This is a genomic window from Vibrio zhugei (genome assembly GCF_003716875.1).
Classification (GTDB): Bacteria; Pseudomonadota; Gammaproteobacteria; order Enterobacterales; family Vibrionaceae; genus Vibrio; species Vibrio zhugei.
This window is the reverse complement of record NZ_CP033077.1, coordinates 461,372-692,057: the sequence shown is the minus strand read 5'-3', so window position 1 is coordinate 692,057 and position 230,686 is coordinate 461,372. Positions and strand designations below refer to the sequence as shown.

The 230,686-nt window shown below is 46.5% G+C and carries 206 protein-coding genes, 4 pseudogenes and 1 CRISPR repeat array (2 of these 211 cut by a window edge); of the genes and pseudogenes, 115 read left to right on the top strand and 95 right to left on the bottom strand.

The features are described 5' to 3' along the window. On the top strand, positions 1-528 hold the 3' portion of the coding sequence (locus EAE30_RS03245; protein WP_164711777.1) for a phosphatase PAP2 family protein. Its footprint begins 246 nt before the window's first position; 528 of the gene's 774 nt are visible here — the last part of the coding sequence; the start codon falls outside the window, past its left edge; the stop codon is at positions 526-528. A gap of 84 nt (positions 529-612) precedes the next feature. Here the strand turns inward: EAE30_RS03245 and EAE30_RS03240 are convergent, their stop codons facing one another. From EAE30_RS03240 to EAE30_RS03215, 6 genes are read right to left on the bottom strand one after another with little or no spacing between them, the layout of a single operon-like run. Further along, entirely contained in the window at positions 613-2,277 is a 1,665-nt protein-coding gene (locus tag EAE30_RS03240) for a BatD family protein (RefSeq protein WP_241967530.1), read from the bottom strand. Positions 2,278-2,279: 2 nt separating this feature from the next. Further along, on the bottom strand, positions 2,280-4,238 hold the full coding sequence (locus EAE30_RS03235) for a vWA domain-containing protein (protein WP_123014639.1): 1,959 nt from the start codon (positions 4,236-4,238) through the stop codon (positions 2,280-2,282). Continuing rightward, entirely contained in the window at positions 4,231-5,199 is a 969-nt protein-coding gene (locus EAE30_RS03230) for a VWA domain-containing protein (protein WP_123014638.1), read from the bottom strand. The genes EAE30_RS03235 and EAE30_RS03230 overlap by 8 nt, the downstream gene beginning before the upstream one ends. Further along, positions 5,186-5,674 (bottom strand): DUF4381 domain-containing protein, encoded by a 489-nt coding sequence (locus tag EAE30_RS03225; protein ID WP_123014637.1) that lies wholly within the window; start codon positions 5,672-5,674, stop codon positions 5,186-5,188. Before EAE30_RS03225 ends, EAE30_RS03230 begins: the two co-directional genes overlap by 14 nt. Before the next feature lie 6 nt (positions 5,675-5,680). Then, a complete protein-coding gene (locus EAE30_RS03220) occupies positions 5,681-6,601 on the bottom strand; it encodes a DUF58 domain-containing protein (protein ID WP_123014636.1) in 921 nt (306 codons plus the stop codon). Positions 6,602-6,611: 10 nt separating this feature from the next. Then, on the bottom strand, positions 6,612-7,568 hold the full coding sequence (locus tag EAE30_RS03215; RefSeq protein WP_123014635.1) for an AAA family ATPase: 957 nt from the start codon (positions 7,566-7,568) through the stop codon (positions 6,612-6,614). A gap of 285 nt (positions 7,569-7,853) precedes the next feature. Here EAE30_RS03215 and EAE30_RS03210 point away from each other — a divergent pair, with 285 nt between their 5' ends. Together EAE30_RS03210 and EAE30_RS03205 are read left to right on the top strand one after the other, a co-directional pair. Then, positions 7,854-9,770 carry a methyl-accepting chemotaxis protein gene (locus EAE30_RS03210; protein WP_123014634.1) on the top strand — a complete coding sequence of 639 codons (1,917 nt, stop codon included), beginning with the start codon at positions 7,854-7,856 and terminating at the stop codon, positions 9,768-9,770. A gap of 61 nt (positions 9,771-9,831) precedes the next feature. Next, the gene (locus EAE30_RS03205; protein WP_123014633.1) at positions 9,832-10,032 is read left to right on the top strand and encodes a restriction endonuclease subunit S; all 201 of its coding nucleotides are present in this window, start codon (positions 9,832-9,834) and stop codon (positions 10,030-10,032) included. 69 nt (positions 10,033-10,101) lie between these two features. Here the strand turns inward: EAE30_RS03205 and EAE30_RS03200 are convergent, their stop codons facing one another. Both EAE30_RS03200 and EAE30_RS03195 read right to left on the bottom strand, forming a co-directional pair. Beyond that, entirely contained in the window at positions 10,102-11,109 is a 1,008-nt protein-coding gene (locus tag EAE30_RS03200) for an arabinan endo-1,5-alpha-L-arabinosidase (protein WP_123014632.1), read from the bottom strand. Between the two features lie 160 nt (positions 11,110-11,269). Beyond that, positions 11,270-11,935 carry a DsbA family oxidoreductase gene (locus EAE30_RS03195; RefSeq protein WP_164711776.1) on the bottom strand — a complete coding sequence of 222 codons (666 nt, stop codon included), beginning with the start codon at positions 11,933-11,935 and terminating at the stop codon, positions 11,270-11,272. 494 nt (positions 11,936-12,429) lie between these two features. Between EAE30_RS03195 and EAE30_RS03190 the strand changes: the two genes are divergently transcribed. After that, positions 12,430-13,326, top strand: coding sequence for a mechanosensitive ion channel family protein (locus EAE30_RS03190; RefSeq protein ID WP_123014630.1), 897 nt, complete (start codon positions 12,430-12,432; stop codon positions 13,324-13,326). Between the two features lie 130 nt (positions 13,327-13,456). Here the strand turns inward: EAE30_RS03190 and EAE30_RS03185 are convergent, their stop codons facing one another. Next, a complete protein-coding gene (locus EAE30_RS03185) occupies positions 13,457-13,666 on the bottom strand; it encodes a cold-shock protein (protein ID WP_123014629.1) in 210 nt (69 codons plus the stop codon). A 374-nt stretch (positions 13,667-14,040) separates the two neighbouring features. Between EAE30_RS03185 and EAE30_RS03180 the strand changes: the two genes are divergently transcribed. Both EAE30_RS03180 and EAE30_RS03175 read left to right on the top strand, forming a co-directional pair. Further along, positions 14,041-14,238, top strand: coding sequence for an alternative ribosome-rescue factor A (locus EAE30_RS03180; protein ID WP_123014628.1), 198 nt, complete (start codon positions 14,041-14,043; stop codon positions 14,236-14,238). Positions 14,239-14,449: 211 nt separating this feature from the next. Beyond that, positions 14,450-14,845, top strand: coding sequence for an NADH:ubiquinone oxidoreductase (locus EAE30_RS03175; protein WP_123014627.1), 396 nt, complete (start codon positions 14,450-14,452; stop codon positions 14,843-14,845). A gap of 119 nt (positions 14,846-14,964) precedes the next feature. Here the strand turns inward: EAE30_RS03175 and EAE30_RS03170 are convergent, their stop codons facing one another. Continuing rightward, on the bottom strand, positions 14,965-15,912 hold the full coding sequence (locus EAE30_RS03170; RefSeq protein WP_123014626.1) for a hypothetical protein: 948 nt from the start codon (positions 15,910-15,912) through the stop codon (positions 14,965-14,967). A 421-nt stretch (positions 15,913-16,333) separates the two neighbouring features. On the opposite strand from EAE30_RS03170, the gene EAE30_RS03165 reads away from it, so the two are divergent. The 3 genes from EAE30_RS03165 to EAE30_RS03155 all read left to right on the top strand — a co-directional run bounded on the left by EAE30_RS03165 (position 16,334) and on the right by EAE30_RS03155 (position 19,329). After that, the gene (locus EAE30_RS03165; protein ID WP_123015000.1) at positions 16,334-17,338 is read left to right on the top strand and encodes a response regulator; all 1,005 of its coding nucleotides are present in this window, start codon (positions 16,334-16,336) and stop codon (positions 17,336-17,338) included. Further along, entirely contained in the window at positions 17,338-17,787 is a 450-nt protein-coding gene (locus EAE30_RS03160; RefSeq protein ID WP_123014625.1) for a PAS domain-containing protein, read from the top strand. The genes EAE30_RS03165 and EAE30_RS03160 overlap by 1 nt, the downstream gene beginning before the upstream one ends. Positions 17,788-17,859: 72 nt before the next feature. Then, positions 17,860-19,329: an NAD(P)H-hydrate dehydratase gene (locus EAE30_RS03155; RefSeq protein WP_123014624.1), complete on the top strand. Its 1,470-nt coding sequence runs from the start codon at positions 17,860-17,862 to the stop codon at positions 19,327-19,329. On the opposite strand, the gene EAE30_RS03150 is transcribed toward EAE30_RS03155, so the two are convergent. After that, entirely contained in the window at positions 19,322-20,326 is a 1,005-nt protein-coding gene (locus EAE30_RS03150; protein WP_123014623.1) for a 2-hydroxyacid dehydrogenase, read from the bottom strand. The genes EAE30_RS03155 and EAE30_RS03150 overlap by 8 nt on opposite strands. A gap of 573 nt (positions 20,327-20,899) precedes the next feature. Here EAE30_RS03150 and EAE30_RS03145 point away from each other — a divergent pair. After that, entirely contained in the window at positions 20,900-21,943 is a 1,044-nt protein-coding gene (locus tag EAE30_RS03145; protein WP_123014622.1) for a GMP reductase, read from the top strand. A gap of 405 nt (positions 21,944-22,348) precedes the next feature. Beyond that, positions 22,349-23,276: direct repeats of the CRISPR family, unit length 28 nt; unit sequence GTTCACTGCCGCATAGGCAGCTTAGAAA. 114 nt (positions 23,277-23,390) lie between these two features. Here EAE30_RS03145 and EAE30_RS03135 read toward each other — a convergent pair. Beyond that, complete coding sequence (locus EAE30_RS03135; protein ID WP_123014621.1) at positions 23,391-24,842, bottom strand: RimK family protein; 1,452 nt, start codon at positions 24,840-24,842, stop codon at positions 23,391-23,393. Positions 24,843-24,923: 81 nt separating this feature from the next. Here EAE30_RS03135 and EAE30_RS03130 point away from each other — a divergent pair, with 81 nt between their 5' ends. Together EAE30_RS03130 and EAE30_RS03125 are read left to right on the top strand one after the other, a co-directional pair. Continuing rightward, entirely contained in the window at positions 24,924-26,024 is a 1,101-nt protein-coding gene (locus EAE30_RS03130; RefSeq protein ID WP_123014620.1) for a GNAT family N-acetyltransferase/peptidase C39 family protein, read from the top strand. Positions 26,025-26,248: 224 nt separating this feature from the next. Continuing rightward, a complete protein-coding gene (locus tag EAE30_RS03125) occupies positions 26,249-27,934 on the top strand; it encodes a rhamnogalacturonan lyase B N-terminal domain-containing protein (RefSeq protein WP_199287006.1) in 1,686 nt (561 codons plus the stop codon). A 158-nt stretch (positions 27,935-28,092) separates the two neighbouring features. Here the strand turns inward: EAE30_RS03125 and EAE30_RS03120 are convergent, their stop codons facing one another. From EAE30_RS03120 to EAE30_RS03085, 8 genes are all read right to left on the bottom strand, one after another. Beyond that, positions 28,093-30,252: a TonB-dependent receptor gene (locus tag EAE30_RS03120; RefSeq protein WP_123014619.1), complete on the bottom strand. Its 2,160-nt coding sequence runs from the start codon at positions 30,250-30,252 to the stop codon at positions 28,093-28,095. A gap of 117 nt (positions 30,253-30,369) precedes the next feature. Continuing rightward, positions 30,370-31,695: a lysine N(6)-hydroxylase/L-ornithine N(5)-oxygenase family protein gene (locus EAE30_RS03115; protein ID WP_123014618.1), complete on the bottom strand. Its 1,326-nt coding sequence runs from the start codon at positions 31,693-31,695 to the stop codon at positions 30,370-30,372. A gap of 40 nt (positions 31,696-31,735) precedes the next feature. Further along, positions 31,736-33,523 carry an IucA/IucC family protein gene (locus EAE30_RS03110; protein WP_123014617.1) on the bottom strand — a complete coding sequence of 596 codons (1,788 nt, stop codon included), beginning with the start codon at positions 33,521-33,523 and terminating at the stop codon, positions 31,736-31,738. Next, positions 33,520-34,434 carry a GNAT family N-acetyltransferase gene (locus EAE30_RS03105; protein WP_123014616.1) on the bottom strand — a complete coding sequence of 305 codons (915 nt, stop codon included), beginning with the start codon at positions 34,432-34,434 and terminating at the stop codon, positions 33,520-33,522. The genes EAE30_RS03110 and EAE30_RS03105 overlap by 4 nt, the downstream gene beginning before the upstream one ends. Further along, entirely contained in the window at positions 34,427-36,229 is a 1,803-nt protein-coding gene (locus EAE30_RS03100; RefSeq protein WP_123014615.1) for an IucA/IucC family protein, read from the bottom strand. Before EAE30_RS03100 ends, EAE30_RS03105 begins: the two co-directional genes overlap by 8 nt. Before the next feature lie 203 nt (positions 36,230-36,432). Continuing rightward, a complete protein-coding gene (gene fhuB, locus EAE30_RS03095) occupies positions 36,433-38,394 on the bottom strand; it encodes a Fe(3+)-hydroxamate ABC transporter permease FhuB (protein ID WP_241967641.1) in 1,962 nt (653 codons plus the stop codon). A 22-nt stretch (positions 38,395-38,416) separates the two neighbouring features. Continuing rightward, a complete protein-coding gene (locus EAE30_RS03090) occupies positions 38,417-39,325 on the bottom strand; it encodes an iron-siderophore ABC transporter substrate-binding protein (protein WP_123014614.1) in 909 nt (302 codons plus the stop codon). A 15-nt stretch (positions 39,326-39,340) separates the two neighbouring features. Next, positions 39,341-40,108 carry an ABC transporter ATP-binding protein gene (locus tag EAE30_RS03085; protein WP_123014613.1) on the bottom strand — a complete coding sequence of 256 codons (768 nt, stop codon included), beginning with the start codon at positions 40,106-40,108 and terminating at the stop codon, positions 39,341-39,343. A gap of 148 nt (positions 40,109-40,256) precedes the next feature. Between EAE30_RS03085 and EAE30_RS03080 the strand changes: the two genes are divergently transcribed. Continuing rightward, positions 40,257-41,489 (top strand): MFS transporter, encoded by a 1,233-nt coding sequence (locus EAE30_RS03080; RefSeq protein WP_123014612.1) that lies wholly within the window; start codon positions 40,257-40,259, stop codon positions 41,487-41,489. Between the two features lie 70 nt (positions 41,490-41,559). Here EAE30_RS03080 and EAE30_RS03075 read toward each other — a convergent pair whose 3' ends face one another. The 4 genes from EAE30_RS03075 to EAE30_RS03060 all read right to left on the bottom strand — a co-directional run bounded on the left by EAE30_RS03075 (position 41,560) and on the right by EAE30_RS03060 (position 45,815). Beyond that, complete coding sequence (locus EAE30_RS03075; protein ID WP_123014611.1) at positions 41,560-42,870, bottom strand: ABC transporter substrate-binding protein; 1,311 nt, start codon at positions 42,868-42,870, stop codon at positions 41,560-41,562. A gap of 67 nt (positions 42,871-42,937) precedes the next feature. After that, on the bottom strand, positions 42,938-43,840 hold the full coding sequence (locus tag EAE30_RS03070) for a carbohydrate ABC transporter permease (RefSeq protein ID WP_123014610.1): 903 nt from the start codon (positions 43,838-43,840) through the stop codon (positions 42,938-42,940). A 6-nt stretch (positions 43,841-43,846) separates the two neighbouring features. Then, the gene (locus EAE30_RS03065; RefSeq protein ID WP_123014609.1) at positions 43,847-44,719 is read right to left on the bottom strand and encodes a carbohydrate ABC transporter permease; all 873 of its coding nucleotides are present in this window, start codon (positions 44,717-44,719) and stop codon (positions 43,847-43,849) included. Beyond that, positions 44,712-45,815: an ABC transporter ATP-binding protein gene (locus EAE30_RS03060; protein ID WP_123014608.1), complete on the bottom strand. Its 1,104-nt coding sequence runs from the start codon at positions 45,813-45,815 to the stop codon at positions 44,712-44,714. Before EAE30_RS03060 ends, EAE30_RS03065 begins: the two co-directional genes overlap by 8 nt. 459 nt (positions 45,816-46,274) lie before the next feature. Between EAE30_RS03060 and EAE30_RS03055 the strand changes: the two genes are divergently transcribed. The 6 genes from EAE30_RS03055 to EAE30_RS03030 all read left to right on the top strand — a co-directional run bounded on the left by EAE30_RS03055 (position 46,275) and on the right by EAE30_RS03030 (position 52,152). Further along, a complete protein-coding gene (locus EAE30_RS03055; RefSeq protein ID WP_123014997.1) occupies positions 46,275-46,802 on the top strand; it encodes a GNAT family N-acetyltransferase in 528 nt (175 codons plus the stop codon). A gap of 535 nt (positions 46,803-47,337) precedes the next feature. Continuing rightward, a complete protein-coding gene (locus EAE30_RS03050; RefSeq protein ID WP_123014607.1) occupies positions 47,338-48,486 on the top strand; it encodes an ABC transporter substrate-binding protein in 1,149 nt (382 codons plus the stop codon). Between the two features lie 9 nt (positions 48,487-48,495). Beyond that, the gene (locus EAE30_RS03045; protein WP_123014606.1) at positions 48,496-49,566 is read left to right on the top strand and encodes a FecCD family ABC transporter permease; all 1,071 of its coding nucleotides are present in this window, start codon (positions 48,496-48,498) and stop codon (positions 49,564-49,566) included. Next, the gene (locus tag EAE30_RS03040) at positions 49,566-50,336 is read left to right on the top strand and encodes an ABC transporter ATP-binding protein (RefSeq protein ID WP_123014605.1); all 771 of its coding nucleotides are present in this window, start codon (positions 49,566-49,568) and stop codon (positions 50,334-50,336) included. Before EAE30_RS03045 ends, EAE30_RS03040 begins: the two co-directional genes overlap by 1 nt. A gap of 191 nt (positions 50,337-50,527) precedes the next feature. Further along, the gene (locus EAE30_RS03035) at positions 50,528-51,496 is read left to right on the top strand and encodes an amidoligase family protein (RefSeq protein ID WP_123014604.1); all 969 of its coding nucleotides are present in this window, start codon (positions 50,528-50,530) and stop codon (positions 51,494-51,496) included. Then, complete coding sequence (locus tag EAE30_RS03030; protein WP_123014603.1) at positions 51,475-52,152, top strand: gamma-glutamyl-gamma-aminobutyrate hydrolase family protein; 678 nt, start codon at positions 51,475-51,477, stop codon at positions 52,150-52,152. The genes EAE30_RS03035 and EAE30_RS03030 overlap by 22 nt, the downstream gene beginning before the upstream one ends. Before the next feature lie 130 nt (positions 52,153-52,282). On the opposite strand, the gene EAE30_RS03025 is transcribed toward EAE30_RS03030, so the two are convergent. Genes EAE30_RS03025 through EAE30_RS03010 form a run of 4 tightly spaced genes read right to left on the bottom strand, consistent with a single transcriptional unit; the run spans position 52,283 to position 57,248 of the window. Continuing rightward, positions 52,283-54,034 (bottom strand): ABC transporter permease subunit, encoded by a 1,752-nt coding sequence (locus EAE30_RS03025; protein WP_123014602.1) that lies wholly within the window; start codon positions 54,032-54,034, stop codon positions 52,283-52,285. 24 nt (positions 54,035-54,058) lie between these two features. After that, positions 54,059-55,600: an ABC transporter substrate-binding protein gene (locus EAE30_RS03020; RefSeq protein WP_123014601.1), complete on the bottom strand. Its 1,542-nt coding sequence runs from the start codon at positions 55,598-55,600 to the stop codon at positions 54,059-54,061. After that, a complete protein-coding gene (locus tag EAE30_RS03015) occupies positions 55,600-56,424 on the bottom strand; it encodes an ABC transporter ATP-binding protein (protein WP_123014600.1) in 825 nt (274 codons plus the stop codon). The genes EAE30_RS03020 and EAE30_RS03015 overlap by 1 nt, the downstream gene beginning before the upstream one ends. Beyond that, on the bottom strand, positions 56,421-57,248 hold the full coding sequence (locus tag EAE30_RS03010) for an ATP-binding cassette domain-containing protein (RefSeq protein WP_123014599.1): 828 nt from the start codon (positions 57,246-57,248) through the stop codon (positions 56,421-56,423). The genes EAE30_RS03015 and EAE30_RS03010 overlap by 4 nt, the downstream gene beginning before the upstream one ends. A 220-nt stretch (positions 57,249-57,468) precedes the next feature. On the opposite strand from EAE30_RS03010, the gene EAE30_RS03005 reads away from it, so the two are divergent. Together EAE30_RS03005 and EAE30_RS03000 are read left to right on the top strand one after the other, a co-directional pair. Next, complete coding sequence (locus EAE30_RS03005; RefSeq protein ID WP_123014598.1) at positions 57,469-57,762, top strand: YkgJ family cysteine cluster protein; 294 nt, start codon at positions 57,469-57,471, stop codon at positions 57,760-57,762. A gap of 115 nt (positions 57,763-57,877) precedes the next feature. Then, the gene (locus EAE30_RS03000) at positions 57,878-58,225 is read left to right on the top strand and encodes a putative quinol monooxygenase (protein WP_123014597.1); all 348 of its coding nucleotides are present in this window, start codon (positions 57,878-57,880) and stop codon (positions 58,223-58,225) included. Positions 58,226-58,324: 99 nt separating this feature from the next. On the opposite strand, the gene EAE30_RS02995 is transcribed toward EAE30_RS03000, so the two are convergent. Further along, positions 58,325-58,813 carry a hypothetical protein gene (locus EAE30_RS02995; RefSeq protein ID WP_123014596.1) on the bottom strand — a complete coding sequence of 163 codons (489 nt, stop codon included), beginning with the start codon at positions 58,811-58,813 and terminating at the stop codon, positions 58,325-58,327. A 356-nt stretch (positions 58,814-59,169) separates the two neighbouring features. Between EAE30_RS02995 and EAE30_RS02990 the strand changes: the two genes are divergently transcribed. The 3 genes from EAE30_RS02990 to EAE30_RS02980 all read left to right on the top strand — a co-directional run bounded on the left by EAE30_RS02990 (position 59,170) and on the right by EAE30_RS02980 (position 63,353). Continuing rightward, positions 59,170-60,765 carry an ABC-F family ATPase gene (locus EAE30_RS02990; protein ID WP_123014996.1) on the top strand — a complete coding sequence of 532 codons (1,596 nt, stop codon included), beginning with the start codon at positions 59,170-59,172 and terminating at the stop codon, positions 60,763-60,765. Positions 60,766-61,059: 294 nt separating this feature from the next. Continuing rightward, positions 61,060-62,361, top strand: coding sequence for an L-cysteine desulfidase family protein (locus EAE30_RS02985; protein ID WP_123014595.1), 1,302 nt, complete (start codon positions 61,060-61,062; stop codon positions 62,359-62,361). 167 nt (positions 62,362-62,528) lie between these two features. Next, positions 62,529-63,353 (top strand): aldo/keto reductase, encoded by an 825-nt coding sequence (locus tag EAE30_RS02980; protein ID WP_123014594.1) that lies wholly within the window; start codon positions 62,529-62,531, stop codon positions 63,351-63,353. A 174-nt stretch (positions 63,354-63,527) separates the two neighbouring features. Here EAE30_RS02980 and cysM read toward each other — a convergent pair whose 3' ends face one another. Next, positions 63,528-64,409 (bottom strand): cysteine synthase CysM, encoded by an 882-nt coding sequence (gene cysM, locus EAE30_RS02975; protein ID WP_123014593.1) that lies wholly within the window; start codon positions 64,407-64,409, stop codon positions 63,528-63,530. A gap of 249 nt (positions 64,410-64,658) precedes the next feature. Between cysM and cysP the strand changes: the two genes are divergently transcribed. From cysP to EAE30_RS02955, 4 genes are all read left to right on the top strand, one after another. Further along, positions 64,659-65,654 (top strand): thiosulfate ABC transporter substrate-binding protein CysP, encoded by a 996-nt coding sequence (cysP, locus tag EAE30_RS02970; RefSeq protein WP_164711798.1) that lies wholly within the window; start codon positions 64,659-64,661, stop codon positions 65,652-65,654. A gap of 101 nt (positions 65,655-65,755) precedes the next feature. Beyond that, positions 65,756-66,586 carry a sulfate/thiosulfate ABC transporter permease CysT gene (gene cysT / locus EAE30_RS02965; RefSeq protein ID WP_123014995.1) on the top strand — a complete coding sequence of 277 codons (831 nt, stop codon included), beginning with the start codon at positions 65,756-65,758 and terminating at the stop codon, positions 66,584-66,586. 8 nt (positions 66,587-66,594) lie between these two features. Next, entirely contained in the window at positions 66,595-67,455 is an 861-nt protein-coding gene (gene cysW / locus EAE30_RS02960) for a sulfate ABC transporter permease subunit CysW (protein WP_123014591.1), read from the top strand. Between the two features lie 5 nt (positions 67,456-67,460). After that, positions 67,461-68,591: a sulfate/molybdate ABC transporter ATP-binding protein gene (locus tag EAE30_RS02955; RefSeq protein ID WP_123014590.1), complete on the top strand. Its 1,131-nt coding sequence runs from the start codon at positions 67,461-67,463 to the stop codon at positions 68,589-68,591. Between the two features lie 70 nt (positions 68,592-68,661). Here the strand turns inward: EAE30_RS02955 and EAE30_RS02950 are convergent, their stop codons facing one another. Together EAE30_RS02950 and EAE30_RS02945 are read right to left on the bottom strand one after the other, a co-directional pair. Beyond that, a complete protein-coding gene (locus tag EAE30_RS02950) occupies positions 68,662-68,934 on the bottom strand; it encodes a hypothetical protein (protein ID WP_123014589.1) in 273 nt (90 codons plus the stop codon). A 238-nt stretch (positions 68,935-69,172) separates the two neighbouring features. Continuing rightward, positions 69,173-70,810, bottom strand: a complete 1,638-nt coding sequence (locus tag EAE30_RS02945) for a peptide ABC transporter substrate-binding protein (protein ID WP_123014588.1) — start codon at positions 70,808-70,810, stop codon at positions 69,173-69,175. A gap of 143 nt (positions 70,811-70,953) precedes the next feature. On the opposite strand from EAE30_RS02945, the gene mpaA reads away from it, so the two are divergent. Further along, entirely contained in the window at positions 70,954-71,661 is a 708-nt protein-coding gene (mpaA, locus tag EAE30_RS02940; RefSeq protein WP_123014587.1) for a murein tripeptide amidase MpaA, read from the top strand. Positions 71,662-72,090: 429 nt separating this feature from the next. Here the strand turns inward: mpaA and EAE30_RS02935 are convergent, their stop codons facing one another. Beyond that, the gene (locus EAE30_RS02935; RefSeq protein WP_123014586.1) at positions 72,091-73,173 is read right to left on the bottom strand and encodes an AbrB family transcriptional regulator; all 1,083 of its coding nucleotides are present in this window, start codon (positions 73,171-73,173) and stop codon (positions 72,091-72,093) included. 117 nt (positions 73,174-73,290) lie between these two features. Beyond that, complete coding sequence (locus EAE30_RS02930) at positions 73,291-74,295, bottom strand: alpha/beta hydrolase (protein ID WP_123014585.1); 1,005 nt, start codon at positions 74,293-74,295, stop codon at positions 73,291-73,293. A gap of 442 nt (positions 74,296-74,737) precedes the next feature. Here EAE30_RS02930 and EAE30_RS02925 point away from each other — a divergent pair, with 442 nt between their 5' ends. After that, positions 74,738-74,920: a hypothetical protein gene (locus tag EAE30_RS02925; RefSeq protein ID WP_123014584.1), complete on the top strand. Its 183-nt coding sequence runs from the start codon at positions 74,738-74,740 to the stop codon at positions 74,918-74,920. A 262-nt stretch (positions 74,921-75,182) separates the two neighbouring features. Here the strand turns inward: EAE30_RS02925 and EAE30_RS02920 are convergent, their stop codons facing one another. Both EAE30_RS02920 and EAE30_RS02915 read right to left on the bottom strand, forming a co-directional pair. Continuing rightward, on the bottom strand, positions 75,183-76,049 hold the full coding sequence (locus tag EAE30_RS02920; RefSeq protein ID WP_164711775.1) for a GNAT family N-acetyltransferase: 867 nt from the start codon (positions 76,047-76,049) through the stop codon (positions 75,183-75,185). Between the two features lie 168 nt (positions 76,050-76,217). Next, on the bottom strand, positions 76,218-77,249 hold the full coding sequence (locus EAE30_RS02915; RefSeq protein WP_123014582.1) for a 2-hydroxyacid dehydrogenase: 1,032 nt from the start codon (positions 77,247-77,249) through the stop codon (positions 76,218-76,220). A 142-nt stretch (positions 77,250-77,391) separates the two neighbouring features. Here EAE30_RS02915 and yghU point away from each other — a divergent pair, with 142 nt between their 5' ends. The 4 genes from yghU (at position 77,392) to EAE30_RS02895 (ending at position 81,860) form a co-directional block, all read left to right on the top strand. Continuing rightward, positions 77,392-78,225, top strand: coding sequence for a glutathione-dependent disulfide-bond oxidoreductase (gene yghU / locus EAE30_RS02910; RefSeq protein WP_199287045.1), 834 nt, complete (start codon positions 77,392-77,394; stop codon positions 78,223-78,225). A 120-nt stretch (positions 78,226-78,345) separates the two neighbouring features. After that, complete coding sequence (locus EAE30_RS02905; protein WP_123014580.1) at positions 78,346-78,702, top strand: hypothetical protein; 357 nt, start codon at positions 78,346-78,348, stop codon at positions 78,700-78,702. A 220-nt stretch (positions 78,703-78,922) separates the two neighbouring features. After that, positions 78,923-80,923: a methyl-accepting chemotaxis protein gene (locus tag EAE30_RS02900; protein WP_123014579.1), complete on the top strand. Its 2,001-nt coding sequence runs from the start codon at positions 78,923-78,925 to the stop codon at positions 80,921-80,923. A 412-nt stretch (positions 80,924-81,335) separates the two neighbouring features. Beyond that, positions 81,336-81,860 (top strand): hypothetical protein, encoded by a 525-nt coding sequence (locus EAE30_RS02895; protein ID WP_123014578.1) that lies wholly within the window; start codon positions 81,336-81,338, stop codon positions 81,858-81,860. Positions 81,861-82,096: 236 nt separating this feature from the next. On the opposite strand, the gene EAE30_RS02890 is transcribed toward EAE30_RS02895, so the two are convergent. Then, positions 82,097-83,296, bottom strand: a complete 1,200-nt coding sequence (locus EAE30_RS02890) for an IS4 family transposase (protein WP_123014377.1) — start codon at positions 83,294-83,296, stop codon at positions 82,097-82,099. Between the two features lie 151 nt (positions 83,297-83,447). Between EAE30_RS02890 and EAE30_RS02885 the strand changes: the two genes are divergently transcribed. The 6 genes and pseudogenes from EAE30_RS02885 (at position 83,448) to EAE30_RS02860 (ending at position 87,545) form a co-directional block, all read left to right on the top strand. Then, positions 83,448-83,930 carry a tetratricopeptide repeat protein gene (locus EAE30_RS02885; RefSeq protein ID WP_123014577.1) on the top strand — a complete coding sequence of 161 codons (483 nt, stop codon included), beginning with the start codon at positions 83,448-83,450 and terminating at the stop codon, positions 83,928-83,930. A 128-nt stretch (positions 83,931-84,058) separates the two neighbouring features. Next, positions 84,059-84,442, top strand: coding sequence for a hypothetical protein (locus EAE30_RS02880; RefSeq protein WP_123014576.1), 384 nt, complete (start codon positions 84,059-84,061; stop codon positions 84,440-84,442). A gap of 128 nt (positions 84,443-84,570) precedes the next feature. Continuing rightward, positions 84,571-84,795 (top strand): annotated as a pseudogene (locus EAE30_RS19225) (transposase); the annotation flags it as partial. A gap of 215 nt (positions 84,796-85,010) precedes the next feature. Continuing rightward, on the top strand, positions 85,011-85,361 hold the full coding sequence (locus tag EAE30_RS02870; RefSeq protein ID WP_123014574.1) for a DUF805 domain-containing protein: 351 nt from the start codon (positions 85,011-85,013) through the stop codon (positions 85,359-85,361). A gap of 434 nt (positions 85,362-85,795) precedes the next feature. Continuing rightward, on the top strand, positions 85,796-86,575 hold the full coding sequence (locus tag EAE30_RS02865; protein WP_123014573.1) for a TapB family protein: 780 nt from the start codon (positions 85,796-85,798) through the stop codon (positions 86,573-86,575). A gap of 196 nt (positions 86,576-86,771) precedes the next feature. Next, positions 86,772-87,545 (top strand): ABC transporter substrate-binding protein, encoded by a 774-nt coding sequence (locus tag EAE30_RS02860; RefSeq protein WP_123014572.1) that lies wholly within the window; start codon positions 86,772-86,774, stop codon positions 87,543-87,545. 189 nt (positions 87,546-87,734) lie between these two features. Here EAE30_RS02860 and EAE30_RS02855 read toward each other — a convergent pair whose 3' ends face one another. From EAE30_RS02855 to EAE30_RS02845, 3 genes are all read right to left on the bottom strand, one after another. Further along, on the bottom strand, positions 87,735-88,592 hold the full coding sequence (locus EAE30_RS02855) for a hypothetical protein (protein ID WP_123014571.1): 858 nt from the start codon (positions 88,590-88,592) through the stop codon (positions 87,735-87,737). 9 nt (positions 88,593-88,601) lie between these two features. Continuing rightward, a complete protein-coding gene (locus EAE30_RS02850) occupies positions 88,602-88,820 on the bottom strand; it encodes a hypothetical protein (RefSeq protein WP_123014570.1) in 219 nt (72 codons plus the stop codon). A 117-nt stretch (positions 88,821-88,937) separates the two neighbouring features. After that, entirely contained in the window at positions 88,938-89,780 is an 843-nt protein-coding gene (locus EAE30_RS02845) for a universal stress protein (RefSeq protein ID WP_123014569.1), read from the bottom strand. A 160-nt stretch (positions 89,781-89,940) separates the two neighbouring features. Between EAE30_RS02845 and EAE30_RS02840 the strand changes: the two genes are divergently transcribed. The 5 genes from EAE30_RS02840 to EAE30_RS02820 all read left to right on the top strand — a co-directional run bounded on the left by EAE30_RS02840 (position 89,941) and on the right by EAE30_RS02820 (position 93,797). Next, a complete protein-coding gene (locus EAE30_RS02840; protein WP_123014568.1) occupies positions 89,941-90,180 on the top strand; it encodes a ribosome recycling factor family protein in 240 nt (79 codons plus the stop codon). Between the two features lie 167 nt (positions 90,181-90,347). Then, complete coding sequence (istA, locus tag EAE30_RS02835; protein WP_123014567.1) at positions 90,348-91,880, top strand: IS21 family transposase; 1,533 nt, start codon at positions 90,348-90,350, stop codon at positions 91,878-91,880. A 10-nt stretch (positions 91,881-91,890) separates the two neighbouring features. Beyond that, on the top strand, positions 91,891-92,631 hold the full coding sequence (istB, locus tag EAE30_RS02830) for an IS21-like element ISVch3 family helper ATPase IstB (RefSeq protein WP_123014102.1): 741 nt from the start codon (positions 91,891-91,893) through the stop codon (positions 92,629-92,631). A gap of 18 nt (positions 92,632-92,649) precedes the next feature. Beyond that, entirely contained in the window at positions 92,650-92,937 is a 288-nt protein-coding gene (locus tag EAE30_RS02825) for a ribosome recycling factor family protein (RefSeq protein WP_123014566.1), read from the top strand. Positions 92,938-93,017: 80 nt separating this feature from the next. Further along, positions 93,018-93,797, top strand: a complete 780-nt coding sequence (locus EAE30_RS02820; protein ID WP_123014565.1) for a UDP-2,3-diacylglucosamine diphosphatase — start codon at positions 93,018-93,020, stop codon at positions 93,795-93,797. 86 nt (positions 93,798-93,883) lie between these two features. On the opposite strand, the gene yjeH is transcribed toward EAE30_RS02820, so the two are convergent. Together yjeH and EAE30_RS02810 are read right to left on the bottom strand one after the other, a co-directional pair. Beyond that, a complete protein-coding gene (gene yjeH / locus EAE30_RS02815; protein ID WP_123014564.1) occupies positions 93,884-95,140 on the bottom strand; it encodes an L-methionine/branched-chain amino acid transporter in 1,257 nt (418 codons plus the stop codon). Positions 95,141-95,359: 219 nt separating this feature from the next. Continuing rightward, positions 95,360-97,543, bottom strand: a complete 2,184-nt coding sequence (locus tag EAE30_RS02810) for an alpha-glucuronidase family glycosyl hydrolase (RefSeq protein ID WP_123014563.1) — start codon at positions 97,541-97,543, stop codon at positions 95,360-95,362. A 362-nt stretch (positions 97,544-97,905) separates the two neighbouring features. Between EAE30_RS02810 and EAE30_RS02805 the strand changes: the two genes are divergently transcribed. Then, positions 97,906-98,583 carry an HAD-IA family hydrolase gene (locus EAE30_RS02805; RefSeq protein WP_123014562.1) on the top strand — a complete coding sequence of 226 codons (678 nt, stop codon included), beginning with the start codon at positions 97,906-97,908 and terminating at the stop codon, positions 98,581-98,583. A 62-nt stretch (positions 98,584-98,645) separates the two neighbouring features. Continuing rightward, complete coding sequence (locus tag EAE30_RS02800) at positions 98,646-99,257, top strand: LysE family translocator (protein ID WP_123014561.1); 612 nt, start codon at positions 98,646-98,648, stop codon at positions 99,255-99,257. A gap of 25 nt (positions 99,258-99,282) precedes the next feature. Here EAE30_RS02800 and EAE30_RS02795 read toward each other — a convergent pair whose 3' ends face one another. Then, positions 99,283-99,501: a hypothetical protein gene (locus tag EAE30_RS02795; RefSeq protein ID WP_123014560.1), complete on the bottom strand. Its 219-nt coding sequence runs from the start codon at positions 99,499-99,501 to the stop codon at positions 99,283-99,285. Between the two features lie 246 nt (positions 99,502-99,747). Here EAE30_RS02795 and EAE30_RS02790 point away from each other — a divergent pair, with 246 nt between their 5' ends. From EAE30_RS02790 to EAE30_RS02780, 3 genes are all read left to right on the top strand, one after another. Then, positions 99,748-101,391 (top strand): sensor histidine kinase, encoded by a 1,644-nt coding sequence (locus EAE30_RS02790; RefSeq protein WP_123014994.1) that lies wholly within the window; start codon positions 99,748-99,750, stop codon positions 101,389-101,391. 3 nt (positions 101,392-101,394) lie between these two features. Continuing rightward, positions 101,395-102,129: a LytR/AlgR family response regulator transcription factor gene (locus tag EAE30_RS02785; RefSeq protein WP_123014559.1), complete on the top strand. Its 735-nt coding sequence runs from the start codon at positions 101,395-101,397 to the stop codon at positions 102,127-102,129. A gap of 150 nt (positions 102,130-102,279) precedes the next feature. Next, on the top strand, positions 102,280-103,548 hold the full coding sequence (locus EAE30_RS02780; RefSeq protein WP_123014558.1) for an L-lactate MFS transporter: 1,269 nt from the start codon (positions 102,280-102,282) through the stop codon (positions 103,546-103,548). A gap of 36 nt (positions 103,549-103,584) precedes the next feature. Here EAE30_RS02780 and EAE30_RS02775 read toward each other — a convergent pair whose 3' ends face one another. Together EAE30_RS02775 and EAE30_RS02770 are read right to left on the bottom strand one after the other, a co-directional pair. Beyond that, a complete protein-coding gene (locus EAE30_RS02775) occupies positions 103,585-105,426 on the bottom strand; it encodes a putative bifunctional diguanylate cyclase/phosphodiesterase (protein ID WP_123014557.1) in 1,842 nt (613 codons plus the stop codon). Between the two features lie 107 nt (positions 105,427-105,533). After that, positions 105,534-106,001 (bottom strand): dCMP deaminase family protein, encoded by a 468-nt coding sequence (locus EAE30_RS02770; protein WP_123014993.1) that lies wholly within the window; start codon positions 105,999-106,001, stop codon positions 105,534-105,536. Between the two features lie 858 nt (positions 106,002-106,859). On the opposite strand from EAE30_RS02770, the gene EAE30_RS02765 reads away from it, so the two are divergent. From EAE30_RS02765 to EAE30_RS02755, 3 genes are all read left to right on the top strand, one after another. Continuing rightward, complete coding sequence (locus tag EAE30_RS02765) at positions 106,860-107,438, top strand: exopolysaccharide biosynthesis protein (RefSeq protein ID WP_241967529.1); 579 nt, start codon at positions 106,860-106,862, stop codon at positions 107,436-107,438. A gap of 30 nt (positions 107,439-107,468) precedes the next feature. Next, positions 107,469-107,873: an OsmC family protein gene (locus EAE30_RS02760; protein ID WP_123014556.1), complete on the top strand. Its 405-nt coding sequence runs from the start codon at positions 107,469-107,471 to the stop codon at positions 107,871-107,873. 148 nt (positions 107,874-108,021) lie between these two features. Next, the gene (locus EAE30_RS02755; RefSeq protein ID WP_123014555.1) at positions 108,022-108,588 is read left to right on the top strand and encodes a sugar O-acetyltransferase; all 567 of its coding nucleotides are present in this window, start codon (positions 108,022-108,024) and stop codon (positions 108,586-108,588) included. Between the two features lie 4 nt (positions 108,589-108,592). Here the strand turns inward: EAE30_RS02755 and EAE30_RS02750 are convergent, their stop codons facing one another. Together EAE30_RS02750 and EAE30_RS02745 are read right to left on the bottom strand one after the other, a co-directional pair. Continuing rightward, on the bottom strand, positions 108,593-109,489 hold the full coding sequence (locus EAE30_RS02750) for a cation efflux transmembrane domain-containing protein (RefSeq protein WP_123014554.1): 897 nt from the start codon (positions 109,487-109,489) through the stop codon (positions 108,593-108,595). Positions 109,490-109,661: 172 nt separating this feature from the next. Further along, a complete protein-coding gene (locus EAE30_RS02745; RefSeq protein ID WP_123014553.1) occupies positions 109,662-110,540 on the bottom strand; it encodes a LysR family transcriptional regulator in 879 nt (292 codons plus the stop codon). Positions 110,541-110,732: 192 nt separating this feature from the next. On the opposite strand from EAE30_RS02745, the gene EAE30_RS02740 reads away from it, so the two are divergent. From EAE30_RS02740 to EAE30_RS02685, 12 genes are all read left to right on the top strand, one after another. Further along, positions 110,733-111,314, top strand: coding sequence for a class I SAM-dependent DNA methyltransferase (locus EAE30_RS02740; protein WP_123014552.1), 582 nt, complete (start codon positions 110,733-110,735; stop codon positions 111,312-111,314). A gap of 183 nt (positions 111,315-111,497) precedes the next feature. Then, positions 111,498-112,106 carry a thermostable hemolysin gene (locus EAE30_RS02735; RefSeq protein ID WP_123014551.1) on the top strand — a complete coding sequence of 203 codons (609 nt, stop codon included), beginning with the start codon at positions 111,498-111,500 and terminating at the stop codon, positions 112,104-112,106. Then, positions 112,103-113,572 carry an AMP-binding protein gene (locus EAE30_RS02730; RefSeq protein WP_123014550.1) on the top strand — a complete coding sequence of 490 codons (1,470 nt, stop codon included), beginning with the start codon at positions 112,103-112,105 and terminating at the stop codon, positions 113,570-113,572. Before EAE30_RS02735 ends, EAE30_RS02730 begins: the two co-directional genes overlap by 4 nt. Positions 113,573-113,582: 10 nt before the next feature. Continuing rightward, positions 113,583-114,260: an iron-containing redox enzyme family protein gene (locus tag EAE30_RS02725; RefSeq protein ID WP_123014549.1), complete on the top strand. Its 678-nt coding sequence runs from the start codon at positions 113,583-113,585 to the stop codon at positions 114,258-114,260. 9 nt (positions 114,261-114,269) lie between these two features. Next, positions 114,270-115,079, top strand: a complete 810-nt coding sequence (locus EAE30_RS02720) for an SDR family oxidoreductase (RefSeq protein WP_123014548.1) — start codon at positions 114,270-114,272, stop codon at positions 115,077-115,079. Positions 115,080-115,094: 15 nt separating this feature from the next. Further along, positions 115,095-115,739 (top strand): tetratricopeptide repeat protein, encoded by a 645-nt coding sequence (locus EAE30_RS02715; protein WP_123014991.1) that lies wholly within the window; start codon positions 115,095-115,097, stop codon positions 115,737-115,739. Further along, the gene (locus EAE30_RS02710) at positions 115,739-116,395 is read left to right on the top strand and encodes a response regulator (protein ID WP_123014547.1); all 657 of its coding nucleotides are present in this window, start codon (positions 115,739-115,741) and stop codon (positions 116,393-116,395) included. Before EAE30_RS02715 ends, EAE30_RS02710 begins: the two co-directional genes overlap by 1 nt. Next, positions 116,385-117,800, top strand: coding sequence for an ATP-binding protein (locus tag EAE30_RS02705; RefSeq protein WP_123014546.1), 1,416 nt, complete (start codon positions 116,385-116,387; stop codon positions 117,798-117,800). Before EAE30_RS02710 ends, EAE30_RS02705 begins: the two co-directional genes overlap by 11 nt. A gap of 589 nt (positions 117,801-118,389) precedes the next feature. Then, a complete protein-coding gene (ectA, locus tag EAE30_RS02700; protein ID WP_123014545.1) occupies positions 118,390-118,944 on the top strand; it encodes a diaminobutyrate acetyltransferase in 555 nt (184 codons plus the stop codon). Positions 118,945-118,953: 9 nt separating this feature from the next. Continuing rightward, complete coding sequence (ectB, locus tag EAE30_RS02695; RefSeq protein WP_123014544.1) at positions 118,954-120,219, top strand: diaminobutyrate--2-oxoglutarate transaminase; 1,266 nt, start codon at positions 118,954-118,956, stop codon at positions 120,217-120,219. Positions 120,220-120,237: 18 nt separating this feature from the next. Continuing rightward, the gene (locus tag EAE30_RS02690; protein WP_123014543.1) at positions 120,238-120,624 is read left to right on the top strand and encodes an ectoine synthase; all 387 of its coding nucleotides are present in this window, start codon (positions 120,238-120,240) and stop codon (positions 120,622-120,624) included. A 53-nt stretch (positions 120,625-120,677) separates the two neighbouring features. Next, positions 120,678-122,123, top strand: a complete 1,446-nt coding sequence (locus EAE30_RS02685; protein WP_123014542.1) for an aspartate kinase — start codon at positions 120,678-120,680, stop codon at positions 122,121-122,123. 123 nt (positions 122,124-122,246) lie between these two features. On the opposite strand, the gene EAE30_RS02680 is transcribed toward EAE30_RS02685, so the two are convergent. The 6 genes from EAE30_RS02680 to proX (EAE30_RS02655) form a co-directional block, all read right to left on the bottom strand. After that, a complete protein-coding gene (locus EAE30_RS02680; protein ID WP_123014541.1) occupies positions 122,247-123,593 on the bottom strand; it encodes a magnesium transporter in 1,347 nt (448 codons plus the stop codon). A gap of 293 nt (positions 123,594-123,886) precedes the next feature. Further along, a complete protein-coding gene (locus EAE30_RS02675; protein ID WP_241967528.1) occupies positions 123,887-124,366 on the bottom strand; it encodes a MarR family winged helix-turn-helix transcriptional regulator in 480 nt (159 codons plus the stop codon). A 50-nt stretch (positions 124,367-124,416) separates the two neighbouring features. Continuing rightward, entirely contained in the window at positions 124,417-125,424 is a 1,008-nt protein-coding gene (gene proX / locus EAE30_RS02670; RefSeq protein ID WP_123014539.1) for a glycine betaine/L-proline ABC transporter substrate-binding protein ProX, read from the bottom strand. Then, positions 125,421-126,545 carry a glycine betaine/L-proline ABC transporter permease ProW gene (gene proW / locus EAE30_RS02665; RefSeq protein ID WP_123014538.1) on the bottom strand — a complete coding sequence of 375 codons (1,125 nt, stop codon included), beginning with the start codon at positions 126,543-126,545 and terminating at the stop codon, positions 125,421-125,423. Before proW ends, proX (EAE30_RS02670) begins: the two co-directional genes overlap by 4 nt. 2 nt (positions 126,546-126,547) lie before the next feature. Then, positions 126,548-127,735, bottom strand: coding sequence for a glycine betaine/L-proline ABC transporter ATP-binding protein ProV (gene proV, locus EAE30_RS02660; protein WP_123014537.1), 1,188 nt, complete (start codon positions 127,733-127,735; stop codon positions 126,548-126,550). Positions 127,736-128,127: 392 nt separating this feature from the next. Next, positions 128,128-129,129 (bottom strand): glycine betaine/L-proline ABC transporter substrate-binding protein ProX, encoded by a 1,002-nt coding sequence (proX, locus tag EAE30_RS02655; protein ID WP_123014536.1) that lies wholly within the window; start codon positions 129,127-129,129, stop codon positions 128,128-128,130. A gap of 496 nt (positions 129,130-129,625) precedes the next feature. Here proX (EAE30_RS02655) and EAE30_RS02650 point away from each other — a divergent pair, with 496 nt between their 5' ends. The 6 genes from EAE30_RS02650 (at position 129,626) to EAE30_RS02625 (ending at position 135,283) form a co-directional block, all read left to right on the top strand. Continuing rightward, complete coding sequence (locus EAE30_RS02650; protein WP_390258272.1) at positions 129,626-130,543, top strand: tetratricopeptide repeat protein; 918 nt, start codon at positions 129,626-129,628, stop codon at positions 130,541-130,543. A gap of 245 nt (positions 130,544-130,788) precedes the next feature. Continuing rightward, a complete protein-coding gene (gene speB, locus EAE30_RS02645) occupies positions 130,789-131,727 on the top strand; it encodes an agmatinase (RefSeq protein ID WP_123014535.1) in 939 nt (312 codons plus the stop codon). A gap of 272 nt (positions 131,728-131,999) precedes the next feature. Then, a complete protein-coding gene (locus EAE30_RS02640) occupies positions 132,000-132,812 on the top strand; it encodes a transporter substrate-binding domain-containing protein (protein ID WP_123014534.1) in 813 nt (270 codons plus the stop codon). A gap of 162 nt (positions 132,813-132,974) precedes the next feature. Continuing rightward, positions 132,975-133,826 (top strand): amino acid ABC transporter permease, encoded by an 852-nt coding sequence (locus tag EAE30_RS02635; protein ID WP_241967527.1) that lies wholly within the window; start codon positions 132,975-132,977, stop codon positions 133,824-133,826. Continuing rightward, entirely contained in the window at positions 133,819-134,571 is a 753-nt protein-coding gene (locus EAE30_RS02630) for an amino acid ABC transporter ATP-binding protein (RefSeq protein WP_123014532.1), read from the top strand. Before EAE30_RS02635 ends, EAE30_RS02630 begins: the two co-directional genes overlap by 8 nt. A 361-nt stretch (positions 134,572-134,932) precedes the next feature. Then, positions 134,933-135,283 carry a helix-turn-helix domain-containing protein gene (locus EAE30_RS02625; protein WP_123014531.1) on the top strand — a complete coding sequence of 117 codons (351 nt, stop codon included), beginning with the start codon at positions 134,933-134,935 and terminating at the stop codon, positions 135,281-135,283. 57 nt (positions 135,284-135,340) lie between these two features. On the opposite strand, the pseudogene EAE30_RS02620 reads toward EAE30_RS02625, so the two are convergent. Next, positions 135,341-135,799: pseudogene (locus EAE30_RS02620) on the bottom strand (exoribonuclease R). 939 nt (positions 135,800-136,738) lie between these two features. On the opposite strand from EAE30_RS02620, the gene EAE30_RS02615 reads away from it, so the two are divergent. The 11 genes from EAE30_RS02615 (at position 136,739) to EAE30_RS02565 (ending at position 144,699) form a co-directional block, all read left to right on the top strand. Next, positions 136,739-137,137, top strand: a complete 399-nt coding sequence (locus EAE30_RS02615) for an ATP synthase subunit I (protein ID WP_123014530.1) — start codon at positions 136,739-136,741, stop codon at positions 137,135-137,137. After that, on the top strand, positions 137,138-137,908 hold the full coding sequence (gene atpB, locus EAE30_RS02610; RefSeq protein WP_123014529.1) for a F0F1 ATP synthase subunit A: 771 nt from the start codon (positions 137,138-137,140) through the stop codon (positions 137,906-137,908). 48 nt (positions 137,909-137,956) lie between these two features. Continuing rightward, positions 137,957-138,193, top strand: a complete 237-nt coding sequence (atpE, locus tag EAE30_RS02605) for a F0F1 ATP synthase subunit C (protein ID WP_004730405.1) — start codon at positions 137,957-137,959, stop codon at positions 138,191-138,193. Between the two features lie 54 nt (positions 138,194-138,247). Further along, entirely contained in the window at positions 138,248-138,718 is a 471-nt protein-coding gene (locus EAE30_RS02600; RefSeq protein ID WP_123014528.1) for a F0F1 ATP synthase subunit B, read from the top strand. An 11-nt stretch (positions 138,719-138,729) separates the two neighbouring features. Next, complete coding sequence (locus tag EAE30_RS02595) at positions 138,730-139,272, top strand: F0F1 ATP synthase subunit delta (RefSeq protein WP_123014527.1); 543 nt, start codon at positions 138,730-138,732, stop codon at positions 139,270-139,272. Positions 139,273-139,284: 12 nt separating this feature from the next. After that, complete coding sequence (atpA, locus tag EAE30_RS02590) at positions 139,285-140,820, top strand: F0F1 ATP synthase subunit alpha (protein WP_123014526.1); 1,536 nt, start codon at positions 139,285-139,287, stop codon at positions 140,818-140,820. A gap of 28 nt (positions 140,821-140,848) precedes the next feature. Then, positions 140,849-141,709 carry a F0F1 ATP synthase subunit gamma gene (gene atpG, locus EAE30_RS02585; protein WP_123014525.1) on the top strand — a complete coding sequence of 287 codons (861 nt, stop codon included), beginning with the start codon at positions 140,849-140,851 and terminating at the stop codon, positions 141,707-141,709. 21 nt (positions 141,710-141,730) lie between these two features. Then, positions 141,731-143,116, top strand: a complete 1,386-nt coding sequence (gene atpD, locus EAE30_RS02580) for a F0F1 ATP synthase subunit beta (RefSeq protein WP_123014524.1) — start codon at positions 141,731-141,733, stop codon at positions 143,114-143,116. 15 nt (positions 143,117-143,131) lie between these two features. Continuing rightward, entirely contained in the window at positions 143,132-143,575 is a 444-nt protein-coding gene (locus EAE30_RS02575; protein WP_123014523.1) for a F0F1 ATP synthase subunit epsilon, read from the top strand. Between the two features lie 208 nt (positions 143,576-143,783). Continuing rightward, positions 143,784-144,032 (top strand): DUF3297 family protein, encoded by a 249-nt coding sequence (locus EAE30_RS02570; protein ID WP_123014522.1) that lies wholly within the window; start codon positions 143,784-143,786, stop codon positions 144,030-144,032. 166 nt (positions 144,033-144,198) lie between these two features. Next, on the top strand, positions 144,199-144,699 hold the full coding sequence (locus tag EAE30_RS02565) for a GNAT family N-acetyltransferase (protein WP_123014521.1): 501 nt from the start codon (positions 144,199-144,201) through the stop codon (positions 144,697-144,699). Positions 144,700-144,878: 179 nt separating this feature from the next. Here EAE30_RS02565 and EAE30_RS02560 read toward each other — a convergent pair whose 3' ends face one another. The 3 genes from EAE30_RS02560 to EAE30_RS02550 all read right to left on the bottom strand — a co-directional run bounded on the left by EAE30_RS02560 (position 144,879) and on the right by EAE30_RS02550 (position 148,003). Further along, on the bottom strand, positions 144,879-145,826 hold the full coding sequence (locus tag EAE30_RS02560; protein WP_123014135.1) for an IS30 family transposase: 948 nt from the start codon (positions 145,824-145,826) through the stop codon (positions 144,879-144,881). Positions 145,827-145,938: 112 nt separating this feature from the next. Then, positions 145,939-146,553, bottom strand: coding sequence for an outer membrane protein (locus EAE30_RS02555; protein WP_123014520.1), 615 nt, complete (start codon positions 146,551-146,553; stop codon positions 145,939-145,941). Positions 146,554-146,803: 250 nt separating this feature from the next. Further along, on the bottom strand, positions 146,804-148,003 hold the full coding sequence (locus EAE30_RS02550; RefSeq protein WP_123014377.1) for an IS4 family transposase: 1,200 nt from the start codon (positions 148,001-148,003) through the stop codon (positions 146,804-146,806). 270 nt (positions 148,004-148,273) lie between these two features. Between EAE30_RS02550 and EAE30_RS02545 the strand changes: the two genes are divergently transcribed. The 5 genes from EAE30_RS02545 (at position 148,274) to EAE30_RS02525 (ending at position 152,090) form a co-directional block, all read left to right on the top strand. Continuing rightward, the gene (locus EAE30_RS02545) at positions 148,274-149,221 is read left to right on the top strand and encodes an IS30 family transposase (RefSeq protein ID WP_123014519.1); all 948 of its coding nucleotides are present in this window, start codon (positions 148,274-148,276) and stop codon (positions 149,219-149,221) included. Positions 149,222-149,652: 431 nt separating this feature from the next. Further along, complete coding sequence (locus EAE30_RS02540; RefSeq protein ID WP_164711774.1) at positions 149,653-150,429, top strand: phosphotransferase; 777 nt, start codon at positions 149,653-149,655, stop codon at positions 150,427-150,429. 208 nt (positions 150,430-150,637) lie between these two features. Then, entirely contained in the window at positions 150,638-151,249 is a 612-nt protein-coding gene (locus tag EAE30_RS02535; protein WP_123014518.1) for a DUF2238 domain-containing protein, read from the top strand. A gap of 9 nt (positions 151,250-151,258) precedes the next feature. After that, positions 151,259-151,798, top strand: a complete 540-nt coding sequence (locus EAE30_RS02530) for a shikimate kinase (RefSeq protein WP_123014989.1) — start codon at positions 151,259-151,261, stop codon at positions 151,796-151,798. A 40-nt stretch (positions 151,799-151,838) separates the two neighbouring features. Further along, positions 151,839-152,090, top strand: a complete 252-nt coding sequence (locus tag EAE30_RS02525; protein ID WP_123014517.1) for a hypothetical protein — start codon at positions 151,839-151,841, stop codon at positions 152,088-152,090. An 83-nt stretch (positions 152,091-152,173) separates the two neighbouring features. On the opposite strand, the gene EAE30_RS02520 is transcribed toward EAE30_RS02525, so the two are convergent. Further along, positions 152,174-153,574, bottom strand: a complete 1,401-nt coding sequence (locus tag EAE30_RS02520; RefSeq protein WP_123014516.1) for a sensor domain-containing diguanylate cyclase — start codon at positions 153,572-153,574, stop codon at positions 152,174-152,176. A gap of 169 nt (positions 153,575-153,743) precedes the next feature. Continuing rightward, positions 153,744-155,915: a catalase/peroxidase HPI gene (gene katG / locus EAE30_RS02515; RefSeq protein ID WP_123014515.1), complete on the bottom strand. Its 2,172-nt coding sequence runs from the start codon at positions 155,913-155,915 to the stop codon at positions 153,744-153,746. 488 nt (positions 155,916-156,403) lie between these two features. On the opposite strand from katG, the gene EAE30_RS02510 reads away from it, so the two are divergent. Beyond that, positions 156,404-156,739: an MFS transporter gene (locus tag EAE30_RS02510; RefSeq protein ID WP_123014514.1), complete on the top strand. Its 336-nt coding sequence runs from the start codon at positions 156,404-156,406 to the stop codon at positions 156,737-156,739. Here EAE30_RS02510 and EAE30_RS02505 read toward each other — a convergent pair. Beyond that, a complete protein-coding gene (locus tag EAE30_RS02505) occupies positions 156,728-157,675 on the bottom strand; it encodes an IS30 family transposase (protein ID WP_123014135.1) in 948 nt (315 codons plus the stop codon). The two genes, EAE30_RS02510 and EAE30_RS02505, sit on opposite strands and share 12 nt — an antisense overlap. A 129-nt stretch (positions 157,676-157,804) precedes the next feature. Between EAE30_RS02505 and EAE30_RS02500 the strand changes: the two genes are divergently transcribed. Further along, positions 157,805-158,680, top strand: coding sequence for an MFS transporter (locus EAE30_RS02500; RefSeq protein ID WP_123014513.1), 876 nt, complete (start codon positions 157,805-157,807; stop codon positions 158,678-158,680). Here the strand turns inward: EAE30_RS02500 and EAE30_RS02495 are convergent. Next, entirely contained in the window at positions 158,665-159,576 is a 912-nt protein-coding gene (locus EAE30_RS02495) for an alpha/beta hydrolase (protein ID WP_123014512.1), read from the bottom strand. The genes EAE30_RS02500 and EAE30_RS02495 overlap by 16 nt on opposite strands. Positions 159,577-159,886: 310 nt before the next feature. Between EAE30_RS02495 and EAE30_RS02490 the strand changes: the two genes are divergently transcribed. Next, complete coding sequence (locus EAE30_RS02490) at positions 159,887-160,495, top strand: 2OG-Fe(II) oxygenase (protein ID WP_123014988.1); 609 nt, start codon at positions 159,887-159,889, stop codon at positions 160,493-160,495. 50 nt (positions 160,496-160,545) lie between these two features. On the opposite strand, the gene EAE30_RS02485 is transcribed toward EAE30_RS02490, so the two are convergent. The 3 genes from EAE30_RS02485 to EAE30_RS02475 all read right to left on the bottom strand — a co-directional run bounded on the left by EAE30_RS02485 (position 160,546) and on the right by EAE30_RS02475 (position 161,808). After that, positions 160,546-160,941 (bottom strand): DUF2391 family protein, encoded by a 396-nt coding sequence (locus EAE30_RS02485; RefSeq protein WP_123014511.1) that lies wholly within the window; start codon positions 160,939-160,941, stop codon positions 160,546-160,548. Between the two features lie 46 nt (positions 160,942-160,987). Then, positions 160,988-161,236 (bottom strand): hypothetical protein, encoded by a 249-nt coding sequence (locus EAE30_RS02480; RefSeq protein WP_123014510.1) that lies wholly within the window; start codon positions 161,234-161,236, stop codon positions 160,988-160,990. 74 nt (positions 161,237-161,310) lie between these two features. Continuing rightward, positions 161,311-161,808: an acyl-CoA thioesterase gene (locus EAE30_RS02475; RefSeq protein ID WP_123014509.1), complete on the bottom strand. Its 498-nt coding sequence runs from the start codon at positions 161,806-161,808 to the stop codon at positions 161,311-161,313. A 231-nt stretch (positions 161,809-162,039) separates the two neighbouring features. Here EAE30_RS02475 and EAE30_RS02470 point away from each other — a divergent pair, with 231 nt between their 5' ends. From EAE30_RS02470 to EAE30_RS02440, 7 genes are all read left to right on the top strand, one after another. Continuing rightward, positions 162,040-162,828, top strand: coding sequence for an AraC family transcriptional regulator (locus tag EAE30_RS02470; RefSeq protein WP_123014508.1), 789 nt, complete (start codon positions 162,040-162,042; stop codon positions 162,826-162,828). A gap of 713 nt (positions 162,829-163,541) precedes the next feature. Next, positions 163,542-164,489 (top strand): IS30 family transposase, encoded by a 948-nt coding sequence (locus EAE30_RS02465; protein ID WP_123014507.1) that lies wholly within the window; start codon positions 163,542-163,544, stop codon positions 164,487-164,489. Between the two features lie 172 nt (positions 164,490-164,661). Beyond that, complete coding sequence (locus EAE30_RS19120; protein WP_123014506.1) at positions 164,662-166,725, top strand: glycoside hydrolase family 11 protein; 2,064 nt, start codon at positions 164,662-164,664, stop codon at positions 166,723-166,725. 432 nt (positions 166,726-167,157) lie between these two features. Then, complete coding sequence (locus EAE30_RS02455) at positions 167,158-167,577, top strand: GFA family protein (protein ID WP_123014505.1); 420 nt, start codon at positions 167,158-167,160, stop codon at positions 167,575-167,577. Between the two features lie 23 nt (positions 167,578-167,600). After that, positions 167,601-168,074, top strand: coding sequence for an HAD family hydrolase (locus tag EAE30_RS02450; protein WP_123014504.1), 474 nt, complete (start codon positions 167,601-167,603; stop codon positions 168,072-168,074). 62 nt (positions 168,075-168,136) lie between these two features. Further along, entirely contained in the window at positions 168,137-168,805 is a 669-nt protein-coding gene (locus tag EAE30_RS02445) for a hypothetical protein (RefSeq protein WP_123014503.1), read from the top strand. Between the two features lie 27 nt (positions 168,806-168,832). Continuing rightward, entirely contained in the window at positions 168,833-169,297 is a 465-nt protein-coding gene (locus EAE30_RS02440) for an acyltransferase (RefSeq protein ID WP_123014502.1), read from the top strand. 108 nt (positions 169,298-169,405) lie between these two features. Here EAE30_RS02440 and EAE30_RS02435 read toward each other — a convergent pair whose 3' ends face one another. Beyond that, complete coding sequence (locus EAE30_RS02435; protein ID WP_123014501.1) at positions 169,406-170,170, bottom strand: carboxylesterase family protein; 765 nt, start codon at positions 170,168-170,170, stop codon at positions 169,406-169,408. A gap of 247 nt (positions 170,171-170,417) precedes the next feature. Between EAE30_RS02435 and EAE30_RS02430 the strand changes: the two genes are divergently transcribed. Continuing rightward, positions 170,418-170,882, top strand: a complete 465-nt coding sequence (locus tag EAE30_RS02430; protein WP_123014500.1) for a DUF2127 domain-containing protein — start codon at positions 170,418-170,420, stop codon at positions 170,880-170,882. Between the two features lie 51 nt (positions 170,883-170,933). On the opposite strand, the gene EAE30_RS02425 is transcribed toward EAE30_RS02430, so the two are convergent. Further along, positions 170,934-173,294 carry a molybdopterin-dependent oxidoreductase gene (locus tag EAE30_RS02425; protein ID WP_123014499.1) on the bottom strand — a complete coding sequence of 787 codons (2,361 nt, stop codon included), beginning with the start codon at positions 173,292-173,294 and terminating at the stop codon, positions 170,934-170,936. A 268-nt stretch (positions 173,295-173,562) separates the two neighbouring features. Here EAE30_RS02425 and EAE30_RS02420 point away from each other — a divergent pair, with 268 nt between their 5' ends. Then, entirely contained in the window at positions 173,563-174,486 is a 924-nt protein-coding gene (locus EAE30_RS02420) for a DUF808 domain-containing protein (RefSeq protein ID WP_123014987.1), read from the top strand. A 68-nt stretch (positions 174,487-174,554) separates the two neighbouring features. Here EAE30_RS02420 and pyrC read toward each other — a convergent pair whose 3' ends face one another. Then, a complete protein-coding gene (gene pyrC / locus EAE30_RS02415) occupies positions 174,555-175,589 on the bottom strand; it encodes a dihydroorotase (protein ID WP_123014498.1) in 1,035 nt (344 codons plus the stop codon). A 233-nt stretch (positions 175,590-175,822) separates the two neighbouring features. On the opposite strand from pyrC, the gene EAE30_RS02410 reads away from it, so the two are divergent. Beyond that, positions 175,823-177,646: a hybrid-cluster NAD(P)-dependent oxidoreductase gene (locus EAE30_RS02410; RefSeq protein ID WP_123014497.1), complete on the top strand. Its 1,824-nt coding sequence runs from the start codon at positions 175,823-175,825 to the stop codon at positions 177,644-177,646. A 65-nt stretch (positions 177,647-177,711) separates the two neighbouring features. Here EAE30_RS02410 and EAE30_RS02405 read toward each other — a convergent pair whose 3' ends face one another. Continuing rightward, positions 177,712-178,020, bottom strand: a complete 309-nt coding sequence (locus EAE30_RS02405) for a hypothetical protein (RefSeq protein ID WP_123014496.1) — start codon at positions 178,018-178,020, stop codon at positions 177,712-177,714. Between the two features lie 234 nt (positions 178,021-178,254). Then, positions 178,255-178,872 (bottom strand): AraC family ligand binding domain-containing protein, encoded by a 618-nt coding sequence (locus tag EAE30_RS02400; protein WP_123014495.1) that lies wholly within the window; start codon positions 178,870-178,872, stop codon positions 178,255-178,257. 179 nt (positions 178,873-179,051) lie between these two features. On the opposite strand from EAE30_RS02400, the gene EAE30_RS02395 reads away from it, so the two are divergent. Continuing rightward, positions 179,052-180,167: a 1-acyl-sn-glycerol-3-phosphate acyltransferase gene (locus EAE30_RS02395; protein ID WP_123014494.1), complete on the top strand. Its 1,116-nt coding sequence runs from the start codon at positions 179,052-179,054 to the stop codon at positions 180,165-180,167. 132 nt (positions 180,168-180,299) lie between these two features. Here the strand turns inward: EAE30_RS02395 and EAE30_RS02390 are convergent, their stop codons facing one another. Next, positions 180,300-180,905: a leucine-rich repeat domain-containing protein gene (locus EAE30_RS02390; RefSeq protein WP_164711773.1), complete on the bottom strand. Its 606-nt coding sequence runs from the start codon at positions 180,903-180,905 to the stop codon at positions 180,300-180,302. A gap of 149 nt (positions 180,906-181,054) precedes the next feature. Then, positions 181,055-181,357: a DUF406 family protein gene (locus tag EAE30_RS02380; RefSeq protein ID WP_123014493.1), complete on the bottom strand. Its 303-nt coding sequence runs from the start codon at positions 181,355-181,357 to the stop codon at positions 181,055-181,057. Between the two features lie 313 nt (positions 181,358-181,670). Between EAE30_RS02380 and EAE30_RS02375 the strand changes: the two genes are divergently transcribed. After that, positions 181,671-182,132, top strand: coding sequence for a TetR family transcriptional regulator (locus EAE30_RS02375; RefSeq protein WP_123014492.1), 462 nt, complete (start codon positions 181,671-181,673; stop codon positions 182,130-182,132). Positions 182,133-182,237: 105 nt separating this feature from the next. Here the strand turns inward: EAE30_RS02375 and EAE30_RS02370 are convergent, their stop codons facing one another. Together EAE30_RS02370 and EAE30_RS02365 are read right to left on the bottom strand one after the other, a co-directional pair. Next, entirely contained in the window at positions 182,238-184,274 is a 2,037-nt protein-coding gene (locus EAE30_RS02370) for a methyl-accepting chemotaxis protein (protein ID WP_123014491.1), read from the bottom strand. A gap of 407 nt (positions 184,275-184,681) precedes the next feature. Further along, a complete protein-coding gene (locus EAE30_RS02365) occupies positions 184,682-185,596 on the bottom strand; it encodes a homocysteine S-methyltransferase family protein (protein WP_199287042.1) in 915 nt (304 codons plus the stop codon). Between the two features lie 405 nt (positions 185,597-186,001). Here EAE30_RS02365 and EAE30_RS02360 point away from each other — a divergent pair, with 405 nt between their 5' ends. After that, positions 186,002-187,741, top strand: coding sequence for a methyl-accepting chemotaxis protein (locus EAE30_RS02360; protein WP_123014490.1), 1,740 nt, complete (start codon positions 186,002-186,004; stop codon positions 187,739-187,741). 53 nt (positions 187,742-187,794) lie between these two features. Here EAE30_RS02360 and EAE30_RS18720 read toward each other — a convergent pair whose 3' ends face one another. The 5 genes from EAE30_RS18720 to EAE30_RS02340 all read right to left on the bottom strand — a co-directional run bounded on the left by EAE30_RS18720 (position 187,795) and on the right by EAE30_RS02340 (position 194,914). Beyond that, complete coding sequence (locus tag EAE30_RS18720; RefSeq protein ID WP_164711772.1) at positions 187,795-187,959, bottom strand: hypothetical protein; 165 nt, start codon at positions 187,957-187,959, stop codon at positions 187,795-187,797. A 118-nt stretch (positions 187,960-188,077) separates the two neighbouring features. Next, complete coding sequence (gene gnd, locus EAE30_RS02355) at positions 188,078-189,526, bottom strand: decarboxylating NADP(+)-dependent phosphogluconate dehydrogenase (protein WP_123014489.1); 1,449 nt, start codon at positions 189,524-189,526, stop codon at positions 188,078-188,080. Positions 189,527-189,539: 13 nt separating this feature from the next. Continuing rightward, positions 189,540-190,256 carry a 6-phosphogluconolactonase gene (gene pgl, locus EAE30_RS02350; protein WP_123014488.1) on the bottom strand — a complete coding sequence of 239 codons (717 nt, stop codon included), beginning with the start codon at positions 190,254-190,256 and terminating at the stop codon, positions 189,540-189,542. Further along, positions 190,253-191,755: a glucose-6-phosphate dehydrogenase gene (zwf, locus tag EAE30_RS02345; RefSeq protein ID WP_164711796.1), complete on the bottom strand. Its 1,503-nt coding sequence runs from the start codon at positions 191,753-191,755 to the stop codon at positions 190,253-190,255. Before zwf ends, pgl begins: the two co-directional genes overlap by 4 nt. Positions 191,756-192,097: 342 nt before the next feature. Then, entirely contained in the window at positions 192,098-194,914 is a 2,817-nt protein-coding gene (locus EAE30_RS02340) for an HD domain-containing phosphohydrolase (protein WP_241967598.1), read from the bottom strand. 297 nt (positions 194,915-195,211) lie between these two features. Here EAE30_RS02340 and EAE30_RS02335 point away from each other — a divergent pair, with 297 nt between their 5' ends. Together EAE30_RS02335 and EAE30_RS02330 are read left to right on the top strand one after the other, a co-directional pair. After that, positions 195,212-195,961, top strand: a complete 750-nt coding sequence (locus EAE30_RS02335; RefSeq protein WP_123014485.1) for a phosphatase — start codon at positions 195,212-195,214, stop codon at positions 195,959-195,961. Positions 195,962-196,009: 48 nt separating this feature from the next. Continuing rightward, on the top strand, positions 196,010-196,369 hold the full coding sequence (locus EAE30_RS02330; protein WP_123014484.1) for a cytochrome b562: 360 nt from the start codon (positions 196,010-196,012) through the stop codon (positions 196,367-196,369). A gap of 105 nt (positions 196,370-196,474) precedes the next feature. Here the strand turns inward: EAE30_RS02330 and EAE30_RS02325 are convergent, their stop codons facing one another. After that, complete coding sequence (locus EAE30_RS02325) at positions 196,475-197,431, bottom strand: LysR family transcriptional regulator (protein WP_123014483.1); 957 nt, start codon at positions 197,429-197,431, stop codon at positions 196,475-196,477. A 54-nt stretch (positions 197,432-197,485) separates the two neighbouring features. Next, positions 197,486-199,303, bottom strand: a complete 1,818-nt coding sequence (locus EAE30_RS02320) for a sigma-54-dependent Fis family transcriptional regulator (RefSeq protein ID WP_123014482.1) — start codon at positions 199,301-199,303, stop codon at positions 197,486-197,488. Positions 199,304-199,547: 244 nt separating this feature from the next. On the opposite strand from EAE30_RS02320, the gene exaC reads away from it, so the two are divergent. The 3 genes from exaC to tdh all read left to right on the top strand — a co-directional run bounded on the left by exaC (position 199,548) and on the right by tdh (position 203,537). Continuing rightward, entirely contained in the window at positions 199,548-201,068 is a 1,521-nt protein-coding gene (gene exaC / locus EAE30_RS02315; RefSeq protein ID WP_123014481.1) for an acetaldehyde dehydrogenase ExaC, read from the top strand. A 232-nt stretch (positions 201,069-201,300) separates the two neighbouring features. Continuing rightward, a complete protein-coding gene (locus EAE30_RS02310) occupies positions 201,301-202,494 on the top strand; it encodes a glycine C-acetyltransferase (protein WP_123014480.1) in 1,194 nt (397 codons plus the stop codon). An 11-nt stretch (positions 202,495-202,505) separates the two neighbouring features. Beyond that, entirely contained in the window at positions 202,506-203,537 is a 1,032-nt protein-coding gene (gene tdh / locus EAE30_RS02305) for an L-threonine 3-dehydrogenase (protein ID WP_123014479.1), read from the top strand. 53 nt (positions 203,538-203,590) lie between these two features. Here tdh and EAE30_RS02300 read toward each other — a convergent pair whose 3' ends face one another. The 3 genes from EAE30_RS02300 to EAE30_RS18825 form a co-directional block, all read right to left on the bottom strand. Further along, positions 203,591-204,922 (bottom strand): IS4 family transposase, encoded by a 1,332-nt coding sequence (locus EAE30_RS02300; RefSeq protein WP_123014478.1) that lies wholly within the window; start codon positions 204,920-204,922, stop codon positions 203,591-203,593. A 393-nt stretch (positions 204,923-205,315) separates the two neighbouring features. Next, the gene (locus tag EAE30_RS02295; RefSeq protein WP_164711771.1) at positions 205,316-205,798 is read right to left on the bottom strand and encodes a hypothetical protein; all 483 of its coding nucleotides are present in this window, start codon (positions 205,796-205,798) and stop codon (positions 205,316-205,318) included. 338 nt (positions 205,799-206,136) lie between these two features. Further along, a complete protein-coding gene (locus tag EAE30_RS18825; RefSeq protein ID WP_123014475.1) occupies positions 206,137-207,111 on the bottom strand; it encodes a transposase in 975 nt (324 codons plus the stop codon). Between the two features lie 90 nt (positions 207,112-207,201). Here EAE30_RS18825 and EAE30_RS02280 point away from each other — a divergent pair. Beyond that, positions 207,202-207,837, top strand: a pseudogene (locus EAE30_RS02280) (IS66 family transposase); the annotation flags it as partial. An 82-nt stretch (positions 207,838-207,919) separates the two neighbouring features. On the opposite strand, the gene EAE30_RS02275 reads toward EAE30_RS02280, so the two are convergent. Both EAE30_RS02275 and EAE30_RS02270 read right to left on the bottom strand, forming a co-directional pair. Then, positions 207,920-209,020, bottom strand: a complete 1,101-nt coding sequence (locus EAE30_RS02275; RefSeq protein WP_123014474.1) for a Gfo/Idh/MocA family oxidoreductase — start codon at positions 209,018-209,020, stop codon at positions 207,920-207,922. Positions 209,021-209,349: 329 nt separating this feature from the next. After that, positions 209,350-211,224 carry a M6 family metalloprotease domain-containing protein gene (locus EAE30_RS02270; RefSeq protein WP_164711770.1) on the bottom strand — a complete coding sequence of 625 codons (1,875 nt, stop codon included), beginning with the start codon at positions 211,222-211,224 and terminating at the stop codon, positions 209,350-209,352. A 137-nt stretch (positions 211,225-211,361) separates the two neighbouring features. Here EAE30_RS02270 and EAE30_RS02265 point away from each other — a divergent pair, with 137 nt between their 5' ends. Next, positions 211,362-212,309: an IS30 family transposase gene (locus EAE30_RS02265; protein ID WP_123014473.1), complete on the top strand. Its 948-nt coding sequence runs from the start codon at positions 211,362-211,364 to the stop codon at positions 212,307-212,309. Between the two features lie 199 nt (positions 212,310-212,508). On the opposite strand, the gene EAE30_RS02260 is transcribed toward EAE30_RS02265, so the two are convergent. The 3 genes from EAE30_RS02260 to EAE30_RS02250 all read right to left on the bottom strand — a co-directional run bounded on the left by EAE30_RS02260 (position 212,509) and on the right by EAE30_RS02250 (position 217,386). Further along, positions 212,509-213,708, bottom strand: a complete 1,200-nt coding sequence (locus EAE30_RS02260; RefSeq protein ID WP_123014377.1) for an IS4 family transposase — start codon at positions 213,706-213,708, stop codon at positions 212,509-212,511. A gap of 652 nt (positions 213,709-214,360) precedes the next feature. Next, positions 214,361-215,263 (bottom strand): Fe(3+) dicitrate ABC transporter substrate-binding protein, encoded by a 903-nt coding sequence (locus EAE30_RS02255; RefSeq protein ID WP_123014472.1) that lies wholly within the window; start codon positions 215,261-215,263, stop codon positions 214,361-214,363. Beyond that, on the bottom strand, positions 215,263-217,386 hold the full coding sequence (locus EAE30_RS02250; RefSeq protein WP_123014471.1) for a TonB-dependent siderophore receptor: 2,124 nt from the start codon (positions 217,384-217,386) through the stop codon (positions 215,263-215,265). The genes EAE30_RS02255 and EAE30_RS02250 overlap by 1 nt, the downstream gene beginning before the upstream one ends. Before the next feature lie 347 nt (positions 217,387-217,733). On the opposite strand from EAE30_RS02250, the gene EAE30_RS02245 reads away from it, so the two are divergent. From EAE30_RS02245 to fecE, 3 genes are read left to right on the top strand one after another with little or no spacing between them, the layout of a single operon-like run. Next, a complete protein-coding gene (locus EAE30_RS02245) occupies positions 217,734-218,732 on the top strand; it encodes a FecCD family ABC transporter permease (RefSeq protein ID WP_123014470.1) in 999 nt (332 codons plus the stop codon). After that, entirely contained in the window at positions 218,729-219,700 is a 972-nt protein-coding gene (locus tag EAE30_RS02240; protein ID WP_123014469.1) for an iron chelate uptake ABC transporter family permease subunit, read from the top strand. The genes EAE30_RS02245 and EAE30_RS02240 overlap by 4 nt, the downstream gene beginning before the upstream one ends. Beyond that, complete coding sequence (gene fecE, locus EAE30_RS02235) at positions 219,700-220,464, top strand: Fe(3+) dicitrate ABC transporter ATP-binding protein FecE (RefSeq protein WP_123014468.1); 765 nt, start codon at positions 219,700-219,702, stop codon at positions 220,462-220,464. The genes EAE30_RS02240 and fecE overlap by 1 nt, the downstream gene beginning before the upstream one ends. An 86-nt stretch (positions 220,465-220,550) precedes the next feature. Here fecE and EAE30_RS02230 read toward each other — a convergent pair whose 3' ends face one another. The 6 genes from EAE30_RS02230 to EAE30_RS02205 form a co-directional block, all read right to left on the bottom strand. Next, positions 220,551-221,111 carry a cysteine hydrolase family protein gene (locus tag EAE30_RS02230; protein ID WP_123014467.1) on the bottom strand — a complete coding sequence of 187 codons (561 nt, stop codon included), beginning with the start codon at positions 221,109-221,111 and terminating at the stop codon, positions 220,551-220,553. A 161-nt stretch (positions 221,112-221,272) separates the two neighbouring features. After that, complete coding sequence (locus EAE30_RS02225; protein WP_199287043.1) at positions 221,273-221,965, bottom strand: response regulator; 693 nt, start codon at positions 221,963-221,965, stop codon at positions 221,273-221,275. Continuing rightward, complete coding sequence (locus EAE30_RS02220; protein ID WP_123014465.1) at positions 221,949-223,586, bottom strand: ATP-binding protein; 1,638 nt, start codon at positions 223,584-223,586, stop codon at positions 221,949-221,951. Before EAE30_RS02220 ends, EAE30_RS02225 begins: the two co-directional genes overlap by 17 nt. A gap of 265 nt (positions 223,587-223,851) precedes the next feature. Next, complete coding sequence (locus tag EAE30_RS02215) at positions 223,852-225,363, bottom strand: tripartite tricarboxylate transporter permease (RefSeq protein WP_123014464.1); 1,512 nt, start codon at positions 225,361-225,363, stop codon at positions 223,852-223,854. 12 nt (positions 225,364-225,375) lie between these two features. Beyond that, a complete protein-coding gene (locus tag EAE30_RS02210) occupies positions 225,376-225,885 on the bottom strand; it encodes a tripartite tricarboxylate transporter TctB family protein (RefSeq protein ID WP_123014463.1) in 510 nt (169 codons plus the stop codon). A 94-nt stretch (positions 225,886-225,979) separates the two neighbouring features. After that, positions 225,980-226,966, bottom strand: coding sequence for a Bug family tripartite tricarboxylate transporter substrate binding protein (locus tag EAE30_RS02205; RefSeq protein WP_123014462.1), 987 nt, complete (start codon positions 226,964-226,966; stop codon positions 225,980-225,982). A 726-nt stretch (positions 226,967-227,692) separates the two neighbouring features. Here EAE30_RS02205 and EAE30_RS02200 point away from each other — a divergent pair. Both EAE30_RS02200 and EAE30_RS02195 read left to right on the top strand, forming a co-directional pair. Further along, positions 227,693-229,123, top strand: a pseudogene (locus EAE30_RS02200) (coniferyl aldehyde dehydrogenase). A 148-nt stretch (positions 229,124-229,271) separates the two neighbouring features. Continuing rightward, entirely contained in the window at positions 229,272-230,378 is a 1,107-nt protein-coding gene (locus tag EAE30_RS02195; RefSeq protein WP_123014461.1) for a mechanosensitive ion channel family protein, read from the top strand. Positions 230,379-230,534: 156 nt separating this feature from the next. Here EAE30_RS02195 and EAE30_RS02190 read toward each other — a convergent pair whose 3' ends face one another. Beyond that, positions 230,535-230,686, bottom strand: the 3' portion of a protein-coding gene (locus EAE30_RS02190; protein ID WP_162841035.1) for a cold-shock protein. The gene runs 49 nt beyond the window's last position; only the last 152 of its 201 coding nucleotides appear in the window; the start codon falls outside the window, past its right edge; it ends in the stop codon at positions 230,535-230,537.

The following is a 230,686-nucleotide window of genomic DNA, read 5'->3' as shown; positions in this document are numbered from 1 at the left end:
AAGATTAATGCATTGATTCAATTGCTATTATTACTGGTGCTTAGCGTCGGGTTAAAACACGTCATGAAGCAAGTGACGCATAGCCCAAGACCTTATACGACGGTAATGGCGAAGTCTCAGGTTATCGCGTCGCCACGAGACTTCTATACCTTTACTCATCACGCTAAGACGCAAAAAATCGTCGCCATGAAAGAGACAGTGTCTCAATGGCGGTGGTCGAATTGGAAATCCCAAGTGAATTACTCTTTTCCATCGGGACATACCACGTTCGTGACATTATGTTTGTTATTTTTCAGTCGCTTATTATTAATGAAGAAACGCTACGCCGTGTGCGCGGTATTATTACTGTGGGCCGCTGGCGTTGCCTATTCAAGGCTTTGGTTAGGCATGCATCGACCTGCGGATTTATTTGGTGCGATTGCCTTGGAAAACGTCATTTTTCTATTGGTACCCTACCAATATCATCGACTAACCCCTTGGGTGCAACGCCAAGTGAATATGGTGAAAGAGAAGTGGGCACGGCGATGACGTGTGCATGCTTGGCGATAAAAAAGCACCGCTTATACGCGGTGCCTTTTTGTTTTCCGTAGCTTGTTTTCCTTAGCGCACGCTTTAGAGTGGCGGTAATGACTCCTTGGTCGGCTTACGGCGTTTTTTCGTCGCCTTTTCCAAGCGTTTTACCAGTTGTAATAACGATTCGCCGTCATTGTCTTTGGTACTCTCGGAATACAGCGCTTCGTCATAGTGCGCTTTGGCCTGAGCCAGTTGTGTCTGTTCGTCTGGGGAGAGCGAGAGATCTTGCTGCCATTGGGTGAGCGCTTGGTTCACAGCAATCCCATCTTGCTGCAAGATGGCGGCTTTTAGCGCTTCAAAAGGCGTTGTGGGTTGCTCATTGTCGACTTTCGCTGTCTTCTCTGAGGTATCGCGATGAAGACGTGGTGCGGAGCGCTTCCAATAGAAAGCCAGTAATAGAGTGAGTAACCAAAGCACCGCAAAGCCTATCGTGAGATAAGGCCAGAAACCCGCATCGGTTTTAGTGATGACGGTGGTCTTTTCAGGTGAGGCCGGTGGCGTGTCATTGGCGAGCGGCTGATTGTCGTCACTCGGTGACACTTGCAAGGTTAATCCCGCAACACGACTGAGTTTTTCTTGGTTGGTGGTGGAGTTCCACCAATTTACGCGGATATCAGGCAAGCTTATCGTGCCAGTTTGGCGCGGAATGACGACCTGTTTCACTGTCATGAGCACATCGCCATTATCGAGCGTAGAGAAGTGCGGTTTTTCGCTGTATGAGCGCACGGAATCCGGGTTGTCTATCTTGATATCAGGTAAGCGAGATTTATCGATGCCAGCCACTTGCATACTGATGGTACGTGTCAGAGAGTCTCCGACTTTCAGTTTGACGCTATCGCGTTTAATTGTATGCCCCGCAGGATCTTGCCAACGCTGAGTTAATTGCAGCTTTGAGGTTGGCAGCCAAGCCCCCTGATAGTCTTTGGGCTTGGGTTTCACATGGAGGGTGTAGGTTTTCGGCGTGGTATTGAGTGGAATGAGTCGGGTGCGATTGCCATAACTGCCGCCATATACCAGAGATCCTTCAAACTGAGGCTCACGTAACGTAAAGGTCCCAGGTTTGGTGGCGGTAACGCGGAAGTTCTGATCAACGACGGTGACTTGAATGCCGTTGACGACCTCTTGATGTTGGTCAGGATCGCTCGCAGGATGGAGCTCCATGCCATCGACTTTAGGCGGTTCAATCGTTTGGTTTTGCAAACGACGTAGGTCGGCTTTGACGATTAAGCGTACTTTTAATTGTGCGCTTTCACTGGGGTAGAGCGTTGTTTGACTAAGGTGGCTGTGTACTTCAACGATATCTTTGCTATTGGGAGCGTCGCGATCTTTGGTGACTTGAATGGCGATGCTTTGTGTATGTTGCCCATTAATCGTAAAGCGAGGAATACGCAATATCCCTGTCTCTTTGGCCGCCAATGGAATGGTCCATTGGCTTTGTTCACTGCGATCGCCATTGATGATATTGGTAGAGGTACCAAAGTTGGGTTGCCCCATTTGGAAATCTTTTTGCAGTACTGAGAAATCAATATCGTCTGAGGACACTCGGCTATTGATGGTCACGGTCAGTTGGAACACTTCGTTCTGGACCACTTTATTCGAGCTCACCGTGGCATAAAAATCGCCCTTCGCGGAGGCCGTTAGGCTAAATAAGCTCAGCAACAGAACTGAACAGTACAGTGATAGGGTATGGGTTATCCGTTTCATAGTTACCACTTCTTCGCTTGCGTATCTGGTTGTGGTTGAAGTTTCGATTGCAGATATAACTGCGCACGGAGGAGCTCACTGGGATCGCGGGCTCCCTCTACTTGGTCGAGTTTTCTCAACGCCGGATCGACGGGCCGTGTAGAGGCTTTTGTGGCGACTTGCTGACGTTGTTGCGCCAGTTTATCGCTTTGTTGCTGCCCTTGTGTTGCTCTCGCGGGCTGGCGTTGTCCTTGTCCTGTTTTCTTCTCTTGCTCGGCGGCTTGGTGCTGAGAAGATGACGAAGGCGGGGTGGGGCGTTTGCCACTCGCGCCGCTGGACGGCTGGGATGGTTTTTGGTCATCGGCTGAAGAATCATGGGATGGCTTTTTCCCGGAAGACGCGCGATTGGATGACGTTTTATCTTCGTTTGAAACCGGGTTCGCTTTTTGGGGCGCGTTGTTGGGTGTCTTGTCTTGCGATGATGGTTGTTTGTTTTGCCCTTTTTGAGACGGTGGTTGCTCTTTTGTTTTGGAAGAGGTTGACTTGTTGTCTTGCTGGCCCGTATTTTTTTGCTGTTGCTGTTGCTGTTGCTGTTGCTGTTGCTGTTGCTGTTGCTGTTGCTGTTGCTGTTGCTGCTTTTTACGCTGTTGTTGGGCTCGTTTGACGATTTGCAGATTTTTTTGCGCTTTTTGATTGTGCGGATCGCGTTTCAGAACCTGTTCGTACAGGGTTGCGGCTTTATCCAGTTGCCCATTTTGCGCGTAAGCATTGGCTAAGTTGTAACGCGCGTTTTCATCCGGTTGGGCGATTTGTGACAAACTCTCAATGGCCCCTTTATAATCGCCCGCTTTGTAGCGAGCAATGCCTTGCCACTGCGGATCAGTAAACTGCTTGGCTGCTTGTTGATATTGGTGATCTTGAAAGGCTTGGTAGGCTTGCTGATTATCGGTTAAAAATGCGGATGCCTGCGCTGAGTGAGGCATCAGCCAAGGGGTGATGACGAAACACGTCGCGAATATGACGCCACGGCGAAATAACAGCAATGCGGGAGCGAGTAATAGCAGTACTAACCAATAGCCATTATTGGCATGTTCTGTCACCGTTTGCCCTCCTTTGCTGGCTTTTAAGGCGCTGACAGTTTGGGTATGGCGCAAAATGGTATCGACGTCTTGACCATCGCTGCGGTAGGGGACATAAAGTCCGCCAAGCTGTGAGGTGAGCGTTTGCATGATATGTGTATCCATCTTAGCGATGACGGTGTGTCCCTGATCTTGCAGCATTGAGCCATCTTGTAGTGGGATCGGAGCGCCAGCGGGCGTCCCAATGCCTAAAATAATCACATGCCATGGTGTATTCGCTAGTAACGAATGCAACGCTTGGCTTTGCTCTGCATCAATGCCATCAGTCATGATGATGATGTCGCCTTTGGGCGCTTTAGCATCGGTCATTAGTGTCATGGCTTGTTTGACACCCGCGACCACATTCGCGCCTTGCCCTGGCATGATTTTAGGTGATAACTCAGGCACTAAGTTAGCAATGGTGCGCGTATCACTGGTCATTGGACTCACGGTATAACCGCCTTTGGCAAACGCGACTAAACCCGTAACGCCATCACGCCAACCTTTGAGCAAATCTAATGCTTTGTAGCGTTGTTGAGTTAAACGGTTAGGGGCAAGGTCCGTTGCATATTGAGAGCGTGACATGTCCATAACTAACACTCGGGCACTGTTGTTTGAGAAGGTCGGCCTTGCCTGTTCCTCAAAACTTGGACCCGCCAATGCTATGGCAGCCAGTAGCCAGCTCGTTGCTAAAATAACCAGCAGTCCTGTTTGTTTTTTGCGCGTGGCAATTCCCAGTGATGAGGCTAAATGCGGCGCAATTAACGAGGTTTGCTTGCCCGACATGGCGAGCCACACGATGAGACCGATGAGCGGCAGGCAAAGCCATAACCAATGTGGATGTAGAAATTCGAAATCAGACATGATTTCTCCTTAAAACCATGAGCACCATAGAAAGGAGGAGAGCGATGGCGAGGGGGACACCAAACCATTCGGTTTGTGGGCGCCATGTTTGCGCGGCTTTCTTCACGGGCTCTAACTGATTAATGCTGTCGTAAATATTGTGTAGATCATCGGCATCACGGGCGCGGAAATAGCGACCGCCAGTGAGTTTGGCGATGTGTTTGAGCGTTTTTTCATCCAGCCCTTTGGCGGTATTGACAGTGCGAGAACCGAACAGGCTTTGTACTGTCATTTCACCCGCGCCTACACCAATGGTGTAAATCTTGGTGTGGTATTTTTTAGCGATTTTAGCCGCTTCTAGGGGAGTCATAACACCGGAGTTATTCGTGCCGTCACTAAGTAAAATCATGACGCGTTGCGGAGCATTGCCATCGATGAAGTTTTTCGTCGCTAAGCCAATGCCTTCGCCCATCGCCGTTTGGGTACCAATTAACTTCAATACCGCATGATCCACTTGATGTTTGACGGTGGTCAAATCGAAGGTCAATGGCGTCTGTAAGTAGGCATGATCGGCAAAGTAAATTAATCCTAAACGGTCGCCTTTACGTTTCGCAATAAAGTCTTTGAGGACGTGCTTCACGGCGGTCAAACGGTCTATGTAATGATCGCCGTCGCGCATGTCTTTTTCACTCATAGAATACGAGAGATCGACCACTAACATCATGTCGCGATGTTTCGGTGAAACGTAGACTGGATCGCCATACCAAACTGGGCGCGCGGCGGCAAAAAGCAGGCATACCCATATAGCCAGTGCCAACCCTTTATGCACCCATCCACTTGAACGAGAGACTGAAGCATGCTGAGGAAGGTAGGGTAACGTAATCGCTGCGCTATTTTGACGAGATGGTGCCCATTTATATATCAATAATGGGAGTGGCAGTAGGCACAAGGCCCACCACCATACGAGTTCAATGTTTGCCAATGTTGCCTTTTCTCCTTTTCGCTGGTGGTAAAGCTTCATTCACCCATTGATAGCAGTCTTCGACGAGTGCCGATGCGTGCTCGCTGGTTTGCTTTTTATACAGTGCCTGTTGCCATTGCGCTTCATTGGCAATGAACACTTCCCGTCCTAACTCCTCATCGAGAAAGGCATACCAGTCTTTTCCGGTGAGGTGCGCGATTTCACTGCGAGGGTAGTAGCACAATGCTGCTTGGCGCAGCAACTCCATGGCGGAAGAGGGCGATTGGGAACCAAACTTAGGATCGAGTAAACGCAGTGCCGCTTTTTTAGGCGCATGTCTTTTCCGTTTCCAACGAATTCGTAACACGATAGCGAGTATGATAAGCACAATGCTACCAATCGCAGCCCACCATCCCCATGCCAGCGGTAACCAAGAAGGCGCATCCGGAAGGTGCACATCCAATAGTGGTAACGGGGTCGATGATGATTTTTGCATAGTTGATTATCCGGCTAGTTGTTTAAGTAAAGGCATACCACTGGAGATTAAGCGGTAGTCTATTTTCATGGACTGACACACTAATTCTAGTTTTTCTTGATGAGATTCAAAGGCTTTTTTAATCCCATTGCGGGTATTTAGTGCGGAAAAGTTGAGCCAGCGCGTATCTTTGCCATTACTCACCCATTCCGCTCCGCGAAAATGTGTGTCTCCAATTTCTAGCGGGTCATAAATATGTATGAATTTCATTCGATTACGGCGGACTAATCGGCCCAGTAATGGCTCTAAACTCGCACCATAGCGTATAAAATCGCTAATCAAAATGACATCACAACCTTTCGGACACAGCCGATGCAATGCTTGGAGTCCCTGTTCCATCGAGTGAGGGGATTGCTGGGCGCTGAGATCCGTCATCATGTTATTCTGACTGCGCACGAGTTGCGCTATGATCTGTAAGGGCCCCTTTTGACGGCTTGTGGGTTTCAACTCAAATAACGCATGACCAGTGTCTATAACGGCGCCCACTCTGTCGTGTTCATCAACCGCTAACCAGCTCAGCAGGCTTGCAATATGACTTGCTTGAACCGACTTAAGCAGTAATGAGGAACCGAATTGCATCGACGCACTAAGATCAATGTACAATACCGTTGGTTTTTCGCGTTCTTCGGTAAACAGTTTGGTATGTGGTTTTCCGGTACGTGCAGTGACACGCCAATCAATAGCACGAATATCATCGCCTGGTTGATATTGACGAACTTCCGCAAAGTCCATACCGCGGCCTAGCTGTTTACTCTGATGCTGACCTAATAACTGAGACCACAAGCTCTTGGCAGGTGGCAGCCAACGAACCGTTTGTTGACGATAAGGCAAAAGTTCATCTACGCAGAGGTGAACGCCATCAGCGTGCGGTGGCAGCGCGTCTGTCATTGACTTCTCCTTACGCACTACCTACGAGAGACATTAAATGTGCAATGACCTGATTAGGATGAATATTGTCAGCCTGTGCTTGATAAGACAAAACCAAGCGGTGACGTAATACCGGAAAAATCATTGCTTGAATGTCGGCCGGGCTGACAAAGTCGCGTCCTTGTAGCCAAGCGTGGGCGCGGGCACAACGATCAAGAGCGATGGTCGCCCTTGGGCTCACGCCCAGCTCAATCCATTGCGCTAATGTTGAGTCATACTTTTCTGGCTGACGAGTTGCCATCACCAATCGAATGAGGTAGTTCTCGATCGATTCAGCCATATGGATATTCAGGACCTCTTGACGTGCCGAGAAAATTTGTTCCTGAGTGACATGAGGAATACTCGGTGCCTGTTCGCCTTTGGCTTCACCACGGTTGAGGCGCAAAATGGCGAGCTCATCTTCTGCTTGTGGATAGCTGACATCCAGATGAATCAAAAATCGGTCTAGCTGAGCTTCAGGCAAGGGATAGGTCCCTTCTTGCTCAATGGGGTTTTGCGTCGCCATAACGAGAAACAGTTTAGGAAGAGCATATGTCTTGCGACCTGCGGTAATCTGTTTCTCTGCCATTGCTTCTAACATCGCCGCTTGTACTTTTGCCGGAGCACGATTGATTTCATCAGCCAGCACCAGAGAATTAAAAATAGGTCCCGCTTGGAAGGTAAATTCACCAGTTTCTGGTCTAAAGATATCGGTACCCGTTAGGTCGGCGGGCAGTAAATCTGGGGTGAATTGAATACGATGAAAGCGTCCTTCAATGCACTGTGCGAGTGCTTTTACCGCTCGAGTTTTGGCTAATCCAGGAGGACCTTCGACTAAAATATGTCCATCGGCGAGTAAGGCGACAAGTAATTGCTCAACCAATGAAGATTGTCCAACCACTTGTTGGTTGAGGTATTGTTGTAATCTTTGAAAAATTTCTGACTGCATAACACGTTAGTCTCTGAGTTCGTTCATCTATTAGTGCGGCGATACGCAAAAAAGTTCCTTCCCCACCATACCATCAAGCACAGTAACAAAAAACTTTACTATGTAATCGGTTGTATTGTGCTTTAGCGCTAAGTAAGGATAAACATTCTCATACGGTTGCTATACAATCGTTTTCCTTTACTTATTTTTACACCAGCGTGTATGAGAATGTTTAAAAACTCGGCACGTTTATGTCGTCGATGTCATAATGACATAGAAAAAAACTAGCAGCCTAGGGGCAAAAGAATGTTTCTATTCAATCGAATTAGTATTAAGCAGAAAGTCATCATTGGGATGACTTTAGCGGTACTCGCGTCCACTATGATTTTAGGGGTTATTGCTCAGCGTGAAACTCACGATGTCTTGCGTCACCGTCTTATCGATGTGGAGTTACCTTCCATGTTGCAACAAATCGGCAATAAAGTGGATGTGCAAGTACTCACGTTAGAAAATACCGCTCAGCAAATTTCGACCAGTGAATTTGTGAAAAGAACGGTGAAAAGTGATCCGGTTGATCCTACAGAAGAAAAGCTTCTCGTCGAGGATCTTGCGAGTGTCGTTAAGCAATACAATTTGAACGATGCATCGGTAGCGAACCGCAGTACGGGGGATTACTGGAATCAAAATGGCTTTTTACGACGTTTAAACCATCAGCAAGATGGTTGGTTCTACAGTTTTGTCAGTTCGAACAAACAACATATGGTGAGTATTTTCCAAGAGCCTGATGGCACGGTGAAAATGTTTGTTAACTATCAATCGACAAGGGATGGCACTTTATCGGGTGTTTCTAAGTCCATGACAGATATGGTCAACTTTTTGAATAGTTTTAAAATTCAAAAAACCGGCTATGTATTCCTAGCGGATGCCAACGGCTCTATAAAAATTCACCGCACGCAAAGTAAGGTCGGGGAAACCCTTGAGCAATTATATGGTCGTCAATCAAGCCAGCTTCTGCAAAAAAACGGTTTTAACTTGATTGAGACACAACATAATGGCCAAGACGTGTTTATTTCTAGCTTGTATGTGAAAAGCATGAACTGGTTTGTAGTCGGGGTCGTTCCTAAAGCCGAAGTGTTTGCCGATATGGATGCGGTGACTCAACGGTTGCTTTGGTCGACGGTGTTGGTGGCTGTTATCTTCATTTTAGGTGGCATTTGGTTGGGCAATAGCATTGTGAAACCTATTCGTCAGTTAGCGGCTCGTTTCACCGATTTAGGTGAAGGCGAAGGCGATCTATCACAACGTATCACTATTGATACTGAAGATGAGATTGCGCAATTGTCGAAAGGATTTAATAGCTTTGTTGAAAAAATTCATAAGTCGATTCGTGAAGTTGCCGAAACGAGCGATGAGTTGCAGCAAGCGGCAATGAGCGTAGCAAATAAAGCCTCTCATACTCACGATAATAGCCAAGAGCAGCGTGACCAAACACTGCAAGTGGTGACCGCGATTAATGAAATGGGCGCGACCATCAGCGAAATCGCATCGAACGCTTCAACAGCGGCCGATAGCGCTAACCAAGCGACAGCGGAAACAGTATCAGGAACCGAAGTGGTGGGCCGAGCGAAAGAAGTCATTGGTCGTCTGTCTCGAGATATTGAAAGTACGGGTGTGGTGGTTGAGAAATTGGCATCAACCACTCTAGAGATTGGTACGATTCTCGATGTTATTCGTGGTATTTCCGAGCAAACCAATCTACTGGCGTTAAATGCGGCAATTGAAGCGGCTCGTGCTGGTGAGCAAGGACGTGGTTTCGCCGTAGTGGCTGATGAAGTTCGTAATTTGGCCGGTCGTACTGCTACATCGACTGATGAAATTCAGAAGATGATCAACCAACTTCAATCGGATGCGAAAGATGCGGTTGAAGCGATGGAAGCCGGTAAACTCGTGTCGCGTGATGGTGTGAAAGCGTCCGACGAAACCGCGGAAATGTTGCAGTTGATTTCGACACGTATCCACGAAATTTCGGACCGCAACATTCAGGTTGCGACAGCGACTGAAGAACAATCGACCGTTGTACATACCATTAATCAAAACATCGAAGAGATTAACTCGATTAATGAAGAGACGACCACGACGGCGGAGCAATTGGCCGAAGCAAGTCATGCACTAAAAGAATTGTCGGCACGTCTTGATCGCACAGTGGGAACCTTTAAACTCTAAGTATACATACTTACGGAGAGTGCTTGGAACTCTCCGTTAAACAGACGGATAGGGTCTATTGATGAGTGATTTTGAACAAGAGTTAGCGCAAATAACGGAAGACAGCCTTGGTGAAGAAGAGGTCAAATTGCCGACGCTGGAAGAACAGCAAGCGATTGTTGCAGAGCTTAAGCGATTAGAAGAAGCAGGCAAATTGACGCCTGAAATCTTAGAGCACTACTTCGGTCAATTTTCCGCAGACACCGATGCACCAGTGCACTAATCTGTTGTAAAGTATCGACCAAAAAGCTGCGTGTAATAACGCAGCTTTTTTTGTTTGGGATGAGCGTAATTAGGGCTTCAGCACCGTAGTATTACGATTGAGATCGTGAGCATTGACCGTTGGCCAAGCGTTTTTCCAATCCATTTTCAAAATGCGCAGTTTTTGGATGGCATGATCCGCCGTCTCATAAGCGTGGAAAACCAAATAATCTTGGCCATCAAAGGTGTATGCACTATTGTGCCCTAATGCCACCCAATCTTTATTGCCTTTTAATACCAATGAGCCACCGCCTTCCATCATTGCTTTGCCGTTTTTATCGAGATAAGGCCCTTCAATGTGTTTACTGCGCCCAACGCGAATATGATAAGTACTCTGCATTTTCCGGCAGCATAAGTCGAAAGAAGCAAACAGATAATAGTAACCATTTTTTTTGAAAATAAAGGGGGCTTCAATGGCATCCGCGGGACTTTCTTGCGGATCGCGTTTTGCAAGGTTATACCATGTTTCTGGTTGAGCCAGACGGGTAAGGCTCGGGTCGAGTTTCACCAATTTCAAACCACCCCAGAAAGAGCCGAAACTCATCCATGCGGTGCCGTTGTCATCGAAGGTAATGGCAGGGTCAATGGCATTCCAATCATCGCGATTGGGGACGGACTGTAATACGATTCCTTGGTCAATCCACTGATAGTCTTTTGAATGTGGATCCAGCGTTTTATTGACGGTGACGCCAATACCCGAGGTGTTCTTGCCAAACGCAGAAACGGAATAGTATAAATAAAATCGACCGTTATGCTGGACGATATCTGGTGCCCAAAGATGGCCGTTGAACTGAGGGGCGACGCGTCGTGCCCAGCTAGGCTCATCATTAAATACTCGACCGGCTCGCTGCCAATGCGTCATATCTTGTGAAGAGTAATAAGTGATGCCCGGGCCAGTACTAAATGCGTAATAGGTGTTGCCTTCTTTTGCCATGACCGGATCATGCACTTCGACCTGTTTCGCTTGCGTGAGCGGACTGGCTGCAGATAGGCAAGCAAGTAAACACACCGCTATTAACCAAGAGTTAGAAAGGCTCATCAGTAATGCTTCCTTGTAATGTCTGACGTTGATAGGAGGAGTTAGGGAGGCTCACTGTAGCGAATTCTCTCTCAGTAAAGTGCGACCTGAGTAGTGATTACTTGTTTATAACTATGAAAATCAACATGTTGTGATGAGGTTCAAATGATAAGGTGCGCGCTTAATGCTGACGATGGTGCAGGGATTGTTGGGCCGCGTTTTGCAGCATTCTTTGTAGGGAGTCGGAATGAAAGGCACCTGATATCGTTTCTGACCGGTTAACGATCAGAGTGGGGACGGCAGTGATCCCTGTTTTGGCCCATTGTGTTTCAATATTGCTCACGGTTTTTCCCCAATTATCATCGTCCAGCACTAACGCCGCTTCTTGTGGATTTAACCCGACCTGCTTGACCGCGGCAAGTAATGTGTCTCGCGCGTCTAATGGCTGGCCGTGAATAAAATAGGCGCAATACAATTCACGGGCCAAAGGGGATTGTTGTTGATATTTTGCCGCCCACAATAGGAGTTTATGAGCTTGCCGAGTGTTATAGACATGGGTTGTGCTAGTGAGAGAAAACGGCATGGGTAACGATTGGCTGTGCGATGTCGCACGTTCGAGATAAGTTTGTGCAATCAAGGCGCTAATGTGATATTTATCCATTAAGTGACTTATCAATAAGTCGCCACCAGCGGGAAGGTTAGGGTTAATTTCAAACGGATGCCAATGAAACTCAACGAGGATATCGTCGTCTAACTGAGCAAGAACGTGTTCGAGTTTTTGATAGCCGATGAAACTCCATGGACACACAAGATCACATACCCAATCAATCTGTAAGAATCGCGTCATATAAAGTCCTCTGGTCATCAGTACGCTAACCCAACACTCGTTGTACAGTGACCAGTGAAGACAACGCTATACGAGCGGTGGTTGATGATAATGTTCTTTACTATTCAGAGTAATGATTGTTTTCATGAGGTTCTAGGGGGAGTCGGTAAGTGTGTGACGGGCGGCGAAGTTGTCAGTGAAATTTTCGCTTGGTATACATAATATGGCCAGTGTTCAACATGCGTGCGTTGTATGACGAAGTGAGCACTGACTATAAGAAAAAGCCGTGAATTGTCTCGGTATTATCGGATGAAAGCCATGACAGCGTCACTGATAATGATACAATCGCGCCTTATTATAAGTATTGACTATACTGAACGACTTCTTAGTGATGGTCATCATTAGGGCTTGGCGATCTCGGTCATGACACGCTCCATAGCGCGTTGGGTAGCATGAACGAGTGTGTGTACGCATTTTAAATAGATTAACGAAACGATAAAACTGTAGGGGCTTTAATGGAATATATTTACACCGCATTCGACTTTTTGATGGCGCATAAGCTGTTGTTTACCGGATTAATTCTACTTGTTATCTGGTTTACTCGACGCCTTTTACTAAGTTTGATTCGTGGTGATGTTGCATTTCTCAGTGACGATCAACGTGCTTGGATGTCACGTACCAAAAATGGGATTTTTGCCGGTACCTTGCTGATCATGTTTGTTTTATGGCAATCAGAAATCAGTAATTTTGCTTTATCAGTCACCGCGATTGCCGTTGCGATTGTTGTGGCGTCGAAAGAAATTATCTTGTGTTTTACTGGCTCGATTCAACGTGCCAGCTCTCGTTCTTTTCGTATCGGAGATTGGATTGAAGTTGGGCAACTCAGCGGTGAGGTGATTGAGCACAACATCATGGCTACCGTGATTCAAGAAATCGATTTGTTGCATGGGCAGTATCATTATACAGGCAAAACGGCGACCCTTCCGAACAGCATGTTTTTTACTTACCCCGTGAAAAATTTAAACTTTATGAAGCGATATGTGTTTCATAACTTTACGATGATCGTGCCACACTTTGTTAATCTTTATCCGCTCATTCCACACTTACAAGCACGCATTGATGTTCACTTTGCGCATTTTATTGATGTGGCTCGTCGTTATAACAGCATGATTGAAAAGCATTCAGGTATCGATTTACCCAGTTCAGAACCGCATATTGAAATTTTTAGCCATACAGCAGGCGAACAAAAATTACATGTAAGAGTGTTCTGTCCAACCGAACGCGCCAATCACTTTGAACAACTGATTCGTCATGATTTCATGGATTTGTTTTGTGAGGCGTTTCCCGGCTTAGTGGAAGAGGCGAAGTATACGCCGTTGCCAGAATTACCCGTAGAAGAAGAAAACGAGTAAATGAGCGAGCAAATACGTTGATGACAGGGTTGGATTGAACGACGGTATTGGATGTGGCGTATTTTGTCGCATAAACGATAAAAAAATAGCCAGCTTGCGCTGGCTATTTTCAATCAATTAGAAAGTAAAATTAGATTACTTTGATGCTTTCAGCTTGAGGGCCTTTTTGACCTTGAGTAATAACGAACTCAACTTGTTGGCCTTCAGCAAGAGTACGGAAACCGTCACCTTGGATTGCACTGAAGTGTGCAAATACGTCTGGACCGTTTTCTTGTTTGATGAAACCGAAGCCTTTAGTTTCGTTGAACCATTTTACAGTACCAGTAACTGGAGTAGACATAGCATATATCCTAAATAAATTAATTTTTGGCCTATCACGGCGCCCATAGCGTGGAAAAGTAAATTGCTATTGCGTACGACACGACGGGGGAGTTACAAGTAATCCAACGAAACAATGTGTATACAAAGAACTTTTTTTCTAGCTGGTGTTGAGTCTAGAGTAATACGGACAGTTGTCAATAATATCTTTTCGGATTTAGTGCCTAACCTCTCGAATTTACTCGTAAACTTTGTGTCGAGTTGTGTTTCCAGTGTAACAGAATGATGATACATAAAAAATAAGTGAGCTAGCTGTTGACTATTGGCTTGGATAAGCGAAAATTCACCGCGATGACATGTTATTTTAACAGTCCTAATCAATGAGAGAGATTTACTATGAGTACCAAAAAATCCAGCCACACCGACCCTGTGGATATCGAATACGGTCGCGGTCAAATTCAAGATAATGCGCTAAAAGCACTGGTGACCAGTCAAGTCTTTAAAACCCGTGTGGAAAAAGCGAAAAAAGGCAAAGGTAGCTACGTGCGCAAAGCAAAACACCGTGGGCAAGAGTCTTATACAAAGGCGGCGTGAGCGTCATTTTTGTATAAGGTTCTTTTATGTGTAGCAAGGTCACCTCACTGGTTATCTGTGTTCCCTTCATAGACACAAATTGTCACAGTTTCTATACCACTTTATGCTGGTATTTTTACTAAGCTCAAGTAACATTAGTATTACAGGGTTTTAACGTTAGCGTTTTGACAGTTTTGTTCCTCCTTTTTGTATTAACGCTAGGGTGACTGTGATGAAATACATTCTTATTTTGCTCGTGTCATTATTGGCAGGCTTTTTGTCTGCGGATCATATTGAAGCTTTTTTGTTAGGCTTCGGCGTGGCAAGTTTAGCCGTCGGTTGTTGCCACTGGTTTGCGTTTCGCAGTTCTAAATTCCCTCAACTCGCTTTGGCATTGTTGCTGTGCGGTTTGTTTGCAAAAATCACCGTAACGGTTGTCGGCGTGATGTGGGGCGTCTCTGCGGATCTCATGACATCTCCGTTGGTGTTCGCATTGTCGTATCTATTCTTCTCGGTTGTCGCGACCTATCTATGGTTTCGTTATCAAGAATACATGATGACAATTAAACACACCGTTCGTCATACGATGCACGAGGCAAGTCACGGGGCGGTGGGCAATCAGTCTTAGTGCTCGTGCCTATTGGCTACTGCGAGAGACATACCTAAAGTTCTATGTAAAAAGGCGTCACGTAATGGTGACGCCTTTTTTTGGTCTTCGCTCACTGTTCAGGAGAAGGGGTCTGCACCTCACTCATAAAGGTCATTGATAGGGAAAAAGCATTCATAGCGCACACTGCGACGCTGATTCGCGTAAGCGGTGTTAAGTGATGGGAGGTTATTGGCGTTGATCGTTCCCCAGATGACATCGTTTTTTGATGCATTTTGTACGATAAACCGCTTTTGAGCGGCTTTGGCCAGACCGACCCCTCTCCAGTGTTTATCAAGCAGTATTTCATTTAAATATAAACCTTGATGACCAAGTAACGGACTTCTTTCCGCGCTGATCAGCCCGACTTTGTGTTGCTTATAGTAGATGAAGAATAACAAGCTTTGGTGTTGTGCTTGTTGCAGCAACGCTAAATCGTTGGGTTGAACTCGGTTTTTAAAATCTGGCTGATCGCGGTGAAGCTCAGTATACATCGCTTGATACCACGTATAATAATCATGGTGTTTGACCGCGCGTAGTTCGATATGGTGTTCTTGTGGCCATGCAGGCTGCGCGATAATCGTGCTGGCGTCAGCCGCCACATAGTGTGCTTCGATGCGACATTGATACCATGGCTTTGCACTCCAAAACACTAAGTGCTTTGGATTAAATACACGAAAAAGAGGGGCCGTCGCCTTTTGGATATCAGCCAATTGCTGTGGATGCTCGATCACAAAGTTGGGTTTAATCTGAACAAATGGATGATCGGAGCTTAGCCCTTTATGGCGGATACCACACAGAATGGATTGTGTGTGATTGAGCTCAATCCAATGCTCTTGATAATCATCGGCCGTGGTGTGTTTAATATTAAAAAATTGATGCCTTGCTTGCATCACATCCGGTTGATTGAGTTCATGCCACTCGTCCAGTAGTTCGGCTCGTAACCATTGATGCGCTTGAGCTTTGTCAAGCGTCAGCGTATGCAAATCAAAGCTGCATAAGTCAGCGTCGGCAAAGGCTGTGAGGGTTTGGTGAGAAAGTTCGTTCAAGGGAAAGTATCCTTATCATAGCAAGAAAAGTGCGCTGAACGCGCATGAGAATTATCCGTGGTAAGCGAGATTGGATAGGATTTTCCATGGGAGACTCCTTGTTAATGGTCATTTTGATTTATCTAATAATGGTAGGGTTGTAAAGTCAACCGGAGCGACATCAAGGTGTGCGATGAGCCGTGATAAAGGTCAGATTATTTTCGCAAAACAAGGCGTTTTGTTTGGCGGTCATCTATGGTTAAAGATGAGCATGAGCAGCGTTATTTAGAGATCAAACAACACGATGCTATTCGATGCAATCACTGTTTAAAATATTACCAGTATAACCCTATGAAAAATTAGACTTTTTACGTAATTAACCTGCTAATGAAGCAGGTTGTGGTGTAGTATTTAGTAACCATAAATGAATAAAGGTGGTGGCATGTCTTTCCCCGTCCTAATTTGCGATGATTCTGCATTAGTAAGAAAACAAATGGCGCGCTCTTTACCTGCTTCTTTGAACGCCGATATTACCTTTGCGGTTCACGGGTTGGATGCCCTAAAGAAATTTGAAGAAAAAGCGTTTAAATTGATGTTTTTGGATCTCACCATGCCGGAGCTTGATGGCTATGGCACGTTGGAAGAGATGAGCAAACGCGGTATTGATACCCCAGTGGTCGTGGTTTCTGGCGATATTCAGCCCAAAGCGAAAGAACGCGTACTGGCTTTAGGGGCGAAAGCATTTATTCAAAAACCGCTGGATAAGAGTACGCTCAACTTGGTATTAAAAGAGGTGATTAATCCGCCTCAGCAAACTCAGGTTGTTCCTCAGGCCGCGGTGGAACTGCCCATCCTTAAACGGCGTGATATCTATATGGAAGTCGCCAACGTGTCCATCGGGCGAGCGGCCGATGCGCTGGCCCGCCATTTCGATGTGTTTGTGCACCTCCCCCTGCCGAACGTCAATATTTTTGAGGTCAGTGAACTCCATATGGCGCTGAGGGACTTAGCAGACAATGATCAAGTCTCCGGTGTGTGCCAAGGTTTCAGTGGCGAGGGCATCGCGGGAGAAGCGTTAGTGTTGCTGAGCGATTCGAGTGTGGCTGATCTCAAGAAGTTAATGCAGGTACCAGCAGAGAGTGAAGAGCTAGAAGAACTGGAACTGCTGATGGATGTCTCCAATATATTGGTGGGATCATTCTTAAATGGGTTGGGGCAGCAAGCGGAAGTGCGTTTCTTTCAAAGTTCGCCAGTGTTACTGGGGCAACATATTTCGATCGATAATGTGATTAAATCGACCACGGGATCCTTTTCTAAAACCATGACGTTTGAAGTCAGTTATAACATTGATCAAACGTCGATTCGCTGTGATTTGTTGTTTATGTTTGTCGATGAATCGCTACCGTTACTCGACGATAAACTGTCTTATCTGATGGAGGATTTTTAATGTTATCGATGCCTGCTGAATTTGAGCAATTCCACTGGATGGTCGACATGGTTCAAAATGTGGATATGGGACTGGTCGTCTTGGACAAAGAGTTTACCATTCAGGTGTGGAATGGGTTTATGACCCACCACAGTGGTAAACAAGCGGGAGATGTGATTGGTAAAACCCTGTTTGAGGTGTTTCCTGAAATCCCAGAGCACTGGTTTCGTCTGAAAGCCAAGCCAGTTTATGATCTTGGGTGCAGAAGTTTTATTACTTGGCAGCAACGCCCTTATTTATTTAAATGTCGGAATGTTCGCCCTATTACCCAACAAGCCGACTTCATGTATCAAAACATTACGCTCAACCCAATGCGTAATCCGACGGGCCAAGTCAAATCCCTATTTCTTTCCATTGAAGATGCCACCTCGGAAGCATTAGCATCACTGATGATTAAAGAAAATCACTGATAACCTGAAGAAAAATCATAAAAAGACGTTTATCATGATGTCTTTCACTGTCCGTGTTTAATAGGTGGTCATATGCCTCTTCCAAGTCTTTTTTATACTGCTCAGCAAGTCAAAAACGGTGAAGTCACGTCAGCGCAAACCAACAGTCTGCCGATGTTTGCTTTGATGGAACGGGCAGGGCAAGCGGTATTTACGGTGACATTGGCGCAATTTCCGACGTCACAGCATTGGCTTATTTGTTGTGGCGGCGGCAATAATGGCGGTGATGGTTATATCGTGGCGAACCTAGCTAAAACCATGGGACAGCGTGTGACGGTATGGTATACCAGTAATCCGGATGATTTAAGTGGGGATGCGTTACGGGCGTATTATCAGTGGGTTGATAAAGGTGGCGAAGTGTATCCTTTTGATGATGCCATTCCCGACGATGTCGATGTCATCATTGATGGATTGCTGGGGACAGGCTTGACTGGCGATGTTCGTGAGCCAACGTGTGAGCTGATTAAAACGATCAATCACAGTGATAAACCCGTTGTCGCGATTGATGTGCCTTCCGGGCTCAATGCCAATACCGGTGCTATTCTAGGTCAGGCCATTCGCGCTGATCATACTGTGAGTTTCATTGGAATGAAGCAAGGCTTAGTCACGGGGAAGGCGCGTGAGTATGCCGGGCAATTACATTTTGCAGGTTTGGGCGTTTCTGAAACTTTTAACGAACAAAATCGTCCGTCAGTCTGTGCTATTGAGCAGCGGAACGTGCAAGATGCTTTACCGAAACGTGCTGCGTGTGCACATAAAGGCTCCCATGGTAAGTCCTTACTGGTGGGTGGCGATCTTGGTATGGGCGGGGCAATGTTACTAGCGGCTCAAGCATGTGCAAGAACTGGAAGTGGGCTCACTGCCGTGGCGCTGCATGGCAGTAATGTCATGCCTTTGCTGACCACCATACCGGAAGTCATGAGTATGGATTGGCAATCGGAAACCGCAAGGTCGCGCATCGAGTGGTGCGACGTGATTGGTATTGGACCGGGTCTTGGCCGAGATCAAGCGGGCAAGCAATGGTTTGACGCGGTTGTACATCAACCTCTCCCTAAGGTAATGGACGCGGATGCCTTGTTTTTCTTAGCACAAACGCCGGTTTACGATGACAAGCGTATTATGACGCCTCATCCAGCAGAGGCGGCTCGTTTATTAGGAGCCAGTGTTGAATATGTTGAAGCCGATCGTTTTAAAGCAATACGCTCTTTGCATGAACGCTTTGGTGGCGTGATTGTATTAAAAGGGGCAGGGACCTTGATTTATGACGGCGAGAATATGTACGTGTGTATGGCCGGTAACCCAGGCATGGCAACAGGCGGCATGGGAGATGTGCTGACGGGGGTGATTACCTCATTGGTTGCGCAGGGACTTGAGCTTTCCAGCGCAGCGCAGGTTGGCGTATGGATACACAGCAGTGCGGCAGATAGCAATGCCGCACTACATGGTGAAAGAGGCTTATTGGCGAGTGATTTATTGCCTCATTTACGTCAACTGGTTAATTGATGATATCAACCAGTTCATTGCCCGACTTTTGTCCGCCCATAAAGGCGCGAATGCTAGTTAATGTCGTCTCTGCAATGTTCTGTAAGGCATCGGAAGTAAGAAACGCCTGATGCCCAGTAAATAGCACATTATGACAAGACGAGAGACGCCGAAACACATCGTCCGTGATTACATCATTGGATTTATCTTGGAAAAAGAGATCTTTCTCGTTGTCGTACACATCTAATCCTAACGAGCCAATCCGTCCTTGCTTTAATGCTTCAATCGCGGCCACGGAATCTAATAGCCCACCACGACTGGTATTGACGATCATGACACCGTCTTTCATTTGCTCAAAAGCGGCTTGATCGAGCAGATGGTGGTTGTTCTCTGTCAGCGGGCAATGCAAACTGATGATATCACTCTGGGCATAAAGCATTTCAAGTGACACATATTCTGCCCCCAACTCTATCGCTTGTGGGTTTTCAAACGGGTCGTTACAGAGCACACGCATCCCTAAACCGCGTAAAATACGAATGGCCGCCACACCAATTTTCCCCGTGCCAATCACGCCAGCGGTTTTGCCATGAAAATTAAAACCGACCAGACCTTCTAAATTGAAGTTCGCTTCGCGGGTACGTTGATAAGCCTTGTGATAGCGACGGTTAAGACACATCATCAGACCAACGGCGTGTTCTGCGACTGCCTCAGGAGAGTAGGCTGGTACGCGGACCACTTGCATTCCCAATGCGTGTGCTTTGTCTAAATCGACTTTATCAAAGCCCGCACAACGCATGGCAATGAGGCGTGTTCCACCGTTGTATAATTGTTCGAGAACGTCAGCACCTAACTCATCATTAACAAACGCACAGACGACTTCACAATTGTGAGCCATTTTAGCGGTTTTTTTGGTGAGCCGAAAATCATGAAAAGTAAGGCTAAACTCTTGAGAATCGGCGAGTTGACTAAATGACGATTGGTCATAAGATTTCGCACTGAAAAAGGTCACGTTGATCATTATGATCTCCTTAAAGGGCTACCACGTGCTCATTGCTATAACATGAGCGACAATCGGTTGTTTTGATGGCGCGTGATCGCACCAGCATGACAACGGGTCTACAGTGTATATAGGCATTTCGACGAAAAATAAACCCCCCAATACTAGGGATATACCCATTAAATTAGTGTTTTTGGGAGAAAAGTGAATAAAAAAGGGGATTTTTTCTACCAAGAATGGCGGTGTTTTTAGTGATTTATATCACATTTAATAAAAAGAATAGGGGGTTTTTAGACTTCGCATACCATTTTACGTGGCTAAATAATCTGGATAGATTGGGTTAACTTATTGTTAGTTAAGTATTTTTTGGATTCTGAAAAGAGGGTCAAAGAGTGGGTATGCTTTCTCACTGATGGTATCACAAAAATTTTTCAAATATCAGTCTTGTGAGAAATAAAACTGAGCCTATAATGCTGAAAACCGGAGCGTCTGCCAACGCTCCGGTTTTTTTGTGTCCGAAATGTTTTTACGTCTGCCAACGTATTAACAAGCATCATGCGGGACACTATAGTTAATCAGACTAGGAATTGCACAATGCGTATCGAACAAGAACTTAAGTTAGGTTTTAAAGATGTCCTGTTTCGCCCGAAACGTTCTACCCTTAAAAGTCGTTCTCAAGTAAATTTAACCCGCGAGTTTACATTCAAACATAGCGGTCGTCAATGGTCTGGTGTGCCTGTTATTGCCGCTAATATGGATTCTGTGGGCACTTTTGACATGGCTACCGCCCTTGCTGCGCATAACGTGATGACGGCGGTACACAAACACTATACGGTGGAGCAATGGGCGGACTTTGTGAAGCACGCCGATGCCAATACTTTAAATAAAGTGATGGTCTCAACCGGTACCTCGGATCGTGATTTTGACAAACTCCAACACATTCTGGCGTTGAGCGAGAAATTGGTCTTTATCTGTATCGATATCGCGAACGGTTATTCTGAGCACTTGGTGGAATTTGTAGAACGCGTGCGTTCTGAGTTCCCAGATAAAGTGATTTCGGCTGGGAACGTTGTGACAGGCGATATGGTGGAAGAATTGATTCTTGCTGGCGCAGACATCGTCAAAGTCGGCATTGGTCCCGGCTCTGTGTGTACAACGCGTGTTAAGACCGGTGTCGGTTACCCGCAGCTATCGGCGATTATTGAGTGTGCTGATGCCGCTCACGGCTTAGGTGGTCGCATTATTGGTGATGGTGGCTGTGCTTGTCCTGGGGATGTCTCTAAAGCCTTTGGTGGCGGCGCTGATTTCGTGATGCTCGGCGGCATGTTGGCGGCGCATACGGAATCAGGCGGCGAGCTGATTGAGAAAGACGGCAAAACGTTCATGAAATTTTATGGCATGTCGTCTGAATCAGCGATGGCGAAACACTCCGGTGGTGTGGCTAAATACCGCGCAGCGGAAGGCAAAACCGTAGTCTTGCCATACCGTGGCAGCGTCGAAAACACCATTCAAGATGTATTAGGTGGCGTTCGCTCAACCTGTACCTACGTTGGCGCGGAGCACTTAAAAGAGCTCACCAAACGCACCACATTCATCCGTGTACAAGAGCAAGAAAACAACGTGTACGGAAAAGAATAACCTCGGATATATCGACGTATTAAAAGCCGCTGAACAGCGGCTTTTTTTATGTAAAAAATGACAAGTGACGGCACAAGGTTTTGTTATGGAAGGAGATTTTTCCATGGTTCAAAATATGGCAGAAGCTCAGCCAATCCTGTGGTGGATGTGATAACACAAAACGCTTTGGTACCTGTTTTTAGCGGTAGTTCTGCAGATACGTATAAAGTCACGTAACCATAGAAAGTCGGATTCAGCGCCCATGAACGGCTGCTTTTTACTTTCAGTCTGTCAAGACCCTTTATTTTTCCATATTTACAATAAATAATAAAAACAGTTACTTAAAAATAAGCTCAAAAAAAGGGTGAAATTAGGGTTTTACTGCTAAGGGCTTGGTAATACATCGCTTTGTGCTATATTGTTCTAGTTCACTGCCGCATAGGCAGCTTAGAAAATAAATTGTCGTCCGGTCATCAATAGGAAATTGTTCACTGCCGCATAGGCAGCTTAGAAATAATTTACTAGCGCCATCAATAATTTTATCAAGTTCACTGCCGCATAGGCAGCTTAGAAAGTTATTATCGGCATGTATCAATTTACGATCACGTTCACTGCCGCATAGGCAGCTTAGAAAAACGCAGATAAAAAAGCGCGCAGAAAGCAAATGTTCACTGCCGCATAGGCAGCTTAGAAATATCTTTAGCTCCCCTCATATGTTCCTCTACCGTTCACTGCCGCATAGGCAGCTTAGAAAAGAACATTTAAAAGCAGTAATAGGCACACAAAGTTCACTGCCGCATAGGCAGCTTAGAAACAAGAGCAATTTCCATTGCTAAACTTCTTCCGGTTCACTGCCGCATAGGCAGCTTAGAAACTTAGCTGATTTCATTATCTTTTCACTGCGAGGTTCACTGCCGCATAGGCAGCTTAGAAAGTCTGCGCGTCTGCTGCCAGTGTTCATCAGGTGTTCACTGCCGCATAGGCAGCTTAGAAAGTTACGCAGGCACACGGTGCTGTATCGGTCTAGTTCACTGCCGCATAGGCAGCTTAGAAAAATGTCAGCGGCCAGAATGGGATTCAGGGCGAGTTCACTGCCGCATAGGCAGCTTAGAAAAAACTAACGATTTGTCTTTAGATTTAAATCCGGTTCACTGCCGCATAGGCAGCTTAGAAATTACCGTAGGCATAAACGACCACCCCGATGATGTTCACTGCCGCATAGGCAGCTTAGAAAGTGTTCTTGTCCGGTTCGGCAGAAGTTGAAAAGTTCACTGCCGCATAGGCAGCTTAGAAAGCAGACTCTGACATTGATGGAAGACTACCTCAGTTCACTGCCGCATAGGCAGCTTGGTCAGGATGGTTCCTTTGTGACGTTAGTAGAGCGTTGCTGGGGGTAATCGGCCGTGAGTGACTAAATGCTCCCCCGTTATTCAGTGGATAGCGGGGGAGTGGTAGATACTAGTTTTGCTTATAGGCCGCGTATTTGCATGCGGCGTAGAAATTCCGACATCACTCGATCATACAGCGCATCACCTAAAAACGCGTCTTCGACGTGGTGGTCGATGCTCGGGTTGTCGTTGACTTCTATGACGTATACCTTGCCATCGACTTCTTTTAAATCCACGCCGTACAAACCGTTGCCAATAAGGTTGGCCGCTTTTAGCGCCGTATCAACCACCATTTTTGGGGCCTGTTTGATATCCAAGGTTTCATAGCCCCCAGAAGACACTCGGCCACTATTGTGGTGTTGGTAAATTTGCCAATGTCCGCGGCTCATCATGTATTTGCAGGCATAAATCGGTTGGCGGTTCAAGATGCCGATTCGCCAGTCATAGTCCGTGGGCATGAACGCTTGCGCCAAGATTAAGGCACTTTTCTCAAAGAGTGCCGAGGCTTCGCTTGAAAGCTCTTCTTGGTTTTTCACCTTCACCACCCCGCGTGAGAAAGCGCCATCGGGAATTTTCAGAACCATCGGAAAATCAAGTTGTTGCATTAGCTTTCCTTGCCACTCTTGATCAAAGCTTTTCACTATCACACTGTTAGGCGCTGAGATGTGATTGCGCGCTAACAGCTCTGTGAGAAAGACTTTATTGGTGCATTTCATAATGGACTCTGAGTCGTCCATGACGATGAGCCCCAACTTTTCCGCCGTCTTAGCAAATTGATAGGTGAAGTTGCTAATGTTGGTGGTCGCGCGAATGAACAGCCCATCAAACTCCCCTAACCGAGAAAGATCATTGGGTGACAGTATTTCTACATTCATCCCTAAATGATTGGCGGCCCGTTTAAAATGTTTCAGTGCGCCAGCATCTGACGGCGGCATCGCTTCGCTTGAGTCAGTGAGAAGCGCAATATCGTAGCGATATTGTTTCTTTTGTTTGGGTTTACGCCAAACTTTGCTCGAAAATAATTCCAAGGACTCAATAAAAAAGTCTTGTTCTGGATCGCTTAATAATTGAAACGGAAATGGCCCCATTTTCTGCAATTGCCACTGTCCGTGTACCTTTTCTAACGTTAACTCGATGATCGGTACCATGAACTGTTCAAACAAATGACGAGCGAGCTTTTCTAAGCTCGGCTCTGGGGTTCGACCAAAGTAAACTTTACAGTCAATGGAGGTAGTATCCTTCGGTAACTCTTTGAATTTTAATATATCTGAAGAGAGTAAAAAGGGTTTGCTGATATCGTTTATGGTCATCACTCGCGGGATCACTCGATGCCCACGCGCTTCTGCCATCAATGAGCAATAGTAGCCACTGCTCATATAAGCGTAGTCACTGCATAAATTGACAACTTGTAAGTTTTTGGTCGAGCGTTCATCGCCTGAATCCAAATAGTGTTCCACGGTGATCACTTGTTCTGACGGGAAGTATTCACTCCAATCCTTCATTTCGTCAGTCACAATAAGCAGTTTAGTCATTTATTATTATCCAGCTATAGCAAAAAAAGGGTTTCTATTATTAAATCTAGTGGACTATCGCCTATATTCTAAGGAATCGTAATGATATTTCGCTTAGCGGAGTTGGCTGATCTCACTGATCTCAACACATTAGAACAACAAGTATTTACAGGTGACACGATTTCACCTCGTCAAATGAAGCGGTTTCTTGTTTCGTCACATAGTGTGATTTTTGTCGCTGCTGATGACGCTCGAGTGGTGGGGTATGCATTATTGCTATTCCATAAAGGCACCCAACTCTCTCGGTTATATTCGATTGCAGTACATTCTCACTATCGAGGGCAAAAAATTGCGCAGAGCTTGCTTGAATTGTGTGAACAAGCGGCTCTTGATCAAGGCTCTGCTACATTACGACTAGAAGTGCGGGAAGACAATATCTCAGCACGAAAATTGTATGAAAAATTGGGCTTTCAACCCCTAAAAATTCTCGTCCATTATTACGATGATTTGGCCAATGGGCTACGAATGCAAAAGAGGCTGACGCTTAGCCAAAATAAGTGCTTGTTGCCGATTCCGCTTTATATTCAAACCACGCCTTTTACGTGTGGAGCCGCCTGTTTATTGATGAGTTTTTCGGCATTAAATCAACAGCAAGACCTCTCGAGAACGCTAGAATTACAATTATGGCGGGAAGCCACGACCATTTATATGGCCTCGGGGCATGGCGGGTGCAGTGGTCATGGCTTAGCATTGGCGGCCAAACGTCGCGGTTACGAGGTGGAGCTCTGGACGCAGTCGAATTCAACCCCGTTTATTGATAGTGTCAGAGATCACACTAAGAAAGACGTGATACAGTTAGTACACGAAGATTTTTGTCAGCAAATCGCACAGCAAAACATCGTGCTGATTGAGACCCCGCCTACGATTACGCAATTGGAGGATTGGGTGCATTCGGGCGCTTGCGTATTGCTCCTGATCAGCACTTATCGGTTTAACGGCAATAAAGAGCCTCATTGGATCATTCTGAGTGGGGTCAGTGAGAAATTTTTCTTTATTCACGACCCATACTCAAACAATAAAATGGACATTGCTGGGTTGGCTTATATCCCCGTGAGTAAAACCAGCTTGTCGCAAATTATTGGGTTCGGCAAACAAAAGCACACCGCTTGCGTCATTATTCGCGCTCCAAAACCCAGTGTGTGAGCGCGCTCGCGAGACCAAGGGGACAAAGGTGATGTGTCCCATGAGATTGGCGTATCCCACGTAAACATTTTCATTATTTTAGCTGAGTAGGTAACACTCTCATTCCTTACTCATATGCACTAGATAGCTTATTGGTCACAATGCTCTTGCTTTGATGTCACTAAGCCCATCCTCCGCGCAGTTTTACGCTGTTTGAATTGCCGGAATGCATAGAAAGAGAGGAAATGATGAATATTAAGGAAAGGATCCATCAATGGCTTGTCATAGCAGTCGGGGCGATACTCATGAGTATTGGCCTGCCTGTCTATGCGAGTTTTTCATTAACATCCAATGCCAACTATTACACGGTCGATACCAACGCTGGCGTTGTGTTCAGTATTCGCCGTACTGATAATGGCAGTAGCACGCAATCGCCTGGTGATCTGGCGTCACTCAAAATCCATGGAGTGGAATATCAAGAACAAAGCCGTGGGTCGCAAATCAACTCAGGGTTTGACTGGCTTTATAGTAATACGTCGAATGTGAGCGTGAGTGCCCAGCAGTTCGGGCGTGATTACATCAAAATTACTGTGACCGCTGGGGATTTAACGCATTATTATCTGGCACGCAATGGCTACCCACACATTTATATGGCCACCTATTTTACAAGGGAGCCAGACGTGCATGGTCAAGTTCGCTATATTGCGCGAATTAAGCGCCATTTGCTCAATAATGGCCCACAAGCGTCGGATATTTCTCAAACCGTATCGACGGTTGAGTCTGGGGATATTTTTGCTCTGCCCAATGGTGAAACACGGTCTAAACATTATTCCAATCAACGAGCCGTCGATTGGCAATCCATTGGCGCGACTGGCAACAATGTTGGCATTTGGTTCGTTCGCGATAACCAAGAAGGTGGCTCCGGTGGGCCTTTTTATCGCAGCTTACTGAACCAAGGTGGCTCGACAAACCAAGAAATCACCTACATCGTCAATTATGCGGAAGCGCAAACAGAAGCGTATCGCACTGGCATCTTGAACCATTACACCATGGTGGTTAATAACGGGCAAACTCCGCCACCCGATAGCAATATCGATACCTCTTGGTTCGCGAATATGGGCTTGAAAGGGTATATTGCGGAGAGCCGCCGTGGCCGCGTGGCCGCTGTGTCAATTCGTAATATGAACAATGATTATGTCTATACGGTAGGGTTTGCAAACAGCCGAGCGCAATACTGGACAGCGGTGAATCCTTCAAGTGGGTATTTTAGCAGTGACAATATGTTACCGGGTACCTACCAGATGACCATTTATAAAAATGAGTTAGCGGTAGAGACTCAAACCGTGTCCGTGTCGGCGGGGAATACGACGATTTTAAGTTCCATCACGATCAATCATGATCCGGGCAACGATAATGTGATTTGGCGGATTGGCAAATGGGATGGCTCTCCACAAGAGTTTCTGAACGGTAGGCTAGTGACCTCAATGCATCCATCCGATCCAAGAATGGCACCATGGGATCCGAGTAACTTCATCGTCGGGACATCGAATACACAATCTTTTCCTGCCTATATCTGGAAAGATATTAACAATGGCCACGTTATTTATTTTAAATTGAATGATGCGCAACGGGCCGCGCCGCATAAGGTACGTATTGGTATTACTATTGCGTATGCGAATGGCCGTCCCAAAATCTCGATGAACAATTGGACATCCTCCAATCCGTCGCCCAGTACTCAACCACGGACGCGTTCTTTAACGGTAGGAACGTATCGCGGGAATAACACGATGTATGAGTTCAATGTGCCGGCGAGCGCTTGGGCGGATGCGGGGCAGTGGAATCGCCTTGAGGTGAACGTGATCAGTGGCTCAGGTCTGGGTGGGTTTTTATCTGCTGGGGTGAGTATTGATAGTATTGATTTGGTCAACTAGTCGCGGCGAGTCGCAATAAAATAAGCCCAACACGGCGTTTGCCGGTGTTGGGCTTGGTGAAAGCATGGGTTACCTTTGGCATTTCCAGCCAACGGCGGTCCTTAACCTATCTGAGTGTCGCTTATCGCACGGTTGCTCAGTGGTGATGGTGATATCACTTAGTATTTCACTTGATAGTTTAACGTATAGGTACGTCCGCGGCCTTTGTAATCGTATGCGGCTTTATCGTAATGCGCGGCATAGGTGATTTGCGCACGTTGCCCCCAAATGTTGGTGTAGTCTCTATCAAGCAAGTTTTGCACACCAAAGCCAAGGCTGCCGACTGGCAATTGGTAGCTACCGACTAAATCAAACGTGGTGTAGCCACTGAGTTTGTTGTCATCGTCGTCATGATAGCTAAACATGGTTTGGCTTTGTAATTTCAGTGCGAGGTCATCTTGTTGCCAACCAATCCAAGCGCTGGCTTTCGACGTACTCGCCTTACCGGCCGACACGGCATCCCAGTCGCCGTCATCATTTTGAGTCTCAGATTTCACATAATGACCGGAGGTTCCCACTTGCAGGTTATCGTTGAGCCAGTAAGACACCATCGCTTCTAAGCCGTAAACGCGTTTTTTATCATTAACGTCTTCAATCAGTAACGTGGTCTTGTTGTAACTAACCGAGTGATCTGATTGCGAGTAGTAGGCGGCCGTTTGTAGGTTCCAAATGCCGTTATCGAAGCGGTAGCCAAGTTCAAAACTGTCGGTTTTAATGGCGGACATTTTAGAATCACCGACATTGATGCTGTCATTCAGTTGCCAATTATCGCCGACTCGCGTGTAGTTGCCTTGTCCATAATATTTAGACGGATCTGCTAAATCAAACCCTTGAGAGAAGTTTGCCCACACTTGAGATTCGTTATTCAAATGGTAGATGGTACCGAGGTTGAATAGGGCGACACTGTAATCGGTATTTCCGCCCGGTACGGCGTCGGCGGTGGTGCCTTGGCCACATGCGATGCTGCGTTGCTGTTTGTAGGCGACGAAGTCATCAATGTCATTATAAAGGTATTGGTAGCGTACCCCGCCACTGATGCTCCAATCACTGGTCAGGTCATAGTCTGCTTGCATGAAGGCCGCGACCGAGCTGACGTCGATATTAGGGTAGCGCCCCACTTTCGCAAAGATACGGTTAACCAAGTTACCCGAGTTATTGGCGATATCGGCATCGTATAAGGCTTGGTTACTGTCGAATTTATCTAAGTAGCTGTCGATCCCATACACAAGATGCAAACGGTCAAACTGTTTGGACAAGGCGACCTTCAAACTGTAGACATCGGTGACTTGCTGGCCGGATGCTTGATAGTAAGGGGTGAAGGTTTGGTCTTCTTTGCGATAAGACGCTTGCGCAAGTAACTGGTGCCCTAAGAATGCATCATTCACGTAAGAGGCACTGAGCATGGTGCGTGTGGTGCCTTGTTCGCGATCCGAATCGAAGCCTTTACGCACATCAACAAAGTCGCCGTCGACAATGTAGAGTCCGTAGGGCGAATCTTGTTGGCTGTCATAATATTGCGCTAACAAGTTGATGTGCTGGGTGTCTGACAGGTCGATCCCCATGGTGCCAAGAATGTCCCAGGTTTTGTTGTATTGCAGAGAGCCTTGGGTGATATCAGGAGTGACGATGTCACCATGTCCATCGTAGTAACCTTGATTTTCAGTATAGATTGCCGAAAGACGCGCTTTAACCTTATCCGTCCCGCCAGAGACCGATTGACCGATCTTATAGTCAAAATCATCATGGTTGTTAAAGCCGGAGCTGGTGCCCACATAGGATTCAAATTCGAGCTCTTTGTTGTGTGCTTTCTTGGTAATAATGTTGATCACACCGCCTGATGCGCCCGCCCCATAAATAGAGTTAGCTCCGGACAATACCTCGATACGTTCAATATTAAAGGGGTCGATAGAGTCCATGTAACGGCTAATTTTGCGCGATGATTGCAATGATACGCCATCAATCATCACCAATATTTCGCGACCACGCAGGTTTTGACCATAGTTGGTGCGACCGCCACTGCTGACATCCAATGAAGGAATGGTGGCGGCAAGAATTTCTCCAAGGCTTTTGCCTGCGCGATACTCTTGTTCAATCTGCTGTGACCCGATATACCAAACGGTACCCGGGATATCACTGATGGCTTTCGGTGTACGGCTGGAAACCACCACGATTTTTTCTGCCGACGTTGGCTGAGGTGTTTCGTCTGCGTAAGCGGTTTGGGTGGCTGCCACGGCTAGGGCAATCAAAGACAGTTTGAAGCGTCCTTTTCTTGAGTTCATTATGACTTTCTCTTATTGATGTTGAATGTACCGCTAAGAGGAAGCTCACCTCTTAGTCAGTACGGTGGTTACTTGATTGAGTTGGCGAACGCACTCCGCCAACACGGTTTTATCTGGTTACAGTGGCGAGCTCACCGGCTCCATTGCTGGCTGGTGGGTGAGCCATTCGATCATTCCTTGATGCGTTGATAGGTCGAATGCGTCGCGTGATACTAAGGCGTTAATGATTTTGGCACTGCGCCACGCCATTAAACTTAATTGAGGCTCGGCAATCCCATGAGAATGTAATCCGGCATTGACCGCAAAAATCTTATTGGTAGCTTGGCCTTCCCATTGCAATTCAAAGTTGCTGTCCATGGTGTAGCGATTATTCTCGTCCAAATCGAGGAGTGGCAAAATGTCACTTAAACAGGCCGGGGTCGGCGCTACAAATCCGGTCGCCAGAATCACAACATCGGCGGCATGGGTTTCTTGCTGTTGGCTAAGTGCATTGGTGACGGTCAGTTGATAGCCAGCGTCACTGCCAGTGCCTTGGCGCAGTTGGGTTAGAGTGCGATGAGGAAGTAATCGTATCCATTTTTCTTCTTTGAGCACGTCGAAACGATGATACAGAGCGCGATAAATCTCCAAGAGGGATTGTTGAGTAATTCCATCAGAGGTCAGTTTTTGCTGAGCGATTTCGTGACGCTTGACTTGTGCATCCAAGTGATAAAACGCTTCTACATAGTCAGGCGTGAAATATTCATTGGTGAACGCCGCCTCATCAAGGGGTTGATAGTTGGCTCGGCGGGACACCCAATCCAGTGACTTTGGTTGGCCCCATTGATTTTGTAAGGCGTTGAGAAAAATGTCCGCACCGCTTTGTCCACCGCCAATGATCATGACTCGCTTACCCGTAAAATCTTGATCTTTTAAGCCGATTTCTGACGCATGGAAAACGCGCTGGCTGATGTAGGGCTTAGCACAGTCTGGAATGAGCGGAACTTTGCCCACGCCTAAACAGAGATTTTTGGCGCGATATTGTCCTTGTTGAGTCTGTATGGCGAAGTGATCGCCGGTAAATTCAATATGCTCTATCTCTGAATTAAATTGAATGTTGGGCAGCTGATGGGCTGTCCACGCGAGATAATCGGAAAACTCTTGGCGACTAATGCAAGAGAGTTCCGCGGAGAGAAAGCGGTAGAATTTCTTGTTTTTGACCAAGTAAGACAGAAATGAATACGGGTTTTCTGGACGGACGGCACTCACCAGATCTTTCAAAAACATGGTTTGCATGTTGGCGGTGTCTAATAATAGGCCGGGGTGCCACACAAATGCCTCACGGCTTTCGAAAAATCGCGCACGGACGGTTGGCATCTCGGAGAGTAATGCGGCGACACTTAAATTGAATGGACCAGCGCCAACGCCTGCAAGGTCCAATTCAACATCAGTAGTTTGTTTCATGATAGCAATCCTTTTCGTTGTAAGAGCTTAAGTAACGTGGCTACGATACAGAAGTCGCTGAGGTCGTCGGTGTTTGGGCAACCACTAAGGGGTTATCGAGGTAATCATCCATACTAGGCAGCATTCTCGATGCACTGCGGTCGGTATAATGGCGGAACTTGGCTAAATTTAAGCCGAGACGCAAAATTCGCGGTGTCAATAAATTGAGCTTGGCAAAGCGCGCTTGGTTGTCTGGCATACTGTCCATGTAGTGCTGTAGGCATTGTGCGAGAAGGCGGTAGAAGTGCGGTTCATCCACACCAAGCTTGGCCACCAACGGTGAAATAAAGCGTAACGTCGTGACAAAATGGCCAGTCTGTAAATCATGAATGATGAGCTCTTCGGGCAAACGTACCGTGACGTCTTTGACACTTTGGGCTAAGGTCGCTTGCTCTGGATAATCGGCGTCAACGAGACGCATATCCCCTTGGAAATCCTTAAGCAGGATGCGTTTAGGAATGCTGTTTTCCAATATCAGCGTGACGTTTTGCCCGTGAGCAATCAGCGAGACACCATAACGACATAGTAAGTGATAATAGGGGATCACAACCGTGTCGAATAAACGCGTTAACCATTGCTCAATCGATAGGCCAGAGCGGCGAATGTATTCACCAATCAAGGCGTTTCCGTGGTTATCTTTTTCCATTAACGCGGCCATTAAGATGGCTTGCTCACCATCGGCAAGTTTCGATGCTGCCGATTCTCGCCAGATCACACCGAGCAGTTCATGGTAACGATACGGCGCGTCATTGAGCGCTTGGTAGTCGGCTTGGCCGACAAAGGCGGCGGCCGGTTCTTGCAACACTTCAGCCTGTTTGCTACGCAATAACGGATCGGTTTTGAAGACTGAGTCAATCCAATCTGACGCTGTGGGGCCGGCTAAAATATACCGTCCCGGGATCCCGCGATAGCATGATGTGTTCATGATGGTCAGCGGCAATTTAATGTCATAATGGTTAGGACGAGACAGATTACTCAGTGTTCGCAAAGACAATTGAGGTAAAAACCAATCCCCTAATTGGCCTAGATACACCAGTTGTTTGCATGCCAGCTCGCGGATAAAGAGCACGGATATTTTCTTATGCCATTGCCACGGATGCACTGGAATATAGCGATAATCGCTGACCGTTAATTCCAGTTGCCGCAGAGTGGCGTCCATTGTCTCTCGGTCGGCCGCGGTGACGGATTGATTGACGAGATCATCCCAACTGACTTCCGCATTGGTGGCTTGACGCAAGATGCTATGGTGCACCGCCACCCACATGAGTTGTAAGGGTTGTTCTGCTTCGGGGGCGTAACGCATGATGTCATCGCTGCCCCAGCCACGCCGACCTTTATTAAAGACAAATTTAGGATGCCCATCGAAATAGGTTTGCTGCTTTTCACACGGCATCGTCGCCCACTCACTGAGAGTGAGCTTGGCTTTGCGTGCCATGATATGGCAGTCGCTTAGCAAGGTGGCGTTGAGATCTTCTAGGTGCTCAGCAAAGATTTCATCACTCATGCCTAACAAGGGTTGTAAATCACGCATCAAGAGCGCCGCGGTGACTTCTGTGTTTTGTGCACTTTGGGTATCCCGTCTCAGCGAGTGAGGCTCTATCATGATCTGCCCCCAAATGTTGCGCTCTCCTTGAAACGAGTAATGGCTGCCATTGTCTAATTGCAGCGTATAGCCACGCTCATCATGCGCAAATTGAAACGCTTGTTCGTAAGCAAATTCGCTGAGTGTTTTGGCGACTAATTTTAAATTAGCGTCACTCCAGTAGGTGTGTAATGCGTGTGTGGTCATGACCATCTCTCCGTAAAGAAAGACTCGCGATTGAGCATCAGTAACGCGGAGCGCTTATGAGGGAAATTAAATTCAAATTGCTTGCGGTATCCCATTGGGATAATGCGATTGAATAGGCGTTGATTGTCTGCACGTGGTTCGAGCACTATGCGTTGTGTGCGAATGTCATCAATAAATAGATAGTGACTGATCGCGCGGATCCACGCATTAAAGTAGGTGGGACCACGAAAAGCGGACTCGCCGACCAGAAGGTGAATTCCACGATCAAAATCCTGCACATCAAAGTACGGACTGAGGCGATCTTCTGCGACCCAATAGGCTTCCACGTAACCAAACGGTTGTCCGTTGAACTCACCGATGAGAGGAAGAATGTGTGGATCGGCTAAACGTTCATTCAGGAAGGCTGCCAGCGCTTCTTCGCTCCACGCTTGTTCCCAGAACTCGGCCACTCGAGGATCGTTCATCCAGCGCGTAAAACGCGCTAAATCTTGTTCTAAGTTGATGGTACGAAAGCTCACTTCCGCGGCGGCCTCATTGTCGTAACGCTTATAGACATAACCTTGCGGCATTGGCGGACGCAAGGGGTGGTGGCGATACTGTGCATTGGATTGTATGCGCTGTAATGGATAGTTCGATGAGGGCGTATGCTGATGCCATACTAATGGCAATTGATAAAATGCCTGCCGAGAAAGTTGTCCATCCAACAAAGGCAATGTCTCTGCAAAAACCGCAGAGAGTGGCGTGTCTTGATGAGTGAGCGTGACCACTTGACGCTCTGGATCGCAAGTAAACAGCTGATCTAAGTCATGAATAATGCTGTGCCAGGTTTCTGGGGTCATCGGGTCATGACCCGGAACCTTGAAAGAGACCGATTGATCTGGATGGACAATCAGCGTCGTGAAATCAGACATGGGCAAGCTCCGGTTGATGGGCCATTGGATTGGGTAAGTCGAAGTAGATCACCGCAGGATCAGGAATCGAGTTTTCGTTGAAGTTTTGCAGATAGCAGAAAAAGTTTCCTTTACAGCACAGCACGTCATTGTCTAGCACATAGCGCAGACAGCGGTCGTCTTTGACACCGGATGCCAACAGCGTTTGCAGATGCTGACGTAATACGCTGACTAGCGTGGCTTCTTCGATGTTTAAATGCGCAGCCATGGATGAAATGACATTGAACGTCGAATTGATGATGAGGTAATAGGCGAAATAGCGACGGACTTTGTCTTGATTCCAGTAGTTCTCAAGTGCGTCTTTATCAGCACCGAGGGATTCGCCAAAGCATTGAAAAGCCAGATCGGTATACCCGGTCCCCTGACAGTCACGAAAGTACATTCCTACAGGACAGCCATTTTTCATCTGTAATACGATGTTTTGCTGGTGGGCGAGAAAAACGATGCCGAAGTTCGCTTGCAGGTTGAATAGCGGTACAACGGTATGGCGGCAATACTCTGAGAACCAAGTGATAGCCGCTTGATGTTCGTCTTTGGACGGCGTGGTGTGTTTGGCAAAGGCGCGCACCCGTTCCGCGACCAAAGAGGCGCCACCGTAAGGGTTTTGTTGGGTGAGTGTGGCCAATACCACGGCTTCTTGTTCCGGCACGTCGGCTAATAGGTTGTCACGAAACGCAACAAGCGTGGCATCAATGACCGCGCCATCTTCATCAAGTAACCCCATAAAAGCCGGTTCTTGCATTAACTGGAATCCTTGCCCTTGTCCCAGTTGGTCTGAGAGCGAGGTTTGTTGGAACAGATCGTTTAACCGAGTACCACGAATCACTTCTTTGAGAGAAAGGTGACGAATTGAATTGGTCAATTTGACACTCAACGAAAATTTCAACATGTACGGCAACGTGGGTGCATACAGCGAACGCGTTGACGATGTTGGATACCAAGTCGCGCCTTGCTCACTCAAATGAGTGATTTGGCCAGATTGCACATAACGCTCTACCGCAGGCAGCTTAGCAATGATCGCCCATTGCCACGGATGCACGGGCAATAGCGTTTTGTTATCTAATTCAGCTTGCTGGTGAATGGTGGTGAGTTTGGCATCATGCGCCACTAATTCCGCGATACGCGCTGAGAAAGATTTGCCAGCTGAGCTGCCAGAAAGAATCCGATCCGAGTCAACCAACAACCAGTGTAGGGCAAAGTGCCCACCAAACTCAGGGGAGTAGCGCTTGGCATCTTCAAGACTGAATTGTTCTCGGCTTTTCGGAGCAGGGTGGAAAGAGTGACCGATGAGCAGTCCTTGCTCAGCGGTTTGAAAGTTTAACGCATCATTAAACAGTGCTTCTTGGTAAGGGGAATACTGTATGGCTTGTTGCGTATTGTGTTGGCTTTCTAACACGCGAGCCATGAAAAGCGACTTTTGCTCTGTCGTCACTACGCCGACCAAAGCGGGTTCATTTAGGATCAGCTCGATCAATGCATGGCTCGATAGTGACTGTACACCGTGTTCATCCTGCAATAAAGCGGGCAGTTGGTAGTGGTGATTGCCTAATTGAGAGTAATAGTGCACAGGAATGTGAATGACACGCTCTTGGCTAAGCGGCAATTGATACATCAGGCGGTCGTGTTGCTCGATGAACTGAACCGCTGAGCTTTCTCGAGCGAGTGAATTAAGAAAGCAGGCAAGAGCTGGACTGTTTCGCAGGCTTAAATGCTCAGGTTCGATATGTCCATACAACGGATCTTGACGAGACGGCATTGTTATCCTCTTCTATGTGCTACAAATTGAAAACAAATAATAATCATTATCATTCAATATGCAACAAAAATATGCGCCGATTGTTACAATCATTGACCTATGACGAATTTTTCGTGCATCAAGTGTGGATTTGCAAAGGGGAATGTTTATGCGCTCTAGCGAGGTTAACCAACGCTAGAGCGCCACCTGTGATGTCTGTGGGCTTAACGACGCATTAAGTATAAGAAATAGGCGCCACCTAATAGGGACGCAAATAATCCCGCTGGGAACTGCCATGGAAACCATAACGTGCGGCCTAGCCAATCAGCGCTCACCAGTACAATGGCTCCAATCAAACTGGCTGTGATCATTTGGGGTAACGCTCGGTATTGATGCAGTGAGCGTGCCATATGGGGCGCCAATAAGCCGATAAAGCTCAATGGTCCGATAACAATCGTGCATAAGGTCGTGATGGTCGCGACCAATAAGAGAATCATCAGTCGAACCCAATTTATCGGCAGCCCGAGGCTTTGCGCGGTCACTTGCCCCAGACTGATTAGCTCGACCCAGCGATGCATACAGACCGTAATGATGGCGAGAACCGTCACCCCGAGCGCCAACAGAATGACATCATTATAGGTCACTAAATAGGTGGAACCGGAAAGCCAAGTTAATAGGGCCGTGGCGTTATCATTCCCCGAGCTCATGGCTATACGCAGTAAGGCATCTAACCCCGCACTGAGCGCAATCCCCGTCAGTAGGGTTTGGGTGGGCGCAAATTGATGTTTTTTACCCATCCAAGCAATGATGCCTGTGACACACAGTGCTCCCAGTGTTCCCCACAGCATTTGTTGTTCACGCGTCATGGCGATGCCAAACAGCGCTCCGATGACTAAGGCCAGCGCCGCACCTGAGCTGATACCAAGCACTTCTGGACTTGCCATCGGGTTATTGGTCATACGCTGAATCAATAGTCCCGCTAACGCCAAGCCGATGCCAGCAAAAATCGTCACGAGCACACGCGGTGCGCGCAGATCAAATAAGGTGGCTGTCCAATCAAAACTCCATCCAAACGGATCGCGTCCAACGGTCAGCGCAATCACGACGACCATCACCAGCACCGCAATAAGCAGGCTTGCCTGTTTGACCACATGGATATGGCGATAGTGTTGAACCGGAGCGGCGTGCATTTTCAAATCCGTTGCCAGAGGCAGGCGCTTGAGAAGCCAAAGGAGGCAAGGAGCGCCAATCAGCGCCGTCATCGCTCCCGTCGGTAGCAGTTCGCCACCGATACCGGAGAAAGGCTGCACGACCATGTCCACCAATAACAGCAGCCAACTTCCGAGGCAACCGCTGATAAGCAGTTGCCTGACGAATGTTCGTACGCCGAAAAGACGTGTGATCGCTGGTGCGACAATGCCCACAAAGCCAATCAATCCCACGTTACTGACGACGGCGGCGGTGATAAAAATGGCCAAGGACAAGCAAAGCAGTTTAATCGCACGAATGTTGACCCCCAAGGAGCGGGCGACTGAGTCACCAAAATTAAGCGCGGTCAGCGGGCGTTGTAGCAGCAGCAATAACACGGTTGGGATCAAGACGAGCGGCACGAGTTGTTGCGCGGTAGACCAATCATTTTGGTTGAGTACGCCCGATCCCCAGACAAAAATACTGGAAAGGCGTTGCTCATTCAGCATCAATAAAATGGTATTGAGTGAGCCTAAAAACAGGCTGACGACCATACCGGATAGAATCATATGCAGCGGGGCAAAGCCTCTTGAGGCACTGAGCAGAAAAACCAGCCCCGTCGCCAGTACTCCGCCGATAAAGGCGGAGAGAAAATCTGGCATCAGCCATTGTGTGGGGAGCCATAAAATGGCAAGCACCTTGCCGAGTTCCGCTCCAGCGGCGACCCCTAAGGTCGTGGGCGAGGCAATGGGGTTACGTAATACAAACTGTAAAACACATCCGGCAACCGCAAGAGCAAATCCGCACAGTAGTGCGACGGACAAACGTGGTAAGTAAGTATAGTAGGTGATGAGCTGGCGATAATTGTCGACATCGTAATGAAAAAGGGTATCCCACAGCAGCGCTATTCCCTTGCCGTAAGGCGTCGTGAAGTCCAGTAAACTGAGGGTGATGGCGACCGCGATCACCATCGCTATGCCTGCGTACGTTGGTCGCATCTGACTCGGCCAACCAAATGATTTAGTTTGCATGGTGTGCGATTAACTCTTGAGTAATTTGATCACTAAAACGTTGAGCGGCAATTAATCCGCCGAAGGTCCAAATGGGCGGGAGCGGATACAGAGCCTGTTGACGATAAAAGGCCATGGCCTGCCACAGTGGCGATTGATTCAGTTGGCGTTCAATCGCTGGGGATTGTGGACCAAAAATCATCAGCTTAGCCTCTTGATGTTCTGCCAATTTTTCGATGCCAACGGTGCTGAACCCCCAAAAGTTGGTGCTCTCTTGCCACGCATTATGTAGGCCCATTTTGGCAATGGTCGCTTGTGCCAATGAGCCTTGACCATGAATGCGCAATGTTTTGTCACTGATAAAGCGGACAAACAATAACTCAGGGTTAATCTTATGCTCGTGGAGTTTCTCACCGTTGACTTTAAAATGGTGATTGGTTTGTTGAATCACCCTCTCTGCTTGCGCTTGCTTATCCAATAATCGTCCCAGTGAGCGGGTCACTTGTTGTGCGGCCAGCAAAGGATGTTTGTCTTTGTTATAGATGCTGTAGACGAGAACGGGCGCAATTTTATTGAGGCGTAAATAGGCCGAGGCCATGTCTTGGCTGATTAAGATGACATCTGGCTTGAGGCGCGTGAGTAATTCTAAATTGGGCTCTTGACGTGATCCGACATCAATCGTTGTTGAAGCCAGTTGTGGTTTGACGACCCATTGTCGATAACCACGCGAATCGGCGATCCCTTGCAGTGGAACGCCCAAGCTCAATACCGTTTCAGCCAATGACCAATCCAGTGCGACGACTTTTTTGGGCGTGGTGGCAAAGTGCTGGTTGCCTAATTTGTGTTGGATATCGATGGCGCCAGCACTGGCTGAGACTATTAAAGAGCAGATAATAAGAAATCGATGTGCGATACACATGTTGGGTTCCTTGCGCTAGGGAAGATAACTGATAGGGTGACCGGTCTTGGGATGTGGGAACAGCGCTAAGTCAATTCCGTAAATGGAGCGCAGGGTTTCGGGCGTCATTAACTCGCCCGGAGTACCGGAGGCGATAACACGACCTGAATGTAAGGCAATCAAACGATCGCTAAACTTGGCGGCCATATTGATGTCATGAAGCACCATGATCACCGTCAAGCCTAGCGAGTGATTCAACTCACGAATCAAGGCCAGTAGCTCGTGTTGATGGGCAACATCCAATGCCGAGGTAGGTTCGTCAAGTAATAGGCATTGGCTTTGCTGTGCAAGCAGCATAGCAATCCATGCGCGCTGACGTTCCCCGCCAGATAAGGTCGCCACAAAGCGATCGGCGAAAACGTCTAAGCCGACTTTCGTTAGCGCCTCTTCAACAATACGATGATCGTCATCTCGATAGCGGCCTAACGCTCCTTTCCAAGGGTAACGACCGAAATACACCAATTCACGTACCGTAATGCCATCGGTCACTGGTGGATGTTGAGGAAGATAGGCGACTTGATGGGCAAAGTCGATGGCAGAAAACTCCGACACGGCTTGTTGGTTGATGAGCACATGCCCTGAGTTGGCGCTGGTTTGACGACTGAGTAATTTCATCAATGTCGATTTACCACAACCGTTGTGTCCTAATAACGTGGTGACTTTTTGTGGTTCAAACGTCAGGTTAGTGGGGGCGAGAATGCGTTTCCCATCGATGTCGAAAGTTGCATCAACCAATTGAAACATAGATAGATAATCCGTTATTAATACGACAATGAAACGCTAATATTATCATAGTGGATTACAAATGATAATGATTTGCATAATTAATTGTGATTTATAAAGCAGTGTGTTACTTATTGTCCCCATGGTTTGTTATGAGGGTATCGTTCGCATGTCTGATTGTTCTACTGCACCGCCACGTGCTGCTGATTCTAAATCGTTAGTGGTCATTAGCCTGACCGCGGCCCTCATGGGAATTGGGCAAAACGGCTTGTTGGTGTCTTTGCCTTTTTTGGTAGCACAATCTGCGTTCAGTTTATCGACGTGGTCGATTTTAATTGCGATTGGCAGCTTTTTATTTCTGCCGTCTGCGCCCTTTTGGGGGCGAGTGAGTGATCGCCATGGCCCGAAGAATGTCGTGTTGCAGGCGTTATTGGGTATGGCGGTGAGTTTCGCCTTATTGTATACCTGTGCGGTTCTCAGTCAGGATGCGTCCATTTATGAAGTCTTATGCTTAATCGGTTTAATTGTGGCGCGGGTCCTATACGGATGCACGGTCTCTGGCATGGTGCCAGCTAGCCAGCATTGGGCGATTGTATTATGTGGACAAGAACGCCGCTTACATGCCATCACTGCGGTGAGTATTGGGTTAAGTGTCGGTCGTTTAGTGGGACCGCTCCTCGCCATCCTGCTGCTGAAAATATCTCCTTTTGCCCCTTTGATGAGCATGATCATTTTGCCGCTGGTGGCGCTCGTGGCAGCGTATTGCTTACCGGCCCCCGCAGTCGATAGGGTGGCTGAGCACAGTAAGCCGAAATTGCCATGGTTACCTCATAAATCCTTGTGGCCGTTTCTTCTCAGTGGTTTGTTGTTGTGCAGTAGTATTGCCTTATTGCAATACAGTTTTTCGCCGTTAATTACGTCGATCAGCCATTGGTCGATAGAGCGAGTCAGTGATGCGATTGGGGTATTATTAACCATTAGTGCTGCTTGCACGTTTGTTACTCAAGTCGCGGTGATTAAACGCAATTCGCTGACGCCATTTTCGATGTATCGGATTGGTGGTGTTGGGTTAGTGCTGGGCTTTGTGCTGTTTTTGATTCCAGTATTGGGATGGATAGCGTTTGCCATGGCGGTCGTGGCTTGCAGCGCTGCGCTTTTGGTGCCCGCTTATACTTCAGCGGCAACCCAGCTTCATGCTGATGCGCCGGGCGCGGTCGCAGGGTATATTTCCATGGCGCATACATTGGGGTATGGAGTGGCGTCGTTACTGGCGTTTACCGCAAGTTACTCACCTCGTTACCCAGTGTATTTTTGCTTGGTGTTTGCGTGTATTGTCGCTATTACCGCCTACAGTGTGCGTTCCCGCGTGGCTTATCGGCGTGGTGTGGAAGAGGGCGCTTAAGGCGTTCAGATACACCGTAATAAAAAAGCCATACCGAGGTATGGCTTTTCGACGTTTTATGAGATACCCATTATAAATTGGCGAGCATGTCGTTCACACGGTATTGCGCCGATTTTAAGGCGGCATCAATCGGTTTTTCTCCGGTGATCGCCGCGGCCAGCTCTTCTCCAATGATGCTCTGCACAGTAAATTGGCGCTGAACACCGTTTGGTAATCCGTGACCCGTATGGGTGACCGACAGAATTTCTTTACGGTGTGGCAAATCCAAGAATTCTGGTTTTTTCAGCACAGCGCTGATGCTGGGTAGGTGACCGGTTCGCGCCCATTGATAATCGTGGTTGATAAAGAACTTGAAGAATCGACCGATGGCTTTTTGTTGATCGTCAGTATGCGGCTTATTGGGAACAACCCAGGCATGACCGTCGACATAATTGGCTTTAGCTTTATGATACAGGTAGGGGTACGGTTCGGCGTCATAAGCATTGTATAACGGGCTTTTGGGGTTATGGGATTGCTTGTCGTAGGCGCCAATTAGCCAGTTGCCATTTAACGAAATCCCCCCTTCACCTTGCCCAAACGCTGCGACACTGGCTGGATAATCCATGTGCTTGGTGGTTAAGTTTTCATCATAGATTTGTTTAAACAAGCGTACGATGTTTTTGGCCTCAGGTGTGACTAACTGCACCTTTTTAGGATTGGCAAAGAAATCGCTGTCTTGCTGGAACATATAGGTATAAAAAAGACGCACATAGGACGCGGTTTCATTGCTGAGAATTTGAATTAAATACGGTTTACCTGTCGCTTTTTTGAATTGCCGAGCTTGCTCAAGCAATTCTTCGGGCGAGTTCGGGAGAATGGGTTTCCCGTCTTTCATTAGTCCCGCTTGTTTCATTAATTTTGTATTAATGTGAAACAGCATGGTCCAAGTGTCTAACGGAACACCGTAAAACTGTCCGTCGCGTTTGACTCCTTGGGTCGCCGTTGGCGTGAAGATACTCTCTTTGATGTGTTGGTTATTGAGATACGTATCGACTGGCACAATCAGATGGCGAGACTGGTAATCGGAGATCACCGAGTCATGCATGGTGACAATATCGGGTGGGGTACGAGATGCCATTTGCGCGGTTAATTGGTCGTATCCCGGCCATTCGACGGTCGATACTTTTAAATCGATATCTGGGTTTTCTTTTTGAAACTTATTGAGCAGAGTGGTCATTATGCCACATTCGCCAGTGGCGTTAGCCACGTCGGTCGATTGACCGTATTCTGCTTCACATGTGCCGAAAAAACGCTGCAAATGGAGTTCTGTTTTGGCTTGAGCTGCCCCGGCCGCCATGACGCAGCTCAATGCGAGTGCGACGGTTTTTATCCTCGTTTTCATTCTATCCACCTTCTATTTATTGTGTTTTATTGAACGGTATTTCTCGCTGTAGGGTGAGAAAGCTGGGTTATTGTTTGACCGCACCTCCCGCCACCGCAGTGACAATATGGCGCTGGAAGAAGATATACACCAAGATGATCGGAATCGCAGAGAAGATGGCTTGCGAGCTTAAGTAGCCTAAACCGTCGGTTTGGGCAAAGTTGGACTGAGAGGAGGCGATCCCTACAGTGATGGTGTACATCGATTTATTGGTCGCCGAAATCATTGGCCAGAAGTAATCATTCCAAGAGGTTAGAAACGTTAATATGGCCAGTGTGGCTTGGGCTGGGATGGTTAAAGGCAATAACACTTTAAAGAAGATTTTGAATTTGGATGCGTTATCCATGATCGCCGCTTCATCAATTTCTTTGGGGATGGCTTTAAAGAACTGCGTCATTAAAAACACCCCAAATGGGGCAGACAGCCCGGGCAAAATGAGCCCGACATACGTATTGTGCAGGTGTAGCAAACTGAAGATTTGATGGCGAGCGATGATGACGGCTTGTTCTGGTACGGCCAGCCCCATGAGCACGATGATGAAGAGGGCATTTTTCATAGGAAAGTCGAGCCGAGCAAATGCGTAGCCTGCCAATGAAGATAAAACCAGAACGCCAACCGTCATACCGATGGACACAATAAAGCTATTAATCAGCCATTGAAACACTTGTGAGTTATGCAGAATATTGACGTAGTTTTGCAGCGTATATGGGAAATGAAAAACGGCATCGGAACCTAACATGAGTTCCTGATTGTCTTTAAAACTGAGGCCGAGCATCCATAAGAACGGGGCGACCATGACGAGCGAAAAGACAATGGTGACAATCAGCCATGGATTGAGGGCTTTTTGATTGCCGGGCCTGAACGTGTCTTGAATGCGATGGCTGCGATGTTTTGCGAGCGGATTTTTAGTTGATAATTTAGCGGTGGTCATGATGGGTTACCTCTTTTTGCGACTGAAGGCAAATTGGCCAAGTGCTGCAATTAGGATGATCATAAACAACACCTGAGATGCGGCGGCAGCCATACCGATATCCCAGCGCCGGAAGCCAGCATCGTAGATGAACATGACAATCGAGCGTGAGGTGTTATTGGGACCACCATTGGTCATTAATAATGCTTGCCCGAAAAGTTGAAATTGCATGATGATCTGAATAATCAGCACTAATACGATGGTTCGAACAATCGAGGGAAAGGTTATGCACTTGAAGGTGATCCATTTCGTCGCATTATCCAATTGAGCCGCTTCATACAATTCTTTTGGGATTTGCTGAAGGGCCGCGGTAAATAGAATCATTGGTAAACCGAGACACCACCAAATGGTGGCAATGGCAATGGAGCCTAAGGCCCAATCGGGACTCGATAAAAACGGGATGGGCGTCATATCCAGAGCTTTGAATATCATCGACATAAAGCCATCATTAGGAATAAAAATGATCCGCCAAATCAAAGTGACGACGGTTACCGAGAGGATGGTCGAGGCAAAGAAAATGCCGCGAAGGATGTTGGCGGTGCGAGTTTGACGGTTGAGAACCAGCGCCAAAAGTAACCCAATGACGATGAGTGCCGGAACGGTCAGCACAACAAAATAGAAGGTGTTGCCGACGGTTTGTAAAAAGATATCGTTATGAAATAAGCGATCGTAATTTTTGAGTCCCACGTAGCGACCGGGGCTAAACAGATCCACTTTTTTGAAGCTAAGATCAATGCCCCAGACGAGGGGAATCACAATCATGCCGATGAACACGCACATATAAGGGGCAATAAAGAGCAGGTTACCCCAACGTTCTTTGGTTGAACGAGCTTCAATCATGACGTCCTCCTTGATAGGCGTTTTCCGCCGCATCAAACAGGTGTATGTTTTCAACGTCGACGCAAATCGCAACCCGCTGATGGTTTTCGATGTCTTGCTTGCTGGAGGTCTCGACAATGATGGTATGCTGATTGTCGAGTAAGACATGAGCTAATGTTCGATCGCCTAAACGTTCAATAAATTGAACCTCACCGTGTGCATGAGCGCTCGATGGGTCGTCAGTGAGATACACATCCTCAGCGCGAATCCCCATTTCAAACGGCCCTTGCTCGGGAAGACGTGTGGATTTTATTGTGGTGTGAATCGGTGTGACCTGATCGATATGTGCGGTGACATGAGTGTCATTACGTTCTAGCTTATCAATAGGCAGGATATTCATGGCTGGTGAGCCGACGAAGCGAGCGACAAACTTGCTGGCGGGATAACGGTAGATGTCAATCGGAGAGCCAATTTGTTCAATGTGGCTTTGGTTTAAAATCACGATGCGGTCGGCCAAAGTCATGGCTTCAATTTGATCGTGAGTGACATAAATCATGGTGGAATTAACCCGATGATGTAACTGAGCCAATTCGATACGCGTACGGCTGCGTAGGGCGGCATCCAAATTCGATAAGGGTTCATCAAACAAAAAGGCGCGAGGCTGACGCACGATGGCTCGGCCAATTGCCACACGCTGCCGTTGGCCACCGGATAAGTCCGCAGGTTTGCGATCGAGTAGATGTTCGATTTCTAAAATACGCGCTGCATCGGCGACGCGCTTTTCAATCTCAGCGGGTGGCGTACCGATATTTTTGAGGCCAAACACCATGTTGCCTTCTACCGTCATATGGGGATAGAGCGCGTAGTTTTGAAAAACCATGGAAATGCCACGCTCCCCTGGGGCTTGCGTGTCCAGTCTCTGGCCATCCATCCAAATTTCGCCGTCCGAGAGACTCTCAAGACCAGCAATCATACGCAGCAAGGTTGATTTTCCACAGCCTGACGGCCCCAAAAATACGACGAATTCATTATTCTTTATGCTAAACGAAATATCATTGAGAACGGCGGTATTGCCAAATTCTTTGGTGAGATGTTTAATCTCGATAGAAGACGCCATGGATTATTCCTTATTATTATCTTTGTAGGTTATATACGATAAGTTATCTATTTGTTACGAGGGATTATCATATTACTCCTACCATTCCTCGGCGTAGCGATTTAACGCAGAAAAGTATACGCCTCACAAAAAGAGGTGAATAAGTGTTCATAATTATGTGTTTAATCACATCTCGGTAGGCTGACTTTCTCTAAGAGAAAATAATGGAGAGTTATGGGTTTTTAGCTAACATGGATAAAAACGCTATTTATTAAAAATGACGTTAAATATCGACAATAAAATGTGGATGATGCGTTATTTGCTTTATCGAAAGGTGAGTTTTATCATCACCTATGTAGGTCCGTGGTTTCGTGAAAATATTGGCGGATGAGCGACAGGGACATCTATTTTATATTCATTCACTGTAGCGTCTGAGTAGCAACGCGGTTTCAAATGGTAGGAGTCAACATGGAAGTCACTTTGGAGAGTCAAAGACTAAAATTAGTCCCGCCATCATTAGCTTTTGTTGATGTGATGTATGATGTTATTAAACGGAATTGTGATAGTCTTTCTCAATTTTTACCTTGGGTTGCCTCCGATTTTTCGACATCGGATCTGGCCGCGAACATTGAACAAGCGGCGAAAAACTATGAGCAGTTTAGTGGCGAGTTTTTATTTAATCTCGTGGAAAAAGAGACCAACTGTTTTATTGGCGCGCTTGGTTTTATTGTTCGCGATGTGTCTGTTCCCTATATTGAACTTGGCTATTGGTTAGACCCTGAAAAAACAGTGTGTGGTTATATCAGTGAAGCAATTAAACGTATTGAACGCTATGCGTTTATTGAAAAAAAGGTAAAGCGCATTGAAATAAAAATGGCCGGTTCTAATACCAAGAGTCAAGCCGTAGCGGAGCGTTGTGGATATCTTTTTGAAGGCCAATTAGAAAATGCAAGACGTTTGCCATGTGGACAGATCGATAGTACTCGGATTTATGCCAAAACGGTGTAATAATACGACGCAATAGCGCTATCTATAATAAAATAATATGCGTTTATCCGATAATAATAGTGCCAGTAAATAATGGGTGAGCGAAAACAATGTGTATTAAATTGTTTTATCGAAAGCATGAATGTCAATACATGCATTGATATTGGCTGTTAACGGAACCCGTCATTGAGACGCTTACTGTATTCATGATTACCCTCATCATTGAATGGCTAAATGACGCCGTATTGATGATGGCCCCTCCTTCCCTTTTTCGCTCACCCTAGCTAAGCAACTGTCATCACAATCTTTCTTGTGCTTTGTGCTTATAGCGATCCAACCTATTGATTAAGCCGATATACATTCGCAATGTATAAGCTATGGTGATGGTATCTAATTATCTGTTTTTTATTGTCTTATTTGTCATTTCTTAGAAAAATACATTATTTTTAATGAGAGTGATTCCAAAGCTTGAATGAGAATAAGTTGCGTTTATAATGCTTGTTACTTTGACATTGGTCACGGTATTGACGGTTTGTTTTTTTAAGGAAGTTTGCCCATGCGCACTTTGATCACCTGCTTCGCTGTTTTGTTTTCCAGCTTTTTCTCCGTGGGCTCTTACGCCACGACCTACCCACTTTCTGTCACCGACATGGCGGGCCGTCATGTCACCATTGATGCCGAACCGCAACGTTTGGTACTGCAAGATGGCCGAGATGCCTTAATGTTAGCGGTCTTGGATAAAACCTCTCCGTTTGAACGTGTCGTTGCGTGGAATAATATCTTGAAACGCTCGGACTCAGGGCTTTGGGCTCGCATGGCACAACAGTGGCCAAAAGCAAGTCGTATTCTTGATATGAATTTTGGCGATAGCGGCGATTTAAACTTGGAAGAAGTGTTAACGCACCGTCCAGATTTACTGGTGGCTGAGCTGCGTTCAAAACCGGCCTTGGAGCAAGGCGGCGTTATCAAGACACTGAATAAGCTGTATATCCCTGTCCTGTTTGTCGACACTGCAGAGCAACCCATTCAACATGCGGCGGCCAGTGTGAAGTTATTAGGTAAGGTTCTTAATAAAGAGCAACATGGGCAAGCGTATTATGATTTTTATCATACGCACCTAAACAAAGTGGAGCAGGGAGTGAAAGCCGCGATAGCCAAACAAGGCGGTGAACGTGCCAATGTCTTTATTGAAGCTCATGCGGGGGTTAAAGGGGCCAATGATTGCTGCTTTACTCATCATAACTTTGGATGGGCTGATTTAGTTGAAGCCGCTGGCGGCAATAATTTAGGGTCACAACTGCTCAAGGGGCCCACAGGCGTCGTGGCGATGGAAAAGGTGTTGGCACTCAACCCAGATGTGTACGTGATGACCGGCAGTCAGTGGAGTGGGAAAAGCAAGTCGATCGCACTGCCGTTAGGGTATGATGTGAGGCCTGAGAATGTTCAAGAGGCCTTTACTCATCTGTTGTCTCGCCCAGGCTTTAAACAGATGAAAGCCTATAAAACGCACCGCATTTATGGCGTTTATCATCAGTTTTATAATCATCCTTACAACATTGTCGCGATTGAAGGACTGGCAAAAGATTTTTACCCAGAGCAGTTTAAAGATCTCGATCCAACGAAAACCTATCAAACGATTCTCGCTCGCTTCACGGGGATTCAGCGCGACGCGGATCTCACGCTATTTGCACACGCCAAGGAATAGTTCTTTTTTATGACTGATACTGCGTTAGAACTGGGCCAAGTGCCCAGTCATTTTGCTTACCAAAAGACCATTCGTCGCAAATCTTGGCTGTTGGTGACGTGTTTCGTATTAACGTTGCTTGCGGTGGCCGTGGATTTGTTATCCGGTTCTGGCACCTTGCCATGGTCACAAGCCTTTGAGGCCATTATTCACCCTGAACGTGTGTCACCGGTGGTGCATGTCGTGATGTGGGATTTGCGCATGCCAGTTACCATTACTGCGGTGCTATCAGGGGTGGGTTTAGCATTGGCAGGGTTATTGATGCAGACCGTATTGGATAACCCTTTAGCCGAGCCCTTTACATTAGGGATTTCGTCAGCGGCGGGGTTTGGTGCCGCATTAGTGATTGTGTTTCAAACCACCTTATTCAGTTTTCTGCCCGTTGATTATTTGCTGACCGCAAACGCCTTCGTATTTTCATTGGCGACGGTATTATTTATCGGTATTTTTTCGGCGCGCAAAGGCTTATCCGTTGAGATGATCGTGATGCTTGGCATCGCGGTGCATTTTGTGTTCTCTGCGCTGCTTGGATTAGCACAATACGTTGCCGATGTGGATCAATTGCAATCCTTGATCTTTTGGCTGATGGGATCGTTGCAAAAAAGTACGTGGACTCAAGTCGGCATTAACAGCGCTGTCATCGCGGTAATTGTTCCCGTGTTACTGTTGCTGTCTTGGCAAATTTCCGCGCTACGCGGGTTTGGTGAACAGGCGCAAGTTCTGGGTATTTCTGTTGCACGCTTGCGTATGCTGCTGTTGGTGTTCGCGGCGTTGCTGGCCAGTGCGATCACGGCAACCATTGGTGTGGTCGGTTTTATAGGGTTGGTGGCCCCGCATGTGGCTCGCATGTTGGTGGGGGAAGATCAGAGGTTTACGCAAATCATGACGATGGTGATTGGCGCGTTAATTATGACGGTCTCATCGATTATCAGTAAGGTATTAATCCCTGGAGTGATCCTCCCCATCGGCATGGTGACGTCATTATTGGGGGTTCCGTTTTTTGTGTGGTTAGTCTTCGGACGCAGTATGGGGAGACGTTAATGCTCAATGTCAATCAACTCGCGGTCAGTATTGGTCGTCATGAGATATTGAAACCCGTCAGCTTCGATTTGGCTGCGGGGCAGTCCTTGGCCTTGTTGGGGCGTAATGGCGCGGGGAAATCGACCTTAGTCAAAGGCTTGGCAGGATTGGTCAACGCCAGCGGTCTTGCCAAGATTGGCGGGCTGAGTTTGACCGAAATGACCGCCAAGGAGCGCAGTAAACAGATTGGTTACGTGGCACAGGATTTTTCATCAACCAGTGTTCGCCTGTGCGTGTTTGAACTGCTGTTACTGGCTCAAAATAGTCAAAACATGAATTTTCGAGCGTCTCCGGAAAGTTTGGTGTTGGCGCAAGAGATGCTTGAGCGGCTAAACTTAACGCATTTGAGTGAGCGGATGCTCAGTGAAATGTCCGGTGGGCAGCGTCAGATGGTGGCCTTGGCTCTGGCACTCATCCATCAACCGAAACTACTCCTACTGGACGAGCCTACCTCAGCATTGGATTTAGCCAATCAACTTCAATTGTTGCAGGTAGTTCGTGATTACACCAAAGAGCATAACATTGTTACCATCATGGTATTACATGACTTAAATCTGGCGCATCGATTTGCCGATCGCACTATGATTTTAGAGTCAGGGCGTATTGCGGCAGAGGGCGAAACCCACCAAGTACTGACGCCGCAGCAGATTGCCCAAAGTTATGGTATTCACTGTGAGGTGTTTACCGGATCTGATGGGTATCGCAGCATTCATCCTTTAGCCTCGTTGTAACTGATTGCTTCTCTTCGCGGTCGTAAATTGGGTTGCGTTGACAGGGAGTGCACTGACTTGTTCTACAATAAATACACAGCAAAGGCCTCGTGCGAGGATTTGCTGTTTATTTTTCATTGATTTTTATGATATCAATGAAAGAGAGATAGACGATATTTATTCAATTCATTCAAAAAAGTGCGGAGGTAATCATGGCTTTTAATGCTCCTCCTATAAAAACGACGGATTCTGACGACGTGCGTAACGTCGGCTTTGAAATCGAATTTACGGGGCTCACCTTAAGTAACGTAACGTCTATTCTACAAGATGTGTTCGGGGGAACGCTCGAACAAAAATCGGAAGTGGAATATGAATTGAATACCTCAGAGTATGGCAAATTCACCGTTGAACTTGATTGGGAGTTTCTCAAAAACGCCGCGTTAGAAGCGAAAGTCAAAGATCAAGGACATAAGCGGGTGGAGTTTCTGCATCAAGTGGCCTTATCGGTCGTGCCGCTCGAAATTATCTTCCCCCCGTTTCCATTAGATAAGCTCGGCAAGCTGGACGATATTATTTCAGCATTGCGTGAGGCTGGCGCAAAAGGGACCGATGATTCGGTGGTGGCCGCCTTCGGCGTCCATATTAATCCTGAAGTTCCTTCCAAAGAGGTGACCACCTTGCAGGCCTATCTGCGTGCCTTTGGGCTATTGCAATGGTGGCTGAACCAAGCGCATGAGGTCAATATTGCGCGAAAAATGAGCCCTTACATAAAATTATACACTGAAGACTATGTTGAGCTGTTGCTGGAAAAAGACTACGAGACGCTTGATGCGTTAATGGACGATTACCTTGCGCATAACCCAAGCCGGAATCGCGCCTTAGATATGTTGCCTTTATTCGCAAGCATTCATGAAGCGAAAGTGAAAAATGCGGTGGCAGACACCAAGGTGAATGCTCGGCCGACGTTCCATTACCGTTTGCCCAATTGTTTAATCGAGCATCAAGATTGGAGTTTTGCATCGTCTTGGAATCTATGGAATTTCGTTGAGATACTCGCCGCTGATGCCGACAGCTTGGACTTTTTATCGCGCCGATTTAAAGCGATGTCGATGCCGGTAATTGGAGTCAAACGCAGTGATTGGATTAAGGAAGTGAACCAATGGATAGAAAGCCTCGGATAGGCGTTACAGGGAGCGATCGTCGTTGGTCACCATCATGGTGGTGTACTAAGTTAGCGTTAACGCTTGCAGGGGCACAACCTGAGCGTATCAGTGTTGCACACCCTTGGTCTGGTTACCCGTTTGATGCGCTCATTATTGGCGGTGGTGATGACATTGACCCTGAGCATTATGGGGAAACCTTCGGTGAGCGTGATAAATTTGACCCAGAAAGAGACAAGCTGGAAATTCAATGGATTGAATGGGCGCTACAAAAAAATGTGCCGATTCTCGGTATCTGCCGTGGCTCGCAACTGATCAATGTCGTGAAAGGCGGCAATCTGTACGAAGACATTTCGTCTTTGCGTGAACGGACCTACAACCGTCCCGGGCTGTTGCCAACCAAGCAGGTGTTTGTTGATCGCCAATCGACGCTGTTTACGCTGTGTGGAAAAGCGAAGCTTCGTGTTAATAGTTTACACCATCAAGCCATTAAAGACGTTGGCAATGGATTGCGTGTCGTGGGGCGGGATTTGGATAGTTTTGTGCAAGCGGTTGAAAGTACCGATGACAAAGCCGTCTACGGCGTGCAGTGGCATCCTGAATATCTGTTTTATCTACCCAGCCAATTTGCACTGTTTCGTTGGTTAGTGCGCACGGGACGGCAACACGCGGCATGATGTCGTGCTTTCATTGCCCAGCGCTCTAAATTGATAGTCAACGTCACTCCGAGCCGTCACTCCAAGCCATAGACGCGAGCGAGCCGATGTTTGGCTAAGCAAGCGTGCATATGGCCGGATGACGGAGCGGTCAGCGGCGTGGTTGCCCCCACAGACTGGCGGCACTGACTGCAAAAATCGATAGAATGATGAGCGAGGCGGCGGGCGCAAGTACCACCCAGAAACTGCGTTCAATATACGGCATGCCTTCGGCTAAAATGCGTCCCCATTCTGGGCTGGGCGGCATCGCGCCCAGTCCAAGAAATCCTAACGAAGCAAGTGCTAGCGCCATTCCCGGAACGCGCAACATGGCGTGGCGTAGTAAGGGTTTGAAAATTGCAGGCAAAACATAGCACCATTGACGTCTCACTGGGCCGACGCCGATCAGCGGGAGCATTTGAATGTACGAACGGGCTTTGACTTCCTCATTTAGCGCGGCGGCATGAGCCGCCAGAGGCGCCCAACTGACTGAGAGTACAGCAATACTTGCCCCGACAATTCCCGGCCCCGAGATCGCGACAACCAGCAACCCCGTAATCACTGGCGGCAGGGCATTGGCCATTTCAATCGGTCCGGCCATTAAGCGTGGACATTGCCCAACAATGAATCCCATGACAAGACACAGCAAAGCAATCGTCAATGCCACCGCACAGGTATAAAAACTTCCGTGGGCGATGCGTGCCAATATATCTCGGCCCATTGCATCGGCACCAAAAGGTAAGGACCAAGATGGCGTGGCAAGGCGCATGTATTGGATGGCAAAGGGATCCCTACTGATACCGAACACAATTAGGGTGCCTAGCAGGAATAAACAGACCCAAGGTAATGCGCGCGATTTACCGTGTTGAGTGGTGACCGAGTCTTTGACGGGCGGGAGCGCACCGATACGTAGGGCTCTTCCTAATAAGAGGTGTCGTAATAGATTGACGGTGATGCCGGTTAAAAACGCTACTGCGAGAATCAGTAGAATGCCAAATTGCAGCGTCGGCATGTCTTTGGCGATCGCCGCTCCTAAGGTCGCGCGTCCTAACCCTGGAATCGCAAACACTTTTTCGACGGCAATGGCCGCGCCAGTCAAGGACACTAACACCAAGCCTATCAAAGGCAGAACGGTAGCGATCGCCCGTCTTAATACGGCTATTGTGATGTGCCAGCGATGAACACCCGCCACACTCCATGTTGCGATCCAAGGTTCGCTAAACACTTGAGCGATGGTATCAGACAGTAAACGCCCTAAATAACCGCCTGCAGGAATGGCCAAAGAGAGGGCTGGCAGAACGGCGTAGGTTGGGTTTTTCCAACCAAAAGGGGGAAACCATTGTAACCAAACCGCACCAATCAACAGCAGTAACGAGGCCAAAAGAAACTCGGGTAACGCGGTAAAAATGACAGCAATGATACCTTGGCTGCGTGATGCTTGTCCTTGTAATCCCCGTTTGATGGTGGGAAGCGTAATCACGAAGGCAATCAGCAACGCGCCCGATAGAGCAAATCCCATCAAGGTCAATGAGACACTGGCGGCGTTGAGCATGCCATCAATAATGGGACGACCGGACACCCAAGATACACCCGCGTCACCCTGCATTATCCCGTGCAGCCAATTCATCATCAATGCGATGGGCCCTTGATCGAGCCCTAATGAATCACGAATGGCTTGTAAGGCTTCTGCACTCGGGTTTTGCTCAGCAGAGCGAGCCCGTAAGAGCGCCAGAGCGGGATCGTGCCCAGAAAGCCAGGGGAGCAAGGCGACCAGAATGACCACGCCTGCAAGGGTGAGCAGGCGGGAAAAAGTCGACAGTAAAAAAGAGGCGTGTAGCCATGGTGACACTGACAAACGGTTCATAGAATAAGGCTATCTCAAATCACGTTAAGGTTTGATGGTACTTTCTTGAGCAATGTGGGTATGGGCGTCAATCAGAGTTCGTTCGCGAGGATCACGCAGTGCGTCTCGTACTCTGAGAGACTCGCCTTGAATCACGCGCTCATGCAACATAGGAATCGCCGCATCGCTTGCAAGAATCAGTTGTTCTGCAGCCATAATGGCTTTTTGTCGTTGTGGTCCAGCGGGCAGTAGACTTGCTTTGCGTAATGCCTCATCAATTTTGGGTTGGCACAGTTGAGCAATATTAAACGACCCATCACAAGAAAAGTCACTGTACATGTAGGCGACAGGGTCACCGGAGTCTAATACCGTTGCGCGCGATAGAATGAACACATCAAACTTTCCCGCTAACGCATCGGACTCTATTTGTGAATACTCACGCACGTCTTGTTTGACATGGAATCCGGCTTTCGTTAATTGCTGAGCGATGTATACCGCCACCTCCGGTAATTCGGTTCGGTCAGTAAAGGTGCCAAGGGTGATCGTTTGTCCTTTGGGGGTTCCTGCTTGTGTTGGGTTGGCAATCGGCTGACGCAATTTGGCGGCCCAAGGAAGGGCGGGGCCGAGCAATCCTTTCGCAATATCGGCGCGTTGTTCATACACATTGTTAACGATGACGTCGCGATGAATCGCTTCACGCACCGCCGCCCGCATCGCGGGATCTTTCATCACGCCATGTTGCGTATTGAGGTATAAGGTATTGGTACGCGGCATCGGAACTTCATGAACCAGAGCAGGATCCAGTAAGGGCGCTTGGGAGACAGGAATGGCTTCAACAATATCACCGGTATCGGTACGTAACGATGCGGCACGCGCGACACCATCAGGCACAAAGCTGACATCAATGCCCGGCGCTTGTGCAGGTTCACCCCAGTAATGATCATAGCGCTCTAAGGTGGCGCCACTCGTTCCATTGACCGCCGTCAACACAAATGGCCCTGTCCCGGCTTTAATTGGGTTAATCACCCCCTTTTCGCCATAAGCACGTGCGGCCAATATCGTCAACTGCGGACTAGTGAGTCGCTGTGCGAGCAGTGGATCGGCGATATTACTGGTGACGAGTACCGCGTGTTCACCATCCGCTTCAATGGTGATGTCCACTCCATCAAGAATTCTTGGCTTCGGCGATGCAAGGGAGGCGGTAGTGAGCGCATTCACCACACTTTTTGCGTTAAATGGCGTGCCATCATGAAAGGTGACGTTACGACGCAGTTCAAAACGCCACTGTTTTGGTGTCACTTGTTCCCATTGCGTGGCGAGTGCTGGTTGCAGTTGCCCGTCTTTATCTAATACGGTAAGCGTTTCTCCCGTGCTCCAACGCGATAGCTTAAAGGCATCGTCACTTAACGGGGATAACCCAGAGCGCGGCGGCAAAAGCATGACTAAACGAAGGCGATCATTATGATGAGCGTGCTCTGCCTGAGTGGATGTGGTCTGCTCTTGTGATTGATCAAAGCAGCCCGTGAGAGTGGCAGTTAAAAGCAACAGGCCGCTTAATGACCCCATCTTGGAATGTGAGAATTTCATCAGTAAACATGTCCTTGTAAAGAATGAGAGGATAAAGAGTGTGCATGGTTTAGGTGCTGGATATGGCAGGGCATGCAGGGGACCGCGGCCAATAACGCTTGTGTGTACGGGTGTTGGGGCGCATGCAAGACTGCATTGGTATCGCGATCTTCAACAATGACACCTTGATTCATCACCAAGAGTCGATCGCACAGTCCTGCCACCATCGATATATCGTGTGTGACGACCATTAACCCCATTTGCTGGCGTTGACAAATGTCGGTAAGTAAGGCCTTCATTTGCTCACGCAAAGGAAGGTCCAACCCGCTGGTGGGCTCGTCAGCGAGTAGAAATTGTGGTTTGACCATCAGTGCTCGAGCGAGAGCAATACGTTGTGCCTGCCCACCGGATAATTCGCCAATAGTTTGCTTTAAAACCTGAGCAGACAATTGCACCTGTTCGACGGCACGACGTAATTCATCAGCGCTCGCCAAGGAGCGTGTTAAACGCTTTTTCGGCTCCATTAAGGCTTGCTCCACCGTTTGATTAGGGGGCAGCGAGTGATGGGGATCTTGAGGAATATACTGCACTTGCTGTCGGTACCAATTTAACGATTGCCAAAAATGCGCCTGAATAGGGCGATCTTGACAATGTAGGGTACCTTGATGAGGCCGATATAAGCCTAACATCAGTTTTAACAGCGTCGATTTACCACTGCCGGAGGCACCGACCAATCCGACTCGCTCAGTACCATGAAGGGTAAGCGACAGATTATCGATAATCGGTGTCGCATGCGGCGCAAATGTCACCTGTGATAAACGAAGATAGGGGAGAGACTGAGTCATGCTGCCCGCCCCTTGTGAGTGTAGGGAGCAAGATGCGAGTCAGCAGTTTGTACGGCCGCCACTAAACGCTTGGTATAGGCGTGCTGTGGGTTAAGTAGCACCTCTTCCATGCGCCCCTGTTCGACGACTTGACCGTCATACAGCACAATGGCACGTTGGCATAACTGGGCGGCGACATGAATATCATGGGTGATAAAGAGTAAAGACAGTGAGGCGCTGTGTAAGTGCTCACTGTGATGACATGCTTGGTCACTGGTGCATTGTTTCAGCAGATCGATGACTTGTTGTTGATTCAGAACATCCAGTGCGGTGGTCGGCTCGTCAGCCACTAAGAGGTTGGCACCACTCAGTAAGGCAAAGGCAATACACAGCCTTTGACGTTGGCCACCGGATAATTCACCGGGTAAACGTGACAACAATTGCTCACTATCAGGAATGCCCATCTGGGTAAGCAGTGACGATAACTGATGGTATGAGCGGACATGAGTGCTCAACGAGAGCTGCTTTCCAACACTCATGAGTGGATTCAGAGCGCCGAAGGAGTCTTGGAAAATGGTGGCGATTCGCCCCGCTGCGGGACGTTGTAAAATGGGTTGATGAGTCACGTCGTGATCATTGATCATCACTTGTCCAGAAACGCGAGTATTTGGCGGCAGGGTGCCACTCAATGCGCGTGCAGTCAGAGATTTTCCGGATCCGGATGCCCCGAGTAAACAAACGCGCTCACCTTGATGGAGTTGAAAACTGATGGCCTTGACCAATTCGGTCGAGCCAATAGAAAGAGATAAATTGTCCACACTTAAAAGACAAGAGGGCGATAGCATATCGGTCACAGTTGATGATGAATGATTATTTGCAGATGTTATAACATAACAGTAAATCAATGCGCTATCTTCTGATGGATGAGTATGTTACAAAATGTAAATAGTTCAAACCGCGCGTCCGTGTAAGAAATCGGTCACAGGCCAACACGGGCTTATATTGTCGCTATGATCCCGAGACAATTCAGGTATCATGCTGGTATCACCACGACTTAAGGGACTCATGAATATACCAATTAAAAACGACTTTCCCCCAGAACAGGTGGCGTGTTCAAACTGTGAGGCGTGTTGCTGTCGTTTGGAAGTGATGATCATTTCTGACACGGGCGTACCGGAGCAACACATTCAGCGCGATCAATGGGGTGGTGAGACCATGTTGCGTTTAGAAGATGGTTGGTGCTCTGCGATGGACAGAGATACCTATATGTGTACCATTTACGAAAATCGTCCGTGGATATGCCGAGAGTTTGAAGTGGCATCTTATGAGTGCCTAGAAGAAAGGGCGAAGTTTCTGTAGATGATGGGCCAATTCTGGCGAAGCATTTCCAAACAACCACGTCTCTATCGTGGCCTTCATTTATACTCGGTCATCGAGCCGATCCCGTTTATTTCTCCAATCCAAAGGAAATTATATGTCTAGTAAAGTTTATGTCATTGCACAATTTAAACCGAAAGAAGGTAAAGAAGCGGAGCTTTTTGAGGTACTGAAAGCGCTAGAGCCGGACGCGTATCGCGAAGATGGATGCGTACAATATACGGTGACCCGTCAAATCAGCCATCCGAGTGCGATGAATAATGATTATCCGATTGTCTTCAATGAAATATGGAAAGACGGAGACGCGTGGGCGGCCCATGGGCGTCGCCAACAAATCAGTGACTTTTTTGCCGCTCACGTGGCAGACGAAAATGGCTTGGTTGCGGATGCGATGGTCACAGCGTATACCGATGAAGGTTACGATTACGATGCGCCGATTTTCTAAAAAGCCGTCGCTACCTCGGGTAACGAACGGGGTCTAAGAGTGCAGATAAAAAACCGGCGCTCAATGAGCGCCGGTTGATGTATAAGGTCTCTGCTGGAATTAAATGCCAGCACGTTTGAGTAAGCCGGCCATTAAAGCTGAACTTGACTTCACTTGTTTGCCTTTTTTCAGCAGCTTGTTCGATAGGTTAGTATCGTTAATGTTTTTAGCAATGTGTGCCATTGACTGATAGAAGCTGGCTGCTGATGGGTTGGATTTAGATTGCTGTAATGGCGTTAATAATTTTGCCATCTCTGACCCTTTCATGCCTTGTTTGTTGGCATACTTTTCAACAGAGTCTAGTAGGCGATCCATATCTTGCATGGCTTCGTTGCTTTCTGCGCCTTGTTTTTTCAACTCTTTCATATTGCGCTTACGGATCTGCTTGATCACGAAGCTTGGCGTGTTTAGCTTACGCACACCCCAGTAGCCAGCCGCTACAACCAGGATAATTCCCCCGATTGAATAGCCCCAGCCTGAATTAATAAAATCCAATACCGACTGCATGACAGAAGTCGCATTGCTTGCGTTTGTGGATACGTCAGACATTCACCGTCCCAACCTTTTACTTAATGATTTAAACAACTTTAATAAGAAACCGTTATTACAACAATTTCACGTGAATCAGGCAAACCTTGCTTTGGTTTTGAAGTCCCTTCTCTAGTAGGGCTATTAGATAAAAAACAACCGAGAATAGCAACCGAATATTTGAATAAGAGAGATTTTGGCAGAAAGATCGAACAAAAACACAAAGTTATTATATTTTACCACCATTCTACCCGCAATTGTTGCATTTGTTCGCGCTGATTAGAGCTGATAGCGTGAAGAAAAACTGTTATTATGGTCACATTCACAAGCCACTTATGATGGCTTTTTATGTTTTTGACCTCCAATTAGGATTTCTTGTGCTATCAACTGCAAACATCACCATGCAATTTGGCGATAAGCCATTATTTGAAAACATCTCAATAAAATTTGGTAATGGCAACCGTTACGGCCTTATTGGCGCGAATGGTTGTGGTAAATCGACCTTTATGAAAATTTTAGGCGGTGAACTGGAACAATCGTCAGGGACTGTGATCACAGATCCCAACGAGCGTATGGCGAAGTTAGGACAGGATCAGTTTGCATTTGAAAACTATTCTGTGATCGATACGGTGATCATGGGTCATAAAGATCTATGGAAAGTCAAAGAAGAACGTGACCGTATTTATTCGCTACCAGAAATGTCGGACGAAGATGGCATGCGAGTGGGCGACCTAGAGGTTGAGTTTGCAGAAATGGATGGCTATTCCGCGGATGCGCGTGCCGGAGAGCTATTGCTTGGCTTAGGGATCCCTGAAGAGCAACACTATGGTTTAATGAGTGAAATTGCCCCAGGCCTGAAGCTGCGTGTGTTGCTGGCTCAGGTGTTGTTTGCGGAACCAGAAATCATGCTACTTGATGAGCCAACCAACAACTTGGACATGCACACTATCGCGTGGTTAGAGCAAATCTTACTTGCACGTAACTGTACCATGATCATCATTTCTCACGACCGTCACTTCCTTAACACTGTGTGTACGCACATGGCGGATTTGGATTACGGCGAATTACGTCTTTTCCACGGTAACTATGATGAATACATGATTGCTGCGGAGCAAGCGCGTGAGCGTATGCTGGCAGACAATGCGAAGAAAAAAGCGCAAATTGCTGAGCTGAAAACGTTCGTGAGCCGTTTCTCTGCGAACGCATCGAAAGCCAAACAAGCCACATCACGTCAAAAGCAAATTGATAAAATTCAGCTTGATGAAGTGAAACCATCGAGCCGTCAATCGCCGTTTATCCGTTTTGACCAAGAGAAAGAGTTGTTCCGTAATGCGTTGGAAGTGAAAGGTCTGACTCAAGGTTATGACGATAACATGCTGTTTAACGATGTCGATATGATGGTTGAAGTGGGTGAGCGCATTGCGATTATCGGTGCAAACGGTATTGGTAAGTCCACTTTGCTTAATACTCTTGCCGGCGTTATGGCGCCCAAAGCGGGTGACATTAAGTGGTCAGAAAACAGTAACATTGGTTACTACGCGCAAGACCATGCTCATGAATTTAATGAATCGATGACGTTGCTTGATTGGATGGGGCAATGGAAAAACGAAGGGGACGATGAGCAAACCGTTCGTGGTATCTTGGGTCGGATGTTGTTTTCACAAAACGATATTAAAAAGTCTGTGACCGTCTTATCTGGGGGTGAACAGGGCCGTATGCTGTTTGGTAAACTTATCATGCAACGACCTAATATTTTGCTTATGGATGAACCGACCAACCACATGGATATGGAATCTATCGAAGCATTAAACCTAGCATTAGAAAACTACAAAGGCACGCTCATGTTCGTGTCTCATGACCGTCAGTTTGTTTCTTCGATTGCAACGCGAATCATTGAAATCACCGAAGAAGGTGTGAATGACTTCCATGGAACTTACGATGAGTACCTCGCGAAGCAAGGTTTGATTGGTTAAGTTTTGCCAGTCATCCTGACACATTTGTGAACAAGAGCCGTGAGAGTATCACGGCTCTTTTTTTATCTCTGAATATATGACGGTTCTTTCCCTGTCGGATGCTCTCATCCTGAACACGGGCGATTTTGGCTTCCGTCACACCTAATGAAAATATATTTTTATATAATCGCTTTATAATAAAAATACTTTCTACTTATATTTAAAAATAGAGCAAATTTGGCAAATTAATTATTCCTAGCGCACGCTATAGTGGGATCTCATTACCGCACTGTTGTCCTCTTGGGTAGGGATTCTATGAACACACAATTTTGGTCGCCATTCATTCAAGTACTGCATCAAGAAGTCGTTCCTGCGCTCGGCTGCACGGAACCTGTATCGGTCGCATTAGCCGCGGCAATGGCCACGCAGCGACTGGGGAAGAAGCCACAATACATTGTCGTGGCGGTGTCTCCCAATTTGATGAAAAACGGCATGGGCGTCGGTATTCCGGGCACAGGTATGGTCGGGTTACCCATTGCAGCGGCCTTGGGGGCGATTGCTGGCGACCCGAGCGCTGAACTAGAAGTGTTGGCAAACGTGACGCCTGATGATGTGAAACAGGCGAAGCAGTGGTTAGCCAATGAGGCTGTCTCAGTTAAGGTTGCCCCTGTGTCACACATATTGTACGCGCAAGTCACTGTAAGTGATGGTCATCACAGCGTCACCGTCACCATTGCCGATACCCATACTCATGTTGTGTCCATCGTCGAAAATGGCTTAACCACCTATCAAGCCGCCGCACCATCGTCAGATGAGTCCAGTCACGGGTCAGAACGCACCGGCGTGATGTTGGAGGCAAAAGCTCAAGATATTTATGACTTTGCCATGCACGTGCCACTTGAACAAATTGAATTTATTGAAAAAGCGCAACAGTTGAATGACGCGTTATCACAAGAAGGCCTGAGTGGCGAGTATGGGTTACAGATTGGCGCGACTTTGCAGCGTAATGTGGAGAGAGGCCTGCTTTCTAAAGATTTAATGACGGATGTTTTGATTCGCACCGCGGCGGCGTCTGATGCGCGGATGGATGGCGCAATGAAGCCTGCGATGAGCAACTCTGGCTCGGGTAATCAAGGCATCGCGGCGACCATGCCTGTCGTCGTCACAGGGCAATTTCTCAATGCCGACCGTGAGCAGCAACTGCGAGCGTTGACCTTATCTCAATTACTGGCGATTTACATCAAAGCCCAGCAGCATAAGTTATCGGCATTATGCGGTGCGACGACCGCTGGCATGGGAGCGACGGCTGGGATCACCCACTTACTCGGAGGTGACTACGCGCAAATCAGTCATGCCGTTGGGAGTATGATTGGCGATGTGGCAGGGGTGATTTGTGATGGAGCGAAAACGGCTTGTGCGATGAAAGTCTCCTCCTCAGCGAGCTCGGCATTAAAAGCGGCTATGATGGCGATAGACCATCATTTTGTGTCTGGGCAAGAGGGCATTGTCGCCAATGATGTTGATGACTCGATTGCCAATTTATCGGCGTTAGCGAACGGTTCAATGATGCAAACCGACGTTCAGATTCTCGATATTATGGTGAGCAAGTCAAATTAGGGTCAATGTGCGTCATGATGTGATGTAACGTCATGATTTGAGCTATGTGGTAGATTTAGTGAGCCAATGTGGTACGGTGAGAGAGGAATTTTAAGTCGATTGTGCGGGAATCCATGTCAGTACATTGTGTATTGGCCGTGCGATGACTACCACATAAAGGAGCTCCCATGACATCAGCAACACGAATTCAGTTTCACGATGGTCATTCAATACCACAACTTGGTTTAGGCGTATGGAAAGCCTCGAATGAGCAAGCAGCATTAGCGGTAAAAGAAGCATTACAAAGCGGTTATCGACATATTGATACCGCGGCAATTTATGGCAATGAAGAAGGCGTGGGTGAAGGGATCAAGCAAAGCGGGATTCCTCGTGAAGAGATTTTTTTAACTACTAAAGTATGGAATGACGCGCAAGGGCACGATGCCGCATGGGAAGCGATTAAGCAAAGCCTTGAAAAGCTTGGCACCGATTACGTGGATTTGCTATTGATTCACTGGCCAATGCCGAATCAGTGTTTGTACGTTGAAACCTGGCAAGCCATGATTGAAATGAAAGAGCAAGGCTTGGTGAAATCCATTGGTGTTTCAAACTTCAATGAGGGGCATTTAAAACACCTTGTGGCCGATACTGGCGTGAAACCTGTCATTAACCAAATTGAGTTGCATCCTTATATGCAGCAACAGGCGATGCGTGATGTGCATCAGTCGATGGGCATAGCGACAGAGTGCTGGAGCCCTCTTGCACAAAACAACGCATTATCTGACAGCGTCATTGCCACCATTGCTGAAAAATATGGGAAAACCCCAGCGCAAATTATTATCCGTTGGCATATTGAGTTAGGTTGTGTGGTGATTCCGAAATCCGTGACTCCGTCACGTATCCGTGAGAATGGCGATGTGTTTGATTTCAGTCTCGATCAGAATGATATTACCGCGATAGCATCTCTCGAGCGCGGCGAGCGTCTAGGCCCTGATCCTGAAACGTTTGGTTAAGCTCACATGAGTAAGCCGACGTGCAAAGTGCGGTGATACGTCAATCACCGCCTTTGTTTTAATCGCAACGAATGTTTTAACCGCAACAAACCTTACTCTTAAAACGTACTTTGCTATGAATAAGGCGCCTGCAGATGGTTGCATGCGCCTTATTTGTGTGTGCGGTTGGTGAGGTTAGGAAAAGAGCCCTGAGGATAAGTAGCGATCACCGCGGTCGCAAACAATGGCAACCACCACGGACCCCGGGTTTTCATCTGCAATCTTAATCGCGGCATTGACGGCAGCACCCGAGCTCACTCCAGCACAAATCCCTTCCATACTTGCCATATCTCGAGCGGTTTGTATGGCCTGTTTTTCTTCAACGTCAATCACTTGGTCAACATTCGCTGCATCGAATATTCCGGGTAAGTAGGCTTCTGGCCAGCGGCGAATACCTGGGATTTTACTCCCTTCCGCAGGCTGCAAACCGACAATGGTAATGTCTGGGTTTTGCGATTTTAAATAACGCGATACGCCCATGATCGTGCCAGTGGTTCCCATGCTAGAGACAAAATGTGTAATTTCACCATGCGTTTGCTGCCAGATTTCTGGACCAGTGGAATGGAAGTGCGCATCAGGGTTATCCGGATTGTTAAACTGGTCGAGCACTTTTCCCTGACCTTGTGCTTGCATGCTTAAGGCGAGGTCGCGTGCGACTTCCATGCCTTCGACCAAAATCAGTTCTGCGCCATAAGCTTTCATCGAATCAACGCGTTCTTGAGTGGAGGACTCCGGCATAATCAATACCATTTTGTAGCCTTTGATCGCCGCGGCCATGGCCAAAGCAATCCCTGTGTTCCCACTGGTTGCTTCGATCAAGGTGTCACCGGGTTGAATGGTGCCGCGATCTTCAGCACGTTGAATCATGTTAAAAGCTGGGCGATCTTTTACTGAACCCGCTGGATTATTGCCTTCAAGCTTGACGAGAACGGTACTGGTGGCGTTTCCCGTGAGTCGCTGAAGACGAACTAGAGGCGTGTTCCCGATGTATTCGGCAATAGTAGGAAAGTGTGACACGAATAAATCCTTAAGCTTGGTTGAAAAGGTCGGATGCGCGTTAACGCGATGCGTTAATTTTTGACTAGTTACTATTAAACGGTTCTTTTGTATAAAAAACAAGAAGTAAAATGTGGAGTGAATACAAGGTTTGGTATGGTGTTATATCAAATAGTTATATTGTTTGAATTTATCATTCTTTGAAATTCTAATACTCTAGAATCCATTCTAAGGAACAACACCGTATACGGAGTATTCATGAAACATTCTATGTCAAAAGTTCTGTTTGCCAGTGCACTAATCGCGGGCAGTTTTTCAGTTTCAGCGGCACAACAAACATTATTGAATTCGTCTTTTGATATTGCTCGTGAGCTGTTCGCCAGTTACAACCCAATGTTTCAAAAACACTGGAAGCAAGAAACGGGTAACGATGTCACGATCAAACAATCTCACTCAGGATCGTCAACACAAGCGCGCGCCATCTTACAAGGGATGCCAGCCGATGTCGTGACATTCAACCAAGTGACCGATGTCCAAGTGTTGCATGATAAAGGCAATCTTATTCCAGCGGATTGGCAAGCGAAATTCCCTAATAATAGTTCACCGTATTACTCAACCACGGCGTTTTTGGTGCGTAAAGGCAATCCTAAAAATATCCATGGCTGGAAAGACCTCGCAAGAGACGGCGTGTCGTCGGTGTTCCCGAATCCAAAAACCTCGGGTAATGGTCGTTATACCTACCTTGCGGCATTAGGCTACGCTCAAAAAACCTTTGGCAAAGACGATATAAAAGACCAAAACGCTTACCTGAAAAAAATGCTACGCAATGTCGCAGTATTTGATACCGGTGGCCGTGGAGCGACAACGTCATTTGTTGAACGTGGCTTAGGCGATGTTTTGATCACGTTTGAATCCGAAGTGAACAATATTCGTAATCAGTATGGTTCAGATCAATACGAAGTGGTGGTCCCTAAAACCTCTATTTTAGCGGAGTTTCCAGTGGCTGTGGTCGAAGCGAATACTAAGCGTAATGGTACAGAAAAGCTTGCTCATGAATACTTAAACTACCTTTATAGCAAGCCTGCGCAACGTTTGCTGGCTAGCTTTAACTACCGTGTTAACGATAAAGACGTTTTAGCGGAAGAAAAAGATCGTTTCCCGGCCGTCGATTTGATGACCGTCAAGCAGATTACGGGAAGCTGGCCCAATGCCATGAAAACGCAATTTGCGCGTGGTGCTCGTCTCGATCAATTACAGCAACGTTAATCCCTGTGTGATGTTATGTCCCAGCAACGGGACATAACGTTGGGCGCATGTCTTGGTGAATGTGAAGAGTCATTATGAAAAAACAACTGGGGTTCCTGACCATGCCCTTTGGTTCTAAACATGTGTTACCGGGCTTTGGCATTAGCTTAGGTACGTCACTCTTTTTTATCAGCTTGATTTTGCTGCTGCCGATGACGGGCATGATTGCGCAAATCAGTGGTATGACATGGAGTGACTACTGGTTTGCCATCAGCGATCCACGTGTTGTCGCGAGTTACAAAATCACGCTATTTTCGGCCTTTGTTGCTTCGTTATTCAATGGTGTCTTTGGCTTGCTGCTGGCTTGGGTATTAGTTCGATATCGCTTTCCCGGTAAACGTTTATTGGATGCGCTGGTCGATTTGCCTTTTGCACTGCCCACGGCAGTTGCGGGTATCACGCTGGCAACGCTCTATTCAAGCAAAGGCGCGTTTGGCAGTGTGTTGGCAGAGTGGGGGATTAAGGTTGCGTATACCCCATTAGGGATCATTCTGGCGATGGCCTTTACGAGCATTCCATTTGTGGTGCGTACGGTTCAGCCAGTGTTAGAAGAGTTATCGGCCGAAGAGGAAGAGGCAGGGATGACGCTGGGTGCGTCGGATTGGCAAGTCTTCCAGCGTATTATTTTCCCGTCGTTATGGCCCGCTTTATTGGTTGGTATTGCCCTGTCGTTTACCCGCAGTTTGGGGGAGTTTGGCGCGGTTATCTTTATTGCCGGCAATATGGCCTATAAAACGGAAATTACGTCGTTGATGATTTTAGATCGCTTACAAGAGTTCGATAACGCGGGGGCCAGTGCGATTGCTTCCGTGATCCTCGTGGTGTCACTCATTTTACTGATGGGTATTAATGTTTGGCAAAGCCGTTATTTACGTCGTATTCATGGGCATTAGAGGAATATATGCATTCAGATAAAAGTGTACGGCGTGTCGGCGATAGTCCACTGATTAAAGCCTTTTTGATCGCAATCGCGGTCATGATGGCCTTCATTTTACTGTTGGTGCCACTACTGAGTATTTTTGGACACGCCTTCAGTGAAGGCATCGTGCAATACTTTCATTACTTTGCCGATACCGATACCCAGCATGCGATTTTACTGACGCTGGTCGTCGCGGTGCTGACGGTTCCCGTGAATTTAGTGTTTGGTGTTTTGCTGGCTTGGACCGTGACTCGTTTTGAGTTTCCAGGACGTAAGCTATTGATTACGCTTACTGATATTCCTTTTGCCGTGTCGCCTGTCGTTGCTGGCTTAATGTACATTTTACTGTATGGCCGCACCGGGTGGTTAGGGTCATGGCTGTTTGACCACAACTTACAGATCATGTTTGCGTGGCCGGGTATTGTATTGGTGACTATCTTTGTGACGTGTCCATTTGTGGCCAGAGAGCTGATTCCTCTCATGCAGCAGCAGGGCCGCAGTGATGAAGAAGCCGCGGTCGTGTTAGGCGCGTCGTGGTGGCAGCTGTTTAGCAAAGTGACCTTGCCTAACATTAAGTGGGCATTGATTTACGGGGTGATTTTGACCAATGCACGAGCGATTGGTGAATTTGGCGCCGTTTCTGTGGTGTCAGGACAAATTCGAGGGGAAACCAATACCTTACCTTTGAATGTACAAGCCTTGTATCAGGGATACCAATCTCAGGCGGCGTTTGCCAGCGCCTCGCTATTGGCTTTTATTGCACTGATAACTTTGGGATTAAAAGCGTTTGTTGAATGGCGACAAGAGCGGTCTTTACGTATTGATAATGCCAAAAATGAGTGAATTACATGAGTATATCTATTAATAATTTATCGAAAAGCTTCGGTCAATTTCAGGCATTAACTCCGTTAGATCTCCAGATCCAAGATGGTGAAATGATTGGCCTTTTAGGACCGTCCGGGTCGGGGAAAACCACGTTGTTGCGTATTATCGCGGGATTGGAAAGTGCCAACAGTGGCTCGATTCTATTCGGTGATCGAGATGTGACCAAATTGCACGTTCGTGAGCGTCGTGTTGGCTTTGTGTTCCAGAACTATGCGTTATTTCGTCATATGACGATTGAAGACAATGTTGCGTTTGGTTTGCGTGTGATGGATAAGCGTCATCGCTTATCGAACCAAGAGATTAATAAGCGTGTTGCACAGCTGTTAGAGGTGGTGCAATTGGGCCATCTTGCCAAACGGTATCCAGAGCAATTGTCGGGTGGACAGAAACAGCGCATCTCCCTTGCCCGAGCATTAGCAACGCGTCCAGAAGTGTTATTACTCGATGAGCCGTTTGGGGCGTTGGATTCGAAAGTGCGTAAAGAGTTACGTCGTTGGTTGCGCAGTTTGCATGATGAAATGAAGTTTACCAGTGTGTTTGTCACCCATGATCAAGATGAAGCGATGGAGCTGTCTGATCGCGTCGTGGTGATGAGTAATGGGCGCATTGAACAGGTGGATACACCCACACAACTGTTTGCCCAACCCAATAGCCAATTTGTGTTTAACTTCCTTGGTAATGTGAATGTCTTTAAAAGCCAATGGGATGGCAATAAATATTGGACCAATGATGAGGCATGGGTGATTCCTCATGATAAACCCGAATTTCAACAACATGGCCAGCTCTTTGTGCGTAGCCATGAAGTGACGTTATCAGACAAAGCCAGCCCACAAATCCATTTACCAGCCAAAATTATGTCGGTTTCACCGGTTGGGGCGGAGGTCCGTGTCGAAGTGTCACCGATGGGGTGGCAATCTGATGATTTCTGGGAGATCACGTTATCGCATCAGGATTTTCATCCAGAAACTATCAAGCGAGGTGAGCAGGTGTTTTTAAGACCCCGTGCTGGGTACTTTTTCCCTGAAGGCTCTGATACACCGTACCATTTGACGTGGCCATTCTTAGCGAAAGATACCGTAATGTTTGAAATCTAGTCCGTGCTATTCGACATGTGTCCATAAAAAAGCTCAGAAGTCATTCTGAGCTTTTTACATCTGAACTTGCTTAATGTAAGCGATGTGGCGTGATCAGGGTTTTATTGAACTGGTGCATCATATGCCGGATATCATTCCCAGTGTACTCAATATTGATCAAAATCGAACGATTACAGATATCGCCGATAACATCCGGCAATGCCTTATCTCTTAAACGAAAATGAACAATATCTTCTTCCGTCAGCTGATTGACTTCCTCTTCAAACAATTGAATAAAGTTATGGAATGTAGGTAACTCATGTTTTGCTAAAGATATAAATGCACAAACATCGTTTCTGAACATAAATCCTCCAGTGTGGGAGCGTTCAAAGTCATCATTTTAATTTTTATCGTTATGTAGTTGCTATTATTGTGGCAAAACGGGGAAGTTCTATAAAAATCGTCATTGCATTGACAGCATTTAGTGCTTAGTCACATTCTGACAATAAGATTCCTAATATGAACAAAAATCTAAAAAGGCGATATGAGAGATAAAACAGGGAAAAAGAGGTCCGAACATGGCCTCTTTTTCCCTGATTCACTTAGTGAGATGGAGACTTAATGTATAAGTCTTTGGTATAGATTTTTCCTTCGGCATTATGCATTGGGAATCCGCCGACGGTCGGTTTTATGAGTCGCGCTTGCATGTAGAAATAGATGGGCGCAATCGGCATGTCTCGGCTTAACAGAGTCTCTAAGTAATTATAATGATGATTTCGTTCGCCGTGATCAGTGGCAAGCTGGGCTTGTTGCAATGCCGTGTCGTACTTTTTATTGGCGTAGAAAGCATAATTACGCTCGTTGTTGGAAGAGAACAGGCTGAGGAAGGTCGATGCTTCGTTGTAATCACCACACCAAGAGGCGCGCATAATGTCGAAGTTGCCTTGTTTTCTTGAGCTCAGGTACGATTTCCACTCTTGATTTTCCAGCGTAATATCGGCACCAAGTTCTTTGTGCCACATCGACGCAATGGCGACCGCTATCGACTTGTTACTTTCGCTGGTGTTATAGAGCAAGGTTCCTTTTAGCGGATGTTCTTTGTCGTAGCCCGCTTCTTTCAATAACTCTTGTGCTTTTTTAATGCGTTGCTGCTGCGTGAGGCCAGCATAGTCAGGCTGTTTGGCTTTGAAACCGGCGACATCTTGATGTGTAAACGTATACGCTGGCACATTACCGACGTTGGTAATGCCATTGGTGATCACATCACGGCGAATCGCATAAGACAGTGCTTTACGGACATTCGGATCATCAAATGGTTTGTGTTTTGTATTAAACGCATAGTAATAAGTACACAGTAGTGGCGTCACGGTGTAGGCATCTGGCATTTCTTTTTTTAACATCGGCGCAAGCTGAGGTGGCACATCCGATGTAATGTCGACTTCCCCTGTTTTAAAGCGATTGACCGCCGCCGACTGCTGTTCAAAAGGAATGTAAGTGACATGGTTAATTTCGGTTTTAGCATTGTTCCAATAATGGGGGTTGCGCTCTAATTCGACACGTTCGTTGACCACCCATTTTTGTAACTGATAAGCACCATTGGACACCATATGCTCCGGCCTTGCCCATTTATCACCGTATTTCTCAACGAGGCGACGAGGAACGGGCATCATCGAAGTATGTCCGGTCATCGCGATAAAGTAAGGCACGGGTTTATTCAACGTAAATTGGAGGGTGTGATCATTGAGTGCCTTCACGCCTAATTCACTCGGTTTCTTATTACCGTCAATGATCGCTTCCGCGTTTTTAATGCCGCTCAGTTTGATATACCACGCATTAGGGGACGCTGACGCCGGGTCAACAACGCGTCGCAAGCTGTAAACAAAATCTTGCGCAGTTAACGGAGAACCGTCTGACCATTGGGCATCTTTACGAAGATAAAACGTGAAGATCGTGTTGTCTTTGTTTTTCCAGTGCGAAGCCACACCTGGAACCACATTACCGTTACTATCTTGAATCACCAAACCTTCAAAAAGATCGCGTAGAATGTGCATTTCTGCCATTCCTTCGGCTTTCATCGGATCAAGGGTAGCCGCTTCTGCATCGTTGCCTCTTACCAATACCTGATGCTTGGCTAAATGCGTGTTTGGCGGTACATTGGCAGCATGCGCAGGAATGCTGGATGCCAAAAAAAATGTGGAAGCAACTGTTGTCGCAATAAGTGTCTTAGTGTTTGAATTCATACTACGTCCTTGTGATAGCGTCGACCAATATCTAAGCGATAAGAGACGTAGTGTACCTCTTTATCACTAAGAATTGGAGGGGTTGCGTCATGATTAGCCAGGTTTATTAATCAGTTGAACCACCAACATCATAGGAAGATGACATGAAACCGACCAAAATTCGTTCACAGCGTGGGCAACTGCTTATGTCCCCGACCCAATATGGGCAATCAGCCCTTGGGGCTCCCTTGCTATATTTCCCTGCACAATGTCCTACTAACGAAGCAGGATTGGTGTTTGCGGGCATGCATGGGGATGAAACGGCCTCGATCAGTTTGCTATCGGCAGGATTAAGAAGCATTGAGCATGCGAACTTGCATCACCATGTGATCCTGTCTGCCAATCCCGATGGTAATCAGCTTGGCTTACGCTCCAATGCTAACGGGGTGGATTTGAATCGAAATTTCCCAACTCGGAATTGGTCGGGGAACGGCACCGTGTATCGCTGGAATAGTCATGCCGAGACACGAGATGTGCATTTAGCCACAGGCACAAGTGGTGGCTCAGAGCCAGAAACTCGTCATTTAATGGCGCTCATAGAGCGTTTACAGCCGGCTTTTATCCTCAGTTTTCATGAGCCATTGGCGTGTATTGATGCGGGGCGCCACCAAACGTTGGGAACCAAGTTAGCGGAGGTTTTCAATTTACCTGTCATGGATGGAGTGGGGTATGACACGCCGGGATCGTTTGGCACTTGGTGTGATGAGCAAGAGATTCCGAATATCACGATTGAGTTACCGCCCATCGCAACGGATGATGTCACCGAAGTGTACTTGCAAGGCATACTGACATTACTGACCAATGACATTTAACCAAATGCAACTGTTTGATTATTATAAGTGTCTTAAAATTAAGAAAGTAGGCATAAGTGCACATTTAACTTTGGGTTATTCTCCCAAACTGCGTGATTTTTCAACAGCGTTATTGCGCTGTATTTATAAACTGATAAAATAATTATTACTCAGAAACGAATAAATATTATAGCAATCTGCATAGAGAACGTGACAATACGCGTGGTGTTGGTTGTATTTTGAGTCATAGTTTCTATAACAACGTCCAAGAGCCACAGAGTCATGCGCAGCATTATCATGATGGTTCGAAAAAAGGCTAAATAATAAATGAGTTTCATTACTCAAAATAAACAATAAAAATAAATAGGTTATTGATTTACAATGATCTTTTTGAAGGCATTGCTGAGGCAATGCCTTTTTTATTGCGAGAACATTGTCCTTGCTGCCCGCCTAGACGTGTTGAGAACTACGCCGTTCAACCAGTTTCGCCGCTTGGATTGCAAGCATCGGCCCAAAAATAAGCATGAACAGTAAGCGACACGTCTGCATTGCCATAACAAACGGCAAATCAATGTGATGAGAGCTGGCGGCAATAATGGCGATGGCATCTGCGCCCCCAGGACTCATGGCTAAGTACGCCGTTAGTGGGTCGATCCCAAAGTAGCGAACCAATCCCCAAGACAGCACCCCACAAAAACCAATTAATAAGGTGATAGAAAAAAAGATATTCGGCAGAATTTTCAGCGTATAGCGAGTCGCATTGCCTGTAAATTTTGAGCCGATGTGCCAACCAATCATCGAGTAAGAGGTGAGGAGTAACAACTGAGGCAAGGTAATAACAAAATCGTGCCAATAGCTCACGGCTAAACCACTGGCGATGGCAAGCATTAAAGGGCCTGACGGTAATTTGATGCGCAAACTCACCAGTAATATGACAGCGATTAAGATCAGGGTTTTGATGAAGCCCTCATAATCGATATGCCCCTCGATAAAGTGCGCGTGCTCAGTGGGTAACGGTGTCGACGGTACAAACAGGTGTGTTACCATGGCCGCCGTCAATGTCACGAGTATCACGCGCAAATATTGCATGAGAGCGACAATTTTGACATCTGCTCCGTAATCTTGTGCGAGTAGAGTCATTGCCGCGGCCGCGCCTGGGCTACTGCCCCAAATGGCCGCAGTTCCGGGGACAATTCGCCGATAAGCTAACACCGCACTCAGCGCGGTACTGGCGATCAAGACTGACAGTACGCCCCCGATAAAGAGCCCAAGATGCTGACTAATTTGATTCAGAGCATTGACCGATAATGCTTGAGAGATCATTAAGCCCAGTACTGCTTGTGCAAAGCTGATGATGTGTTTATGCGGTTTGAGTACCACATTTTTTTGTGCAAACAGAATGGCCGTTAGCATGGGGCCTAATAAAAACGCGGCAGGGATGGACAGGTAGTGAAATCCCAGTGCGATAGGCACCGAAATTAGGGTTAGCGCAAACCAGAGAAAAAGTTGGCGAGAAGAAGTAAGGCCACGCATGTTGGTTAAGTTCTCATTGTCATATTTGAAAACGAATAATGGCGTATTTGAATGGAAATTTCAAAACACCATTATTGTTATGGGAGGGAACACGAGCCGTTGATTCAGCGGATGGGTTTAACTTGCATTCGCGGTTGGAAGCAACTGCTGACAAAACCAGTCGACAATGATTTTGATGGTCGCCTCTTGATACCAACTTTCGTCACCATGATCAGCGCCTTCAATTAAGTAATATTCGGGTGTATGACCATGTGCTTGCAGGGCTTCAAACAATTGGGCGCCTTGAACGGGAGAGACCAAGGAGTCATTGCTGCCATGCATTATTAAGAATGGAGGCAACCCCGCTCGCATATGTCCTAGGGGCGATGCAAATAACGCTTTGGGCTCATCACTATTGATCGTACCTCCAAGGTGATCGTGAAACGCAATCCCATTGATCAGTAATGCTTCTGGAACGTTCGCTTGTTTGTGACTGGCGTTCGCATCGCCTTCATAGCCTTCACCAATATTGAGCAAGTTTGAAATGCCATACAAAGTGGCGACGGCATTGACATTGGAGGGCTGCTCTAAGAACCAGCCTTTATCGAACTCGACTTCTTCATTGGTCGTGCCCATCATTTCCGCTAACCATCCGCCGGCGGAATTACCTAAAACCCCAATGCGTGAGACATCAATATTGTACGATTCGGCATTTGCTCGTAAAAAGCGCACCGCCGACTTACCATCGACGAGGGGAGCGGGAAAGGTATGGGGTAATACACGATATTCAGCAGCAGCAACCACAAACCCAGCTTGGGCGAGTTTCATTCTCATTTCGATGAATTTGTTTCTTTGCGCACTGGTAAACCCACCGCCCGGATAAAAAACAATCGCTGGTTTTTTGTGAGAGGTTCTTGGTACAAGCAGTGACATGCGCAATTGAATATTTTCACTCTCATGAGGGATTTGTGAATAGATAACATCACTGATCGAATCGACAGGCGGCGACGCAATCTTTGCCGCTTGAATAACCTTTGCTCCGTTTGTGTATCCCGGCAAGCTCTGTGTTTTAAAGTCTGGCGCCTCATCTAATGATTGATTGTGAGAAGGCAAAGTCTGAAAATTCGGCTTTTTATTCGACATAATGACACAACTCCGGTTAATGGTTCGTCTTTTTAGTATAAGTAGGGTGGTTTGGAATAACTTTGAACCTCTCGTCTTTTTAATAACCTCGTTGGCTCAGTTTTCCATGTTAAAAAATAGACCATGTGACGTTTAATGGACAGAAATCCGTGTATTTAGAGCAATATCGCAGCGCATGGCGATATACTGGCAGCGATTAAGAAGATCAATAATTATATGAAATAACACGCATTACATAGACTTATATGACCCGTCTCTAACAAAAGGGTGGATTTGTTATTTTTGTGTCAGACAGGCTGAAATACTCCTTTCTAGTCATTTTGCAGGCGTGCTAAAAAGCTTATTCTACCCTCGACAACCGAACATGGTAGTGATGATACTCGCTGGGTTTACTGTGTGATATTTGGGTAACTCTATGATAAGAATAGGGAATGTGTGAAATATGAATAGTGAACTTCCTGTGTTGAAAAAACAGCAGAAAAGACTAACGTTTCTCAAGGATCAAGATATGAACAAAACGATGGAGCGTGTGGTGGTGGGCTTGGCGATTTCAGCCGTTGCTGTCGCGGTGTTTAACTCGTGTTTTGGTTTATTGATTCAGGGATACATAGCAAAACTATTCTAGGCATTGGTTGAGGGGGGCCAGTCGTCCCCTCAACAAATGAAGTGATCCGCACCAGCAGTTTTGCACACTGAGTTCAGTGAGGACAATCACTACGCGGTGAACCATGACAAACAAGAACAAACGTATTCTCCATGCTCCTGAATTTAAAGCCGAAACTCTGAAGTTAGTAGGCCCCCGCAGCAACAGGTAGAGCTAAGCCCTTCTTTGTGTCGTCATCCACCATCGTCAGGCATTTAATCCGTCTGCCAGTACTTAGAGTGAATTAACCTAATGCCTGCGTAATTAAGCAATAGGTTTGCAACGAGGACGACGGCGACGGCTTTTGACCTAGATACATCGCGGATATGTCATCCACTTGCGAAAGTCCCCATTCATTGAGCTCATGCTCGAGCTGGTATCTCTCTGGCGTATCAACGCGCACAAATTTGCCCACATTCTCTGCCAATAAATACCTTAGTAATGCTTTGGCTTCGCTGGCATCATTGGCGATGACTGGACCGATGGCCTCGCCTCGACCAAAGCGGCGATAGCTGGCAAAACCGATAAGCCTTCCTTCTTTTTCTAACCCGACACTGTACTCGGTGTTTTTTTGCACCTCTGCAAAAACGTGCGAGCGGTCCATGCCACTGGCGCGGTTCAACAAGGCGATCATCTGTGGCGCATCGCTTTCAGTCAGTCTTCGTATGCGGTAGCTTGAGCTCTCATCGCGATGTGCGCAGGCTGATTGAGTGACTTGACCTTGGTATTGATGTATTCGGGCGTACTCTTGGAAGCCCAACTTTGTATAAAGCGGGGTCCCTGCCGCAGTCGCAGATAAGAAAAAAGAGGACGACTGACTGGCTTCCATTACCGCAGTGACAAGTTCGCGGCCTAGTCCATAACCTTGATAATCGTCAGCAATGACCACTAACCCTAAGCTGGTGTATTCCCCCTGAACCACAGCACACGCAGTGCCAATGAGTTTGCCGTCATGTTCGATGACCATGGCGGTCGCTAAATGCACCATCGTGAGCCAGTCTTCTTGGCGATGCGGCCAACATAGCTTTTGTGTCAGCTGATGCGCTTGGACGACATCCTCGGCTCGCATGGCTCTAAGGGTATAATTCAATTGATTGATATTTGCTGACATAGTCAGCCTCCGTTGAAGACACATAAGCGTAATATATTTCATTTAAGCGAAGTAAATGCAAGTCATTCTCATTATTTGAATGGATTTTAGCCGATACAGGATTGTGCACCGAAGAGAGAATGCGTGATAACAACGAGCCAACGAGGCTGACTCGTGTGGATGGAACGACTAGTACTCGGCTGTGCGATCGACGACACCAATGAGTGGTTGCTGCTCGAGTAAGCGCTTTAGGTTGTCGCGTACGGATTCATACCCAGCTTCAAGACGTGTAATTCCGGCAATATGAGGAGTGATCAATAGGTTCGGGTGTTGCCACATAGGGCTGTCTTCCGGCAAGGGCTCTTGTTGAGTCACATCTAAAATCGCATGGCCTAATTGCCCACTCGTTAATGCCGACAAGAGTTCGGTTTCATTGACGTGCCCACCTCGGCCGATATTGATGACGCAAGCACCCGTATTGAGCTGCTCAAACACGCGGTGATTTAAAATGTGATGGGTTTCATCGGTGAGAGGCAGCACACAAATGATGCAATCTAAACCTTTGAGAAAACTAGAAAACTCTTCCGCTCCAGCATAACATGCCACGTTGGGTAGATGGTGCCGACCACGGGCCCATCCACGTAGTGAAAACTGAAAGGCACTAAGGTGATTGAGCACCGCTTTGCCTTGTTGTCCCAGCCCCATTACGCCAACATGGTATTGATGCGCTGGGGTAATGTGTTGTTGTTGCCATTGGTGTGCGTTGTGCTGTTTTTGATACAGCGGAAACTGACGATAAACCGATAAGACCGCAGTGCACGCATACTCGGCCATTTGCTGTTCTAAATCGGTATTGACCATCCTGGCCACAGTGACTGACTCAGGAATGGTATTAAAATCGATTTGGTCAACGCCAGCAGAAACGGTGAAAATGACGCGTAGGTTGGGCAGACGTGAGAGGATGTCTTCAGGGATTTTCCACGTAATGACCGCCTCAATGTCATTCATATCCCCATGGTCAGGCCAGACGCGAAATTGCAATTGCGGTAACTCTTGTCCGAGAGCCTGTTTCCAAGCAAGACCACGTTCTTTATCCAAGTAACATAATACAACCACACCAACCTCCTTGTATTGTGTGTTGAGATAGACTAAAAAATAATCTAACTCGGTGGCAAGAGCGCCAGTATACTCAATACACCATTGCATGAATAGTTTTGGCATGAAGTCACAGTGATCGCAAGCTGATTAAGTTCCATGCATATTCATCAGATTATTCGATAGGGCCACTCGAATTTATGGGTTGTCATAGTGATTTTAGATTCAGTATGATGGGTTTAACGCTTTGAAAGCAATCAAGGAGCAAATAATGAGTCAATATATTCCACCTAAAGTTTGGACACCTTCAGAAGGCAATGGCGGTAAATTCGCCAGTATCAACCGTCCAACGGCAGGGGCACGAGAAGATAAAGAGTTGCCTGTTGGCGAACATGATTTGCAACTGTATTCGTTAGGCACACCGAATGGTCAAAAAGTCACCATTCTGTTAGAGGAGCTGCTCGAAGCCGTGATTGATGACGCCGATTACGATGCATTCTTGATTAATATCGGTGAAGGGGACCAGTTTGGTAGTGGTTTCGTTGCCGTTAACCCTAACTCCAAGATTCCAGCATTGATGGATTTTTCACAAGAAAAACCCGTTCGTGTGTTCGAGTCTGGCTCAATCATGATGTATCTCGCTGAAAAGTTTGATGCCTTTATTCCAAAAGGTGTGGATCGTACTGAGTGCTTAAACTGGCTCTTTTGGCAAATGGGCAGCGCGCCATTTGTCGGCGGTGGCTTTGGCCACTTCTACAGCTATGCACCGGAAAAACTCGAATATCCTATCAATCGTTATGCCATGGAAACCAAGCGTCAATTAGACGTGCTCGACAAACAACTGGCCAATCATGAATTTGTTGCCGGTGAGGAATACACCATTGCGGACATGGCGATTTGGCCTTGGTATGGTGCGTTGGTGTTGGGCGAACTGTACGATGCCGCGGAGTTCTTGGATGTGAAAAGTTATACCAATGTGGTGCGCTGGGCGAATGCCATTGCGGAGCGTCCGGCAGTAAAACGCGGACGAATTGTTAACCGCACATGGGGCGAACCTCATTTAGCGGAGCGTCACAGTAAAGACGATTTCAAGAATCTATAACGAACATTCACCTGTTTGATTAGTCACGCCCCAGCTCATTGAGCTGGGGCGTTTTTTGTTGCTTGTCTTCTGCGGCGGTGACAGGTAGTCTGCTTGCGTCTTAAAAAAGGAACTGCTTGGATGAAGTCGCTGATAAAATTTACTTTGCTTACCAATAGTGCATTATTTTTGTTGTTGTGGTTAGAAGAACGGTACGTTCATTTACTTGGTATTGTGCACTGGATTGATTATGCGTTTTTCATATTAATGATAATATGGGGCATCGCAGTATTGGTGTATATCTCTCCTCCTTCAATGAAAACAGGCAGCCAACGCATTAACCCGCTTTATCGACAAAAGGTCATGCAAGCCAAGCGAGACGCGAAACAACAGGCCGATGAGCAACAAACCTCTCCTCATGCGGATGCGATTCCGTTTGCCATTGCAGGTCTACCGAGCTTGGCCTTAGTTCTGTTCTATCATTTTTTTCTCGGCTAGTTTTTTAGACACCGCTGATTGTGTTGAGCGGAGACAAAACCGCCGTAATGATAGAGTCTGGGCAACAAATCCCAAAAGTATGTGGTCGTTTGTTCATTAAATGACCAGCTTAGACATATTTCCTTCATAACCGAATGATATACAGAAAGCATAGCAATCGAGGTGTTCGCCGTTAAGGCTACCCCTCGGTTATCGTGTGTGATTCAGTTTGAGGTTTATCATGTATTTGTCACTCATTCACCGTGTGATCGCGGGTTTTGCGGTAGTGATTTTTTTGGTCTTGGGGATTAGCGTCTCCGCTTATTTGTCTCAAAATAAAATGGCGGCTCAGTTACAATTAACGTCGACCGTCTTACCCGGCATGCTGGATAATGCGAATGCGCTGCTGGTCGATATTCAAAATATTAATCGCATTACCCTTTCTCACGCCAATGCGAACGATGCAACGCATCGTCAGGCCCTCGAAGTTGGCTTTCACCAAGCGGTGGATCAGTATCATCAGTCCTATCAAAGCTTGGCGCAAAAACTGCAAACCCATCGATCATTGCAGACCCAATTAAGCGAGATTAACCAACAAGCGACTCGTGTCATTGAACAGGCGACTCAACATCTTAAATTACAGAATGAAAAAGAGGCGGTGCGCCAAGCGTCTTCCTCTGAATTGACTGCCTTTGAATCAGGATGGAAAACCATGGCGCGCGATTTGGGCGCACTCAATTCGGAAGCGGAATGGAATAATAAACAGATGGCGGTGATTGATTTAGATGTCGCCGAATCGAAAGGAAAAAACGTCCAAGGTCTATTACAGAAGGTGATGCTTGTGGATGATCAATCCGCCATTACGGCGATCACCGATCAGTTGAACGAGTATTTATCCGAATTTACCACGCGATTGAACAATGTCATGAAAGCCATGCCAGAGAGCAAAAGCACGTTACAAAAGTACGTAGACTTACTTCATCGCACGGTTTCTGAGCCTCAAGGCTTGCTCCATCAGCATGTGCGCTATTTGTCTTTGCAGCAGCAAAGCCAGCGTGAGCTTCAAACGATGAGCCGTAATGTTGACACCATCATTGATCATGCCGAGACCTTGACGGAAAAAGTACGTTCTATTGCAACGCAGGCCCGACATACGGCTGACTCTCAAGCTCAGTTCTCGATCTGGAGCATTCTCATCTCAGCGCTGATCGCCATTATTGTCGCGGTTTTTGTGGCGGTGACGGTGGTGTACTCGATTAAATCACCTCTGGCGGTCATGACGAAAGCCCTCAACGAACTATCACAAGGTAATCTCACATGGCGAATCAAAGAAACCTTCCGCTCAGAGATGGGCGTGGTGGTCAGGGACATTAATGCCCTCGGCGAGCAGCTTCATCAAGTGATTGGCACCATGCATGATTCCTCACGTACGTTAAGTCGAGTGGCCACAGACAGCCATACCATGATAGACAAAATCCATCGTGATCTCGTAACACAAGATAAGCAAACCAACTCAATGGCCGCCGCCGTCACGGAAATGGAAACCGCCGTAAACGAGGTGGCCAAATATTCGGGCGATACCAGCCAAGAAGTGGAACAAGTGACTCGATTAGCCAACCACAATATTGAGAATATGCAGAGTAACTTGCAGTACATTGAATCGCTTAAAACCTCATTAGATGAAGCGTCCTCACTTATAACAACGTTATCGCAAGAAACAGAGAGCATTAACCAAGTGATTGAGATGATACAAAATGTCTCTGAACAAACCAATTTGTTAGCGCTCAATGCGGCGATTGAAGCGGCGCGCGCCGGTGAAAGCGGGCGAGGCTTTGCTGTGGTCGCCGATGAAGTACGCACGCTTGCCACCCATTCACGTGAATCAGCAGATGAAATTAATAGCAAAGTATTGGCGTTGCAGAAAAAAGCCCGTGACGCCGTGACCCTCATGACTGAGAACCAAGAGTATGCGGATCAATCCGTGACACAAACCCAGGAAACCCATCAATCTCTGACCAGTATGATTAACCGTTTGGCGGCGATTAATGATATGAGTCGCTCGATCGCGGTGTCTTGTGAGCAGCAAAGTGTTGTTGCAAAAGACGTGGCAGAAAATATTGTCAATATTTCTGATATGGCGAACACCATGACGCAAGATTCCAATACGCTTGCACAGCATAGTCATTCGCTTGATGAGTTAGCCAAAGAACAAGGAATGCTGGTGGCAAAATTCACGATATAACACGTTGTGCACAAGCCCTCATCATGGCGTGAATGAGACATCACAACCCGTATATTGGCCGACTGTTGCCCAATATACGGGTTTTTGATATCGGGCTCGACTCGCTAAGTATTCTCGCCGTTCTGGCTCTGTTTTCTATTTTTCAAATCCATTTGTTCTTTTTGTTAGATTTTGCATGGGAATGACACGGGACTTTTGATATAAAAATATGCAATCGATTGGTATTCATATGCTTTGTTACGTGCAAGGTATGGCGGTAGCGTGGGGGAAGCCTACTTTAATCTTACCAATACTTGAGATCATACTCTTTCTATCGCTGTTTTATTTCACCATCGGCGATTGACCTTCCGTCTCTCAGTAATGAGACGCTCTACCGTGATACTTTGCAATGTTGGAGTAACGGAGAAATATCATGCTCTTGAAAAAGTTCGCACTCTATGTGCTCTTACCTCTATCTGTCACTTCCTGCAACAATGATGGTGGCGACAATGGTGCTAGTGAGCCAAGCACTGTAGCTGAGGCTTTAACGGCCGCAGATCAAAGCGGGGCATACCCCCAACTGAATCGTGATACATCCGTTGCGGGGCCTGACGTTAATAATAATGGAGTCAGAGATGACATTGATACTTATATCTCATCTTTGCCAGATAGCGCCCTTCAAAAAGCGGCCCTGATTCAATCCTCATCCTCAATTACAAATGCTATGACTATAGACATCGCTGATCAAAATGCGTTGACGAATGCATTAAAACAGATTGCCAACGCATCCGCTTGTCTGCACGCTAGATACGATTCGTCTACGGCTAGCTCAAAAAGCTCTGACATGGAGAAGCTTACTGTCAATACAAAAGAACGCTCCACTGCATATGAAGCCTTTAGTACTGCAGTAAGTGGCCAATCATTTGTTCTTCCACAAGGAGATGGTTGTGCTAATTAACATCTACTGAAAATAAATAAGACACCCATGTTTTATAACTAAGAGCTGTTTTTGTACAGTCTCATGGTTGTGATGTTAAGGGTGGTTGTGATGTTAAGGGTGTCCTATTAGTACACATACTTGATTGTTAATGATGAGGGAAAGTAGTGGAAAAGAACGTAAAAAATAAATAAGACACCCATATTTTATGGGGTGTTAGCGTTACTCACCCCTTAATTGGGCGCTGGCGGATCCCCTCATAATTCCCCCAACCCACAGGTATGCGTAAGGCGTTGATATTCGACCATTGCCCAATGATATTGGGACTCTTGTATTCGGTATCTTCGGTGGCAACGTACTTCCTTACCAAGTCTAGGAATGGAGAGCACACGGCGATGCTTGATGGTGTTGGCTTGGAAGTCATAATGCCATTTGGCTTGCATGGCGATTAAGCCATTCCACCACATGATGATTTCGGCCATCAATGCCATGAGCAACAAGATATCAATACGTTTGGTGCAACGTGTTCGGTTATGGCGAAGCGCCAACCCGTAGGCTGGACTTTTTAGATCTCGGAACGACTCTTCAATTTGCATTCTTTTGGCGTACAAACGGGTAATTTTAATGCCGTTAAGTACATGGTTGGGGATGTTAGTGACCAGAAGCCAAGGCTCTTTCGCTCCTTTATGGAACACTTTTCCAGCCGAGTGTTTCTGACAGGTTCGACTATGCCGATGGGCTTTTCTGCCTTTGGGATGACTCTTGTATAAGTAAGCAAAGCATTGAAGCGGTGAGCGCTTAGCCAGTTGGCTTTCTCCTAAAAACAGCGGCTTATCAGTCGCTTGAGGGTAAAAGGCTTTATTCCATTGCCAAGCGCTCTCGCCACACTTAATCGAGACTTCGCCCCGTACACGCCCAAGCCAGAACCAACCTTTGTTGGCGACTTGCCTGAACCACGTATTTCTAAAGCCAGCGTCGGAGATAATGATAGGGGTGCAACCTTGGGGGAGCAAGGATTGAAGCTTATCGAGAAAGTGCTGATGGCTCTTGGGTGAGTTGTAGTTTTTGTACTCAAATGCCTGTTCATAAAGCGTGACGGCGCGACCTTTAACGGATATCGAAGCTCGCAATGTCATATAGCGCAGTTGCTCACGAACATCCGACCAATCAACCAGTAGTACAGGAAAAGGATTGGCTCGGGTAATAAGGGACGCATGCCATTTATATATGGACTCTTTTTCACGATGTAGACTGCGATTACCAAGCAATCGGTCAATACGTTTGATGGCATGTTTCACCGTGGTATCAGTGTCGAGAGCTCGTCCAATTTTAGTGAGGGTGAGATCAGAGCCGCCCAGTACCGCTCTGGTTGCAAGCATAAGAGATCTAAGTCGTTTTTTGTGAATACCAGGGCATTGGTTTTCAAGAGTTTGCTGTAGAATTTGAACATCGCGCATCGTTAGGGCTCCCTATTAAATTCATTGAATCAAGTGTGTTTTTGGCGAAATTCATTAGATCAGAATGAGCGATGTGCGTCTACTCATTGTTTTATATAGAAATTATGAGGGGATTCGTAAGAAAGTGGCGTTATAAGCGTCGAGGGAAATTATGGAAAGTATCATCAAACAGGCAATGAAATTACGGAAAGAGGCTAAGTACGAAGAGTCAAGAGCTTTACTAAAAACGCTGTTAACCGATGAAACTTCTTCTGCTAGAGCTCACTTGCAAATTGCTTGGTCATACGACAATGAAGGTAAAGAGCAAGAAGCGATTACTCATTATCTGTCATCCCTCTCAGGTTTTTTATCGCTGGAAGAAAGGTTCGATGCTTGGTTCGGGCTAGCGAGTACCTATCGAAGTCTGGGCATGTATTCGGAGGCGTTAAGCTATTTTGAGCAAACTCTAAAAGAGTACCCTAGTTCTATTGAAGTTCAGCCTTTCTACGCTATGTGTCTCTACAACTTAGGACGTCATAAAGAAGCAACATCATTACTGCTCGAGCTTTTAGTATCAACTACGAACAGTGATGCAATTAAAGAATATCAGCGAGCTATTTCTTTATACGCACAAGATTTAGATAGAACGTGGTGAAACAAATAAACAAGGCGTATTTATCTTATAATCGTTAAACCACAAAATAATTAGCAAGAATGTAAACGAGCATGCGCACTATTAATGTGTTATGTTCTCACGAGTTATGTGGCTTCAAAGAGGTAGTAATGGAAAAATATGTATTTAAGAATTTTGATGAGGTGAAAGCCTTGTTTAATAAAATGACAATAATGCCAAGCGAGTTTTTTTCTTATACTCAAAGCTACCGAGTTGGGCCCTCTGACATAAGTGACATGGATTTTTATGAATTTGATTTTGAGCCCTATATTTCTCTTGCTAACTCTCTTGGAATGGCATGTTTTGGAGTTCAGTGTTCGGAAATACGGTGCTATTTAACGCATATGAATATCGGTGGTCATGGTCCCTTATGTTCAGTGCGCCCAATTAATTTGGAACAGTTGAAGGATTTGGGATATTTGGCTGAGATGAAGAGTAATTATTGTCAAAATCTTGAATTAAATGCTGTGCCCATTGGTGATAATCAGCTTTAGAGCAAAGAACTGGTAAGGCCTGAGACTCATAGATACTTTTTCTGGTAAAAAAGTAATCAAACTATAAAGGGTAAAACTATCGCAAGGGAAGTCGTTACACCGACGAATTTTAGCAAAAAGCAGTCAATCAAGTTATTCAATATGGTTACTCCGTTAACGATGTCGCTGCTCGTTTAGAGATCTCAGGTAAAACGTTATACAACTGGGTATCGAAGTTTTCCAAACCACCGACTGTTCGCAAGCAAGACAATGACCTTCAGCTCGATTTGCAAGAGGAGCATGTCGAGTGTGGTCCGAGATCGCGTGTTGATGCTGATGAAAAGTGTAAAGATTCAGGCTTTACGGGGTTATAATAGTCCTAAAGTGGATTACATATATTTAATATATTTTGTTAGACTTAATTTGTTGTTATTATCTAATAGCGTACTAAAAAGCAATAGAAGATTACATATGTGTTAGAAAGACATATTTGGGTAGACATTGTCCGTTTAATGATTTTTAGGCATCAGTAAATACCGCGACTGTTGTTTTCTTTAACAGTAGGAGGGGTATAACCAAAAGAAAGAGTATGAGTTGGTATATTAGTGTGATTAGGAAATATGCAGTTTTTAATGGTAGAGCTAGGAGAAAAGAATATTGGATGTTTTTTCTTTGTAATATATTAATTTCAATAGCTCTTGGCTTTATAACTGGATTCATTGGAGGAATGTTAGGTATTGGCACCTCAATAAGCGATCCAGCATCAATTATTTATAGTCTAGCAGTTCTCATTCCTGGCATTGCAGTTGCAGTTCGAAGAATGCATGATGTTGGTCGAAGTGGGTGGTGGATTCTTTTACCTATAGTTAATTTTGTTTTCTTATGTTTGGATAGCCAACCTAATGAAAATGAATATGGATTAAATCCTAAAAACTCTTAACAAGAAACTATGGCGTCAATAGCTTATTTTGGCGCTGTTGTTATCCCATCTTAATCCGTCCATCAGCATTGAATTTAGTATAACCGCTATCTCCCTCACACGAGCGACTGTCGCTAATTTTTTATGTGGATAGCCCAGATACATTACTTTTATATGAGGGCCATTAGCTTGGCATTAAGACACAAAGTATTGAGGATAGAATAAAGAAAATGGGCTTAGGTTCACTTCTATCAGTTGTTGTGTCGTATCTTGCTATCAAGATGACGCTCATACTTTAAAAACCGTATGTTTGTATAGTTTATATCATGGATTATGCAGGTAAATGCAATAATCATTGAGCCATGTTAAAGATGACTGAACTAGAATAAGCACCGATGGGGTAGACGGTGTTAGTAAAGTTTAATGCACTATTTATATTTTCAAGGATTATGACCATGACAAGAAAAAGCTTTTATCACACACTCTCTCTCATGAGTATCGTGTTGTGTGGATGTGAACCATCAATACCGGAAAACAGCGCTAAAAGTTGTTTCAATGCCACTTTGTATCAACCTGGTAACCATTTTACAATGGCATGGATTAAGGACAATCAGCAAATAGGGATCTTCAAAACAACCTATAGCAATACCGAATACCAAGGCAAATCAGCGACGATAGCAAAGAAAAAACTAGAACGAGCCAATAAGGATATAACGTTGGCTCAAAAACTCGTGGTAACGACGGATAAAGACAATTGGCAGTATCTTCAATGGCACAGCATAATAGAAGTTAATTATAACGCAACAGTAGTAAAAAATACGATGTTAGAGCCAAGTGCCATAGATTTTAACTTTATCCAAGCTGGCGAGCAACGTAAGCGAGAATATAGAATGAAAACTGTCCAGACCGACAATACATGGGCGCCGACTCTGAAGTACGATTCTAAGTTACAGCAAACCACTCAATTTGTCGGGATGGAGTTAATAACAACGGCTGCTGGTACCTTTAATACTTGTCATATAAAACTCACCACCAACCACCTTGATAGTGATAAACGACCATCTGTTGAGGATACTTGGTATGCACAATCACTTGGTATCCCCGTAAAATGGGAGTCTCAGAATTCAGATAAGAAAACTATGTTAGTAAGTGCTTCCATTGATGGCAAGCGGTATAACTCATCAAAAGTGATGAAAGATAAATATCATGAAAGTCAAAATACTGATAAGAAGTAGATCCCCCAAAAGCTAACGCTTGGTTGTGGTTTGACATCGTTGTATAAAATCTGCCTAATTTGGTTGTAATGCTCAAAATGATTAAAAATTCATTTTATTTACTTGATTATGCATGATGATTTGTGCAGAATGGACTCATACCTTAACGAATCAACCCATGGTTGCGGTTTAGCAATCAGGATTAGCTGGAATGACTATGAAAAAATCACTATTTGCCGTATTACTTGCTGGACTAGCTTTTACCTCTTCGACGATGGCCGCGACACAAGTTCGCCTTGGTGTTGAACCGGGTTATGCACCATTTGAATATAAAAAGCCAGATGGCTCTTTAGTTGGGTTTGATATCGATCTGGGTAAAGAAATTTGTAAGCGCATCGATGCGAAATGCACTTGGGTAGAAAGCGACTTTGATGGTTTGATTCCTGCGCTGCAAGCGAAAAAAATTGATGCGATTTTATCGTCTATGTCGATTACCCTGGCACGTCAGAAACAAATCAACTTCTCTGACAAACTTTACGGCACCCCCGCACGTTTGGTGACAGAGAAAGGTGTCGAACTGGCTCCAACGGCTAAGTCATTGAAAGGGAAACGTGTAGGTGTTTTCCAAGGCACTACCGCTGAAACCTATGCTAAGCAAATGTGGCTGAAGAAAGGGGTGGATGTCGTCACGTATCAAAACCAAGATATTGTGTATGCAGATTTAGTGAACGGTCGTCTTGATGCAGCCTTCCAAGATGCCGTCGCTGCCGATGATGGTTTCCTTAAGCGTCCTGTGGGTAAAAACTTCCACTTCAGTGGGCCTGAAGTCAACGATCCACAATACTTTGGCGTAGGCGCTGGCATCGGGGTACGTAAAGCGGATACTGAACTACTCGCAAAAATTAATAAAGCGCTCGCTGCCATGCATAAAGATGGCACTTATCAAAAGATTGCGAAAAAATACTTTAACTTCGATATTTACGGTAAGTAAATCAGGCCTGACCACAATAAAAAGCAGCGCGATTGAGGCGCTGCTTTTTTTGTGCTTAAGCAAAGTGATCCTGGGTATTGCTCTCGCCCATTTAGGGACAAACCGTCACTTAGACAGAGTAGCCCACATCTGCGATGTTTCTCATCGCAGATGGTGGATGCTATTTGACCTATAGCTAATTCCCTGAGGTTATAGCGGTGGGCGCATTTCGTAGAGGTTATCTAGGACTTCTTTGGTTTTCCCGCCAGCCACTTGAACTAAATGGTCGCTTGTCATCATCCATTGGCGAACATCTTGGTAACTGGTTGAGGCGGAGAGGCCGGGTAAAGTACTGTTAATGACAACCGGCGTGGGATAGAGGATGGACCACAAGTATAACCAGACTGCGGAGCCGTGTTTCTCGGAAATTTGGAACTGATTGAAAAATTGACTGCTAATCTCGGTAAACGCCACTGAGTTTGAGAGTGCTTTGTTTTCGTCTCCGACAAACACACTGGACGTCACGATGGAGGAGCGGTAAGAGTCAATCGCGGTTCCAGCTGATTTTAATCGATTGACGATGGCTCGTGCTTTCTCGCCAACCCAAGCACCGTTTAAATAATCCTTTGGATAGTTTGAGTAGAAAGGGTCGAGCAAGGAGACACGTTTCGGCACTGCGAGCGCCGATATTTGGCCATTATGATATTGCGTGAGGAGTTGATCTGCGAGGCTTAACGCAACTTGATTGCCTAGACTGTGTCCGGCCAGTCGAACTTCAGGACCGGTATAATTCTTCATCGCGGCATCGTAACTGTTTAACAGCAGTTGCACGACATTGCGTTTAGGGCCTGTGTGGTAATCACCATTACCATCGCGCCAGCGCATATTGCGATGTCCTGTCGCGGTCCAGATTTTTGCCTCGGCATCTTTTAATTCTGACTCATCAGCAAACTGATCCCAATATAAAATTCCGACATTGTAGCCTTCACTGCGCCACAGGTTGGCGAAGTCTTGATCGGGCCAGCCGTCGGTATTATTGAAATAAACGATGCGATCATGATTTTTCACATGATCTTTTTACCAGCCATGAATAAAAATGAGCGTCGGGTGGGTGGGGTCGAAAAATTGGCTACCTTGGCTGGTGGCGGATGAAGCTTTCTCGTATTGGTTGTTGGCGCCAAACCAATATAAACCGTAATTGAGTTGGTTATATGTACTGGATGGAAAAACGTCCGTTCGCGCAAACGTGCTAGCGGAAACGCACATTGCGAGCGCAAATAAAAACAGTTTTTTCATTGAGAGTTCCCTTTAGTTATGAATGTCCATTGAGTGGTATAAAGACTCTGTATTAAACAAGATGCGTATTACAGCATCATGTCAGTATTAACGAGTGTTGATGGGTCTTGCTCATTTTTAGTGATTGGTCAGTAGACACACAGAGCCTTCCACCGTGTGGATAATGTCTTTGGTGTGGCTGCCTAGCCAAAATTGTAGAAAACGCGAGTGCGGTGATGAGCCGATCACCAATAAGGAATCAGGATATTGGAGTTGATATTGAGTTAACTCCTGAGCGACGTTACCGTGTAACTCTACGCTTGTGACGTCTCTGCCGTTGGCGACCCAATAGGCTTCAGCATCTTGAAAATAGTGACGCTCTTCTTCATCCGCATTCACAATAACGAGATGCAATGGCAGGGCGTCCAGCAGCGGCATGGTGAGGATTTTACGAATAAACGCCAAATTGTGCGAACGTCCGTCAAACGCCACAATACAGCAACTCGGTGCGTTGTGGTGTCGCTTGGCAATCAGCAAGTCGTTTTGCGTATAAGTCATGACATTTTCTAAATAATCGGGAAGCTTTTCTTGAGCGCCATGATGACTTTCAATCACAAACAGTTCCGTGCTTTCTTGGTATTCACTCAGTGTTTGTTTCCACGAGCTGTGGTGGGTATGCGCAAGCAGTGGCGTGAGCTCGGCATCGGTCAATTGTTGGATAAATGGCTGCAACATGGCGTGCTCATGCTCGAGTTGTCCTTGGGCCAGTTGTTCATCAGCATGGAGTAAAGGTTCAATCGCTTCGTTGTGGCCATCCAAACTCGCATGACTGTCATTAAGCTGGCTGACCACAGGGCTTGCAGACGTGCGGTAGAGTAACTGAATAGGAAGCGTTGTTTTTTGCGCCACCCAAGTGACCAAATTGGTCAAGTGTTCGGGTAACTTATGTTCGTCAATACAGACGGTAACGTATTGCTTCATGGCCACTCCTTTTCATTTTTGCGGCGTCTTTTAGCGTATGGTTTTATCATAGTCTGTGTTTGACTAACTCGGTAGTTTTTATCGAGGTCAACACTATGATTTTTATCTGTTAGTCCGTATTATGACTTATCGATTAAGCTTCCATTTAGTAGGGCCGACTATGAATGATCGTGTGACCATTGTGTTACGTTCTTTGGTACGTTATATCGGGCGCGAACAAACGGCACAATTGCGTGAAAGTGCGGCTCAACATGGGTGTGTGTTGCAGAGAATTCGTCGCTCTCGAGATTGGCAGATTGAAGGCACCCCACACCAATTACAGCAATTTTGTCAATATTGCATATTTCGGAGCATTCCGATCAGTCATTTCGGGATTATCCGATCACCCATTTCGGTTTAAACCGATCACTGATTCCGCGATTATCCGATCACTTTTAGCCTAACTCCGAAATCGGTGATCGGAATAGCGAAAACCGCGATCGGAATGCCCGAAATCCTTATTTTTTCTCTTTTAAATCAATAGCTCGTTATTCTTTACTTCTTAATCAAGAACGTAAGGAAGCGACAATGGCCAAAAAGAGAACTCCAATGAACAAAATCAAAGAGGTATTACGCCTTAAGTACGACTGCGGTCTCTCAAATCGCAGCATCGCTTCTTGCCTTAAACTCGGCCCGTCCACCATATCAGAACTCCTTACTCGCTTTAAACAAATCCAGCTTGGCTGGCCTCTACCCGAAAGTTGCAGTGATGCTGATCTCACGCAAGCGCTGTATCACGATAAGAAAACCAGTCGCGATAAAGTCATGCCAGACTTCACTCAATACGCTGTTGAACTCAGACGTAAAGGTATGACGAAAATGTTGCTCTGGCAGGAATATCATGAGCAATATCAAGAACAAGCTTACGCTTACACCCAGTTCTGTGAGCACTTCACGCGCTGGTTCAAAACGCAAAAGCGCAGCATGCGCCAGCTTCATGTCGCGGGTGATAAACTGTTTATCGATTACTGTGGGCCAAGGCTTCAGGTGGTCAACCCTGACACAGGAGAAGTGCGTGAAGCGGAAGTGTTCGTCGCGACCTTAGGCGCATCCAATTACACCTATGTTGAAGCCTTCCCGAGCCAAGGTAAGTCCTACTGGTTAGAGGCGCATGCTAATGCGTTCGAACACTTCGGTGGTGTACCACAGCTCTTGGTTCCCGATAATCTACGTAGCGCGGTCACCAAAGCCAATCGTTATGAGCCGAGACTTAACGACAGCTATCAAAAACTAGCTAATCACTATCAAACCGCCGTAATGCCAGCTCGTCCCTACAAACCAAAAGACAAAGCCAAAGCAGAGAATGCCGTGCTTCTAGTGGAACGCTGGATCATGATGCGGCTGCGACACCAAACCTTCTATACCTTCAAGGCGCTGAATCTCGCTATCCGAGAACTCATGAATGAGTTAAACCAACGTGAGATGAAACAGTATGGCGCGAGTCGTCAATCATTGTTCGATAAACTCGACAAGCCAGCGTTAAAGCCTCTCCCCAAACAGCGTTATCTGTATACCGAAACCAAGCGAGCCAAAGTTGGGCCTGATTATCACATTGAATATCACCGTCATTACTACTCGGTTCCCCATCAACTTGTTGGCCACTATGTTGAGCTAGAAGCCACCAATCGTCTGGTGCAGATCTACCACCAAGGTAACTTGGTCGCTCAACATCCACGCAGCCAACGAGAGCGAGGAAATAGCACCAACGCAGAGCATATGCCAAGTAACCATCAACATCAAAAGTGGTCCCCTGGACGCTTGCTCAACTGGGGAGCCAATATCGGCCCGGCTACACGAGAAGTCATCAATAAGATGCTCAACTCCAAACCTCATCCAGAGCAGTCGTATCGCTCCTGCCTTGGGCTGCTCAATCTGAGTAAAGCGCATGGTGAATCACGCTTAGAGCAAGCCTGTAAAGATGCGCTGATGCTGACAAAACCGAACTACACCTTCATAAACAATCTACTGAAAAACAATCGAGAAGGACAACTGAGCAAAGACAACACGAGCACGCCGAACCTTGTTCATAGCAATGTCCGTGGCCCGAACTGTTATCACTAGGAGAAAGGATATGAACACACTCAATAACCAACTAAAAACCCTGCGGTTGAGCCATGCGGCGAAAGCGTTAGAGCAGCAACAAGAGCAACTGACGACCTACGCAGAGCTGGACTTCGAGGAGAGACTAAGCCTGCTTCTGGAAAGCGAAATCTTGAATCGCAATCAGACCAAAATCCAACGCTTAAAACGACAAGCCAAATTAAGAGTGGATGCACAGCCGAGCCAACTCGTCTACAAGGAGGGACGAAACCTCAACCGTAAACAAATGAGCGAACTACTAACGGGCAGTTATCTACACAAGCACCAAAACATCTTGATCACAGGCCCAACAGGAGCAGGTAAAACGTATCTTGGTTGTGCACTGGCAACCAGTGCCTGCGACCAACAACAAACGGTCAGATACTACCGATTAACTCGCTTGCTTGATGACCTGACCGCAGGACGTCTGGATGGCAGCTATCAAAAACAACTTCAATCGTTGGCTAAGAAAGGCTTACTGATCCTCGACGACTGGGGGATGGAAAAACTGACTCAGGAACACGCGGGCCACTTATTAGAAGTGCTTGAAGATCGTTACCAAAACAGCAGCACAATCGTCATCAGCCAATTACCTGTAAAAGAGTGGTACAACATGATCGGCAACGCCACCGTCGCAGATGCTCTCATGGATCGGCTGGTACACAATAGTCATCGAATAGAACTGGGAGGTGAATCAATGAGAAAACTGGCGCAATCCGATCACTTAGAGTAAAAATAGGAAGAGAGAAAAATGACAGGATCAGGTGATCGGAATAAACCGAAACAAGCGATCGCAATCACCGAAATACGCAAATATTGCCGAGCGCCCAATCAACCAGTTCATCCGTTCATGATTCAGCGAATGCAGGACACGTTGGTCAAATTATCTAACCCGGGGCCAACCGATCAATCTGAGGCATTAAAACAGTTGGTTCGAGAGAATCGAGCGATCACTCTTGCTGACTTAATGGCACAGACTGACTGCACGCTGAGTGAAGCCCGCACTGCACGATACGCGGTAGAGGATGAGTGGTTGTAACATAAACATCAAAATGTTGTCACCTGATCGTCAATCCGGCTGACTAGTCTGACTAAGTCGGCTTGTTAACGGGAGAAGGTATGACTTCAAGCAAACGTCACTGTCAGGCTATTTGGTTATCAGATTTGCACTTGGGCGAGAGGCATTGCCGAGCCGAGTACTTACTGAAGTTTTTGCAAACCCATGAAAGCCAGTATCTTTTTTTAGTCGGCGATATTGTTGATATGCAAGCGTTACGCCGACGTTGGCACTGGCCAAAACCTCATCAAAAAGTCTACGAGCTGCTGTTACGCAAAGCGAAGCAAGGGACGCGGGTTATTTATATTCCGGGTAATCATGACATTCCCATGCGTCGCTATGATGGAGAAAGCCTCCAAGATGTTGAAATCCATAAAGAGTATATTTACGACAGTCCGGCTCATGGCCGACTTTTACTGTTGCACGGTGATGTGTTTGACCGTGATATGTGTGCAAGCCGTTTTGATGAAATCTTAGGGGACTATGCCTACGATGTGGTGCTCGGGCTTAATGGGGTTTGGAACTATGGTCGGCGTTTATGCGGTTTGCCTTATCAATCGGTCGCCAGAACCCTCAAGCAATGCTCGAAAAAAGCACAAACTGCAATGAACCGTTTTCGTGAGTTGGCGGTGCAACGTGCGCAGCACGATAACGTGGATGGTATTGTCTGTGGACATATTCACAACCCTGAACTCGGGTATGTCGATGGCACGTTATACATGAATACGGGAGATTGGGTAGAAAATTGCACCGCAATGCTTGAGCATCATGATGGTCGGTTGGAGCTCTGTCATTTTTCTGAGCGCCCCCAAGCGATCGGTGATTTAGTGCCGAGCTTTTAATGGCTCTTGGCCGTATGGCACCTCGCCTTGTCTAGAAGAGGTGCCACACGGCTGTGATTGCGTATTGCTTCGATGTGTTTTGCGGTTTATTGATTGACATACTGACGCGGTGCATGGCGTTGCCATGGGCGCATAAATACCATCAAAATAATGACCGCATAAAGCATCGACCAGCCTAAACATAAAAAGGCTAGCAGGCATAAAAGCAGTGACACATACGCAAGATAACGCGCTTTCCCTTGCAGTAACCGTGTGGCGGCTAACATGGCGAGTAAGTAAATCATCACAAACACACTGTTTGCCAATTTGAGGAAAAAGGATAAATCTAAGTTGGTGACTAGCCCCAAGACACAAGAAGCCGTAATCACACTGAAAACCACATAGGTTGCGCGCACCGAAACCCCGCGTGATGACACCGAGACCAGTGCGCTCGATGGTCGGTATTGCCGCGCTTGTGATAACACCATACGCGATAAGCTTTGCGTATACAGATTGATGCTGGCAAAGCAGGCAAAAAAGCCAATGACACTGATCACCAAGGCCATGCTTGAACCAAACAAGTGATCGCTGAGCCATGGAATGGAGCCATTATCGAAGTGGCTGCTACCGTAGGCATTAAATTTTAAAATAACGACGGTACACGCCCAATAGACCAATCCGGCAATGAAACAGCCTGCTAATATAGCGATGGGGAAATCCCGTTGTGGATTCTTAAATTCTTCTCCCATGTGAGCGAACGCTTCAATACCAACAAAACACCAAAACATCACTGCCAGTGCTTGGCCAATAGGCACGGCATCGTGAATGTGCAGAGCCGGCATCACCAGATCGTTGACCCCGATATGGCCTTGCCAGAAAAAGCCACCAATCAAGGCAAAGATACACAACGCGATCAGTGATTGTAGCTGTCCAGAGGACTTACTGCCCATCAAATTGACAAGCAGCAGTAGCGCAACGGTGAGCAGTTGTGCACACCAATCATTGGCTAAAAAGTGGGGTAAAATGGGCTTCAAAAAGCCACCCGCTAGGGCAATAGCGGGTGGAATGCCAACCGGCATGATACTCATGAATAGCCATGCAACCGCATTTTCGAGACGTTTACTGAAAGCCATACGGACAAAATAGGCCGTGCCCCCCGCATTGGGGTAATGCTTACCTAACGTTGCAAAGGTCAAGGCAATAGGACATATGGCAATAAACAGAATACACCAAGCCCATAATGTGAGTGATCCGGTGATGCCTGCGGCAATGGCTGGCACCATAAATAATCCTGTTCCAAGTAAGGTGGTGGCGAGCTGACTGATTCCAGAAAACAACGTGATATCTTTTTTCAGTTCGTGCATGGAGAGCTCCAAAGGGAATCGCGATCATGTGCTGTAAGGTGTATAGGATAACGGTCAAGTTACAGGATGGCTAGTCATATTCAATGCATGACTATCTATTTTATCGGCCGTTAACAGGCCGCTGATAGGCTATGCAGACACGTGGGGAAATGTGTCTGCATGACCCCTACAGACTATGCCGACGTCGTTTCGCTGGGTTGAGCGGCGTTATCGGCCTAGTTAGCCCTGGCCGGGGGCATAAGGAAAGGTCAATGATTGATAGTATTCTAAGGTTTTCTCTGGCGCTTTATAGCCTTTTGGCAGTGGACGTTGAGAAAACGTTTGGAAATAGAGTACACAAGCATCTCGCCACCATTTGGCTTCTTTGACCTGAATGGCTAAGGCCATGCGAACTTGATTAAACTGGTTATTGTCTATTTTCCCTTTGAGGGTAAGCCATTGTTTTTGCATTGCAATAACATCGTCGACTCCTTGATAGTAATGTTTGACTAACGCATTCCATAGCGTATCACCCGAGGCCATTTTGTAGTCCCAAGGTAAATGATGAAACCACAATAATAATGTCTCTGGCGTTTTCTTTGGATCCGAGAAAATGGTTTGCCAGTGTTTGGCATATTGTGACACGGCATTGGTGCCGGTGGCTGTGCGGTCCAAGCCGATACCTTGCTCATCCGCGCGATGATAATAAACCGGGTTCCAATCGGCACGGCCTAAATTGTCCACCCACGGCGCGGGGCCATAATGGTGATCTGAACCCATGAGGTGATGCAGACCTAAGGGCGTCATATAATTCACAATGGTCTCACGAGAGTTCATCATCAGGGAGACGATGGTTTGTATGGCTTGAGGGTCGTTTGTTAATGTCATTTTGGCCCAGTCAGAGGCGATAGTCTCTGCCGACAACTCGTGATCCCAAGCGAGTCGACCAAAAGCGTACCAGTTGGCCTGACCAAAAATATGCCCAGTCCAGTTGCGATCCATTCCAATATTGGCCACGCCTGCCATCACGGTTAAATGCGGTTTTCCGGCTTTGTAGTTGCTTCCATCGATCACTTTAGCCACCGTTGAGCCCTTGCCATATTGATAAGTATCAGAATCCAATGTTTCTTTAAACAGAGTGGCTAAATAGACTAGGTGAGTACTGAAACCGAGATACTCTTGCGTGATTTGAAATTCCATCGCGAGCGAGGTCTGCGGCATTGCCCCAAACAGTGGGCTAAAGGGTTCGCGAGGCTGGAAGTCAATGGGGCCATTTTTGACTTGTACGCTGACATTGTCGGCAAACTGACCATCGAGAGGGACAAACTCATTATACGCTTGCAGTGAGCGCTCGGTATCCTCTTCATGTGAATAGACAAACGCGCGCCAGATAACATTACCGCCATACGGTTTGAGAGCTTTGGCTAACATGTTGGCTCCTTCGGCGTGAGTACGGCCATAATCACCAGGTCCGGGTTGACCTTCTGAGTTGGCTTTCACTAAGAAACCGCCAAAATCGGGAATGACGTGATAGAGTTCTTGCGCTTTTTTCTGCCACCATTGTTGCACGGCTTTGTTGTTGGGATCGGAGGTCTTTAAGTCGCCAATTTGCTGAGGAGAGCTGAATTTGACCGACAGGTAGACTTTGATCCCATACGGGCGAAATATATCGGCCAAGGCCGCCACTTTTTTTAGCCAAGTGGGCGTTAAAATTAAGGCATCGGCATTGACGTTATTCAGCGCAACCCCGTTAATCCCAATCGAAGCATTGGCACGAGCGTAATCATAATAGCGCTGCTTTTTATAGTCTGGCAGTTTGTGCCAATCCCAGATTGACTGGCCCGCATAACCACGTTCCGTATGTCGGTCTAAGTCATCCCAATGGTCAAGCATTCTGATGCGTATTTTGGGTGACTCAGCAAGATTGATTTGGCGGATATCCTTGCCCGTTTGCAGTTGCTGAATAAGGCGGAACGTACCATAGAGTAGCCCTATATCCGATTTCGCGGTGATCAGCGTTTGTTGACCCTGTTTCGTATTCAATGCCTTGATGAGAAAGCCTTCATCCGTCAGTTTGGTAAAACGCTCGCCTAAGCCGTAGCGCTTTTGTATTGCTTGGGTGCCTTTGACGATGACCAAGCTGTTCGCACGGTTGGCGTGCGAGATAAATGTTATCGGCTTGGCGAGTAAGTGAGGCAATGCCGCAGTGAGCTCCTGACGTATGGCTAAGGTGGTGCCTGACTGACCGGGCAAATAAATGCGAGTGAGCTGTTTTTGGTACTGGTGACGTTGAACGGGATCGTTGATGCGGTCGTACTTTAACCACAGTCGGTAGCCGTCTTCGCCCGCAAACATCTCAGCGGCGTGACTGACCGGACTGATGAAGGCCGTGAACATCACTATCAGGGAAATGAGTTGCTTCATGTGTCTTCCTTCTCCATCGTTAAAATCGTCCGTTATGTCAGGTTACGTTAGGTTAGATAAAGGTAAACGTTATACCGTCTTTAATGACAATGTTTATGCCATTGGATTCATACCATAGCGACCGCGCAGGACGCTGGCTAGCCATATAGTGTGTGCAGCGGCACATTGTTACAGAAATGCGAACATGCTCAGAATTTAAGCAATGGTGATACCGATAACTTGGTCACTAAAAACTGTCAGTATTGTTTTCTTTTGACAGGGGTCGTAACAATTGATTAAGTCTGTTTCTTTATCGGTGTGACGCTTTGCACAGGTGCAAGGGGGTAGTATGATACGTATTTTATATCAAGGGGTTACTCTCAATGCAGACAACAGGGATATTCAAAGCGGCGCTCTTTGATCTCGATGGCACACTGATCGATTCATTAGCCGCAGTGCAGCGTTCATGGACATTATTAGCTCAGCGGAATCAACTGGATGTCGATACGGTGTTTTCCGTGATACACGGGCGCCCTGCTCGCGAGTCTCTAGCGTTATTAATGCCAGAAAAAACGTCGGCTGAGATTGATAAAGAGATGAGTTGGTTAGAAGATCTTGAAGCCAATGATACGCAAGGCACGATTGTCTTGCCCGGGAGCGTTGAGTTTCTTGAAACATTAAATGCTCATCAAGTGCCATGGGCCATTGTTACATCTGGTACCTTACCTGTGGCGATGGCGCGGATTCAGGCCTCTGGAATTCCTAAGCCCGCTTGCGTCATTACCGCCAATGATATTACACAAGGGAAACCTCATCCTGAACCGTATTTATTGGGCGCAGAACGATTAGGTGTCGCGATTGAAGATTGCATGGTGTTTGAGGATGCGCCAGCGGGTATTGAATCGGGCCGCGCAGCCGGTGGGCAACTGATGGCCATTCTCAGTCATTACAGTCAAGACGTATTGCAGGTAGAGCATGCCGTGACCACGATTGATAAGCTGACTCTACTCGAGCATGAGGCTGGTGATGCTCAAGCAAAGCGCTGGACGTTGACTTACTAATCAAAAAGGACAGAGAAAGTGCGCGCAATGTGCTTTCTCGCTAGGAGTAGGGTGAAAAAACAATGACACTGACCGAATGGGGCTCTTTATTTTTGGTTTGCTTACTCGGTGCCATGACACCTGGCCCCAGTTTAGCGATGGTCATGAAGCATAGCCTATCGGCAGGCTATAAAAATGGCTTGGCGACGGCGTGGGCGCATGCGGGTGGGATTGGTCTTTATGCGCTGATTACCATTGCCGGACTGGCCGTCTTGCTTCATCGCAGCCCGCTGGTATTTCACGTCATCACTTATGCTGGCGCGGCTTATCTTGCCTATCTTGGTGTGAATGCGTTGCGCTCGCGTGGTGGTATTGCTGAGCGAATGGCGACAGGTCAAGTGGTGAGCCTGTGGCAATCGGCTAAAGAAGGGTTATTGATTTCACTCTTGAATCCTAAAATCGGTCTGTTTTTTATCGCGTTATTTAGCCAATTTATATCCACTGGGCATGATGCCGTGAGCCAAGGTCTGATTGTGCTTACGCCCGTGGTGGTTGATGGTCTGTGGTATACACTGATCACGTTACTATTATCGTATGCAGGCATACTGAAAGTGTTGAGAAACAATGCCGTATTGATCGATAGATTGTCTGGCGTGGTCCTCATTGCATTAGCATTACGTGTGGTGTGGGGATAAGTGATGAAAGTAAGTCATCCATGACCTACTTGCGATGGATTTCTTCATATTCGCCCTCGATGACGGTATGGGTATTATCATCTTGTGACTCTTGCGCATTTTTTGGCTGATGAAAGGTATTTCGGTTGAGCTTTTTACCTGATATAGCAGCCAGTATTGCTAAGGGCACGGCAATAAATAGGCTAAATGCCAAGGCAAAGAACGCGACAACGATGGTGAGCATTGCAACTATGAATCGGTTCATAAAAAACCCCTTTTTCGTTTCTTGAGTATGAACTGTAGCAAAGGCGATATGAATTCAACATGAATACGCGTTTATTTTCTAGAAAATTTTCGCCAACAATGGCCGCGTAAGGCCGCGGGGTGGGCAGTGTTATGGCATCATCGCCCACTTTTTTGACGTAACACGGGGTGAGAGCGAGAGTTTTTCTCTACCATAATGTGGGTTCCCTCACTCACTATAGGATCGAATGTGTATATTGAACAACTCATGATGTTGCTGGCGGTGTTCGAGCGAGCCGCGTTAATGCTTATGACGCTTTTCTTACTAACACGGACCCATTTATTTCAAACGATCGTGATCAAACGTCACCGTCGTCCCTCGGAAATTGCGATAGTGTCCGCCTTGTTTATTTTCTTTGCCGTCTTGAGTACCTATACCGGCGTTCATGTCTCTGGCTCGTTAGTCAATGTCCGTATTATTGCCATTATGTCGGGCGGTATCTTATTTGGTCCGTGGGTGGGTATCCCCGCGGGGATCATTTCCGGTGTGCATCGCTATTTGATTGATATTGGTGGGCCGACCTCAATGGCCTGCCTCATTAGCAGTATATTAGCGGGACTTTTAGCAACCTGGATTCATTTGCGCTGTGCTAAAAAGCAATATGCCAAGTGGGGGATTGCGGCAGGTATGCTGTGTGAAATGATCACCATGACGTTAATTTTGCTCTTGAATGACGATGTGGTATTGGCCCAGTCGATTGTCCGTGACATTGCGATTCCTATGGTGCTCGGCAGTGTGTGTATTGGGCTGATCATTACGTTAGTACAAGATTTAGATGAAGAAAAAGACAAAGTGGCCGCGGTGCAAGCCAAGCTGGCTTTGAACATTGCAAATAAAACACTGCCGCATTTTCGTAAAGCTGATCGAGAATCGTTAATCAAAGTGTGTGCGATTATCCGTAGTGAAACCAACGCTGATGCGGTGGCCATTACCGATACTCAGGATGTCAAAGCTTATGTCGGGGTCGGGCAGGAAAACTATTTGGATGCCCACCACAAGATCAGTTATATGACGCAGCAGGCTGTGAATCTTGGGAAGCAGATCATCAGTAATGACCTAAATGTGCATGATTTTCATTCCTTGCTGATCATTCCTTTATGGGAAAATGGCCAAGTAACTGGCACGTTAAAAATCTTTTACTGTCAGCCTCATCGTATTCGCTCTTCATTACGTGAAATGGCGATTGGCTTGTCACAATTGATTTCAACCCAGATCGAAGTATCAAAAATTGAACAGTTGAAAACCATGGCCAGTAAAGCCGAATTTTCCGCGCTACAAAATAAGATCAATCCTCATTTCTTGTTTAATGCCTTAAATGCCATTTCGACTTTAGTCCGAATTCAGCCCGATAAAGCGCGCCAGTTAATCGCCAATTTAGCGGACTTTTTACGTTTTAATTTAGAGAAGGGCGAGAGACTGATTGATATTTCTGAAGAAGTTCAGCAAGTTAGAGATTATGTGGCCATCGAACAAGCACGCTTTGGCGATAAGCTGGACGTGATTATCGATGTGGATCCCATTCACTTTCTTATCCCGCCATTATTAATTCAGCCGCTGGTGGAAAACGCCATTCAGCATGGTGTTGTGCCTCTGGGGGCGCCGGCACAAGTAACCATCTCGGTGAAGCAAGAGGATGGGCGCGCCAAAGTGACAGTGAAAGACACCGGTCTGGGAATCAGCCAAGATATTATTAATAAAGTGTATCAAGGGACCATGGATAGTCATCGCATTGGTTTAGTGAATGTTCATCAACGCGTCACATTATTATTTGGCGAAGGGCTGATGATTCAACGCACTAATCCGGGCACGGAAATTGGTTTTTATATTAATACGAGTAATACAAGCGAATAAGTTATGCTAAGAGCAATCATAGTTGAAGACGAATATTTAGCACGAGAAGAACTCTGTTATCTGGTTAAAACCTACAGTGATATTGATGTGGTTACCTCCTTTGCTGATGGGTTAGAGGCGTTTAAATATTTGCAGCAAAACCAAGTGGACGTGGTGTTTCTCGATATCAATATACCGTCTATTGACGGCATGCTGTTAGCTCGCAATATTCATCAGTCGGCACAACCGCCTCTCATTGTGTTTACCACTGCCTACAAGGAATTCGCGGTGGATGCCTTTGAACTCGAGGCCTTTGATTATTTACTGAAACCGATCAATGAGGCACGCGTTAAGCGCTTACTGAGTAAACTGGAAGAGACCGCGTCGGCCAATCCCACATCGCCTACGAGTGAGGTGCCTGCCGCCAAGCCTACGACAATTAACTTGATGCATGAAAGCCGTATTCGGGTGACTGGGGTCGAGCAGGTGCGTTACGCGGTGGCGCATGAGAAAACCACGCGAGTCTATACCGCAGACGGGGAGTTTTGTGTGCCTTATCCCATCAGTGAATTGATGGAGAAATTGCCGCAACCGCCTTTTTTTCGCAGTCACCGTTCCTATTGTGTCAACGTCACTTGTATTGAAGAGATCATCCCTTGGATGAACAGCACCTACATGTTGAAACTGATCGACAGTGACGAAAAAATTCCCGTTAGTCGCAGTAATTTGAAAGCGTTCCGCGCGTTGATGAATTTGTAATTCATGCCGAAATAATGCAATTCATTCCCTAGAATTGCATTTCATTTTATTGTTGTTTCAAACGCTTGTATCGCGTGTTTTTGCTCGTATTCTGAAGATAACAACGGTGGATTCCCCCACTTTCCCATTAGGTATCTTTGGAGTTTTGCTATGAATAACCAGCTTTCCAACACACGAAGACTGCTGACTTTAGCCGGCACGGTTCTCACCCAATTTGCGCTAGGGTCTGTTTATACATGGAGCCTTTTCAATTCTCCATTGGCAGATAAACTCGGCACGCCAGTCAATCAAGTGGCTTTTTCCTTTGGTATTTTAAGTTTGGCCCTTGCGGTGGCGTCTTCATTGTCCGGTAAGATGCAAGAGCGTTTTGGTGTCCGCAATGTCACCATTGGTGCTGGTCTCTTGTTGGGGGCGAGTTTGTTACTGACCGCTCATGCCGACAACCTTACTATGTTGTATCTGTTTGCGGGCTTGCTGGTGGGGTTTGCTGATGGTACCGGCTATCTCATGACTTTGACGAACTGTGTGAAATTGTTCCCTGAGCGTAAAGGGTTAACATCGGCATGCGCGATTGGTGCTTATGGATTGGGGAGTTTGGGCTTCAAGTACATCAATCTGTACTTGCTGGAACATGTGAGCTTAGAGCAAGCGTTCACGATTTGGGGCGGCGTCGCGATGGTAATGGTGATCATCGGCGGATTAATGATGAAAGATGCACCGAAACAGCAGCCAACGGCGGCGCGAGCTTCCTCCGAGGCGGTTTCGCAAGCGAAACAGGCTTACGATTACACCTTGCCGCAAGCGATGAAAACATCACAATTTTGGTTGTTGGCGATGATGTTTGTCACGGTATGCATGTCTGGTTTGTATGTCATTGGTGTAGCGAAAGATGTGGGTCAACAGTACATGCATTTGAATGCAACAACCGCGGCGTCAGCTGTGGCAGTGATTGCTGTATTTAACTTGTTAGGCCGTTTAGTGCTTGGTGTACTGTCTGATAGAATTGCTCGCATCCGTGTATTAGCGCTGGCATTAGTCGTGTGTTTCGTGGGTGTTTCATCGTTACTGTTTTTGCATTCCCACGCGATCAGCTTTTTCATCGCGGTTGCGTGCATTGCCTTTAGCTTTGGTGGCACAATCACTGTTTATCCTTCACTGGTTAGTGACTTCTTTGGCCTGAACAACATGACAAAAAATTACGGCGTGATTTATTTGGGCTTTGGTATTGGTAGCTTCGCAGGTTCCATTGTTGCGTCTTTATTTGGCGGTTTTGCCGCAACGTTTTATTTGATGCTCGCGTTGGTGGTCGCTTCTCTCGTAGTCGCATTAACCATTCGCATTCCGGGCAAACCTGTTGAACATACGAATGCCACTGAAGCTGGGGAAACCTCTACCTCGCGCATCAGCACTGATCCTTGATAGTCAGTGACATTGTCTTGAGAAAAGAGCCGAAATTTATCGGCTCTTTTTTTCTGTGTTTGGATCGTCAGGGGTGGTGGATTGAATGCGCGCCATGAATGCGTCAGGGGGCAGGGGCTTGGCGTACAAATACCCTTGATAAAAGTCACACTGCTCACTGGCGAGCATATCTCGCTGGGCATCAGAGTCGACTCCCTCGGCAATAATCACTTTATTCAAATTCCTTCCCAGTTGAATGATGGTTCGCACAATCATGTGGTCGGTTTCATTGGTGATGCTGTCATCGATGAATGATTTATCTATTTTTATTACATCAATCGGTAGCTGCTTAATATAGTTGAGTGAAGAATAGACGGTACCAAAGTCATCAATCGAAATGGTAATACCGAGGTTACGCACCGCTTTGCAGGTGTCGATGACTCGTTCAAAATCGGTCATCATGGTGGTTTCTGTGATTTCTAGTTCGAGGTACTGGGCGGGTAACTGAAATTCGTCGAGTGCGTTTTGTACAATTTGACAGATATCGTCGTATAAAAATTGGATGGTGGAGACATTGACGGCGATACGTATTGGGACACCTTGTCGTCGCCATTCACTCGCTTGCCGGCATGCGGTACGAATAACCCAACGCCCTATCGGGACTATCTGGTGGCTTTTCTCTGCGATCGTAATAAATTCATCGGGGAAAATGGTGCCTAACGTTGGGTGTTGCCAACGGATGAGCGCTTCTGCATGTGCGACAGTATTGTCGGACAGTGAGACTTTTGGTTGATAATACAGCGCTAATTGATTGTTCATGAGCGCATAGCTGAGCTCCTTTTCAATTTTATGCTGTCGTTGTGTCTGTTGTTTTAGGTGGTCATCGAACCACTGTGTCTTATGTTTTTCACTCTCTTTCGCATAATACATCGCCACATCTGCGTTGTGATACCAAGTTTGCACATTATTGTCTGCGTGTTTGAGTAACGCGATGCCTAAGCTTGCTTTCACAAAATACTGGTTATTATCCACTTGATAATGATCATCGAAAATCGCATGGATCCGGTCAATGAGATGCTGAGTGGCATGCTCAATGGCGGTAGCGTTATAGAGAATCAAAGCAAATTCATCGCCACTTAACCGGTACACACGGGTAGGGTTGTTGGCGTCTTGTTGTTCGCATAGGTCATCAAGGTGGCGGTATATTTCAATAAGCAGCTGATCGCCAGCATTGTATCCCAAACTGTCATTAATGCGTTTAAAGTTGTCCAAATCGATCACCACTAACGCATACATGGCGACACACTCAGGTTGGTCTTGAATTGAATCTAAATCTTGTTGGAATGCTTTGCGATTACGAGCTCTTGTCAAAAAATCGGTCAAACTGTCTTGCCGATACTTCATCATCTGCAAGGTTAAACGTTTGCGGTAATAAACGGTAAAATTGGCCAGAATCGTGATGGATAATAACGTAAGTGAGTGTTCAAACATCGCTTGGGAGTGTAACCAGTGTTCGAGCGTTAAGGTGCTGGATAATAAGATGCAGGCACTGGCAATGGGCCACCAACTGCCAGGAAAGAGCACCACAAAGCAAATAGGAAAGAGATAATACTCAATTTGCCATGATGACTGTTGAATGGGGTGAATGCCTGTGGCGATGCCCATTATCAGCAGCACCGTGACGGCCGCCAAGTACTTAATGACGGGGTGAGTGGTAAAGAAACAGATGAGCAACCCAAGGCATAGGGTGATCGGCACAGTGATCAAAAACACCATTGAGTAATGACTCGCGTAGCGGATCAAGCTTAAACAAAATAAAGTAACCGCAATCAAGAAAAAAGCAGAGACCGCACTGCGGTAGGGCGTAGAAAACCGTCCGTGTCTTGGTGTTAATAACATGCCAAATCCTGTGTTATGAAGAAAGGCGAAAACACCATTTCGCCTAAGAAAATGGGTAAAGCTATCTGTAATGGTTACATGATGGCATTCATCGAGAATCGCGTGAATTATGCTTGATCGACGGTAATGACTGATTGAAGCTCGCTCCGTGGAAGCCAGTGCACTTTGACGCCTGCCTGTAAAAACATTTCTTGGCTGACTTTGATCTTATCTCCCCAGCGAGAAAGGAATTCTTCTGTTTGTTCAGGGCAAAATACAGCCGCGATGCCAGTTTGAATGATTTTCGCGGCACAGTTCGGACATGGGAAATGGGTGACAAATAATTCACATCCATCTAAGTCACGTTTGGCAAACAAAATCGCGTTTTCTTCGGCATGTAATGTTTTGAGATATTTCATATCCCGGTCGTCGGTATTCGCGCTGTCAGAGATGCCGTGGGGGTAACCGTTAAACCCGACAGACACGATACGATTTTGTTTCGTGATTACGGCTCCGACTTGTGTTGAAGGATCTTTGCTCCAAGAGCCTACCAATTCTGCCATTTGGTAAAAGCGCTGTGCCCATTTAGATACCATCATATATTCCTCACTTATATCGGACATAAAAGGCGCCGATTCATTACATAATGTCGTATAAATATTGAACTTTGTGCAATATTTCGTTACGTCTTCTATTCTATTTTTTATGGGCTAGAAAAGCGATAGAAATAGTAAAGAATCCGCACTCATGGTGAGTGTTTATGCACTATTATGGTTCACAATCGCACAATCAGCGTGAAAAATGGCTAATGTACCATTGTTTTTGTGAGAGATCTCTTACAGAGCGCGTAAGATTTAGCAGTAATGATCGTACTGTTTTTTCATATTCCCCCACTAACTAACTGTTTATTAATATTAATTTAACTTGTCCTATTTTGGTGCGATAAAATTTTTTTTCGTCTGATTGTCAGAAAATTGTAATGACGTAATCTAAACACATCGGCAGGACGCTGATACGAAAGAGAGATGTTCCAAGGATTGGTCATCTTCAGGAAGAAGATAGGGTATTTCAGGAAGAAATATCAGCAAGGAGCAAAAATTACCGGATTTGAGTTCACTAGGATTGTAGCGAGAGAAGAAGGTAATGAGTCATGGATGATTTGGCTGCCAGGATGGCAGTGACAGGGACACCGCTAGGATGGCGATGAAAGGGATTGCGCTGAAGGAATCAGCCATGATCAGGGAATAGATGCAGGGAGCACATTCGTAGCTGGATTGCTGCAAGTAAGGATTGACCCCGTCGAGTTTAGGCTTGGCGGGGTTTTTCTCATTTAGGACGTCGTCAAAAAAGGCTTTGTTGTCTCGATGGTTGCCAAAGTATCGAAGATCTTGCTAATGTGCTGCTCCTTCTGCCAGCCTAGGCCGAAGTATTATGAATTTTTAACCGGTGGTCATGTGGAAAAAACATCTGTTTTTTTGTTACGTCTTGTCAAAGAACATCCTAAAGCATCGATCTCAATTGGCGATTTGCTTGAGTTATTAAAACGTCGCTCTTATGGTGCCTTACTTATCATGCTGAGTTTGCTTGGGTTTATTCCGGGGATTTCTTTTTTCGCTGGATTTGCCATTTTTCTGTTAGGACTGCAGCTGGCGCTTGGCTTTTATGCCCCTCGTTTGCCAAAGTTTGCGAATAAGCGAGAACTCAATCAGCAGAAAACCTTACATTTCATCGAAGAACTACAACCTTGGCTGCATAAGCTGGAACGGTTTGTTAAACCTCGTTGGGATTGGCTTTCTTCTGAACCAGTACGTCGCTTATTGGGTGCTCTGATTTGTGTGTTAGCTCTGATGTCTGTTCTTCCTTTACCCTTCATCAACTTCGCACCGAATTTTGCGGTTATCTGCTTATCTTTAGGGATCATTGAAAGGGATGGACTGTGTATTCTGGTTGGATCGCTGTTAAGTGTTGGGGCGCTTTGGATTGGCTACCTTCTCGTTCGTGTAGCGTTCGAATCCTTAATGTTGGTATTATAGTGGTTTTAGTGAATCGAAGGTGACATAACAATGGAAGCACAAGTCAAATGGGTCGAAGGGTTTAAATTTCTCGGTCAATCAAATTCGGGTCATTCAGTGGTCATGGATGGGAATGGCGGAGCGACTGCGCCCAGCCCGATGGAAATGGTGATGATGGCCGCAGGCGGTTGCAGTTCTGTTGATGTTGTCGCTGGATTAAAACAAGCCGAGCAGACCGTTTATTCGTGTAATGCTAAAATTACCAGTGAACGTCGTGAAACCGCCCCACGTTTGTTTACCGCAATGAACATCCATTTCGAAATCTCTGGTGAAAATTTAGATGAAGCGGTCATTGAAAAAGTGACGGCAGATTCCCTGCAAAAATATTGCTCGGTGTGTTTAATGCTAGGAGAAGGGGTATCAATGACGCATAGCTGGAGCATTGTTAGCGAGTAATCGTATCCAACTCATTGATGATAACCATGCTAAGCCGAATGCGATGCCGCATTCGGCTTTTTGTTATGTCAAAAGGTGATGAGGCCAGTATCATCAAAGGGGAAAACGACGTAGCGTGTGCGCAGAAAAATCAATAGGGTGTAACACAATGAGTGAATTAGAAAAAATGCTGCAAGGGCGTGAGTTTGATGGCAACTCTCAAGAGCTGATTGACTTGCGGCGTTCTGTGATGAAACTGAAGTTATCCATCAACCAATGTTTGGATGATACTCAGCGCCGAGTATGGCAAGAGCAGTTATTTGGGCATTTTGGGGCAGGCAGTATTGTGCAGGTCCCTTTTCATTGTGAATTTGGACAAACCATACATATTGGTAATCATAGCTTTTTAAACATGAACATCACCATGCTTGATGGCGCGCACATTACCATTGGCGATTATGTCCTTGTGGGCCCTAATACGCAGTTTTATACGCCGACCCATTCATTTGATCACCGTTCGCGGCGTAATTGGGAAGCCACTTGTTTGCCGATTGTGGTTGAAGATGATGTGTGGATTGGTGGGAATGTAGTCATCACACAAGGCGTGACTATCGGCGCTCGCTCTGTGATTGCGGCGAATTCTGTTGTGACAAAAGATGTGCCGCCTGATTCGCTGTATGGTGGAACCCCCGCACGGTGTCTTCGTCAGCTAGAGAATCACCCAGACGCGTGTTAGACGATTAACACGCGACATTTAAGGTCAGTTGTAATTTCAGTGGGAGCTGACTGAGGCGGTTTTGCAGAGCGTGGCGAGTGTGTTCAATTTCACGCATCGCAATGTTGTCATTTTTTTTGGCGACGATATTAATATCGACCCATAGCTCGCGACCCACTTTGGTCAATCCCGCTAAACACAGTGTTTGGCCGGTTTCTTGATAGGTGGCAGTGATGCCATTTTGTACACGAGAACAAATGTCTTTATCCGGGGCCATCATTAAGATTTCTCGCATCGCAGTTTTTACCATCACGGTGGGCACTTTGACAAAATAAACGCCCATCATCAGCATCATGATCGGATCAACATAGGCCGCGTACTCCGCCCAAGGGGTCATGGTTAATCCCCATGCCACGATAAACGCCATAGCCACGATCACACTTAACCAGGTGTCCATTTTCCACTGCGCAATTTCGGCTTGAATCAAGGCCGAAGACGATGTTTTGCTCATGCAGGCTAACTTCCACCAAGTCAGGCTACATCCGAATACGCTAAACACCCCAAATGCCATCGCCACGCTCGTGTCCATGACGTGTCCGCCTTGCAGCAAATCCATTGCCGAAGAGTACAGCGAGTACACCACTAACGCTAAAATCGCGAAGCCTTTTAAGGCAATGCTGATCGGTTCCAACATCGCGCGCCCGAACTGAAAGGTTTGATCGCTGGGTTTTTCGATCAATTTGCTGACGGTCAGTGAGACCAAGGTGAGCAATAGGCTGATTGATGAATACAGCCCGTCAAAAGCGATGACAAGAGAATTGACAAGCAGACCGACCAGGAGACCACCGGCTGCAAAGGCCATTGCCATGACGGCAGAAACCATGAGCACGTGTTTTTCACTAGATTGAGTTGTTGAAGACATGATGTATTACTCTTAGACAATTACGTCTATTCTGGTGTTTTTTTGCGCTTAAGCAATCAAGCTTTTTGAATCAAGAAAGAGATTTTGGGTAAATTTTTTTAAAAACACTATTTTTCAATGAGTTATATTTGATATTGAGCGCCAAAAGTTTTGACGCTCACTGATGCAGACACTAAAAGTCAAACAAGAATTCACTTAATTTATCAGAGAGCCACGTGACCGCGGGAGACTCTTTGACGCCAGAAGGTAAGAACATACAAAAATCTTCTTGGGTAAGACCGTAGGTATGTTTGATTACCGTTAAAGTCTGTGCACGCAGATGACTACGAATGAGTGGTTCTGGCAATACGCCCCACGCATTATCGCTCAGAATGGTATTCAAAATATATTCAAAGCTCGAAAAACCAATATAACGACGACTGAATGGCTCGAGACTTGGGTTGTCTTTGTCGGTCAAATAGACCATCACGGCTTGCATCGATTTACGCAGCTCATCATCGTCAACGCGTTTGATTTTCGCTAGTGGATGGCCGCTTTTGCAGACCGACATCATGCGAAGTTTGCCTAAAGGTTGGTAAACGACGCGGGGCTCATCCAATTGTTCATAATCGACACCAAACGCCAGATCCACTTGTGCAGTGGCCACTAAATTGGTTAAGTCTCCACTGGAGGCGAGCACCAAATTGAACGAGGTATTAGGAAATAACTGACTCAGCTGAGTGGCAATGTCATGCCACAACGTATCGGGTAGCGAATCATCACGGGCAATCCACATTTCGGCGGCAAACTCACCAGTGGCTTCAGAGCAGGTAAGTTTGATGCGATTGGCGGTATAGAGGATGTGCTCGCAATCTTTATAAATCGCTTTACCCGCTTCCGATAAGGACAAGTGATTACCCGTGCGAGAAAACAGCGCCGTATTGAGCTCTTTCTCTAAGGATTTGAGCGACATACTTAATTTCGTTCGGTTGCAATCTAACTGACGAGCGGCTTCCGAAATGGATCCTGTATCAGCAATGGTACAAAACGCTTCAATTTGCGATAAATTCATAAGGCTTCATGCGAGTAGATGATGAGAAAATCATACCCAATTTTACGCGTATTCGCCATTGAGTTAAGTGTAACCTAGGGGGGAGTATTTTTTAATTAGCTTCAAGAAACTGATCTAACTCGGTGAAGTTTCTCTGGTTTTGGTTTATTCTAGCAATATTGCCTGAATGCAAAACGTAACACGGAGGCCACAATGGCGTATAACTGGGATCAATACGCAGCAGAGTGGGAACAAGCGACATCCATTACTGCCTTTGCGCATAATGCGTTTCAACAACTTAAAGAGATGATTGACCTCTCCGGAAAGCATGTCTTAGATTTTGGTTGTGGGACAGGCCTACTGACACAGTATATGGCCGCTCATGCGAAGGACGTCGTGGCGTTGGATGGCTCGGAATCCATGATTGAAGAGCTGGATAAAAAAGCGTTGAGTAATGTTGAGCCAGTGGTGGACGAATTATCCCGTGGGCTTGTCGCCCAGCATCCCGCTTTTCGTAAACAGTTTGATCTGATTGTGGCGTCGTCGGTATGCGCTTATCTCCCCAATCGTCCTGAATCCATGTCGATTATTCACTCGTTACTAGAAGAAGGCGGGGTGTTCATTCATTGGGATTGGTTAGCTGAAGATGCCATTGCCGAGGGGGAAATGCCTCATAGCCAAGCTCGTCAAATGATGGAGCAGGCTGGCTTTCATGATGTCGCAGTACAACACGCTTTTTCTATTCCCGATGGTGAGCAGCTACGTCCTGTGATCATGGGAATCGGGTACAAGTAACACCGCCTCACCTAGTGAGGTTGGGTCATCGAGTCAACGCAGCCATTGGGCTGCGTTTTTTGTTTCTGCTTCATGCCAATCTGCCTACTTATTTTGCCTCATCCATTATTTTTGTTTTCTTAAGCTTCTCTTAAGTTAACCGCTTTACTCTCTTAAGTATTCCCAGAGTGAGGAGCGGTATTTATGCAGCCACTAACGGTATTGAAACGCCTTAATTTACACCGTATTGATGCTGACCATGAGCGGCGAACCGAAGTCGAGCACTACGTATCTCAGCGTTACGCCGCCGCATTCCATGCCGATTTACAAGAATTTATGCCGGAATTTTTAGTGATGTTGGATGCCAATGATGACATTCAATCTGTATGTGGATTTCGTCGTGCACAACATGACGCTTTGTTTCTTGAGCAATATCTGCCGCAACCCGCGGACCGTATTTTAGCCGACAAATTGGGCACTCAGGTTGAGCGCGATAAGCTGGTGGAATTCGGTCAACTGGCTTCCTTTTCTCATGGTTTTTCGTTGCAGCATTTTTATCTCGTGCTGCAAGCGTTGATGGCGGATGGGTACCGTTGGGGCATTTTTACCGCCACCGATCCCCTGTTTGCCATGTTGCGTCGTTTCGGGTTAGAGCCGACCATTTTGGCACCAGCACAAGCCGTGTGCATTCCCGATTCGACTCGAATCTGGGGAACCTACTACGACCATTGTCCGCGGATTATGGCGGGAGATTTATCCGTTGGCATCGAGCAATTGGAACAACGGTTAGCACGTCGAGGCCTGTATTTATGAACGTATTATTAAAAGCAATTGAACACGTCGTGAGAGCTCAGCCGAACGAGGTTGCCTTTACTGGCGTATTAAATGGTGAGTTAGCCACGTTAAGCTATCAACAATTTTGGCAGCACGCCAATGACGTCTCACAGAGACTGAGAGCGCTCGGCTGTAGATGTATCGCCTTGCGAGAGCAGAACGGATTACCGTGGGCGGTGATCGATATCGCAGCGCAACTTGCGAATGTCGTGTTGGTGCCTGTCCCTCATTTTTTCTCTGATTCGCAAGTCGCCCATCTTCTCAGTGACAGCGGCGCTGACCTCCTTATCGGTGACTGGCATGTCAACGATCTTACGGGGCATGGTATTGAGTCTATCGCCCCGATATATGGCCTGTCGGCTATGCGGATTGCCAGTGAGCAAAGTGAACTGCTCCCAGAGACATGCAAAGTTACGTTTACCTCTGGTTCAACCGGACAACCGAAAGGGGTCTGTCTTAGTGCCGATAACCTATATCGCGTTAGCCAGTCGTTGGCGAATGTTGTGAGGCCGACGGTGAACAATGGGGCGCACCTAGCCGTCTTGCCTTTGGCGACGCTCCTAGAAAATATTACCGCGATTTATGTGCCGCTCTTACTCGGGCAATCAAGTGTGTTGTTGTCAGGTGCGCAGGTTGGCTTGAAGGGGTCAAGTCAATTCGACCCAGCCACGTTTGCGACGGCGTTAGCGACGCATCGGCCGAGCAGCGTCGTATTAACGCCAGCGCTGCTTGAAGTGTTAGTCGCGCTGGTCGAGCGCACGCCAGAGTTAGGTCGGTGTTTTCAGTTTATCGCCGTTGGGGGCGCGCGCGTCTCGTCGTCCGTGATGGCTCAGGCTCACCGTCTCGGTCTACCGGCGTTTCAAGGATATGGATTATCGGAATGCGCGTCCGTTGTCAGCGTGAACACGCCGACGCATACGTCGATCGATTCCGCCGGTCAAGTGCTGGAACATCAACAAGTTCGCATTGATGAACAAGGACAGCTATGGGTCACAGGCAATATTGCCCTAGGTTACATCCGCGAACCGTTTACCGAGCAATGGCTTGCCACTGGCGATCTCGCGCAGTTGGATGAGCACGGTTATCTCACGATTACTGGGCGCGTGAAAAACCAATTAATCACCGCATATGGGCGTAACGTCTCGCCGGAGTGGGTCGAGGCCGAAGCGCATGGCTTTGCCTCATTGCGTTCGTTGGTGGTGGTTGGCGATGGGGAAAAGTCACTCACTGCAGTGGTGGTGCATGACTCTCCGGCGGATGTTATGCGCGATCTTCGCTTGTTAAACCAAGGCTTACCCGATTACGCACAACTTAAGCACTGCTTATGTCTTGCAGACTACCCCCAAGATCGACCGTTATGGACGGCGAATGGCAAACCGCTTCGCCCCAATTTTGAACAATGGGCCAATGACCAAAGACACAGCATCATTACAATTGGCCAATAAGGATTATCATATGTCTACATTTTTCGAACAATTGAATCGCGATACCGCTCAAGCTCAGCAAACGCTGCTCTCGGCGCCTATTTTTGCAGATTGTCAGCAAGGTCATATTCAATTATCACAATATACCGCTTTTCTCACGCAAGCGTATCACCATGTGAAACACACGGTACCGTTGTTGATGGCGTGCGGTGGACGTTTGCCCGTCGATTATGAATGGTTACGTGCGGCATTAGGTGAGTACATTCGTGAAGAAATGGGTCATCAAGAATGGATTCTTGCCGACATTGCTGCTTGTGGTGGCAATGACGATGATGTCCGACATAACCGTGGTGCGGGCAAAGTGTGCACGTCAATCGAGCTGATGATTGCGTATCTTTATCATCACATTGATCGCGGTAACCCGTTGGCGCTTTTCGGTATGGTTTGGGTGTTAGAAGGCACCAGCGTCTCCACGGGCGGCGCGATGGCGCAATTAATTCAAACGCATTTAGGCTTGCCTGATGAGGCGATGCGCTATCTCAAATCGCACAGTGAGCTCGACCAAGACCACATTCAATTTTTTGAATCATTGATGAATCGGATTAGCGATCCTCAAGACCAAGCCGTCATCATTGATAGCGCGAATATGGTGTTCCAGTTATACGCAGGCATGCTGCGTGAGCTGACTGATAACGTTGCGACGCAGTAGGAGATCATGATGGATTTAGCGAATAAGCGTATTTTGATCACGGGCGCGTGTGGCGGTATTGGCAGTGCGATTGCCGATCATCTTGCTGAGCATGGGGCTAAGCTCGTCTTAGTTGGACGCTCGCAAGCGAAATTGGAGTCCTTGAAAACGCGCCTCATGTACAGCGATTACCATCAAATTATTGTGACCGATTTATCGAGCTTTGCTGGGTTAGATACCATTAAGGCCGAGGCTCAAGCCATCACAGAGGTTGGCGGAATTGATGTGGTGATTAACAATGCGGGATATAATCAATTTGACTGGCTATCACACCGTCAACCGCGTGAAGTGAGTGATGAATTATTTCTTAATTTGACGTCTCCGATCTTATTGGCACAGTCATCGTTAGAATGGCTCAATCGGCCCGGTATTATACTCAATATTGGCTCGACACTCGGCTCGATTGGACACCCAGGTTACAGCAGTTATTGCGCGGCCAAATCGGGTTTGCATCGGTTTAGCGAAGCCCTCGATCGTGAATTACAGGGAGAAGGGATTCGAGTCTTGTACCTCGCACCAAGGACAACGTCAACCTCACTTAACTCATCGCTGGTCGAACAAATGAACGCCGAACTTGGCAACCAGAGCGATCCGCCGATTGTGGTGGCGCAGCATGTTCGCAAAGTGCTGAAAAAAGAGATCGCGCAGCGCTGGATTGGATCACCTGAAAAGTGGTTTGTGAAAATTAATCAGTGGTTTCCCTCTCTTGTGAGTCGGGAATTAAAAAAACATCAACAGACGATCGCGCGTTTTATTCAACGTCGCCATCAAGAAAATTAGGATGTCATTATGCGCATGAATAATTCTATACTCACTTGTTTTACGACGATGACACTGAGCATGCTGGCGGCCAGTTCTGTCAACGCGGCGACGATGGATCCATTACGCTCGATTCAGCACCGCTGGGCTCAGTGTCAGTATAAAATTAAAGATAGTGATACGCAGGAAGCCTGTTTTGAACACTTGATTAAGGATAATCAGCAGGCGACGGCGCAAGCACCGCAACGCAGCGATTTGAAAGTGTGGTTGGCCATTAACAATGCCTCTCTTGCGGGAGCAAAAGGGGGATTGGGCGCACTGTCTTATGTGAAAAAAGCCAAAGCGTTATTGGAAGAGGTGATCAAAACCGATCCCACCACACTGAATGGTTCTGCCTACACGACACTCGGTTCGCTATACTATAAAGTACCAGGGTGGCCGATTGGTTTTGGCGATGACGATATGGCTGAAACAATGCTGAAAAAAGCCTTAGCGATTAATCCACAGGGCATTGATCCCAATTATTTTTATGGGGATTTTTTAGTCGACCAAGGTAAAGACCAACAGGCGATTGCGTATTTTAAACGGGCGCAGCAGGCCCCAGCGAGAGCGGATAGACCGTTGGCGGATCAAGAACGACAAAAAGAAATATCGAAAAAACTGAAACAGTTGGAGCAGTGATGCGTTTATTACTTGTAGAAGATGATGTGTTGCTTGGGCAATCCATGGTGGAAGCGTTAAATCGCTCCGGCTATACCACGGACTGGATTGAAAAAGGCAAAGATGTCGAGATGGTGTTAAAAACCGAGCAGTTTGTTTCGATTGTGCTTGATTTAACCTTACCCGATATTGATGGGCTGGAGGTGTTGCGCCGTGTCCGTCGTGCGGGACATACCCTGCCCATCCTGATCCTCACCGCACGGGATGATATTGAAGATCGTGTCAAAGGTTTGGATGGTGGTGCGGATGATTATCTCGTTAAACCGTTCGCGTTAGAAGAGTTGTTGGCACGTTTGCGCGTGATCATTCGGCGTCAGTCGGGGTATTGTGAAACCAATCTGTGTATCGGTGATTTGGTGCTATCGTTATCGGAGCAGACCGCAACGTATCAGCAAAATAGACTGAAACTCACGAACAATGAGTTTAAACTGTTGGCGACATTAATGACCTCAGCGGGACGCGTTTTGAGTAAAGAACAGCTCTCCCAGTCATTACATGGGTGGGATGATACGGCCAACGAAAAGACCATTGAAGTCCATATTCATAATTTACGTAAAAAAATGCCGCAACAATTCATCAAAAATATTCGCGGTGTAGGATATATCATTGAAAAATAAATCGCCGAATGGCTTTTCGATCAAAAAGCGACTGACGTGGTCAGTCGTTTTGCTGGCGAGCTGCTTGATCTTAGTGTCGCTTGTCTTCAGTTACCTCGGTTCTCGGCATGAGATCCGCGAAGTTTATGATGCTCGTTTGGGGCAGGAAGCCAAAATGGCGTTATTGAGCTTACCGCCAGTGATTGCCCACCTCGATACCCCAGCGTCGAAGAAACAACTGACCGACTGGATGGGCCAGCTTGATCGCAATTCGAAAGCCAACGGCGGCGAAGACCCCACCAAATACGGCCACCCTTATGAACGCAAGATAGTGATTCAATACTATCGAGAAGGGCGGTTATTGTGGAGTTCACTTCCCGAAATCGGTCCTCTCAGCAAGAGTGCCGAGTTTCAAGGATTCGGGTATCTCAAGGCGCATGGAACGACATGGCGCTATTTTCAGCTTCCCTTAGTGAACAGTGAAGATTATGTGTTAACGGCTGAGAAGCAAGCGATACGTCATGAAATGATGAACGATTTAGCGTTTTCCACCGCGTTACCGCAGTTAATTTTGATTCCTTGTTTGGCGGTGTTGATGGTGATTCTCATCAACAAATTGCTCTCACCATTAACGGATTTACGAGAGTCTATTCGCGAACGCAGTATTGATAAGCTCGACCAGATTGAAGTCCCCCAAGCGACTCAAGAGCTGACACCGCTAGTAGAAGCACTGAATCGTTTATTGGTGGAATTAGAAAGTGCTTGGGCAAGGGAAAAGCGTTTTACGCGCATGGCCGCGCATGAACTGAAAACACCATTGACGATCTTACGTCTTAACGCCGAGAATGCCTTGGCAAGCCAAGATACAACCCACCTTAAAAACTCGTTAAATAATATCTTGTCTGGTATTGATCGTACTGACCGATTAATACAGCAATTGCTGATGTTAGCACGTGTCGAGAGTGTCAACGGCATTGCCTTTGAATCCATCGATGTGTATCCGCTGCTACAAGCGGTCTTAGCCGATATCGCTCCGATGGCGCTTAAGCGAGAACAAGAGCTCTCACTGGATGGCTCCTCTCAGGTCATTCAAGGGGATACCGCGTTATTGCGTATTTTGTTCACCAATCTGATTGATAATGCGATTCGTTATTCGGGAAATGGTTCACAGATCACCGTGGGTGTGACGCGTACCGACAAGCACATTGTGATTTCTGTCAGTGATACGGGCCCAGATCTGACAGAAGACGCGCGTAATAAACTGTTTGATAACTTTTATCGCGCCAATACAGAACGTGGCGATGGGGCGGGTTTAGGTATGTCGATCACACGAGACATTGCCCGTTTACATCATGGTAATGTACGTTTATTACCACGCTCTAATCATCAAAATACTTTTGTGATTGAATTAGCCCTCAACGATTAATAGTAAGCGACGCTATCATGTGGGGAAGACTCACATGATGCGTTGTCCATTCAGCCTTTCCTCGTTATCCCTTCTTATTTTCCCACATAAAAAAAGAGCCAACCGTAAGGTACGATTGGCTTATAAATATGTGAACAAATTGTATTCACTAACAACGTCAGTTGGCTAGGTGACCTTCGGCTTAATAAAGGTCACTTTTATTAATGCATTATGTGTGCCAACTTTTAAATGCCATTTGGGAACGAAATCACGCATTTAAAGGGGGTTTTGGCACTGTGTGGTCTGATTTTTCATAATGTCTTTGCAAAATGAAAATGCGTAATGCGAATTAATGTAAAAATGCTAGTGACAAAAAACTTATCTAATCGGACTAAGTGAGGATTAGGGAATTCTGTTATGTTTATGATTCAAAACATTTGTACTCTAATGTGAATATTGTTATCTATTAATTTATTTTTATTTAAATCAATGTATTATGTTTTTATGTGATTTTTTGCGATCAATATCATGTTGCAATTCCGAATTACTTTGATAAGTTATAAAGACAATTTGTTTAGAGTTCGAAATTTTAGTCATCGCGGGAGGCGATATGGTCATACAAACAGCATGGACAGCATGTCCGAACTGGATAGATAGCGCTCAAAATAGTTGGGTGTTACGAGCTCCTAGTCGTGAAGACGGTAGTACGGTGCATGCACTGATTGCCCTCTGTCCGCCTCTCGATGAGAACTCGGCTTATTGTAATTTTCTCCAAGCGTCCCATTTTGCCAACACTTGTATTCTTGCTGAAATGCATGAGCAATGTGTTGGGTTCATTTCTGCCTATCGAAAGCCAAGTGAACCCAATGCGTTATTCGTATGGCAAGTGGCGGTGCATCCTGACGCCCGCGGTCAAGGTTTGGCGTATCGCATGCTGAGCACGTTATTGCAGCGTGAGAGTGTCAGTGATGTTGAGTATTTAGAAACCACAATAACCAATGATAACCAAGGTTCTTGGCGTTTGTTTCAAAAACTCGATCGTGAAATGGGCGAAGACGGAGAAGTGACCACGTTTCTTGATACGGCGCGTCACTTCCAAGGAGAGCATGATACGGAGTACTTGTATCGCATACCTCTGAAATCATCATTAACTGATAAGGAATAATCGTTCATTATGGATATTTTTAAGCAAAAAGAATCCAACGTCGTGTCTTATGCCACTCATTTCCCTGTGACTTTCGCTCAAGCGAAAGGGTGTTGGTTGTATACCCAAGATGGCAAAGCTTACATCGATTTTTTAAGCGGAGCTGGGGCTTTGAACTACGGACATAATAACGCAATACTGAAACAAGCTTTACTTGATTACATTGACAAAGATGGCCTGACCCATGGCTTGGATCTTCAATCCGAAGCCAAAGCCGACTTTCTCAGTGCAATGCAGCGGTATATTTTATCTCCACGCCAGTTAGATTATAAAATTCAGTTCACTGGGCCCACCGGTACCAATGCCGTCGAAGCCTCAATGAAGTTAGCGCGTAAGGTGACTGGGCGACATAGCATTGTTTCGTTCACCAATGGCTTTCATGGATGTACCTATGGCGCGTTATCTGTCACTGGTAACTCTCACCATCGCGGCGGCGCGGGTATGGATTTAAATGGTGTCACACGGCTACCTTATGACGGTTATGCGGATGTCGATGGTTTGGCCCTGTTTGAAACGATGCTAGCGGACGCGTCATCGGGGTTAGACAAACCTGCTGCGGTTATTCTAGAAACCGTGCAAGGGGAAGGGGGACTCAATGTCGCGTCAAACGCTTGGCTACAACGGTTAGAAAAACTGTGTAAGGCCAACGAAATCTTATTGATTGTCGATGACATTCAGGCTGGATGTGGACGAACCGGCACATTCTTCAGTTTTGAACCTGCAGGCATTACGCCGGATATTGTCACGCTATCAAAATCCATTGGTGGTTATGGATTGCCGCTTGCCATTGTTTTATACAAACCGCAATACGATGTATGGGAGCCAGGCGAGCACAACGGCACCTTCCGTGGCAATAACCACGCCTTTGTAACGGGAGCAAAAGCGTTAGAAACTTACTGGGAAAATGATGAACTCACGACCCATATCCAAGCGCGCAGTGAGCAAGTTAATAAGACCATTCAGCATCACCTGAAAAGCTATGCTGACCTCTTTGTCGCTCATAAAGGGCGTGGTTTGATGCAAGGGATCGAGTGTAAAAATGGCGACATGGCAGAGCGGATTACCGACGCGTGTTTCAAACAAGGTTTGGTTATTGAAACCGCGGGTCCAGAAGACGAAGTGATTAAATTCTTTTGTCCATTGACCATCAGTGAAGCTGAGCTTGCTCAAGGACTCAATCTATTTACTCGCGCGGTGGCAAATGTCGCACCGACACTCATGAAGAAAGCCTCATAATTAAATAGGGAGATAACGATGATTGTTCGAACATTACAAGAATGTGAGCGTAGTGAGCGTCGTGTTGTAGCGAAAACGTGGGAAAGTACCCGTATGCTACTTAAAGACGACAATATGGGATTCTCATTTCATATCACGACCATTTATAAGGGAACGGATACCCATATTCATTATAAAAACCATTTGGAGTCGGTGTATTGTATTTCCGGTGAAGGCAGCATTGAGGTGGTCAACGGCGAAACGTATCCAATCCAACCCGGCACATTATACGTACTCGATAAACATGATGAGCATTATCTGCGTGCGAATAAGAAAGCGGATATGGTGATGGCTTGCGTGTTTAACCCGCCACTGACCGGGGCCGAAACTCACGATAAAGATGGCGTTTACCCTTTGGTTGACTGAGTGGACATCAGGAAATGATGTTACCTTCATGCAATCATTAAAGGAGAATTCTCATGTCACACACCGTAGAAAAAATCGGTGGTACATCAATGGCGGCCTTTGACGCCGTTTTAGATAATATTTTATTAAAGCCGAAGAATGTATATCAGCGTATTTTTGTCGTCTCTGCCTTTGCTGGGATTACCGATGCGCTTCTAGAATGTAAAAAAACCGCTCAACCTGGTATTTTCCGTTTGGTGGAGCAGCAAGATGAAGCGTGGGAAAGTGCGCTGGAAGACTTGCGAGATCGTTTATTACTGATTAACGATAATATTTTTGCTGACCCGATGTTGCGTCAAGAGGCCGATGAGTTTATCAATGGTCGTTTAGATGATACGAAACAATGTATTCAGCATATCCTGACCACTTGTCAGTATGGTCAATTCTCACTCGAGCAATACCTACCCCAAATCCGCGAATTTATTGCGGCGCTGGGTGAAGTGCACAGTGCCTTCAATACGGTACTAAAACTGCGTTCGCTCGATATCAATGCGGTGTTTATTGATTTGTCCGGCTGGGAGCAAGACGATGCATTACCGCTCGATGATAAGATTAAACATGCGTTTCAAGCGATTGATCTTTCGAACACGTTGCCGATTGTGACTGGCTATACGCAATGCGAAGAAGGGCTGATGGATACGTACGATCGAGGATATAGCGAGATGACATTTAGCCGTATTGCCTCGTTGTTGCATGCTAAAAAAGCCATTATTCATAAGGAGTTTCACCTAAGCAGTGCCGATCCCAAATTGGTGGGAATGGAGCGTGTACGGGTGATGGGAAAAACCAATTATGATGTTGCGGACCAGTTAGCGTGTTTGGGTATGGAGGCGATTCATCCCAATGCCGCTGCCGGTTTACGTGAGCAAGGCATTGAGCTGGTGGTTAAGAATACGTTTGACCCTGATCATCCGGGGACCAGTATTACGGACCAATTTGATGTTCAGCCTCCTCGGGTTGAAATCATTGCGGGCCAAGAGAATGCTTATGCATTGCACTTTTTTGACCAAACCTTAGTCGGGCGCTTTGAAGATGTGGCGGCGCACATTGGGGCCGATATTGCGGAATACGGTGTGCACCTAATCAGTAAAGAAATGAATGCTAATTCAATTACTTACTTTTTAAGTGGTTCACAGCAAGCGATTGATCAGGTGATTTCATCCGCGCAATCGGCCTATCCGCACGCGACGGTGTCGGTGTTACCGGTGGCGATTATTTCCGCCATCGGCGCTTGCTTAGAAACCAGTCCCTTATTAGCCAGTGGGATTCAAGCATTGGCAAAACACGATATCGAGCTGATTTCTGCCCACTCAACATTACGCACGGTGAATGTTCAATTTATTGTCAAAGCGCAAGAGTATGGTCGTGCTGTGCAGGCGTTGCATCAAGCGTTAATTGAGGAAGTCGACGAGGCCATCAACAAATCCATTTATGCTTCGTCATCGTCCAAAGCCGCTTAGATAGAGGGCAGTTCGATTGTTGCGACAAGCGGTCGCGCCATAAACGGTAAAGTAAAAAAGCACAGACGTTGTCTGTGCTTTTTTGTGGATACCGGATTGATTGCCTTATGGTATCGAGATGGCTTACAGCATCACTAAGCTGGCGGTTCCCAAAAAGGCGAAAAATCCAATCACGTCAGTCATGGTGGTGAGTACGACTGAACCGGCTAAGGCGGGGTCCAATTTTAATTTATGTAAAAGGATAGGGATCATAACACCAAAGAACGCCGCGGTTGCCATGTTGACTAAAATGGCTAAGGCGATGGTCAAGCCGATCAATAGCGAGCTAAACCATAAGCCAGCCAAACCACCAATGATGGCCGCCCATATGACCCCGTTAATCACACCAATACCAATTTCATTACGTAATAGCGCCCACCGGTTACCCGGAGTCACTTGATTCAATGCCATTCCGCGTATCATTAAGGTCAGTGTCTGGCTCCCTGCGATGCCGCCCATTGAGGCGACGATAGGCATTAAGACAGCTAAAGCGACGACTTGAGTAATGACATTTTCAAACAAGCCGATGGTGATCGACGCGAGAATCGCGGTCAGCAAGTTGATGCCTAACCAGAGGCCGCGTTTTTTGGTGCCCTTAAGTATGGGGGCAAACAGGTCGTCATTTTCATCCAAACCTGTCCCTGCCATTAAACGTGCCTCGTATTGCTCGCGTTGAGTGCTTAAGGCAAAGCGCCAATCCACATGGCCAATCAATTTATTCTCGTCACCTAGGACGGGAACGACGGGGTAATCCGAATACTCTATGGCGTCAACCGCGTCCGCTAAACTTTGGTGGGCATCTAACGTGGTCACTTGAACCTTTCTCAAGCTTTTTAATAAGGTCCCTTCTGGGGCACGAATGATGTCACTGTAGAGCACCAAGCCTTTAAATTGTTTGGCGCGATTAATCAAATAGACATACCTTGGTGTCTCTTGTTGGTCGGTTTCCAATAATACTTTCGCGCGTCTCACGCTAATGCTAAACGGTAGAGTAAACAGCTTTTGTTCTACCCAGTGACCAATATGTTGATCGTCATATTCAATCGCACGATCATAGAGTTCGAGTTCCTCACGGCTGAGCAAACGCATCGCTTCATTGACGATGTCATCGGGCAGGGAGTCCGCCCATTCCAATAAGGCGAGGTTATCCAGCCGTTTTAGTGTCAGCTTTAATTCGGCTTCAGAGAGGGCATTTAATATCGACATCCGCGCTTCGGCACGCATCTCGGTTAAAACGTTGACGTGAGATTCTAACGACAGGTTACGCCATAGGCGCACCCGCTGTTCGACCGGAAAGGCCTCTAGCACGGTCGCGATCGATTTGTCGTCAAGACCTTGATCGACCATATTGTTCCAAAGGGTTAACTGAGAGTGTTCGTCCGCGGTTGACAACGGGGCGATCAGTTGCGACATATCTTGGTGTTCATTCACGCTTATCACTCCAGTAAGGTGGTGAAATAGAAATTTAAATCAGAAAGATTCGGTATGATTATACCCACTTGAGATGAGTGTCCATTCTGTGCGAACAGAGCGGTGTTTGGCTGAGAGTACCTTGTTTCGAATGAAAAATAGACAAAAATTACACTGCACATCAACCACATCATGTCGCCGAGTTAGAGTGTATAAAGGTGTGAGAAATAATGCTACTCAAAGTCATAAAAATGACCATGAAAATCGAGGTAAAGACAAAAGTATGCTTTTGAACTATTACCTCATGAGTTTGATTACTGGCGTGAACGTTTTGAGTCAATATTGAGGCTCAACGTGTCATCGCTGACGGATGAACGATTCATCATCTCTGAGACTCGTTGTAGAGAGGATACGATCAACGTTTGTTCCCAAGACTCCAAATCTTCAAACTGATTCACAAAATCTTCGTTGAGCAGTTTCGGAGCTTGGTTCAATATCGTTTTGCCTTTGGTCGTAATTAAGACATGTACCTTACGTTTATCTACGACATCGCGCTGGCGCTCGATCAACTCACGGTTTTCTAAACGGTCAAGTATGCTCGTGGCCGTTGCTTGACTCATATTCGTCTCTTTCGATAATTGACGAATGGTGAGTTTCGGTGAATGCTGCACGGTTCTCATCAAAAGAAGTTGAGGGCTGGTGAGTCCAAACTCCTTGTTTAACTTCTTAGAACGTAGGTCGATAGCTCGAATGATTTGCCGAATAGAAAGTAAGACTTTTTCATGACTCTCCAAACCCATCTCCTATGTCAGTAAGGGGGCTGGATATACCAGCCCTAACATGCTTAGTTAGCAGCGGCTTGCTTAGCTGCTTTAATCCATCCATCAAAGGTTTTTTGATGAGCTTTGATCCAACCATTCGCGTGTGCTTCAATATCACGTTTTGAACCGTGGCCTTTACGCATCATCATATTCTCTGCATTGATGTCGTTGATGCTTAACTTCATTTCTTTGAACAGCTCCGCTGCCGCAGGATTGTTTTGCGCAAATTTCTTGTTCGCTACGATTTTCTCAACGTTCATTGGGAAACCGTAGTTTTTACCGTTAGGCAATTTTGTCGATAAATTCGGTTTACCGGCAACGGCTGAGAATGGTACTTGTAACCACACGACGTCTTTACCCGGAACCAGCACACCACTTACCCAATAAGGCGTCCATGTGTAGTAAAAAATGGGTTGCCCCTTTCTATAGCGTGCAATGGTATCAGCCATAATGGTCGCATATTGGCCTTGGTTATCTTCGACGGTTTTACGCAGTTTGTAGGCATCCAGATGGTGCTCAATGGCGGTTTCACAGCCCCAACCTGGATTACATCCAGATAAATCCGCTTTTCCATTACCATTGGCATCAAACAATTTGGCAATTTTCGGATCTTGAAATTGCTTGATATTGGTGATGTGGTATTTGTCTGCGGTTTTTTTATCAATCAAATAACCTTGAGCCGCGCCCGTCACGTACGTTCCTTCGCGATAGAACTTCTTATCACCGCCAGCTTTGGCATATTTTCCATCATGTAATGGCTCCCAACTGGTCGCCATATAGGTGGCATCTCCTTCCGCAATGGAGGTATATGCGACGTTATAATCGACTTGTTTTGTTGGCAAAACATCGTAACCCAGTTTTTCCATCGCTTTATTCACAATCAGCGTTTGAAAGGTTTCTTCGGCAATGGTCGATTGCACGGGTTGCACTTTGATGCCTTTACCTGGTAACTCATCAGCGAAGGCCGCTGTTGACAATGTGGATGTCATTGCTAAGCCCGCCGTAAGGGCTATCTTCCATGAATGTCTCATTTTGATTCTCCTAATGTTTCTTGCGTATTGGTGTTTTTTTCCGTCGTCGATTTTTTCTTGCGAACAAAAATCGATACAGGACCGGATTCATACCAACGTGTTTTCGTGTCTCGGTTACTTTCACCGACACTTTGCGTAATACGGTCTAATAAGATGGCGAGAATAACGATGCCCAAACCACCGACAGAGGCGAGCCCCATATCCAATCGGCCGATACCACGAAGTACCATTTGTCCGAGACCACCTACCGCGATCATTGACGCGATCACCACCATAGAGAGTGACAGCATGAGTGTTTGGTTGACGCCTGCCATGATGGTTGGCATCGCTAATGGCAATTGAATGCGATATAGCATTTGTTTCGGGCTGGCTCCGAAGGCATGACCGGCTTCGATGAGCTCTTCTGGAACATGTTGAATACCGAGAATGGTTAAACGAACAATCGGTGGCAGTGCGAAAATAATGGTGACCACAACACCAGGAACATTACCGATACCAAACAGCATGACGATGGGGACCAAGTACACAAAGGCTGGGGTTGTTTGCATCGCATCGAGGATCGGTCTGACGATTCGGGCGGCGTTATCACTCCTGGCAAGCCATATTCCCAGCGGCAGTCCAATGAGTAGACAGAAGAACACAGACGTCATGACCAGCGATAACGTGATCATTGCCTGAGCCCAAGCACCAATTAAACCAATCACAACCAGTGACACGAGTGAGGCCAGCCCAAGGCGACGTCCGGCAAATTGCCAAGTGATCAGACAGAGCAATAAAATCATGATGGGGGCAGGCGTGGATTCCAGTGCCGTTTGAAACGAAGTTAAAATAAAATCGATCGGGACGCGAATGGCTTGGAATACCGGACGGCCATGGGAGACCAACCAGTTAAGTGCGGTTTCTACCCAATGATCAAAAGGGATGATGGCATCTTTGAATGGGTGGAGAAAGCTAAAATGCGTCTCTGTCGGCGTGGCATTGAGCCAATCGGCAGTGGGTTGGGCAGAAGAGGCCGCAGCATTGGCGGTTCCCCAAGGATCAGAGCTCGACGCTGCTTGTGTTGCGGTTGTACTCCATGGATCCGCTGCGCTTGCAGCATTTTGTGTGGTTTCAGCAGTCATGATTATTCCCTATCTAAAGTTTGCAACAAACGAGATTTTGTAATTACGCCGTAGTATTTGCCTGTGGGATCGACGACTGGCACCGCGTAAGGGACTGAGGCAACTTGACCGATTAAATCGGATACGGAGACGTCGGGATCAATACAAATCGTATCAGGTAGCAAGGCGTTAGTGAGTGTGTCGTTATTGCGTTTGGCTTCTTTCAACGACTCGATTGAGACGATGCCCGTATAGTGATTCGAACGGTCGACCACGATGCCATAGTCACGATCGCTATCCAGTAACAGTTGCATTGCTGCGGCTGGCCCTTCGTTATCGTGTTTTTTAAAGACGGCACTGGGGCGTTTGCGCGCAATGTCTTTAGCGCTGTAAACCGACGCAACGTTAACGCCGCGGAAGAAAGATTCGACATAGTCGTTGGCTGGGTCATGGAGGATTTCATCTGGGGTACCCACCTGAACCACAACACCATCTTGCATGATGGCAATACGATCACCAATGCGCATTGCTTCATCCAAATCGTGAGAAATAAAGACAATGGTGCGTTGGTCATCGTTTTGGAGACGAATCAATTCATCTTGCATTTCGGTTCGAATTAACGGGTCAAGTGCCGAGAATGCTTCGTCCATGAGCAGGATATCGGGGTCATTGGTCAACGCGCGGGCGAGACCGACACGCTGTTTCATACCACCAGAAAGTTCATCTGGGTATGAATCGCTATTGGCTTCTAAGCCGACCCGTGCAAGGGCACGACGCGCGATGGGCAGACGAGTATCTTCAGGCACACCATCTAACTCCAAGCCGAAGGCGGTATTTTCGATAACCGTCATATGTGGCATGAGTGCAAAGTTCTGGAAAACCATCGATATTTTTTTACGTCGTACTTCACGCAGTTGTTCATCGCTCATTTTAGCGATGTCTTGATTGTGCAGTAGGACTTCGCCTTGAGTCGGTTCGATAAGACGGTTGAGAAGACGGACAAGAGTGGATTTACCGGAACCGGATAACCCCATGATAACGAAAATTTCACCTTCATTAATGGTGAGAGACACATCCTTTACCCCGACAGTTAAGCCAGTTTGCTCAAAGATTTGATCCTTATCTAATCCTTTCTGCAGTAGTGGAAATGCGTCCTCTGGCCGATCGCCAAACACCTTGTAGAGGTTTTTCACTTCTAACATAGTCGACATAATAATTTCCTTTGTTGTCGTTACTGTGCAGTGCATTTGCTACCTGATTTATATAGTACACTAAATATTATTTTGGGGGATTGCAAGGTGATAGAGGTCACATATCAATGCTTTAATCGTGTAAATATATGATTTTAAGGGGTAGTAAATTGTAATTAATAGGATAAAAATATTTCGAGTAATAATGTTTTGTGTGGAATTTAATTGTTTTTGAGAAAAAGATGATGAGGATTAAAGTGCGACAATGTCGGTGGGAGCAGGCGCGCAAAATGGAAGGCGAAAAGAGCACTCAGCGATGACAAGGCGCTCACTTAGGATCGGTTTTGCAACGCAAAAACGGCCGCTCCAGCGGCCGTTTGCGTTGCAAAGAATCGTTGTTGTTTTGCTTACGATTATTGTGCGGCTTGGCGAGCGGTTTTAAGCCACTGATTGAACATTTTTTGATGGGACTTGATCCATCCATCAGCGTGGGCTTGTATTGCCGCATCTGAGCTCTCGCCCTTAGCAATCATAGAGTTTTCTGCACTCACGTCATTAATATTGATCTGCATGATGGCAAACAGTTTTGCGGCTGCTGGGTTATCTTGAGCAAATTTTTTGTTAGCGACAATACGTAGACTGTTGGTTTGAAAACCATAGTTTTTACCGTTGGGTAACGTTGTATCAATGTTGCTACGTTTGCCCGGTAGTGAGGAGAAAGGGACTTGCAGCCAGACCACATCTTTTCCCGGTACCATCACACCACTCACCCAATACGGTGTCCAAGTATAATAAAAAACCGGTTTGCCTTTTTTAAAGCGCTCAATGGTATTGGCAATGATCGCAGAATATTGTCCTTGGTTTACTGTGACAATGTCACGTAAACCATACGCCTTCATTTGATGCTCAATGACCGTTTCACACCCCCAACCAGGGGTACACCCTGTCATGTCCGCTTTGCCGTCACCATTCGCGTCAAAAAGTTTGGCAATCTTTGGGTCTTTCATTTGTTCTATATTGGTAATGTGATACTTATCCGCCGTTTTTTTATCGATTAGGTACCCTTGAGCCGCGCCTTTCATCAGGTAGCCTTTACGATAAAAGACGTTATCGCCTCCGGCTTTTTGATATTTATCGGTATGGAGTGGATCCCAGTTCACCGCCATAAACGTTGCATCGTTATTGGCGATGGAGGTGTACGCGACATTGTAGTCGACTTGTTGAATGGGTTTAACGTTATAACCGAGTTGTTCGAGAGCTTTGGATACAACCAGTGTTTGAAAGGTTTCTTCAGGAATCGGGGATTGAACGGGTTGCACGGTCACGCCTTTGCCGGGCATGGTTTGGGCTATACTGAGAGTGGCGTACGACATACTGATGAGCAGTGTAAGGATTTTGGTGACATTAAGGTTCATCATTGAACTCCTATTTAGGTCAATAAACGGGTGTGATGTTCTCCTAGTACGCGATAGTCCTACACTAGGATTGTCCATTTACACACATTAAATAATTAGGTGTCTAATTGTTATTAGAGGCCTAAAATAGGCGCAGGTACATAAAATAAGGATTTTTTCTTCTAACTATCGATTTATGCGCCATTTTTATCGATAATAAAATCTATCTTGTGAGTGGTGATTAATATTTATACATTAGAACTCTAACTATTTTTTCTTGAATATTCAACTCATGAATCTTGTTGAACATCACAATAAATAGGTTAATTTCCTTTTTTATGAGTGAATAAAATGATAAAAAATGAGGGTCAAGTTACGGTAAGCTATTCACTGTGCTAATAACGCATGGGTTCAGTATCACCCAGCCAGATAGATAGGCTGATATCCCAAACCATCGTCAATGACGAGGAGTAACGTTGTGGTAAAACGTGTCATTTTATTTCTAGTGTGTGTCGTCATGAGTACAACCTTTGTTATGGCTGATACTCAAAGTACACAGACGCAGCAAGCCAAGCAGAAGAGCTCGACTTCAATCCCTATGCTTGAGAAGCCACTGATGGAACGCTATGTCTTAGATGAACTCAAATCTTTAAGGCAGGATCAACAGGACTTAGAACGGCGTTTAACCATTCAAATCACCGATCGCGAGCTCGACGTCGCAGATAAGTCGATGAACTACGCGAATGTAACAGTGACGTATTTCTTTTATATTATTGCTGGTGTGGCTTCGTTGATTGCCTTAATTGGATGGCACTCATTACGAGAAGTGAAGGTGAATACGCGGGAAATGGCGGATAAGCGTTTGAATAAAATCGCTCAGGAGTACGAAAAGAAATTCTTGGCGCTTGAGCGCGATTTGAAGCGTAAAACCCGTATTATTACGGAAAACAACCGAGAAATCGAAATTATTAATGAAATCCATAACTTATGGTTGAGGGCGCAGAGTGTACAAACCCCTGATCAGCGGGTTGAAGTGTATGATGAGATTTTAAAAATTCGTCCGGGCGATTTAGAAGCTTTGACTTATAAAGCCGATGCTGTGATGGAAATCGATGAGTATCACTGGGCGTTGAGTTTATGTAACCGAGTGCTAGAGCTCGATGAAAATAATGGCCCTGCGTTGTACCAACGAGCGTGTGCCTACGCACGTTTAGGCGCCGAAGATCAAGCGGTTGAAGATCTGCAGCGAGCAGTGATTACCAGTCCATCGCTGCGCGATGCCATTCTTGAAGAAAGCGATTTTGAGTCTTTATATGGCAACAAAAATTCGATGCTTGGATTAATGGTGAGGAAAACGACAATAAATTGTAGTGTCACATTCAGCAGGGCTTGCTCGTGGGTTACGGTAAGACCGCGAGCGTGTGATCGCCCTTGATTGGAACAGACTCAACAAAACAGCAACGCCATCAACGATGACGTTGCTGTTTTTTTTGTGTAAGTGACCAACATGTCGTTAATTTCCTGTGCCTTGCATCACAAATTCTATTGATTTTCTCGCGTACTGTGCGTAAACGAACAAAGAAAAGATAAGCCGAGTTAATCGCATTTAATTGCCACCTATACTCATCAGAACACCCCACCAGTCACTTGAACACAGAACTGTTTAGAGAAGGATTCGTTATGAATGATTTGTTCACCAAAAACGATTATTCGCTTTATTCGAATGGCATGACGTTTTTGCGAGCACCGTATCGAGTTAATCCGATTGAGGATCCAGAAAACGTCGTCATTTTGGGCGTGCCCTCGGATCTTGCCACCTGCGGTCGTCCGGGCGCACGTTTAGGGCCAGAAGCCATTCGTAAGGCCTCACTTAACTTAGTATGGGAAGAGAAAAAGTTTCCTTGGGAATTCAGCTTACAGGAACGTGCATCATTGATTGATATTGGTGATGTGGTATTTGACTACGGTGACGCAGAAGATTTTACCTATCGTTTAGAAGATTCGGTCAGTGATTTGGTCAAAGCGAATAAATTGGTCGTCGCCTTGGGGGGCGATCATTATATGACATTGCCGATTTTGAGGGCGTGCGCCAAACATTTCGGCGAGATGGCGTTGATTCATTTTGGTGCCCATACCAATAACCGCCTCGTAGGCAGTACCTACGATCATCGCACGATTTTCCATCATGCGCCGAAAGAAGGGCTCATTTCGCCCAAACATACCATCCAAGTGGGCATTCGCACAGCGTTCAAGGTCGACACGCATCCATTTAATGTGATCAATGCGATGGAGGCTAATGATCTCTCTGCCGAAGATATTGCGGCGCAGATTCTCGCGGTCGTGGGCGATAGACCAACGTACGTCACGTTTGATATTGGGTGTTTGGATCCGGCGTATGCACCGGGCACAGGGGCTCCGGCGATCGGTGGCTTGACGTCAGATAAAGTGCTCAAAGTGATCCGAGAATTACGCAGCATTAATATGATTGGTTTAGACATTACTGAAGTGTCGCCGCCTTACGACACCAGTGACATTACCTCGCTTGCGGCGGCAACGGTAGCCCTAGAGTGGCTCTATTGTTGGGCTTCTTCCCGTCCCCCGCTTACATCAGCTAAATAGCGCGATGTGAACCTGTGACGTAGATACCCGGCCTCGGCCGGGTTTTTTTATGCCAAGAAGAAAAATAAAACGTATAGACGTCTGGACATCCTATTTTTTTAGACGTACGATGTCATTTAGTAACAACATAACCAAAATAAAAAGTTGAAAAATAGGGAGGAGATCGCGCATTATCAAAGCTAGGCGATTTATTCACCTACTGAATTAAGTCGTGATGCTCATCGTTATAGGAATAGCGATGCGATAATTGGAAAGACACTAGAAGGGATACTATGAATACTTGGATGAAAGCCACATTAACTGGGGTTGCGATGACTTGCTCACTATTGGCAGCAGGGCAGGCAGGCGCCACAGAAACCTCGACACTCGAACAGGTGTTGAATTCGGGGAAATTGCGGGTGTGTTTTGATGCGGGTTACATGCCGTTTGAGATGAAATCGAAAGATGGCCGTTTTGTTGGCTTTGATATTGACGTGGCCAAGCATATGGCACGGTCGATAGGCGTCAAATATGAACCTGTTAACACCGCTTGGGATGGCATTATACCTGCACTGCAAACCAACAAATGTGACATCATTATGGCGGGTATGACGATTACGCCAAAACGGAACGTCAAAGTGAACTTTGCGCAGCCTTACATCGTGATTGGTCAATCCATTATTCTTTCCAATAAATTGAAAGGGAAAGTAAAGAGCTACCGAGATCTTAACGATCCGCAATATACCATTGCCAGCAAATTGGGGACGACTGGTGCGCAAGCAACGAAGCGCTACTTACCCAAAGCGAAGTTGGACCTCTTCGAAACCGAAGTCGACGGCGTAATGCAGGTACAAAATGGCAAAGCGGACGCCTTTATTTATGACTTCCCATACAACTCAATTTATGCCGCGCAACACAAAGGCAAAGTCACACACATAAGCAAGCCATTTACTTATGAACCTCTGGGATGGGCCGTTCGTCAAAATGATCCGAATTTCTTGAACTTTTTGAATGGCTATTTACGCCAAATCAAAGGGGATGGAACTTATGATCGTATCTATGATAAATGGTTTAAATCGACTAAGTGGTTGAAAAACGTTCAGTAAACTCCGTAATAGCCGAGGGGGTAATGGCATCATTCCCCCTTTATTCATAATAAAAAAGAGAAGCGAGTGATGAAGTTTAAATCCTCACCTTGGCCTGGACATGCGATCTATGTCTTACTCATGCTAATACTGATAGGGGCGACAAGTTGGTCCATTAAAAGTATGAATTATAATTGGCATTGGGAACGATTGTGGCCATACATCGTCAACACCGCCGACCAACAAGTACGCGCCCAAGGCGATGGGACCGTCAGCATTAAGAATCATCAGGTGGTCATCAAACTCGATTACCAAGATAAACCACAGATCATTAAAAAATATGACAAATTGCTAGTCAGTGATGGTGACTTGGTCTACCAAGGCGATCCGATTGTTGGCATAGAACAATGGCAATTTGGTCCCATCATTAAAGGACTCTGGACGACGATTGAAATCTCCTTTATCTCGCTAGCCTTTGCTATTGTACTCGGCTTGATCTTTGGCTTGATGCGGATAGCTAAGAATCAAGTGGCGCGAGACTTTGCGTTAACCTATGTTGAAATCATTCGTGGTACGCCGTTGCTTGTGCAGATTTTTATCGTGTACTTTTTCATTGGCACGGTGATGGACTTTGACCGTTTCACCGCTGGGGTGGTGGCTTTATCGGTATTTACGGGTGCTTATGTGGCCGAGATCATTCGTTCCGGTATTCAAGCCATTCCGAAAGGCCAAATGGAAGCCGCGCGCTCTTTGGGCATGAGTTATCCTAAAGCGATGCGTTACATCATTTTACCGCAAGCAATGAAGAAAACGTTACCCCCTCTTGCAGGCCAATTTATCAATTTAATCAAAGACTCCTCATTGGTATCGGTGATTTCTATCACCGACTTAACCAAAGCAGGGCGTGAAGTCGTCAGTGGCACCTTTGCTTCCTTTGAAGTGTGGTTTACGGTCGCCGCTTTATACCTAGTGGTCACGGGCACCCTGTCCTGGAGTATTCAACGTTTAGAGAAGAGGTTATCAGCCAGTGATTGATGAAGTAGAACGTGATGATATCGTCACCGTTGAGCAGGTTGAAAAATACTATCCGAATGGTTGCCATGCACTCAAACAGGTCACGGCGCATATTAAACGTGGTGAAGTGGTCGCTATTATTGGGCCTTCCGGCTCGGGTAAATCGACCTTTTTAAGAACATTGAACCAGCTTGAAGAGATCAGCTCAGGACGTATTGTGGTCGATGGCATCGATATGTATGCCGACGGCACCGATATCAACCAGTTACGTCAGAATGTGGGCATGGTTTTCCAAAGCTTTAATTTATTTCCGCATAAAACCGCACTTGAAAACGTGATGCTGGCTCCCATGATTGTTTCGAATCTATCGAAAGAGCAAGCGGAGTCCAAAGCCAAGGCGTTGATGAAACGCGTGGGGTTAGAAGATCGTATGGAGAACTATCCATCACGTTTGTCCGGCGGACAGCAACAGCGTGTGGCGATTGCCAGAGCATTAGCGATGGAACCGGATCTCATGCTGTTTGATGAACCAACCTCGGCTCTTGACCCTGAAATGGTGGGGGAAGTTCTTGATGTGATCAAAGGCCTGGCCTTCGAAGGCATGAGCATGGTGGTGGTGACTCACGAAATGGGCTTTGCCCGTGAAGTGGCTGACCGAGTCCTGTTTATGGAAGACGGCGCCTTATTGGTTGATGACAGTCCGCAAGCGGTATTTGATACGCCTGCTCATCCGCGTTTGCAGCAGTTCCTCGCGAAAGTGTTATAACGCTTCTTGGTTCTTCCCGCGACCGATGCGGTGCTACGCAGCCCATGCTTTTATGCATGGGCTTTTTTATGGTTAACGCATGATGATTCGGTGAGTTGGCTGGGGGGCATCAGCGCCGACAGCCTAGAGACGGCTGACATAGACGCGAGCCTGTGCTTAAGCATATCATCGAGTCACGAATGAAGAGCAACGACAATAAATACCGCATACGCCATGTGTGGCATACGATGAACGCTGGATGTGAAGCGATATTGACTGAGTTAAAAATTTGTGGAGAAACTCACCTATCACTGACATTGCTCTGGTGAGACTTTGTCATTTTGTACGCTGTTAAAAGTTCGTAGTACTAAAAGGATAAATCATGGAGTTAACCCAAGAAGATCGTACCGCACTGTACAATATCTGGATGTCACAAAAAGCGAAGATGCAGATTACTCAGATGGAAATGGCGAAGCGACTAGGGCTGACACAGGTCGAGTTTTCAAGAATTCTTCGTGGTGACGCCGCCATTTCAATGGCGTTTGTCACTAAGTTTTGTAAACAATTGCATGTAGAACCGTACAGCACGTTACCCACATTAAAACGAGCGCAAATGGGAGGGGCTGTGGTGCATTTACAAAACCGTATTGTTATCGATGGCGAAATACAAAACGTGTACATCGATGGTAACCAAGTGATCATTGAGTACAGCCATCAGCCCGAAGTGGATTAAACAGATATCAACAAAAAACCGGCGAATTGTTCGCCGGTTTTTTTATTTGCATGAGTGCTAAACGGAGGTTTGGGACTCGCTGTTCAGCGCCGCGTAACGATATAACAGCTCAGTGAGGGTATTTGACCATGCTAAAGTATCGACTGGACGTGGTGAAATACGTGCTTCAACCTCTGCACAATGAGTTTGCAAATTTATTGACTGCTCTAATTGGAAGCCAATTGCGTAAAAATGCTACAAAATAAGCCGAGTCATACGGTCGATATTCTGCTGCGCATTGTGTGAATCTGCAAAAATAGCTGGAATTTCCCCCAATGCGACGGCGTGCAAGCGCAGTGTCGCATCAAAATAGGCCTCTTGTTGACGCTCATCGGTGGCTTTTTCTTGCTCTTGGAAGTGAAAAATCTCTCTCACAACCGGCTCAGGTACCAAGCGATGCAGCATTCGCATGGCCAATTCTGTCAGTTCTTCTTTCTCGGTATTCGCGAGACAATCGTAACGATAATCTTGTTGCATAGTCTTATAGTGGTCATCAGTGAGGAAAAAGAGTGTACTGATAACCCAACGAAAAAGCATCTCATCGAATAAAAATTTCTGTGTCGAAGACGCGAATGTGACCATGTCTAGCGTGATCACCACGACAAATCTCCGTTTTTCATACAACAAGTCATTAACATGCTGGCCTCTTTTATGTGCAGTGTGTCGCAAAACTTTGTGATTAGGGGCGCGGCATGCGTTGATCAAAGTCAAGGATAGGGCGAAATCTGTCATCAATGGCATGATTTATTTTACAGCAAAAAATAAAACAATATAAAACCGCGTAGCGAACATGACTGAGATCAAAGCAATTAAAAAAATAGTGTGAATAACGCACGGTAACCAAGATGTTATTTGATATTAAATCGTAAATAAAAAATGGTGAATAATTAACATTTGTAATCGTTAATCATTATGGATTATTTGTTTAAAATTTTATCAAAAATAATAGGGTTAATAATTGTCGAGCGGATAAAAAAACACTCTAAGCAAAACGCTTAGAGTGATATTCTGGTAAGAAATAAATTTGCTTTTATTGATTACGTTATTTTATTAACGTTTGTCGCACTCGCCATATGAAGATATTCATAGGTTTGATGGGGAGTTTGCAATGCTGTTACAAACTGTGTGCTTAACATATCGATAATTGTTTCAGAAAACAAATAAAATATACCATCAAAAATGAAATGATACATTTCAGGTTTATGGACTTATGTTGATTGATTTTATGGGTGTATATTTCCACCAATGAAGAATAAAGGATTATTCATCGGGGTTATTTGTTTTGTGAAGTTTACTTATCATTAATTGTTTATTTATGTTGATTAAACTTATACGAAATAAAAATAGTTAAGTAATGAGTTATATTCTGTGAATTTTATTTATCAGATGTAGTCAATTACACATTACGGGTGATTTATGCAAGCAATCAGCACAAGCCGAGCGATTATGGTTGCCGGATGTCGAATTCTCAGGATGCAGTCCTATTTAGGGGCGTTGGTCATTTTGGGTGCCATGTGCACTCAAGGGCTGGTGACTGCAGAGTCGGCCTTCATGGGAACGGTGATTGCTATTTTGCCCACATTTTTGGGAAATGGGCTGGCTGCGTTTAAATCAAGGTCTCAACCAACGAAGGGTCTGAAAGATTTAATGACCATCAGTCGTCGCACAAAACTTGTGTATACGATGGTGTTATTTATCGTGACATTTCGGGCGATGACCCTTCATGACACAGTCGTTTTGTTCGCTTTTAGCGTGGTAATGCTTGGGCATTTTCTGGCGCCATGGCAAAAGGAGCACAGCGAAAGGAAGGCATAAATGGCTAACGTTGAAACCGCTCATGAGTATATTGAGCATCATTTAACGTTTCTCTCCTCCGGGAATGGGGTCTTAGGTGTCAATATTGACTCAATGATCATGGTTTGGTTACTAGGACTTGTTTTTATTCTTACGTTCCGTTTAGCGATAAGCAAAGGGACAAAAGGGGTACCAGGACGCTTTCAATGCTTTGTCGAGCTGATATTTGAGTTTGTAGATAATTTGTGCAGTGAGATATTTCAAGCCAAAGACCGATTAATTGGACCTTTGTCGATGACAATATTTGTCTGGGTGTTATTAATGAATACAATCGACTTATTACCTGTTGATTTGATTCCTCAAATAACGCAAGCAATGGGAATTGCGCACTTCCGCGATCTTCCTTCTGCAGACGTCAATGTCACAATGTCAATGGCATTATGCGTGTTTATCTTGGTACTTGGTTATACCTTTAAAAGTAAAGGTTTAGTGGGATTCATTAAAGAATTAACCACGCAACCATTTACATCACCATTTTTATACCCAGTGAACTTTGTATTAGAAATGGTCACGTTAATATCAAAACCTATTTCATTAGGGTTGCGATTATTTGGCAATATGTACGCAGGAGAAATGATATTTATTTTGATTGCATTAATGCCGTGGTGGATTCAATGGGCATTAAGCGTGCCATGGGCATTGTTTCATATTTTAATTGTCATACTGCAAGCATTTATATTTATGGTTTTAACCATTGTTTATTTAGCAATGGCTGTTGAAGAAAGCCATTAATAAGATTTTTAACTTTACTATTTACATTTTTCAATTCTAGGAGTTGTTATGGATATCGTCAGCGCAGTTTTATATGTAGCCGGTGCTTTGTTGATTGGTTTAGGTGCCGCTGGTGCGGCGTCAGGTATTGGTAACTTGGCCGGTAAGTATTTAGAAGGGGTCGCACGTCAACCGGATTTAACCCCAATGCTTCGTACTCAGTTCTTCATCATGATGGGGCTAGTGGATGCGGTACCAATGATTGGTGTCGGTATCGGCCTATACATCATCTTCGCCGTAGCGTAATTGTCGATTCATAAGTACGAACTGGAACAATAACGTTATAGGAGTGAGGGTGCGATGAACATTAATGCAACGATGCTAGGCCAAGTAATTTCCTTCATTATTTTTACTTGGTTATGCATGAAATACGTGTGGCCACCCCTCGTTAAACTGTTGGATGAACGCCGAGCTGAAATTGCCAAAGGGTTAGAACATACCGACCAAGCAGCAAAAGAACTCGCATTAGCGAAAGCGAATGGGCAGGCGGTCATTAGCGAGGCGCGTGAAAAAGCACAAGCTCTCGTGGCACAAGGCAAGCAACGCCAAGATGCCATGATAGAAGAAGCGGTTGAGCTCGCAAGAAAAGAGAAAGCACGCATTATCGAAGAAGGTCGAGAGGAGGTAGAAAACGAGCGCCATCGCTTACGTCAAGAACTGCAAGCAGAAATGGCCGATTTGGTGATTGAAAGTGCGAGCAAATTGATCAGCCGTAATCTAGATAGTGACGCCAATCGAGATCTTGTGAACCGATTCATTAAAGAGCTGTAAGGAGATTCACCATGTCTGAATTGACAGAGGTTGCAAGGCCTTACGCAAAAGCCGCATTTGATTATGCATTGGACAATAACGCGTTGAACGAGTGGCAACATATGCTCGATATCGCAGGAATGGTGATTGAACAGCCCATCGTGAAGTCGTACATCGACAGCGCGCAAGAGACAAATGGCCAAGCACAACTGCTGGATATGTTTCTTCAAGCGGGGGGTGAGTTATTCGATCAATATTTTCAAAACTTCCTGAAAGTGATGGCGGAAAATCAACGCTTAACCGCAGTGGGTTCGGTTATTGGTCAATTTCGCCAATTGAAAGAGGAGTTGGATCTCATTCTGCCCGTAACGGTGTGTGTGTCTGAGCAATTAAACGATCAACAAGTCGCAGACATCTCACAGGCCTTATCGGCTAAGTTCGGCAAAACCATTGAGTTACAACAACAGATTGATCCAAACCTCGTTGGCGGCATCGTCATTCAGGCCAACCAAATGGTATTTGATGGTAGCGTTTTGACGAATCTTGACCGTCTCTCTACCAACCTACATGTGTAATGGGGTATAGAAATGCAATTAAATTCAAATGAAATCAGTGAACTCATTAGAGGCCGAATTGAGAAGTTCGACCTTGTCACTGAAGCAAAAAATGAAGGGACCATTGTCTCTGTGAGTGATGGGATCATCACCATTCATGGTCTTTCTGATGTCATGCAAGGTGAGATGATTGAGTTGCCCGGTCAGCGTTTTGCACTGGCGCTTAACCTAGAAAGAAACTCGGTCGGTGCGGTGGTCATGGGGCCTTATTCCGACCTGTCGGAAGGGATGAAGGTGCAGGGCACTGGGCGTATTTTAGAAGTGCCTGTTGGCGAGTGTTTATTAGGTCGTGTCGTCAATACGTTGGGTGCGCCGATTGATGGGAAAGGTCCGATTGAGGCGAGTGAACATCAACCGGTTGAAGTCATTGCCCCCGGAGTGATTGAACGTCAATCGGTCGACCAGCCGATTCAAACCGGTTATAAAGCGGTCGATTCGATGATTCCGATTGGTCGTGGTCAACGGGAACTGATTATCGGTGACCGTCAAACTGGGAAAACGGCACTGGCGATTGATGCCATCATTAACCAACGTTCGTTGGGCGTTAAATGCATCTATGTGGCGATTGGACAGAAAGCGTCGACGGTGGCTAACGTGGTTCGTAAGCTGGAAGAGCACGATGCCTTAAGCAATACCATTGTTGTGGTTGCCACCGCCTCTGAAGCGGCAGCACTGCAATATCTTGCGCCTTACTCAGGATGCACCATGGGAGAATACTTCCGTGACCGTGGTGAGGATGCCTTGATTGTTTATGATGATCTCTCTAAGCAAGCGGTCGCCTACCGTCAAATCTCACTGCTATTGAAACGTCCACCGGGTCGTGAAGCCTTCCCTGGCGATGTGTTTTATTTACACTCTCGCTTGCTTGAACGTGCGGCGCGTGTCAACACGCATTATGTCGAGCGCGCCACCAAAGGTGCGGTGAAGGGCAAAACGGGATCGTTGACTGCGCTACCAATTATCGAGACACAAGCGGGCGATGTCTCTGCGTTCGTGCCAACCAACGTGATTTCGATTACTGATGGGCAAATCTTCTTACAGACCGAGTTGTTCAACTCCGGCTTACGCCCCGCGGTTGACCCTGGCATTTCTGTGTCACGTGTGGGTGGGGCAGCACAAACCAAGATTATGAAAAAACTCTCGGGCGGCATTCGTACGGCGTTGGCTCAATACCGAGAATTGGCAGCATTTGCCCAGTTTTCCTCTGATTTGGATGAAGCCACTCGTCGCCAATTAGATCATGGTGAAAAAGTGACTGAGCTCATGAAGCAGAAACAATACGCTCCCATGACGGTAGGTGAGCAAGCCGTAGTAATTTTTGCGGCAGAAAAGGGCTTCCTTGAAACGGTTGAGCTAAAACAAGTCGGACAGTTTGAAGAAGAGCTACTGGCTTATGCCCATCAAAATGCGTCAGATTTGTTGCAACATCTCGACGAAACCGGTGCCTATGGGGATGAGGAAGAGAAGCGACTCTTTAGCTTGTTGGAATCGTTCACTGCACTGCAATAACGGTAAGGCGTAATGAGTAGGAGGCCTTATGGCAAATTCTAAAGAGATTCGCACCAAGATTGCTAGTGTTCAGAGTACCCAAAAGATCACCAGTGCCATGCAAATGGTGGCGGCCAGTAAAATGCGCAAAGTACAAAAAAACATGGAAACATCGCGTCCTTATGCGAAGAACATGCGCAAGGTGATCAGCCACGTATCCGCTGGGACATTGGAATATAGTCACGCGTTTTTACAAGAGCGAGACGTGAAGCGCGTCGCCTATATCATTATTTCGTCGGATCGTGGTTTATGTGGCGGTTTAAACACTAACTTGTTCAAAGCCGTATTAACTGACATGCAGCAATGGCAAGAGCAAAATGTGGAAGTGGATACCACGTTAATTGGCTCAAAAGCGATTCACTTCTTTCGTGATACTGGCCAAGTGATTGCGCAAACCTCAGGGTTGGGGGATACCCCTCAATTGGAAGAGATGCTCGGTACGGTCAATGCCATGCTAGAGCATTATTCGGAAGGGAAAATTGACCGTTTGTATTTGGTGTTTAACCAGTTTGTTAACACCATGGTGCAAAAACCGCGCGTCATGCAGCTTTTGCCTTTCCCGAAAGAGGATATCGGCAGAAATAAAGAGGCACGCTGGGATTATATCTACGAGCAATCACCACAAGATATTCTTGATCACTTGATTCACCGTTATGTGGAATCGCTCGTGTATCAAGGGGTGGTAGAAAGCATTGCTTGTGAACAAGCGGCACGCATGATGGCGATGCAATCGGCCACGGATAACGCAGAACAGCTTATCGATGACTTGCAATTGGCGTTCAATAAAGCCCGTCAAGCAGCCATCACGAATGAATTAACAGAAATTATTTCTGGTGCTGCGGCAGTTTAGAAAGAAATCGAGGTTTTTATTATGAGTACTGGCAAAATTGTCAAAGTCATTGGCGCGGTTGTCGATGTAGAGTTCGCTCACAACGAAGGGCCTAAAGTGTATGAAGCACTGAAAGTTCTGACAGAAAACGACACGTCGCTAATGCTAGAAGTTCAGCAGCAGCTGGGCGGGGGAATTGTTCGTTGTATTGCGATGGGCACATCGGACGGCCTGAAGCGAGGCATTGAGTGTGAAAGAACCAATGGGCCGATTGAAGTGCCTGTTGGTGAGGAAACGCTCGGCCGTATTATGAACGTATTGGGAGAGCCCATTGATGAATGCGGTCCGATTGGTGAAAAACTCCAATATGGCATTCACCGTGCTGCGCCCAGCTACGAAGAACAAGCCAATTCAACCGCCTTATTAGAAACGGGCATCAAGGTGATTGACTTAATCTGTCCCTTTGCGAAAGGCGGTAAAATCGGGCTATTTGGTGGCGCTGGTGTGGGTAAAACCGTCAATATGATGGAGCTGATTAACAACATCGCCAAAGCACACTCGGGCTTATCGGTCTTTACGGGGGTGGGTGAACGAACCCGTGAAGGGAACGACTTTTATTATGAAATGAAAGACGCAGGTGTTCTCGATAAAGTGGCGATGGTCTACGGACAAATGAATGAGCCACCAGGAAACCGTTTACGCGTTGCCTTAACAGGGTTGACCATTGCCGAACGTTTTCGTGATGAAGGCCGTGATGTGTTGTTGTTCATTGATAACATCTATCGTTATACCTTAGCGGGGACCGAAGTGTCGGCATTGCTTGGTCGGATGCCATCGGCGGTTGGGTATCAGCCAACATTGGCGGAGGAAATGGGGGTATTGCAAGAGCGTATTACATCGACTCGTACCGGGTCAATTACCTCAATTCAAGCGGTATATGTACCGGCCGATGACTTGACCGACCCTTCGCCTGCGACCACGTTTGCTCACTTGGATGCGACCATCGTATTGTCACGTAATATCGCGGCGCTAGGCTTGTATCCCGCTGTGGATCCCTTGGACTCGACCTCTCGTCAACTGGATCCTTTAGTGGTGGGGCAAGAGCACTACGATATTGCCCAGCGTGTTCAGATGACCTTGCAACGTTATAAAGAACTGAAAGACATCATTGCCATTCTTGGGATGGATGAACTGTCAGAGGAAGACAAACGTTTGGTGTCTCGTGCACGTAAAGTCGAACGTTTCTTAACTCAGCCTTATCATGTTGCGGAAGTCTTTACGGGTCAACCCGGTGTGTTTGTGCCGCTGAAAGACACCTTGGCTAGCTTCAAAGGTTTGCTTGATGGCGAGTATGACGATATTCCAGAGCAGGCGTTTTTATACTGCGGCACGATTGATGAAGTGCTCGAGAAAGCCAAAACACTGTAATGAGCAGGAGGCAACATGGCGATAGGTATCACTAACAATACGTTCCAGTTAAGCGTCGTGAGTGCAGAGCGGACTTTGTTTACTGGCCCAGCTCACGGCCTAGCCATAGCGGGTGCGGACGGTGAGCTGGGTATTCGCCCCGGTCACTCTCCGTTGATCAGCAAGATTAAACCGGGTGTCGCACGCATTGCTGGAAGTCTTGATAAGCCAGAAGAGATTCTTTATATCTCAGGTGGCTTGGTGGAAGTACAACCGGACAGTGTCACGGTACTGGCCGATACGGCATTGCACGGCACGGAAATCGACAAAGCGCGTGCAGAAGCCGCCCGTAAAACCGCAGAAGAAAACATTCGTAAAGCGGGAGGCGAGTTAAGTTTTGCGCAAGCACAAATTGAGCTCACCAAAGCGCTTGCTCAATTACGTGCGGTTGAGCTAACCAGCCGGCAGCGTCAACGATAGGGAAGTGAAAACAGCGAATGATGCTCGATGTTACCTGATCGTCGCACGCTGTAGGGGAGGCGAGGGACAGAAAGGTACACAGCCGTGTGCCTTTTTGTCTTCCTCGGCATAAATGTGTGGAATCATTCACGCTGGGTCCATTGCGGCTTGTCGCTTATGATGGGATTGTTTAGAATAGCCGACCAAATCGTCGTTATAGGTTAATACAATGAGCAACACGGACTCAAAGCCAACCCTTCCTGATCATCTTTCTGGAAATTCTCGTAGCCCATTTTTTGTCGCTGAGTGTTTTGAACATCAAATTGGCATTAAATTGAACGGTAAAGAGCGTACAGACGTTGAAGAATACTGCATCAGCGAAGGTTGGGTGAAAATTCCGTCACCCAAAGCGAAAGATCGCTACGGTAATCCGATGTTGATTACGCTGAAAGGTGAAGTGGAAGCGTTTTATAAATAAGTCCTGAACTCTCAGCGCCTTTGAAACATGAAGCACCGCGTGCTTCATGTTTTTTTATTTTACTCCCTCATTTACTCGTATTTTAATCCATAGAGAATTACATTAATCTAGATTTTATGTTGAGATACACCTAGGCAGTGACGCCAACCGATTAGGACTTAGCAAGATGCTTAGACGCTTTACCGCGCAAGATGCCGATCATTTAATAACAACCATTGATTCCAAGCAGCAGTGTTATCTGTGGAGTGGACCAACGTATCAGTACCCGCTTGATCATCATCAAATTGAAATGCATTGCGCTAAGCGCGAAGTCTATCCGTATATCTTTGACTACGAAGGTCAAGCCATCGGGTATGTGGAACTCTATAAAGTGTCACCTTGGCACTATCGAATATGCCGCGTTTTAGTGTTTACACCCTATCGTTCTCAGGGTTGGAGTAAGCTGATGCTGCAAGCTGCAATAGACGTCGCGTACCACCATCATCATGCTTATAAATTAAGTTTAGCGGTCTTTGAGCGCAACCACATTGCGTTGCATTGTTATCGTGATTTAGGATTTCGTGTTAGCTCGGTTGACCGCCAATCGCGTACCTTTGAAGGTGAAATATGGCCTTTGGTGCGCATGAAGCGATCATGGTGGAAACGACGTTTAAAAAAAGAACCGTAATCGCTTGTGGTTATATTTTTTAACAGAGTTAATTCGCCAAGAAATACTTATAATTTAATTTAAATCATGGAAACTAGAATATAGTTTTTATGGTTACAACCGTGTTATTATTTTTTATTGCAATAGAACCGCTTTATATTATTCCCGAATTCAACTGCGAAGTGCGACACTCTCCAATATCAAGAAGCTAAAGCCATCTCCTCAAATATAATGGCTGCCTGCTTGAAGCCTAAACACTTTCTCGGACGGTAATTTATCCGCGATAAAGCGAACTCTATATCGATGTCCGTCACTGTCGTTAGATCGGTTCCTTTCTTCACATATTGCCTTAAAAGACCGTTCGCATTCTCATTAGCACCACGCTCCCAAGAACTGTACGGATGAGCAAAGTACACATCAGCCTTTAATTCTTTTGCGATGGTTTCATGACCTGCAAACTCTCGCCCGTTATCTGCCGTAATGGTATGGACATGTTTCTTATAGGGCTTCAGTAGCTCTATTGTCGCTTTGGTGACATCATCCGCTGACTTAGATGGCACTTTCTTTACCACGTAAAATCGAGTCTTACGCTCTAAAATAGTCACCATTGCACCTGTACCATGCTTACCTAGCACAGTGTCGATTTCCCAGTCACCAAACCGCTCCTTACTGTCAACGATGCTTGGTCTATCATCAATCGAAACGGCATTTTTTATCGCTGGAGCTTTCTCTTGTTTACCTCGGCGATACCGCTTATGACCTTGTCTCAAGTGACGATATAACTTACCGCCCAAGCGTTTATCTTGAGCAACAAAGCGATAGATCCACTCATGACTGACAGATGCACCAATTTTCGTTAATACATTAGAAATCTGCTCTGGACTCCAATCTGTTTCTAAAAGAAGGCGGATAAAATCGACACGTTCCTTTGGTATTCGGTATTTACGTGCTGTTTTGCGCTTTTTGGTAGACGACATCTGGGCTTCGTTAGGGCAATAATGCTCTCCCTTCCGACCGCGTTTAAGCTCACGGTATACCGTCGAGCGGTGGCACTGAACTGTTTTAGCTATTTCAGGAACCGAAATTCCCCGTTCCAAAAGAGCAGAAATCTGGTATCTTCTGCCTTCGGTCAACTGTTGATAATTCATGGTAGTACTGCTTGTTTCTTTGGCGAGAAGAGCGTACCACTTTCAGCAGTTGGCTTCCTCTTCTACATATTTCCATGAATGTCGCACTTATTATCTGAAATCGGGCTCTATATTAAAAGAAGTAACGCACACCAGCGTAAATATCACGCATATTGATATCAACGTCAGAATCACTCACTGTGAATTGACTATACATTGAACGATAACCTAAATGCACATCAAAGTTTTTGCGAAAACGTATTCCGAGCTCCGCCCCGACCTGATACGCAAAGCGATCTTTATCGACATTCAGTTGCAATATCGAGCTTTTACTGTCTATCGACATCTGCCCTACACCAATCATAGGCGCAAGATAAAAGTTTCCGAAATCATCAAGAACAAATAGGTGCGCTTTAAAATTAATAAAGTACGCATGTGAATCTATGTTTAGATAATTTCCAGAATCTGAAAAATCCGCATCACCGAACTTTCTATATTCCGCTTCAATGCTAGTCTTCACTACATCATGAGTATTAAATTCATACCCGGCAACAATGTTATAGCCCATGTCGCTATGATCATCACCAGAGACATCATCAACATCAAGCTTGATAGTGTTAGAAAACGCTAAATCGGCACCAATATAAAATTGGTCACCAGTCTGTCTAACGAAGTTATCTGCTTGAGCGTAACAAGTTGTACTAGAAAAGAGAGCCGCAGCTGCAAATAACGCTTTTGAACTTTTCATCTATGTCAATTCCATGTAAAAACGATAATGTATCATAAAAATCTATTAATAAAACAACATAATTATCAATAAGTTAAACTATTTTGATATTTAGTATCACTAATTATCGTATTTATTAAAAATGAGAAAAATAAACAAAAAACAAACAAGACACTCGTATTTTATACCCGGTGACCGCATCGTCACCACAGAGAAATTCGCGACGCACACAGTGAGACACGCAGTGATAATAGGGCGCTGGCGGATCCCCTCATAATTCCCCCAACCCACAGGTATGCGTAAGGCGTTGATATTCGACCATTGCCCAATGATATTGGGACTCTTGTATTCGGTATCTTCGGTGGCAACGTACTTCCTTACCAAGTCTAGGAATGGAGAGCACACGGCGATGCTTGATGGTGTTGGCTTGGAAGTCATAATGCCATTTGGCTTGCATGGCGATTAAGCCATTCCACCACATGATGATTTCGGCCATCAATGCCATGAGCAACAAGATATCAATACGTTTGGTGCAACGTGTTCGGTTATGGCGAAGCGCCAACCCGTAGGCTGGACTTTTTAGATCTCGGAACGACTCTTCAATTTGCATTCTTTTGGCGTACAAACGGGTAATTTTAATGCCGTTAAGTACATGGTTGGGGATGTTAGTGACCAGAAGCCAAGGCTCTTTCGCTCCTTTATGGAACACTTTTCCAGCCGAGTGTTTCTGACAGGTTCGACTATGCCGATGGGCTTTTCTGCCTTTGGGATGACTCTTGTATAAGTAAGCAAAGCACTGAAGCGGTGAGCGCTTAGCCAGTTGGCTTTCTCCTAAAAACAGCGGCTTATCAGTCGCTTGAGGGTAAAAGGCTTTATTCCATTGCCAAGCGCTCTCGCCACACTTAATCGAGACTTCGCCCCGTACACGCCCAAGCCAGAACCAACCTTTGTTGGCGACTTGCCTGAACCACGTATTTCTAAAGCCAGCGTCGGAGATAATGATAGGGGTGCAACCTTGGGGGAGCAAGGATTGAAGCTTATCGAGAAAGTGCTGATGGCTCTTGGGTGAGTTGTAGTTTTTGTACTCAAATGCCTGTTCATAAAGCGTGACGGCGCGACCTTTAACGGATATCGAAGCTCGCAATGTCATATAGCGCAGTTGCTCACGAACATCCGACCAATCAACCAGTAGTACAGGAAAAGGATTGGCTCGGGTAATAAGGGACGCATGCCATTTATATATGGACTCTTTTTCACGATGTAGACTGCGATTACCAAGCAATCGGTCAATACGTTTGATGGCATGTTTCACCGTGGTATCAGTGTCGAGAGCTCGTCCAATTTTAGTGAGGGTGAGATCAGAGCCGCCCAGTACCGCTCTGGTTGCAAGCATAAGAGATCTAAGTCGTTTTTTGTGAATACCAGGGCATTGGTTTTCAAGAGTTTGCTGTAGAATTTGAACATCGCGCATCGTTAGGGCTCCCTATTAAATTCATTGAATCAAGTGTGTTTTTGGCGAAATTCATTAGATCAGAATGAGCGATGTGCGTCTACTCATTGTTTTATATAGAAATTATGAGGGGATTCGTAAGAATAGGGCGTATCGTGTCGGCTTCGTGATTTAGGCATACTTAGCCCCGATTTCAGATAATAAGTGCGACATTCATGGAAATATGTAGAAGAGGAAGCCAACTGCTGAAAGTGGTACGCTCTTCTCGCCAAAGAAACAAGCAGTACTACCATGAATTATCAACAGTTGACCGAAGGCAGAAGATACCAGATTTCTGCTCTTTTGGAACGGGGAATTTCGGTTCCTGAAATAGCTAAAACAGTTCAGTGCCACCGCTCGATGGTATACCGTGAGCTTAAACGCGGTCGGAAGGGAGAGCATTATTGCCCTAACGAAGCCCAGATGTCGTCTACCAAAAAGCGCAAAACAGCACGTAAATACCGAATACCAAAGGAACGTGTCGATTTTATCCGCCTTCTTTTAGAAACAGATTGGAGTCCAGAGCAGATTTCTAATGTATTAACGAAAATTGGTGCATCTGTCAGTCATGAGTGGATCTATCGCTTTGTTGCTCAAGATAAACGCTTGGGCGGTAAGTTATATCGTCACTTGAGACAAGGTCATAAGCGGTATCGCCGAGGTAAACAAGAGAAAGCTCCAGCGATAAAAAATGCCGTTTCGATTGATGATAGACCAAGCATCGTTGACAGTAAGGAGCGGTTTGGTGACTGGGAAATCGACACTGTGCTAGGTAAGCATGGTACAGGTGCAATGGTGACTATTTTAGAGCGTAAGACTCGATTTTACGTGGTAAAGAAAGTGCCATCTAAGTCAGCGGATGATGTCACCAAAGCGACAATAGAGCTACTGAAGCCCTATAAGAAACATGTCCATACCATTACGGCAGATAACGGGCGAGAGTTTGCAGGTCATGAAACCATCGCAAAAGAATTAAAGGCTGATGTGTACTTTGCTCATCCGTACAGTTCTTGGGAGCGTGGTGCTAATGAGAATGCGAACGGTCTTTTAAGGCAATATGTGAAGAAAGGAACCGATCTAACGACAGTGACGGACATCGATATAGAGTTCGCTTTATCGCGGATAAATTACCGTCCGAGAAAGTGTTTAGGCTTCAAGCAGGCAGCCATTATATTTGAGGAGATGGCTTTAGCTTCTTGATATTGGAGAGTGTCGCACTTCGCAGTTGAATTCGGGTACAACTAATTGAGCATAATAAAATAAAACAGCACAGGCTTTGTGCTGTTTCTTGAGATTATGAATCATCTGTTCTAAATTTTTAGCTTAGTGAATTCATTGGGGGAAGGTCTTACCTTTTGCCGATCGGAGTTTACCATACTTGAATTAATCTATCTTTTGCTTATTTAGAAAAGTCGTTGACTCAGTTTTGTCCAAAAATGTGTTTGTGTAGAATTACCGTCACAGTTACTACATGAGAGGCTGTGAGAGTGTATTGTAATGAATACATTGCTAGGGTGTTATACCGAATCTAAACATGACCTCGCGAGTCCAAATGCTGACCATCTTCGCTAGGTTCAAGTAATAGAAACCTCGATTACCTCATTCAGTTGGGTGATAACGCAAGGATGCGTATGGGAAAACAAGACTTATCTAACATGGGATCCGCTCACGTTTCTATTGAGACATTCGCAGGCGAACCTTGTATTGTTAAAAAGGGGGCCTCGGACGTCGAAATGGCTTTTTACCAGTTTGCTGCTGGGGCATTAGCTGGCGTAAATACTCCCAAATTACGCCATGCCAGTGGCAATCATTTAGTGATAGAGTATATCCCTCATCGCATTACGCTCGATGGCCTGCATGCCAATAACAGTACCTTTGAACAATTAGCTTGTATCCATCATTCGACCTACCAACCTCATTTTCCAATCACGACCCACTCTTGGAATGCTGGCTCGACTGACTCTGCCATGCAGGTCTTAAACTTGCCTCAGATAACTCAAGATTCTATAAGAACCATTGAGCAATTATCCTGTGAACTGTTCAACGATAAAGGATTGATCTCTGGCGATACTAATGAAGGCAACTGGGGAGTCAGAGATAATGGCGAACTGGTGTTGTTTGACTGGGAGCGCTTTGGTGTGGGCAGTCCTGCCATTGATTTGGCGCCCTTGGTGAGAGGATTAGGAAGCGTCAGTGAGTATGAATGCATCATAGAGCGTTATGCTCGATACTCGGGCTCCATTTCTCAAGATAAATTACTCAGGCAGTTGATTTTGGCGAAAGTTTGGCTAATTGTAGACGTCACGAATATTTTGGCTAGTCGAGCGAAATCATCCGCCTCTATTTACTTTGATTGGTATAGAACGCATGTTCCTCGTTGGTTGATGTCCGTAGAAAAGAGAATATAACAGCGGTTCAGACAAACTTGCGGTGAATCTTCGCGATGGGAGCCCGATTGAGCGTGTCATATCCAGCGGTTTATATTCACGTTTTATGAGAAGCCATTCCAGTCGATGTCTATAATGTCTGATATTATCGGTTTGGCGCTATGTGTCTCTAAGGGGGCAGTGTTTATGCACTGTTGTATGAGACGTTACTTATAAGGAGTATGGGACCATTAAATACATCTGGATTATCATTTACGTCGCCGTGTTACTTTGGTCTGGTATCCATCCCAAAGATCAATTTACTTGGTTTCTTGAAGTGGCCCCTGCGTTAATTGGCGGTGTGCTGCTCGGCGTTACCTATCAGTCATTTCGACTGACGAATATTGTGTACGGGTTTATTCTGTTGCATTGCATCGTGCTGATGATTGGCGCCCATTACACCTACGCTGAAGTCCCATTGTTTGATGGAATATTGGGATCAGAAAGAAATAACTACGACAAAGTCGGTCATTTTTTCCAAGGTTTTGTCCCTGCTCTACTGGCAAGAGAAATACTCATCCGTAAAGGCGTCATCAATGGTAGACGTTGGTTGGGATTCATTGTTGTTACAATCTGCTTAGCCTTCAGTGCATTTTACGAGCTCATAGAGTGGTGGGTGGCGTTAACAACCGGTGATAATGCTGAAGCCTTCTTGGGCACACAAGGTTACGTTTGGGATACGCAATCGGATATGGGGCTTGCTTTGTTGGGGGCAATTAGTGCCTTGCTCTTGTTATCTAAACGCCACGATAGTCAACTGCATCATGTCCCCCCCCTGCAAGAAAGTAAAAAGAGAACATAAGCGTAGATGATGAAAAGAATTAATGTGATCGGTACGAGTGGTAGCGGGAAAAGCACGTTCAGTCGCAGGCTTGCCAATGCACTGAACTACCCTTATCTGGAAATGGATGCCATGTTTTGGAAGCCGAATTGGCAAGAATCTTCAGATGAAGAGTTTTTTGACACGCTGACTGAGCAGTTAAGTGCCGAGTATTGGGTACTGGATGGTAACTATCATCGAACGGCGGCAATCAAATGGGCCAGAGCGGATACGATTGTCTGGGTGGATTACTCCTTTTCACGGACTCTGTTTCAAGCGGTGAAAAGGGCGTTAGTGCGTATCATCACTCAGCAGGAATTATGGGGTAAGGCGGGTAATGTCGAGTCGTTTAGACAGTCTTTTCTTAGTAAAGATTCGATTCTGCTTTGGACATTGAAAACCTATAAGAGAAATCGAGAGCGTTACACGCAATTGATGAACGATCCTAAATATCGCCACATCAAGTTTGTGAGAGTGACTAGCCCGACACAGGCAAGGGCGTTGATCAATGAGCATCGAGGTAAACCGTGATGTAGTATAGTGCCTCAATATTGAGTATGAAGGGGGAGCTATGGCAAAACCGAATAAAAAAGGCCCAACTCGTACGGTGGATATCTCTTGCTCAAAATGCCGAGCGCCATTGTATAAATACCGCAAAGGTGGCAAAGGGGCGTTGGTGAAATGTTTTATTGAGCGCATTGTTGACGATCATACGCACAGTGTCGGGCAGTGCCCAGGATGCGGGCAGGTGTTTGCGCGTCAAACTTTGATTCGAGGAACGCCCGCTTATAAAATCATCGGCGGTAAAGTTCAGATGAAATAAGGCGGCTTAAATTAGGCGAGTATCAGAGGCGAAAGGCGTGCAGTGTCCTCTCGTTGGGCTGGTTTTTGAGTCAATTATTGACACTAAATATCATGTTTTACATTGTTCCGGCCGCTTTCTTTGGCAATGTAAAGTAACGAATCCGCGCGATTGACTAAAGAGTCCAATGTGTCGTCTTTGCGCAGTTCAGTCAGTCCGATACTGGCGGTGACTCTCAGTTCTGGGATCTCTTCGGTGATCCTATGAGATTCGGCTTTATGCCGGAATCGCTCTAGGCTCACGATCGCTTTTTTCAATGTGGTGTTGGGCAAAATGGCAATAAACTCTTCACCTCCCCAACGTCCGTAGAAATCGGTTCCTCGGCAATTTTCTTTCATTAGCTCACTGTGAGACTTTAAGGTTTCATCTCCTACCGAATGGCCGTAGGTATCATTGACGTTCTTAAAGTTATCAAAGTCAATGATAGCGATACACAAAGGTTGGTGTAATCGCAGGCTTCTTTGCATCACTTCTTCTAGCGTGTCCTCTGTGCAACGGCGGTTGGCTAATCCTGTCAGTTCATCGGTATTGGCGATGTGCGCCATTCTTTTGTGAGCAAACTCGAGTGCGTTGATATCATAATTTCGCGCGACTTCATGCCCCATCCACGCGGCAAAAAGTTTCACCAGTTCGATGTCTTGTTTAATGAATGGACGGCAGGGTTCGGGGCTAGAAAAATTGAGAGTACCGTAGCGGACGCCATCAACAAAAACAGGGGCGCCTAAATAGGCTTCTAATCCGAAATTCTTAAAGCAAGGGTGAGTGGCGATGTGGCTTTTGGATACATGATGGAAGCCCAGTACGTCATTCGCTTTAAAAACATGACTGCAATAGGTGGTGGATAAATCGAACGTCATGCCAGGTTTGAGTTCGTTATCTGGGGACACCGCTTGTTGAATGATATATTCGGATTTGCTTTCATTAATCTGACTAAAAATCCCGATAGGTAAACCAAACAATCCAGCGCCTAACTTCAAGATTTCATTGACACGTTGCTCGAAAGTGAGCTGGCGTGACGAAGTGATCATGTGCAATTGGTTTAGCGCTTCTTCCGTCGCCATTTGCACCGTAATATCGGAAATTAATGTCATGATGCAATAAGGGGTGTCTGTTGCATCATAGACTAACCCGCCATGAGTTCTACCAATGAAGGTTTTATGATTTTTATCAATGTATTGAACGTTGAGGGCGGTATTGGTTGCCGGGGTGGTGTCATTATAACGGTGCTCACCAAGACGCTCATATTCCTGTTCTGTCGCATAAAATAGGCGGGTGCTTTTGTGCAAAATCTCGTCGACTTCATAGCCAAATAATTCTCGAGCTTGCTTATTAAACCCCAGAATATGTCGGTCCAATGAAATGATCATGGCAGCTTGATCGATATGTTCGAGAGCGCGTAATACGACCGCTAACTCTTGTTCATTGACTGTATTGATTTGCCGCATGGTAAATCTTACTCCAATAACATCAAGATGAGCTTATGAAGAAGTATAGATAGGGAGAGTTAAAACGCCAATTGAAGGGAAATGGGATTAAGAGAGAAAAAAGAGGCAGATAGCACCGACAATGGCGGCTATCTGCCTGCTTGGTATGACTATGTCATTGATATTTTATCTAAACATCAAATCGATCGGCATTCATGACTTTATTCCATGCGCTGACAAAATCGTGAACAAATTGCTCTTTGTTGTCATCTTGTGCATAGAATTCGGCGTAAGATCTGAGAATGGAGTTCGAACCAAAGACAAGGTCGACGCGTGTCGCCGTCCATTTCACAGAGCCAGAATCGCGTTCCACGATATCGTAGCTATTACGGCCCGTTGGTTTCCATTGATAACTCATGTCCGTTAGGTTAACGAAGAAATCGTTGGTTAATGCGCCTTCACGATCGGTAAACACCCCATGCGCAGTGTTGTTATGATTCGTTCCAAGCACACGCATACCACCGATCAACACGGTCATTTCAGGAGCCGTTAACCCCATGAGCTGTGTGCGATCCAGTAACAGCTCTTCAGGTTTGACGGCATAGTGCTCTTTTTGCCAGTTGCGGAAGCCATCGGCGACCGGTTCCAGTACCGCAAACGCGTCCACGTCGGTTTCATCTTGGGTAGCATCTCCACGACCTGGCGTGAATGGTACCTTGATGTCATAGCCTGCCGCTTGTATTGCTTTTTCTAAACCAACATTGCCCGCTAAGACGATGGTATCGGCAATACTCACACCATGCTCTGAGGCTAGGGGAGTGAGAACGGACAATACACGATCGAGGCGTTGTGGCTCATTACCTGGCCAGTCTTTTTGTGGTGCTAAACGAATGCGAGCACCGTTGGCGCCTCCGCGTGCATCGGATTGACGGAACGTACGAGCACTGTCCCAAGCCGTTGCAATCATTTCTGCCGGAGTTAACTCCGTATTGGCGATAGCCTGTTTGAGTGCGTCGACATCATAATCGCTGTTACCCGCTGGAACCGGATCTTGCCAAATCAACGTTTCTTGTGGTACATCTGGACCAAAGTAGCGCGATTTAGGACCCAAATCACGGTGAGTTAATTTAAACCAAGCGCGAGCGAAGGTATCAGCAAACAATTCTGGATCGTTGTAGAAACGTTCGGCTATCTTACGATAGGTGGGATCCATTTTAAGCGCCATATCCGCATCGGTCATGATTGGATTGTGACGAATGGATGGATCTTCAACATCGACAGGTTTGTCTTCTTCTGCGATATCGATCGGTTCCCATTGCCATGCCCCTGCTGGGCTCTTTCTACTTTCCCATTCGTATTTGAATAGAAGTGTGAAATACCCATTGTCCCATTGTGTTGGGTTTGTGGTCCAAGCCCCTTCAATGCCACTGGTCACCGCGTCACGACCGATACCCCGTGTTTTGTGGTTATTCCAGCCAAGGCCTTGTTCTTCGATATCCGCGCCTTCTGGCTCAGGACTCAAATTATCAGGATTGCCATTACCATGACATTTACCAACGGTGTGACCACCTGCGGTCAGTGCAACGGTTTCTTCGTCATTCATCGCCATACGCGCAAATGTTTCGCGCATGTCGACCGCGGTTTTTAGTGGATCGGGATTGCCATCAACGCCTTCAGGGTTCACGTAGATGAGACCCATCATTACCGCGGCGAGCGGGTTTTCGAGTTCACGGCCATCAGAGTAGCGCGTTCCCTCACTGCCACTTGGCGCCAGCCATTCTTTCTCAGAACCCCAATACGTATCTTTCTCAGGATGCCAAATATCTTCGCGTCCAAATGAGAAACCAAACGTTTTTAAGCCCATCGATTCATAAGCCAATGTGCCTGTCAGCAAAATTAAATCGGCCCAGCTGATTTTATTGCCGTATTTTTTCTTAATTGGCCAAAGAAGTCGGCGCGCTTTATCGAGGTTCGCGTTATCTGGCCATGAATTGAGAGGAGCAAAACGCTGGTTACCGGTAGCGTCGCCCCCGCGTCCATCTTCAATGCGGTAGCTGCCTGCTGAGTGCCAAGCCATACGAATCATGAGACCGCCGTAATGACCCCAATCGGCAGGCCACCAGGATTGACTATCGGTCAACAATGCTTTGATGTCGTCTTTCAATGCTTGTACATCCAATGTCTTTAAGGCATTGCGGTAGTTGAAATCGCGAGGGAGTGGAGAGGTTTTGGTATCGTGCTGATGTAGAATATCTAGGTTGAGTGAATTGGGCCACCAATCGGTATTGGATTGATTTCCCGAAGTGAGACTACCATGCATAACTGGACATTGTCCGCTATTATTGCTTCCGTGATTTGCCATATGAGCGCTCTCTTTTTTTATGTGTTAGACCGATACTACTAAGTAAAAACTAACTAAAACCATCATAACCAGTTTTTTCTTTGATGCGTTAGAGTTTTGATAAAAAAAAGCGCGAATATTAAAATATCTCGAAGTGATCACGGATGAGAATTGTGTGCCATGAGGATGTTCTCAACATTGGTGCAATGAAAGTGTATTTCTAAAGTGATATGTTGCATATCCACTTGTTTGGTATGGGTATTTTATTTTTATCTCGGCACTCAATAACTGTGTGCGAAAAGAAAACTGCGTTCATTCATCGCTATTCAGATCATAAGTCGTTATTATTTTACGCCGTTTATTCGGTGTTTTTCTCATACACTGCCGAGCTGCGAGCGGTTCATTGTTAGCAAGAAATTGGCCTAATATTGAGTCTTAGCCTCGCCGAAAAATGCGTTGTGTGTATCCTCATCACCGTAATGTAAATTTGATGTTTAAGTAGGAATGAAATGCTCAGCCAAACCAAGGTTCTTTTTTGTACTAACGGACTGACAGCGTTAGCCTTTGCCCTCATTATGCCGGTCATGACGCTGTATTTGGTCAATGGTCTGCACATCGAGCCGGGGTTAATCGGGGTCTATACGATGATCACTTCAGGTATGACCGTGTTATTAAGTCAGGGATTAACCGCGTTAATTGATAAAGGTGTCTCTCCCAAACTACTGATTATTTGTTCTTTATTGGGGATCATTGCTGGGTCAGCGGGTTTTGCATTTTCATCGAATTTTTGGCATGTCCCCGAATTCAACTGCGAAGTGCGACACTCTCCAATATCAAGAAGCTAAAGCCATCTCCTCAAATATAATGGCTGCCTGCTTGAAGCCTAAACACTTTCTCGGACGGTAATTTATCCGCGATAAAGCGAACTCTATATCGATGTCCGTCACTGTCGTTAGATCGGTTCCTTTCTTCACATATTGCCTTAAAAGACCGTTCGCATTCTCATTAGCACCACGCTCCCAAGAACTGTACGGATGAGCAAAGTACACATCAGCCTTTAATTCTTTTGCGATGGTTTCATGACCTGCAAACTCTCGCCCGTTATCTGCCGTAATGGTATGGACATGTTTCTTATAGGGCTTCAGTAGCTCTATTGTCGCTTTGGTGACATCATCCGCTGACTTAGATGGCACTTTCTTTACCACGTAAAATCGAGTCTTACGCTCTAAAATAGTCACCATTGCACCTGTACCATGCTTACCTAGCACAGTGTCGATTTCCCAGTCACCAAACCGCTCCTTACTGTCAACGATGCTTGGTCTATCATCAATCGAAACGGCATTTTTTATCGCTGGAGCTTTCTCTTGTTTACCTCGGCGATACCGCTTATGACCTTGTCTCAAGTGACGATATAACTTACCGCCCAAGCGTTTATCTTGAGCAACAAAGCGATAGATCCACTCATGACTGACAGATGCACCAATTTTCGTTAATACATTAGAAATCTGCTCTGGACTCCAATCTGTTTCTAAAAGAAGGCGGATAAAATCGACACGTTCCTTTGGTATTCGGTATTTACGTGCTGTTTTGCGCTTTTTGGTAGACGACATCTGGGCTTCGTTAGGGCAATAATGCTCTCCCTTCCGACCGCGTTTAAGCTCACGGTATACCGTCGAGCGGTGGCACTGAACTGTTTTAGCTATTTCAGGAACCGAAATTCCCCGTTCCAAAAGAGCAGAAATCTGGTATCTTCTGCCTTCGGTCAACTGTTGATAATTCATGGTAGTACTGCTTGTTTCTTTGGCGAGAAGAGCGTACCACTTTCAGCAGTTGGCTTCCTCTTCTACATATTTCCATGAATGTCGCACTTATTATCTGAAATCGGGTCCTATTAGTCGGCAGTTTAATCAATGCCATTGGCTTCGTCGTCGATTCCACTGATTTTAACCATCATCCGTCGCTTTGCTGACTCCACGGGCAAAAGCAGTACCAAGCTGAACTCGCAGATGCGATCATCGGTCTCGCTACTGTGGGTCGTCGGGCCACCGATCGCTTTTTTCTCGGTCGATAAAATCGGCTTTCGCTCCAATTTTTATTTGTCTGCTGCAGTTGCGCTGGCCGTCTTACTGTTAGTGGTTAGCCAATTGCGCGATCCCCAATTGCCGCCAAAGTCTGAGGATGACCGCCGTTTACCGCCTTTGCCGCGAGTGGTGTGGTGGTTGGGTGGCATTATGCTGCTCGCGAATATGGCAAACAGCATTTATGTGTCGTCAATGCCGCTCTTTGTGACAAAAGAGATGGGGCTGTCCAGTGCGTATCCGGGAGTATTTTTTGGCTTAACCGCGGCGGTTGAGATCCCCATCATGCTCAATGTTGCCAGTTGGTCTAACAAGTACGGTAAGCTCACCATGATTCGCCTTGGTTTTGTGTTTGGGATGGTCTTTTATATTGGTCTGTTTTTCACCGATACCCTTTGGATGTGTATTGCCTTGCAACTGATCAACGGCCTATTTTTCGGTATTTTTGCTGGGTTAGGTATCACCGTGATGCAAGATTATGCCCCAGAGACCATTGGTAAAGCGTCTGCCTTTTATACCAACTCAATGTTGGTGGGGACCATGCTGGGCACCAGTATCATGGGGGTGATTGCGCAATATTATGGCTTTAAAGCGCCTCTGTTGTTAAGCCTTGCGATGTTGGGTTGCGCGCTGATTGGCTTGTGGTGGTTTGAACGCCACTTTGAACCTCGTCGTTCGCAGTGGCGTCAAAATCAGGCGAATTTATGATGGCGAATCCAGTGGTTGAGCCAATCTAACCAAGACGCGACGGGCAAGCCTGTGGTTTGCCGAATCCCAAAACCATGGCCTCCTTGTTCCACTAAATGCAGTTCGACCGGAATGTCATGAGCTTTGAGTGCTCGCCACATTATCAAGCTGTTTTCTGGGCTGACGTTGGGATCGTCACTGGCATGCAGAAGAAAACAAGGAGGCACGTTTTGATGCACCATGGTTTCTACTGAGTAAGCTGGATGCAGCGTCTCGTAGGCGAGGGTGCCCAGCAACTGTTGCCGAGAACCTAAATGCGTGATGCTTTCATTCATGGTGATTACAGGATAAATCAATCCCATAAAATCAGGGCGTGCTGAGCGTTCATCGCAGGCATCGCACGGTGAGTAGATGGCGTGTTGATACATGCAACTTAACCAGCCAGCGAGATGGCCCCCCGCAGAAAACCCCACGACGCCAAGCGAGGTAAGCGACCAAGTTTCTTGCTGGTGGCGAATGAGGCGCATCGCGCGTTGGGCATCGGCTAAAGCGGCTTGGGAGCCTAAATCGTGGCCATCGCCCGGTAGGCGATAGTTTAATATAAAGCAGGTATAGCCATGTTGTTTCAGTTTCTCCGCAATATCGATGCCTTCTTTATCATACGCTATCTTAGTGTACCCTCCGCCAGGAATGAGCAACACACCAATACCGTTGGAGATCGTTGGTGTGACTATCGTAAGCTCTGGATGTGCCGTGCTCATGGTTAGGCGATCATGGTAGTCTCCATCGCTACGTTCGATATAGTGGGGGCTTAACGTGGCGGTGTGAGCGGTATTGAGCGGCCAAAGTGGTTGCACTGGGTACTGAGGGCTCAATTCTTCCAGTGACGAAAAAGCGATCGGCTGAGTGTCCGTCATTCTCTATAACCTCCTAAAAACATGATCCATCAAACTTTTGCACAGCAAATCCTAAAAAGCCAGCGCGAGGTAAGACGCGGTGTTGATTTTGGCATCGCAATGAACGATATGCCGTTAAGTGTACTCCAGTTTTATCCACTCGTTCTATCGAGTCTCCACGACACGCATCACATTCTAAGTGCTTCATTTGCAGTAAGTTATTCCTTTGCTGATCCGACTATCGAAAATACTTATCGATAAGATAAATTTTTCTAGTTGTTAGCACCGTACGAATTCCCTATAAGTGTCTGTTTTTTATTGAGGATAGATGATGTCATTGGATAAGTTAATGGAAAATATCGAAAAGCACGGATGGTTTGTGTGGGACGATTTTTTGTCGGCTGAGCAAGTCAGTGAACTTCGCCAATGTATACCGAGTGAGTGGAAGCAAGCCAAAATTGGCCGCCGTGATGATACCCATCAAGATACGCGTCGTCGGACTGATAAAATTCACTGGATGAACGCGACAATGGGCGCGCCAGTACAAGATTATTTGGATCGCATGGCAGCCATTCAAACCATGATGAATCAACGTTTCTTTATGGGGTTATTTGAGTATGAATCACACTTTTCTAAGTACGAAGAGGGCGATTTTTATGAAAAACATTACGACTCATTTCAAGGCAGCAGCAACCGTCGTTTAACCACGGTTTTTTATCTCAATGAAGAATGGACGCCAGAACACGGCGGCATACTCAAGCTCTATGATCAACATGACCATAGGCTTGCAGAGATTGAACCTATCGCTGGCCGTTTAGTGGTGTTTCTCTCGGAAGAATTTCCTCATGAAGTGTGTGTCAGTCAGCAAGAACGCTATAGCATTGCTGGTTGGTTTCGCGTCAACGGTGTTAAAGATGGCGTGGTCGATATTGCTCAGTAACGCGATGCAGGATGAGAACTCCATGCGCGACAGAGTGGTGATGGAGTGGCTTATTCTTTGTCGAAGCTATCCACCACAATCGCGCCCATGGATGCTGGCATGGTAATGACAATGATGCGCTTTACCGCCACGACGGTATCGCTAATCAGTGGCAGTTTATCTAACGATAGCAGCACCAGCGCAACAATAATGGCCGCGATGAAGTAGGCGATAACGATACGAAAAAGATAAATACGAATACGAGTACGGATATTCGCTTGGAATACGCTTTGATAAGCGAACCCCGCCAAAAAGACTAACGACAAGATCAGTAATAACACGACATTGATTGTCGGCAAGGTCGCGCCTAAGGTCCACGCTTCCTCAGAAAACGAAATCGGTACGGCTAATGCAAACGCACCGACACAAACTTGAATGGCATCTTCGCTATTAAAATGACGTGACATGAGGTTCCTTGCCCAAGATAGAGTCACAACCTAAAGGAATGGCGGGTCATTGTGTGACTGGCATGTATTGACTGCGCCAGTATTGTAGCAAGACCAATAATTGTTCTTCATACAAAGCGACTTTACGAAATAAGTCCGCGAATGTCGCATCGCCCCCAAAACAGGTTTGAATATAATGGTTGATCTGCTGGGGAGTATAACCTTCTACATATAATGCTCGCACCCACTGGTATTCAAGTGCTTTGAGGTTATTCAAACTGGACTCCGCCAGCATCACCTTTATTTTTTTGGTCATTCCATTTTTTCGGTTTTATACAGGTAACCGGATTACACCAAATGGAGATGAACTTTCTATGACGAGAAAGCTATTTATGATGTTTCCTCATCAAAGGGCATCACATGAGCTTGCATCTCATCGCCAATTTGTTTTCTCATATTCATTAAGCGAATGGCCGATTCGCGCAGAAAGATATCCTTGGGTTCGGTGGGGTTCCACTGAGGGACTGAGGTGGGTTTGCCATCCTCTCCGACCGCCACCATGATGACAATACAATGGGTTGTGAGCGTTTGCGCGGGATCTTTCGGGTCATTGGCGCGGACATCCAGCCCAATGTGCATTGAGGTGTTGCCTGTATAGATGATTTTGGCATGCACTTCCACTAAGCTACCCACTAAAATCGGTGCAACAAATCGGATGCCACCAGCGTAAGCCGTAATGCAGTATTTCTTACTCCACCCCGCAGCACACGCATACGCGGCTAAATCTATCCATTTCATGACCGCGCCGCCATGTACCTTGCCGCCAAAATTTACATCACTGGGCTCTGCTAAAAAACGCAGAGTAATATCGCGACTGCCATGTTCCATATTGTGTCACCTATCCTAGATAAAATTGCAGTCTTATCAGTATAAACATAATTCACTCGAACTGAATAAGATCAATGCCTTGCTGCGTACTTTGTGGAGCTTGTGAGAGCAAGTTCACATCTTGTGGGCATCGTGAGACCAGGTCGCAATCTTGTGTTCACTGATGGTAAGACACTGCATGCGCAGGTATAGTAAAGACTTCATCAAGGTGCCCTGATATAGAGACTATTTGTGAAGCATTCTACTCGTCATTTACATCCCTCATTAGCGATTGAACAAGCTCCAGCGGACGTCTTTCTTAATTTTGAAGATTTCCTTTCCAATACGGAAACCCGAGTACATAGTCACCCTTGGGGTCAGGTACAACTGATTTCCGGGGGGATTTTAGAGGTGGAAGCTCAGGATACCCGTTTTCTGGCACCTCCCCACTTAGCCATATGGGTTCCTGCCGGCGTGATGCATAAAAGTTTTAATCGACGGCCGCTCGAATATTGCTCGATTAATATGGCATCAGCACTGACCAAGAGTTTTCCTTCTGATACTAGCTTGATTAAAGTCACGCCGATTATTGCGGCCATTATTGATGATTTTCGTCAAAGACAGATTAGTGTTGCTCAATCGAAAGCGGATCAGCGGTTAATGCAAGTGATGCTGGATCAATTGGCGATTCAGCCAACCCAACATCACTTTTTGCCCAGTAGTGATCACAAATACCTAGCTCCGATTCTGCGCGCTATGGAGCTCAATCCGGTCGATAATACGCCATTAAAAGAATGGGCCAATCGCGTGCATACCACCGAGCGAACACTCGCACGTTACTGTCATGATGAGCTGGGAATGAGTTTTACCGAATGGCGCTTACGGTTGCGTTATTTGCATTCGATGGAGTTATTACGTCATGGACATGCGGTGAAAGAGGTGGCCTTAACGTTAGGTTATCAACAAGCCAGTCCGTTTATTACCATGTTTAAAAAGTATTCTGGCCTTACCCCTGATCAATATAAACACCGATTATCATAATGATGAATAGAGAGAGTCTGAAATTCCGCTATTTTTGACTCTCTTCGTTGGCGTGCATCATCAATATTCATTTTATGACGATGGATATTGTATCTGAGAGCCGAGTTATTGCATTTTTCTTTGAATCGGTATCACAGTGATATCAAACCTCATCAATGATGCAATGTTTCGATTATTTAATAATATTTTCAGTATAAGTACCTAAGAATATATTAAAAGCTCTCGGCCTTGGTATCGCGAGGGTTTTATATTTACCGATGTTTAATGTTTTTAATTCATGGGGTTATTGCAATTTCTTTATTCCTTGGTTTTGGTTAGCGCCCCTTTTTACAATAACAGTGTGTAAGATTCATATAATGTTTGACTTTCTAAGTGGTTGGTGAAAAACAATCAATAGTTATGGTCAAATTAACCTAATGACAATAGGTGATTATTTTAATACGTTAAATTTGTATAAAATAAGGAATGAGTGATTTAAATAACCTTGTCAATATAAGTGATAGTTTTATCTTTTTTCATAACGGCATTATCAAATTACTTTTTACTTTGAGTCTCTTCACCTTTGCAAAAATTCTTATTGGTCATTATGAATATGAGTTCTACATTCTCCCGATTTCAGATAATAAGTGCGACATTCATGGAAATATGTAGAAGAAGAAGCCAACTGCTGAAAGTGGTACGCTCTTCTCGCCAAAGAAACAAGCAGTACTACCATGAATTATCAGCAGTTGACCGAGGGCAGAAGATACCAGATTTCTGCTCTTTTGGAACGGGGAATTTCGGTTTCTGAAATAGCTAAAACCGTTCAGTGCCACCGCTCGACAGTATATCGGGAGCTTAAGCGAGGTCGTAAAGGCAACATTTATTGCCCAAATAAAGCCCAGCTGTTGTCGATTAAAAAGCGCAGAACAGCGCGTAAATACCGCATACCAAAGGAGCGTGTGGATTTTATCCGTCTTCTTTTAGAAACAGATTGGAGTCCAGAGCAGATTTCCAATGTATTAACGAAAGTTGGGGCCGCTGTCAGTCACGAGTGGGTCTATCGCTTTGTCGCACAAGATAAACGCATGGGCGGTAAGTTATATCGCCACTTGAGGCAAGGACACAAGCGTTATCGCCGCGGTAAAAAAGAGAAAGCGCCAGCGATAAAGAATGCCGTTTCGATTGATGACAGACCAAGCATCGTTGACGGTAAGGAGCGGTTTGGTGACTGGGAAATCGACACCGTGCTAGGTAAGCATGGTACAGGTGCGATGGTGACTATTTTAGAGCGTAAGACACGATTTTACGTAGTAAAGAAAGTGCCATCTAAGTCAGCGAATGATGTTACCAAAGCCACCATAGAGCTACTCATGCCTTATAAGAACCATGTCCATACCATTACGGCAGATAACGGACGAGAGTTTGCAGGTCATGAAACCATCGCAAAAGAATTAGAGGCTGATGTCTACTTTGCTCATCCTTATAGCTCTTGGGAGCGTGGTGCTAATGAGAATGCGAACGGTCTTTTAAGGCAATATGTGAAGAAAGGAACTGACTTAACGACGGTGACTGACATAGATATAGAGTTCGCTTTATCTCGGATAAACTATCGTCCAAGAAAGTGCTTAGGCTTCAAGCAGCCAGCCATTATATTTAAGGAAATGGCTTTGGTTGCTTGATATTGGAGAATGTCGCACTTCGCAGTTGAATTCGGGCTCTATTACTTAACGCTTTTTAACGAGAAAAGTGGGGTGTTAAGTCAAGGAAAACTGACTGACCAGAACATCAATGGTAGTTAACGGCCCAACCTCTGTGCGTCGTATTGGTTGAGAGTAAAACGGGAGAATAACAATGGCCATAATGGGAAATACGACTTCTTACGCAAAAAAAATCTTAACGATTTTGACCGTCACGGCCGCCATGTTGTCGGCAACGGCGACTGAGGCAAAGACGCTGACCTCCAACGAAACGGGGACGCATAACGGGTACTATTATTCGTTTTGGACAGATGCCCCAGGGACGGTCTCGATGACCTTGGGCAATGGCGGGAATTACAGTTCACAATGGAGTAACACGGGTAACTGGGTGGGGGGCTTAGGCTGGAACCCAGGTGGCCGCCGCACAGTGAAGTATTCCGGCACCTTCAATCCTTCAGGGAACGGTTATTTAACTTTGTACGGGTGGACCACCAATCCGCTGGTGGAATATTACATCGTTGATAACTGGGGCAGTTATCGCCCTGGTGCAAACGGTACGTATTACGGTACCGTGAACACGGATGGCGGCACTTACGATATTTACCGTACGCAGCGAGTTGATAAACCGTCGATCGAAGGGGATCATTCCACCTTCTATCAATACTGGAGTGTGCGCCAGCAAAAACGCACTGGCGGTACAATCACTTCTGGCAATCACTTTGATGCATGGGCCAGCAAAGGCTTAAATCTTGGCACTCACAGCTATATGGTGATGGCGACTGAGGGCTATCAAAGTAGTGGTAGTTCGAATATCACACTCGGTAGCAGTGGCAATGACGGCGGCAATAATGATGGTCCAAGCGCCCCAAGTAGTACAGACATCATAGTGCGCGCGATGGGCGTAACGGGTCAGGAGCACATCAATCTATTGATTAATGGTGCGGTGGTTGCTGATTGGACTTTAAGCAACAGTTTCCAAGATTACACTTATAGCGGTAAGGCGGCTGGGGATGTACAAGTTGAGTATGACAACGATACGACAGGTCGCGATGTGACCTTAGATTCGGTGTATATCAATGGTGAAACCCGCCAAGCGGAAGATATGGAATACAATACTTCAACCTATGACAATGGTGAATGCGGTGGTGGTTCATACTCGCAAAACATGGACTGTAATGGTGTGATTGGGTTTGGCAACACTGATGACTGCTTCAGTGGAAATTGCCCGACGAATAGCGTGAGCAATGGGGGCGTTGAGGTGCGCGCTCGCGGGGTTTCTGGCAACGAACACATCAATCTACTGATTGCGGGTACCGTCGTTGCAGACTGGACGTTGAGTACCAGCTATCAAAGTTACACCTACACTGGCAATGCGACCGGAGATATCCAAGTTCAGTACGACAATGACACAACCGGCCGCGACGTCGTTCTCGACTATATTGTTGTCAACGGGGAAACGCGCCAAGCCGAAGACATGGAATACAATACGTCTACTTACGGTAATGGTGAATGTGGGGGCGGGTCATACTCGCAAAACATGGATTGTAATGGTGTGATTGGTTTTGGTAATACCGACGATTGTTTTAGCGGCGATTGTACGGTCGATAATGGCAATGGTGGTGGTAACGGAGGGGATAATGGTATGTGTAATGGCTATGTCGGTATTACGTTTGACGATGGCCCTACTAGCAATACCGGTACACTGACTAACCTTCTAAAACAAAACGATCTCACGCCCGTGACATGGTTTGTTTGGGGACAGCGCGCAAGCAATAACCCATCGATGATCTCTCGCATGCGAGAGGTGGGAGTGGCACAAAACCACAGCTATACGCATCCGCACTTAGCAAATTACGGCTATCAGCAAATTATTAATGAGCTAAGTCGCACTAATCAGGTCATCCAAAATTCTGGAGCGCCAGCACCGACGTTGCTTCGTCCACCCTATGGTGAAGTCACCTCAACCATTTGCCAAGCGGCGCAAAGCCTTGGTATGAGTGTCATTACGTGGGATGTGGATTCTAAAGACTGGAACAACGCAAGCACCAGCGCTATCGTCAATGCAGCCAATCAATTGCAAAACGGACCGGTTATTTTAATGCATGATGGTTACAGCACAACGAACAATGCAGTTGCTCAAATTGCCAATAACTTGAGAGCGAGAGGATTATGCCCAGGACGTATCGATCCTAACACTGGCCGCGCTGTAGCGCCGTAATGTGTTGGGTGAGGACAACTGAGTCGTCTGATATGTCGCATTCGCGATGCCGGTACACTCGCTGTGTCGCACTATTGTCATCGAGCAACCCAATGGCATCGCGATACTAAACAGGGACACACATCTTGCAAGGTGTGTGTCCTTTCTCTTCTCTATTCCTTGGTCTGCGGCCACAAGCGGGGCGCTTCAGTCGAGCAAGGCGGTGTTCGATTTATTTAAGCAATAGGTGATGACGCGCACTGACTCTAGGTAGGATTATCGATAAGAGTTTGCTATAAACATATGCCAACAATGAATATTCCATTGTTTGGGGAATAATAAACGGGCGTTAGGTCGACACAGGACGCAATCGCGGCAGTGAATTGTTGTCGCGATTGCCCTGTGCATCCTCGCGCTGCGCAAAGCGTGTTATCACTGAGTATCGGAGTACTTATGAGCCATCAATATCTAGGATCCTGCCTGTGTGGTGCGGTGAAGTATCAGATTTCAGGTGATTTTCAGTCTTTCTTTTTATGTCACTGTACTCGTTGTCAAAAGGGCACGGGCTCCGCTCATGCGGCCAATCTATTTGCTAAGGGGGGCGTATTGACGTGGTTACAAAATAAAGACGATGTGAAAACCTATCAACATCCTCATTCACAGCATGTAAAAAGCTTTTGTCAACAGTGTGGTTCCGCGCTTCCTACATTGATTGAGTCCATCGATAGTGTATTAGTTCCAGCAGGCAGTCTTGATAGCCCAGTCCCCATCCGGCCGACCGCTCAGATCTTTGTTGAGAGCAGCGTCGGATGGCTTGAAACGTTAGATGATGTGCCGAGTTATGCAACCTTGCCAGTGGATGACAAGAAGTAAACTACCATCGGCAAGGAGGCAACATGAATAAGGTATATTTATTTGATTGGGGTGACACTTTGATGGTCGATAGCCCTGAACAAAGCGGAAAAATGTGCGATTGGGAGACGGTGCAAACGGTGAATGGCGCCACACAAGCGCTACGAACACTGTCGACCAATCACAAGGTGTATGTCGCAACCAACGCTGCAGACTCATCCGAGGTAGACATCAAATCGGTGTTTGAGCGAGTCGGTTTAGCGCAATATATTTCCGGTTACTTTTGTCAATCTACCTTGGGTATAGGGAAAGGCACACTGGCGTTTTTTCATAAGATCATTGACCAGTTGGGTGTGGCGCCTCACTCGATCATCATGGTGGGAGATAACTATGATAACGATATTGCGCCAGCAGTGCGAGCTGGTATTCAAGGGATTTGGTTTAATCCCAAGCACACGCGCGTTCAGGTTGCAAAAGAGGTAAGACAAATCCATCAGCTATCGGAATTATGCGGCTAACAGGGCGAGTGTATCGGACGAGAAGGCGCTTGCTTTCATAGTATTAGAGGGACGAGAATATCATGAAGAAAAACATCACCATCGCGGTGTTGTCAACGGTTCTTACTGCTTGTGCGGGCGGGAGTATTGGCGGCTTATTACCAGCGCCTAAGCGGGTCGATGGTCAGCTCGACGGTAGGGTGTATACGTCTCCTGGGCAGGTCTTTTCAGTGGTTGCACCGGCGAGTGAAGACAAAGGAGAGTGGCGATATACACAGGTCAACGAGCATGCAGAGCAGCATCCTGATCAAAGGTCTCAATTTGTCAGCTTTAAAACGCCCTATGATCATCACTTTTACTCGGTAGAGGTGGTGCAGTTGTTGAATGATAGCCCGCTCAATGACGACACGTTTGCGTTGGTGAAAAATCATAACCTCTCTCGTATTATCTCGTCGACGGAAACGCGCTGGGGAAGCAAGGTGGAAACATTGGCGGACTCTAAGTTAACGTGTAAAAACAAACAATCGTACTCGTATTCGATTTACAAGCAGCATATCACGTCCTACACGCCTAACTTTGATAAGTATTTTTTGATTTCTCAGTCATATCAAGGCAATACCATTGTTGTCGTCACCAGCGAATTGAATTTTGACCTAAGAGATACCCCCCCAGATGAAGCGAACATAAAAAATCGGATGTATGGCAAACACAATAGATTGGCGTGCTCGGTTAAATTGGGCGCTGAGATGTGATTCAATGAGTCGGTTGCAGGAGTGAGCATGGCGAAACCACGGGTGTTAAAAGCGCAAATTAAGGATCTTATCTGCGGTGATAACGTGACGATTATTGAGCCTGCCAATGTCTATGGTTGTGAGCTTAAAGACGACGTCTTTGTTGGGCCGTTTGTTGAAATTCAGAAAAATACGGTGATTGGTGCACGTACCAAGATTCAGTCGCATACGTTTGTGTGTGAATATGTTCATATTGGCCGCGACTGTTTTATTGGCCATGGTGTGATGTTCGCTAATGATCTGTTCAAAAGCGGTCGGCCTGATCCAAACCCGACTCATTGGGGACGGACAGTGATTGCCAACAATGTGACGATTGGCTCAAATGCCACCATATTGGCCGTGACGATATGCAGTGACGTGGTCATTGGTGCGGGGAGCGTGGTGACAAAAGACATTACCGAATCCGGCATTTATGCGGGTAACCCAGCTCGTAAACTCAGAGATATTTCTTAATGCATCGGCTCTGACGGGGGCTCATGGTGTTGTTTTAAGAACCGACCATCGTTTTGAGAAGCGACCATCACAGCGCACCAAGCCGGGCGCTGTGATGATACCAGACCACTATTTGTGGTGTTTTATCAGCCAGCGATACACTTTATCGTTGCTGTAAGCGGTTTTCCACGATGAGGCGTGGTCTCCGCCCTCAATTTCCGTATAGCGAATCGTGGAGGTTGACCCGCCAGAGCGGATGATGGCATCGACCATCTCGCGTGAATAATCGACACTGGTCACTTCATCAGCGCTGCCATGGAAAACCCACGTTGGAATGTGATTGATGGTTTTCGCCTGTTTCGGATCGGCGCTTCCTGCAATAGGAAGTGCTGCGGCAAACAGAGTCGGGCGCTGCATCATCGCGTTCCAGACCCCTTGTCCACCGCGTGACAACCCAGTGATATAAATTCTATTTTTATCAATATGAGGGTTGGTTTTGATCATATGGTCGACCAAGTGGAGTAGCGCAGTCATGGATGGCGTAGACGGCGTTTTTTTAAAATTGTACGCCGCAAGGGTTGTGCTCGCCCAGCGCATCGGCCCCGGTGTTTGTGGGGCGAGTACGTAGGCCGTTTGCAGACGTTGATTTTTAGGGCTAGCAAAATATTGTGGGCCCCAATTGGTGTTTTTATACATTTGCGCTTGGTTATCGGTGCCTGCTTCCCCAGTACCATGTAAATGAATGATCAGTGGTAATCTGCCACTCGCTTGTGGCGAATAGAATTGGTAGGGGAGCGTAAACTGGCCATCGTGATACTGTTTGGCTTGCCAGCCTGCCATCGCTGGGCTGGCGCAGAGTATGGATGCTGCCATGAGCAGAAAAGATTTCAACATGTAGACCTCTGTTATGTGTCGGGTTATTGTTATAATGTAACCGGTATCATAGGCGAGAGATGACGTAAGAGTCGAGGATGTATTTCACAAATATTGATAATTTCATCTAATACTGTCTTTGATAACCCTATCAAAAAAAGCAGCCTTTGCTCCCCAGAATCGATATAGTATTAGCAATGCATACAGAACACCTTGGCGAACGTTCCAGTGGGATGCGTCGTCCTATAACCATGAGTAAATAATCACTATGAGAACCGTGAATAAAGGCTTGAGATTGGTGGCGATATTGGAAGCGTTTAAAGGCCTGATATCACTGTGCGTCGGTTTGGGGCTTCATGTATTAGCGGGGCATAATTTGCGACAGTTTGCTGAATCTATCGTCAGTCATGCTCATTTGAATCCAGCCAGTCATTTGCCAAGCATTTTTATCAATGCATTGGGTCACTTATCGGACAGTAACCTGATGTTACTTGCCCTTGGGGCGTTTCTCTATTCCCTCGTACGGTTGGTTGAAGCGTATGGATTGTGGCATGCGCTTGTCTGGACAGAATGGTTTGCGCTGATCAGCGGAGCGATATATGTGCCATTTGAACTGTATGAATTGTTTCATCATACCAGTGTATTGGGCGTTAGCGTGCTGTTCGTCAACCTCGTGATTGTTGGGTACATGGCGCATATGCTTTTCGCCAAAGAGGAATCACGCTCAACCTAGCGCACTATAAAACGCTGGGATAGGCTGAGCGTGAGGCGTCGATGTTACGCCTTATGATTGGTGATGGTCAGTCTCGGTGGCGAGTGAAGGTAAATCAAAAGCGGTGACGGCGAGCGATTCTCCTTTCCATGCTTGGACTTCAACCAGACAGGTTTGAGCGGTACAGCCTTGAGCAAAACTCGAGGTAGGCACATCGGCGGTTAACGCATTGGGATTGCCATGTTTCTCAAGCCATTCACCTTGGTCATTGTGCCAATGCTGGGGATCGTACCAGGCGCCTGTTGACAGTCTGACCACGCCTTGACGGACCGTCTCACTTGGCACGGCGCTGGCAAGGCAGCGACCACGCTCATTGAAAACTTGCACGAGATCGCCATGCATAATCCCACGACGCTCGGCATCTTGTGGATTGAGATAAATGGGTTCGCGACCATTGATGCGGTCTTTACGACTGTGTGGACTATGGTCGAGCTGACTGTGCAATTTGTTCTTTGGCTGATCGGAGATTAAATGCAATGGAAATTGCTCGGCTTTCGGGCTGCCTAACCATTCATGGGGTTCAATCCAGCACGCGTAGCCCGGGCAATCTTGCAAACCAAAATCGGCAATCGATTGAGAGAAAATCTCGATTTTGCCCGATGGCGTTTTCAATGGATTAGCGTCAGGATCGCGTCGGAACGCCTCGAGCATAATGACCGGGTCGTCAGAGTGCGGCATGTCCGCGGTATTGTTTTGCCAGAAGGTCGCAAAGTCAGGCAATTCAAAGTCTTCTTGTTCTTTCAGCGCTTGACGCCAATGGCTGTACAAATGCTCTAGCCACTCATCCGCCGTTTTCCCTTCCGTAAACTGCTCGGCAATGCCCAGACGCTCGGATAACGCGGCAAAAATGGCGTAATCATCCCATGCTTGTCCCTCGGGTAATTTCGCCTGTTTCATCGCGGCAATAATGGGCTCACGCTTGGCGTAGAAAATATCATTACGCTCTATCGTGGTGGTGGCCGGGAAGACGATATCCGCCATCTTGGCGGCTGGCGTCCAATATTGTTCATTGGTGATGATGGTTTCAGGGCGCTGCCACGCTTGCGATAAGCGCTTGAGGTCTTGATGGTGATGGAAGGGGTTGCCACCCGCCCAATAGATTAAGCGGATATCTTGATATTGGTAGGTCTTCCCTTCATAGGTAAAGTGCTCTCCCGGATGAAGTAACATATCGGCAATGCGTGCGACCGGAATAAAATGCTCAACCGCATTCTTACCTTGCGATAAGGTGGGGCCAAACACATGCTTATGCGGACTGCCCAGCAAATTTTCCGCGCCGTAACAAAACGCAAACCCGCCACCGGGTAAGCCAATTTGCCCGAGCATCGCTGCCAAGGTAATCAGTGCAAAACACGGTTGTTCACCATGATCGGCGCGTTGCAGTGACCATGCCATATTGATCATCGAGCGATGAGATGACAATTCGAAGGCCAATTGTTCAATGCGCTCAGCAGGAAGGCCCGTGATAGCCGCAGCCCAGTGCGCATCCTTGGGTTGATGATCCGTCTCGCCTGTCACATAACGTTCAAACTCTGAGTAGCCCACACAATAACGCTCGATAAAATCGCGATCATGTAAATCGTGCTTCCATAAGGTGTAGGCCAGCGCAAGCATCAGCGCGGTATCGGTGTTGGGTTTGATGGGCAGCCATTCAACATTGCCACCGGTTTCAATATCATCAGATACAGGGCTGACGTTGATGAAACGCACGCCAGCGTTATGCATGGCATTTAAGCCACCGCGGGTGCGGTGTTCAGCGGTGCCGCCCGTCGATACCTGCGCATTTTGATATTTTGAACCACCAAATGACAAAAACAGCTCACAATGCTTTTCCATGGTCTTCCAATCGGTATGGGACTCCATGAGATCTTTCATTGGCATCACCAGCCAATGCAATAATGCGCTCGCAGCGCCGAGGCTGTAGGAGTTTTTACTGCGCACATAGCCACCAAAGCTATTTAAAAAACGATGCACTTGGCTTTGTGAATGATGAAAACGTCCCGCACTTGACCAACCATACGACCCACCAAAAATCGCTTGGTTGCCATGCTGCTGTTTGACTTTGCGTAATGCATCAGCGGCGTAGTCTAAGGCGGTATCCCACGACACTTCGATGTACTCATCGCCGCCACGGGGTGCACTCGGTTTCCCTTGCTGTTGGTCTAACCAGCCTTTACGTATGGCCGGTTTTTGCACGCGTAACGCCTCGACTTGAGGGTGATTCAAATAACGACCAATATCAGAAGGGTTAGGATCATGACGGTAAGGGCCGATCGTCATGTTTTCCGTCATGCTCTGTGAGATTTCGTACAATCCCCAATGGGCGGCAGTATAAGTGATAGCTTGGCCTTGCTGATTATCATTCTTGGACATGAATGCGACTCTCCTAGACGTTTTCTTGTGCTTGCTGCTGAGGTTCAATCATCATTGATTGCGCTGAAGCCGTCAAGACTCCTGACTGGTTTGTTGGGCGACTCGGTGAACGCCGATAGGAAGGGGCGGGTGGCATGGTGTGATTATTTACGTGACGCTGTCACTATCTGTAGTGGACGTATGTTACCTTGCGTGGTATTTATAGATGTGATCATGCGCTTTAGGCATGATGAACCACGATGCTTTTATTGATTATTCGGGAGCCAACATGGCGGGTGCAAGCTTACTGACATTATTAGATGATATTTCGACGGTGCTCGATGATGTGGCCGTTATGTCAAAAGTCGCGGCAAAGAAAACCACAGGGCTTTTAGGGGATGATTTGGCCTTAAATGCCGAGCAAGTTGCGGGCGTTGGGGCAAAGCGTGAATTGCCGGTGGTGTGGGGCGTGGCAAAAGGATCGTTGCGAAACAAATGTATATTAGTGCCGTTGGCCATGGTGATCAGCGCCTTTGTGCCGTGGTTATTAATGCCATTATTGATGCTAGGCGGCCTGTATTTAAGTTTTGAAGGGGCAGAAAAAATCGTTGAGCGATTTGGACCCGGACACAAACAGCGTTCTGCTCAAAAGAAAGAGGCCGCGCATACTGCGCCAGTCGATTTGGAGCGCTATGAGAAACAAAAAGTCAAAGGCGCGATTCGTACCGATTTTATTTTGTCTGCCGAAATCATCGTCATCGCGCTTGGCACGGTACAAGGGCAAGGCACATTGTTCGACCGCATTGTGGTGGTGAGTTTTGTGGCCGTTTTAATGACCGTCGGCGTGTATGGTTTAGTGGCGGTGATTGTCAAACTCGATGATCTCGGCTTTTATTTGAATCGTCGTTCGGATAATCGCGGTATTTTATCGACGCTTGGTAATGGGTTGATCCGCTTTGCGCCAAAACTGATGAAAGGTTTAACCGTTGTCGGCACCTTAGCGATGTTTTTCGTTGGTGGCGGCATTATTGTGCATAATATTCCGCTTGTTCATCATAGCCTTGAGACGTTGCTGGGGGCGCAACAAAATACGGCCTTCGGTACCATGTTGGCCATGCCACTGCTCAATGGATTGGTTGGACTGATTATTGGTTTACTGCTGGTGGCAATCTTAGCGGGATACCACACATTGCTTGGACAAAAGGCGCATTGAGTTGACGCCTTCGACAAGAGACAAAGCGCGCATCGCACGCGCTTTGTCTTCTATCCTTTAGGATGAGATTAAGCGCTCGTAACGGTCCATTGCACGGTTTCTCCAGCGCGCATTGGAATCACAACATTGGCACCAAATTTCATTTCAGTGGGGACTGTCCACGGTTTTTTCTCTAAGGTTACCGTATCTTGGTTGCGAGGCAATCCATAAAAATCCGCACCATTGTGACTGGCAAATGCCTCTAGATTTTCAAGCTTCCCTGCTTTTTCAAATGCTTCTGCATACAGTTCTAACGCGGCATGAGCCGTATAGAGGCCTGCACAACCACAAGCGCTTTCTTTCGCACTTTGCGCATGAGGGGCGGAATCTGTTCCAAGAAAGAATTTTTTATTGCCTGATGTGGCGGCATGAATCAGCGCATCTTGATGCGTCGCCCGTTTAAGAATCGGCAGGCAGTAGAAATGAGGGCGTATACCACCCACCAACATATGATTACGATTAAAGAGCAAATGATGAGCCGTAATGGTCGCGGCAACATTTTCCCCCGCTTGCTTGACGAAAGCGGCGGCATCGGCGGTGGTAATGTGTTCCATGACAATTTTTAAATTGGGGAAGTCGTCGACAAGCGGTGTCATGACGTTATCTAAGAACGCTTTTTCTCGGTCAAAAATATCAACATCACCGTGTGTGACTTCACCGTGAATAAGCAATAAAAGTCCAGCCTCTTGCATGGCTTCCAGTACTGGGTAAATATTTTTAACGGACGTGACACCCGAATCCGAGTTGGTCGTCGCGCCCGCTGGGTACAACTTACACGCGACCACTAAGCCAGAGTGTTTGGCGGCGTAGATATCGTCAGCGGTGGTGTTATCGGTAAGGTAGAGTGTCATTAACGGAGAAAAAGAGGCGGTTGGGTTTTCTGCCATGATGCGATGGTAATACGCTTGGGCCAGCTCGGTATTGATGACGGGGGGAACCAAGTTCGGCATGATTAAGCCTCGGCCATTGTAGCGACTGATATCGCGGACGGTGTCGGTTAAGACGTCTCCATCACGAAGATGAACATGCCAGTCGTCTGGACGAGTAATCGTAAGAGTGGTCATAATAGCTCCCTGCAGAAATAGAAATTAGCCGTGGTGGAGCCTAAGGTTGGGTGTTTTTTAAAACCGTAACGCGTAGGCGACAGGATGATAGAGGAAACCGAAAACGATTGCACTGATTAATTGAGGGTTTTTTGCAGCGGTGACTAGAGGAAACGCGTAGGCACTGCGACAACGTGCAACAGAGACTATTTTGCTTTATGCTTAAAATAATTAAGGATAATAAGGACTTAAAAATGCCAGCTTGTCAGCTTTCTCACATCAATGTTTTTCCTGTTAAATCCGTTGGTGGCGTATCATTGTCTCAGGCATGGGTAGAAAAACAAGGAATGAGTTTTGATCGCCGTTTTATGGTGGCCTATCCCGATGGCGGTATGGTCACGGCGCGCCGCCATCCGCAAATGGTCACGGTGCGTTCGGCATTGCTGCCCCATGGATTGATATTCTCAGCGCCTGAGCTAAGCGCCTCACCGTTGACGCTGCGCTATGATGAGTTGGGTTATGACGCGGTGACGACCAATGTATGGAAAGACACGTTCACTGCGTACTCGACCAATGACGCCGCGAACCAATGGTTTAGCCAAGTGGTTGGTCAACCGGTTCAGCTTTTGTACACCGGGGAACAATCGCAACGGTTTCGTGAGAAGGTCGGACACAATGTCAGCTTTGCGGATGGTTATCCACTCTTAATGATTAGTCAAGGGTCGCTCGATGAGCTTAATCGACGCAGTTTAGAAACGCATAGTATGAGTCAATTTCGTCCTAATCTTGTGGTAGCGAGCTCGACGCCATTTATTGAAGACAGTTGGAAACGCATTCGGATTGGCGAGGTGGAATTTCTCTCGGTGAAGCCGTGTGAGCGCTGTGTTATGACGACCGTCGATACCACCTCAGGACAGTTTCGTGATAGTCAGGAACCCTTAAAAACCTTATTGCGCTTTCGTCAGAATCAAAATGGCGGAGCCGATTTTGGGCAGAACTTAGTGGCGTTAAACGAGGGCATGATCAGTATCGAAGATGACATTGAGGTGCTTGAATACCACGAACCCGTTCAGTATCACGATGATCGACATAAGATGGAATGCGTGGCTCGCGAAGTCATCGCGCGCGATTTTGTGACGTTTTGGCTGCGAACCAAATCAGGTGAGCGTATCCATTATCGTCCCGGTCAGTCTCTTCCGATTGAATTGCACATTGATGGTAAGCTGGTTACGCGCCATTATTCGTTGTCATCGAGCCCAACGCGTCCCGACAGCTTGGCGATTTCGGTCAAACGAGTGGCTGGTGGACGAGTCTCGAATTGGTTGATGGAGCATTTGCAGGTCGGCGACAGCCTCGTGGTGCGAGAGCCGGAAGGCCGGTTCTATCTCGGCGATGAGGCGGCGAGTTCGGCGCCGTTGTTACTGCTCTCTGCGGGCAGTGGTATTACCCCCATGTTATCCATGTTGCGTTACCTCGCCGATCGGCATCAATTAAATGATGTGGTATTTTTTCATCAATGCCGCAGTAAAGCCGACATTCCATGCATGCAAGAACTCGAACAACTGAATCATCAACATCCAGGGTTAGCGGTGCGGCTGTGCTTAACGCAACCGGATGGCGACTGGCATGGTTTGAAAGGTCGCTTATCGTTATCGCATATCAAACCGATTGACAAGCTTGAACAACGGCAAGTGTATGTGTGTGGTCCTGAGGGTTTTATGAACAAAGCCAAACAGTTGCTTACCAAGAAAGGCTTGCCTGAGAGCGCTTATCATCAAGAGTCGTTTGGTGTGGTGACCAAAGTAGCGGAGCCCTTTAAGGCCTTGCAATTAACCATCAATCAACAAGCTGTGAGTGGCAATAATCAACAAACCTTGTTAGATCAAGCGGAAGCGGCTGGGTTGTTCTTGGATTACAGTTGCCGAGCGGGAACTTGTGGGGCATGCCGAGTTCATATCGACAACGGTGAGGTTGAGCAGGCAGACGCGCCAGCGCTCAGTGAGGAAGAGCGTCAACAAGGGCTTGCACTGGCGTGTTGTTGTGTCCCGAAAACCGATGTCACAGTGACCGGAGCGTAGCTCAAGAGACCATGACATCACATTATCGTGCTGACTCACACCGAGCGGATGAGTCAGCCCGTTAATTAAAAGGACAGTTGGTAGTTAAGGGAAAAGCGGTTGTCGTTCGCGGAGATCGACAGGCCGTGCATCACAAAGCGTGAGAGCAGCGTACCCGAGACACATCCCACCAAATCATAACCTAAATCACTGTTACTGAACCCACCATAGCTGATTTCGTCACGGACTTCTTTGGCCACCCCGACCGCCATGCAAGAGGCATTGCTGTAGAGTAAATTATTAAAATACACTTCGGAAGCCGCACCAATCACAAATGACGCTCCGGTGTGTTGGGCGTCATCACGTTCGGAATACCAGTTATTTGCATAGGTCATAGAGGAAACACTGAATAGACAGAGACAGGCGAGAAAACGTCGCCAAAAAAGGGCGTGGCTTATTGTCATTTTTATCAACTTATTTAGGTAAATCATACAGTAAGTCTAGGTGAGAATGAGAGGGTTGTCACGATATGTCGCCGATCGTGAGCAATATCTCCTCTCCATAGTAAGAGCGAGCCACGAGCGATGGCATCTGTCGCTCGCAGCCTGAGTGGGCTTTGCGGTTCGCGGCTACTTTTTATCGAGCGAACGACCGGCAATGACCTGCATCCATTGCTCAGCAAACGCACGATCACCAGCAAAAAGTTCGCTTAAAAGGGTTTCTGTGGCTTGGCCTGACTGTTTTCGTTTGATCGCTTCTCTGACAAGTAATACCATATGCTGCTCTTGGGCTAGGCCAGCAGAATGCTCTGGCGTCCAAGTGGACACGGAGTTGGTGAGTTGACTCTGTGACAAATGCGGTACACAACGCGTGACTTCGGCTCGCATTATTTGGGTCAATGGCACAAATAATGGGTCATCACGATCGATTTGCTGTAGTCTTTCGAGTGCTGACGAGGTCAAGTTCGTCGGGGTGATATAACCCGCTTGGTGAGGGAATGCGTCGCGTAGCCGGACAGAAAAGTCGACACATGTATAGCGTGTGTTCGGAAAACAGGTGAGTGCGCATAGGCAATCCAGTGGAATCCAAAAGCTTTGCCCTGCTTCAATGGCGTAATCATATTTGCCCAAACGGCAAAGTAATAATCCTTGCTGAACGTGTATGAAGCTGTGCTTGTTCGCTCGCTTACGTGCAGTGATATGTAATGTAGGAAAATGACGAGTGTCACACTGGATCGCGTAGTTCATAGAATACCTCGTGGTGCTAAGGGCGCTAGAGTACCGCTTCTTTAAAGAAAAACCAACTCGATACGAATTGAAAGTTATCTTTTTGGTCCGACCTGTTCAACTCCATCTCTGGCAAGCTGCGAGTGCTGATGAGTATAGGTAGAATAGGGCCGCTTATTATTTTTGATGTAAAAAAAACAATGACAACGAAAACTGATCCATATTCTGATATTCGTCCTTATAATGATGAGGAAATTCCTGCTGCTTTGAGCAGATTGATCAACGATGAAGAGTTTATCTCGGCAATTTTGCAGCATCGTTTTGAACGCCAACCGGGTTGGGTTAAATCTTTGATGAGCCCGTTGGTAAAAATGTACTTAAAGTTCAAATGGGCTAAGTTAACGTCAGTTGAAGCGATTCAACTGGAAGTGAAAAAGTATATGGACTTAACGTTAAGTCACACCACAGAAGGCGTGACTTACAGCGGCTTAGATAAGCTTGATAAAGAGACGTCTTATCTGTTTATTTCTAACCACCGTGATATTGCCATGGATCCAGCGCTAGTCAACTATGGCTTGTATACCCACGGCCACCGGACTGTGCGCATCGCTATTGGTGATAACCTATTGCGTAAGCCTTGTGCGACCGAGCTCATGAGGTTAAATAAAAGCTTCATTGTTAAACGCTCAATGAAAGGTCCGCGTGAAATGATGAAAGCGTTGTCCACGCTGTCGTCGTATATTAAACATTCATTGGATACCAGTAATTCCGTGTGGATCGCCCAAAAGGAAGGCCGAGCCAAAGATGGCAACGATTATACCGATCCTGCCATTTTGAAAATGTTCCATGTGGAAGGCCGTAAGCAGAAAATTGATTTTGGTGATTACGTCCGCTTACTGAAAATTGTCCCTGTGTCGATCTCTTACGAGTACGACCCGTGTGATGTGTCTAAAGCGCGTGAACTGTATGAAAAAGCAGAAACTGGCGCTTATGAAAAAGGCGAATTTGAAGACATTGAAAGCATCATTCAAGGGATCATTGGTGAAAAAGGGCGCGTGCATGTGACGTTTGGGGATGTGATTGAGCAGCATTGCGACACCCCTGACATTTTGGCTCAGGAAATTGACCGCCAAATTCATGAGCACTACAAATTATTCCCGATTAATTATTTGGCGAATGATCCTGCGCGTGATGATGTCTCTGATGAGGTCAAAGCGATTCTGGATAATAAATTAGCGCAATTGCCTAAAGCGGCTCATCCGTATTTATTGGATAGCTACGCCAACCCTGTGCGTAATCGGCCAGGCCATTCATAAGCGTGAGGTATCGGCTGGCCGACGAAACGCCAGTAGAAACCACCTCAGCGACAACCACAAAAAAGAGAAGCCAATGGCTTCTCTTTTTTTATCGATATACGCAGTAAAAGCAACGTCAGCCCACACTCTGGCTTATGGCGCGACAGCGCCCCCTAATGTCAGGTTTTTCGGCCAATGTGTAATACGGTTACCGCCTAAAAAGATATTGCCATTCACCGTCATGGTATCGGGGAAGGTGGTGATTTTAGACCCGCCGATATACAAGTTGCCTTGCACGACAATACCGTTTGGTAACTCAGTCATTGGGGTGCGTATCACACTTAAATCGCCCTTCACTCTGAGCCTTGCGGGCAGTTTTTGTAGAGGGGTGTCAGTAAAATTCAGATAGCCACCGACTTTGACGCCTCGCGGCCAAGAGCGCAACTGGGCGCCTAAAAAATTGGCATACCCCTGAATGGTGGCACTGCGTGGCACTTTGCGTAACTCACTGTTGGAGGCATCCAAACTGCCTTGAATACGAATGCCATCAGGAAGCGCTGTCATGGGCGTTTTGGCGATGTTTAAATTCCCTTTGATCACTAAGCCTGCGGGCAGCGACGTAAATGGCTTATTACGCAGGTCAAGATTACCGTAATTATCCAAATAGTTGAGAATATGATAGCTGTCCAATGCCTGTGGGGACGCGCTATAGCTGACAAGCCATAATAAACTCAAAAGGGGAACGTGACATCGTCGCATTGACTGTATCCAGACGAAATGGGTGAGCTATCATCATAGCAAATAACCAAGGAAAAGCGGAATTGGGTTGGTCAAGCGATGGAGAAAAGTACGCGGCATCTTCCATGAAAATAGAGGAAGCCGCGTCGTTATAGATGCATTCAGAATAATTAGCGCATTAAAGAGCGTGATCTTAACTCAAAAATGATTTTTTCAGCACTGACTTCAAATGTGAAGTTTGCGTGGAGTTCAGTCTCATTATTTGAGGCAGGATCGATCTGATAAGTCACGTTTTCATTCACTTCTTTCGCGAGAGCGACGTATTTTTCGAACTCTTCTTGCAGAGTGACTTTATCGTTTGCAAATACAGAAACGGACGCGATTTCGTCGCCTTCATTAATGATATAGCCGACTTCTCCAGCACAGCCACAGGCTTCACATACTTCCTCTTCTACATAGTTTTCTGTACTCATTGTAAATCCTCCCATAAAAAACAAGGTTATTTTACTCCCGTATTCGGCGAATGCCAAACTGTAAAACTCCCCATGAAAGAGTGAGTTAAATTGAGATAGTTAAAAATAACATTTTAATAAGCGATCAGTTTCTTATAGTATCAATAATGAGAATATATTGACAAATTAATCACTGATAAGTGGTCGAAGATCTCACTAAATTTGTCATGCTTGGAAATGATGTAACAGAGCGACAGTAACAGCGAAATGTAAGGATGTTTACTCACTCTGTTGATCATTATTATTTATTAATAGTGAAATAGAGTCTTATACAATGCCAAAACGTAGTAAAGAAGATACGGAAGTGACCATTCAAAAGATAATGGATGCGGTAGTCGATCAGTTGATTCGGCTCGGGTACGACAAAATGTCTTATACCTCGCTAAGTCGACAAACTGGCATATCTCGTACTGGCATTAGTCATCATTTTCCAAAGAAAACGGATTTTGCCTCGTCATTAGATGACCGTATTTTTAATACCTTGGTGAGCCATTTAGATTTTTCAGACAGTGTCGACACGTTTGCGGCAAGTTGGCAAAAAGCGCTCAGCAATGCTGAGTTTATCGCGCTCATCCGTTTGATCTTCCACCATATGGTGTCTTCAGACCGAGGACACCACTTTGGTCAAGCCACCTTAAATCGCTTGTCTGAGACGGTGACAAACCAGTATGGAGAGGCATCGGTAGGGCGATTTAAATGCCTGCTAGGAGAATCACTCCTAGCGATGGGCGTGTAATCTCACATATTCAAAAAAAGCCAGGCGTGATGCCTGGCTTTTTTGAATGGAGGTGAAGCGCAGCGCTAACACGCTACGCCTTCACCGGCGTGTTCTGTGGACGCCTTAATGGAAGAATTCCATCTTCTCGTTCAAGTGAGAAGCTTGCGTCGCTAACACCTGCGCGCTGGCGGTCGTTTGCTCACTGATCGCATGGGTGGTTTTATTCAACTCACTGATCTCGGTCGCATTCGCCGCAATTTCTTGTGACACATTGGCTTGCTCTTCGGCGGTCGCCGCAATGGTGTCCGCTTGTAGCGTGATGTCATTGACTTGCGTGGTGATCAAGGATAACGCGTCGCCCGCTTGCTCCGCTGAGGCGAGAACGCGCGTGGCACTCTCTTGACTTGAATGCATTAAGTTGACGGCGCTCTGGGTCGAGTTATTCAATTTCTCAATGATACTCACCACATTTTTAACGGATTCTTGGGTTCGGCTTGCCAGCGTTCGCACTTCATCTGCGACAACGGCAAAGCCTCGACCTTGTTCTCCGGCGCGCGCGGCCTCAATGGCGGCATTGAGCGCCAGTAGGTTCGTTTGCTCTGCAATGCCATCAATCATGGAGGTGACGGTTTGAATGTTCTGACTGTCGATGCTCACTTGCTCAATCGCTTGGGAGGAGTCACTTAACTGAGCATTGAGTGCGGTGATTTCGGTTCTGACGGAATCGACAACGCGAGAGCCCGATTGCGCGTTACTATCGGCTTGGCGGACATTTTCGGCAATGCTTTCCACTTGCGTCGCGACTTCTTGTGCTGACGTGGCCATCTCTTCTATCGCCGCGACCATTTGCTCAATTTGTGCTTGCTGGGCATGACTGTGTTTGAGGTTCTCTGACGCGTCAGATTCAACATTATCGGCATTATGACTGACTTCGTTACTGGTGTGTTTGATGTCATCCACCAGCTCACGCAAACGCGTCGCCATGGCCACTACGCTATTGCGCAAGCGAGTCACTTCGTTTTTCGCACCTTCATCTGTCGCGTGCAGATCCAAACTAATGTTGCCTGATTTCAGTTGTTCCATATACCCCGAGACTTGCGTCAGCGGGCGCGTTAACTTGGTAAAGAACCAAGAAATCACAGCAAGGCTAAGTAATCCAACAACCGTAGAGACAATCAAAATGTGGGTAAGTAAGGTATTACTTTCTTCCGTTATTTCAGAAATAAATGTGCCGCCGAGCAGTTTCCAATCCCAACCATCAACATGCACATAGACCAGATATTTTTCCCCAGAGAGTTCACCATGGCTATAGGGAAAGACCACCGTACCGTTATTTTGTGAAAAGATGTGGGCAAAGGGTTTTTGATTGTCTGAATCGATATAATCTTGAATCGGCGTATCGGATTGAACTCGGTCAGGGGCGGCTAAATAATGGCCAAGGTTATTTGGCGCGGTGTCCACCACGATGGTATAGCCGGTTTTTCCCCATTTGATATTGCTCAATGACGAGAAAATGTTTTTAGCGACGGTATCGATAGGTAAACCGATGAAAATGATGGCGGTGATTTTGCCTTGTGCATTACGCATCGGAGAGTAGTAAGTGATATAACGTTTACCAAATAGTTCCACCGCCGCGTAGTAGTCTTGGCCTGCCATGAGTTGGCTATAGGCTGGGTGGTCGGTACCTAATCGAGTCCCTACCGCACGTTGGTTGGCGCGATTTTTCAATGAGGTAGACACGCGTAGCCAATCGCTTCCTTCCGGTGCAAAAATCGTCGCAATGGCACCCGTATCGCGTGTAAAACGATCCACCAATGTGTAATCACCGACCACGCTTTTACCATCGATAATCAGGTCTTGCACTTGCTCTCCGTTAAACGTCACCGTATTTGAACCGGGAGTTAAGCCATGTAAATAGCCATTTTGGAATGTAGATTCTAACTTTTTACTCGTGGCTAAATAGGCATCGAATTGTCCCGCGAGACTTTCGGCCAACGCTTCGATACGTGATTGTTGTTCATTTAATGCCGATGACAAGAGTAATTCGTCGGCATCTCGATACACCCACGTGGCAATCGCTGAAAAAGCACACACTAAGCATAACAACATGATAAGGCGGAGTTGAAATCCGACACTTTGAGTTCGGTAAAATCGAAACATACACGATCCTTTTTACGGTTGGATTGGGCGGGGCGAGTTCGCCCCTTATCTGCAGGGGAAAATAGCTTAGGGCGAGGAGGATAACTTTGATTTAGGTTAATAATATTTTAAAAAATGAATGACAAGGGTAAGAAAGTGTCTCATTAGTGAGTCATTTTACATAAAATACACGGGTTTTTGATGATTTTTAAAGGCAATACCCCTTTAGATGTAAATAGCATGTGACAAATGCATCACATGTTAAATGAGAGAGGAAGGAGAGCGTCAAAGAACACCATCATGGCCACGTTGAACTGGATGCAATAGGTCTTGTTGCAAAGAGAAAACAGGTGGGAGGAGGCGCTATCGCCACAGGTTGAGACGGACAATGATGCCAGAGCCGGGTGACTCTGGCTTTATCGAGAGGATTACGCTGAGAAATGCTGGCGGAGCTTCGCGATGTGCTCTACATCGATACCACAGCATCCACCTAACAGAGTGGCGCCTTCGTCAACCCACTGCTGGGTCCAATTGACGTAAGACGGTGGGGTCAAATCATCACGGATCTCATCCAATTCTTCATTCGCGGCCGCATCTTTCGATTGAGGAGCGAACGCATTGGCATACGCGCCGAGCTGGATGTCGGATTGACCTAAACGATGTAAGGTTTCGCGCGCGATCCGAATGGCTTCGCCAATGACTTCCGGCTGGCAGCAGTTGAATAAAATGGCGGCGACGCCGCCATTCGCCATCGCAATCACTGCTTCTTCAACGCTTTCACCGGATCGTAAGCGCGGTATGTCGGTCACGGTTTCATCTTCTAACGTAAACGACACCCACAGCGGTTTGTCGTCATGGCCAAGCGCTTTGAGCAGAGAATGCATCGCTTTTGGTTCGGCAATCAAACTTTGCGTTTCATTGAGCCAGACATCGACATAGGGCGCCAATCCCTCAATCAAAGGGGTCGCGATATCGGTCACCAGCTCCGCTTCAAACAAATCCGCGCGATAAGAACCAAATAAAGGGGGTAATGAGCCCGCAATTTTTGCTGTGTTGCCAGTATTGGCCACCGCTTCTTTTGCCATTTTTCCTGAAAGGGCCGCGAGTTGCTTTCCTTCTTGACGAAAACGTTGGTCACCGATATGAAAAGGAACCACGGCGTAACTGTTGGTGGTGATCACTTGTGAGCCAGCATCAATAAAGGCTTGATGGGCATCACGAACGAGATTGGGCGTCTCAATCAGTGCGAGTGCGGACCACTCTGGTTGACGAAATGGCGCGCCAAGCTTTTCCAGCTCGCGGCTCATACCGCCATCAAGAATACTGATGGTATTTTTTGACATGTTACTTCCTCGGATTCAACCTAGTTGCAGTTACAGACGTTTAGATGGCTATAAATCTAAATTGTATTGGATTGATATGCAACCATTAAATCAATAATTGCATGGCATACGTCATCGTAAGGAAAAATCGGGTAGAGAGAGAAAATCACAATTGAATTTAGTGATAATGTTCACACTATTATGTCGTGTCATTACATTTATTTCGACATAAGCCGTTATTAATGTGTTTTCAGCGATCTTAAAGATTATTCGTGCGAGAAATTATTTGCTTTAAAGATTTGCAACTCTTGGCAGCCTCGCATAGCATACGGCTTAATAATTAAAATATCAGTCCGTGAAAGGCAATCAAAGACTGAAACAATTTGCAACAATCCCAGTAATCACTTTTGAAGGACCTAAGGTGTTATGCGCAATCTTTCTTTTAAGAATAAAATAATAGCGGTCATCGTTGCTATTATTTTCATTACTATTCTCGTGTCTAATCTCAGTGTTAATTATTATATTAGTCATTATATTGAACGGACCAGTACTCAGAACATTACCCACAATATTGGATTAGTGAACAAAAAAATTGATGCGGAACTGAACTCGAAAATTAAACTCGCGAAAACGTTACAGTTCAGCATGATGGATATCGCCGATACGCAAAAACGCTCCGGCTTTTCACGTATTATTAAAGTCGTCAACGGCTATGCGTTTGATGCCGATGGCAATATGGAAGACAAAGCCGCGAGTGCCTACGTTGCAATGGCGGAGAATCAAAGTCAACCCATGAAGATTTCTCCCGTTACCATGGAAGGTGACAAGCCCGTACTGACCATCTCTATCCGTCGTGAAGATGAATCGTTTGATTTCTTTGTCGTGGATTTAAGTAAGCTGCAAACCACCTTGCAAGATTACGCCTTGTCGGGCAGTTATTTAGAGCTCATCTCACCCAATCATATCGCTATTTTTAGCAATAAAAAGCCCGGTAAACTCACTAAGATCAGCCATCCTATTGATGTCGCGGGCAAACAATGGGAATTGAATGGCTACATTAATAACGACACGATTCAAGCCAATACCAATGCACTGAACTGGAAGATCACCATTGCATTGATCCTGTGTGCCATTGTGGTGATTAGCTTAGGTGTGATGATTTTATCTTTTGCCTTTAAGCCATTATTGCAATTGAAGGCGGTGATTGCTGAATTATCCCAAGGCAATGGGGATTTGACGCAACGCTTGGCGGTGACCTCACGCGATGAAATTGGTCAAATCAGCCATTCCATTAACCAGTTTATCGCGCAATTGCAAACCATGTTCATTGATGTGTCTAAATCGTCCAACGACATTGATGATGCGGTTTCGCAACTGGGTGCGCAGGCACGCTCGAATGTTACCGCATTAGAAGCTCACACGGTTGAAACCGAACAAGTGATTGCTGCGATTGAAGAAATGAATGCAACGGCGGGGTCGATTGCACAAAGCGCCACAGATGCCGCGAAGCTGACCGAATCGACCAGTGCGTATGCCTCAGAATCGAAAGTCGTCATTAACCAAGCCGTGGATAGTGTGAATGCGTTAGAAGCGGATGTCACCGGCATGTCTGAGACGATTGTTGCGATGAGTGCGGATACCACACAAATTGAAAAAGTATTGGGTGTTATTGGTGAAATCGCCGAGCAAACCAACCTACTGGCATTGAACGCAGCGATTGAAGCCGCGCGAGCGGGCGAGCAGGGACGGGGTTTTGCGGTGGTGGCCGATGAAGTCCGCGCGCTGGCCAGTCGCACGCAAGACAGTACAGGGCAAATTAATAAGATGTTGAGTCAATTACGCAGTACTACGGAAAATGTCGTCGTGAAAATGGAATCGACTCGCGCAAGCTGCGAAGCCACCGCCACCAATACCAATCAAGTCATGGAATCATTGAATACCATGACAGAGTCGGTGATGGAAATTAATGATCTCAATACCTTGATGGCGACCTCAGCGGAAGAGCAAAGTCATGTTACCGCCGAAATCAGCCGTAATATGGCGCAAATCCAAGACTTGATTACCGAGTTGAATAACAATGCGTCCAGCACTCACTCGATTAGTGATAACTTAGGACAAACGTCTAATGGACTGTCTCAAGTTGTTCGGCAGTTTAAAGTTCAATAACGCTCATCGTTAACAGAATCAAAAAAGGAACGCGGCGGCGTTCCTTTTTTTGTCTATGACGATAAATCTTGAGTCCCAAGGCCGCCACGCTGCTGTGCGAGCGCGACCCAATACTCGCGAAGTGCTTTCGGATCGTCAGGGACCTTGTATTGCTCAACCAAGGCATTGGCGGTTTTCAAAGCTGAGGGCTGGATTACGTAGTAGTAATTAAATGTCATAGACGGCATCCTCATGTCGTGTCATAGACAAAAAATAGAGGATGCTAAATAATTTAGCATCCTCCTTTAGATGTATATGACTGATTAAACGAGAAAATAACTCTCTCGTATTAGAGGCTTATACGTCGTAGGTAGTAGACGCGGTATCGCCGCCTGTCCCTGTCCAGTTAGTATGGAAGAACTCACCACGTGGACGATCTAGGCGCTCGTAAGTGTGTGCGCCAAAGTAGTCACGCTGTGCTTGCAGCAAGTTAGCAGGTAGACGTGCGGTTGTGTACCCATCTAGGAAGCTCAGTGCCGATGTTGTACATGGCATTGGAATACCGACTTCCATCGATTTCGCTGCCACTTTACGCCATGCTGCCATACAGTTATCAAGAATACCTTTGAAGTATTCATCAGAGCCTAGGAAAGCCAACTCAGGATCTTTTGCGTAGGCATCACGAATGTTACCTAGGAATGCAGAACGGATGATACAACCACCACGCCACATTAGAGCCACGTTACCGTAGTTCAGATCCCAGTTGTTTTCGTTTGATGCTTCACGCATCAACATAAAGCCTTGTGTGTAAGAAATGATTTTTGAAGCAAGTAGCGCTTGGCGCAGAGCATCAATCCATTCTTGTTTATCACCGTCAACTTTCGTGTTTTTAGAACCGAACAGTTTTTCAGCGGCAACACGTTGGTCTTTCAACGCCGATAGGCAGCGAGAGAACACAGATTCCGAGATCAAGGTCAATGGAATGCCCATATCTAACGCATTGATACCCGTCCATTTACCGGTACCTTTTTGGCCTGCGGTATCAAGAATGCTGTCAACCAGTGGCTTGCCTGCTTCATCTTTATAACCCAGGATATCGGCAGTGATTTCCACAAGGTAGCTGTCTAGCTCAGTTTTGTTCCAATCAGCAAAGACGGCTTGCATTTCGTCGCCGCTAAGGCCTAGACCGTCTTTCATGAATTGGTAAGCTTCGGTGATCAACTGCATGTCACCGTATTCAATCCCATTGTGAACCATTTTCACAAAGTGACCAGCACCATCGTTACCTACCCAGTCACAACATGGTTCGCCAGCGTCTGTTTTTGCTGAAATGCCTTGGAAGATAGGTTTAACCGCTTCCCATGCTTCAGGTGAACCACCTGGCATGATAGATGGGCCAAAGCGTGCGCCTTCTTCACCACCAGAAACACCAGTACCAATGAAGTGAATGCCTTTCTCACGTAGCGCGGCCACACGGCGGTTGGTATCTGGGTAGTTGGTGTTACCACCATCAATGATGATGTCGCCTTTATCCAGTAATGGGACTAAGTTGTCGATGAATTTATCGACGACGTCGCCCGCGCGAACCATTAACATCACTTTGCGCGGTTTTTCTAGTTTGTCGACTAACTCTTCCAGTGTGTGTGCACCAACAATGTTTGTGTCTTTTGCTGGGCCTTCTAGGAACTCATCCACTTTGGCAGCTGTACGGTTATGCGCAACCACTTTAAAGCCGTGATCATTCATGTTTAGGATAAGGTTTTGACCCATAACTGCTAGGCCAATTACACCGATATCACCTTTCATTATTTTTCTCTCCTCACGCAATTTTTGCTGCTGCGTCACTATCTAAAAACCACTCCGTATCACCAGATTTTGACTGGATTTTTGCAGCAGGGTATGGAAGGTCTGCTGCTGGAGTCGTATGAATTTCATGTACAATATCTTGTTTTCCAGCACCGAGAACGAGGTAGCTAATTCGTTTTGCTGCTTCGAGCACTTTGGCCGTTTTAGAAATACGCTTTTGCCCAGATTCTGGGTGACTTGCGACACAAGACAAACCGTCATCATTGTAATCGGTTTTATTGGGGAATAAGGAGGCCGTATGGCCATCCGGACCGACGCCAAGTAGGATCCAATCAAAGACGGGCGTGCCATCTTTGGTTGGCAATGTGTCGGCCATTTCTTTGGCGAAACGCGCGGCTTCTTGCTCTGGATCGTCTTCACCTTTAATGCGGTGAATATTGCCAGCGGGAATATCCACTTGCGTAAACAGCAAGGTGTTGGCTTCGCCAAAGTTACTTTCTGCATCATCAGGGGCGACACAGCGCTCGTCACCCCACCAAAAATGCAGGTTTTTCCACTGAATGCTGGTTGCGTATGCCTCTGTTGCCAGAAGCTTAAACAGCATCTTCGGTGTGCTCCCGCCGGACAAGGAAACGTGAACAGGGTGTCCTTGTTCACTGTACGCTTTCATCTCATCGGCAAGATGCGCTACGACCTGATCGGCCGAAGGGAAAATTCTTGGTTTAATCATAATTCACAATAATCCGTATTGGTCAAATTCTTACATGGGAAACGCCAATCTCGTCCATCGCGTTTCAGCAGGTCATCGGCTTCTTTCGGCCCCCAAGTGCCACTAGCATACCCATATAGCGCTTGCGGGTCTTGTTTGAAGTCAAGGATCGGCTGAACAAACTTCCAGCATGCTTCTACCGCATCGGTACGTGCAAACAGCGTGGCATCCCCATTGAGGGAGTCCAGTAGCAGACGTTCATACGCCGTGAGCATTTTGGTTTCTTCTAACGACGCGTAATGGAAGTCCATGCCCACTTCTTTGGCCTTAAAGCCAGCCCCTGGTTCTTTGAGACCAAAGTTCATTAGAATGCCTTCATCGGGCTGAATTCGAATGATTAATTTGTTTTCTGGCGCGGTTTTGTCAAACGCAGGGTGTGGTGTACGTTTGAAGTGAATGGCCACTTCGGTCACACGCGTCGGTAAACGCTTACCTGAACGAACATAGAACGGCACACCGTTCCAACGCCAGTTGTTGATAAACATCTTCAGCGCCATGTAAGTCTCAGTACGAGAATCTTCGGCCACGCCGTCTTCGTCACGATAGCCTTTCAGGAACTGGCCACGCACATTGGATTCGGTGTATTGACCCAATACAAGGTTGGTGCGCAAATCTTGTTCAGACAGTGGCTGAACGCTTTGCAGAACTTTATTGACTTCATTACGAATGGAGTTGGAGTCGATCTCCGATGGTGGTTCCATGGTGACCATTGCCAAGACTTGCAGCAAGTGATTTTGGAACATATCACGCACCGCGCCAGAGTTATCGTAGTAGCCACCACGGCCTTCCACACCTAAGAACTCTGAACCGGTGATCTCGACGTAATCAATGAAATTACGGTTCCACAGTGGTTCAAACATCCCGTTGGCGAAACGCAGAACGAGTAGGTTCTGTACGGTTTCTTTACCGAGGTAATGGTCGATTCGATAGATTTGGCTTTCAGAGAAGTGACGATGAATTTCAATATCTAATGACTGCGCGGATTCGAGATCATACCCAAATGGTTTTTCAACGATAATCCGTTTCCAACCGGTCGATTCATCATTTAATTTGTGCGCGGCTAAGCAGCCAGGGATGACACCATAAAGGCTTGGGGGCGTCGCAAGATAGAAAAGCGTATTAATTTGCTCAAATTTGTAGTGTTCAGAGAGCGTTTCAAGGCGGTCTTTTAATTTCGCGTATTCTTGCTCTTCAGACGTATTAAGCGGTTGGTAGTGAATGTGTTCACAAAACTTTTCTAAGGTCTTTGGTTCTGTTTTCTCAAGCTCCTGCATGGAGCGTTTTAATTTTTCTCGGTAGGACTCGTCACTGTATTCTGTACGGCTCACTCCAAGAATAGCGAAGGATTCAGGAAGCTGGTTACTTGCGTACAAGTGATAAAGTGCCGGAATAAGTTTCCGGTAGGTTAAATCTCCCGAGGCACCAAAAATTACGATGCTACTGTTATCTGGTATTACCATCATCTTTCCCTTAAAAACGAGGTATCAAGCATTGAGCTTCAACGTAGCAGCACAATACACAAAGCTAAAGTAGGCTGTCTCTATCAATGATATAGGCAAAACCAATACACTCTTATTGTCGAGTGTGTCCGCCGACGATTAATCCATAGTAGACAGACCTCCATTCCCATTCTCTACGACTCTTTGATATACATCAACTATTTCTTCTTGGTTACATATCAGAACTTTCTGGTGAAAACATTGAATGTCCTCTCTTTTTTCGGAATAAAAAGCAAAAAATATCCGCGGCGGCTCTGGCCAACGCGGATAAAACGTAAACAAGGCTCTGCATTGCGCTGCATTTTAAGCGTCGCGCAGAGACTTTTTGACTCGTTTGATCAACACGGCTTTCTCGACGTCGTCACATTGCGCTGGGTCGAGATGCTCCGCGGCAAACTCGAGATAAAGATCTTGCTCCAAGAAGAGCAAATACAGCTTGGGATCCAACTGCCCGGATGTCGCCATGTCGGTCATGATGGTCAGCGATTCACTCAGCGTTTTTGCCAAGTCGCTGGCACTGCATGCGGACGTCAAAGTGTCAAAGGTATTGGCGATCGCGACAATGCGCGCTTGTACGGATAAGTCTTGTTCGCTAAGACCTTGCGGGTATCCCGTGCCGTTCAAATGCTCGTGGTGGTGGCCGGCAATGTCCGGCAACTGACGTAGGTGGGACGGATAAGGCAAATTGTCGAGCATCATGATGGTTTGAATGATGTGATCTTGAATGAGAAAACGTTCTTCTGGTGTGTGCGTGCCAGAACGAATAGAAAGATTATACAGTTCTCCTCGATGGTACTGTAAATCACCAGGTTTTATATTGAAGGCATGGGTGTCGGTAAAGTGGAGATGGCTGTTTAACCATGGCACGCGATGGCTCTCTTTATCGCTCAGTAGGGGCTCCATGATCGGTAATGATTGCGCTTCTCCGCCGGCGCGTTGCTGCTCTGACCAAGCGGTGCCTGTGCGATCATCAATGGTCCGTTTCCAGCGGCGTTTGGCAATGTGCGTTAACCGCTCGATGGCTTGATCGGATAGCGTTTTCTGGGCTTGGTTACAATGCGCAAGGAAGGCAAAGTCTTCATCCAACTCTTTGAGGGTTTGCGCCAGTTGTTTATCCAATTGTGCTTTGCTGCCACCATGATACAGCTGGCGCCAGTAATCGGTTTCCGCTTGACTCTTTAAGACCTCCACGCGCGTGCGAATCTCGTGGATTCGATCATACAGGGTCTCGAGTTTGGTGGCTTTATCGAGCACATGTTGTGGCGTGGTGATTTTACCGCAATCGTGGAGCCAAGCCGCCAGTTTTAATTCAGACCAGCGATCTTGGCTCATAATAAATTGTGGGAAATAGGTGTGGTCTTCTTCGGTTAGCTGAGCGAGGGACTGAGTAATAAACCACACACGTTTGGCGTGTCCCTTGGTAAAGGGATACTTGGCATCGATAGCGCAAGCAAACCGCTCAGCGATAGCACCCAACAGATTTTTTTGTTGTGTCATCCTATCAATGTTGTCTTTGGCGATTTGAGCAAAGCTCAGTAACTCACGTAAAAACGCATGCTTTTCACGATGGCTGTCACTCACACTGCGCTCGTAACCCACGTTTAAAACGCCGATCAGCTGCCCCTCACGATTGAGCAACGGAAATAAGTAAATATCCGAATTGAACAATTGCGGTTGAAAGCGGCGCAGTAAATTGTCGTCTCGCTGCAAGTGAACCGTATTCCCTTGGCGTAGCTCAGAAAAAATCCACGGCGTGCTGTTGAGTAAGACATCTAAATCGAGCTTGAAAGGAATGATGGCATGATTCGCCGTGACAGAAAAATGCGACTGATCTGCATGATAGGAATACAAAATAATGGTTTCGGCTTTGGTGATGGCATAGCTCTGTCGAGCCACAGTTTTCGCCAAGGCATCCAGATCATTATTGGCGGCTGTGTCGCGAAGGGCTTTAATCAACTCACTTAAGGAGTGTTCCATGGAATGGATGGAATGCGTTAAGTCATTCAACTCGGTAATCATTGACGTGGGGTAACGAGTCTTCTTGAACTCAAAATGCGCAATATTGCCGGTCAGTTCGACGAGGCGTTTCATCGGCTGTGCAATCCGGCGTGAGACCAACAATACCACCAAGAAACCCAGCGCCAGTAACCCAATCGACAACGCCACTTGGGTATCGCGCACGGCCATCAGTTTTTCAAGAATATCGCGATGGCGTACCGCTTCTGCAAGATGCACTTCGATGTTGGGGGAGATGGCAATCGGAGTCAGCGATAATGACCACGTTTCCCCGTCATACTCCCGATCTTCGTAAACGGTTCGTGGACTGATTCGATTGACGATGTCGCGAAATAGACTGTTTTGTAATAACTCGGTGTTATCACTTTGCGGATCATTGAGTTTCAGGTTGGTATTGTGCTCGGCAATCGGAAGTAAATGACTGTCGAAGATGATCATTTTGGAATCTGGGTATTTAGCAAGCGACGCGAGCTTTGTTGAGAGAGTATCCAAAGTGAAATCGGCGCCTACCACATGTCGATGATCAGCAGAGCTGCGAGAAAGGGTAATGCCGTACGTTTTTAACAAGTAAAATAGGTAAGGCTCGGTAATCACGATGCTTTGCTTGTTTTTACTCGCTTGATACCAAGGGCGAGTGCGGGGATCAAAGGTATTCTCTGATCCTTGGCGAAAATCAATTTGCTGAATTTTTTCATTAAAATAATAGGTTTCCGTGGCCCCTTGAACCGTGGACTTTTCAAGATACAGCACCGCGGTTTCGGGGGCATTGAATTGCTGCTTCGCTTGTTCACTAAACAATGGACGAATCACTGTAAAATCGCCGTTATTACTGCCATAGTAGAGGGCGACGAGCGCGGAATTGCGCTGAAAAGATTGATGAACCGCGGCGAGCCAACGCCATTTGGATGAGCCCAATACTTCACCATGCACCACGCTGCTGTACGCCAGAAAATCCAGCGTAGAAAAAATCGGGGCCATGTTCTTATGCAGCTCAGATTCAATTTTTTTACTGTTTTCTGCGCTCAGCGCTTTCGCACTGCCTTGCAATAGTGAGTGCGTATATTGAAAACTGACAATAATGAGCACCGCGCTAAAAAAGGTCATAAGAATTACAAACAGTGTGCTGATATGAATGCTTAAGGGATATCGGCGTAATCTCATGGCCAGACTCTAGTTAGGGATAGTGATGTTAAGTATTGTCTAAGCCGTGAAGGTTGCAAAAATAAGCAGGGAAAAGGTGAGCTGCACGAATCTTCCATTGTAATTCATGCATCAGTTGCACACTTTTATGCATCAGACACAGCATTGCAACGTGATAAGAGTAGAGTGGAGAGCATGCCATGGGCTTTGGGTGACACCCGCTTCGCGGTCGATTTTTAGCAATAGGCAAGGAGAGAAAGGATGAGAATAGCCGTAGACACTCACACGCATACCTACGCAAGCGGTCATGCTTATAGCACGTTAATTGAGAATGCGCGTGCCGCGAAAGCACAAGGATTAGCGCTGCTTTGTACCACCGACCACGCCTCTGAAATGCCGGGCGCGCCGCATCATTGGTTCTTTACCAATCAAAAAGTGCTCCCGCGTTTTATTGAAACTGTCGGGATTATTCGTGGCGTCGAAGCCAATATTATGAACCGAGAAGGGGATGTCGATACGCCAGAGGTGGTCGACCAACACTTGGATTGGATGATCGGCAGTTTGCATGAGCCGGTTGTAAGCGTCGGCTCTCAAGAGCAGCAAACCGAGATGTTGATAAACGTCATCAAGCAAGGACGGGTCGATGCATTAGGCCATTTAGGCAACCCCCATTACGATTTTGATTTTGCGACGGTGATTGAATGTGCCGCTCAATACAATGTCGCGATAGAATTGAATAACAGCAGTTTGCAAGGACACAGCCGAGCAGGGAGTAAACCTCGTTGTTATGAAATTGCCAGAATAGCGAAAGAGAAAGGCGCCTACCTTACCACTGGCAGTGATGCGCATTATTGTTCCCATGTTGGTGGGTTTGATGAAGTGTTAGCGTTAATAGATAGCGTTGATATTCCAGCCCAGCAAGTGATCACCCATAGCCCGCAACAATTTTTAAATTTTCTGCAATTAAGAGGCCGTGGTTCCATTGAAGAGTTTGAATTACTGGTTGAATAACGTATTGTTATTGCGTGAGTATCAATAAAATCAATAAAGGAAAGAGCAATGTTAAAAGTGTTAAGTACGATATTACTGGGCGCGACTGTCAGTTTTGGCGCATTGGCCAATGCGGATGTTGGGAAAACGATGCAATTGATTTCTGGCTCTTATGGCGACGCCCTAAGTGCGGATAGTATTGCGGATATGAAGCAAGCGGTCACAGAGATGTCATCACTGGTCACGAAAGCCAAACAAGCGGATTATCGAGGCGACAACCCAAAAGCGTATCAAGAAGGGTTGACCAAGCTTAATCAAGCGTTAAAAGGCGTAAACAAAGATTTGGATGACGGTAATCTCGCACAAGCGAAAAAAGACATGCGTAAGATCAGTAGCTTGCGTAATGAGTATCACAGCAAAACGCGTTAATTTCTGCGTTGTCGCTCTGGTATGAGAGAGAAGCCAAAGGTCGTGTCCTTTGGCTTTTTTTTATGGCGGTGATTCAAGGAAAAACGGCTTAGCAACAGCGGGCGTTCAATCGAGCTGTTGTTGCATCGGCAGGTGAATACCCGCACTCAGTTTTGGCTGCAAGTGGGTGAGCACGTAATCAATGAAGGTACGCAAACGAGCTGGCATGTATTGGGTTTGCGAGTATTGCATGGCGATGACGCCATGATAGTTACTGGTTAATGTCCAATCGGTGAGAACTGGGAGAATGTCCCCATTCGCGAGCCCATCTTGCACGATGAAATCATGAAAAATACCGATCCCCAAACCGTCTTTGACGCCATTGAGGCGCATTTGTGCTTGGTTGACCGCATAGCGCCCAGAGACCGCGACCGAATGTGTGGTCTCGTCTTTATAGAAATTCCAAATATGATCTTGTGGCGTTTCTGCGAGGTAGAGGCAATCGTGGTCAGCCAAATCGGTCGGGTGAGTTGGGACGCCGCGCCTTGCGAGGTACTCCGGACTGGCACACAAGACCAATTCTGTTTTGCACAGTTCCTTTAATACCAAACTTTCATCGGGTTTATCGGTTAACTTGAAAGCGATATCGATGTTGTCACGAAACACATCAATCTTGCCGTCAATAGCACGTAATTTCAGTTCAATGTGAGGAAACTGCGTCAAAAACGGCAGAACGAGCGGTTGCAGCACCGAATTGAGAAAGGCCTCGGGGGCGGCAACCGTGAGTGCGCCTGATGGCACCGAATGATCGACACTGGAGAGTTCGACGACTTGCTGGGCGGCATTCATCATAACCAAGCATTGATCGTAAATTTTTTGCCCTGCTTGGGTAATATGCAATTGCCGAGTGGAACGCTCAATCAATTTCACTGATAACGCTTTTTCAAGACGAGTCATCAATTTACTTAAGGCCGATGGCGTAACCCCAAGCTGCTGGGCTGCGGCAGTGAAGCTGCCTTCATTGACCACGAGGATAAAACTGGCTAAATCGGGCAATAAACCAATCAGTTTGGCTTGATTCATGACAATGGACTCTATCGGTATCACAAGGGCGAAGCATCACGCCCTTGTGGCGTTCTAATTAGCAGGAGATTGTAACACACCCAAGGCGCGCAAGCGGCGGTAAAGCGTATTTCGGCTGATCCCGAGCAGACGCGCTGTCCGGCTGATGTTTCCGTGGGTCGCTTGATACGTGGTTAACAGAGTCTCTTCGAGGGTGGTTTTTAATGGGGTGGACGAGGCAGAACCCAGCGCAGCATCGCCGTGTGCTTGGCCATTATCGGCACTGCGCTGCAAGTGGTGACTGACGTGTAAATGCGCTGGAACGTGCTTTGTCTGCAGAATGGGGGAGTCGTCAGCCAATAAGCAGGTGACTTTCATTGTGTTGTCCAACTCGCGTAGATTGCCGGGCCAGGAATAGCGCATTAATTGTGAAAGTAAGTCTTCACTCATCTGTTGCCCTTCGCTCTGGTAACGCTGGTGGATGGCCGCAATCAATTGCCGTTTGTTTGTGCGCGCTCGCAGTGGCGGTAGGGTCAGTGCTAGGCCATTAAGACGATAATACAGATCTTCACGAAATTCACCCGCGGCTATTTTTTGGGGTAACGACTGATGAGTTGCTGCGATGAATTGCACATCGACGGGGTAACTTTGGTGACTCCCTAATGGGGTGACGACTTTGTCTTGCAGCACACTGAGTAGCCGCGTTTGGGCTTCGAGCGGCATATCGCCGATTTCATCTAAAAATAAAATCCCGCCTTGCGCGGCGCGTATTTTGCCGATTTTTCCTTTGCTATCTGCCCCAGTAAAGGCGCCGCCGACATAACCAAACAGCTCTGCTTCGATCAGCTCTTTTGCGAGCGCGGCGCAGTTAACGGTAATGAGTGGGCCTCGCGGTTGCTGTTGATGGAGCGCCTTCACAAATTCCCCTTTACCGACGCCCGTTTCCCCGAGGATCAATAAAGGCACATCGTGAAACAGTATTTTATTGGCCTGTTGCCAGGCTTGTGCAATGTCGGCATCGCATGGAAGAGCGGTGTTGTCTGATGCTACTGCTGCGGCGTTGCCCGCAGTGTAGGTGTGCCCGGATTTCGCTTGAGAACCGGGCTTGGGCAGTTCATACGCGTGGGTGTGCAAGTGATCGGAGAGGTGTTGGATGACGCCATCGACGTCTTGACCCAGTAAGGTCATGTCTGACGACAATTCAGACGCAATGGCATTATGGGCAACAATCTCGCCAGCGTCGTTTGCGATGACAATGCCTTGCCAGCCACTATTGAGCAGTGTTTTGTCCAGCGCAATATCGAGGCGTACCGCCGCATTGGGAAGGTGGCACAGCATATGATTTTCTATGAGCTGCACCATATTTTGCACCAACACTAACATCGAAAGATCATGCTGGGTCTGTTCTGAGGTGATATCTAAAATACCCAACACTTGACCCTGATGAGAAAAAATCGGGCTGGCGGAGCAACTGATGTGTTGTAACTGATGCAGATAGTGCTGCTTACCAATGACACTGACTGGGCGGAGCTCATAGAGCGCGGTACCAATGGCATTGGTGCCTTTGAGATCTTCTTGCCAAATGCCACCAGAATCCAATGACAGTGGGGACAAGGTTTTCTGTAAGCGTTCTTCGCCCCATGTTTTAAGCACAACCCCTTCGGCATCGGTAACCACCAAACGACTTTTAGTATGTCCGCACATTTGTTGGTACAGCGGTAAGGCGCACGTTTCGATCGCGGTAATCAAGGCCTGATTATGATGACGCCGATCCGACAATTGAAATGCTGGCAGCATCATTAACTCGGGCAAACGACGTGGACGCAGACCGGCCTGCTCGCAGCGTTGCCAGGAGTTGGTTAACCAATCATGTTCTAGGGGCTGAATTTTCATAGGTGTTCCAATATGTTACATCCAGACTGTTCCATTTTGACACAGTTGAACAGCGCACTGGCAATCACTAATAGCGACGTGTTCGGCGAGAGTTCACTCTAACGTGTTGATAATCGTATGCTTACAAATGTGTAACACCAAAGGAGAATATGTTGGCCTGTGACTTGCGTAGGTATTCAATACGCATGATGTGCAAGATTGTGCGACAACTTATAAAAACGACGATAAAAGGATGAAGATTCGTATGATTTATGCTCAGCCTGGAACCAACGATGCCCCCTTTACTTTCCAATCGCATTACCACAATTTTATTGGTGGAAAATGGGTGGCACCCACCGACAATCAGTATTTCGAGAACGTATCGCCTGTCAACGGACAAGTCTACTGTCAAGTGGCCCGCTCGACGGCTGCGGATATTGAACTGGCGCTCGACGCCGCCCATGAAGCGCGGCAGAGTTGGGCGAAAACCAGTGTCACCGAGCGCGCGAATATCCTACTGCGCATCGCCGACCGGATAGAACAAAACATCGAGCGTTTAGCCTATGTGGAAACTTGGGAAAACGGAAAACCTATTCGTGAAACCATGGGAGCCGATCTGCCGTTAGTCGTTGACCATTTTCGCTATTTTGCTGGGTGTATTCGCGCACAAGAAGGCAGTATTGGCGAAATTGACCAACATACCACGGCCTATCATTTTCATGAGCCGTTAGGTGTGGTAGGGCAAATCATTCCGTGGAACTTTCCGATGCTGATGGCAGCTTGGAAGTTGGCACCGGCGCTTGCGGCGGGTTGTTGTGTCGTGATGAAACCCGCTGAGCAAACCCCGGTCTCCATTTTAATTTTGATCGAACACATTGCCGATTTGTTGCCCGCTGGGGTGGTGAATATTGTCAATGGTTTCGGCTCGGAGGCCGGGCAAGCGCTGGCGACCAGCAAGCGAATCAATAAACTGGCGTTTACTGGCTCCACCTCGGTTGGCAACCATATCCTAAAATGTGCCGCAGATAACTTGATTCCGTCGACGGTCGAACTAGGAGGCAAGTCGCCTAATATTTATTTTGCAGACATTTTTGACCATGAAGATGCGTATTTAGAAAAATGCATTGAAGGCACATTACTTGGATTTTTCAATCAGGGCGAAGTGTGTACCTGTCCTTCTCGGGTGTTAGTCCAAGAGTCGGTTTATGAAAAGTTTGTCGACAAATTAACCCAACGTGCGAAGCAAATTCGCCAAGGCAACCCTCTGGATACGGACACGCAAGTTGGCGCGCAAGCCTCTCAAGAGCAATACGATAAAATCTTGAGCTATTTGGCCATCGGCCGTGAGGAAGGGGCCGAACTGGTCTTTGGTGGCGATGTGTCACAGCAAACCGGCGCTATCAGCGAGGGGTATTACATTCAGCCGACGCTGTTTGCGGGCAAAAATGATATGCGCATTTTCCAAGAAGAGATTTTTGGACCCGTGATTGCGATCACCACCTTTAAAGATGAAGCCGAAGCGCTCGCCATTGCCAACGACACCGAGTATGGCTTAGGGGCCGGGTTATGGACGCGTGATGCCAATTTGGCTTATCGCATGGGACGAGGCATTGAGGCTGGCCGAGTTTGGGTTAACTGTTATCACATTTATCCTGCCCATGCCGCATTTGGTGGGTATAAAAAATCGGGCTTTGGCCGCGAAAACCACAAAATGATGCTGGATCATTATCAAAATACTAAGAACCTATTGATCAATTACGACATTAATCCTGTCGGCTTGTTTTAACCGTTGGTGTTGTTTTCTCCCCCTGCAAGTTTGGCGCTCGATACGAGCGTCTTTTTTTGCCTTAGCGCTCGTCAATTATCATATCAGCCTTGCTACTTGTGCCTAGAATTCATAAATCATTTTCCATAGTGAGGTATAATCTCCAAGGCACCCATGAATTACACTTAGACCATTCGTGCTGGCCATCGCCATGCAGACTTGTTACCGAACGACCATAGAGAAGGAACACGTTATGTCTTCTGCTTTTTATCAACAAATCCGCGATCAGCTTGAGGAAGTCAAAGCGGACGGGTTGTACAAATCTGAGCGCATTATTACCTCGCAGCAAAGTGCGGCGGTTCAGATCTCCACTGGACAAGAAGTGCTCAACTTCTGTGCGAACAACTATTTAGGTCTAGCAAACCACCCTGAATTGATTGAAGCGGCGAAAGCCGGCATGGATGAACACGGTTTTGGTATGGCATCGGTACGCTTTATTTGCGGCACACAAAACGCGCATAAAGAACTCGAAAGCAAATTCTCTACCTTCTTAGGCCAAGAAGACACGATTCTGTACACGTCATGTTTTGATGCAAACACCGGATTATTTGAAACCCTGCTCGATGCCAATGATGCCATCATCTCTGATGCATTAAACCACGCCTCCATCATTGACGGCGTCCGTCTATGTAAAGCGAAGCGTTTCCGCTACGCCAACAACAATATGGCCGAGCTTGAGCAGCAATTGATCGCGGCCGATGAAGCCGGGGTACGTCATAAATTGATCGTCACCGATGGTGTGTTCTCAATGGATGGCGTCGTCGCCAACTTACCTGACATTTGTGATTTGGCGGATAAATATAACGCCTTGGTTATGGTCGATGATTCACACGCTGTGGGCTTTATGGGCGCCAATGGCCGTGGTACTCATGAATACCATGATGTGATTGATCGCATTGATATTATTACCGGCACACTTGGTAAAGCGATGGGCGGTGCTTCCGGTGGTTACACGTCCGGTAAAAAAGAAGTGATTGATTGGCTACGTCAACGCTCTCGCCCTTACTTATTCTCTAACTCGGTTGCACCGGCCATTGTGTCGGCCTCTTTGCGGGTTTTGGATTTACTGGCAGAAAGCAATCACTTGCGTGACCAACTGTGGGATAACGCGACTCATTTCCGTGCGCGCATGACCGAAGCGGGTTTCACTCTTGCAGGCGCTGATCACGCGATCATCCCGATTATGCTGGGTGATGCGAAAATTGCCGCTGAGTTTGCTGAGCGTGCCTTAGAAAAAGGCATTTATGTCACTGGATTCTCGTTCCCAGTGGTGCCTAAAGGGCAAGCACGTATTCGCACCCAAATGTCAGCGGCACACAGCCGTGAACAATTAGATCAAGCCATCGATGCCTTTATTGAAGTCGGCAAAGCGATGGCGATCATTTAAGGCCAATAACCATGAAAATTAAAGCATTATCAAAATTAAAACCGGAACCAGGGATTTGGATGACCGAGGTGGACAAGCCACAATTAGGTCACAATGATTTGCTGATTAAAATCCGCAAAACGGCGATTTGTGGTACCGATGTGCACATCTATAACTGGGATGAGTGGTCACAAAACACCATTCCAGTGCCGATGGTGGTCGGTCACGAGTATGTTGGTGAAGTGGTGGAAATTGGCTCAGACGTGCGTGGTTTTGAGCTGGGCGATCGCGTCTCTGGTGAAGGGCACATTACTTGTGGTCACTGCCGTAACTGCCGTGGTGGCCGCACGCATTTGTGCCGTAACACCATCGGGGTGGGCGTCAACCGCGAAGGGGCGTTCGCTGAGTATTTGGTGATCCCAGCCTTTAACGCGTTTAAAATTCCTGATGAAATTTCCGATGATTTGGCTTCAATTTTTGACCCGTTTGGTAATGCGGTACACACCGCGCTTTCTTTCGATTTGGTCGGAGAAGACGTACTGATCACGGGCGCAGGCCCAATCGGTATTATGGCGGCGGCTGTGGCTAAACATGTGGGTGCTCGTCATGTGGTGATCACCGATGTGAACGAATATCGCCTAGATCTCGCGCGTCAAATGGGTGTAACGCGCGCCGTTAACGTTGCCGAGCAAAAACTCGAAGACGTGATGACAGAGCTTAAAATGACCGAAGGGTTTGATGTGGGCTTAGAAATGTCCGGTGTGCCAAGTGCGTTTAACTCCATGTTGGAAAGCATGAACCACGGCGGACGCATTGCCCTACTGGGTATTCCACCCTCCGATATGGCGATTGACTGGACCAAAGTGATTTTCAAAGGCTTGGTTATCAAAGGCATTTACGGCCGTGAAATGTTCGAAACCTGGTACAAGATGGCGAGCTTGATTCAATCGGGCCTCGATCTAACGCCAATTATCACGCATCATTTCAAGATTGATGATTTCCAACAAGGCTTCGACGCCATGCGCAGCGGCGCCTCCGGCAAAGTCATTCTTGATTGGCAATAAGCTGTATTACGTTTGATTTTGAAAGCAAAGCGCTCCGATTGGGGTAATGCCAGTCAGTTAAGCTGATTGGCATTTTTCTTTTTATACGGATATTTCCGAGGTTTTGGTTTTACCCACCTTGGGTAAGTTCGGTCTTCTCGCCTTGGTGGAAGTTTAAAATAGCCCATTTGTTCCAATAAGGACTCATAATGTTTTGGGATATTTCCCGGACTTGTCAGCGGTAAAGTTGCAAAAAACTGAGTGATAGCCATTGAACAACTGGTAAAACTGAGTTGATTTGGCCAAACACTATCCAGTTTTTTAGCGGCCGCTGTCATCCCTAATCGTATGAGGTTGTAACAGAGCAACACTCCCCATAGCTCTTGCTCTATCATGTCCGGTCTTTTACTTCTCAGTGTATATTGGCTGTTTAACAGAGACTGCTTCATTTCTCTATACCCCAGTTCTATTTCCCACCGGTAACGATATAACTCAACCATTTCGTCGCTCGGGAAACGTAATTCATCGACCATAGAGGTGAGGATTCGATACTCTTTTCCCTTAATGGTTTTACTCACTAAACGAGCCTCGATAAATTCCGGTAACTCATCGAACTTTTTGCGAGACTGAGGCGTCGTTTTCAGGCGAACACGATAGTCATTTTTTCCCGACCGATGCAGCACTTCATAGTTTAAGTCCTTTCGCGCGGGGATTAGCCAATGCCGCTCTGTCCCTGTTTGAGACCATCGGTTAAGTAACCCCAATGAGTAATAACCTTTATCGAACAAGGTTAATGAATGATCTGGCGTACTATCAATGAGCTGTTCTGCGAGCACCATTTCACTCGTTCGATAACCAGAAAAAGCACTGTTAATGAGCTGATGGCTTGTCAACTCCATATGACAGACCATTCTAATTTGAGGGTAAGTATTTTCACGATGTTGATTACTTTGAGTTTCAAAGACTTGATGATTTTCTAACGTGTCTGCAGTTCGCCATACAACGCCATCAACGGCGAATAAATTCAGCCCTCCCCATTGCTCAAACGAATTCGTTTCATAGCCGTGTTGAGCGACGGATTTAAATACCTCTTTTACGGCATCAGCCCCCAAACGTTGCCTTGCTTGAACCAAAGCACTTGGGGCAACCAAAGGCTTTTTATCTGGCAGCATAATATCCATCTGAGTTGCAATATCCCAGACAGACTTCTGACGATATAGTGCCATGCCGATGATGGACCATAGAACCGTTTCGAGTGGTAGTCGGCGCTTTCTCAACGTGGCGACTCCAGCTTGTTTAAAGCCTTGCTGAATAAGCTCTGGCGATAGTAACTCAGCATACTTTTCAAAAGTATGGAAGGTATTACAGGACTTAAAGGCTGTGGCTAATTCACTTTCAAAACGCATAAAAAAAATCCGATATTAAATCACTAATATCGGATTTTGAAGCCTTTTAAAGATCGGTCAAATGATCTCAAAAATTTCTTAACTGATCGGCATTACTCCGAAAGGGGCGCTTTTTGTTTTAAGGTTCTGGGTATATAAACAGTGAAGTGGAAAATATATTTCCATTTAGCCCCATTTTTGTTCCATTTGCATTTCAGTCTGATTCAGATTCTACCAGTTTTGGTCCCATTGACACCGGTCTTATAAAGAACCATCGTGATTTGAATCTATGTTGGTGAAGAAATTAAACAAAAGTAAGCGGCGTTGCTGAGCTACTCACCCGTATAAGTTCTAATAATTTAGGAAGCAACGCCCTTGCATATGTCCGAGGTCACTACAACGAGTAGTATAGCACTACAAACCCGATACGCAGTCTTTATAGGCTTGAACAACTTTCGTTGAGCCAGATAGATCAAAGGTGGATGTAAGCGTGTCGGCATACCGGTTTTCAGGGTAAGCTCGAATTATTATTTTTTTTCCTTTAGAAATTTCATTCATCATATTGTCAGTTAGAGTACCGAATACTCGATCACCACCACGAGACTTGCTCCCTTTCTCATAAATATCACCATCATCAATTTTCATCATGTAGCCAGATGCATTATAATTACCCGCGTTACCAACTAAGGCATGACCATTTCCGCTATTAATAGCCAGCATCCAAGCCTCTTTACGATTTGATCTACCAATATATAAACCACATGTTTCTACTTTACCGGTAAATTCATCAACCACTTGAGAGGCTCTCATGCTACTAGAATGGACTATTATTTCTTCGCCAGCTAATGACGCAAATGATATTAATGTCAATAACACGGCAAGGATAGATTTTTTCATATTTTTTCCCATTAATTTGATATGGCCCTAATTCAACTTGATAGACCTCTAGTGTCATAATAAAAACATTAGGCCAATTAATCAAATACTGCGTCATCGAAATGTTATAGCCTATAACTTCTAACGAGGTTTCACCTAAACAAGACACCCACATTATGAAAATAGTGGTGTTACGAATAATTATCTTGTTATTTATTAAGATGCGATGCCCGAATTCTTCAATCATATCTATTTTGAGTAATGAATAAGCGGTTTTACTCGTTTTTTGCTGTACTCAAGACGAGCGAGGACGTGCCAATTAATCTAGGCCGTTGAAAGTGACAAAGTGAATGGTGTGGCTAAGCCAGTAGCTTTTTCGTTTTGGCGATTTTCGGTCGGCGTTGGTAATGACTATGCTGATAGTAGTGGGTCAAGTTGGTTTCTGTTCCAACCGCAATGTGGGTATGCTGCTCAAATTCAGCGGTCAGCGTGAGCCAGCTCTCTGAGGGAATGTTAAGGCGCTGAAGTATCGGGGTTAGCGAGATATCGATGTGGCCGGGCTTATCATCACGAATGATTCGCCCAGTTAAATCGACCAGTTCGATATAGTCGTTGAGTGAGTAGGGAAGGCCCTTGGGCTGATTGTGCCTTGGATTGCCGATAAACGGTGCAAGATGTTGGGGCTGCTTGTGATGTAACGCCATGGCGATGCGCTGCTTAATGCTGGTATACGCAGAAGTTTCTGGTGTGTCATCGATATTGGCTCGAATAGGATTGAGGTCAACGTAAGCCATGCAAGCCATGAGCGCGGCGTCATCGAGCAACGCTTGAGATTTAAAGCGGCCTTCCCAGAAACGACCAGTGCAATTATCTTCTTGATTAGCAAGCCTTGCGATGGGCTCGTTAAGCTCACGCATAAACCAACTGATGTCCATTAACCGCTGGCGGTAGGCTTCAACGGTAGAGTCTAGTAAAGGCTGTAAATGTTCTGGAACGGCACCTTCTCGCTCATATTGCTGGGTGACGAGCGTGCCTTTATGTAACTGATGCCAGCGAGTAATGACGTCCATCGCTGACCAGTTTTTGGTCTCGTCTTCGTCAACAAACAGCACCATATGCGTATGATTACTCATGACTGCGTAAGCACAGACTTGGATAGCAAATACCTGGGTTAAAAAGAGTAATCGCTCTTCAACCCAACCACGCCGATGTTCGTAGTTTTGACCGGTAATGGCATCAACGCCACATAAAAAAGCGCGGCGTACACAGCGAGACACGCAGTGATAATAGGGCGTATCGCCTAAGCTGATTTGTTGGCTTCGTGATTTGGGCATGCGCATCTCTCTAGGCTTTCGTACAGGTGATATAAAAACCATAGTATGGTGCTGGATATTTGTACAGTTATAGACATGATTATCATGGGTGTCTTGTTTAGCTTTTCTGCGAAAACGGTGCTTGGTGAACATTACTCAGGCTTCGTTGTGAGTGACCAATGCCCAAGCTACAACTGGATAAACCCAGAAAAACATCAACTCTGCTGGTCGCATGTCACACGTAACCTTCAACAAATAGCGGACTATAGTGGCGGAGGATATACCGCTTACGTCGGCCGTCGTTTAACTCTGATTGCCAATATGATTTTCCGTATTCGTCATCGTCTTGAAAGAAAGGAAATCACGCACGGTCAATATCTTCGGCGAATGCAACGACTGCAAAAATCCCTCGATGACTGGCTTGAAAAAGGCAGTACACTGATAGTCCAAAGATATAAAGGACGATGCGAAAAATTGCAGCAGCATAGGCAAAGCTTATGGTTGTTCCTGAACGATACCTCAATACCGCTGACAAATAATGAAGCGGAGAGGCGCATACGTGGTTGCGTCATTCAGAGAAAAATCAGCTATGGAACGACATCCGATGCGGGTGATAAATTTAGAGGTCGCATCCACTCGCTTGTTGAGACGTGTAAAAAACGCGGACTATCAACGTATGCAGTACTCTCTGAGATAGTACAAGCGGTCACCGCACGCCAACCCTATCCCAACGTGTTCAACCTATAGCGAGCAAATCAAGTACCTACTGGTGAACGGTTACAAGCTCGTTACTTTTTAGTTCGAGGGTGGCTGGGCAGCCTAGATAGCGCTAATGAATACCACGCAAGCGCTGTTGCAGTAACAAGAGGTTCTCCACTTCTTCCATGCGGCGCTGTGTGATGGCCTTGAACGCATCGCCTGCCAAATCCTGATTTAAAACAACCTCTCTCACACAATGAAGATACAACGCCCCTTTATGTTGCCACTGAAGACTTTGCTGCTGATGAAGCAATGTGACGACATCATCATCGCCATGGCGATTCACACTGATCACGCGTCCATCATCGAGATACAGGTTCATGCCTTTTTGACCGCCTAAAGGTCCGCCATACTTATTGAGTTCTATGCTAACTGGGATAGAACCGCAAAATCCGGAGAGGATCGCATGACCTTCTGCGGTGGTCACATCACCAACAGCAATGGGCTGGCCTAATCGATCTTCTGCCAAATCGACGTTTAGACTCAGTGGGGCATCCGCTACACCAAATCCTGAGAGCAACTCCCTTATCATTGTTAGAACGTGTGTGCCGATATCCAAGATCACGCCGTCTGGATGCTGAAACAGGCGCGTATCCATTTCCCCAGTAGCAAAATTCAGTGCGACAGGTTCACCCTGGTCGTTAAAACCACTTGGCTCGACTAAAAAAGCCTCGACTTTGGTCATTTGAGCGAGATGTATCGGTTGCATCGCGTCTTCAATCGGCGGCAATGGCTTCCAAGTCTGCGTCGAATGCTCACGATGATCGACACCTGTGGTGAAAATACGGTGTATGCCATCGCGGCACATCCAATGATCTAATGCGAGCAGACGCTGAGCACGATTGGCATCTTTAAGTAACAGCTTGAGTTCTGCCAGTTGTGCTAAATTTGCGACGACTGGTTTCTCCACGATGATACGAGGACACTGAGAATCGGACAGGCAGGTTTTAATCATGTCTAAATGCAGTGTAGGAGGGGTTAATATCAGCAGGGTGTCTAATGGCTGTGCTAACAGCGCTTCCAAGCTCTCACAGTGCATCATGCCGGTGAATTTACGTGCAGGATCGGGGTCAAATCCATATAAGGTCATATCAGAAGGTTGTAACTGTTGCAGTGCCGGAAAATACGCCGCCTCAAAAATACCACCCAAACCTATCACGCCTACTTTCATCCTGCTCCCTTAAGTATTGTGCAGTCAAATGCTGGTAAAAAATACAGCCAAAATCTGGTGTTTATTTTGATTTTTTTACCGTTTAGAAATGAAATGACCGCCTCTTTAATCCATATTGATACTAGCAATCATATCGATAAATCGTTTTGACATTGAAGGGGAAATTTTGTTGAAGTTCAACTGAAACCTGTCAACAACGCGCCAATACATAACCTTCACCATGCCGTTCATAAAATCATCGCGAAAGATTAACAGACCCAAGTCATTTAAAGAAGGAAGTGAGAAAAAGCGGGACTATGCCCGCTTTTGTTATGAAAAGTTAAGATTCATTATTGCGAAATGGTTAACTTATATTGACCAGAACCTTGATAGGCAGCAATCAATACGTAGTAGTAACCTGCCGGCGCATTATAGCGGATTGACTCCGATGACGTGCCTTCGGTTTGTGAGGCTGCAACGGGTTGCCATTGATTATTGATTAACTGATATAGCCCGATACCGAAGTCGGTATTCGCGGCGCCAGTCAGGGAAACCGTCAATGTTTGGTCTTGGGGAACTTGGAAATAGCTACCATTTGGCTCGATAACATAAGAATACGGTTCGATATTACCCGCATACACGAGCGCCCCTGTATCTGGGGTGTCACCATTATCGCCATCATCACCGCCAGAGTGGTCACCGTCACCGTTACCTGGTGTGCTACCATCGTCGTTAGAGGAGCTTGAATGGAATGAAATGGTTTGCCCAGGTTGCGAAACATCGGTAATGGTGAGGCCAGATTCACTGCCATCCCACCAGAGTGAGTTAGTGCCGCCATTTCTTAGGGCATTAGGTAACGTTGCTGTAAATTCTCCATATTGACGATACACATCACCCGCATCCCCTCGGTTAGCCCCATTTTCTGGGTCGCGGCGGCCATCAGCATGTTCCATTTGAATATACGGATGCCATTCATTGTCACGATCACCATGCTTGTCAACATGATAAATCGCGAGTCCCGAGCCGAGCTGTTCGCTGTTTTGCCCTTGCTGGTTGATCGCTTCGATATAAAAGGCTTCGCTGCCATTGCTTGAGGGGTTGGTCCACTTGTACTCTTGGTGACTCATGTTCGTCAATGTAAGTTGGCCCGATGGCGCATTGGGATCGACGGCAGGGTTTAACTCGGTCACGGTTTCCCAGCCAACTAAATCACGTAGAGGGGACACAGGCGGCGTGGGTTGATACATAGAGCGATAACCGACACCACCATATCCCATGATGCCATAGCTTGCGACCGAACCGTTGGAGCTGCCATCGTAATCATACAAATCGGGCCAATCAAACAACAGGTGGCCGGACTCGTGGGCAAAGGTCCCTATAGACAAACTCTCCGACATGTCGGTGATTTGGTATTTGCTGGTGCAGACGCCATCCGCGCAAAATTGTGGTGATAGCCAGCCCATGTGCGGCCATAATCCTTTTGACCAAGAGTTACCCGATGAGCCCGCATAAAAGAAATTGAGTCCACGAATTTCACCACGACTATTGGTCGAGAGGGTTGAGAAGTCAAACCCTTGCTGATATTCGAGCCATTGAAGCGCTTCTGTGATTAATTCACGAGCGCGTAAGGAGAACTCTAAGCTCTCGTCGGTATAATAGGCTTTATTATGTTTCGCCGTATAATAACCAACGACGGTATTGGTGTAATCGACTTTATTATTGGATACGGATTTATAATAACCGCGGATCGATTGTTTATTGCCAAATTCAGTATAATTATCGGCGTTTAAATAATTATTAATTTGCGTTTTCGACAGGGTGCCAGCTTCATCTGGGAATTGGATCATCACGGTTAATCCGCGAATATTTCCCGTGATGTGTTTATCGCTGTTTGTCGCCAAAAGTTGAGACGATAGTAACTCCGACTGTTTTCGACTGGTGGGGTGCAAACGTTTTTCACGTGCTTGTTCGGCAAGCTTAGCACGTACCGCTCGAGAGAGTCCTTTTTGTGGTCTATAGGGGGTTGCCACTTTTGACGCGGTGATGGTGTTTTGCTTAACGGTTGGGGTTTCTGTGGCGAGTTTCCCTGTTGATAGTAGAGCCGAACCGTCTGGCGAGACTTTGGCATAGGCCATGCCTTTAAGCTCGTCATCATAGATCACTAAGCGCCCGGTGTTGGTCCGTTGTTCTGCGTAATAATCGTTACCTTCGATATGTAAGGTCAACGTTTCACCATTGGGCTGCGTATATTGATAGGCCCGATTTCAGATAATAAGTGCGACATTCATGGAAATATGTAGAAGAGGAAGCCAACTGCTGAAAGTGGTACGCTCTTCTCGCCAAAGAAACAAGCAGTACTACCATGAATTATCAACAGTTGACCGAAGGCAGAAGATACCAGATTTCTGCTCTTTTGGAACGGGGAATTTCGGTTCCTGAAATAGCTAAAACAGTTCAGTGCCACCGCTCGACGGTATACCGTGAGCTTAAACGCGGTCGGAAGGGAGAGCATTATTGCCCTAACGAAGCCCAGATGTCGTCTACCAAAAAGCGCAAAACAGCACGTAAATACCGAATACCAAAGGAACGTGTCGATTTTATCCGCCTTCTTTTAGAAACAGATTGGAGTCCAGAGCAGATTTCTAATGTATTAACGAAAATTGGTGCATCTGTCAGTCATGAGTGGATCTATCGCTTTGTTGCTCAAGATAAACGCTTGGGCGGTAAGTTATATCGTCACTTGAGACAAGGTCATAAGCGGTATCGCCGAGGTAAACAAGAGAAAGCTCCAGCGATAAAAAATGCCGTTTCGATTGATGATAGACCAAGCATCGTTGACAGTAAGGAGCGGTTTGGTGACTGGGAAATCGACACTGTGCTAGGTAAGCATGGTACAGGTGCAATGGTGACTATTTTAGAGCGTAAGACTCGATTTTACATGGTAAAGAAAGTGCCATCTAAGTCAGCGGATGATGTCACCAAAGCGACAATAGAGCTACTGAAGCCCTATAAGAAACATGTCCATACCATTACGGCAGATAACGGGCGAGAGTTTGCAGGTCATGAAACCATCGCAAAAGAATTAAAGGCTGATGTGTACTTTGCTCATCCGTACAGTTCTTGGGAGCGTGGTGCTAATGAGAATGCGAACGGTCTTTTAAGGCAATATGTGAAGAAAGGAACCGATCTAACGACAGTGACGGACATCGATATAGAGTTCGCTTTATCGCGGATAAATTACCGTCCGAGAAAGTGTTTAGGCTTCAAGCAGGCAGCCATTATATTTGAGGAGATGGCTTTAGCTTCTTGATATTGGAGAGTGTCGCACTTCGCAGTTGAATTCGGGGGTTTTATCTTGATAGGGAATGGCGGCATGACTCATCGCTGAGATCAATGACAAGCATAAAATGCCACTGCTTAATTTAAATTTCACTAATGAATATCCTGTAATAAAAAATGATTAATGGAATAGTGGGGGAGCAGATAACGACGGACGCTGGCGGATCCCCTCATAATTCCCCCAACCCACAGGTATGCGTAAGGCGTTGATATTCGACCATTGCCCAATGATATTGGGACTCTTGTATTCGGTATCTTCGGTGGCAACGTACTTCCTTACCAAGTCTAGGAATGGAGAGCACACGGCGATGCTTGATGGTGTTGGCTTGGAAGTCATAATGCCATTTGGCTTGCATGGCGATTAAGCCATTCCACCACATGATGATTTCGGCCATCAATGCCATGAGCAACAAGATATCAATACGTTTGGTGCAACGTGTTCGGTTATGGCGAAGCGCCAACCCGTAGGCTGGACTTTTTAGATCTCGGAACGACTCTTCAATTTGCATTCTTTTGGCGTACAAACGGGTAATTTTAATGCCGTTAAGTACATGGTTGGGGATGTTAGTGACCAGAAGCCAAGGCTCTTTCGCTCCTTTATGGAACACTTTTCCAGCCGAGTGTTTCTGACAGGTTCGACTATGCCGATGGGCTTTTCTGCCTTTGGGATGACTCTTGTATAAGTAAGCAAAGCACTGAAGCGGTGAGCGCTTAGCCAGTTGGCTTTCTCCTAAAAACAGCGGCTTATCAGTCGCTTGAGGGTAAAAGGCTTTATTCCATTGCCAAGCGCTCTCGCCACACTTAATCGAGACTTCGCCCCGTACACGCCCAAGCCAGAACCAACCTTTGTTGGCGACTTGCCTGAACCACGTATTTCTAAAGCCAGCGTCGGAGATAATGATAGGGGTGCAACCTTGGGGGAGCAAGGATTGAAGCTTATCGAGAAAGTGCTGATGGCTCTTGGGTGAGTTGTAGTTTTTGTACTCAAATGCCTGTTCATAAAGCGTGACGGCGCGACCTTTAACGGATATCGAAGCTCGCAATGTCATATAGCGCAGTTGCTCACGAACATCCGACCAATCAACCAGTAGTACAGGAAAAGGATTGGCTCGGGTAATAAGGGACGCATGCCATTTATATATGGACTCTTTTTCACGATGTAGACTGCGATTACCAAGCAATCGGTCAATACGTTTGATGGCATGTTTCACCGTGGTATCAGTGTCGAGAGCTCGTCCAATTTTAGTGAGGGTGAGATCAGAGCCGCCCAGTACCGCTCTGGTTGCAAGCATAAGAGATCTAAGTCGTTTTTTGTGAATACCAGGGCATTGGTTTTCAAGAGTTTGCTGTAGAATTTGAACATCGCGCATCGTTAGGGCTCCCTATTAAATTCATTGAATCAAGTGTGTTTTTGGCGAAATTCATTAGATCAGAATGAGCGATGTGCGTCTACTCATTGTTTTATATAGAAATTATGAGGGGATTCGTAAGCGACGGACGTTCTGCTTAGAGATAAGCATTAATTCAGTGATGAAATACGCTAAGCATTCATTACGTAGCGTATATTTATCTCTGTCGGCAAGTGTATTGGAATTTACATAAGAATCTATTGATTGATTTATTAAATGGTTTTTTTTAAGAGGCCAATTCCAATCTGGATTGTTTATATACAGCATACTGTTATTTAATGATGTCATTTCACAATACTTCGTCAATTGTCGTAAATAAGTGTCATGACGGCGAAGCTTCTACAAGCAGGAAAAAGTAAAACGAAAATAGAAAATAGTAAAATAACATCTTGAGTAATTAGCGAAGCATAATCAATACAGGGATAAGAGAATGCCCCTTATGGTATTGGGATAGAGACATGATAGAGGGAGAATTCATCGCCCTTAACGAGCAGAGCCGTCCGTTTTGCTTGCTGCGCTTAGGATAGAAGGTAGTGGCTGGGGCACCACGTTAGAGAGAATCGTCGCTGCGTATTGTCTCGAGTCGTGGGCCCCGTATTGGATAATGATCGCCTTAACGATGGCTCGCAGCTTGGGTGCTGGAGAAAAAGGCCTCTAATTGTTTGGCAATGCCTTCGGCGGCGAGCATACCACGATTGAGTGACCACAGCCGTGCTGACACCTGCCTAGCTTGGTTATGTTTGCTGATGTTGAGTAGTGGGTATAACGGATTGTTTTGCCAGCGGTCTAAGACCGTCTGAGGTGTGTTTTTACTGTAAAATAGCCAATCGGGATTGACCTTTAGCAGTGTCTCCAAGTTTGCCTCCAACAAGTGACTGTCTTGCAGATGCGGCAGTGCTGGCTTGAGACCGAGGTAGCCAAGTAAGCTACCAGTAAACGATTTTGGGCCATGCATCCACATACCACGATCATTCACGTTGGCAAATTGAACCGTTCCTTGATGGGCAAACTGGCCTTGATAACGTGCCATCAGTGCGCGATGTTGAGCAAGACGCTGGCGCATTTGCGATTCTTTCCCCAGCACTTTGCCGATGTGCTGCGCTGCCTCTAAGCTTTCTTGATAGGTTTCCCCACGGCTTTTTAGCAAGAGGGTCGGGGCTATCTGCGAGAGGTCATGCAGACTCATTTTATGCCGATACGCGTCCGCAATGATTAAATCTGGCTTGAGCTGCGCGATGATCTCCAGATTGGGTTGAGAGCGCATCCCGACCGATGTCCATGGCTGGATGAGCTGTCTTACCTGAGGAATGATGCGTGTTGGGTCACCATCGTCGGCGACTCCTACAGGAGAAACACCAATGGCGGCGAGTGCGTCAACAAAAGAATACTCTAGTGCAATAACGCGCGGCGCATCGAGATGTTTGACGGCTTCTAACGTATGGCCGGCGAGAGCGGTTTGCGCCGTGCATAAGCACAGCGCAAACACCGCGTTTTTAATCCAACGACGATAATTCATTAAAATGTACCTGAAAAGCTCAATGTAATTGTCCGTGGGGCACCGGTATATAGGCGGTGACTGTCTTTTCCGCCAACGTAATATTCTTTATCAAAGAGGTTGCCTACATTGAGAGAGGCGCGATATTGATCGATATCGTAGTGCACGCCGATGTCCACTGTGACGTAAGAAGGCAGTTTTACGCGATCGCTCGGGTCTTCGCTGGTGTAACGCGCACTTTCGTAATTGGCTCCTAAGGTTGTTCCAACCACACCTCCGGCGATTTCATAGGGGAAATTATACTTAGTCCAAAAATACGCGTCGTGATACGCCGTCATCGGCGTTCGGTTACCTTGAATCGATGGATCGGGATTTTCTGCCACTTGCGAATCGACATAGGCATAACCGAGTTTGATTTGCCAATTGTCGATAGGCAAGGCAAGCATTTCGGTCTCGATCCCTTTACTGCGGATTTCCCCGAGTAATTGATAATTACCCGCATCATTTTTATCGACGACGTTGGATTTTTTAATATCAAAGTAAGCGACGGTGAGGTTGGTTTTTTCATTAATAATATTGGTCTTGGTACCGACCTCATATTGGCGACCTTTTTCAGGATCAAACGCCTTGTCATGGCTGTCTTTTTTCTCGACACTGTTTGGATTAAAGCTTTCACCATAGCTGGCGTATAAAGATGTCCCTTCGAGCACTTTATAGACGATACCGGCTTGAGACACTAAGGCATCGGTGGTTTGGGTATCGGAAGACGATTTACTGACATAATCAAAGTCGACATCTTGTCGGGTATAACGCAAGCCGCCCATCAGCGTCCAAGAAGGATTGAGATACATAGTATCTTGCGCGTATAGACCGTAGTTGGTGTATTCCGTGATGCGGTGATCTTGTTTGTATTTCTTTTGGTTTCGTCCTGTCGGATCTTGTGGGTTGAGGAAGTCGATCTTGGTGGTTGCATAGGTTTCGCGAAGGAAATCTTTTTTCTCAAAGCCGAGGTTGGTGCCAATCAATACTTGGTGCTCAATGTTTCCTGTCCACACGCTACCTGTAGTACGCACATCAAGGTAGTGGTATTCGCGCTTATTAACTTGGTCACGGTCTCGTACACTGACGGTTTGTGTGACATCGTTAATGTCTTTGGTTTCATACAAGTCGCGCGTATCTTCGTGCCATACGCTACGCCAATCGATGGTGAGGTCAAAATCATCGATTAATGCGGTCTTAAAGCTAGCAAAGGCTGCCGTGCCTTTGTCTTCATCGGTATCATCCGCTGACTGATAGTGAGTATCGATGGGGGCAACTTGATGGATATCATTATTGAGGGCCGCAATACCGTTGTCGGCCACCCGTTGCTCTGATTCCAGCTCTAATCCAAACGTCAATTCTGTGATTTCAGACGGTCGATAGGTCAAGGTTGGAAACAGGTAGTAATTGTGCTGATCAACATCGTTACGATAAGAATCGGCGTCTTTGCCACTGATGATCATGCGATACAGCCATGTTTTACTTGAGTTTAGCGGCCCGGTTGCATCAATGGTGCCCGTCAATCCGTTGTCGTCACCAAAACCACTCACACCAGTATCGTACGTGCGAGTTGCAATATCATAATTGATGGCCGCTTCCTCCTGCGGCTTTTTCGTGATGATATTAATCATGCCGCCAGGCTGAACCTGACCATACATAATCGAGGCAGGACCCTTTAAAATTTCCACCCGTTCGATGTTGGCGGTCGTCGGCGACCCAAATCGCGAGGCTAGGCCGGGTAAGCCATTGACTTGAATTGTATTGAGATCGGCAGGCATCCCACGCAAGGTAAAACTATCCGCATTGACTCCAGAACGCGTCAGCCCCGTGGTATAGCCGTAGGCATCAGCCAGCGAAGTGGCACGGATATCCTTAAGAAACTGTTGGTTAATAATATTAACCGTGTTGGGGGTATCTAACGGGTCGATATCGGTTTTGGTGGCGGTACTGACTCGCGGGTTAAGATACGAATTCTGTTGGCCAACGATGACGATCGTATCATCAGCGTTGGGGGAGTCCTGAGGCGAGTCGCTTGCGATCGCGTAATGATTGATGCCAAGGGCTAAAATGAGGCTTTGGGCTAGGGCGTTAATGGTTAATTTCATCTCTTTGCTCAAACGATAAATATGCGTAAAAATGCATAAAAATTAAGGGGTAGTATAAGATTGGGCAAGAGTATACCTTCAATCTATATAATAATCATTCTCATTATTCTTTGCATCGGCATTTTATTCACACTACATCGTGGTCTGACTGTTTAGATCGGTAATAGTCGCTTGCATAAGTGATGATGACTGAACGAGAAAGACGACAACTTGGATGGACTCGCTTGTCTTAAATAAGATTGATTATTATTTGTCTTAAAGTTAATATCTTGGCCAGTTATGTATATGGGCTGCAACCTGTATCTCAATGTTATCGCCTTCCTTTTTATGAGTAATTAGTTAATCCCATGCGAACATCTGCGCCGCGACCTGTCATCTGCTTGATTCTTATTGTCTTTATCTCTCTTGGTAGTGTGTTTTCGTTACTGTCTTGGTCGAGTTTTCCGCTGACGTTGACGAGCTTAACGGGCTATTTATTTACCTTTGATCCGATGAATATGGAGCAGCAGATTCTTGCGTCGATTCGCGTGCCAAGGTTGCTCGGTGGGTTGCTCATCGGCGCCAACTTGGCCATTGCCGGCGCATTAATGCAGGGATTGAGTCGCAATGCGTTGGCATCGCCGTCAGTGTTAGGTATTAATGCCGGAGCCGCCTGTTTTATGGCGCTGGCCAATATCGGCGCGCCATTTTTAAGCGACTTACCCAGTGTGTTGGTGGCCTCGATAGGCGGTGTTATCAGTGGCGGCTTGGTGATGATATTAGGGGGCTTCTTTGCGGTGCGTCCACATCCACTCAAATTGGTGTTGGCGGGGATTGCTGTCGGCGCTTTATTGACGGGGGTTACTCGCGCTGCCGTGATTTTAGCGGACGATAAAGCCTACAGTGTCATGAGTTGGCTGGCGGGCTCGTTGTCGTCTATCGGATGGCCGCAGTGGCATATGCTTTGGCCTGCCAGTCTTGCTGGATTGATGGTATCCGCTTATGTAGCGACTTCTCTCAACCTCTTGTCTTTAGGCAATGAGGTCGCGACCAGTTTGGGCCTTAACATTAAGCGAACCAGCTTATTGACTTGTGTTGCCGTTGTCTTACTGACCGCATCGAGTGTGGCTGTTGCGGGATCGATTGGATTCGTCGGCCTGCTTATTCCGCATATCGCGAAGCGACTGGTGGGGACGAATTTTTTGATACTACTGCCAACAAGTGCGCTGTTAGGGGCCGGTCTGCTTGCTTGGACGGATGGCGTTTCACGAGCGATTGCTTTTCCTGCGGAAACCCCGGTTGGCGTGCTAACAGCATTGATCGGAACCCCTTGTTTTGTGTTGCTCGCGATTAAGAGGAAAGCATGAGTCATTCAGCCAAATTATTGTCGTTATGTGTGTGTCTTATTGGTGTGGCGATCTTCAGTTTAATGGTCGGTGCGGCCTCGATTTCTGTTCGGCAACTGATAGAGACATTATTGTCGGGCGGAGCACTGGATTTCGTTGTCAACCAATATCGCTTACCACGGCTATGTCTCGCGATGGGGGTGGGCGCTGGATTGGGTTTATCAGGCATGTTAGTTCAAGGGGTGATTCGTAATCCTCTCGCATCGCCCGATTTAATGGGGATCAGTTCTGGAGCCGGGTTGGCTGCGACGGTGTTGTTCGTGCTTTTTCCCGATGCCCCAGTGTATTGCTTACCGATGGCGGCTTTGTTTGGCGGCATCGTCGCGGCATTGGTCATCTTGTTGATTGGCTATCAGTTACAGCCCACGCCAGCGCACTTAGCGCTGATCGGGATTGCCATCAGTGCTTTCCTTGCCAGTGGGATCGATTTTTTGATGATCGTCAATCCCATTGAAATCAATACCGCGATGGTTTGGCTGACCGGCAGTTTATGGGGAAGAAACTGGACTCAAGTGCCGTATATTTGGGTGACGCTGAGTGTGATGTTACCTGTTGCGCTGTGGTTAGCGTGGCGTCTTGATGTGATCGGACTAGGCGAAGACAGTGCCACATCGCTTGGCATTGAACCAAAGAAAGTACAGTTATTCGCGCTGATGAGTTCTGTGATATTGGCGAGCATCAGTGTGTCTGTGTGTGGCACCATTAGTTTTGTCGGATTGCTTGCTCCGCATTTGGCCAGAATGCTGTTTGGTCATAATCATAAATTACTGGCACCGAGTGCTGCGTTACTGGGTGCTCTGATGGTGTTGCTGGCGGATACATTGGCTCGAGGGATTGATCCACCGTTGGAATTACCCGCCGGTGTTCTGACCTCCTTGATTGGCGCGCCGTATTTTATTTTTCTTTTGCAACGTTATAAGGGGTGGTAATGCTCGAAACAAAAAACCTGCAAGTGTCTTATGGTGATACGGTCATCATAGACGAGTTAAACCTCACGTTGCCAAAAGGGAAAATTACCGCGCTAATTGGCCCCAATGGGTGCGGCAAATCTACCTTGCTTAAAGCGCTCGCGAGGATCAATAAGCCGAACCATGGCGACGTCTGGCTCAATGGAACCCCGTTGCACCAGTATCAAGACAAGCAGTTAGCGCGTGAAATGTCGTTATTGCCACAGGTGCTTGTCACCCCTGAAGGGATTACGGTGCGGCGTTTAGTGGAGTATGGGCGTTCCCCTTATTTATCTCACTGGGGCAAACTGGGGCACGCCGATCATGCGATGGTGGACAAAGCCATGACAGAAACTGGCATCAGCGAGCTTGCTCAACATTCTGTTGACGCTTTATCTGGGGGACAACGGCAAAGAGCGTGGATTGCGATGGTGTTAGCGCAGGATACGAATATTGTGATGCTCGATGAACCGACGACTTACTTAGATTTGTCTCACCAAACGGAGTTAATGAAAATCATGCGTGCGATGAACGAGCAGGGTAAAACCGTCATTGTCGTATTGCATGATCTCAATCAGGCTTGTCGTTACTGCGATCATTTAGTGGTCTTAAAGCAAGGCCAGCTCGTCACCCAAGGCGCGCCAGAGCAGGTGTTTACGGAAGCGTTATTAGAGGAGGTATTCTCGTTAAAAGCGAAAGTCATTACCGATCCCATCGCCAATACGCCGATGTGTATTGCGTATTAGCGATGTAAACGGACAAGCATACGCTCTCAGATTATTTACGCTGGAAAGCCATGACTTATGGTGCGTATTTCATTCTCGTTTAAAGATTAGAGCGCCTTAGCGGTATGACGAACCAGTTGTTCGGTCGATACGGCTTTGATCGTCACGCCAAAGCTGCCAATACTTGGTAATGAGGCATTATGGTGTTGGCGGATCATATCTGCACTTGCGTGGGCTTTATCATGAGTGGTGTGTGCATCCGCGACAATAGTGACAGGGTAACCTAATCCCGCAGCGCGACGCGTGGTGGTATCAACACAAAACTCGGTCGCATAGCCACATACGATCAATTCGGTGATGCCTAACTGCTCAAGTAATGGATGGAGATCGGTACGTAAAAACGAATCAGGCGTTTGTTTATATATGCGATGATCGTTATCTGTCACCGTTAGCTCCGTTGGCAACTGCCATCCTTCACTATGGCGAGCGATGACGGTATTGGGCTCATCATGCTGGATAAAGATCACCGGATAACCTTGGGCTCGTGCCCATTGAGTCACCGTATTAATGCGTTCAATCACTGGTTGCGCCTCAAACGGTTGTGGGTGAGGGTCAAACAGAGCGCGTTGTACATCAATCACTAAAATAGCAGGTTTTAATCCTATCATTATCGACCTTTATGCATGGCAAAGAAGGTGGCATGATAGCGCATGCTGCGATGCATTTATAGCACCATCAATAGGGTTAGAGACAACGACAAGCTCCTATTTTTATTGGTGTATGGGGTCTGAGCCTTGTCACAAAAGCGAGTCAACCAGTGGGCGCTCGGCTAATGATTTTTGATATAAACCCGTTCAGGGCGTCCAACTTTACCGTATTCGTTTTCCGCACTGAGCAACCCATTGGCGGCGCAATACTCTAAATACCGCCGTGCGGTGGTTTTGCCAATACCAACAGCTTCACTCAATTGCAACGCGGTAAATTTGCGGCCAATATTCTGAGCAAATACACGTTTAATTTTGTCCAATGTAATGCTCTCGATGCCTTTGGGTAAGGTTTGCTGAGGCTTGTCTCGCAATTTGATATTAAACAAATTATCAATTTGGCGCTGTTCTAAATTGTCATACGCATTCATCGCGTTGTTAAGCGACAAGTACCGCTCTAACGTTTCTTGTAAGCGGGTGTAGGACACAGGCTTGAGCAGGTAATCAAAGCAGCCCAGCTTCATTGCGTCTTTGACGGTACTGATTTCGTCAGCCGCGGTGATCAAAATCACATCAATTTTACTGGTCGACTTATCGGCCACCATTTCACGAAAGAAATCAATACCCGTGCCATCGGGCAAATAATTATCAAGAATGATGAGTTTGGGCTGGTGGACTTTCACCATCACCTTCGCCATTTTAAGTGTTTCGGCAATCGCCACGGGGCGAAAACGAGTGGTTTGTTTGAGCATTTGGCTGTGAATTTCAGCGATGTTAATCTCGTCTTCAATGATGAGAACGTCAATCTTGTCCATAATTGTGCCCCTTTGAGCTTCCTTGTTCTGTGAGTGGTTGATTGGGAATGAAGACCGAAAAAATACACCCTTGTGGGTCTGCCTCATCAATCGTGATGAAGCCTTTGGCTTGTTGGACGTACTGATTGACCAAGTAAAGGCCAAGGCCGTGTTGGTCTTTGTCTTTTTTGCTGGTGACGCCTTTTTTGAAAATATTATCAACATCATCGCTTGGCAATCCTTGCCCATTGTCGGTCACTTCAATGACCAAATCATGCCCCGCGTCGGAAAGTAGAACGGTCACAACTGGCGAGTTCAGAGAATGTTTGATGACGCTTTCAAAGGCATTATCGATGAGATTGCCCACGATAGCACAGAGTTCCGTTTCACTCAGAGGACAGTTCAACGCGTAAAGTTGGCAGGTGGGATCGAGCTCCAATGTTAAGCCTAATTCCTTCGCCCGGAATGATTTGCCTAATAATAACCCGGCCACTTGCGAGAGGTGTATCCGTTGGGAGATAAAATCGAGTACTTGCTGTTTATTGGTATTCTCCGTCGAAATCAATCTTTGTACTTCGTCCACTTTCCCCAGTTGTATTAAGCCGGCAATGGTGGCGAGTCGATTTGAAAATTCATGTCGTTGCACACGTAAATGATCGGTGTATTGTTTTATTTGCGTCAGATCCGATGTTAACGAATAGATTTCATCTTTGGCGCGAAAACTCACTACCCAGCCAATTAAGTGTTGCTGCTCAAAAATAGCGATACGATTTGCAATGAAACTGTGGCCGTTTAGCACCAGTATTTCATCGTGTAAGTTGTGTTCTAAAGGCGAGCGAAAAAAGAACTCATGACTGTCGACAAACTCGATGAGCTGGCGGCTTTTTAGGTAGTGCATGTCATGCGTGATTCCCAATACTTTCCGTGCCGAGTCATTGATGGCCAAAAATTGTCCTTTGGCGTCGAGTGCGATCACTCCTTCATAAACGGAGCGTAAAATAGAATGCTGAAGGTTGAGTGCTAGCGCAATTTGTTCTGGCTCCATACCGTTCATTTGCTTTTGGATATGCCGTGAAAACACCCAAGAGGCAATGAGAGTCAGAATTAAGACGACGAGGATTTCAGTCAGTAATGGCTGCATATAGACATCGAGCCACTGATCAAAACGGTTGAGCAGATAGCCGACGGAAACAACGCCGATAATGTGGTGCTCACTATTAAAAATAGGGGTTTTGCCGCGTAGCCCATAACCCAGGCTACCTTCGCGTGAGGTCACATAAGATTCTCCATGTTTAAGCACGCCCGCGTTATCACCGCCTTGCATTGGATTACCAATTCTGTCTTGGTTGGGGTGAGCCAAGCGAATGCCATGCCTGTTTCCGACCACAATAAAGCTCGCATCGGAAAGTTTCGCTAGCCGCTGTATTAATGCGGTGGTGGCTTCGCTATCATTTTTTTCGACGTAGTGAATGAGTTCAGGATCGGAAGCAATTTCTTTGGCTTGAATTAAGGCGCGAGTTCCCACTTGGTGTTTGAGCGATTGATAAAGGGTGTTGTCAAAATACCAAACAATGACGAGCAGTTGAACGATGACAAAGCCAAACAATAAGAAGAAGATTTTACTGCGAAAAGTGATTGGGCTCATAGGGTTATAAATATATAAATAGTGGCCGAACAGAATAAAACAAAGTGACGTGCTTCACTGTGACAGCTTGCACTGTTTGAGGTTGTGGGACGAAAAAGTAGAGGTTGTCGGAGGATAAAGTGCGCAGCCACTCCAGTGCGGCGCTGTTGGGCGATGATTGTTGTGTGATGAACAATGCCCAAGTGTCAGTTGGGCATCATGGTTTATGTGTTGCGTCATTTAGCTGTGAAACAACGGAGAGTGGCCGATGGATTCACGATGATTGTCACTGTAAATGCACGGATGTTGGCGATTTTTTGTGTATGAAAAAGCTCAGCATTGGAAACAAGACTGAACAGGCAATCACGACTAACAAAATTTGAGAAATCCCAGATTGAGTAAACGTCCCTAAATCCTGATCGGAGATGCGAAAGGCCTGTCGAAAAGATTGTTCCATTTGACTGCCGACAATCGCGGCTAAGATCATCGGCGCGGTTGGAATGTTCACTCGGCCCATGATGACGCCGGCAATCCCTAAGATTGTCAGAATATAGAAATCCACGACAGAGGTGCTAATGGCATAGCAGCCAACAAAGGCCAGCCCGAGAACAATGGGATAGAGCACTTGAGCGGGGATGGCCAGTAAGCGGACTAATACGCCAGCCAGAGGGATATTGACAAAGGCAAGGATGATATTAGCCACAAACATACTGGCAATTAACCCCCAAGCCGTGTCTGGATGTTGCGTAAACAGCAGTGGTCCAGGCTGAATACCTAACATCAATAGGGCGCCCATCATAACGGCGGTCGTGCCAGAGCCGGGGACACCGAGGGATAGCATGGGGATCATCGCGCCAATTGAGGCGGCATTGTTCGCCGACTCTGGTGCCGCCAGACCTTCAATCGCCCCTTGGCCAAACTCTTCTTTTCGTTTAGACAGCTGTTTTTCATTGTTATAACAGACCAGCGACGCCATTGTACCGCCCGCGCCTGGCAACGCACCGATAATGAATCCTACTGGCGCACTGCGTAAAATGGGCCACTTAGAACGTTGCCAATCTTGCTTATTGATCCAGATCCGTTTGAATTTGGTTTGCACTTTTTGACTGCCATCGGATAAGCTTTTAAAGCTTTTAAATACCTCGCCTAGCGCGTAAATTCCAATAATGACGACTAAGAAATCGATGCCCGTTTGCAACTCGAGATTTCCGAAGGTAAAGCGCTGCAAGCCCGATTGACCGTCAATGCCGACAGTGGAAATGGCCAGCCCTAAGCACATCGACAAAAAGCCCTTGAGCATGTTGCCTTTTGACATGGAAATCGTCATGGTCAGCGCGGCAACCATCAATAGGAAATATTCAGATGGGCCAAATTTTATCGCAAAGCTTGCGACGGGTTCGGCAAGTAACGTCATCAATACGGCCGCAATTGTGCCGCCAATCAACGAAGCGATCGCTGAAATCGCGAGCGCGGATTCAGCTCGTCCTTTCATGGCCATTGGATAACCATCAAAGGTGGCTGCCAGTGCTGAGCCATCTCCAGGAGTATTAATCAAAATAGAGCTGCGCGACCCGCCAAACATGGCACCGATGTACACGCCTGTCATGGTAATCAGCGAGGCTGTTGGCCCCATGGAGAAAGTCATGGGTAACAACACCGCGACGCCGGTTGCTGGACCTAGGCCAGGTAACATCCCAATGATGGTGCCGAGAATACCGCCAAAGGTGATTAAAAACAGGTAATAAGGTTGCAGGGCGACCCCAAAACCATCCATTAAGTTAGCAAAAATATCGGTCATGATTTTGCTCCGTTAATTCAAAAATGGAAAAGAGGGAAGGTTCACCGCGAGCAACTGATTAAAGAGCCCATAGATGCCCAATGCAAAAGCGGCCGCAATGATGGCGCTTTTTTTCCAGTGCTGGCCACCACAGGTTACCCATAACATGGCAAACATAAATATAAAGGTGCTGACCACATACCCCAAATGTTCGAACGTGGCTGCATAAACCAAACTTATCAAACAGGTGAGTGCAATCTTTCGGCGGTTGGCTTTGTGCGTTTCACTTTCGTTCAGCAAAGCTTGTAACGCAGATAATGAAGGGCGAATGCCTCCTTTGATTATCAATAAGACACCAATAATGATGGCAATGGCAGCAATGGCCAAAGGCATAAAAATGGCTTCATAAGGGTTGCCAAACATAGGCTGGGGAAGTAATAGCGCGTAGCCGCCATAAGCGCCACCAAAGGCGATACTAAACAGGCCTGTGGCGCCGTCCCAGTTGACGTTTTTGGACGTCGTGCTGTGTTTCGATTGAGACATAACATCACTCGTAGAGATTACTTGAATTAATAGAGTAAAAAGCGGCATGGATACCGCTTTTTATGCTGATTAAGCGACGGGGATTACCGTGTGATTATCGGCCAAACACTTCTTTGATCAGTGTTTTATACTGCTCATTGGTTTTGCCCAAGAATGTTTTGAACTCGGTATCATCTTGATAGGCGTTGCCCCATCCATTGCGTTTCAGCGCCGCTTTCCACTCATCGGTTTTGACCATCTTTTTAATGGCTTCACGCCAGTAGGTGAGCGCCGCTTTTGGCATATCTTTAGGGGCAAATAAGCCACGCCAGTTTTCAAAAGTGACATCGATACCACTTTCTTTGACGGTTGGGATATCGGCTATGGCACCGTCACCGACGCGTTTGTCCGCGGTTTGCGCTAAGGCATGTAATTTGCCACTTTTCACCAGTTCAGAGACATCACCCAATCCAGTTGAGATTAAGTCGACATGACCACCGAGGACTTGTGCAACAAGGCTACCGTCTTGGAATGAGATATAGTCAATCTTGCGAAGGTCTTTGACACCAGCGGCTTTCGCGACTAATAAGAATTGGATGTGATCCATGGATCCTGCCGCAGAAGTGCCCCCAATTTTGACGGACTTGGGATCTTTTTTGAGCGCATCCATCACATCTTTAATGGTTTTATATCGCGAGTTTCTCGGGACCACAAATGCGGCATAATCGGTAATCAGTCTTGCGATTGGCGTTGTATCTTTGTAGCTGTAGCGAGTCAGACCAGTAAGATTGGTCAGTAGGAGCGGCGGCGAATAGACCGCAATCAAATCGCCTTTGCCTTTTTGGGTTTGCATGTAAGCGAGGTTGACCGCACCACCGCCGCCGGGACGGTTGATGACCGGAAGGTTACTCTTGACAATGCCCGTGTCTTTTAGGGTTTTAGCGACGGTGCGGATGGTCAGATCCCAGCCGCCACCTGCACCGCTTGGCGCGACCATGTTGATGGTTTTAGGCGGGTAGTCAGCAGCGTTTGCACTGTTGAAGGTCATCAATGAAGAGGTGGCAATTAAGGTAGCGATGACCAGTTTTCTCGCTTTCAGCATAAATCATTCCTTTTGTTATTGTCCTTTGTCCAAGCGGGGCGAACGATCATGTAGGGTGACAGTGTCGCCGTCACTGGACGGTCTTTGGTTTAAATGCACATGCTTTAAACTTGTTATGGTTGTTAAGAAACATTGCTTTATTAATCAATACACTGCATGCAAGCGGATTGCATTTGTTAATGAAATGTATCGTGTTGGTTAGCATAAAGAGGTCAGGTTTGTCGAAATGCGAGCCAAAGCAATTTAAAATCACAAAATTATGGCACTTATGGTTTTTATAGATTTAATTGGTGTGATTTGATTTTTCTCATTGATTTTAATGGGTTTTTATTGTTTTTGTCTTTTGTGAGAACAGTCAATAATTCAGACTTTGCAACTCGCCTTTTGAGTGAACGAGACGTTCGGTTACGCGATCTCTATTGGTAAGCGACTCATGGGGCTTGTCATGACTCGAATATAAAGAATGACTTTTTATAAGCAGAATGCCTGTATGGCCTATGAGCCTGTGTCGATTCTGGTCATGGATGGCTCAGCTTGTGGGTCGCTTCATTGTGCTCGCCAACCATGGAAGCGGGCGATCATTTTGATGGCGAAGCCAAAGCTGCCATAACTTATTGAACAAACTCTGACATAATCGATCGTGATTATTATGGTTTCATAACACTGAGCGGGATATCTCTGGGTAGCATAGTACAGACTTGATTTAGATAGCAGTACCATCTAAACATCACTTGCGACTTTAGGAGCATAAGAATGTCTGAACTCAATTCTACGTTACGTACAATGAAACAAGCCCATCTTGATTCAGGCCCTGCTGATATCTCAACTCGTAAAAAGCGTTTGATGAAATCCATCGCATTGATCAAAGATAACTATGAAGCGCTAAGCAACGCGATGAGCGACGACTTTGGTAACCGCAGTAATTATCAGTCTATCCTAGCCGATATCATGAGCACGATTGGGATTCTGAAACATTCTCATGACCACCTTGATGAATGGATGAAGCCTGAACACGTTGATGATATCGATGGAGGCATCCAAGCTTGGGTTCAACACCAGCCACTTGGTGTGGTGGGGGTCATCAGTCCATGGAACTTCCCTATTAATCTCGCCTTCGGTCCGCTCGCGGGCATTTTTGCTGCGGGTAACCGTGCGATGTTGAAGCCTTCTGAGCTAACACCGAAAACAGCCGAACTGCTCAAAGATCTGGTGGCAAAATATTTTGATCCACTCGAGTTAACGGTGGTGACTGGCGGCCCTGATGTTGGTAAAGCGTTCAGCGCTTTGCCATTTGACCACCTGGTCTTTACCGGGAGTGGTGCTGTGGGTAAGCACATTATGCGTGCCGCGGCTGAAAACTTAGTGCCCGTCACATTAGAGCTGGGGGGGAAATCTCCAGTGGTGGTGGACCGAGAATACAATATCGCGACTGCGGCGAATCGAACACTCACCGTTAAGACGTTTAATACCGGACAAATTTGTATGTCTCCAGACTACATTATGATCCCGAATGGCAGCGAGTCCCAATTTCAAGCGGCCTGTGAAGCGTTTATGCAGACAAGCTTCCCATCAATGATGGACAATGAACAGTACACGACTATTGTGACTGACCGCCATTTCGAACGTTTGGTGTCTGTCTTGGAAGATGCCCGTGACAAAGGCGCGAAAATTGTGTCTTTAGCTCCACAAAATGAACCAGATTATGATGCTACAACGCGTAAGATGGCCGTGCATCTTATCTTTAATGTCAGCGAAGACATGACGATCATGCAAGAGGAAATCTTTGGTCCACTCTTGCCTGTTAAAACGTACGATTAATTGTATGAACCGATCAATTATATTAATGAGCATGACCGCCCATTAGCGGCGTATTTCTTTAGTGATAATTCAGCACATCAGGATTTATTCGCACAACATACCACCTCGGGTGCACTCGTGATTAATGATGTGATGACCCATGCTTTAGTCAATGACTTGCCGTTTGGTGGTGTCGGTGGTTCCGGTATTGGGGCTTACCATGGCGTGTATGGCTTCCGTGAATTTACCCACGCGAAACCGGTTGTGGTGCAAACGCCGAAAGGGGAGTCTGGGTTACGTTTGCGAGCGCCTTATTCTGATGAAGAATTGGCCTCGATGAAAGCCTTCCTAGAGTCTTAATATCCCGAGTAAAGCAGGCCTCACAGGCCTGCTTTTTCTCTTGCCGAGTCACGTATTGAGCTTGCATGTATGGATATCAAGTCAGATACCATGGTGAATTAACGCTCATTAACTTGCTTGTTTATCGATCCCTGCTTACAGTTTTAAGATGAACAATAAAATAGAATACCTCATCAATGCTTATCCTTATTTGGCTACGGCGGCGTTTATCGTGCTTGCGCTGGTGGTCGGATTCGTGGTGCGTTTTTTGGTTTTATTCACGTTAAAATATAACACTAAACGCAGTAACCGTTTTGTCTTCAACTCCTTACAGCAGCATTTAAAACAACGTTGGTTTTTATTTGTTCCCGCCATATTACTGCATCTTGGTTCGCAGCAATTGCCTCTTTCGCCAGAAGAGGAAGCCATTTTTGAAGAAATCTTACAAATTATTATCGTGCTGTCTTTTGCCATGATCGCGACCAGTATGGTGAAAGTGGTCGAAGATGTGTTATTTCGGCGCTACGACATTTCTCATGCGGATAACTTAAAGGCTCGGAAAGCCCGGACGCAAATCATATACGTGAAAAAAGTGGCTCTGGTCATTATTACCATTTTGGCGATAGGCATGATCTTATTAAATTTTGATAGTGTTCGTCAGTATGGTACCACCATTCTCACAGGTGCTGGTGTCGCGGGGATTATCATTGGTTTTGCGCTGCAAAAGTCATTAGCGAACTTATTCTCAGGGATTCAAATTGCATTCACTCAACCGATTAAGATTGATGATGCCGTGGTGGTTGAAGGCGAGTGGGGGTGGATTGAAGAAATTAACTTGACGTATGTCGTAGTGAAAATTTGGGATTTGCGCCGACTGGTATTGCCGATCACGTATTTCACCGAGAATGCATTTCAGAACTGGACCAGAAATACCGCCCAAATTTTGGGAGCGGTGAATTTGTATGTCGATTACTCGATGCCGCTTGAGCCATTAAGGCAGTATTTTGATGAAGTGCTAGAAGGCACAGAGATGTGGGATAAATCAGCGAAAGCGTTTCAAGTGACCGATTGTTCAGAAAAAACCATGACAATTCGTTTATTGATGACGGCAAAAAATTCACCCATGGCATGGGATCTGCGTTGTTATGTGCGTGAAGCAATGATTGGGTACATCCAAGAGCATTACCCACACAGCTTTCCGAGAGTACGCGCTGAGATTAATACAGAAGCTTTCCCGCCACCTAAAAACCCTGAGCCGGATGAGACGTCATCATAGACAACAAGTCATCATAGACAATAAAGAGATGGAATGTGAACTTGCCGTTGGTAAGGGGATTGAATAATTGAATAATTGAATAGGAATGACAGGCAAAAAAAATGGTGCGGTCTAAGACCACACCATCGAATTCTTTAGGCTTAATAAGCTGAGAGCTTATTGACCAACAACGTTAGCTGCTTGAGGGCCTTTTTTACCTTGTTCTAGGTCAAAGCTTACTTTTTGACCTTCAGCAAGAGTTTTAAAGCCGTCTGCTACGATAGAGTTGAAGTGAACAAACACGTCATCGCCGCCGTTGTCTTGAGTGA

Bases quoted from the DNA above. Each gene is read 5' to 3' on its own strand.
- EAE30_RS03240 (WP_241967530.1), bottom strand. From the start codon at position 2,277: ATGAAACGGATAACCCATACCCTATCACTGTACTGTTCAGTTCTGTTG.
- EAE30_RS03235 (WP_123014639.1), bottom strand. From the start codon at position 4,238: ATGTCTGATTTCGAATTTCTACATCCACATTGGTTATGGCTTTGCCTG.
- EAE30_RS03225 (WP_123014637.1), bottom strand. From the start codon at position 5,674: ATGCAAAAATCATCATCGACCCCGTTACCACTATTGGATGTGCACCTT.
- EAE30_RS03220 (WP_123014636.1), bottom strand. From the start codon at position 6,601: ATGACAGACGCGCTGCCACCGCACGCTGATGGCGTTCACCTCTGCGTA.
- EAE30_RS03215 (WP_123014635.1), bottom strand. From the start codon at position 7,568: ATGCAGTCAGAAATTTTTCAAAGATTACAACAATACCTCAACCAACAA.
- EAE30_RS03210 (WP_123014634.1), top strand. From the start codon at position 7,854: ATGTTTCTATTCAATCGAATTAGTATTAAGCAGAAAGTCATCATTGGG.
- EAE30_RS03205 (WP_123014633.1), top strand. From the start codon at position 9,832: ATGAGTGATTTTGAACAAGAGTTAGCGCAAATAACGGAAGACAGCCTT.
- EAE30_RS03200 (WP_123014632.1), bottom strand. From the start codon at position 11,109: ATGAGCCTTTCTAACTCTTGGTTAATAGCGGTGTGTTTACTTGCTTGC.
- EAE30_RS03195 (WP_164711776.1), bottom strand. From the start codon at position 11,935: ATGACGCGATTCTTACAGATTGATTGGGTATGTGATCTTGTGTGTCCA.
- EAE30_RS03190 (WP_123014630.1), top strand. From the start codon at position 12,430: ATGGAATATATTTACACCGCATTCGACTTTTTGATGGCGCATAAGCTG.
- EAE30_RS03185 (WP_123014629.1), bottom strand. From the start codon at position 13,666: ATGTCTACTCCAGTTACTGGTACTGTAAAATGGTTCAACGAAACTAAA.
- EAE30_RS03180 (WP_123014628.1), top strand. From the start codon at position 14,041: ATGAGTACCAAAAAATCCAGCCACACCGACCCTGTGGATATCGAATAC.
- EAE30_RS03175 (WP_123014627.1), top strand. From the start codon at position 14,450: ATGAAATACATTCTTATTTTGCTCGTGTCATTATTGGCAGGCTTTTTG.
- EAE30_RS03165 (WP_123015000.1), top strand. From the start codon at position 16,334: ATGTCTTTCCCCGTCCTAATTTGCGATGATTCTGCATTAGTAAGAAAA.
- EAE30_RS03160 (WP_123014625.1), top strand. From the start codon at position 17,338: ATGTTATCGATGCCTGCTGAATTTGAGCAATTCCACTGGATGGTCGAC.
- EAE30_RS03155 (WP_123014624.1), top strand. From the start codon at position 17,860: ATGCCTCTTCCAAGTCTTTTTTATACTGCTCAGCAAGTCAAAAACGGT.
- EAE30_RS03150 (WP_123014623.1), bottom strand. From the start codon at position 20,326: ATGATCAACGTGACCTTTTTCAGTGCGAAATCTTATGACCAATCGTCA.
- EAE30_RS03145 (WP_123014622.1), top strand. From the start codon at position 20,900: ATGCGTATCGAACAAGAACTTAAGTTAGGTTTTAAAGATGTCCTGTTT.
- EAE30_RS03135 (WP_123014621.1), bottom strand. From the start codon at position 24,842: ATGACTAAACTGCTTATTGTGACTGACGAAATGAAGGATTGGAGTGAA.
- EAE30_RS03130 (WP_123014620.1), top strand. From the start codon at position 24,924: ATGATATTTCGCTTAGCGGAGTTGGCTGATCTCACTGATCTCAACACA.
- EAE30_RS03125 (WP_199287006.1), top strand. From the start codon at position 26,249: ATGATGAATATTAAGGAAAGGATCCATCAATGGCTTGTCATAGCAGTC.
- EAE30_RS03120 (WP_123014619.1), bottom strand. From the start codon at position 30,252: ATGAACTCAAGAAAAGGACGCTTCAAACTGTCTTTGATTGCCCTAGCC.
- EAE30_RS03115 (WP_123014618.1), bottom strand. From the start codon at position 31,695: ATGAAACAAACTACTGATGTTGAATTGGACCTTGCAGGCGTTGGCGCT.
- EAE30_RS03110 (WP_123014617.1), bottom strand. From the start codon at position 33,523: ATGACCACACACGCATTACACACCTACTGGAGTGACGCTAATTTAAAA.
- EAE30_RS03105 (WP_123014616.1), bottom strand. From the start codon at position 34,434: ATGTCTGATTTCACGACGCTGATTGTCCATCCAGATCAATCGGTCTCT.
- EAE30_RS03100 (WP_123014615.1), bottom strand. From the start codon at position 36,229: ATGCCGTCTCGTCAAGATCCGTTGTATGGACATATCGAACCTGAGCAT.
- fhuB (WP_241967641.1), bottom strand. From the start codon at position 38,394: ATGCGACCAACGTACGCAGGCATAGCGATGGTGATCGCGGTCGCCATC.
- EAE30_RS03090 (WP_123014614.1), bottom strand. From the start codon at position 39,325: ATGTGTATCGCACATCGATTTCTTATTATCTGCTCTTTAATAGTCTCA.
- EAE30_RS03085 (WP_123014613.1), bottom strand. From the start codon at position 40,108: ATGTTTCAATTGGTTGATGCAACTTTCGACATCGATGGGAAACGCATT.
- EAE30_RS03080 (WP_123014612.1), top strand. From the start codon at position 40,257: ATGTCTGATTGTTCTACTGCACCGCCACGTGCTGCTGATTCTAAATCG.
- EAE30_RS03075 (WP_123014611.1), bottom strand. From the start codon at position 42,870: ATGAAAACGAGGATAAAAACCGTCGCACTCGCATTGAGCTGCGTCATG.
- EAE30_RS03070 (WP_123014610.1), bottom strand. From the start codon at position 43,840: ATGACCACCGCTAAATTATCAACTAAAAATCCGCTCGCAAAACATCGC.
- EAE30_RS03065 (WP_123014609.1), bottom strand. From the start codon at position 44,719: ATGATTGAAGCTCGTTCAACCAAAGAACGTTGGGGTAACCTGCTCTTT.
- EAE30_RS03060 (WP_123014608.1), bottom strand. From the start codon at position 45,815: ATGGCGTCTTCTATCGAGATTAAACATCTCACCAAAGAATTTGGCAAT.
- EAE30_RS03050 (WP_123014607.1), top strand. From the start codon at position 47,338: ATGCGCACTTTGATCACCTGCTTCGCTGTTTTGTTTTCCAGCTTTTTC.
- EAE30_RS03045 (WP_123014606.1), top strand. From the start codon at position 48,496: ATGACTGATACTGCGTTAGAACTGGGCCAAGTGCCCAGTCATTTTGCT.
- EAE30_RS03040 (WP_123014605.1), top strand. From the start codon at position 49,566: ATGCTCAATGTCAATCAACTCGCGGTCAGTATTGGTCGTCATGAGATA.
- EAE30_RS03035 (WP_123014604.1), top strand. From the start codon at position 50,528: ATGGCTTTTAATGCTCCTCCTATAAAAACGACGGATTCTGACGACGTG.
- EAE30_RS03030 (WP_123014603.1), top strand. From the start codon at position 51,475: ATGGATAGAAAGCCTCGGATAGGCGTTACAGGGAGCGATCGTCGTTGG.
- EAE30_RS03025 (WP_123014602.1), bottom strand. From the start codon at position 54,034: ATGAACCGTTTGTCAGTGTCACCATGGCTACACGCCTCTTTTTTACTG.
- EAE30_RS03020 (WP_123014601.1), bottom strand. From the start codon at position 55,600: ATGAAATTCTCACATTCCAAGATGGGGTCATTAAGCGGCCTGTTGCTT.
- EAE30_RS03015 (WP_123014600.1), bottom strand. From the start codon at position 56,424: ATGACTCAGTCTCTCCCCTATCTTCGTTTATCACAGGTGACATTTGCG.
- EAE30_RS03010 (WP_123014599.1), bottom strand. From the start codon at position 57,248: ATGCTATCGCCCTCTTGTCTTTTAAGTGTGGACAATTTATCTCTTTCT.
- EAE30_RS03005 (WP_123014598.1), top strand. From the start codon at position 57,469: ATGAATATACCAATTAAAAACGACTTTCCCCCAGAACAGGTGGCGTGT.
- EAE30_RS03000 (WP_123014597.1), top strand. From the start codon at position 57,878: ATGTCTAGTAAAGTTTATGTCATTGCACAATTTAAACCGAAAGAAGGT.
- EAE30_RS02995 (WP_123014596.1), bottom strand. From the start codon at position 58,813: ATGTCTGACGTATCCACAAACGCAAGCAATGCGACTTCTGTCATGCAG.
- EAE30_RS02985 (WP_123014595.1), top strand. From the start codon at position 61,060: ATGAACACACAATTTTGGTCGCCATTCATTCAAGTACTGCATCAAGAA.
- EAE30_RS02980 (WP_123014594.1), top strand. From the start codon at position 62,529: ATGACATCAGCAACACGAATTCAGTTTCACGATGGTCATTCAATACCA.
- cysP (WP_164711798.1), top strand. From the start codon at position 64,659: ATGTCAAAAGTTCTGTTTGCCAGTGCACTAATCGCGGGCAGTTTTTCA.
- cysT (WP_123014995.1), top strand. From the start codon at position 65,756: ATGCCCTTTGGTTCTAAACATGTGTTACCGGGCTTTGGCATTAGCTTA.
- cysW (WP_123014591.1), top strand. From the start codon at position 66,595: ATGCATTCAGATAAAAGTGTACGGCGTGTCGGCGATAGTCCACTGATT.
- EAE30_RS02955 (WP_123014590.1), top strand. From the start codon at position 67,461: ATGAGTATATCTATTAATAATTTATCGAAAAGCTTCGGTCAATTTCAG.
- EAE30_RS02950 (WP_123014589.1), bottom strand. From the start codon at position 68,934: ATGTTCAGAAACGATGTTTGTGCATTTATATCTTTAGCAAAACATGAG.
- EAE30_RS02945 (WP_123014588.1), bottom strand. From the start codon at position 70,810: ATGAATTCAAACACTAAGACACTTATTGCGACAACAGTTGCTTCCACA.
- mpaA (WP_123014587.1), top strand. From the start codon at position 70,954: ATGAAACCGACCAAAATTCGTTCACAGCGTGGGCAACTGCTTATGTCC.
- EAE30_RS02935 (WP_123014586.1), bottom strand. From the start codon at position 73,173: ATGCGTGGCCTTACTTCTTCTCGCCAACTTTTTCTCTGGTTTGCGCTA.
- EAE30_RS02930 (WP_123014585.1), bottom strand. From the start codon at position 74,295: ATGTCGAATAAAAAGCCGAATTTTCAGACTTTGCCTTCTCACAATCAA.
- EAE30_RS02925 (WP_123014584.1), top strand. From the start codon at position 74,738: ATGAATAGTGAACTTCCTGTGTTGAAAAAACAGCAGAAAAGACTAACG.
- EAE30_RS02920 (WP_164711775.1), bottom strand. From the start codon at position 76,049: ATGTCAGCAAATATCAATCAATTGAATTATACCCTTAGAGCCATGCGA.
- EAE30_RS02915 (WP_123014582.1), bottom strand. From the start codon at position 77,249: ATGCCAAAACTATTCATGCAATGGTGTATTGAGTATACTGGCGCTCTT.
- EAE30_RS02905 (WP_123014580.1), top strand. From the start codon at position 78,346: ATGAAGTCGCTGATAAAATTTACTTTGCTTACCAATAGTGCATTATTT.
- EAE30_RS02900 (WP_123014579.1), top strand. From the start codon at position 78,923: ATGTATTTGTCACTCATTCACCGTGTGATCGCGGGTTTTGCGGTAGTG.
- EAE30_RS02895 (WP_123014578.1), top strand. From the start codon at position 81,336: ATGCTCTTGAAAAAGTTCGCACTCTATGTGCTCTTACCTCTATCTGTC.
- EAE30_RS02890 (WP_123014377.1), bottom strand. From the start codon at position 83,296: ATGCGCGATGTTCAAATTCTACAGCAAACTCTTGAAAACCAATGCCCT.
- EAE30_RS02885 (WP_123014577.1), top strand. From the start codon at position 83,448: ATGGAAAGTATCATCAAACAGGCAATGAAATTACGGAAAGAGGCTAAG.
- EAE30_RS02880 (WP_123014576.1), top strand. From the start codon at position 84,059: ATGGAAAAATATGTATTTAAGAATTTTGATGAGGTGAAAGCCTTGTTT.
- EAE30_RS02870 (WP_123014574.1), top strand. From the start codon at position 85,011: ATGAGTTGGTATATTAGTGTGATTAGGAAATATGCAGTTTTTAATGGT.
- EAE30_RS02865 (WP_123014573.1), top strand. From the start codon at position 85,796: ATGACAAGAAAAAGCTTTTATCACACACTCTCTCTCATGAGTATCGTG.
- EAE30_RS02860 (WP_123014572.1), top strand. From the start codon at position 86,772: ATGAAAAAATCACTATTTGCCGTATTACTTGCTGGACTAGCTTTTACC.
- EAE30_RS02850 (WP_123014570.1), bottom strand. From the start codon at position 88,820: ATGAAAAAACTGTTTTTATTTGCGCTCGCAATGTGCGTTTCCGCTAGC.
- EAE30_RS02845 (WP_123014569.1), bottom strand. From the start codon at position 89,780: ATGAAGCAATACGTTACCGTCTGTATTGACGAACATAAGTTACCCGAA.
- EAE30_RS02840 (WP_123014568.1), top strand. From the start codon at position 89,941: ATGAATGATCGTGTGACCATTGTGTTACGTTCTTTGGTACGTTATATC.
- istA (WP_123014567.1), top strand. From the start codon at position 90,348: ATGGCCAAAAAGAGAACTCCAATGAACAAAATCAAAGAGGTATTACGC.
- istB (WP_123014102.1), top strand. From the start codon at position 91,891: ATGAACACACTCAATAACCAACTAAAAACCCTGCGGTTGAGCCATGCG.
- EAE30_RS02825 (WP_123014566.1), top strand. From the start codon at position 92,650: ATGACAGGATCAGGTGATCGGAATAAACCGAAACAAGCGATCGCAATC.
- EAE30_RS02820 (WP_123014565.1), top strand. From the start codon at position 93,018: ATGACTTCAAGCAAACGTCACTGTCAGGCTATTTGGTTATCAGATTTG.
- yjeH (WP_123014564.1), bottom strand. From the start codon at position 95,140: ATGCACGAACTGAAAAAAGATATCACGTTGTTTTCTGGAATCAGTCAG.
- EAE30_RS02810 (WP_123014563.1), bottom strand. From the start codon at position 97,543: ATGAAGCAACTCATTTCCCTGATAGTGATGTTCACGGCCTTCATCAGT.
- EAE30_RS02805 (WP_123014562.1), top strand. From the start codon at position 97,906: ATGCAGACAACAGGGATATTCAAAGCGGCGCTCTTTGATCTCGATGGC.
- EAE30_RS02800 (WP_123014561.1), top strand. From the start codon at position 98,646: ATGACACTGACCGAATGGGGCTCTTTATTTTTGGTTTGCTTACTCGGT.
- EAE30_RS02795 (WP_123014560.1), bottom strand. From the start codon at position 99,501: ATGAACCGATTCATAGTTGCAATGCTCACCATCGTTGTCGCGTTCTTT.
- EAE30_RS02790 (WP_123014994.1), top strand. From the start codon at position 99,748: ATGATGTTGCTGGCGGTGTTCGAGCGAGCCGCGTTAATGCTTATGACG.
- EAE30_RS02785 (WP_123014559.1), top strand. From the start codon at position 101,395: ATGCTAAGAGCAATCATAGTTGAAGACGAATATTTAGCACGAGAAGAA.
- EAE30_RS02780 (WP_123014558.1), top strand. From the start codon at position 102,280: ATGAATAACCAGCTTTCCAACACACGAAGACTGCTGACTTTAGCCGGC.
- EAE30_RS02775 (WP_123014557.1), bottom strand. From the start codon at position 105,426: ATGTTATTAACACCAAGACACGGACGGTTTTCTACGCCCTACCGCAGT.
- EAE30_RS02770 (WP_123014993.1), bottom strand. From the start codon at position 106,001: ATGGTATCTAAATGGGCACAGCGCTTTTACCAAATGGCAGAATTGGTA.
- EAE30_RS02760 (WP_123014556.1), top strand. From the start codon at position 107,469: ATGGAAGCACAAGTCAAATGGGTCGAAGGGTTTAAATTTCTCGGTCAA.
- EAE30_RS02755 (WP_123014555.1), top strand. From the start codon at position 108,022: ATGAGTGAATTAGAAAAAATGCTGCAAGGGCGTGAGTTTGATGGCAAC.
- EAE30_RS02750 (WP_123014554.1), bottom strand. From the start codon at position 109,489: ATGTCTTCAACAACTCAATCTAGTGAAAAACACGTGCTCATGGTTTCT.
- EAE30_RS02745 (WP_123014553.1), bottom strand. From the start codon at position 110,540: ATGAATTTATCGCAAATTGAAGCGTTTTGTACCATTGCTGATACAGGA.
- EAE30_RS02740 (WP_123014552.1), top strand. From the start codon at position 110,733: ATGGCGTATAACTGGGATCAATACGCAGCAGAGTGGGAACAAGCGACA.
- EAE30_RS02735 (WP_123014551.1), top strand. From the start codon at position 111,498: ATGCAGCCACTAACGGTATTGAAACGCCTTAATTTACACCGTATTGAT.
- EAE30_RS02730 (WP_123014550.1), top strand. From the start codon at position 112,103: ATGAACGTATTATTAAAAGCAATTGAACACGTCGTGAGAGCTCAGCCG.
- EAE30_RS02725 (WP_123014549.1), top strand. From the start codon at position 113,583: ATGTCTACATTTTTCGAACAATTGAATCGCGATACCGCTCAAGCTCAG.
- EAE30_RS02720 (WP_123014548.1), top strand. From the start codon at position 114,270: ATGGATTTAGCGAATAAGCGTATTTTGATCACGGGCGCGTGTGGCGGT.
- EAE30_RS02715 (WP_123014991.1), top strand. From the start codon at position 115,095: ATGAATAATTCTATACTCACTTGTTTTACGACGATGACACTGAGCATG.
- EAE30_RS02710 (WP_123014547.1), top strand. From the start codon at position 115,739: ATGCGTTTATTACTTGTAGAAGATGATGTGTTGCTTGGGCAATCCATG.
- ectA (WP_123014545.1), top strand. From the start codon at position 118,390: ATGGTCATACAAACAGCATGGACAGCATGTCCGAACTGGATAGATAGC.
- ectB (WP_123014544.1), top strand. From the start codon at position 118,954: ATGGATATTTTTAAGCAAAAAGAATCCAACGTCGTGTCTTATGCCACT.
- EAE30_RS02690 (WP_123014543.1), top strand. From the start codon at position 120,238: ATGATTGTTCGAACATTACAAGAATGTGAGCGTAGTGAGCGTCGTGTT.
- EAE30_RS02685 (WP_123014542.1), top strand. From the start codon at position 120,678: ATGTCACACACCGTAGAAAAAATCGGTGGTACATCAATGGCGGCCTTT.
- proX (WP_123014539.1), bottom strand. From the start codon at position 125,424: ATGAGACATTCATGGAAGATAGCCCTTACGGCGGGCTTAGCAATGACA.
- proW (WP_123014538.1), bottom strand. From the start codon at position 126,545: ATGACTGCTGAAACCACACAAAATGCTGCAAGCGCAGCGGATCCATGG.
- proV (WP_123014537.1), bottom strand. From the start codon at position 127,735: ATGTCGACTATGTTAGAAGTGAAAAACCTCTACAAGGTGTTTGGCGAT.
- proX (WP_123014536.1), bottom strand. From the start codon at position 129,129: ATGAACCTTAATGTCACCAAAATCCTTACACTGCTCATCAGTATGTCG.
- EAE30_RS02650 (WP_390258272.1), top strand. From the start codon at position 129,626: ATGAGTACAACCTTTGTTATGGCTGATACTCAAAGTACACAGACGCAG.
- speB (WP_123014535.1), top strand. From the start codon at position 130,789: ATGAATGATTTGTTCACCAAAAACGATTATTCGCTTTATTCGAATGGC.
- EAE30_RS02640 (WP_123014534.1), top strand. From the start codon at position 132,000: ATGAATACTTGGATGAAAGCCACATTAACTGGGGTTGCGATGACTTGC.
- EAE30_RS02635 (WP_241967527.1), top strand. From the start codon at position 132,975: ATGAATTATAATTGGCATTGGGAACGATTGTGGCCATACATCGTCAAC.
- EAE30_RS02625 (WP_123014531.1), top strand. From the start codon at position 134,933: ATGGAGTTAACCCAAGAAGATCGTACCGCACTGTACAATATCTGGATG.
- EAE30_RS02615 (WP_123014530.1), top strand. From the start codon at position 136,739: ATGCAAGCAATCAGCACAAGCCGAGCGATTATGGTTGCCGGATGTCGA.
- atpB (WP_123014529.1), top strand. From the start codon at position 137,138: ATGGCTAACGTTGAAACCGCTCATGAGTATATTGAGCATCATTTAACG.
- atpE (WP_004730405.1), top strand. From the start codon at position 137,957: ATGGATATCGTCAGCGCAGTTTTATATGTAGCCGGTGCTTTGTTGATT.
- EAE30_RS02600 (WP_123014528.1), top strand. From the start codon at position 138,248: ATGAACATTAATGCAACGATGCTAGGCCAAGTAATTTCCTTCATTATT.
- EAE30_RS02595 (WP_123014527.1), top strand. From the start codon at position 138,730: ATGTCTGAATTGACAGAGGTTGCAAGGCCTTACGCAAAAGCCGCATTT.
- atpA (WP_123014526.1), top strand. From the start codon at position 139,285: ATGCAATTAAATTCAAATGAAATCAGTGAACTCATTAGAGGCCGAATT.
- atpG (WP_123014525.1), top strand. From the start codon at position 140,849: ATGGCAAATTCTAAAGAGATTCGCACCAAGATTGCTAGTGTTCAGAGT.
- atpD (WP_123014524.1), top strand. From the start codon at position 141,731: ATGAGTACTGGCAAAATTGTCAAAGTCATTGGCGCGGTTGTCGATGTA.
- EAE30_RS02575 (WP_123014523.1), top strand. From the start codon at position 143,132: ATGGCGATAGGTATCACTAACAATACGTTCCAGTTAAGCGTCGTGAGT.
- EAE30_RS02570 (WP_123014522.1), top strand. From the start codon at position 143,784: ATGAGCAACACGGACTCAAAGCCAACCCTTCCTGATCATCTTTCTGGA.
- EAE30_RS02565 (WP_123014521.1), top strand. From the start codon at position 144,199: ATGCTTAGACGCTTTACCGCGCAAGATGCCGATCATTTAATAACAACC.
- EAE30_RS02560 (WP_123014135.1), bottom strand. From the start codon at position 145,826: ATGAATTATCAACAGTTGACCGAAGGCAGAAGATACCAGATTTCTGCT.
- EAE30_RS02555 (WP_123014520.1), bottom strand. From the start codon at position 146,553: ATGAAAAGTTCAAAAGCGTTATTTGCAGCTGCGGCTCTCTTTTCTAGT.
- EAE30_RS02550 (WP_123014377.1), bottom strand. From the start codon at position 148,003: ATGCGCGATGTTCAAATTCTACAGCAAACTCTTGAAAACCAATGCCCT.
- EAE30_RS02545 (WP_123014519.1), top strand. From the start codon at position 148,274: ATGAATTATCAACAGTTGACCGAAGGCAGAAGATACCAGATTTCTGCT.
- EAE30_RS02540 (WP_164711774.1), top strand. From the start codon at position 149,653: ATGGGAAAACAAGACTTATCTAACATGGGATCCGCTCACGTTTCTATT.
- EAE30_RS02530 (WP_123014989.1), top strand. From the start codon at position 151,259: ATGAAAAGAATTAATGTGATCGGTACGAGTGGTAGCGGGAAAAGCACG.
- EAE30_RS02525 (WP_123014517.1), top strand. From the start codon at position 151,839: ATGGCAAAACCGAATAAAAAAGGCCCAACTCGTACGGTGGATATCTCT.
- EAE30_RS02520 (WP_123014516.1), bottom strand. From the start codon at position 153,574: ATGCGGCAAATCAATACAGTCAATGAACAAGAGTTAGCGGTCGTATTA.
- katG (WP_123014515.1), bottom strand. From the start codon at position 155,915: ATGGCAAATCACGGAAGCAATAATAGCGGACAATGTCCAGTTATGCAT.
- EAE30_RS02510 (WP_123014514.1), top strand. From the start codon at position 156,404: ATGCTCAGCCAAACCAAGGTTCTTTTTTGTACTAACGGACTGACAGCG.
- EAE30_RS02505 (WP_123014135.1), bottom strand. From the start codon at position 157,675: ATGAATTATCAACAGTTGACCGAAGGCAGAAGATACCAGATTTCTGCT.
- EAE30_RS02500 (WP_123014513.1), top strand. From the start codon at position 157,805: ATGCCATTGGCTTCGTCGTCGATTCCACTGATTTTAACCATCATCCGT.
- EAE30_RS02495 (WP_123014512.1), bottom strand. From the start codon at position 159,576: ATGACGGACACTCAGCCGATCGCTTTTTCGTCACTGGAAGAATTGAGC.
- EAE30_RS02490 (WP_123014988.1), top strand. From the start codon at position 159,887: ATGTCATTGGATAAGTTAATGGAAAATATCGAAAAGCACGGATGGTTT.
- EAE30_RS02485 (WP_123014511.1), bottom strand. From the start codon at position 160,941: ATGTCACGTCATTTTAATAGCGAAGATGCCATTCAAGTTTGTGTCGGT.
- EAE30_RS02480 (WP_123014510.1), bottom strand. From the start codon at position 161,236: ATGACCAAAAAAATAAAGGTGATGCTGGCGGAGTCCAGTTTGAATAAC.
- EAE30_RS02475 (WP_123014509.1), bottom strand. From the start codon at position 161,808: ATGGAACATGGCAGTCGCGATATTACTCTGCGTTTTTTAGCAGAGCCC.
- EAE30_RS02465 (WP_123014507.1), top strand. From the start codon at position 163,542: ATGAATTATCAGCAGTTGACCGAGGGCAGAAGATACCAGATTTCTGCT.
- EAE30_RS19120 (WP_123014506.1), top strand. From the start codon at position 164,662: ATGGCCATAATGGGAAATACGACTTCTTACGCAAAAAAAATCTTAACG.
- EAE30_RS02455 (WP_123014505.1), top strand. From the start codon at position 167,158: ATGAGCCATCAATATCTAGGATCCTGCCTGTGTGGTGCGGTGAAGTAT.
- EAE30_RS02450 (WP_123014504.1), top strand. From the start codon at position 167,601: ATGAATAAGGTATATTTATTTGATTGGGGTGACACTTTGATGGTCGAT.
- EAE30_RS02445 (WP_123014503.1), top strand. From the start codon at position 168,137: ATGAAGAAAAACATCACCATCGCGGTGTTGTCAACGGTTCTTACTGCT.
- EAE30_RS02440 (WP_123014502.1), top strand. From the start codon at position 168,833: ATGGCGAAACCACGGGTGTTAAAAGCGCAAATTAAGGATCTTATCTGC.
- EAE30_RS02435 (WP_123014501.1), bottom strand. From the start codon at position 170,170: ATGTTGAAATCTTTTCTGCTCATGGCAGCATCCATACTCTGCGCCAGC.
- EAE30_RS02430 (WP_123014500.1), top strand. From the start codon at position 170,418: ATGAGAACCGTGAATAAAGGCTTGAGATTGGTGGCGATATTGGAAGCG.
- EAE30_RS02425 (WP_123014499.1), bottom strand. From the start codon at position 173,294: ATGTCCAAGAATGATAATCAGCAAGGCCAAGCTATCACTTATACTGCC.
- EAE30_RS02420 (WP_123014987.1), top strand. From the start codon at position 173,563: ATGGCGGGTGCAAGCTTACTGACATTATTAGATGATATTTCGACGGTG.
- pyrC (WP_123014498.1), bottom strand. From the start codon at position 175,589: ATGACCACTCTTACGATTACTCGTCCAGACGACTGGCATGTTCATCTT.
- EAE30_RS02410 (WP_123014497.1), top strand. From the start codon at position 175,823: ATGCCAGCTTGTCAGCTTTCTCACATCAATGTTTTTCCTGTTAAATCC.
- EAE30_RS02405 (WP_123014496.1), bottom strand. From the start codon at position 178,020: ATGACCTATGCAAATAACTGGTATTCCGAACGTGATGACGCCCAACAC.
- EAE30_RS02400 (WP_123014495.1), bottom strand. From the start codon at position 178,872: ATGAACTACGCGATCCAGTGTGACACTCGTCATTTTCCTACATTACAT.
- EAE30_RS02395 (WP_123014494.1), top strand. From the start codon at position 179,052: ATGACAACGAAAACTGATCCATATTCTGATATTCGTCCTTATAATGAT.
- EAE30_RS02390 (WP_164711773.1), bottom strand. From the start codon at position 180,905: ATGCGACGATGTCACGTTCCCCTTTTGAGTTTATTATGGCTTGTCAGC.
- EAE30_RS02380 (WP_123014493.1), bottom strand. From the start codon at position 181,357: ATGAGTACAGAAAACTATGTAGAAGAGGAAGTATGTGAAGCCTGTGGC.
- EAE30_RS02375 (WP_123014492.1), top strand. From the start codon at position 181,671: ATGCCAAAACGTAGTAAAGAAGATACGGAAGTGACCATTCAAAAGATA.
- EAE30_RS02370 (WP_123014491.1), bottom strand. From the start codon at position 184,274: ATGTTTCGATTTTACCGAACTCAAAGTGTCGGATTTCAACTCCGCCTT.
- EAE30_RS02365 (WP_199287042.1), bottom strand. From the start codon at position 185,596: ATGTCAAAAAATACCATCAGTATTCTTGATGGCGGTATGAGCCGCGAG.
- EAE30_RS02360 (WP_123014490.1), top strand. From the start codon at position 186,002: ATGCGCAATCTTTCTTTTAAGAATAAAATAATAGCGGTCATCGTTGCT.
- EAE30_RS18720 (WP_164711772.1), bottom strand. From the start codon at position 187,959: ATGACATTTAATTACTACTACGTAATCCAGCCCTCAGCTTTGAAAACC.
- gnd (WP_123014489.1), bottom strand. From the start codon at position 189,526: ATGAAAGGTGATATCGGTGTAATTGGCCTAGCAGTTATGGGTCAAAAC.
- pgl (WP_123014488.1), bottom strand. From the start codon at position 190,256: ATGATTAAACCAAGAATTTTCCCTTCGGCCGATCAGGTCGTAGCGCAT.
- zwf (WP_164711796.1), bottom strand. From the start codon at position 191,755: ATGGTAATACCAGATAACAGTAGCATCGTAATTTTTGGTGCCTCGGGA.
- EAE30_RS02340 (WP_241967598.1), bottom strand. From the start codon at position 194,914: ATGACCTTTTTTAGCGCGGTGCTCATTATTGTCAGTTTTCAATATACG.
- EAE30_RS02335 (WP_123014485.1), top strand. From the start codon at position 195,212: ATGAGAATAGCCGTAGACACTCACACGCATACCTACGCAAGCGGTCAT.
- EAE30_RS02330 (WP_123014484.1), top strand. From the start codon at position 196,010: ATGTTAAAAGTGTTAAGTACGATATTACTGGGCGCGACTGTCAGTTTT.
- EAE30_RS02325 (WP_123014483.1), bottom strand. From the start codon at position 197,431: ATGAATCAAGCCAAACTGATTGGTTTATTGCCCGATTTAGCCAGTTTT.
- EAE30_RS02320 (WP_123014482.1), bottom strand. From the start codon at position 199,303: ATGAAAATTCAGCCCCTAGAACATGATTGGTTAACCAACTCCTGGCAA.
- exaC (WP_123014481.1), top strand. From the start codon at position 199,548: ATGATTTATGCTCAGCCTGGAACCAACGATGCCCCCTTTACTTTCCAA.
- EAE30_RS02310 (WP_123014480.1), top strand. From the start codon at position 201,301: ATGTCTTCTGCTTTTTATCAACAAATCCGCGATCAGCTTGAGGAAGTC.
- tdh (WP_123014479.1), top strand. From the start codon at position 202,506: ATGAAAATTAAAGCATTATCAAAATTAAAACCGGAACCAGGGATTTGG.
- EAE30_RS02300 (WP_123014478.1), bottom strand. From the start codon at position 204,922: ATGCGTTTTGAAAGTGAATTAGCCACAGCCTTTAAGTCCTGTAATACC.
- EAE30_RS02295 (WP_164711771.1), bottom strand. From the start codon at position 205,798: ATGAAAAAATCTATCCTTGCCGTGTTATTGACATTAATATCATTTGCG.
- EAE30_RS18825 (WP_123014475.1), bottom strand. From the start codon at position 207,111: ATGCCCAAATCACGAAGCCAACAAATCAGCTTAGGCGATACGCCCTAT.
- EAE30_RS02275 (WP_123014474.1), bottom strand. From the start codon at position 209,020: ATGAAAGTAGGCGTGATAGGTTTGGGTGGTATTTTTGAGGCGGCGTAT.
- EAE30_RS02265 (WP_123014473.1), top strand. From the start codon at position 211,362: ATGAATTATCAACAGTTGACCGAAGGCAGAAGATACCAGATTTCTGCT.
- EAE30_RS02260 (WP_123014377.1), bottom strand. From the start codon at position 213,708: ATGCGCGATGTTCAAATTCTACAGCAAACTCTTGAAAACCAATGCCCT.
- EAE30_RS02255 (WP_123014472.1), bottom strand. From the start codon at position 215,263: ATGAATTATCGTCGTTGGATTAAAAACGCGGTGTTTGCGCTGTGCTTA.
- EAE30_RS02250 (WP_123014471.1), bottom strand. From the start codon at position 217,386: ATGAAATTAACCATTAACGCCCTAGCCCAAAGCCTCATTTTAGCCCTT.
- EAE30_RS02245 (WP_123014470.1), top strand. From the start codon at position 217,734: ATGCGAACATCTGCGCCGCGACCTGTCATCTGCTTGATTCTTATTGTC.
- EAE30_RS02240 (WP_123014469.1), top strand. From the start codon at position 218,729: ATGAGTCATTCAGCCAAATTATTGTCGTTATGTGTGTGTCTTATTGGT.
- fecE (WP_123014468.1), top strand. From the start codon at position 219,700: ATGCTCGAAACAAAAAACCTGCAAGTGTCTTATGGTGATACGGTCATC.
- EAE30_RS02230 (WP_123014467.1), bottom strand. From the start codon at position 221,111: ATGATAGGATTAAAACCTGCTATTTTAGTGATTGATGTACAACGCGCT.
- EAE30_RS02220 (WP_123014465.1), bottom strand. From the start codon at position 223,586: ATGAGCCCAATCACTTTTCGCAGTAAAATCTTCTTCTTATTGTTTGGC.
- EAE30_RS02215 (WP_123014464.1), bottom strand. From the start codon at position 225,363: ATGACCGATATTTTTGCTAACTTAATGGATGGTTTTGGGGTCGCCCTG.
- EAE30_RS02210 (WP_123014463.1), bottom strand. From the start codon at position 225,885: ATGTCTCAATCGAAACACAGCACGACGTCCAAAAACGTCAACTGGGAC.
- EAE30_RS02205 (WP_123014462.1), bottom strand. From the start codon at position 226,966: ATGCTGAAAGCGAGAAAACTGGTCATCGCTACCTTAATTGCCACCTCT.
- EAE30_RS02195 (WP_123014461.1), top strand. From the start codon at position 229,272: ATGAACAATAAAATAGAATACCTCATCAATGCTTATCCTTATTTGGCT.